The sequence below is a fragment of the Sediminicoccus sp. KRV36 genome (assembly GCF_023243115.1).
GTDB lineage: Bacteria > Pseudomonadota > Alphaproteobacteria > Acetobacterales > Acetobacteraceae > Roseococcus.
This window is the reverse complement of the sequence record NZ_CP085081.1, coordinates 617,256-847,941: the sequence shown is the minus strand read 5'-3', so window position 1 is coordinate 847,941 and position 230,686 is coordinate 617,256. Positions and strand designations below refer to the sequence as shown.

Below are 230,686 nucleotides of genomic sequence, written 5' to 3'. Positions count from 1 at the left end.
GACCGCATCACCATCCGCGCCAGCGGCAACGTCTCGCTCACCACCGATTCCGGCGTGGTGCCGGGCGATGTGCTGACGCTGGAGGATGCCGACGGCGTGGTCTACGCCAGCCACACCCTCACCACGGCCGACCTCGGCCGGAACGTCACCTTCGACCGCCCGGCCAACCTCCCCAGCGGCGCCTGGCAGCTCTTTGCCGTGCTCCGCGATGCCTATGGCAATGCCGTGCGCTCCGGCCAGGCGCTGACCGGTGGCAGCGGCCCGGGTGCCAGCGACACCGTGCCGCCGGCCGCCCCGGTGATCACCACGCCGGGCGGCACCACGGTGGCCGATGCCGCACAGGTGCTGACCGGCACCGCCGAAGCCTATGCCCGCGTGCAACTGCGCGAGGGCACGACCCTGCTGGCGACCGCGCAGGCCGACCAATCCGGCGCCTGGACCGCAGCACTGCCGGCGCTGGCCAATGGCAGCCACATGGTCACGGCCCGCGCGGTGGACCTGGCCGGCAATGCCAGCACCAGCGATGCCAGCATCGCCTTCACCATCGCCGCCCAGCCGCCGGCCGCTCCGGTCATCACCGGCTTCACCACCGATACCGCGCCGCTGGGCGATGGCATCACCACCGCGACCGGGCTGGTGCTGGCAGGCCAGGGGCCAGCCAACGCCACCATCAGGCTGTACCTGGATGGCGCGGCAACGGCCGCGGGCCAGGTCACCGCCGATGCTGGCGGCAACTGGAGCATCGACCTTTCAGCCACGCCGCTCGCGCTTGGGACGCATGCCTTCCGCGCCACCGCGACCAATGCGCTCGGGCTGGTCAGCGGGCTCTCCGGCGCGCGGCAGGTCACCATCGCGGCCGGCACCACCGCGGCGCCGACCCTGGACAGCATCGCCGGCCGCGACGCCACCATCGCCGCCAACCTCACGCTCGGGCAGGCCGAGCTTTTCGCGGGTGCCATCCTGGCCGGCACGGCGGAACGCGGCGCCGACGTCACGCTCAGCTTGGGCGGCACCCTCCGCACCGCCTGGGTCGAGGCTGGCGCCTGGTCCTATCGCTTGACCGATGCCGATGTCGCGCTGCTGGAGGCAGCCGCGGGCGTGCTGGGGATCACCGCCACCACCGCCGCGGGCGCCACCGCCAGCACCACCGCCACCCTGACCCTCGGCGCCACGCGACCCAGCCTGGGCATGGACCCTGTGGCGGCCGACGATGTCGTCAGCGAAGCCGAGCGCAGCGGCCTGGTGCTGAGCGGCACGGTGAGCCCGGGTGCCACCGTGCAGATCGTCGTCCCCGGCACCCAGGCGGCCTTCACCGCCACCGTCACCGGCGCAAGCTGGAGTTATGCGCTGACGGCCGACAACCTGGCCGCCCTTGGCAGCGGCCCGCAAACGCTGAACGTGGTCGCCACTGCGGCCGGCCTGGCCACCACAGTCACCCGCGCCATCACCCTGCTGCCGACGGCGCCAGTGCCGACCACGGTGGATGGCGCCGCCTTCGCACCCGGCCTTGTCACCGCCAGCCTCGCCCCCGTGCTGGCCGGCAGCGTGCAGCCCGGCGTGACCGAGGTCACGGTCGGCTGGACCTTCACCCCGGTCGCGGGCGCCATCTCCACCGGCAGCGTCACCGCCAGCCTGGACCGCTATGCCGGCAGCTGGACCGCCAGCCTGCCCGCCCAGACGGCGGATGGCAGTTACGCTGTGCAGCTCACGGCGCGCAACGGCGGCACCGCCAGCGCCGCTGGCAGCGCGACCCTCGCCCTCGATATCACCGGCCCGGCCGCGCCCACGCTGCTGGCCGATGTGGCGCAGGAGGTCGGCGCCGGGCTTTACCCGTCGCGTCCCGTGCTGAGCGGAACGTCCGAAGCCAATGCCATCATCGCCGTGTTCGACGGCACGCAATTGCTCGGCACCGCCACCGCCGCGGCGGATGGCAGCTGGACCTTCCTCCCCGAGCAGGCCCTGGCCGCAGGGGACCACGCCCTGACCGCCCGGGCCACGGATGCCGTGGGCAACCAGGGCGCCGCCTCGGCCGAGCTCCTCCTCACCACCATCGGCGAAGGCCTGAGCTTCGAGCCGGTGGCCGGCACCGACGCGGTCTCCCCGCAGACGCGCGCTGGCCTGGTGCTGCGCGGCACAACCAGCGCCGCCGCCGTCTGGCTCGTGACCGACGAGGTGAATGCGGTCACGGTCGCCGCCGGGGGCAGCGGCTATGTGGCCGGCGATACCGTGACCTTCAGCCCGCCGCCGGCCGGCGGGCGCACCGCGACCGGCACGCTGGAGATCACCGGCGGCGTGGTCACCGGCGTCATCCTCACCGATGCGGGTGCCGGCTACGTCACGCCGCCCACGGTCAGCATCACCAGCGCCACCGGCAGCGCCGCCGATCTCGTCGCCAGCTTCGCCTTCAACCCGATCGCCGCGACGGTCGAGGGAGGGGCGTGGAGCGCGAGCCTCCCCGCCGAGGCGGTAACGGCCCTGAACGCCGGCCTCGGCGCCAGCCGCAGCTTCCTGGTGCTGGACGCGGCGACGCTCGACACGGCGCAATCCATCATCAGCCGCAGCGTGCAATGGGATGGCGGCAGCGCCACCCTGCCGGGGCCGGTCGCCGGCGATGCCGCGGCGCCCGCCGCGCCGGTCATCACCAGCATTGCCGGCGCCTCCGCCGGCTCGGCCTATGGGGTCGCCGGCACCGCCGAGGTGCTTTCGCTGGTCCGTGCCTATGACGGCACGACGCTGGTCGGCAGCGTGCGGGCCGGCAGCACCGGCTCCTGGTTCTTCGACCCGCGCAACGCCACCGTCAGCATCGCTGATGGAACCGCGCTGAGCTTCCGTGCCGTGGACGCCAACGGCAATGCCAGCCCGGCCTCGCTGCCCGTGGTGGTGCACGCCGCCGCACCTGCCGCGACGCTGGACGCCGTCCCAGGCGGCAGCCTGCTGGCCAGTGCCGCCCAGGGCTTCCGCCTCACCGGCACGGCCGGCCTGGGCACCACCGCCCTCGCCATCGCCTTCACCGATGCCAGCGGGACGACACACAGCTATGCCGCCACGCTGACCGCGAGCGCGCGTGGCCTGGCCTGGAGCGCGAGCATTGATGCCGCCGGCGCCGCGCTGCTGCCGCAGGGGGCGCTGGCCTTCACGATCACCGCCAGCGCCGGGACCGCCATGGCGTCCTTCGCCACGACCATCCCGGTCGCCAGCACGGCGCCGGTCGCGCCCACCGCCCTGGTGGCAAGCGGCAACCTGGCCGATGGCCGGCCCACCATTGGCGGGCAGGCGCCGGCCAATTCCACGGTCAGGCTTTACGCCGTCACTGGTGCCGACCTGCTGGGCAGCGCCACCGCCGATGCGACCGGCGCCTGGAGCCTGGACGGCACGGCACTGACGCGCGCGCTGCCACCCGGCGACACCGCCATCCTGGCCGTCGCGGTGGACGCCCAGGGCAATGCCAGCACGGCCTCCGCCACGCTCACCGTCACCATTCCGCCCGTCACCACCGCAGTGCCGAGCATCGCCGGCATCGTCGAGGATGGCGGGCGCCCGGGCGATGGCGCGACCAATGCGCTGCGGCCGACGCTGCGCGGCTTCGCCGATGCCGGCGCCAGCGTCAGCCTGGCCTTCGCCACGGGCGGCAGCATCGCCACGGTCACCGCCGATGCGGATGGCCGCTGGCAGTATGGCTTCGCGGCGGATCTCGCGCCCGGCGCCTACGCCGTGACCGCCATCGCGGCCGGCAATGCGACGGCTTCGGCCAGCTACGCCTTCACGGTCAGCACGGCCGCCGCTGCCCCCAGCTTCACCACGGTTGCGGGCACCACCGGCAATGATCGGCCCACACTGACCGGCACCGCCGATGCCGGCGCGCGGGTGCAGCTGTTCAGCGGCACCGTGGCGCTGGGCGAGACCTTGGCCGGCGCCGATGGCAGCTGGAGCTTCCGCCCCGCCACCGCACTGTCGGATGGCGACCACTCGCTGGTCGCCCGTGCCACCGATGGCGCCGGCAACCTCAGCCCAGCCAGCGCCGCGCTGGCCCTGACCATCAACACCCAGGCCCCCGGCATCTCCTTCGGCAAGGTGACCGGCGACGATGTGGTCAACCTGACCGAGCGCGCGGCCGGCGTGGTGCTGACCGGTGATGTCGAGCCCGGTGCCACGGTGACCGTGCGCCTGCCCGGGAGCACGGCACAGGCCAACGTCACCGGCACAAGCTGGAGCTACACGCTGACCGACGCCGACTACCTCGCCCTCGGCATCGGCGCTGGCAAGACCATCAGCGTCGTCGCCACCGGCGCCAATGGCCAGGCCACCCAGGTCAGCCGCAGCGTGGATCTGCGCGTCGCCGCGCTGAGCCAACCCGGCACGCCTGCGGTGGATCCGACCGATGCCGGCAAGCTGCTGGTGGCACCCGGCACCGGCGGTGCCATCTTCAACAGCGCCACCCGGCTGGTCGCTGGCAGCCTGACCGTCAACGCCGCCTCCACGATAGACCTGCGCACCGAGGTGGCCAGCGCCACGCTGACCACCGGCACGGCCGGCAGCGTCACCAGCCGCAGCATCGCCGGCACTGGCGACCCGGCCTACCTCACGGCCTATTCCGGCACCGGCATCCGGCTCGACAATGTCGGCGACCTGGTGCTTGCGGCCCGGCTCAATGCCGGCTTCCTCTCGGTGCAGACCGGCGGCCAGCTGACCGTCGCGCAGGCGCAGTTCGACAGCGACCTGGCCAGCAACACCATGGAGCTGCGCGCCGGTGACGGTGGCGTGCTGGTGGACAAGATCAACGCCGGCACCAAGGGCCTGGTACGGATCTTCACCAGCGGCGAGGTCAAGGAAGACCCGGGCAGCGCCTCGATAGACCGGCTGGACATCCCGCAGGCCAGCTGGCCGGCACGCAGCGCCAACGGCGCCGCCGTCGCGACCTTCCTCGACACGCTCTACGGGCTGGACCTGTCGCGCTCCATCGACGTCTCGGCCGGCGCCTTCCACGCCTATGCCCGCAACCAGGGGCTGGAGAGCACCAACCTCGAATTCTCCCGCACCCTGCTGGCAGGGCTGGTCAGCAACCCGGCCACCGGCTTCGTTGCCACGAATGCCTCGGTCGGCGGCGTGCCGACGCTGACCATCACGCAGCTGGATGGCGACTTCACCCTGGCCGGCTATTTCCTCGGGCCGGTCACCATCACCGGCGTCACCGGCCGGCTCAACGTGGTCGGCCTCGCGACGCAGGGTGGTGCTATCACGCTCGGTGCCGAGAACATCGCCTTCTCCGGCGCCACCACGGCCGCCACGTCACTGACCGCAACGGCAGGGCGTGACATCCGGGTGGAGAGCGGCGCCAGCGTCACCGCCGGCAACGGCAACGACCTGCGCCTGACCGCGGGCGGCGCGCTGACCATGGGCGATGGCGCATCGGCCGGGTCCAGCGGCAGCGTGTTCCTGACATCCGGCGCCGACATGGCGCTGGGCCAGGTCCAGGGCGGCAACGTCACCATCGTCGCCGGCGGCGCCGTGACCGATGCGGACACCAGCGTCCTGGGCGGGCTGGAAACCCCCAATGTCACCGCCAGCATCAGCCTCTCCGTCACGGGGCGGAGCCTCGGCACCACGCTGGACGACGTGAACCTCTCGACGCCGCTGGCCTCGCTGGTCAAGACCACTGGCGGCGGCCTCTACCTCACCTTCAGCCGGCCGTCCGGCCAGATGACGGAGCTGACCCTGCTCGACGCCCAGGGCGGCGACGCCGTGGTGAACGAGCAGGGCGGCGGCCTGGCCGTGGGCCGCGCCGATGCCAGCGGCAAGCTGACGCTGCGCGCCAATGGCTCAGGCGTAACGAACAGCCTGGTGCTCGGCAACCTGAACCCCGGCGGCGACCTGGAGCTGATCTCCACCTATGGCGCGATTGTGCAGCAGGCCGGCACCGCGATCGTCACCACCACGAATGCCACAACCCGCGCCATGGCGCGCAACGGCAGCACCACCTGGAACATCACGCTCGACCAGCCGAACAACGCCTTCGGCCGCCTCGCGCTCGACGGCGCCAGCCTGGTCGTCACGGACCGCGACGGGATTGACCTGGCGGGCGTGATCGCAACCGGCGGCCTGACGCTCACCACCGGCGGCGCGATCACCGACAGTGCCGCCTCCAGCATCGCCGGCGGGCTGACGCTGCACACGGGCGGTGCCTCGGTCACGCTGGACGAGGCGGGCAACGACTTCCAGGGCGCGGTCGGCGGCACCGCCGGCGCCGTGATCCTGGTGGATGCGACGTCGCTGCAACTCGGCAACCTCGGCGCCACGTCGCTGGGCGCAACGGCCGGCAGCAACATCACCCAGGCCGGTGGCACCGCGCTCAACCTTTCCGGCGGAGCCATCCTGAGTGCCGGCGGCGACGCGCTGCTGGACGCGGTGGCGAACCAGTTCGGCGGCACGGTCAGCATCCTGCGGGCGCAGAATGCCGCCCTGGGTGCGGCCGGTGCGCTGCAACTCGGCGGCAGCCTGGTCAGCGGCAACCTCCTGCTGCGCAGCGCCGGCGGCGATATCACCGGCAGCGCCGGGCTGGCCGTGGGTGGCATGCTGACCATCGACGATGCCAACCACGACGTGACACTGGGCGGCACCAACAGGATCGCCGGCCTGACCGTTCTGGCGGCGCGCAATGTGCAACTGGCCGACAGCACCGGGATCCTGCTCGGCAATATCACGGCCTCGGGCAACTTCACCCTGACGGCCGGCGGCACCATCATCCAGCAGGCCGGCAGCGCGATCCTGGTGGATGGCGTCGGCACCACCGCCAGCTTCACCGCCCAATCCGGCAGCGGCGCCGCGACGCGCCGCTACGACATCAGCCTTGCCGAAGCGGGTAACGACTTCAGCAGCCTGGTCGCGACAGGCGGCGCTCTGACGCTGCGCGACCGCGACGAGCTTGCCGCTACCCTGACGGCCGACGGGAATGCCAGCCTGACCAGCGGTGCGGCCCTGGCGCTGGGCGGCCTCTCGGTCGGCGGCACGCTTGGCCTCAATGCCGGCGGCACCGTGACCGATACCGGCGCGACCACGGTCGCCGGCCTGACCACGCTGACGCTGGGCGGCAATGACGCCGTGCTGGACAGCGCCGCCAATCGCTTCGCCGGCGGCGTCGCCATCGTCTCGGCCCGCAACGTCACGCTGGTGGAGTCCGGCGCCCTCGGCATCTCCGGGCAGCTGGCCGGTGCGCTGAGCCTCTCCGCCGGTGGCGCGCTGACCTTCGGTGCCACCGGGGTCGGCGGCGCGCTGCTGGCCACGGCGGCCGGCATCGGCGGCACCGGGCCGCTGGTGGTCACCGGCACCACCGGCTTCAACGCCGGAACGGCCGACGTCATCCTCGTGGGTGCCAACGACTTCGGCGGCGCCGTCTCCATCCAGGCCGCCCGCAACGTCAGCCTGACCGATGCCAACGCCATGACGCTCGGCGCCATTGCCGCCACCGGCGCGCTGGTGCTGAACGCGGCCGGCGCCCTGCAGGGCAGTGGCGCGCTGCTCATCGGCGGCACCACCACTGTCAGCAATGCCGGCTTCGCGGTTTCGCTCGCCAATGCGGGCAACCGCTTCGCGCAGGGCGTCGGCATCATCGCCGCCGGCAGTGCCACGCTGCGGGATTCGGGCGCGCTGCGCCTCTCCGTCATCCAGGCCGGCGCCGTCAGTGCCACCGCGGGCACTGACCTTGTGCTGGCCGGCATCGCCGATGCCGCCTCGCTCACCGGTACGGCCACGGCAGGCAGCATCAGCCAGGATGGCGCGCTGAGCATCGGCGGCAATGTCACGCTCGGCGCTGCCGGTGCCATCACGCTGACGGGCAACAACAGCTTCGGTGGCGTGCTGGGCGTCACCGGGGCGCAGGCGGTGCGGCTTGCGACCCGCAGCGCGCTCACCCTCGGTACCGTGACGGCGGCCGGCGATCTCACGCTGAACGTGGCCGGCACCATCACCGAGGCGGCGGGCGGCGCCATCCAGCTGGGCAGCGGCAGCACGCTGCGCCTGCGCGCGCTGGCCAATGGCGTGGCCCAGGACATCACGCTGGCAGAAGCGGCCAACCGCTTCGGCGCAGTGGTGCTGGAGGCGGTGCAGGATGCGCGGCTGACGACCAGCACGGGCCTGGTGATCTCCGGTGCCGGGCGCAGCCTGGCGCTTGCGGCCGGTGGCCTTGTCACGCTGGGCGGCCTCGCCCTCAGCGGCGACCTTTCCGTCAGCACCAGCAGCGGCGGAATTGCCGAAACGGCGCCATTGGCCGTGGGCGGCAACGCCAGCTTCACTGCCACCGCCGGCGGCATACAGTTGGGCGGCACCAACCTGCTGGCCGGCAGCGTCGCACTCACCGGTGCCGGGCCGGTGGTGCTGGTCAACAACCTGGCCCTGCAGATGGCTGGCGTGAACGTCGGGGGCGCCGTCAGCCTGACCGCTGCGGGCCGTATCACCCAGCAGGCTGGGACCCAGATGGTGGTCGGCGGCACCTTGACGCTGGACGCCCATACCGGCAGCGGCGGCGGGCAGCGCAACCAGGCGGTGACCCTGGACAATGCCGGCAACGACTTTGCCACCGTCCGGCTCCTCGCGGCCGATACGCTGGCGCTGCGTGACGCGACCGGCCTTCAGCTTTTGGGCAGCGTGGACCGTGCGGCGCAGGTGACCGCTGGCGGGGCGGTGGATTTCGGCACGCTGTCGGTCGGTGGCAACCTGATGCTGGCCGCCGGCGGCGCCGTGACCGACAGCGGCAGGTTGGCCGTGGGGGGCGACCTCAGCCTCGCCGCCAGCGGCCAGGACGTGACGCTGGATGGAGGCATCGCGCTGGGCGGCGCGCTGCTTGGGGCCGCCGCCAATCTGACACTGGTGGATGCCGATGCCCTGCGTCTGGGCGGCCTCATCGTTACCAGCACCGCGACACTCACCGCGGGCGGCGGCATCAGCCAGCGCGACGCGACCAGCCTTGTCATCGGCACGCTGCGGCTCTCGGCGCAGGGCGATGTCCGGCTCGGCGATGCCGGCAATGCGCTGGGGAGCGTCCGTCTCATCGAGGCGCAGGATGTGCGGCTGGCGACGAGCACGGCGCTGGCGCTGGATGGCAGCCTGGCCGGTGCGCTCGACCTCACCGCGGGCGGTGCGCTCAGCCTTGGTGCGCTTAGCATCGGCGGCGATGCCGTCCTGCGCGCGGCCGGCGCCGTCAGCCAGACGGGCGCACTGCGCGCCCAGGGCAGCCTGGACCTGACCGCCATCACCGGGCTGAACCGCCAGTCGGTGACACTGACCAACGCCGCCAACGAGCTCGGCACCGTCAGCGTGACCGGCGCCGATATCCGCATCACCGACAGCAACGCCCTGACCATCGCCCTGCTGGATGCCAGCGGCGCCGCGGTGCTGCGGGCGGGGGGCACGCTGCTGCTGAACGGCAGCGTCAGCGGCGCCAGCCTAGACATCGGCACCACCGGCGACCTGACAATGGCCGCCACCGCCACGGCCGCCGCCACCACGGGCCCGCTGACCATCACGGCCGGCGGTGACGCGCGGATCAGCCGGATCAATGCCGGCACGCTCACCACCAGCCTGACCATCGACGGCGCGTTGCTCAGCCAGCTGAGCGCCGCCGATGTCTCGGCCGGCGCGGTCAACCTGGCCGGTAGCGGTGCTGCAACGCTGCGCGCCGCCAGCATCGGCAGCGCCACGCAAGCCTTCAGCCTCGGTACCGCCCAGCTGGCTTCCGCCACCGCCACCAGCGGCAGCCTGTGGCTTGCCGTCACCAATCCCGGCGCAGTGGCGCTGGATGCGCTGAGTGCGACGCTCGGAGCGGCCACCGTCACGATCAGCGCCAGCCGGGCCAGTCTGGGCAGCGTTGCGGTGCGCGATGCCTTCACGCTGACCGCAAGCGGCGGCGACCTGGCCCTCAACGCCGACATCACCGCCCAGGGCATCGCCATCGGCGTGACCGGCGGCGGCATCGGCATGGCCGGCAGCCGCGTGCTGAGCAGCACCGCCGCCGGCACCAGCCTTGCCGCCGGCGTGACGCTCACCGCCACCGGCGACATTTCGCTCGGCCGCGTGCAGGCGGTGCAGGGCGGCATCAGCATCACCAGCAGCGCCGGCACACTGGTTGACGCGCGCGCCGACGAGACTGCGAACATCATCACCCAGGGCGGCGTGACCCTGGCCAGCGGCGGCAACCTGGCGGTGACGCTGCGGTCGGACGCCGCCGACCACGGCAACACCCAGCCTGGCGACATCAACGTCAACGCCGGCAGAGTCGGTACGCTCAGCGCGGGCGGCAGCCTTGGCGTGGTGGTCGCCGGCTTCATCGGCGCGGGCGACCTTCTCCTCGGCGACCTCGCCGCCGGGCAGGACCTCGTCATCGCCACCGCCGGGCCCGGCCTGTTGCGGCTGTCCGGCACCGCCACCGCCGGCCGCGACGCCAGCCTGACCGTCGGCAGCTCCGGGCTTGAGATGGAAGCCAGGGCCAGCCTGGCCGCGACGCGCGACCTCGTGCTCACCACCACCGGCGCCGCTGCCATCAGCAACCTTTCGGCGCTGGGCACGCTGACGGTGCAGGCGGCGGGGCAGGCGCTGACCGGGGTGGGGCAACAGGCCAACCTGGCCGCCGGGGACCTCCGCGTCACCGCCGCCAGCCTGGGCAGCGCGACCAGCGCGCTCGGCGTGGACGCCACCGCCATCAGCCTGCTTCGCGTGACCGGCGATGCCTGGGTGGCGTTGCAGAACGCGGCCGGTGCGCCGGGGGTGGCGCTGGGCAGCCTGCAGACCGGCGGCGGGCTGAGCCTGACCTCCGGCGCTGCCAGCGCCACGCTCCAGCAGGGCATCACCGCTGCCACGCTGACGCTGAACCTCGGCGGCCGCTTCGACATGGCCTCGGTAGCGACCATCGCCGTGCAGGGCGATATCTTGCTCAGCGCCACGGCCGGCCTTTCGCTGGCGCGGGTGATCGGCGACGCCACCGCCGGGTCCGGCCAGGTGATCACGCTGGCGAGCAGCGGCGCCATCACCAATGCCGCCCGTGGGGCGACCAACATCGCCACCAAGGGCACGCTCGCCATGGCCGCCGGCTCCATCGGCGCGCCGGGCGATGCCATGCTGCAGGTCGCGGTCGCCCGGGTCACCCAGTTGTACGCCGCAACCGGCGCGGCCTATGTCGCCTTCGCGATAGACCCCGTGCTGAGCGGCGTGGACATCTCCACGGCGCTGGTGCTGGACGTGATGGCGGACGACCTGTTCGTGCAGGGGCCGATCCGTGCCGGTTCCGTGCAGATCGCGGTCAGGGATGGCCGCTTCGTGCAGGAGTCCGGCTCCAGCATCGTCTCCGGAAGCACGGTCTCCATCCATGCATCCGGCGATATCCTGCTGACGCGGATCAGCGCTGCCGACGGCAACGTCACGCTCCGCACGGATGCCGACATCATCAACACCCTGGCCGATGCCGGCACCAACCTGATCGTCGCCAACGGCACGCTCGGCCTGACCGCGGCGAATATCGGCAGCCTGGCCAAGGCGGTGGTGGTGGATACGCCCGCCATTTCGGAACTGGCCAGCACCGCCCGCGGCCCCGGCGCCACCGGCATCAACCTCATCTCGCGCCGCGATGTCAGCATCGGCACCTTCAACACCGCCGCCGCCGTCAGCTTCGCGCAGACGAGCGGCAGCGTGACCATGACCGGCGCCTCCTCCGTGGAGACGCTGGACCTGGTGGTCGGCGCCGGCGGCTTCACCCAGTCCGGCCGCGCCTCCGTCACCGCCGATGGCGACATCGGCGTGACCACGACCGGCAATATCACCCTCACCAACCTCACCAGCCTCGGCGGCAATATCACCCTGCTCAGCACCGCGGGCGCCATCCTGGACGGCACCGCGGGGCGTGAGAACGCCCTGCTGACCACCAGCGACGCCACCAAGGGCATCAGCCTGGATGCGCAGCAGATCGGCTCCGCGGTCACGGATGGCGACATCGACATCGACACCGCGACCGTGCTGAAGGCGGATGGCCACATTGGCGACCTGCGGCTTGGACTGACCGGCGGCATCACGCTGCGTGACCTGACCAGCGACGGCACGGTCGAGCTGACCGCCCAGAGCGGCGACATCTTGCTGCAAGGCCAGGTCAAGGCCCGGGCGGCGCAGATCAACGCGCTGGCCGGCACGATCTCGATGAGTGCCACCGCCTCGCTCACCACGATCAACGCGCTCGGCATGGCGGCCAGCGGCGACATCACGCTCGGCACCGTGGATTTCGGCGGCGGCAGAACCAGTGTCCTGGCCGGCGGCGCCATCATCAACGGGCTGGGCGCACCTGGTACGAACCTCACCGGCAGCGGGGCGCTGACGCTGTCCGGCAGCAGCATCGGCAGTGCCGGCAGCGCCATCACGCTCTCGGCCCGCCGGCTTGCCGGCGTGACCACCACTTCGGGCGACGCCTATCTGGTGGCCAGCACCTATCCTGGCACCTCGGGCCTCGTGCTCGGCGCCATCGGCACTGGCACCGGCGCCTTCGCGCTCCGCCTCGACAGCGGCAACCTGACGCTGGCTGGCGCAATGACGGTCGGCAGCGCCAGCCTGGGGGTGGCGGCCGGCGGCCTCGGCATGACCAGCGAAGGCTCGGTGGCCGCAGTCGCGGACCTGACCATCGCCACCCGCGACGACATCTCCCTGACGCAGCTTTCCACCGAGAGCGGCATCATTTCGCTGACCTCCACCGGGGGCCGGGTGCTCGACGGCGCCAACAGCCCGCTGGAGAACATCTACGCAACCGGCACCGGCACCGCCTTGCGCATCAACGCCCGTGGCGTCGGCACGGCGGCCCCGGGCGGCGCCGTCAGCATCGCGGTGGACCGGCTGGACCAGCTGCAGGGCGGCGAGCTTGGCGTCTATCTCGTGTCCACCCAGGCCCTCGGCCTCGGCGCCGTCACACTGGCCGGGCCGCTGCAGCTTGCCGTCCTCGATGGCGATCTGACGCTGAACGGTCCGCTCAGCGCGGGCGCCACGGTGCTGACCGTGGATCTCGGCCGGCTGGTCATGGCCGATGCGGCGGAGATGCGCGTGGCCGGCGACGCCAGCATCACCGCCGCCAGCAACATCCTGCTGAGCCACCTGCTGGTGGATGGCGGGACGCTGACGCTGAACTCCCGCACCGGTGACATCCTCGACAACACGGTCGACGAGCTGCTCAGCCGCCCGAATATCGAGGTGATCGGTGGCGGTCGCATCGCCAGCATGACCGCCCAGGCCATCGGCAACATCACCGATATCGGCGCCATCGACATCTCGGCGGCGCTGCTGGACCAGGTCCAGGCCCGCAGCGGCGCCGCCTACATCCACCTGCTGCGCGACACCACCATCCAGGGCTTCAGCGCCACCACCACAGGCTCCGCCGTGATGGAGGCTGACCTGACCGTCACGGACAGCATGAGCGGTGACCGGATCCTCCTGACTTCCAATGCCGGCGACATCGCATTCCGCGCCGGCGCCCAGGTCACCGCGACGCAGGATCTCATCGCCACGCTCGCGGGCGGCGGTTTCACCGCCTCGGATGGCGCCAGGGTCCAGGTCGGCACGCTGCTCGACATCACCGCCACCGGTGGCGATATCGGCTTCGGCAACGGGGCGCAGGTCAGTGCCGAAACCTTGGCCCTCGCCGCCACCACCGGCTCGGTCGGCTTCGGTGGCAATTCAAGCCTCCGCATCGCGGGCGATGCCACGGTGCAGGCTGGCAGCGGCATCAGCTTCGCCGATGGCGCGCTGGCCGAGATAGGCGGCGCCGCCAGCCTGACCGCAGCGGGGGGCGACATCACCTTCGGCCAGCTGGCAGAACTGGACGCCGCCAGCCTGATGCTTACCGCGACCCTCGGCTCGGCCCGCTTCGACGGCCAGGCCCGACTGGACGTCACCGGCCCGGCGACCATCACCGCCGGCCAGGCGGTCAGCTTCGCCAGCGGCGCCGCGGCCAACGTCACCGGCCCTGCCATCATCAGCGCCGGGTTGGGCGATGTCAGCTTCGGCAGCGATGCCTCGGTCCAGGCCCGCCAGCTCAGCATCGCCACCGGGGCCGGCGGCGTCAGCTTCGCCGACCGCGCCCAGGTCGGCACGACCGGAGAGCTGAGGATCGACGCCGCCGGGCCGGTCACGCTGACGACCAGCGCCGCCATCCGCGTGGGTGGCGCGGCCACGGTCGGCGTCGGCCAGGGCGACTTCAGCATGGGCAGCCAGGCGCTGTTCAGCACGGCAGGTTCGGTCTCGATCGACGTGGCCCGGGGTGACCTGCTGGCCGGCAGCGGCGCCACCCTGGCCTCGCTGGCAGATATGTCGCTACGGATGCCGCAGGGCGGACTGGCGCTGTCCGACGGCGCTGCGGTGAATGCTGCCGGCGCGCTGACCATTCTGGCCGGCCAGGGCGATGCCACGCTGGGCACCAGCGCCAGCGTCAACGCCGCAAGCCTGGACCTGCGGGTTTCGGATGGCGCGCTCTCGCTGGCGAGCCAGGCGACCATCACCACCGTCAACGCGCTCGACGCCGTCATCGGCGGGCCGGTGACGCTGACGACCAGCGCCGCCATCCGCGTGGGCGGCGCTGCCACGGTCAGCGTCGGCGAGGGCGACTTCGGCATGGGCAGCCAGGCGCTGTTCAGCGCGGCAGGTTCGGTCTCGATCGACGTGGCCCGGGGCGACCTGCTGGCCGGCAGCGGCGCCACCCTGGCCTCGCTGGCAGATATGTCGCTACGGATGCCGCAGGGCGGACTGGCGCTGTCCGACGGCGCTGCGGTGAATGCTGCCGGCGCGCTGACCATTCTGGCCGGCCAGGGCGATGCCACGCTGGGCACCAGCGCCAGCGTCAACGCCGCAAGCCTGGACCTGCGGGTTTCGGATGGCGCGCTCTCGCTGGCGAGCCAGGCGACCATCACCACCGTCAACGCGCTCGACGCCGTCATCGGCGGGCCGGTGACGCTGACGACCAGCGCCGCCATCCGCGTGGGCGGCGCTGCCACGGTCAGCGTCGGCGAGGGCGACTTCGGCATGGGCAGCCAGGCGCTGTTCAGCGCGGCAGGTTCGGTCTCGATCGACGTGGCCCGGGGCGACCTGCTGGCCGGCAGCGGCGCCACCCTGGCCTCGCTGGCAGATATGTCGCTACGGATGCCGCAGGGCGGACTGGCGCTGTCCGACGGCGCTGCGGTGAATGCTGCCGGCGCGCTGACCATTCTGGCCGGCCAGGGCGATGCCACGCTGGGCACCAGCGCCAGCGTCAACGCCGCAAGCCTGGACCTGCGGGTTTCGGATGGCGCGCTCTCGCTGGCGAGCCAGGCGACCATCACCACCGTCAACGCGCTCGACGCCGTCATCGGCGGGCCGGTGACGCTGACGACCAGCGCCGCCATCCGCGTGGGCGGCGCTGCCACGGTCAGCGTCGGCGAGGGCGACTTCGGCATGGGCAGCCAGGCGCTGTTCAGCGCGGCAGGTTCGGTCTCGATCGACGTGGCCCGGGGCGACCTGCTGGCCGGCAGCGGCGCCACCCTGGCCTCGCTGGCAGATATGTCGCTACGGATGCCGCAGGGCGGACTGGCGCTGTCCGACGGCGCTGCGGTGAATGCTGCCGGCGCGCTGACCATTCTGGCCGGCCAGGGCGATGCCACGCTGGGCACCAGCGCCAGCGTCAACGCCGCAAGCCTGGACCTGCGGGTTTCGGATGGCGCGCTCTCGCTGGCGAGCCAGGCGACCATCACCACCGTCAACGCGCTCGACGCCGTCATCGGCGGGCCGGTGACGCTGACGACCAGCGCCGCCATCCGCGTGGGCGGCGCTGCCACGGTCAGCGTCGGCGAGGGCGACTTCGGCATGGGCAGCCAGGCGCTGTTCAGCGCGGCAGGTTCGGTCTCGATCGACGTGGCCCGGGGCGACCTGCTGGCCGGCAGCGGCGCCACCCTGGCCTCGCTGGCAGATATGTCGCTACGGATGCCGCAGGGCGGACTGGCGCTGTCCGACGGCGCTGCGGTGAATGCTGCCGGCGCGCTGACCATTCTGGCCGGCCAGGGCGATGCCACGCTGGGCACCAGCGCCAGCGTCAACGCCGCAAGCCTGGACCTGCGGGTTTCGGATGGCGCGCTCTCGCTGGCGAGCCAGGCCACCATCACCACCGTCAGCGCGCTCAATGCCGCCATCGGCGGGCCGGTCACGCTGACGACCGGGGCGCGGATGCGTGCGGATGGCGCCTTGGCGCTCACCGTCGACGCCGGCAACCTCTCGCTGGCCACCGGCGCATCGATCTCGGGCCAGACGCTGGACATCACCCTCTCGGCCGGTGACCTCCAGAACGCCGGCATGGCCACCATCCAGGCCGACGGCGATGCCCAGATTCAGGTGCGCGGCAGTGTCCGGCTGGTGGATGGCATGCTGGTGGATATCGGCGGCGACCTGTCGCCGCTGCAGGTCTCCGGCGACCTCACCATGTCCGGTCAGGCCCAAATCGATGTCGGCGGCAGCATGGTGCTGGCGGTCGGCGGGCAACTGGTGATGAGCGACCAATCCGCGCTGGTCGTCGGCAGCGGCGCCGGCGTGCTGTTGGCCCAGGTCACCGGCGACGTGGCGCTGAGCGGCAATGCCGAGGTGAACGTGCCGGGCGGCATGCTGCTGCTCGGCGTCAGCCAGGGCCAGCTGACAATGGCGGATGCCGCAATCCTCGGCGGTGGGCTGGTCGGGATCTCGGTCGCCACCGGCGGCCTGACGCAGGCCGACAGCAACGCGCTGATCATCGGCACCAGCACCGTCACCATCACCACCGCCGGCACCATGCTGCTGAACCAGGTGGTTGCCGGCACCAGCGCCACGCTGACCAGCACCGGCGGCCAGCTGCTGGACAACACCGCGGCCGAGCAGGCCCTGGTGATCGCACCGCTGGTCAATCTGGCCGCGGCCAACGGCATTGGCGTGCCATCCCAGGACCTCAACATCTCGGCCCAGGTGCTGAATGCCGCCGTGGTGACCCAGGGCGGCATCAACCTGCGTGGCGACGGCGGGCTGCAGGTGGGCGCGCTGGGCGTGGTCAACCGGGGCACCGGCGACATCACGCTGTATAGCAGCGGCCCCATCGGCTACGACGCCGTGTTGTACCTGGCCGACCGGCAGGGCGCCTTCCCGCGGATGGTGGTGAATGGCATCCGCCAGGGCGTGTTCGTGGCCAGCAACGACGCACCCTTCCCGCAGACTGCCGGCATCGGTGCGGCGGAACTGGCTTATCTGATGAGCCCCAACCCCTACGACCCGGCGCTGTGGTGGCTGGACGGCGTGCCCTGGGGCGCCCAGTGGCCTGGGACATTGACTTGGCCTGGGGCATCGAATTGGTCTGGGACATCGAATTGGCTGGGGCAGGGTTACACCCGGCTCGGCCGTGGCGAGATCCATCGGCCGATCCGGGTGGTGGAGCCCGAGCCGCAGCCTGAAAGGTCCATCCTCGACTTGCTCGGCCTTGATCCGTTCAGCGGACCGGGCCTGACGCTGCCGCCGTCGAGCCTGACCGGCGAAGCCCCGCTCGGCCGCTGGATCGAGGAGCAGCTGCGGCAACTGGAACAGTCGCCGGTCGATCTCGGGCTCCAAGGCAGTCGCAACCCGGCTGGCATCCCACCCGACGCGGTTGGCCGTACCGTCCGTCAGCTCTTCGAGGAACTGGAAGCCAATGGCGGCCAGCCGCAGGCCCGCCTGGATGAAGCGCCGCCGGCCAACTGGCCGCAGATGGCCCGCATACTTGAGGCGGCAGATGACACGCTGGATGCCCCGCTGCTCCCCGCCGGCGGCTTTGTCCCGGTGGCTAGCGAATGACGGCGCCGAACTTCAGTCACGAGGATCTGTTATGAGCGAGAACTCCTTTGCTACTGGTCCAGCCAGCGCGGCGCCTGATCACGGCCCCGCGGTTCGCGTCAGCCGGGATATGAGGCCTGCGCTGGGCCAGGCTACCCTCGCTGCCCTGCTGCTCGGCTTGGCGGCGCCCTCCCTGGCGCAGCCCGTGCAGGGCCGTACCGAACCAGTGGACCGCGTGGGCATGCCGCCGCCGGCGGCGACGCGGACCGGGACGCCGCCACCGGCCGCAGTGCGCACTGGCCCGCCGCCCCCGGCACCGAACCGATCGGTGTCGGGCCTGACTGTGCCGGCGCCGGCGCGCGGCCAGTCCGCCGAGCCGCTGACGCTGCGCAACTTCGCTCGCCTGCTGTTCGGCGCCGACGAGCAGATCCTGGTGCAGCGGCTTGAGGCCGAAATCGCGCGTGAGCGGGTGCGCGGCGCCGAGGCGCTGTACGAGCCGGTCTTCAACCTGACCACGAGCTACGATTCCAGCTACGTGCTCAATACATCCAACGAAATCCTTCAGCGCGCCAACCAGGCCACCTATGGTGCGCGGATCTACCAGGTCAACAGCAGCATCACGACCAGGTTGCCAGTGGGTACGGATGTCGAAATCGGCTATAATGTCGGGCGTATCCGGAACACGCTTCAGCCGATCGTTGGGGCGCGGTCGCCGGAATACAGGGCGTGGTTCGGCATGCGCCTCACCCAACCGCTGCTGGCCAATGCCGGCCCCGATGCCACCAACCGGCCGATCCACGTCGCCCAATTTGAACGCGATATGGCGCGCGAGGCCGTGCGGCAGGTCTCCGCGCAGCGCGTGGTGGAAGGCATCTCGACCTACCTTGCGACCCAAAGGGCAGAGGGCAGGGTCCGCATCCGGGCCCGGATCGTGGAGCTGACCGAGACCCTGGCGCGCGACCTTCGCGCGCAGGAGGATAGCGGCCTGCGCTCAAGCGGGGAGGTGATGGGCATCGACGTGTCGGTCGCCCAGCGGCAGGCCGCGCTGCAGCAGGCCCAGCAGGACCTCGAGGAGCAGATGGGCGACCTCCAGGCCCGGCTCTCCGCGCGAGATCTGCCGAGCGGCCAGCCGCAACGCCCGCGCCGCTATGCTGCCACGGATGCGCTGGTGCTGACCGCGCAGCGCATCCCGCTGCCGGAGATGGCCCCCGGCACCGGCGAACTGCCTCGGCTTTTCGCCGAAAGCCTGGCCCAGCGACCGGAAAGCCGCTTCATGGACAATCGCCTGTCGCGCGACGACGTGGAGGTGCGCTTCGCCCGCAACCAGACGCTGCCCGAACTCAACTTCATCGCTCGCGCCGGCATCGAAGATCTCAATACCAACAACCGCTACCGGGCGATCAGCGAATACGCCGTCGGCAACGGCGTCAACTACGGCGGCTGGATGGTGGGACTACAGCTGAGGGCACCGTTGTACGGCGACAATCGGCGGCAGGCGGAACTCAGCCAGGCCCGGCTGCGGCAGGGCCAGACCGTCATCGCACAGCGCGCGGTGCAGCAGCGCATCGTCAACGAGGTGACCAGCAGCATCAACGTGCTGAACCGCGTGATGGAAATGGTCGAGCAGCAACAGACCGCATACAACCAGCAGCGCCGCCTCGTCGCGCTGGACGAGAATCTGTTGCGCCAGGGCAGGCGGTCCCGCGTGGAGGTGATCCGCCGCCAGATCGAGGCGTTGGAGGCGCAGGAGCAGATGTTGGACAGCGTCATGCTGGCGAACCGCGCCGGCTACGTTGCCTCGCTCTCGCGCGGCGATATCCTGCGCCGGCTGGAGCTGGAATGAACCGTCTTCGCCTGCTGCTGGCGCTGGCCTGCTGCGCCCTGCCGGCCTTGGGACTGCCCGCTTCGGGACAGCCCGCCCTGGCACAGCCGCAGCCGCGCCCGCTGGCCATGCCGCCGGATGCCGGCGTGCGCGGCCTGACCCAATGTCTGCGTGACCTCAGCCTTGGCTTCCCGGTCAGCGGCCGCATCGCGGCACTGCCGGTGCAGGAAGGCAGCGTGGTGAATGCCGGCGATGTGCTGGCGAATTTTGAACTGGTGGCCGAGGAGCTGGAGGTGGAGCGCCGCCGCCTGGTCTGGCAGAGCGAGGCCGAGCTGAGCGCCGCCAACGCCCGCGCCGCCACCGCCGCCACGCAAGCCAATGCTGCCCGCGTCATCTTCAGCCAGAACCGCGGCATCAGCCGCGAGGAGCTGGAAAACAAGGAGCTCGCCAGCGCGCTGGCCGCGGCTGAAGTGCTGCGCCTGCGCAATGCCAAGCTGATCGAACATGTGGACTTCCGCATGGCGCAGGAGATGGTGGCCCGGCGCATCCTGCGCGCGCCCTCTCCCGGGGTGGTCACGCGCATCATCCGCCACGTCGGGGAAAGCGTGCAGGTCAACGAAACCGCCATCCGCCTTTGCGACCTCTCGAAGATCCTGTTCGTGGCCAACCTGCCCATTGCGGCACTGGGCAGCCTGGAAGCCGGCATGCCGGCCCGGGTGATCGTGCAGGCGGGGGCCGGGCCGGTCGCGGTGGAAGGCCGGGTGATCTTCGTCTCGCCGGTCGCCGATGCCGCCAGCGGCCTGGCCGAGGTGAAGGTGGAACTCGAGTCCAACCTGGCCGCCGGCATCCGCCCGGGCCTGCAGGCCCGGCTGTTGCCCGCCCGGTAGCACGGCATGGGCCGCACCTTCTCCGACAACTGGCACCGCGTCTCGGCGCTCCGGGTGGGGCTGCGGCCCACGGTGCGGGTGCGGCTGCACCAGGGCCGTGGCGCGCCCTGGTATGTCCTGCATGAGCGGATCAAGAACGGCTTCTTCCGCGTGCCGTTGGCTGGCTGGGCCTTCATCGATCGGCTGCGGCCTGAAGCCACTGTGGACCAGGTCTGGCGCGAAGCGATCGAGGCAACGCCGACCGAGACACCGGGCCAGGAGGAGGTGTTCCAGCTGCTCGTGGCACTGTCCGCTGGCAACATGCTGTACGTGGATGGTGGCGCCGATGAGCGCCGCCTGCTGGAACGCGCCGAGACGCGGGCGCGCAAGCCGCTTTCCGCCCGCATCGCGGAACTGCTGTTCATGCGTGTTCCGATGTTCGACCCGCAGCCGCTTCTGCGTCGGCTTGGGCCGCTGATCCGGCTGCTGTTCAGCCCGGCAGCGGCGGTGCTGGCGGTGCTGTTCCTCGGCTGGGGCTTTGCCGAGTTCCTGCTGCACAGTGGCCGCGCCGTGGAACAGGTCCGCGATATCCTGCAACCGAACAACCTGCTGCTGCTGTTCGCCGCGATCTTCATCTCCAAGGGCCTGCACGAGTTCGGCCATGCCGCGCTCAGCTATCGCTTCGGCGCCGAGGTCCGTACCGCCGGCATCATGCTGCTGCTCTTCACGCCGCTGCCCTATGTGGATGTCACCCCCAGCTGGGGCCTGCGCAGCCGCTGGCAGCGCGCCGCCATCGGCGCCGGCGGCATGCTGGTGGACCTGCTGGTGGCCGCCGCAGCCACGCTGGTCTGGACCCGCTCGCCGCCCGGGCTGCTCAGCGAGCTGTGCCACAACCTGATGTTCACCACGGTGGTCTACACGCTGTTGTTCAACATCAATCCGCTGATGCGCTTCGACGGCTACCACATCCTCGCCGATCTGCTGGGCGTGCCGAACCTGTATGAACAGGCGCGCGGCGCGGCCGGGCGGCGGTTTCGCGCACTGGCGTTGCCCCAGGCCGAAGACGAGAAGGCCGCCGAGCATACGCCCGGCACCGAATGGAGCCTGGCGGGCTTCTTCCTGGCGTCCAACATCTACCGCCTGATGGTGATGGGCGGTATCGTGCTGTTCATCGCCGATGCCTATTTAGGCCTTGGCCTGGTGGTGGCGATGGCGCTGGCTTTCACATCCTTCCTGCGGCCACTGGGCCAGCAGTTGCGCCGGCTGGGCGACCCATTCTTTCGTGCCCGCCACGGCCGGCCGCTGCGCCAGGGTGCGGCGGCGGCGGCAGGGCTGGTCCTGGTGCTGGTGCTCATGCCGCTGCCGGACAATCGTGTGCTGCACGGCGTGGCGGAGGCGATTGACCAGGCGCCGGTCTTCACCGCGGCGGCCGGGGTGCTGCAACAGGTCCATGTTCGAAGCGGCGCCTGGGTGGAAGCCGGCACCCCGCTGGTGACGATGACCAACCCAGAACTGGAATTGGAACTGGTCGGGGTCATGGCGCAGGTTGCGCGGGCGGAGCTGCAGGCCAGCAAGTCGCTGGAAGGCGGCGCCGTGGACCTGGAGCCGCAGTTGGAACGCCTGCGCACCCTCGCCGTGATGCAGGCATCGCTGGAAGCCCAGCTGGCCAGCCTGGCCGTGGTGGCCCGGCAGGCTGGCATCTGGGTGGCGCCGGACGTCTCGACCAAGCGCGACAGCTGGCTCGGCCGCGGGGTGGAACTCGGCCGGCTGGTGGACGACCGCGCCCATCTGTTCCGCGCCGTCATCGGGCAGGATGCCGGCGCCATCCTCTACGGCGCCCAGCAGGAACGGCTTGAGGTGCGGCTGGAGGGCGAGCGGAGCCGCGTGCTGCACGCCGTCCGGCTGACGCTGGTGCCGCATTCCAGCACGCAGCTCCCCTCGGCGGCGTTAGGCCCGGCGGCAGGCGGCCGGATCCCGGTCGAGGCCAATGACCCGAGCGGCCGGCGCAGCGTGGAGCCCTACTTCCTGCTGGAAGCGCGGATCGAGGACCCCGAATGGCAGGGCGACGCCCCGGGGGAAGATCAGGGCGTGCGCACCGGCCGTTCCGGCTGGATCCGCATCCCGCTGCCGTGGCGCCCGGCGGCGGCCCAGGCCTGGACCGGCCTCCAACAGTTCTTCCAGCGCCGGTACCGGGTCTGATGACGCAGGCCGCGACCCACCCGCCGCAGGCGCTGGCCGCGCCGGCACCGCTCAGCCGGCTGTTCCTGCTCGAAGCGCATCGCGATCCCGAGGCGATGCCCTGGCTGGACCGCGCCGGCCAGCGCGCCGGCGGCTGGCTGCACGGCGCCGTGCAGCGCCCGGTACCGAGGCTGCGTCGCCGCGCGCTTCGCGTGCTGGCCGCGGCCCAGCCGCTCTTCGCACTGGACGAAGCCACGCTGCGCGACAAACTGACCGGCCTCGCGCTGCGCATGCGCGGGTCCCCGCTGGCCGCAGCGCTGGAGCCCTGCCTCGCCGGCAGCATCGCAGCGGTGCGCCTGGTCACCGGCCTGACCCCGCACCCCGAGCAGGTGATGGGCGCGCTGCTGCTCGCGGAAGGCGGCATTGCCGAGATGGCGACCGGCGAGGGCAAGACGCTGACCATTGCCACCGCCGCGGCCGTGGTGGCCTGGCGCGGTCGGCCTTGCCATGTGGTCACCGCCAATGACTACCTGGCCCGCCGCGACGCCGAGCTGTTCACCACCTTCTACGCGCTGTGCGGCCTTTCGGTCGCGGCCATTACCGGGGACACACCGCTGCCCAGCCGGGCCGCCGCCCATGCGCATGACGTGGTCTACACCACGGCCCGCGACCTGCTGGGCGATTTCCTGCGTGACCGCCTGGCGCTCGGACGCCAGCCCAGCCCGGTGGCACTGGCCTTGGGCGCCATGCATGGCACGGTCGGCGGCCCTCAGCCGGTGATGCGCGGGTTGCACCAGGTGATCGTGGACGAGGCCGACAGCGTGCTGGTGGATGAGGCGGTGACACCGCTGATCATCTCCAGCCCGCGTCCCGATGCGTCCCTGCAGGCGGCGGCGATGGACGCGGTGCGGCTGGCGGCGCAGCTGCGGGAGGGCGAGGACTTCACCCTCAAGCCCGCACTGCGGCATGTCGAACTGACCGCCATCGGCAAGGATCGGCTGGCCGCGCTGACCGGCGGGCTCTCTGCCTTCTGGCGAAGCCCCGAACGCGCGCGTGAGCTGGCCGGGCAGGCGCTGCACGCGAAGTACCTGATGGAGCGCGACCAGCACTACGTCGTACGCGAAGGCAAGCTGGTGCTGGTCGATGAACTCACCGGCCGGCTGGCCGAACAGCGCACCCTCTCGCTCGGCCTGCAGCAGGTGCTGGAAGCCACCGCCGGGCTGGAACTGACCCCGCCGGCCGAGGTCTCCGCCCGGCTCAGCTTCCAGCGCTTCTTCCGTCTGTTCCCCCTGCTATCCGGCACCACAGGCACGGCGCGGGAGGCGCGGGGCGAGCTGGCCCGGGTGTATCGCCAGCGCAGCGTCGCCATCCCGACCCATCGCCCGGTGCGCCGCGCCCGGCTGCCGCTGCGCCTCCTGCCGACCGAGGCCGCGAAGTTCGACGCCATCGTCGCCGATGCGCTGGCGCTGGCGGAAACGGGCAGGGCGGTGCTGGTCGGCATCCGCAGCGTCCGCAGCGGTGAGGCCCTGCTGGCTCGCTTCGCCGCCCGAAGCCCTGCCCGCGCCGCCGGCATCCGCCTGCTGCATGCGGTGAATCACGCGCAGGAGAGCGGGATCGTCGCCGAAGCGGGGCAGGCCGGCGCCATCACCATCGCGTCCAACATGGCCGGGCGCGGCACCGACATCGCGCTGGACGCGGCGGTGCGGGCGGGCGGCGGGCTGCACGTCATCATCGGCGAACCGAACGACTATCGCCGCATTGACCGCCAGCTGATCGGCCGCTGCGCCCGGCAGGGCGACCCCGGCTCCTACCGGCTCTACCTTTGCCCGCAGGACGAGGTGATCCGGCGCTTCCTGCCCGCCTTCGTGCGCGCGGCCTGGCCGAGACTGCCCTCCGGCCTCGCCCAACGGCTGGCGCCGGCGCTGCTGGTGCGGGCGCAGCGCCGCGCCGAAGGATTGAGCTATAACCAGCGCAAGCGGATTCTCGAGCAGGACCTTCACCTCGACCGGACCGGATTCTGAGCCATGGACACGCTGACATCAGCACCGCAGCCGCTGGAGGGGCTGCTGGAGTTCGCCGGCACCCCGGCCGAGTTCTGGCGCCGTTGGACCGAGGCTGCCCTGGACCAGCTGCAAGGCCAGCTTGCGGTGCTGTATCTGCGCCCCCTGGGGGAGCCCGGCCAGGACCCGCTGGCCGATTGGACGGTCCTCCTCGCGGCGCCCGAAGCCGCCGCCGCCCGGCCCGAGGCCCTGCCCAGCCTGGCCGCCACGGTTGACCCGGCGTTGCTCGCACAGGCCCGCCAACAGCGCATGGCGTCCGGCGTGGCGCGGCAAGGCAACTGGAACCTGCGGCTGATCTCGGTTCGTCCGGAAGGTGCCGCGCAGGAACTCCTGCTCAGCGTCCATGTGCCGGCGGCGGTGCGCGCCGACCACACGGCGCACTGGCTCGGCCTGCTGGCCATGGCGCCGCACAGCTACGAGCTGACGCGCAATCACCGCCGCGTGGCGCGTGACCTGGACCGCCAGAAGGCGCTGCAGGAAACCCTGTGGCGCGTGCTCGAGGCAGAGCGCTTCGACCAGGCCAGCCTGGTCTTCGCCAATGAGCTGTGTGAGCGGTTCGGCTGCGAGCAGGTCTCCCTGTTGTGGCAGAAGCGCGCGGGCCTGCGGCTGAGCGCCGTCAGCCACGGAGACAAGCTGGACCGCCGCACCGAACTGACCGAATTGCTGGAGGATGCCGGGCAGGAAGCGCTGACCCAGTGGCAGGAAGTGGCGTGGCCCACCGAAGGCGGCGGCGCCCGTGCCCATCAGGCCTATGCCGAGGCGGTCCGCCCTGGCCATCTGCTCAGCCTGCCGCTGGTCATCGGCGACCAGGGGGTCGGTGCGGTCGTGCTGGAACGCCGGCCTGCCGCGTTCTCACAGTCCGAGCAATGGGCGCTGCGCCTGTTGTGCGACCAGATGGCGCGGCCGCTGCGGGACCTGCATCGCCAGGCCGCGCCGTTGTGGCGCCGCCTGCCGCGCGAAGTGTTCCGCAGCTTGCCGCGCCGGCTATCCGCCACCACCCGGCCCGGCCGCTGGCTGGCCGGCGGACTGGCGCTGGCCGCGTTGCTGCTGCTGGCCTTGCCGGTGCCCTACCGGATCCACGCGCCGGTGGAGATCCGCACCGACCGCATCGCCTTCGTCGGCGCGCCGTTCGACGGCTATATCGAATCCAGCGCGGTGACGCTGGGCAGCACGGTGCGCGCCGGTGCGCCGCTGTTTGCGCTGGCGACCCAGGAGCTGCAGCTGGAGCGGGTCTCGCACCTGGCTGACATCGCCCAATATGTGCGGGAAGCCGAGAAGCGCCTTGCCGCCGGGCAATTGGTGGAGATGCGGATCGCCGAGGCTCAGGTGGCCCAGACCCAGGCCCGATTGGACCAGGTGGAGTACCGCCTGCGGAGCGCGGCCGTGGTGGCGCCCAGCGACGGCATCGTGGTGGAAGGCGAGCCCGGCAAGAGCCTTGGTGGCGCGGTGCGGCGCGGCGAAATGGTGGTGAAGGTCGCCGCACTTGCCGGTCTGTTCGCACAGTTGGCCGTGGATGAGCGGGACATCCACCGCCTGCGCGAGGGCATGACCACCGAGGTGACCCTGACCGCCGACCCGCACACAGCCTGGCACATGCGGGTGACCCGGGTGATTCCGGCCGCGGCGGTGAAGGATGGTGTGAACACCTTCCCCGTGCGGGCCGAGGCCGAGGCCGACGCCTTGCCGCCCGACTGGTGGCGCCCGGGCATGAGCGGCGTGGCCCGGATCAACGCCGGCCACCGTTCGCTCGGTTGGATCATCAGCCACCGCCTGGTGGACTACCTGCGGCTGGCACTTTGGATGTGACCAGGCAACGCGCGATCCCGGTGGCCTAGAGCTTGTTCCGTTCGCGAGGGCTCACGACACAACCTCTAGCCCATTGATTTTCGAGCATCTTTATCCACGAAAGCGATCCCGTTTGAACGGATGATGCTCTAGAGTCTGTCAGTGCGTCTCTCAATCGGAAAAGGGATTCCGCGACGCGGTGGGCAGGCCGTTGGCCCATCTGGTGGATGCCATCGCCAACGGGCTACGAAGCCCCAGCCTGCAGGCCAAACTCTCAGCGCTGGAGACGGAGCGGGATCGACTGCGACAGGCGCTGGCCGACGCAAAGCCTATCAATATTCGCCTGATGCCGAACCTCGGACATGCCTATCGCGCCACCCTGGTTCACCTCCACGACGCCATCACCGCCGGCGACAACCTTGAGGCCGTGGAGACGGCACGCGCGCTCATCGCCCGCGTCGTCATCCATCCCGGACCGCCGCGTAACCCCCAGGCATCGCCATCGAAGGCCAGTTCGCCGCCATGCTGAAGGCCGCCCAACCGGACCTCACCACACAGGCAGCCCAACTCATCAATCAGACCACTCAACGCGCGGTAAACGAGAGCGCGAGAGGGCAAGGCCCACTCGCCCCCTGGCCCTTCCCGGCACCCAATCATCACAACATTGCGCCAGGGAGGGCGCCGCGATGCCGGCGCGCAGGCTTCGGCGAGCGGTCATCTCGCGCCCCAGGCATGATGCGGGAGCGTCATCGCCACCCCCCGCACCGCCCTACGCCCTGCCGAACTCCGGCTGGATCAGCCCTTCACATCCATCGCCTGGCGCAACCCGTCACTGACGAGGTTGAAGCAGATCGACGTCACGAAGATGCAGGCACCCGGCAGCACCGCCACCCAGGGCTGCACATAGATCGCCGTGCGCAGGGTGTTCAGCATCAACCCCCATTCGGCTTCCGGCGGCCGCGTGCCCAGGCCGAGGAAGGAAAGGCCCGAAGCGAGGATCATGCAGACCGAGATGAGCGAGGTGGAATAGACGAAGATCGGCCCCAGCACATTGCCCAGCACATGCACCCGCACGATGGTGAAGGCCGAGGCGCCGGACGCCCGCGCCGCATCCACGAAATCGAGGTTGCGCACGCCGGTGGTGACCGATTCCGCCACGCGGATGATCGGCGGCACAAAGACCAGCGTCAGCGCCAGGATGGCGTTCAGGATGCCCGCCCCGAGCGCGCCCGAGATCGCCACCGCCAGCAGCACCGAGGGGAAGGCGTAGAACACATCGGTCACGCGCATGATGAGCATGTTCAGCTTGCCACCGGTGAAGCCCGCGACGACACCGAGGAAGGTGCCGATGACGAAGGCCATGGCCACCGGCACGATGCCCATGAACCAGGAGAGGCGGCCGCCGAAGATCAGGCGCGTCAGCATGTCGCGGCCCAGTTCATCGGTGCCGAGGATGTGGTTCTCGGTGCCGATCGGGCGCAGGCGGCGGATCATGCTGCCCTGGAAGGGATCATGCGGCGCGATGAATGGCGCGAAGATGATGACCAGAAGCATCAGCAGCAGCACGCTGGCGCAGCCGATGGTTACGGGGTCGCGCTTGAGGCGCTTCCAGACGCCGGCCCAATAGCCCTCGGACCGGGCGACGGCGGCCTTCGCCTGGATGGCGAGTTCGGCGGTGGCGGCGGAGGTGCTCATGCGCGCTTGATCCTCGGGTCGAGCGCGGTTTGGATCAAATCCACGCAAAGGTTGAGTGCCACGAAGAACATCGCCAGCACCAGGATGGTGCCCTGCAATACCGGCAGGTCCCGCTGGAAGATGGCGCTGTTGAGCAGCAGCCCCGTGCCCGGCCAGGAGAACACCGTCTCCACCAGGATCGAGCCGCCCATCAGGTAACCGAGCTGCAGGCCGATCACCGCCAGCGCATTGGGGGCGGCGTTCTTCACGACATGGATAAAGACATTCCAGGAGGTGAGGCCCTTGCCGCGCAGGGCCACCACGAATTCCTGGTTCATGATCTCGGCCACGATGCCACGCACCGTGCGCGTCACGATGCCCATCGGAATGACGGAGAGGGTGATGGCCGGCAAGACCAGGTGCTGCACATGCTCCCAGTTCCATGCCCAGTCAGCGCTGCCGCCGGGGCCCGCCCCCATGGCCGGCAGCCAGTTCAGCTGCACCGAGAAAATCACGACGAGCACCATACCGAGCCAGTAATGCGGCACCGAAACGCCGGCCACCGCCGTGGTCACCGCCATGCGGTCGAGAAGGGAGCCGCGGAAGGTGCCCGCCAGCCCACCCAGGACGCAGCCCAGCACAAAGCCGATCATGGAGGCCGCCAGCGCCAGCATCAGCGTATTGCCGATGGCCGAATGCAGGTCACTCCAGACCGGGCGGCCGGTCGCCAGCGAACGGCCCAGATCCCCCTGCACCACCTTCAGCAGCCACAGGCCGAACTGGATGGGCAAGGGCTTGTCCAGCCCGTAATCACGCCGCACCTGCTCCACCACCTCCTGCGGGGCATCGGGCGGCACGATGGCGTTGATCGGATCACCGGGCGCGATCTGCACCAGCATGAAGCAGACGAAGCCGACCGCGAGCGCGATCGGCACCGCATAGATGAGCCTGCGTATGAGATAGAAGAACATCAGGCCCACCCTCCGGAAAACATGTCAGTCAAAGCCGCGCCAACCCGATCGGGAGCAAGAGCAAGGGCGGGGTGGCGCGGCTTCATGGGAATCACTGGATGTAAGGCAGCCGCAGGTCCACGAACCAGCTTTGCGGCTGGACATGGCCCCGGACGCGAGGGCTCATCGCGCGCGGGCCCACATCATGCGCGATCCAGATGAACAGCGCCTCATCCACGCCGGCCGCGTGCAGCCGGGCCAGGGCGGCGTCGCGCTCGGCCGGGTCGAAGGCATTGCGGGCGGCGGCGACCATCTGGTCGAAGCGCGGATCGTTGAACATGCCCCAGTTGTTGGAGACCGGCGGCGCCATCTTGCTGTCGTAGAAGCGAACCAGCGAGAAGAAGGGATCCATCGCGGAGAAGCTCACATTGGTCGCGTGGGCACCGCGGGCCGAAGCATGCCCGCAGCCATTGCGCCAATTGGTGAACAAGGCGTTCCACTCGATCACGTCGAACTCGACATTGATGCCGACGCTGCGCAGATCCTGCTGCAGGAACTCATTCATCGAGAGCGGCTGCATCTGGCCCGAGCCGGAGGCGCTGATCTGCACGCGCAGGGTCAAGGGCCGCTGCGGTCCGTAGCCGGCCTCGGCCAGCAGGCGGCGCGCCTCGGCCTTGTCGGTGCGGATGTTGAAGGAGGGGTTGCCCGCCCAGGGGTGGCCGGCCGGATAAGTGCCGAGTGCCGGCTGCATCATGCCGCCGAGCAGCGTGCGCAGCCCCTCGCGATCAATCGCGAGGTTCACGGCACGCCGCACCCGCACATCCGAAAGCGGCGAGGAAGGCAGGAAGCAGGGCTGCCAGGGCCAGACATGCGGCTGCGGGTTGGAAGCGATCTGCATCTGGCGCGAGCGCAGCTGCGGCACCGCATCGGGCGAGGGCGCCTCGATCCAGTCCACCTGGCCTGAGAGCAGGGCGGCCGTGCGGGCGCTGGCTTCGGGGATGGGCAGCAGGACGATGCGCTCCAGCTTGGCCTTGGTGCCCCAGTAATTGTCGTTGCGCGCCATCTCGGCCCGCTCACGCGGCACCAGCCGCGTCAGCCGGAAGGGGCCGGTGCCGGAGGGGGCCGCGGCGAAGGCGTTCCAGGTGGCCTCGGCGGTCGGGTTGCGCGCGCGCAGCGCCTCCCAATGGGTCGGGCTGGCCATGAACAGGTTGGTGAGGTTGATCGGCAGCAGGCTGTCCGGCTCGCTGGTGATCAGCGCCACCGTCATGTCGTCAATCTTTTCGGCGCGGCGCAGCGTGGGCATGCGGGTCGCGGTGACGCCCACCTGGCGCGGGTCGAAATGCGGCGCCTCGCGGTCCAGCACCTTGCGGACGTTCCAGACCACCGCATCGGCGTTGAACGGGCTGCCGTCATGGAAGGTGACGCCGGGGCGCAGGCGGAACACCCAGCGGGTGCGGTCACTGGCTGTCGTCGCCCATTCGAGTGCGAGGCTCGGGATCACGGTGGAGGGCCGGTCGGCGGCGGTCAGGTCCCAGGCGGTCAGCCCGTCATAGAGCGGGATGCCGGTGAAGCGATTGCCCTCGAAGCCCTGGTCGGGCTGGCCATGGGTCAGCGGGATATCGGCCGCCGTCATGCCGATGCGCAACGTGCCCTGCGCAAGCGCGGGCGCCGTGGCGGCGAGGCTGAGCGGCAGAATCGCCGCCATGATGAAATGACGCAAGCGCATGTTCTTTGTCCCTGTCTGGGGTTTCCTCGGGCGCTACTAAGCCCCGATGCCGGCCCTCGGAGCAAGCGCCAAGCGCGCCCCGATTGCCCCTCGCCCCCCTTTGGCCCCCTTGCCTTTGCCCAAGGGCCGGGCACTACTGCCCGCCGATGAAGCTTCTCCTCCTCAACGGCAACACCGATCCCACCATCACCGAGCGCATGGCCCAGGGCGCCCGCCGGATGTGCCCGCATGAGATCATTCCCGTGACGGCCCGTTTCGGCGCCCGCTACATCGCGTCGCGCGCTGCGGCAGCCGTTGCCGCGCATGCCGTGCTGGATGCGCTGGCGGCCGAGATCGGGCGCGACAACCGCCAGGGCTTCGACGCCGCCATCATCGGCTGCTTCGGCGATCCCGGGCTGGAGGCGGCGCGCGAATGCTTCCCCATCCCCATCATCGGCATGGCGGATAGTGCCATCCTGGCCGCTCTGCGCGTGTCACCCCGCGTCTCCGTGCTGACGGGCGGCGCCGCCTGGGTGCCGATGCTGGAGGAATTCTTCCTGCTCCGCGGCCATGGGCCCGACCGCGTGCGCGTCGCCGCCATCCCGCCCACTGGCGACATGATCGCCCGCGAGCCGGAGCGCGCCGCCGGGCTGCTGGCCGAAACCGCGCGCGGCGAGATCGCCCGTGGCGCGGGGGTGATCCTGCTGGGCGGGGCGGGGCTGGTGGGGCTGGATGCGCTGGTCGCGCCCAACCTGCCCGTGCCGGTGCTAGATGGGCTGCGCTGCGCCATCGAGGCGGCGGAAACCGCGACGGCGGCCCGGGCCCTGGGCGGGATCGCCCCAAGCGTCGGATTGTCAGAGCACCTTGCGGCGGCGCTGGTGGGATAGGGGCGGGCGGGAGAGGCTGGCCCGAGCGGGAAGACCCGCCTGCCGGGCCATCAGCTTTCGGCAGACCCGGGACGCGTCGGTTCGGCTGAGATCTGGCGGGGCCAGGAAGCCGGGCTGTTCGGCGGATGGGCCGCTTGCCCTTTCCCCCGGGCGGTTTCCCGGCAGAAGGGCCCACCACGCGGGCGCCGGCCCGCTGGTTTCACGCCCCCTGATCCGGCCCGGCTTTCCCGGCCCGGCTAGGACACCGGCTCCGGCTGCGCCGCATTCGGAAAGAACAGCTGCTCGCCATGGATCCGGTAGCCGGCAATCGCGGCCTGCCCGGCCGGCGAGGTGATCCAGTCCACAAAGGCCTGCCCATCGGCGGCCTTCACATGGCCGTGCCGGGCCGGGTTCACCAGCATCACGCCATATTGGTTGAACAGCCGCGTATCGCCCTCGGTGAGGATGCGCAGCCCCTGCCGGTTGCGAAAGGCCAGCCAGGTGCCGCGATCCGCCAGGAGATAGGCGTCCTGCGCGGCGGCCGTGTTCAAGGCCGGCCCCATGCCCTGGCCCACCTCGCGATACCAGGCGCCACGGCCCGGCACCGGGTCCACCCCCGCCATCTGCCAAAGGCGCAGTTCGGCCGCATGGGTGCCGCTGCGGTCGCCCCGGCTGATGAAGGGCGCGCGCGCCTCGGCGATGCGGCGCAGCGCGGCGACCGAATCGCGTGAGCCCGCAATGCGCGCCGGATCGGCGGCGGGGCCGATGATCACGAAGTCGTTGAACATCACATGCTGGCGGCGCGTCGCGAAACCCTCGGCCACGAAGCGCTCCTCCGCCGCGCGGTCATGCACCAGGACCACATCCGCATCGCCGCGCCGCCCTACATCCAGCGCCTGGCCGGTGCCGAGTGCGACGACGCGGGCGGTGATGCCGGTCGCCTCCCGGAACAGGGGCAGGATATGGCCGAACAGCCCCGATTGCTCGGTGCTGGTGGTGCTGCTGATGGTGATCACCCGCTCCTGCGCGATGGCGGGTGTTGCCAGCAGCGTCAGCGCCAGCAGGGAACGGCGAAGCATGGGCGTCACTCCAGGATGTCGCCGCGCAGGAAGGCCTGGGCGGCAGTGGTGCGGGGATGGGCGAAGAAGGTTGCGGCCGGCGCCTGCTCGACCAGCCGGCCGCGATGCAGCAGCAGGATTTCGCCAGCCAGCCGGCGCGCCTGATGCAGGTCATGCGTGGTCATGACGATCTTCACGCCGCGCGCCGCCGCGCGGGTGACAATGGCCTCCACCGCGCGGGTCGCGGCCGGATCAAGGCTGGCCGTGGGTTCATCGAGGAACAAGATCTCCGGCCGCAGCGCGAGCGCCCGGGCCAGCGCCACGCGCTGCTGCTCGCCGCCCGAAAGCTTGCGCGCTGGACGGTCGGCCAAGTGAGGGAGGCCCACCTCCTCCAGCGCCGCGACGATCCGCGCGGGCCCGGCCATGCCCGCGAGCGAGAGCGCATGGGCGATGTTCTGCGCCACGCTGCGCCGCAGCAGCACCGGCTTCTGGAACACCATGGCCTGCCGGCCGAGCCCGGCGGTGGCGATGCTGCCCGCCCCTGGCGCCAGCAGCCGGTGCAGCAGGCGCAGCAGCACGGACTTGCCGGCGCCATTCGGCCCGATGATCAGGCTCGGCGCGCCCGCGGTCAGCGTGAAGCTGACATCCTCCAGGATCGTCACGCCACGGGCGGAGAACCCCAACCCCTCGGCGCAGAGAACGGGCCCGCTCATCCCCCCTAGCCAGACCATTGGGCGGAGGCCTGGCGCAGCCATTGCGCCGCCGCGTTCACGCCGAGCACGATGGCCATGAGCACAAGCCCGAGGGCCAGCGCCAGCGGCAGATCGCCCTTGCTGGTTTCCAGCGCGATGGCGGTGGTCATGACGCGGGTGAAGCCCTCGATATTGCCGCCCACCACCATCACGGCCCCGACCTCGGCCGAGGCGCGGCCAAACCCGGCCAGCAGCACGGTCAGCAGAGCCAGGCGCCCGTCGCGCAGCAGCGTGCCGATGGAGCGCCACGGCCCCGCGCCGAGGGAGCGCAACTGCTCCGCATATTCCTCCCACAGGCCTTCCAGCACCTGGCGGGCCAGCGCGGCCAGGATGGGCATGATCAGCACCGCCTGCGCGATCACCATGGCCGTCGGCGTAAACAACAGCCCGAGCGGACCGAGCGGGCCAGAGCGGGACAGCAGCAGGTAGATCAGCAGCCCGGCCACCACGGGCGGCAGGCCCATCAGCGCGTTCAGCGCCACCAGCAGCCCCTGCCGCCCGGGAAAGCGCGAGATGGCGAGCAGCGCACCCAGCGGCAGGCCGATGCAGGCCGCGATCAGGGTTGCCGTCAGCGACACGCCCAGGCTGAGCATGATGATGCGCCACAGCGCCGGATCACCGGCGACGACCAGGCCCATCGCCTGCTGAAACGCGCTGCCGAGATCCCCCATGGGTGCCGCTCTAATCCTGGCGCAGGCTAGCGTCCATCGGGTCGTTACTTGTTCATTTGCCGGAATTTGCCGATATTTGCCGAGTGAACCCCAAGATCTGGACCCTGAAGGAAGCCGCCGCCTTCCTGCGCCTCTCCGAACGCGCGCTGTATGAGCTGGCGCGGGCCCGGCGCCTGCCCTCGGCGCTGATCGGCGGCAAATGGATCTTCCCGGCCGAGGCGCTGCGCCGCTGGGTGGCGGCCCAGGCCGAGGCGGGCGGCCGCCCCGCCCCGCCCGCCATCCTGGCCGGCAGCCATGATCCGCTGCTGGATTGGGCGGTGCGGCAATCGGGCTGCGGGCTTGCCCTGCGCGCCGGCGGCAGCCTGGACGGGCTGGATGCGCTGGCAGCGGGCCACGCCCTCGCCGCCTCGCTGCATCTGCGCGATGCGGAGGGCGGCGGCTTCAATGAAGCGGCGGTGCGGGCCGCCATGCCCGGCGCGCCGCTGGTCGGCATCACCTGGGCCTGGCGCGAGCAGGGGCTGATCACCCCGCCGGGCAATCCGGCCGGACTCACCGCCATCGCCGATCTCGCCCGCCCCGGCCTGCGGGTCATGGGACGGCAGCCGCGCGCCGGCAGCCATGTGCTGCTGGTGGGCTTGCTCAGCGATGCGGGCGTCGCCCTGCGCGACATCGCCTTCCTGCCCGAGCCGGCACTGGCCGAGGATGAGGTCGCCGCCGCCGTCCTGGCCGGTGCCGCCGATATCGGCTTCGGCATCCGCGCCGAGGCGCTGCGCGCAGGCCTCGGCTTCGTGCCCCTGATCCGCGAACGCTTCGACCTGGTGATGCATCGGCGCGAGGCGTTCGAGCTTGCCATGCAAGGCCTGCTCGCCTTCGCGCGCACGCCGCTCTTTGCCGAACGCGCCGCGCGCATGGGCGGCTATGACGTGACGGCGACGGGCCGCGTCGCCTTCAACCTGTGATCAGGCGTGGAGCTCGGCCTCCTCCTCGATCTGCAGCGCATCGTTGAAGCGGTTGAAGAAGCCGCAGAGCGTGATGCGCAGCGTGAGCTCGACGATCTGCGCCTCGGTGAAATGCTCCAGCAGCGCCTCATGCATCCGTGCGGTGACCCGGTTGGGCGTCTCCCACGCCACTTTGGCATAGGCGATGACCAGGCGGTCCACTGCGTCGAATTCAGCGGGAAGCTCGGCCTCCATGATGCGGTCCACCGCCTCGGCCGAGACGCCGGCCACCATCAGGAAGGGCTTGTGATGCGCCACGCAGTAATGGCACTCGTTCAACCGCGAGACGACGACGATGGCGATCTCCAGGTAGCGCTTGGGCAGCGTCGCCGCCGTGCGCAATTCCATCAGCAGCGGCATGAGGTGGCGCAGCGCCGCCGGCACATGCGCGATGACCGCGACCTGGTTGCGGAAGGGGCCATACTGGCCGGCGAAATCCTCGTAGATCGCGGCCAGATCGGGCGGCAATTCGGCCGAGGGGATGGAACGCACGCGGGCCATGGCTGCTCCTGCCGGAAGATGAGGCGTGAGCGTGGACCGGGCTGGCACTGGGTTCAACATGGCGGGTCGCTGGCCGGTGCCGAGGCAGGTCAGGGGCGGCAACAGCGAGGCAACGCCGGCAGCCACAAAGGGGGTGACGCCCGCGCTGGCGGAGGCTATCCGTCCTGGTAACCAATAACCGTCCAGGACACGCCCCATGATCACCCGCCGCGCGACATTCGCCCTGCCTCTTCTGGCCACGCCCGCTCTTCTCGCGACCCCCGCCCTGGCGCAGGGCAATTTCCCGACACGCTCCCTGACCCTGATGATCCCCTTCGCCGCCGGCGGCCCGACGGACATGATCGGGCGCCTGGTGGCCGAGGGCATGTCGAAGGATCTGGGCCAGCCCGTCGCGGTCGAGAATGTGACGGGGGCCGGTGGGACCATCGCAGCGGCGCGCGTCGCGGCCTCCCGCCCGGATGGGCACACGATGCTGCTGCACCATATCGGCCTCGCTGCCGCCGCCACGCTCTATCGCCAATTGCCCTTCAGCATCGAGCGCGGCCTGGCCCCGCTGGGCGTTGTCTCGCATACGGGCATGACGCTGGTGGCGCGGCCGGATTTCCCGGCGACCGACCTCGCCGGCTACATGGCCCAGCTGCGTGAGCGCGGCGATGCGCTCAACCTCGGCCACAGCGGCCTGGGCGGTTCCAACCAGCTGTGCGGCATGCTGCTGCAACATGCGGCGGGGCGGAGTGCCACCACCATCGTCTTCCGCGGCTCGGCACCCGCCATGACGGAAATGATGGCCGGCCGCCTGGATATCAGCTGCGACCAGGCGACGGTCACCGCCCCCTTCCTGCGCGACAACCGCATCAAGGGCTATGCCGTCACCCTGCCCGAGCGGATCCCCGGCCTCGATCTGCCCACAACGCGCGAGCAGGGCGTGGACCTCATCATGTCCGCATGGCACGGGCTCTATGCCGCCGCCGGCACGCCGGTCGAAATCCAGGCGCGGCTGTCCCAGGCGATGCGCGCCGCCCTGCGCGAGGACCGGCTGCGCGCGCGCTACGCCGAGACGCTGACGACCGTGGCCGCCGAAAGCGAGGCGGACCCCGCGCATCACACGCGATTCCTCGCGAGCGAGATCGCGCGCTTGCGGCCGCTCATCCTGGCGGCGGGGCAATTCGCGGATTGAGGGGGCTGCCGGAAGGCGCCGCGTGGGGTCGAGGGGCCAGCCCCTCGAGCTCCCCGGCAGGAAACTTATTTCCTGCACCTTCATTCGGGGGATTGATGCCGTCGAAGATCCAGGAAACCGGGTTTCCTGGTGAGAGAGCGCGAGAGGGTCAGGCCCTTTCGCGACCTGGCCTCTCTCAGCCGCCTGTCATCAGCGGGGGCCGCGCCGGCGGTTCAGCGCCACCTCATCCTCGGTCAGCAGGAAGCCCACCATCACGCGGTAATCCTGGATGCGGCGATCCGCACTGACGGGGAAGCTGATTTCGACCGCCTGGGAGGTGACATTGGCGCGTGTGGTGTTCACGGCGAACTGGCCGTTCATCACGAAGCTCTGCCGCGTCAGCACCTGGTTGGTCTGGGCGTCCAGCAGGGCAATGAACCAGGGCAATTGCACGGCCCGCGTTTCGGCGGCCGGCCCGCGATCCATCTGGAACCGGACGGAGATCGTCGAATCGATGCTCAGGTCGCGCCGGCCGCGGCGGCAGGAGCCCTCGATCCCCGTCACCCGCGCATCCAGGATCAGCGTGGAAAGGTCGGGCTGGGCGCCGGGCTGATGGCGCGTCAGATCCGCGAGGTCGGCCGGCAGCACCAGGGTGGGGCAAGGCACCAGCAGATCATCGAGTCGCTGCTGGCCACAGCCCGCCAAGGCCAGCGCAACCAGAATAACCAGACCCCGAAGCCTCATTCGCTCGCTCCCTGCACGTCCCATGGCCTCAATCGCCGCTTCGCGGGCGCCCCTCCGTCTGGCACCGAACCGCGCAAAGCGATAGTCTGGGCAAACCGCAACCCGCGCCCGGATACCCCAACGCATGGCCGCAAAGCCCTCGCTTCATGTCATTCTCGCCGGCCCGCGCGGATTTTGCGCCGGCGTGGACCGCGCGATCAAGATCGTCGAGGAGGCGCTGAAGCGCCACGGCGCGCCGGTCTATGTGCGGCACGAGATCGTGCACAACCGCTTCGTGGTCGAGGCCCTGGAACGCCAGGGCGCCGTCTTCGTCGAGGAGCTGGACGAAATCCCCGATGACGGCCAGCCCGTCGTCTTCTCGGCGCATGGCGTCCCCAAATCCATCCCGACCGAAGCCCAGCGGCGGGACATGTTCTTCCTCGACGCCACCTGCCCCCTGGTCAGCAAGGTGCATCGCGAGGCGGAGCATCATTTCTCCCGCCGGCGGCACATCTTCCTGATCGGCCATGCGGGCCACCCCGAGGTGATCGGCACCATGGGGCAATTGCCCGAGGGCGCCGTCACCCTGGTCGAGGATGAGGCGCAGGCGCAGAGCGTCATGCCGCCGGAGGGCGCCTCGCTCGCCTTCATCACCCAGACGACGCTTTCGGTGGATGACACGGCCGAGATCGTGCGCACGCTGCAATCGCGCTTTCCGGAGATCTCGGCCCCCGCGAAGGAGGATATCTGCTACGCGACGACCAATCGCCAGGCGGCGGTGAAGGAAATCGCGCCGCAGGTGGATATGATGATCGTGGTCGGCGCGCCCAATTCCTCCAACTCGGTGCGCCTGGTCGAGGTCGCCGGCCGGGCGGGCTGCGCCAAGTCGGTGATGGTGCAGCGCGGCCGGGACCTCGATCTCGCGACGGTGCAGGGCGTGGCACGCATCGGCATCACGGCGGGCGCGAGTGCGCCCGAAGTGCTGGTGGAGGAAGTGATCGAGCGGCTGCGCGAAGGCTACGACCTCACCATCCAGGAAATCGTGGTGGCGGAGGAGAAGATCATCTTCAAGCTTCCGGCAGCCCTCGCCACGGCCTGATTTGTGGCGGTCTACACCGAAGTTTCCGATGAGGCGCTGCGCGCCTTCCTGGCGGAGTACGAGATCGGCGGATTGCTGGCGTTTCGCGGCATCGCCGAGGGGGTTGAGAATTCCAACTACGCGCTGAAGACCGATGCGGGCGATTTCGTGCTCACGCTGTACGAAAAGCGGGTGGAGCCCCGCGAATTGCCCTGGTTCCTCGGCTTGATGCGGCATCTGGTCGCGCATGGGATTTCGGCCCCCGCCCCGGTGGCGGGGCGCGATGGCGAGGCGCTGCGCCAATTGGCCGGCCGTCCGGCGGCGATCTGCACCTTTCTCCCCGGCGTCTGGCCGCGCCGTGTCCGGCCCGAGCATTGCGGCCCACTGGGGGCTGCCCTGGCCGGGCTGCACCTGGCCGGAAGGGGCTTTGACGAGATTCGCCCGAACGGGCTGGGCCCCGCCGCCTGGCCCCCGCTGCTGGAACGATGCCGGGCAGATGGCGAAGCGGTGCAGCCCGGCCTGATCGCCGAGCTGGATGCGGCGCTGGCCGGCATTCTCGCTGCCTGGCCGCAACCCGGCGCGCTGCCGGTCGGGCAGATTCACGCCGATCTCTTCCCCGACAATGTCTTCTTCCTGGAGGAAGCCGGCGTGCCGCGCGTCTCGGGGCTGATTGATTTCTATTTCGCCTGCACGGACCTGCTTGCCTATGACGTCGCGGTCTGCCTGAACGCCTGGTGCTTCGAGGCGGATCGCAGCTTCAACGTGACCAAGGCGCGCGCCCTGCTGCGTGGCTATTCGGCGCTGCGCCCGCTCTCACCCGCGGAGATGGCGGCCCTGCCGGTGCTCTGCCGCGGGGCGGCGCTGCGCTTTTTGCTGACGCGCCTCTATGACTGGGTGAACACGCCGCCGGGCGCCATGGTCACGCGCAAGGACCCGCTGGAATACCTGCACAAGCTGCGCCTCTTTGGCCATGCGACTGGCCCCGAGGCGATCGGCGCATGACCGAGGCGCCGCAACGCGTGGAAATCTGGACGGATGGCGGCTGCAAGCCCAATCCCGGCCCGGGCGGCTGGGCGGCCATTCTCCGCTTCGGCGAGGTCACCCGCGAACTCACCGGCGCCGAGCCGGCCACGACGAATAACCGCATGGAACTCACCGCCGCCTGTGCCGCGCTGGAGGCGCTGAAACGCCCCTGCCGCGTGGTGGTGCACACCGACAGCGAATATGTGCGCAACGGCATGGAGCGCTGGATCAAGGGCTGGGTGCGCAACAACTGGCGCAACGCGGCCAAGGACCCGGTGAAGAATTTCGAGCTGTGGCAGCGCCTGCTGGCCGCCGCCAAGCCGCATGAGGTGGAGTGGCTCTGGGTGCGCGGCCATTCGGGCAACCCAATGAATGAGCGCGCGGATGAATTGGCGACGCAGGCGCGGGAAGCGCTGGGTTAAGCGCCCTCAATTCAGCTTCTTCGCCCGCTCCGCCTCGCGCAGGAAATCCTCGGTCGTCTTGGCCCTGGGGCGTTCCGTGGTGGCATAGGGGTCGAGTGCGGCATTGGTCGCCGCACCCACCCGGCAATCCTCGCAAAGATCGAGCATGGCCAGCCGCGCGGGGTCCTGGAACATCCAGTGGCCGCTGGCGGTGAGCTTCGCCTTCACCCGCTCCACGCTCGACTTCACGCCGAACAGCTTCCCGCAGGAAGGGCACTCGGCGGGCGGCTCTTCCTTGACCACCACGGGTTGCCTCGCCTCGGGCGCGAAGTTCAGGCGCGGCTCCAGCGTGATCACCTTTTCCGGGCAGGTCACGGCGCAGAGGCCGCATTGCACGCAGGCCTCCTCCAGGAAGCGCAGCTGCGGCGTGTCCGGATTGGCGGTGAAGGCGGAGGTCGGGCAGACCATGGTGCAGGCGAGGCACAGGGTGCAGCCCTCGGCCGCCACCCGCGCGATGCCGAAGGGTGCCTGCGCCGGCATGGCGATCTGCGTGACGGCCGCGCCGCTGGCGCTGTGCAGGGCACGGAAGCCCTGGCGCATCACCTCGCGCGGGGCGCCCTGGGGCAGGAAGCTGTCGGCGGTCCAGTGGGTGCGCAGCGGCGCGGTGGCGCCCAGCGCCTCGCCCAGGGTGAAGGGATCATCCGTCTCGATCGCCAGGGCGCGCGGGCCGAGGCCGAGGCCGAGGCCGGACAGCGCCGCGTTGAGATAATCCAGATTGCGAAACACGCCCTCCGTGCCATGGCCACGCCGCGCCGGCATCAGCAGGCGCAGCCCCGCCGCCCCCCAGGCAAAGGCGCCCACCAGCAGCGAGAGATCCAGCTGGCTCACCTCATTCACCCGCAGCGGCAGCACGCGGGCGGGCAGGCCATCCCCATGCCGGGCCAGAGCGTCCAGCAGCGCCTCGCCATGGGCATCGTCATGGATCAGCAGGATGGGATCGCGCCCACCGGCCTCGGCGAAGCCCAGCAGCATGGCGCGCATGCGCCGCGCCAGGGCATCAGCGGTGGGAAGCGCGTATTGGATGGCGCCGGTCGGGCAGACGGCGGCACATGCGCCGCAGCCGGCGCAGATCTCGTTCGAGACATTCACCCAATCCTTGCCCGATGGGGTGATGGCGCCAGTCGGGCAAAGATCGAGGCAGCGGGTGCAGCCGACTTTCTTGTTCCGGCTATGCGCGCACAGCCCCTGGTCGAAATTCACGAAGCGCGGCTTGTCGAAGGTGCCGACCAGTTCCCCGGCCGCCGCCATGGCGCGGGCGACGGCGGCGGCATCGCCCGGGTCGGCGCGCAGATAGCCCTGGCGCGTCTCGTGGAACAGCGCAGGCCGGCCGGAGAGGTCCAGGATCACATCGCAGCGGCTTTGCGTGCCATTCTTGCCCTCGCCCCAGAGATAGGCCGCGCGGGAGGCGGGGGAGGCCGCGGCCGTGTCATCCACGGTCACCGTGAAATCGCCGAGAAACCCGGTGGCCGAGCGCGCGCGGCCACGCAGCACGGGGAATTCGACGCGGCGGGCCGGCGTCACCGCCTCCTCGCCCGTCAGCAGCACCGTGATGTCGAGCTTGTCCGCGAGGGCGCGCGCCGCCTCCAGCGCCACGGCGTCCCGCCCCAGGACCAGCGCGATGCCCTGGCTGGTCATGGACACCAGCGAAATGCCCGGCAGCGGCACCGCGGCCGAGGCCAGGAGCCCGGCCATCTTCGGCCCGGCCTCATCCCCCTGGGCGCCCCAGCCGGCATGCTCGCGGATATTCACGAAATCCAGCGCGGCGGTGAAGCCGGCCTCCTCCGCCTCCTGGGTGAACAGCGGCTGTTCCTGGGTGCAGGCCACCGTCATCGGCCGGTTTTCGCCGAGGGCGGCCAGGAATCGGTCCAGCTGGCTGCGGCAGAGATGCTCGGCCATGCGCAATTCGCTGCCCTGGGCGGCGCAGCCCTTGGCCAGGGCGCGGCCATCCAGCGTCATCGTATCCTCGCAGGAACAGACGAAGGCGATGCGCGATGCGGTCATCTGGGGGCGGCTTCCTTCCCGGCGGCGTTGCGGGCGCTTATATCCCGCCGCAGTTCGCAGCATAGATGGGGAGCGACCACAGCCTTGCACACCGGCGATGCCTTGCCGCCTCTTCCCAGCCTTTTCGCGCCGGTCATGCTGCGCGAAGGGGGCGATGCGCTGGCGCGCGCCGTGGAACTGGCACCCGAAACCCCGGCACCAGAATCTCCCGGTTCCGAGCCGGCCGGGTTCAGCCCTGCCATCGCGCGCGGCGCCGGCACACTGGTCTGGGTGCGGGCGCTGAACCGCGCCGAGGCCGCCGTGGTGCTGGAACCCGACCGCCCGCTCGGCCAGGCGCTGCTCGCATATCTCGCCGCCGCCAATGCCCTGGCCGATGCGCTCTCCGCCATCGCGCCGCCGGAGCTTCCGGTCACCTGGCGCTGGCCGGGCACGCTCTGCGTGAATGGCGGCGTCGTCGGCGGCATGCGCCTCGCCCTGCCCGAGGGAGTCGCGCCAGAGGGTGTACCGGACTGGATGGTGCTGGGCTTCGAGCTGCGCCTGGCCTGGCCCGAATCCGTCATCACCGGCGAGCATCCGGGCGAAACCTCGCTCCAGGAGGAGGGGTTTGACGAACTCACCCCCGCCGGGCTGACCGAGGCCTGGGCGCGCCACCTCATGGCCAATCTCGATGAATGGCAGGCCCGCGGCACCCGCCGCGTGGCCGAGAAATTCCTGGCCCGGCTGGAGGATTTCGCCGGGGACAAGGCCGTGAAGCGCGGCATTGACCCGAACACCGCGGCATTGGTGCTGGACCGCGAAGGGGGGCGCGAGACATGGCCCATCCGCTGACGCCAGGGGCAGGGCAGCCCGCCCCGCCAGGGAAGATGCTCCGCACGCTGCGCCTCGACCCCTCCGACACGCTGATCTTTCCCGCCGCCGCCGAGCCTGGCGAATGGGCGGTGCCGGGCGGCTTCCAGTTCTGGGATGACGCGCCGGATGGCCTCTCCGGCAAGCGGCAGCAGGCGTTCCGCGGCGGCTTCCTCGGCTTGGGCAGCTTCGGCTGGTCCACCCTGGTCGAGGTCGCCGAGATCGGGCCCGAAGCGCGGGCGGCCGCCCTGGAAGCCCTGGCCCTGCATATCCAGGCGCGCCATGGCGCGCCCGATCTCGATGCCGCCCGCGCCGCCGCCGCCGAGGAAATCGCCTTCGCGGAATCGCTCTGCGACCAGCCGCCGGGCACCGTCTTCGCCCTGCATCGCAGCCATGACGCGACGGGTGAAGTCCGCGAGGCCTTCCGCACCCTGCACCGGCGGGAAACGCCGCATCATGATTTCGGCGCCCTGCCCGTCTTCGCCATCGCTGAGGTCGAGGAGGATCCGCCGGCCGATGCGCCTGACCTCACCGCCCTTCTCACGGCCAGCTCTCTGAAGGATGGGCCATGACCCTGCTTTCTCCCGGTGATTTCTGGGTGGCGTCCGGGCACCATCTCTGTGACCTGGATGAGGATGGGCGGCTGCGCGCGACGCCCGATCTCTGGCGCGCATTCCTCGCCCGCCCCGAACTCGTGCCCCCCGCCGAAGCCTGCGATGCCGAACGCGCGCTGCATGCCCGGCTGATGGAACACCCGCTGGCGGAGGTGCAGCCCGTTGGCCTCGCCGACCCAGATGCGGCCGAGAACTGGCAGGTCTTCCTCGCCTTCCGCGACAGGGTGGCGGCCGAGGCCACGCTGGAAGCCGCATGGCTCAAGCTGTTCCGCGGCAATGTCGCGGGCATTCCGCCGCTGTTCCTGCAGATGCTCACCCACCTCGTCACCCGCGCGGCGATGGAGGGCGAGGGCGATGCCTTTGCCCTGCGCGCCGCCGAATGCCTGTTCCGCACCCAACGCGCCGCCATCACCCAGGGCGCCACGCTGCTGGCCGATGAGGAGGTGGTGGATGCCCGCCACGCGGATGGCGATCTGGGCGCGCTGGGCCGCCTGCTGAGCGAGGCCGGCGCCCCGCCGCGCGAGGTGGAACTCGATGTGCTGAGCGCGGAGAACGCCCCGGGCTACAAGCCACGCTCCGACGCGCATGACATGGCGCTGGACATCGCCGAATCGCGCGAGGGACAATTCGGCATGGCCCGCGCGCTGGAACGCTTCACCCGGCACATCTTCGGCGAGACGGTGCGCATCCGGCCCGTGCCCGTCATCGAGGACCGCAACTGGACCTGGCATGTCGGCCTGGATGCGGAAGCGACGCGCATCGCCAATGCGCTGTGGGATGGCAAGAAGGTCACGCAGGCCGATCTCGCGCGCATCCTGTGGCTGGGCGTGCTGGAATTCGAAGAAGCATCCCGGGTTTTGCCGCGCGCGAAGGGCAAGCCGGTTTACCTGGCGCTGGCCATGGATGCGGCGCAACGGGTGCGGATGAAGCCGCAAAACCTCGTCTCCGGCTTGCCGCTGACGGCAGCGGAGGATGCGGCGTGAATCCGCCACGTCACCGCGGGGGCGAGCGCGCGGGGCAGCCTCGGTCGGCATGACGCAGCCGAAATGACTCGCGCGGTGCATTTTCAGCGGGCCATGGCTTTGGGACAAATGCCGCGCCGGGCCCATCCGCGAAACGCCCGGCCAACCGCCCGGATCGGCGATGGGCCGGGGCCGCGCCGCGATGCAGCGGCCGCGCACGCCATCACGCCGCCCGGCCAATTGCGGGGACGCGGCGGGAGGGGGTGGATGAGGTACGCAGAACATAATGGGAACATATTGAAGAAGAGACCGAAAATCAATAAGATTGGGGCGCTGCCCCAAACCCCGTCGGGGAGCCGCGGGCTCCCCGAACCCCTGCGGGAACCCAGGAATGGGGGGGCGCGGGGGGACCTGTTCCCCCGCTGTTTTCAATCTTACTTCCTGTTTCCGCTTGCTCCGCCCAACCGCCCCGGGCACACGCGCCGGGTGCAAGGTTTTCCATCATGACCGACGAAACCCTCCCTCCCGAGCTCACCATCCCCGTCGCCATCCTGGCCGAGCGCCGGCCGGGGGTGACGATCTGGCAGTCCCATGTCTGGCGCGCCCTGGCCGTGCTGGAGGAAGCCCCCCCCCTGCCCGCCTGGACCAAGCTGCGTGAGGAGAATGGCCGCGAGGTGTATTTCGCGGGCCTGGCCGAGGTGAAGCTGCACCGCACGGATACGCCCAACTACAAGGAAAACCTGGAAGCCGCCGAACCCCTCATCTGGGTGGTGCTGCGCGACACGCCGGAGGGGATGAGCATCCAGGCGGTCACCGTGGATCCGGGCGAGGGCGAAATCTACACCGAAGGCCCGACCGACCTGGTGGAGGCCCTGCCCATGCCGCCCGGCCTGCGCATCCTGCTGGCCAGCTTTGTCGCGGCGCATCACGTCGAGCGCGAATTCCATAAGCGCAAGCGGGACCGGCAGGATATGGATTCGCTCGGCCGCAGGGGGCGCGTCTGATGCCCAGCGACGAAGAGCAGCTGGGCTTCCTCAGCCGCTGGTCCCGCCGCAAGCGGGGCGAGGAAGTGCCGGAACCAGCCGCCGAGCCGGCCCTGATCGACGCCGCGCCCCCGCCGGAGGTGCGACAGGCGCTCGCGCCAGAAGCGCCCATGGCGGCCACGCCGACGGCGCCCCTGGCGCCAGGGCTGGATTCGCCCCCGGCGGACGCCGATGCGCCGGAATTCGACCTGGCCAGCCTGCCGCCCATCGAGACGCTGGATGCCAGCAGCGACTTCACGCAATTCCTCAAGCCCGGCGTGCCACAGGCGCTGCGCGCCGCCGCCCTGCGCAAGGCCTGGACGGCCGACCCGCTGATTCGCGACTATATGAGCCCGCTCGACTACGCCTGGGATTTCAACACGCCGGGCGGACTGCCGAATGGCTTCAGCAACGTCCTCGCGGAAACCGGCGAGGCGCTGCGCAAGCTGATCGCCCAGGCCATCGGCGAGGCCGAGCCCGAGCCCGAGCCCGAGGGGGAGGCGGAACAACCCGAATCCACCACCCTGGCCGCGGCCGACCCGGTGCCGGGCAGCGTTGAGCCAGATCCCTGGCCCGGTTTACCTCCTGGCTTGGCGCTGGAGGCATCCCTTGAGCTGGTTGGCGGAGCACTGCCACCGGCGCAGCAACTGGCGGAAGCCTCTCCGCTGCCGGAAGGCGCGGTCCGGCTGAGCGAGGCCTTGCCCCCTCCCCTGCAGGCCGTGGCGGAGGAGCCGCCCCCGGCCCGCCCACGCCGGCATGGCGGCGCCCTGCCTATTTGAGAATGCTTCGCATTCTCAACTAAAGCCTTGAAATTTCAGATCGTTTCGGGCCTTTCCATTGACGGAAGTGCAAGATTTCTGCACTGTCGCACGTAATGGACCGGGGAACGCAGACGGGCGGTTTGGATGCCGCGATCGCCGCGGCTGGAGGCATGGAAGCCTTCCAGTCGGCGCTCAATGTCGCCCGCCGCACCGTGTTCCTCTGGAAGCAGCAAGGCATCCCAGCCGAGCGCGTCCCGGAGATCGAGGCCGCCACCGGCATCTCCCGCCACGCCCTTCGCCCCGATCTCTGGCCATCCGCCTCCCCCCTCGCGGCGGATCCGATGCGCGAGGGCCGGGCCAATCTCTTCGCGCTGCTCGGCCATCTGCTGAGCGATGTGCCCGAACCCGCCTTGCTGGCCCGGCTGGCCGCGATCCCGGCCGATGACACGCCAATCGGCCGCGCCCTCGGCACCCTGGGTGCCGCCGCACGCCAGGCCCGGCCCGAGGCGCTGGAGCGTGAATATCATGACCTTTTCATCGGCCTCGGCCGTGGTGAATTGCTGCCCTTCGCCTCCTATTACCTGACCGGCTTCCTGCATGAGCGCCCGCTGGCCGAGCTGCGCGCGGACCTCCGGCGCCTGGGCATCACCCGCTCGGCCGGCGTGCATGAGCCTGAGGACCACATCGCCTTCCTGTGCGAAGTGATGGCCGGGCTGCTGCGCGGCGGCGTCCCGGAGGAGGCGGATGCCCTCTTCGCGCGCCATATCCGCCCCTGGGCGATGCGTTGCTTTGCTGATCTTTGCGTGGCCAAGGGGGCGGTGTTCTACCGCCCCGTGGGTGAGTTGGGCCGCGCCCTGATGGATGTCGAACTGGCAGCCGCCGAGCTGCCCGTCTGACGAATTGAGCCTGAATTTTTGGAACGGAGGATGATCGCCATGGCGAATGATCAGGATATGGCCGGCAAGCGCCGCGGGTTCCTCAAAACGCTCGGCTTCGGCACGGCGGCCGCGGCCGCCGCGGTGACGCCGGCCTTGGCGCAGCGCGCCGATGCCGTGCCCGCCCGCGATGCCCGCAAGGAAAATGCGGCGACGCGCGTGGCCGCGCGCTACCAGCCCAATTCGCCTTCGGTGCAGGCCTTCTACCGCACCAACCGCTACGAACAGTAAGCGCCAGGAGACAAACGCCATGCTCATCAAGCGCTCCGACGGGGCCCGCGCCAAGCAGCGCCTCGCCTCGGCCTATCAGGGCCTTTCCTCGGGTGGTCTCGACCGCCGCTCCTTCCTGAAGCAGGCGGGGCTGGCCGGCGCCGGTGTCGCCGCCCTTGCCGGCATCGCGCCCCGCATGGCCGAAGCCTCGGGTGCGGCGACGGGCGTGATCAATCACGAGCAGCCGGTCACCCGCATCAAGAATATCTGCACCCATTGCTCGGTCGGTTGCACCGTAGTGGCCGAGGTGCAGAACGGCGTCTGGGTCGGCCAGGAGCCCGCCTGGGAATCGCCCATCAACCGCGGCACGCATTGCGCCAAGGGCGCCTCGGTGCGTGAGCTCGTCCATGGCGACCGCCGCATCAAATTCCCGATGAAGCTCGTCGGTGGCCAGTGGCAGCGGATGAGCTGGGACACGGCGATGGCCGAGATCGGCGAGAAGATGATGGAGATCCGGCAGAAGTCCGGCCCGGATTCGGTCTTCCTGCTGGGCAGCGCTAAGTTCTCGAATGAGGGCGCCTATCTCTATCGCAAATTCGCGGCCTTCTGGGGCACGAACAGCGTGGACCACCAGGCGCGCATCTGCCACTCGACGACGGTGGCGGGCGTGGCCAACACCTGGGGCTACGGCGCGCAGACCAACTCCTACAACGACATCCGCAATTCCAAGACCATGATCATCATGGGCGGGAACCCGGCGGAGGCGCACCCAGTCTCGCTCCAGCATGTGCTGAGCGGCAAGGAAGTGAACCGCGCCAACCTGATCGTGATTGATCCGCGCTTCACCCGCACGGCCGCCCATGCGACGGATTACGTGCGCATCCGGCCCGGCACCGATATCCCCATCATCTGGGGCATGCTCTGGCACATCTTCCAGAACAACTGGGAAGACAAGGAATTCATCCGCCAGCGCGTGCACGGCATGGACGACGTCCGCGCCGAAGTGGCGAAGTGGAATCCGGCCGAGGTCGAGCGCGTGACGGGCGTGCCTGGCGCGCAGCTGCGCGCCGTGGCCGAGAAGTTCGCCACGCAAAAGCCCTCGACGCTGATCTGGTGCATGGGGGCCACGCAGAAGACCGTGGGCACCGCCAATGTGCGCGCCTATTCCATCCTGCTGCTGGCCACCGGCAATGTCGGCAAGGAAGGCACGGGCGCCAACATCTTCCGCGGCCATTGCAATGTGCAGGGTGCCTCGGATTTCGGCCTCGATGTGGCGACGCTGCCGGCCTATTACGGCATTGACGAAGCCGCCTGGCGCCATTGGTGCCGCGCCTGGGGCGTCTCCTTCGAGAGCATGCGCGCCCGCTTCGACACGCCCGCCATGATGCACACGCCGGGCATTCCGACGACGCGCTATTTCGACGCCATCCTGCTGCCCAAGGACCAGGTGCAGCAGCGCGACAACACCAAGGGCATGATCGTCTTCGGCCATGGCGGCAACACCGTCACCCGCATGCCCGAAGCGGTGAAGGGCCTGGAAGCGCTCGACCTGCTCGTGGTGGCCGATCCGCATCCCACCACCTTCGCCGTGCTGTCCAACCGGCGCGAGAACACCTACCTGCTGCCCATCGCGACGCAGTTCGAGACGAATGGCAGCCGCACCAGCTCCAACCGCTCGGTGCAATGGTGCTCCAAGATCGTGGACCCGATCTTTGAGAGCCGCACCGATTACCGCGTGATCTATGACATGGCGAAGGCGCTGGACGCCGCCGCCACGCGCCGCAACATGACCATCCGCTTCGCGGAGGAAATGTTCCGCCCCTATGAGATCGTGAATGGCGAGCCGACGGCGGAGAGCATCCTCGGCGAGATCAATCGCGGCGCCTGGGGCACCGGCTATTCGGGCATTTCGGCCGCGCGCCTCAAGCTGCACCAGCAGCACCAGGATCAGTTCGACCTCGTGACGCTGCGCGCCGGCCCCAATGCGCCGGCCGAAATCCGCGGCGATTTCTACGGCCTGCCCTGGCCCTGTTGGGGCACGCCCGAAATGCGCCACCCGGGCAGCCACATCCTCTACAACACCAACCTGGCCGTGAAGGATGGCGGCGGCAGCTTCCGCCCGCGCTTCGGCGTCGAGCGCAACGGCGTGACCATGCTGGCCGAGGGCAGCTGGTCCAAGGATTCGGAAATCCAGGACGGCTACCCCGAATTCACCGTGGCGGTGCTGAAGCGCCTGGGCTGGTTCGATGACCTGACGGCGGCCGAGAAGGCCAGCATCGCGCAGGTGGGCGGCGCCAACCCCGACGCCGTCTCCTGGATGACCGACCTTTCGGGCGGCATCCAGCGCGTGGCCATCGCGCATGGCTGCTCGCCCTTCGGCAACGGCAAGGCGCGCGCCAATGCCTGGAACCTGCCGGACCCCGTGCCGGTCCATCGCGAGCCGATCTACACCACCCGCAACGACCTGATCGCCCAATACCCGACCCTGCCCGACCGGCGCGGCTTCCGCCTGCCGCATCTGGGCACCTCGGTGCAGGCGCGCAGCCCGCAGGTGGCGGCCGAATTCCCGCTCATCCTCTCCTCCGGGCGCCTCGTCGAATATGAGGGCGGCGGCGAGGAGACCCGCTCGAACAAGTGGCTGGCCGAGTTGCAGCAGGACATGTTCGTGGAGATCAATCCGCGCGATGCCGCCGCACGCAACATCCGCGACGGCTCCTGGGTCTGGGTGCTTGGCCCCGAGAGCAACAGCAAGGCCCGCGTCAAGGCGCTGGTGACCGAGCGTGTCGGCCCGGGTGTCGCCTGGATGCCCTTCCACTTCGCCGGCTGGTTCCAGGGTGTGGACCAGCGCAGCAAATATCCGCAGGGCGCCGACCCGATCGTGCTCGGCGAATCCGTGAATACGGTGACCACCTATGGCTATGACCCGGTAACCTTCATGCAGGAAACCAAGGTCACCGTCTGCCAGATCCGCGCGGCTTAAGGAGAAACGCACATGGCCCGTATGAAATTCCTGTGTGACTCTGATCGCTGCATCGAGTGCAACGCCTGCGTCACCGCCTGCAAGAACGAGCATGAGGTGCCCTGGGGCATCAACCGCCGCCGCGTCGTCACCATCAATGACGGCAAGCCCGGGGAGCGTTCGATCTCCATGGCCTGCATGCATTGTACCGACGCACCCTGTGCGGCTGTCTGCCCGACCTCCTGCTTCTACACCACGGCCGATGCCGTGGTGCTGCATGACAAGGACACCTGCATCGGCTGCGGCTATTGCTTCTACGCCTGCCCCTTCGGCGCGCCGCAATATCCGCGCGTCGGCAATTTCGGCGGCCGCGGCAAGATGGATAAGTGCACCTATTGCGCGGGCGGCCCGCAGCAGGACAACACGCGCGTCGAATACACCCAGTACGGCAGCAACCGCCTGGCCGAGGGCAAGCTGCCGCTCTGCGCCGAGATGTGCTCCACCAAGGCCCTGCTGGCCGGCGATGGCGAGATGATCGCCACCATCTACCGCGAGCGCGTGCAGCGCCGCGGCTATGGCTCGGGCGCCTGGGGGTGGCGCACCGCCTATCGCGAAAACATCACCACCTGACCTGATCTGGCTCCGGCGCAAGCCGGAGCCAAGTTTTTTCAAAGGAGGGCATTCCCTCCGGAGGATTTGATATGAACCGCCGCATTCTCGCACCCTTCCTGGTGCTGCTTCTTGCCCTTTCGACAATGACCCTGGGGCCCGCCTTCGCGCAGAACACGCCGACCCAATCCGGCTCCGGCCGCGGCACGGTGAATGCCGAGGAGATGGAACTCCAGCGCATGCTCCAGGGTGGCCGTGTCGAGGGGCGCACCACCATCCCCGATGCCCGCTCCGAAGTGCTGATCCAGCCGCAGGGCAAGGCCTGGCGTGATTTCCACAATGTGACGCTGGCCTGGGTCGGCGGCATCGCGGTGGGCGGCATGGTCCTGATCCTGGCCGCTTTCTACCTGACGCGCGGCCGCATCACGATCGAGGCCGGGCCCGCCGGGCGCACCATCAGCCGCTTCAACATCCTGGAGCGCGCCAATCACTGGATGGTCGCCTCCTCCTTCATCGTGCTGGGTCTCTCGGGCCTCAACCTCACCTTCGGGCGGCATCTCCTGCTGCCGGTCCTCGGGCCCCAGGCCTTCGCCAATGTCTCGCTCTGGGGCAAGATCGCGCACAACTTCGTGGCCTTCCCCTTCACGCTCGGCATCGTCGTCATGCTGCTGCTCTGGGTGAAGGACAACATCCCGAACGGCCGTGACATCGAGTGGTTCAAGATGGGCGGCGGGCTGATCGGCAAGGGCCACCCCAAGGCGGGCCGCTTCAATGGCGGGCAGAAGATGGTCTTCTGGATCACCGTGCTGGGCGGCGGCATCGTCGCGGCCTCGGGCTATTTCCTGATCTTCCCCTTCTGGGGCGAGTTCGGCGTGGCCGACATGCAGCTGGCCCACATCATCCACTCCGTGCTCTCGGTGCTGATGGTGGCGGCGATGATCGCGCATATCTACATCGGCTCGCTCGGCATGGAGGGCGCGTTCGACGCCATGGGCTCGGGCGAGGTGGATCTGAACTGGGCCAAGGAGCATCACTCCCTCTGGGTCGAGCAGGAAATGGCCAAGGCGCGCCAGGTGGTGACGCCCTCCGGCGTGAAGCCCGCCGAGTAACCCCGCGCCCCTGCCACGGATCAGGCCCGGCCGCCTTGCGCGGCCGGGCCTTTTTCATGCGCCACCCCTGCGCCGGCGCTTCGATTTTTGCTCGCCATCCTGCACCCGGGCGATACCGTTCCCGCGAATGATGCTCTAGACACGCCCCATGCGGATCATCGGCCTTGCGGGATGGAGCGGCGCGGGCAAGACCACGCTCCTCACGAAGCTCATCCCGGAATTGCGGCGGCGGGGGCACAGCGTCTCCACCCTCAAGCACGCGCATCACGCCTTTGACGTGGACAAGCCCGGCAAGGATTCCTGGGAGCACCGCCAGGCCGGCGCCGCGCAGGTGCTGGTCGCCTCCGCCCGGCGCTGGGCGCTGATGACCGAGCTGCGCGACGCGCCCGAGCCCGGCCTGAATGAGCTGCTGGCGCAATTCACCCGCGTGGACCTGGTCATCATCGAGGGCTTCAAACGGGAGGCGCATCCCAAGATCGAGGTGCATCGCACAGCCAATGGCAAGCCCTGGCTGCACCCCGAGGATGCGCTGATCGGCGCGGTGGCGAGTGACGTGGCCCCGCCCTCGCCCGCGCCCGCATGGCTGGCGCTGGACGATATCCCGGGCATTGCCGATGCGGCGCTGCGCCTTGCCGTGGACTGGGCGTAGCGCATGGCCCATCTCCCCCGTCTCTCGCCCCTGCCGCGGCTTCGGCCGCTGATGCCCTAGGCGCGCGGCATGGCCCAGCTCTCCGATGACTGCTTCGCCTTTGGTGGCCCCCTGCTGACCGTGGAGGCGGCGCAGGCGCTGATCCTCGACAGGGTCGCCCCGCTGGGGGGCGAGGTTGCGGTGCCGCTCGCCCAGGCGCTGGGCCGGGTGCTGGCCGGGCCGCTGGTCGCGCGCACGCCGCTGCCGCCCTTCTTCAATTCCGCGGTGGATGGCTATGCCTTCCGCCATGCCGATCTGGCGCCGGGCGAAACGCGCCTGACCCTCGCCGGGCGCATCGCCGCCGGGCATTCGGGGGTGACGCTGGCCCCCGGCACCGCCGCGCGCATCTTCACCGGCGCCCCCATGCCCGAGGGCGCCGATACGGTGATGATGCAGGAGGATGCGCGCCTCGAAGGTGAGACCCTGCTGCTGCCCCCCGGCCTGAAGTGCGGCGCCAATGCCCGCCCCGCCGGCGAGGATGTGGCCCGGGGCAGCGTCGCGCTGCCCGAGGGCCGACGCCTGCGCGCGCCCGAGATCGGCCTGGCCGCCGCGCTGGGCTTCGCCACCCTCCCCGCGCGGCCGCTGCTGCGCATCGGCGTGTTTTCCACCGGCGATGAGCTGGCCTCCCCCGGGTCCGCGCTGGGCCCCGCCCAGACCTTCGACAGCAACCGCTTCACCCTGATGGCGCTGCTGGCGCGCCTGCCCGCCCAGGTCACCGACCTCGGCATCCTGCCCGATGATGCCGCCGCGACGATGCGCGCCCTGCATGCGGCCAGCGCCACGCAGGACCTGCTGGTGACCTCGGGCGGCGTCTCCACGGGCGAGGAGGACCACGTCCGCGCCGCCATCGAGGGTGCCGGCAAGCTGGTCTTCTGGCGGCTTGCGGTGAAGCCGGGGCGGCCGGCGGCCATGGGCGTGGTGAATGGCGTGCCGATGGTGGGGCTGCCGGGCAATCCGGTGGCGGCGGTCGTCACCTTCCTGCATCTGGTCCGCCCACTGGCCCTGCGCCTGGCCGGCGCCGCGCCCGAGGCGCTGTTGCGCATCCCCGGCACCGCCGGCTTCAGCTATCGCAAGAAGCTGGGCCGCCGCGAATATGTCCGCGTCACCCTGCATGAGACGCCCACCGGGCTGCGCGCGGAGAAATTCCCGCGCGAGGGGGCGGGGCTGCTCACCTCGCTCACGCAATCGGACGGCTTCGCGGAATTGCCCGAGGAGGTCACGGCGCTGGCCCCGGGGGATCCCATCCGCATCCTCCCCTTCGCTGCCATCTTCTGATTAACTGCCGGCAGCCAGAACGGGGAAACGCCAATGACCGAACATGTCCTGATCGAGCGCGATGGCGCGATTCTGACCATTCGCCTCAACCGGCCCGAAAAGAAGAACGCCCTGACACGGGCGATGTATCACGCCATGGGGGCCGGGCTGCGCCAGGCGGCGGCGGATGGTGGGGTACATGTGGTGCTGCTGGCCGGCGGTCAGGATTTCACCGCCGGCAATGACATTGGCGACTTCGCGGCGGCTGGCGAGCGTGATCCGAAGGACCCCGGGGCGGCTTTCGATTTCCTGGAGGCCATCACCGGCTTCGCCAAGCCGGTCATCGCCGCCGTGCGCGGCAATGCGGTGGGCATCGGCACCACCATGCTGCTGCATTGCGACGTGGTGGTGGCGAGCGAGACGGCGCGGCTGATGATGCCCTTCACCCGCCTCGCCCTCTGCCCCGAGGCCGGTTCTTCCCTGTTGATGCCCGCCCGCGTCGGCCCTGCCCTGGCCAATTGGTGGCTGCTGGCCGGTGCAGGCTTCAGCGGGGCCGAGGCGGCGGCGGCCGGGCTTGCCACCCGCGCCGTGCCGGATGCCGAGGTGGAGGCCACCGCCACACGGATGGCCGTGACCCTCGCCGCGCTGCCGACCGGCTCGGTGCAGGCCTCCAAGCGGCTGATCCGCGCCCCGCATGCCGCCGCCCTGAAGGAGGCCATGGCGGCCGAGCGCGTCACCTTCGGCGAAAGGCTGCGCAGCGCCGAAGCCCAGGCCGCCTTTGCCGGCTTCCTGAAGAAGGCCGGATAGCCGCACCCCTCCGGCCCCCGCCCCCGGCCCCAATCGCCAAGACCGCGAAATTATCGGAAAAGGTGGGCCGTGAGGAACAGGGACCCTCGATCCGAGTCCCTGAGAGGGTTGAGCCATGTGCGGAATCGTCGGCGTCGTCGGGCGCGAAGCAGCCGCCCCGCGCCTGTTGGAGGCGCTGCGCCGCCTGGAATATCGCGGCTATGACAGTGCCGGCATCGCCACCCTGGTGGCGGGACAGGTGGAGCGCCGGCGGGCCGAGGGGAAGCTGAACAACCTCGCGGCCCTGCTGGCCGAATCGCCCCTGAGCGGCACGACGGGCATCGGCCATACGCGCTGGGCCACGCATGGTGCCCCGGTGGAGCGCAATGCCCACCCCCATGCCACGGCGCGCGTGGCCGTGGTGCATAACGGCATCTTCGAGAACTACGCCGACCTGCGCGAGGAGCTGGAAGGCCACGGCGCACATTTCCAGACCGAAACCGACACCGAGACCTTCTGCCTGCTGCTGGATCACCTCCTCGCGCAGGGGCTGACGCCCGAGCAGGCCGCCGCCGCCGCCCTGAAGCGCGTGCATGGCGCCTTCGCCGTGGCCATGATGTTCGCGGGTGAGGCCAAGACGCTGATCGTCGCACGCCAGGGCGCGCCGCTGGCCGTCGGGTTCGGCGATGGCGAGATGTTCGTCGGCTCGGACGCGCTGGCCCTGGCGCCGCTGACCCGGCGGATCGCCTATCTGGAGGAGGGCGACTGGGCCGTGCTCTCCCAGGATGATGCGCGCTTCTTCGACATCCATGACCAGCCGGTGACGCGGCAGATCCGTGTCACCGCCGTTTCGGGCGCCACCACGGGCAAGGGCAATTACCGGCACTTCATGGAGAAGGAACTCCATGAGCACCCGGCCGTGCTGGGGGATACGCTGCGGCAATATCTCGATCCGCGCACGCTGGAGGTGAACCTGCCCCGGCTGCCCTTCGACCCGGTCCGCGTGCCGCGCATCACCATGACGGCCTGCGGCTCGGCCTTCCTGGCGGCCCAGGTGGGGCGCTACTGGATCGAGGAGCTGGCCCGCATCCCGGTGGATGCGGATGTGGCGAGTGAGCTGCGCTACCGCGACCCACCCTTGCCCGAGGGCGGTGCTGCCATCCTGATCAGCCAGAGTGGCGAAACCGCCGACAACCTGGCCGCCATGACCATGCTGCGCGAGCGCGGGCAGAGCATCCTCTCCATCGTCAACGTCCCCGAAAGCAGCATGGCGCGCGAGAGCGACTGCACCGTGCTGACCGTCGCCGGGCCGGAGATTTCGGTCGCCTCGACCAAGGCGATCACGGCGCAGCTGGCCGTGCTGGCCTGCCTGGCCATCGGGCTCGGCCGCGCGCGCGGCACGCTCGGGGCCGAGGCGGAAGCGAGGCTGACGGCCGAGCTGCTGGAGGTTCCGGCCAAGGCCGCCGCGGTGCTGGAGCGCGACAAGGAAATCCGGGCGATGGCCGCGGAGGTCGCGAAGGCGCGCGACGTGCTGTTCCTGGGCCGTGGCGCGCTGTTTCCCATCGCCATGGAAGGTGCGCTGAAACTCAAGGAAATCAGCTATATCCATGCCGAAGGCTATGCGGCGGGCGAGATGAAGCACGGCCCCATCGCGCTGATTGACGATCAGGTGCCGGTCATTGCGCTCTGCCCCTCCGGGCCGCTTTACGAGAAGACGCTCTCCAACCTGCAGGAGGCCTCGGCGCGGGGTGGGCGGATCATGGCGTTTACCGATGCGGCCGGCGCGCCGGGACTGGGACGCTTCGCGGAACGGGTCATCGTGCTGCCGGATATCGGGGTTTTCGCGCAGCCCATCCTCTATGCGATTCCGGTGCAGCTGCTGGCCTATCATGTGGCGGTGCTGAAGGGGACGGATGTGGATCAGCCGCGGAATCTGGCGAAGAGTGTGACGGTGGAGTAAGCAAAAAAGGGCCTCCGGCGGCTGGGGCCGCCCCATCTTCATGGTGGTGCCCCAGACCCCGGCTCATTCGGGACGGACGCCCAGTTCGGGCAGGATCACGCCGAAGGCCGCGTATTCCGCCTGGACCATCGCGGTGAAATCGGCGCGGCTGCGGTATTGCGTCACCACGTTCAGGCGGCGCGCCACGTCCCGGAAGGCGGGCGTTTCCAGCGATTCGCGGCAGGCGCGTTCCAGCGCCGCCAAGGCGGGCTCCGGCGTCGCGCGCGGCGCGTACATCCCCACATAGGAGAGCTGCACCGCATCAATCCCCAACTCCCGCGCGAAGGGCACATCTGGGAAATCCGGGTGGCGGCGGTCGGAGAACACGCCGATCAGCCGCAGCGCCCCGCTGCCGATCTGCCCGCTGGCCGAGGCGGTGACCACGGCCGCGAAATCCAGCCGCCCGGCCAGCACCTCGGTCATCGCCGGCGGATCGCCGCGAAAGGGCAGATGCTCGAATGTCCCGCCCGCCGCGCGCTGCATCCGCCAGACGCCGAGGAAGGGCAGGGAATTGGGCCCCGGGCTGCCATAGCTCAGCGGGCGGCCGGCGGTGACGAGGTCCCGCAGGGAACGGAAGGGGCTGTCCGCCCGCACCACGACCCCCAGGACATTCTCGGCAATGCCGCAAACCGGGGAAAAACTCTCCGGCCCGATGCCGAGGTTGCGGACCATATGCGGCTGCACCACCACGGGCGTCATCGGCGTGATGCCGAGCGTCAGCCCGTCGGGCGCGGCCTGCGCCACGAAGCGCATGCCCACCGTGCCGCTCGCGCCATCGCGGTTGATCACCGTCACCGGCTGGCCGAGGGCGCGGGTGAAATGCTCGCCCATCGCGCGGGAATAGCCATCGGCGGCGCTGCCGGGGGCATAGGGCAGCACGATGGTCATCGGCCGCTCGGGCCGCCATTCTTGCGCCGCTGCGGGCGTCGCCAGCAGCACCAGACCCGCGAGGAGCGCTCTCATTCCTCGATGATCGCCACTGCGCGGGTCCAGCCCGCGCTGCCGCGATGCACCTTCACCGGGAAGCACGCCACCATGAAGCCGTGATCCGGCAGCTGGTCCAGATTGGCGAGCTTTTCCAGGTGGCTGTAGCCGATCTCCCGCCCGGCGCGGTGGCCCTCCCAGATCAGCGAGGCATCGCCCGTCTCGGCCACCTTGCGGCGCGTGTGGCTGAAGGGTGCATCCCAGGACCAGGCATCGGTGCCGACCACGCGCACCCCCTGCTCCAGCATCCACAGCGTGGCGGCCTTGCCCATGCCGCAGCCGCTGTCGATGAAATCTGCCTCGCCATAGCGGGCCGCGGCGGCGGTGTTCACCAGCACGATGTCGAGCGGCTTGAGCTTGTGGCCGATGCGGGCGAGTTCCGCCTGCACATCCTCGGGCGTGCAGACATAGCCATCGGGCTTGGCCCGGAAATCCAGCTTCACGCCCTGCGAGAAGCACCATTCCAGCGGCACCTCGTCAATCCGCCAGGAGGGTTCGCCACCCGGCACCGTCCGCTCATTCATTCGCGAGAAATAATGGTAGGGCGCATCCAGATGGGTGCCGTTATGGGTGCTGATCTTCACCCGCTCGATCGCGGCATATTCCCCATTGGGCAGGGCGCTGACGGGCACGCCCATATATTCCGCCATCTGCGGCGCGCTCATGTGGTGATCCACATATTCGATCTCGGGCAGCATATGCGGCGGGTCGCTGGCGATGCCCGCCTTGAGCGAGACCGAGATATCAATGATGCGGCGCGGCATGGCGCGTTCCTCCTGTGTTGGCGGCAGGCTAGGCGGGGGCCGGGGCGGCTGACAACCGGGTGGCGGCTGGCTAGGATTATCCCTCTTGGGAGGCCATTCGCATGAAACTCGCCTGGGTGATCCGCTACGTGCCCGATGCGGCCGCCACGGCGCAATTCTATGGCCGGGCCTTCGGCCTCACCACGCGTTTCGCCGCCGGCGAGGATTTCATCGCCATGGAAACCGGCGCCACCGCCCTCGCCTTCTGCCGCGAGGATTTCGTGGGGGGCAGCGGCATGGGGCTGGACTTCACCCCAACCAGGCCCGCCCACAAGCCGCCCGCCGAGGAGATCGCCTTCGAAGTGGCGGATGTGCCGGCCGCCCATCGGCACGCCCTGGCTGAAGGCGGCATAGAGGTGCTGGCGCCCATGGAAAAGCCCTGGGGGCAGGTGGTATCCTATCTGCGGGACCCCGATGGCGCCCTGGTGGAATTGTGCACGCCCCTCGCCGAGGCCGCCGCGAATTGAGGGAGCAAGGGGTGAACATGCCAGGGCCCTACGGCATCCATCCGCGCGGCGGCAGCCAGCCGTGAGCGGCTTCTGGAAAAAGCTCGTCCGGCCGGCGCCGCCTTCGGTGGTGCCCGCGCTACAGCCCTGGCAAAAAACGACCGCGAGGCCAGCCCGGACTGCGCCCCCCGAGTCTGCGCCCCCCCAGGCCGCGCCAGCCGAGCCCGCGCCCCCCCAGGCCGCGCCAGCCGAGCCTGCCGTGCAGGAGCCAGCCGCGGCCGCGCCGGCGCCACGGCTGTTCGACTATGTCGAGATGGACAGCGTCAAGGAATTGCTGGCCCATATCGCGGCCCTGCGCGCCGACAAGAACCTCGCACCCGCGGATCTGCATCGGGCCATCAGCCGCCTGCAATTGCGGCCCCCGCCCATCGCCGAGCGCATGCGGGCACTCGACCCCATGTCGGAGGAATATGCCGGCCTCGCGATGGAGTTGATGCGCCAGCTGCGCGGCGGCCGCGACTACCAGCCCTTTCGCGACGAGTTGATCGGCCATGGCATGCAGGATCGTGACCTGTGGTCCGGCCTCTCGCCCTATGATTTCCGTGACCCGCTGCAAATGTCGGAATTCTGCGAGGCCTATGCCGCCATGCTGCGCCAGGTGGGCGCGCCATCGGGCGCGCGCGTCCTGGAATACGGGCCAGGCAGCGGCCAGTTCCTGCTGATGCTCGCGCGGCTCGGCTATCAATGCCATGCGGTGGATGTGGAGGCGGAGTATCTCTGGCTCATCATGCGCCAGGCCGAGATCATGGGGCTCGACGTCAAATGCGAGCATACGGTCTTCGGCGAGGGCTTCGAGGGTGAGCGTTTCGACCTGATCCTGTTCTTCGAGGCCTTCCACCATGCCCCGGATTTCCTGGAGCTGCTGCGCAAGCTGCGCGGCCGGCTCAATCCCGGCGGCCGGCTGATGCTCTGCGGCGAGCCCATCATGCCCTCGGGCCTCGATTATGGGCCGGTGCCCTACCCTTGGGGGCCGCGCCTCGATGCCTTGTCCGTCGCCGGCATCCAGCTCGGCTGGATGGAACTGGGCTTCCAGCTGGAATTTCTCATGCAGGCGATGGTGCAGACCGGCTGGGCGCCCACCCTCTTCGCGCATCCGACGACGGGCCGCGCGCATCTGATCGTCGCCAGCGTCATGCCCGACCCGGCGGGTTGAGGCCGAACCCAAGGAGCATGCCGATGTTTCTGGAAGACCTCTCCCCCGGCCAGATCTTCCGCGCCGGCCCCGTGACCGTGACGGCGGCGGAGATCATCGCCTTCGCCGCGCAATATGATCCGCAGCCCTTCCACACGGACGCCGTGGCCGCAGCCGCCCATCCGCTGTTCCAGGGCCTGGCGGCGAGTGGCTGGCACACCGCCGCCCTCTCCATGCGCCTGGTCGTGCAGGCCATCGGCCATATCCAGGGCGGCGTCATCGGCGCGGGGGGCGAGTTGCAATGGCCGCGCCCAACCCGCCCGGGCGATGAATTGCGCGTCGAGGTCGAGGTGCTGGAGGTGCTCCCCTCCCGCTCACGCCCCGATCGCGGTTCGGTCATGGTGCGCATCACCACGCTGAACCAGGCGAATGAAGCGGTGCAGGTCTTCGCCCCCCGCATGGTCGTCCCGCGCCGCCCTTTGTGATTGCCGCCGGAATGCTTAACTAGCGGGGTCTGGGGCCTCGGCCCCAGCGGGTCCAGGGCAGAGCCCTGGGTTCATCCCTTGGAGTTTCCTGTGATGCCCTACGACTTCGACCTCTTCGTCATCGGCGGCGGCTCCGGCGGCGTGCGCCTCGCGCGCATCTCGGCCGGCCATGGCGCCCGCGTCGCCGTGGCGGAGGAGCGGTTCTGGGGCGGCACCTGCGTGAATGTCGGCTGCGTGCCGAAGAAGATCATGGTCAACGCGGCCGAATATGGCCAATGGGCCGAGGATGCGGCCGCCTTTGGCTGGAAGCTGAAGAATCACGGCCATGACTGGGCGAAGCTGGCGGCCGCGCGCGATGCGGAAGTGGCGCGGCTTTCCGGCATCTACGGCAAGCTGCTGACCGGCGCCGGCGTCACCAGCTTCGATGCGCGCGCCACCTTCCTCGATGCGCATACGCTCGATGTCGGCGGAAGCCGCGTGACGGCCGAGCGGATCGTGGTGGCGACCGGCGGGCGGATCAGCAAGCTGGAGATCCCGGGCGCCGAATTCGGCCTCGTCTCGGATGATCTGTTCACGCTGAAGGCGATGCCCCGGCGCGTGGCGGTGATCGGCGGCGGCTATATCGGCCTGGAATTTGCGGGGCTGCTGCGCGGCCTGGGGGCGGAGGTCGATGTCTTCTACCGCGGCGAATTGCCGCTGCGCGGCTTCGATGGCGATTTGCGGACCGCCGTGGTCGAGGCGATGAAGGCCCAGGGCATCGGCATGAATTCCGGCGTGATGCCCACCCGCATCACCCGCATGCAGGATCATCTGATGGTCTCGCTCACCAGCAATTTCATGCGCGAGGTGGATGCGGTGTTCTTCTGCACCGGCCGCGTGCCGAATACGGCCGGCCTGGGGCTGGAGCAGGTGGGGGTCACGCTGGGCAAGAACGGCGCGATCGCGGTGGATGACGACCACGCGACCAATATCCCGCACATCTTCGCCATCGGCGATGTGACGGACCGGCTGAACCTGACGCCCATGGCGACCGCCGTCGGCCATGCGCTGGCCGATACGCTTTATGGCAACAACCCCCGCCGGGCGAGCTATGAGAATGTGCCGACAGCGGTCTTCACCTCGCCGCCCATCGGCACGGTGGGTCTCTCGGAGGAGGAGGCGGCGCTGCGGGGGCCGGTGGATATCTACCTCACGCGCTTCACGCCGATGCGCCACACGCTCAGCAAGCGCGAGGGCCGGCGCAGCATGATGAAGCTGGTGGTGGACCAGAAAACCCAGCGCATCCTGGGTGCCCATATGCTGGGCGAGGATGCGGCCGAGATCATGCAGGGCATCGGCATCGCGGTGGTGATGGGCGCGACGAAGCAGGATTTCGACCGGACCATTGGCATCCATCCGACGGCGGCGGAGGAATTCGTGACCTTGCGGACGCGCACCCGCGTGGCCGGGATGCAGGAAGCGGCGGAGTAACAGGGGCCCCGGCCCCGGCGGCAGCCCTGTTATCCCGCGCCCTCTGTTCCATGCCCTGGGCACAGCCCTGCCGGCTGAGTAGCCATTCCGCCCCGCCTGTTTTAGGGTCGGGCCAACATCAGTTCTTGGGAGTTTTCAGCCATGGCGCGTGACTGGCGCCCCTCTTCCTGGCGGCAAATGCCAATTCGCCAGGTGCCGGAATACCTCGACCCATCGGCGTTGGCCGCGATGGAAGCCAAGGTTGCGAGCTTTCCGCCACTGGTTTTTGCAGGCGAGTGCGAGCGATTGAAGGCGGCACTCGCCGAAGCTTCCGAAGGCCGGGCCTTTGTCCTCCAGGGGGGCGATTGCGCCGAAAGCTTCGCGGATTTCCGCGCCGACAACATCCGCGACACTTTCAAGGTGCTGCTGCAGATGGCCGTGGTGCTGACCTTCGGCGCCGGCATGCCGGTGGTGAAGCTCGGCCGCATGGCCGGGCAATTCGCCAAGCCGCGCAGCAGCGATGTGGAGAAGATCGGCGATGTGACGCTGCCCTCCTATCGCGGGGACATCATCAACGGCGCCGATTTCACGCCCGAGGCCCGGATCCCGGACCCCGCGCGGATGGAATTCGCCTATCTGCAATCGGCCGCGACGCTGAACCTGCTGCGCGCCTTCGCGACGGGCGGCTTCGCCGATCTGCACCAGGTGCATCGCTGGAACCTGGATTTCGTCGCCCGCAGCCCGCTCTCCAAGCAATATGAGGGGCTGGCCGCGCGGATTGATGAAACCCTCAGCTTCATGGCCGCCTGCGGCATGAACAGCGACAACGCCCCGCAAATCCGCGAGACGGCCTTCTACACCAGCCATGAATCGCTGCTGCTGCCCTATGAGGAAGCGCTGACGCGCGAGAGCAGCACGCATCTGCGCACCTATGCCTGCTCCGCCCATTTCCTCTGGATCGGCGACCGCACGCGTCAGCCCGATGGCGCGCATGTGGAATTCCTGCGCGGGGTGGCGAACCCCATCGGCATGAAGGTCGGACCCAGCATGGATGCGGGTGAATTGCTGCGCCTGACCGAAATCCTGAACCCGAAGAACGAGCCGGGGCGGCTGACGCTCATCTCGCGCATGGGGGCGGACAAGGTGGAGACCAAGCTCGCACCCCTGGTGCGCGCCGTGACCCAAGCCGGGCGCAAGGTGGTCTGGCTGAGCGACCCGATGCACGGCAACACCACCACGCAGGGCGGCTACAAGACGCGCAATTTCGACGCCATCCTGGATGAGGTGAAGGGCTTCTTCGACGTCATGTCGGCCGAGGGCGCTCTCGCCGGCGGCGTGCATGTGGAAATGACCGGCCGCAACGTGACGGAGTGCATCGGGGGCGCGCAGAAACTCACCCCCGCCGACCTGGGCGAGAATTACGCGACCTTCTGCGACCCACGGCTGAACGCCGAGCAATCGCTGGAACTCGCCTTCCTCATCGCCGAGGAACTGAAGGCGCATCGTGTGCGTCCGGAGGGGGGATTGCAGCGGGGACTGGTCCAGGCCGCCCAGTGAGCGAAAAATCCCCACTGGACCGCGAAATCACGGCCCGGACGGATAGCTATTTCAACCGCACGCGCCGCATCGTCGAGAAGTTCGGCGATGTGCACGTGACCTATGCGGTGTTCCTGCGCCGCCCGGTGATCTCGGCACCGCGCCTGGCCGTGCAATGGCTGGAACGCGTGGCGGCCGAGCGCGGCACGCCCTTCGAGATCGAGGTGAAATACCCGGAGGGCGCCTGGGTCGGCGCGGGTGATCCGCTGCTCTATCTCAGCGGCTCCTTCGCTGCCTTGGCCGATCTTGAGACGCTGTATCTGCAAAAGCTCGGCCCGCCCTGTGTCGCCGCGCATAACGCCTATCAGATGAGCCTGGAACTGCCTGGCGCCGCCTTCCTCGCGATGGAGGCGCGGCACTGCGCCGGCTTCGAGATGCAGGAAATGATGGCCTACGCCGCCTCGGTCGGCAGCCAGGCCGCGCAGAAGGAAGGGGCCAAGGGCTTCGTCGGCACCGCGACCGACAGCACGGCGCATTGGTTCGGCGAGGCGGCCGGGCGCGGCACCATGCCGCATGCGCTGATCGGCTATGCCGGCTCCACGCTCCGCGCCGCCGAGATGTTCCGCGAGACCTACCCCGATGAGGGGCTGACGGTGCTGGTGGATTATTTCGGCCAGGAGGTGACGGATACGCTGGCCGTCTGCCATCGCTTCCCGGAGCTCGCGGCGGAAGGTCGGCTCGCTGTCCGGCTGGACACGCATGGCGGGCGCTTCCTCGAAGGGCTCGACCCGGCCGAGAGCTATGCCGTGCTGGAGCGCCATGCACCCCAGGCCATCCGGCGCTATCTGCGCGACACCGAGCTGCGCCATCTGGTCGGCACGGGCGTCTCGGCGGCGGCCATCTGGCGCGTGCGGGAAGCGCTCGACGCGGCGGGTTTTCCCAAGGTGCGGATCGTCGCGAGTTCGGGCTTCAGCGTGGGCAAGTGCCGCGTGATGAACGAAGCGCATGCGCCGGTGGATGTGGTCGGCACCGGCAGCTTCATTCCCGATATCTGGAGCGAAACCTACGCTACGGCCGATATCGTGGAATATGACGGCACGCCGCGCGTCAAGCTCGGGCGCGAATTCCTGCTGCGGCAGGAGGGACGGCGGCGGAACGGCCACACGGCGTGACGGCGGCCGGATGCGGGGCGGCGTTGCCGCCTCGCGTGCGCTTATCCGGGAGCCTCCTGTGCCGCCGCACGGCGTCCTTGCGGGGCGGCGCCCCGCATCGCGCATGACCGCCCGCAGCCAGGGCCTGCTTTGCGCCATCGGCGTGCTGCTGATCTGGGCCGGCTTCCTGCTGACGTCGCGCCTCTCCCAGGCGCAGGCCTTCACGCCCTGGGATGTGGCGGCCCTGCGCTACACCGGCGCCTTCCTCGCCGCGCTGCCGCTGCTGGCGTGGCGCGGCCCGCCGCGCATTCCGCTGGGCCGCGCGCTGGTGCTGACCCTCCTCGCCGGCTTCATCTTCCCGATCGGCGCGTATTGGGGGTTTCACTTCGCCCCCGCCGCGCATGGCGCGGTGCTGCTGCCCGGGTTGCTGCCCTTCCTTTCCGCGGCACTCTGGTGGTGGGCCTTTGGCGAGGCCTGGGGGTGGCGGCGCTTTCTCTCGCTCGGGCTGGTCGCACTCGGCATCGGCCTGCTGGCGGGCGATACCTTCGCGGCCCATCCCGGCGCCTGGCGGGGGGATCTGCTGTTCATCCTGGGCTGCGCCAGCTGGGCCATCTACATGGTGCTGGTGCGGCGCTGGGGTGCCTCGGCGCTGGATGTGACGCTGGCCATCGCGCTGCTGGCGGCCCCCATCTACCTGCCCCTGTGGTGGCTCGTTCTGCCCTCCAACATCGGCGCCGTGCCGGGGGCGGCGATCCTGTTCCACACGCTGTATCAGGGCACGCTGTCGGTCATCGTCGCGGGGTTTCTGTTCACGCGGGCGGTGGTGCTGCTGGGCGGGCCGCAGACCTCGGCCGTGACGGCGGTGGTGCCGGCCCTGGTGGCGCTCGGCGCCTGGCCGCTGCTGGGCGAGACGCTGGACCTGATGGGCTGGGCCGGGGTGCTGGTGGTGACGCTGGGGATGGTGGCGGGCGTGGCCCCCTCGCGGGACGCCAGGAAAGCTTAGCGCGCGGGAGGCGAGCAGAGCTTGGCTCGCGGGACGCGAGGAGAGCTTGGCGAAGACGCGCGGCGCGCCAGCCAGGCGCCGCCCGCGTTGACCCTGCCGCCCCGCGCGCCTACTTCCACCTGATGACGAAAAGCCTCCGCATCGCCCTCGCGCAGATGAACCCGCATGAAGGGCAGCTGCGCGCCAATGCCGCCAAAATCCGCGCCCTGCGTGCCGAAGCCGCCGCCGCGGGCGCTGATCTGCTGGTGACGCCCGAATTCAGCATCGCCGGCTACCCGCCCGAGGATCTGGTGCTCAAACCCGCATTTTGCGACATGTGCGATGCCGAGATCGAGGCTCTGGCCGCGGAAACCGCCGATGGTGGACCCGGCCTGATCATCGGCGGCCCGTGGCGGACCGAAGGAAAACTCTACAACGCGGCCTTTCTGCTCGATGGCGGCAAGATCACCGCGCGCCGCGCCAAGCATGAATTGCCCAATTACGGCGTGTTCGACGACAAGCGCGTGTTTGACGCCGGCCCCGCGCCCGGCCCCGTGGTGTTCCGTGGGACGCGCCTGGGCCTGATGATCTGCGAGGATTGGTGGTTCCCCGCCGTCTCCGAGACGCTGAGCGAAAGCGGCGCGGAAATCCTGCTCTCCATCAACGGCTCCCCCTTCGAGCTGGAGAAGGCCGAAGCCCGCATTGACCTTGCGGTTTCGCGCGTGGTGGAAACCGGCCTGCCCTTCGTCTTCCTCAACCAGAATTGCGGCCAGGACGAGCTGGTGTTCGATGGGGCGAGCTTCGTGCTGAACGCCGATCGCAGCCTTGCCATTCGCGCGCCGAGCTTCGCCGAGGCGCTGGTCATCACCGATTGGGAGCGCGCCGGCGATGTCTGGCGCTGCGCGCCGCAGCCGCTGGCCAGGCCGCTCAGCCGCCCCGCGCAGATCTATCACGCGATGATGCTGGGCCTGCGCGACTATGTGGAAAAGAACGGCTTCCCCGGCATCGTGCTGGGGCTTTCGGGCGGCATTGATTCGGCGATCTCGGCCGCCGTCGCCGCCGATGCGCTGGGCCCGGAGCGGGTGCGCGCGGTGATGATGCCCTCGCCCTATACGAGCCAGGACAGCCTGGAGGATGCGGCCGAATGCGCGCGGCTGCTGGGCATCCATTACGACACCATCCCCATCGGCCCGGCCATGGCCGCCTATGAGGCGATGCTGGCCCCCGCCTTCGGCAATCGCGCGCCCGACACGACCGAGGAAAATCTGCAATCGCGCATCCGCGGCGTGACGCTGATGGCGCTGTCCAACAAATTCGGTGACATGCTGCTGACCACCGGCAACAAGAGCGAGATGAGCACCGGCTACGCCACCATCTATGGCGACATGTGCGGCGGGTATTCGGTGCTGAAGGATGTCTACAAGACGGATGTCTTCGCAGTCTGCCGCTGGCGGAACGAGAACACGCCGCAGGCGGCACGCGGCCCCGATGGCCCCGCCATGCCCGAGCGCGTGATCACCAAGCCGCCCAGCGCCGAGCTGAAGCCCGACCAGAAGGACCAGGACACGCTGCCACCCTATGAGGTGCTCGACGCCATCCTGAACGGGCTGGTCGAGCGCGAACTCAGCGTGGATGACCTGGTGGCCGAGGGCTTTGAGCGCGCGCTGATCCTGCGCGTCTGGCGCATGCTGGACCGCGCCGAATACAAGCGCCGCCAGGCCCCGCCCGGCGTGAAGATCGGCAGCCGCGCCTTCGGCCGGGACCGCCGCTACCCCATCACCAATGGCTTCACGGGGCTGATTTCGTGAGCAAGGACCTGCTGGCCGCCCCCGAGGGCCTGGAAGTGCGCATCATGGACCTCTCCGGCGCCAATGGGACGGAGCCGATCGAGGTGGTGCGCGGCTTCACCTCGGTCGCTCATGCCAATGCCTTTGCCCGGCGCTATGTCCGGGACAGCGTGGAAATCTGCCGCCCGCGCGGCGGCAAGCCGGCCGATGTGACCAAGGCCTGGTTCGCCTTCGGCGAGGATGCCGTGGTCGCGGGCGTCGCCGATGACGCCCAGGGGGCGGCCTGGACCAGCGGCACCGAGCTGGCGACCTTCGCCGCCGGCGCCCCGCGCGATGCGGAGGATCGCAACTGGCGCATCCTCGATCCGCGGCGCCTCGTGGATGACGAGGATGATGATGATGACATGGATGGCGAGGAAGAAGCCTGATGAAACTCCGCTTCGCGCCCTCGCCCACGGGGCACCTCCATGTCGGCAATGCGCGCATCGCGCTGGCCAATTGGCTGTTTGCCCGCAAATCCGGCGGCGAGCTCGTCCTGCGGCTGGATGACACGGATACTGGCCGCAGCAAGGTCGAATACGTCACCGCGATCGAGGAGGATCTGCGCTGGCTCGGCCTCGAATGGGACAGCATGTTCCGCCAGTCCGACCGCCTGCCCGCCTATGCCGCCGCCGCCGAACGCCTGAAGAAAAGCGGCCATCTCTACCCCTGCTTCGAAAGCGAGGAGGAGCTGGCCTATAAGCGCGAACTCCGCCTCAAGCAGGGCCGCCCGCCGCTTTATGACCGTGCGGCGCTGAAAATGACCGAGGAGCAGTATGCCCGCGCGCTGGAGAACGGGAAGCAGCCCTATTGGCGCTTCAAGCTCGCGGCTTCCGGGGGGGGCAGCGTGGATTGGGTAGATGGCGTGCTGGGCCCGCGTTCGGTGAAGCTTTCGGCCATCAGTGACCCGGTGCTGGTGCGGGCCGATGGCTCGCCGCTCTATACCTTCACCTCCGTCGTGGATGATCTGGAAACCGGCGTCACCCATGTGGTGCGTGGCGAGGATCACGTGACCAACACGGGCGTCCAGCTCGATATCTGGCGCGCCCTGGGCGGCAAGATGGAGGCGCTGCATTTCGCGCATCTGCCGCTGCTGACCGATGCGGATGGCGGGCCGCTGTCGAAGCGCATCGGCTCGCTCTCGCTCCGCCAGCTGCGGCGCGATGGCGTGGAGGCCGCTTCCATCACCGGCTATCTGGCGGCCCTCGGCACCTCGCATGATCCTTTTCCCGGCACGCCGCGCGACCTGCTGCCGAGCTTTGACCTGATGAGCGTCTCGCATTCCTCGCCGCGCTTCGATCCGCGGCAGATGCTGGCGCTGAACCGGAAATTCCTGCACGGCATGGCCTTCGAGGATGCGAAGCCGCATCTCCCCGAGGGGGCGGATGCCGCCTTCTGGGAAGCCGTGCGCGACAATCTGGACCTGATGCCCGAGGTGAAGCATTGGTGGGATGTGGTGCATGGCCATATCGCGCCCGTCGAGCAGCCGGACCAGGCGGAATTCCTGGCCAGCGCCATCAACCTCCTGCCGGCCGAGCCCTATGACGCCACCACCTGGCCCGCCTGGACCGATGCGCTGAAGGCCGCCACGGGCCGCAAGGGCAAGGCGCTATTCATGCCGCTGCGCCTGGCCTTGACCGGCGAGGATCACGGGCCCGATCTCAAGACGCTGCTGCCGCTGATCGGCCGCGAAAAGGCGCTGAACCGCCTGCGGGCTTGAAGCGCGCCGGCCGGCCCGCCTATAACCCTGGCATGGTCAAGTCCTGCCCCTGTTGCTGACGGCCCAGCGCGCCCCTTCCGGGCCGCGCTCCCTTACTCTTGGCCCGACGGACCATCCCAATGACCCAGCCTGCCCTCCGTTTCCACAACAGCCTGACGCGCCGCGAGGAAGCCTTCGCGCCGCTCGATCCCGGGCATGTGCGCCTCTATGTCTGCGGCCCCACGGTCTATGACCTGGCGCATCTGGGCAATGCGCGGCCCGTCGTGGTGTTCGACGTGCTGGCGCGGCTGCTGCGGCGGATTTATCCGCGCGTGACCTATGCGCGGAACATCACCGACGTGGATGACAAGATCAACGCCCGCGCCCGGGAATCCGGCGAGCCGATCAGCGCCATCACCGGCCGCACTACGGCCGATTTCCACGCCGACATGGCCGCGCTGAACTGCCTGCCCCCCGACGTGGAGCCGACCGCGACCGGCCACATCGCCGAGATGATCGCGCTGACCGAAAAGCTGATCGCCAATGGCCACGCCTATGCGGCGGAAGGCCATGTTCTGTTCAGCGTCGGCAGCTTCGCCGATTACGGCAAGCTCTCCGGCCGCAACCAGGATGAGCTGCTGGCCGGCGCGCGGATTGATGTGGCGCCCTACAAGCGGGACGCCGGCGATTTCGTGCTCTGGAAGCCGAGCGATGCCGAGACGCCAGGCTGGGAGTCCCCCTGGGGCCGCGGCCGGCCGGGCTGGCACATCGAATGCTCGGCCATGTCCTGGCGCCACCTGGGCGAGCAATTCGACATCCATGGCGGCGGCGCCGACCTGCTGTTTCCGCATCACGAGAATGAGGTGGCGCAGACCCGCGCCGCCTTCGGCGTGCCCTTCATGGCGCATACTTGGCTGCATAACGGCATGCTGCTGGTGGATGGCGAGAAGATGTCGAAAAGCCTCGGCAATTTCTTCACGCTGCGGGACATCCTGGCCCAGGGCCCCTGGGTGGGCGAGGCGTTCCGCATGCTGCTGCTGCGCACGCATTACCGCGCGGCGCTGGACTACACCCAAGCCCAGCTGGAGGAGGCCAAGGCCGAACTGGATGACAGCTACGCGATGCTGGGCCGCGCGCCGGCCGTCAGCGAGGCCGCCCTCATCACCGAAATGGCCGAATGGGCGCTGGAGCCACTGGCCGATGACCTGAACACGGCGCTGGCGCTGACCCGCCTGCGGGATCTGCGCACGCTGGAGAACAGCGCCACGGTCGGCGGTTCCGCCGCATCCGTGCTGGCGCGCATCGGCAAGTCCTGGGCGCCCATCCCGGGGCAGGCCGCCGCCGCCTTCCGCGAGGCGGCCGCCGTGCTCGGCCTGGCGCAGGGCGACCCGCGCGCCTGGCTGCAGGGCGGCGACGATTCAAGCGCGATCGAAGCCGCCATCGCCGCCCGCCTCGCCGCCCGTACCGCGAAGAACTGGGCCGAGGCGGACCGCATTCGCGGCGAGTTGCTGGCCCAGGGCGTGGTGCTGGAGGACAGCGCCGCCGGCACCACCTGGAAGCGCGCTTGACCCTCACCTTATGGCAAGGCGGAACCTGTTCCCTTCACACGGGAGACACACGATGAACCGCCGCACCGCCCTGATCGCCGCCACCGCCGCATCTTCCGCCCCCTTGGCCGGCACCGCCCTCGCGCAATCGCCCCATGCCGGACACGGCGCGGGGCATGCCCCCCCTGCCGCGCGCGGCGAACCCGCCAGCACCCGCGAGTTCCGCGCCGCCAACGCCGCCATGCACCGCGCCATGGAGATCCGCTACAGCGGCAATGCCGATCGCGATTTCGTCGCCGGGATGATTCCGCACCATGAGGGCGCCATCGAAATGGCCCGCATCGTCCTCCGTCACGGCACCGACCCCGAGGTGAAGCGCCTGGCGGAGGGGATCATCACCGCCCAGCAGGCCGAGATCGCGCAGATGCGCGCCATGCTCGCGCGCCTCCCCAGATGAGGGAGGAGGGCGCCGCCCCGCTCGTCGCCCCCGAGGGCGAGACGCCCATCGTGGTGCTGGTGCGCCCGCAGCTGGCCGAGAATATCGGCACCACCGCCCGCGCCATGGCCAATGGCGGGCTGTTCCATCTGCGCCTCGTCGCCCCGCGTGACACCTGGCCGCATCCGCGCGCCTGGGCCGCGGCCTCGGGCGCGGACCGCATCCTCGATGCGGCGCGGGTCTTTGACACGGTGGATGCGGCGCTGGCCGATTGCCACCGCGTGCTGGCCACCTGCCCCCGCCCGCGCCATGTCATCATCCCGGTGATGACCGCGCGCGCGGGTGCCGCCGAACTGCGCGCCATCAATGGGCGTGGCATGCGTGTCGCCGTGCTGTTCGGCCCGGAGCGCGCGGGGCTGGAGGCCGAGGATCTGGCGCGGGCCGATACGCTGATCCGCTATCCGCTCAATCCGGAATTCAGCTCGCTGAACCTGGCCCAGGCGGTCATGGTGCTGGCCTATGAATGGTGGGTGCATGCCGATGCCACGCCACCGCGCGCCTTCCAGACCCACAAGACCGAGGTGGCGACCAAGGGCAGCCTGGAGAATTTCATGGGCCATCTGGTCAGCGAGCTGGATGCCTGCGGCTTTCTGCGCAACGCGCCCAAGCGCGAAGGCATGGTCCGCAACCTGCGCCACTGGTTCGAGCGCGGCGAGATCACCGAGCAGGAGGTCCGCACGCTGCATGGCGTGGTGGCGGAGTTGTCGCTGGGCCGCATGCGGCGGGGGCGGCCCGAGATCGGGGGCGCTGCCCCCGAACCAGCGCCAGAGGCCACCCCAGGCGATGCAGCCTCGCCGTTGGAAACCGCTACAAAAGCTCCAGCTGGCGGGAATCCGCGCGCGGATTGAACTGGCTGCAATCCAGGCGGGAGGTGCCGCCTTCGCGGCGGTCCAGGCCCAGGCGGCGGATCGCCAGGGCGAAGCGCTGGGCCAGCAGCTCCGCATAGGGGCCCTCGCCCTTCTGGCGCTGGCCGAAACGCGCATCATAGAGCTTGCCGCCGCGCGTCTGCCGCACCAGCGCCAGCACGCGCGCGGCGCGTTCCGGATAATGCACCGTCAGCCATTCCTCGAAGATCTGCCGCAGCTCCAGCGGAAGGCGCAGCAGCACATAGCCCGCGCTGGTCGCCCCCGCCCGGGCGCTGGCCTCCAGGATGCGCTCCAGCTCCGTGTCATTGATGCCCGGGATCATGGGGGCGGCCAGCACCGCCACCGGAATCCCCTGGGCCGAGAGGGCGCGCACCGCCTCCAGCCGCCGCAGCGGGCTCGCCGCGCGCGGCTCCATCGCGCGGGCCAGCTTGGCATCGAGCGTGGTGATCGACAGGCAGACCCGCACCAGGTTGCGCTGTGCCATACGCGCCAGGATATCCGCATCGCGCAGCACGCCCGCGGATTTGGTGACGATGGTGACCGGATGGGCGAAACGCTCCAGCACCTCCAGCACGCGGCGCGTCAGGCCCTCGGTGCGCTCCACCGGCTGATAGGGGTCCGTGTTGGAGCCGAGGGCGACGGGCTTCACCAGATAGCCGGGGCGGGAGAGCTCACGCGCCAGGATCTCAGGCAGGTCAGGCTTGAACATCAGCCGGGTTTCGAAATCCAGCCCGGGCGAGAGGCCGAGATAGGCGTGGCTTGGCCGGGCATAGCAATAGACGCAGCCATGCTCACAGCCGCGATAGGGGTTGATCGAGCGATCAAAGCCGAGATCCGGGCTGTCATTATAGGTCAGCGCGGATTTCGCCGCCTCACGCGTCAGCGTGGTGCGCAGGCTTGGCATATCCTCGGTCAGGCTCGCCCAGCCATCATCGAAGGCTTCCACCACCGCCCGCTCGAAGCGGGGCGTGTGGTTGGAGACAGCTCCCCGGCCGCGCTGCAACCCCGCCTGCAGGGCTTGCGGCAAGGCTTTCTGGACCGAGGAATATCCGCCACCATCGGGCATGGCTAAGTTCCCTTAATGTTCTCATCTGGAAGGTGCGGAATTGAATTCCTCCTGTCAAGAACAAAAAGGGAAACTTGCAGCCGTCTCGGTGGTGATTCCGACCTGGAACGCGGCGCATCTCCTGCCACCCCTGCTCGCGCAGCTCAAAGGCGTGGGGGAGGTCCTGCTGGCCGATGGCGGCAGCGCGGATGCGGTGGGGGGCCTCGGCCCGCGCGTGGTGCTGGCTCCGCGCGGGCGCGGCGCCCAGCTGGCGGCGGGCGCGGCCATGGCCCAGGGCGCCTGGCTGTTGTTTCTGCATGCCGATACGCGCCTCGGGGAGGGCTGGGCCGAGGCCGTGGCCGCCGCCCTCGGCGATCCCGGCCGCGCGCATTACTTCCGCTTCGCCCTGGATGATCCCTCGCCCCAGGCGCGGCGGCTGGAGCGGGCGGTCGCCTGGCGCTGCCGCTGGCTTGCCCTGCCCTATGGCGACCAGGGGTTGCTGATCTCCAGCGCGCTCTACGACGCGCTGGGCGGCTTTCGGCCGATGCCGCTGATGGAGGATGTGGACCTCATCCGCCGCATCGGCCGCGCCCGGCTTGCCGCCATGCCGGCCGCGGCCATCACCTCGGCCGAGCGCTGGCGCCGCGATGGCTGGCGGGCGCGCTCGGCCCGCAACCTGCTGACGCTGGGCCTGTATTTCGCCGGCGTCCCGCCCGAGCGCCTGGCGCGATTCTACCAGCGCGGCAGGCGCCCGGCACCTGGCTGACATGATGAAGCGCGGCGCAGCCGGCCGGCATGAATGGCGTGGCTGTCGCGCCGCCACCGGCTCCGCGCAAGAACCCTCCCGGCGCAAGCTCCTGCCGATGGCGTTTCGCGCATCTTTCTGCGCTCGGCCGATTCCGCCTGACCAGCGAATGCCCTAGGCTCCGCCCATGATGTTCCGCACCGCCTGCGGGGAGGCGTTGGGCGCGCCCGCGCTGGCCATGTCGGCCACCTTCCTGGCCTTCGGCGCCGCGGTGCAGACGGCCGGGCTGGGCCTTGGCTGGGCCCTGGCCGCGGCGCTTCTGGTCTATGGCATGCCGGGCCAGATGGTGCTGGTGGCCGCCATCGGCACGCCGGGCGGAGCCTTGCCCTCGGTACTGGGCGCCGTCACGGCCAATGCGCGCTTCCTGCCCATGGCGGTGGCGCTCTCGCCCTGGCTGGGGGCGGGGCCGCGGCGCTGGTGGGCGCTGCCCTTCATCGCGGTGACGCCCTGGGCCATGGCGATGCGCCGCCTGCCCCTGCTCCCGCCCGGATCGCGGCTCGCGTGGTTCATGGGCTTCGGGCTGACCTCCTGGCTGGTGGCAGGCTGCGCCACCATCCTGGGCCATGCCGTGGCGCCGCTGCTGCAGGGCGGCGTGCTGGCGGCGCTGCTCTTTGTGAACCCGCTCTATTTCGCCCTGATCCTCGCGGGTGAGATGCGTTCGGCGCCGGCGCGGCGGGCCGTGCTCGGCGGGGTGTGCGCGGCGCCGCTGGCCTTGTTCCTGCCGGCCGCCTGGGCCTTGCTGGGGGCGGGGCTGCTCGGCGGCACGCTCGCTTTCCTGTGGGGGGAATGGCGTGGGCGGCGCTGAACTCGCGTTGCTGCTGCTGATCCTCGCCTGCATCGGCCTGCGGGGCGCGGGGCTGCTGGTGGCCGGGCGGCTGCGCCCCGATCACCCCCTGATCCGCTGGGCGGCGTCGGTGGCCCTGGCCACGCTGGCCGCCTTCATCGCCCTGGCGATCCTGGCGCCCGGCGGGGGGTTGGCCAGCATCCCCGCCGCGGCGCGAATCGCGGGGCTTTGCGCGGCCATCGCCATGCTCACCTGGCGCGGCGGTCTTTTGCAGCCGCTGCTGGCCGGCCTGGCCCTGACGCTGCTGGTGGCTGCCTGGACCGGGGGCGCCAGGCCCTGAACCCGCCCAAAACGGCGCCGCTTGACCGCCCAGGCCAGCAGCCCCGGGCAAAATTGCCAGATTGTGAGCCGGGAAAATCCCTGCTTCTCTGCGCCGTCACATTGCACCCCACCAGCCCAGACCCCCCCAGCCAAGACCCCTAGCAAACACCACGGAGGCTCGCCGCCCATGCCCAGCACCCCCTTGATGGCGGCTCGCTCCGCCCAGCTCGCGACCGGGTTGTTCCTGCTTCTCGCGGCGCCCGCCCAGGCCGTGGAGTATGACGGCAACTGGCAATTCGCGATGAGCTGCTCCGCCAACGGCGCGCAACCCGCCTTCACCGAGCGCTTCATCGCCCCCATCGCGCAGAATGCGGTGACCCGCACCCGCAGCGGCCGGACCGCGCAGGGCCAGGATGACACCAGCCGCTTCAGCGCCCGCATCGAGGGCGGCCAGATGACGGCGGTGGTGGACCGCAACCGCGGCGGCGAACGCTGGAGCATCCGCTTCGCCGGCCCCGCCACCTCGGATCGTCGCTTTGACCTGGCTGGCGGAATCTTCCTGGGCGAACGCCAGCTGCGCAGCTGCCAGCTGGTGGCCGAGGCGCTGAGCTCGGCCCCGGGCAGCCTGGCCGCCACGGCCCCGGCCCGTGCCGAAGCGGCGCGCCAGCAGCTGGCCGCCGCCCAGGCCGCCCTCGCTGCCCTGCAGGCCAACAGCGAGGCCGAGGCGCAGGCGCTGCGCACCGATGTGGATCTCGCCCGCTTCGAGGGTGCGGCGATGCGCGCCGAGCTCGACCAGCGCGTGGCTGCCATCGCCCTGCTGGAAACGCGCCTGCGCACGGCGGAGGGCGCCACGGCCCAGGCCCAGGCCGCCCTGGCCCAGGCCATCGCCACCGCCACCGCCGAAATCGGCCAGCGTGACCAACGGATCGCCGCCGCCGCCCAGGCGATGACGGCCCAGCGCACCGCGCTGGAGGCGCGCGTCGCCGCCGCCGAAGCCGCCGCCGCCACCCAGCGGACGGCGCTTGAGGCCCGCATCACGGCGGCCGAAGCCGCAACCGCCCAGGCCACGGCCGCCGCCGCGACGGAGCGCACCGCCCTCCAGGCGCGCATCACGGCCGCCGAGGCCGCCGCCGCCCAGGCCAGCGCCACCGCCGCGACGGAACGCAGCGCCCTCCAGGCCCGGATCACGGCGGCCGAGGCCGCGGCCGCGCAATTGCGCACCGCCCTGCAAACCGCCCAGCGGGAATTGACCGAAGCCCGGGCCGCCCAGCCGCCGCGCTGAGCCCGCTCCCTTGGCGGCGTGAACGAAGCGGCGTTACATTCGGGTCAGCCGGGAGAGACAACGCATGGATGCGCTGACACGTCGCAGCGGCCTCGCCCTGGCGGGCGGGGTGCTCCCTGGCCCCTGGGTGCGCGCCCAGGGCATCTGGAATCCCACCCGGCCCGTGACGATGATCGTGGGCTTCCCACCCGGCGGGCAGACGGATTTCGCAGCCCGTGCCATCCTGCCCGGCCTGCAGAACGCGCTGGGCGTGGCGGTCGTGATCGACAATCGCGGCGGTGCCGGCGGCAATCTCGGGACCGAGGCCGTGCTGCGCTCCCGCCCCGATGGTTACACCATCCTGGCCGGCAACAGCTCATCCATGACGATCAATCCACACACCATGGACGGCATGATGATCGACCCGCGGGAGCTGGTGGCGATCGGCCTCGCGCTGCGCTCCTCCCTGGTCCTGTGCGCCCACCCCTCGATGCATGTCCGGGACCTGGCGGGGCTGCGCGCCTGGATCGCGGCCCAGCCACAGGGTTCGATCCAGTATGGCTCGACCAACGCCGGCAGCCTGACGCATATCGCCATGGAGTTGCTCCGCGAGCGCCTGGGCCAGCCCAAGATGACGCATGTGCCCTATCGCGGTTCGGCGGCCGCCATGGCGGATTTCATCGCCGGCCGCTTCAGCCTGATGTTCGACGGCGTATCGGCCGCAGCACCCTTCCTGCGGGCCGACCAGCTGCGCGGCATCCTGGTGACGGGCGAGGCCCGCAGCCCCGCCTTCCCCGACATCGCCACGGCCGAGCAGCAGGGCCTGCGGGATTTCGCCTTCTACGCCTGGATCGGCATCTTCGCCCCGCGCGGCACGCCGCCTGAAATCGTCACCCGCCTCAACGCCGCGTTGAACCAGGCCCTGGCCGACCCGGCGACGCGGGAGCGCATGACCAGCCGCGGCGATGAACCCGGCGGCGGCACGGCCGCGGGCATGGGCCGCATGATGGCGCAGGATGACGCGCGCTGGGGCGAGGTGGTGCGCGCCAACAACATCCGCGCGGAAAGCTGAGCGCCGCCCCCAGGGAGCAATCCAGGACGCAACCCAGGAAGCAGTCTCGCGGCTTGTCCCGCGATCGCCGCGCGGCCGGGGCGGCCGGCGCTATGCCGCGAAGGAACCCTGCCGGGCCAGCGCCACCAGCAGTTCGAGCATTGGCGTCGCCACCCCCGCCTCCCGCGCCAATTGCAGCGGCACGCTCAGCAGCGCCTCGAATTCCAGCGTCCGCCCCGCCTCCAGATCCTGCAGGATGGACGGCTTATGCGCGATGCCGATGGAGCGCAGGATCTGCGCCTCCGGGTCCCCCGGCACCGCGTGGCCCAGTGCGGCCGCGATCGCCAGCCCCTCATGCATCACGGCCTTGGCGGCGGCGAGGATCGCGGGGTCCGTGAAGGTGGTCGTCATGTCCCGCCGCGTGAGCAGACAGATCGGGCCGTTGGTCAGGTTGTTGAGCAGCTTGGTCCAGATCGCCGTGCGGATGTCAGTGGTGGCGACACCGCCCATGCCCGGCCCGTCCAGGGCGGCGGCGATCGCCTGGATGCGCGGGCTCAGGCTGTTGTCCAGCTCGCCGAAGATGACGCGGCTGGTCGCACTTTGCACCTTCACCACGCCTGGCTCCGTCACCGTGCATGCGGACCACACCACGCCGCCGATCGTGCGGCGCAGGCCGACGCGACCACGCACCACGCCGCCGGGATCGAGCGTGGTGAGATTTTCGCCCCACCACCAGGGAATGCCGTTGATGACGAACACCACCGGCGTCTCGGGGCCCAGCAGCGGCGTGATGGCCTCGGCCACGCTGGTCAGGGCGGGGGCCTTCACGGTGACGATCACGGCATCCTGCGGGCCGAGGGCGGCGGCATCCTGCTCGGCGCGCGGGCGCACCTGGAAATCGCCATCGGGGGCCTGCACCGTGATGCCGCGCGCGCGGATCGCGTCCAGCTGCGGGCCGCGCGCGATGACGCTGACCTCGGCACGGCCAGCCTGCGCCAACCGGGCCGCGACATGGCTGCCAATGGCGCCGGTTCCGAATACCGTGATCTTCATGGCGTGGCCTTCATGGCGATGAGCAAGGCGGTGGCAGCGGCGACGTGGCGCGCCACGATGCGCGCGCCGAGTTCGCGGTTGGCGCCGGAGGGGTCCGCCGCCTGCACGCCGCCGGGCGCGATTTCCGGCAATTCGATGGGCACGCCGAAATCCACGCCCTCCGCACGGATGGTGCCGAAGCCGCTGACCGGCAGGCCCAGGAAAGGCTCCGGTGCCGCGCGCGGCGTAAAGTTTTCCGGCAGGCACAGCTCAGGCCGCAGATGCATCCCCACCGAGGCCACCGGATCCCCGCCATGGCCCAGTGCCGCGGCCGAACCCCCCAGCTCCACCTGCCAGGGGAAGGCGGATTTCCAGAGATGCAGCACCGGGATGATGGCGCCCTGCGTGAGGCGAAGCGCGCGCTGGGCATCCTCGATGGAGGGGATATTCCCGCCATGGCCGTTGATGATGAGGATGCGCCTCGCCCCCCCCGCATGCAGCGCCACCAGGATCTCCGTGATCAGCGCCGTGAGTGTAGGCGTGCTGAGCGCCACACCCCCGGGCACGCCGCGGAAGAAATCCACGCCGCCAAAGGGCAGCGGTGGCGCCACCAGCGCATCACCCGCCGATTGCGCGATGCGCAGCGCGATCTCCTCGGCGAAGATGTAGTCGCCCATGGGCATGCCGGGGCCATGCGTCTCGGTGCTGCCCATGGGCAGCAGCACGGCATGGCCGGCGGCGATGCGGGCCGCGACTTCGGGTGCCGGAAGCTCCGCGATCTTCACGCCAGCATATCCACCGCGATGCGGCTCAGCGCCTGCACGCCGAGGGCGATGCACCGCTCATCCGGCTGGTAATTCGCATTGTGCAGCCGGTCATCCCGGCCCGGCGCGCCGGCGCCGACACCCAGATGGAAGGCCGGCACTCGCTCGGCGAAGGCGGAAAAATCCTCGGCCCCCATGGAGGGCTGGCCCTCATGCACCACCTCGCCGAAATGCGCGCGCACGCTGGCGATGGCGGGTTCAAGCACGCGGTCGTCATTCACCAGGCTCGCCACCATGCGGCGATAGGTGATGGTGGCCTCCATGCGCATCGCGGCGGCGGTGTGTTCCACCAGCCGGCGGATCGCGTTTTCCGCCACGTCCCGCGCTTCGGCGTGCAGGGTGCGCACGGTGCCCTTCAGATGCACGCGCTCGGGGATGATGTTGTAGGTCGTGCCGGCCTGGAACATGCCGACGGTGACCACGCAGGGATGCAGCGGCTTCTGCTCGCGGCTCACCACCGTCTGCAATTGCGTGATGATATGCGCCGCACCCACAATCGGGTCCACCGCCGCGTAAGGGTGCGCCGCATGGCCCGACTTGCCGCGCAGGATGATGTCGAAGCGGTCCGAGGCGGCGAGCGAAGGCCCGCGCACGAAACCGAAGGTGCCCACCGGCTCATTCGGGTGGTTGTGGAAGCCGATCGCCATGTCCACGCCATCGGCGGCGCCATCGGCGATCATGGCGGGTGCCCCTTCCAGCACCTCCTCGGCCGGCTGGAAGATCAGCACGATGCGGCCGGCGAGATTCTCGCGCAGGCCGTTCAGTATTTCGGCCGCACCCAGCAGCGTGACCGTGTGGATGTCATGCCCGCAGGCATGCATCTTGCCGTCCAGCTTGCTCGCGAAGGGCTGGCCGGTTTCCTCATGGATGGGCAGCGCGTCCATGTCGGCGCGCAGCGCCAGCGTCGGCCCGGGCCGCGCCCCCTCGATCACGCCCACCACCCCCGTGCGGCCCACGCCGGTGCGATGCGAAATCCCCATGCGGGTGAGTTCGGCGGCGACGATGCCGGCGGTGCGCACCTCCTCGAAGGCGAGTTCGGGATGGCTGTGGATGTCGCGCCGCAATTCGATCAGGCGGGGCTCCAGGGCCGCGGCCTGTTCGCGAATGCGGGTCTCTGGATCATTGGTGAGCATGCTGGCCTCGTTGCTGCTGTGCCGCGTCTGGTGCGTCGCAGCATCCTCCCCCTCGCCCCGGGGCATGTCCAGTCGTGGCGCTTGCGATGGCCAGGGCCGCGTGCGATAGCCCCGCCCAGAAAGCGCCTTGATCAAGCCACAAATGATCGGGCCAGAAATGAGCGGGGGTGCAGGATGTCCGGAAAGCTGATGCGCCGCCACGCGCTCATGGCCGCGGCGTCTGTGCTGCCCGCTTCGGTGCAGCCCCGCGCGGCGCGCGCGCAGGGCTGGCCGTCCCAGCCGATCCGGCTGATCGTCCCCTTCGCCCCGGGCGGCACGACAGACCTCATCGCGCGCCTGGTCGCCGGGCCGCTGCAGGAGCGCCTGGGCCAGCCCATCATCATCGAGAACCGGCCCGGCGCCGGCGCCACGGTGGGCAGCCTGATGGCGGCCCAGGCGGCCCCCGATGGCCATACGCTCGTGCTTTCGAACATCGCGAGCCATGGCATCTCGCCAGCACTTTATCCCAATGTGCGCTATGACGCCGTGCGGGATTTCAGTCATGTCGCGCTGCTCACGCTCAACCCCTCGGTGTTCGTCGCCAACCCGCGCTCGGGCATCGTCACCATGGCGGATTTCGCGCGCATCCATCGCAGCACGCCGCGCGGCCTCGACATGGCCAGCAGCGGCGCGGGCAGTTCCAACCACCTGCTGATCGTGCGCATGGGCCAGATCCTGGGGCGCGAGATCAACCACATTCCCTTCCGTGGCGCAGGCCCGGCGATGACGGCGGTGATCGGCGGCCAGGTGCCGCTGATGAGCGACAGCCTGCCCTCCGCCGCCTCGCATATCCGCCAGGGCAGCGTGCGCGCCGTGGCGATGAGCAGCGCCGAGCGGCACCCCTCCTTCCCCGATGTGCCCACCCTGCGCGAGCAGGGCTACGACCTCGTGACCAGCTCCTGGTTCGGGTTGTCGGGGCCGGCCCGCATGCCGCAACCCGTGGTTGAGCGCCTCTCACGCGAGGTTCGGGCCATTCTTGCGATGCCGGAAACACGCGCGCGCTTCGCCGAAATCGGCGGCACGCCGGGCGAATTCTCGCCCGAGGAGTATGCCGCTTTCGTCGCGAGCGAGGTCACGGGCTGGGCGGCGCTGGTTCGCGAAAGTGGCGCGCAACCTGACTGATTCGTAAGATTTGATCCCAGGCGCGCTTGGTGCTTGGCAGTTTGTTCGAAATGCCGGAAGGTCCGGCACGACGATGGGGAGTTCGGCTTTATGCAGGTGAAGATCAACGCGAAGGACCTGGCCTCAGGTATCTTTCTGTTGCTGGTGGCGCTTATCGGCATCTACCTGAACCAGGATCATAACCTTGGCACGGCACGGCGCATGGGCCCGGGCTACATGCCTTTGATGGTCTTCTATATCCAGGGCGGCCTCGCGGCGCTGGTGATCTTCTTCAGCCTGTTCAGCGGCCCTGATCCGCTGGAGAAGTGGACGGGCCTGGATGCCGGAGCGCTGGTGCTGGGCATCGCGGTCGGCACGCTGGGGTGGAAGTTCTCGCCCCTGCTCTGGAGCTTCTTCGGCCAGACCTACAATGCCGTCGGCTTCGGGATCACGGTGGGCTTCCTGGCCATGGCCATCTCCTCCGGCTGGAAGCTGCTCGCGATCATTTCCGCCTCGGTCGCGCTGTTCGGCCTGATCCTGGAAAAGGGTGGCTTCTTCGCCGCCCTCACCGCCGTCATCCTGGTGAGCTGCGCGGCCGAGCATACCCACACCAAGAAGGGCGTCGCCGGCCTGCTGGTCTTCCTGCTGGTGCTGTGCTGGTGGGTCTTCATCTACGAATTGGATATCCGCGTGAATCTGTGGCCGCAGAGCTAAGAACGGGATAGGGAACAGCGACCATGGAACTTCTTCTCACCAACCTCGCGCATGGTTTTGGCGTGGCACTCTCACTCCAGAACATCAGCTTCGCGCTGCTCGGCGCGCTGATCGGCACCGCCATCGGCGTGTTGCCCGGCATCGGCCCGGTGGCGACGATCTCGCTGCTGCTGCCGATCACCTTCGGCCTGCCCGCGACCACGGCCATCATCATGCTGGCCGGCATCTTCTACGGCGCGCAATATGGCGGCTCGACCACGGCCATCCTGCTCAATCTTCCGGGCGAGGTGAGTTCGGTCGTCACCACGCTCGAAGGCTACAAGATGGCGCGCAACGGGCGCGCGGGGGCCGCACTCGCCACCGCGGCACTCGGCTCCTTCTTCGCCGGCTCCGTCGCCACCATCCTGGTGGCCGCCTCCGGCCCACTGCTGACGCAGGTGGCCTTGAGTTTCGGACCAGCCGACTACTTTTCATTGATGCTACTGGGCCTGATCATCGCCTGCGTGCTCGCCCAGGGCTCGATCATCAAGGCGGTCGGCATGGTGGTGCTCGGCGTGGCGCTCGGCCTGGTCGGCACCGATGTGCAGACCGGCCAGCAGCGCTTCACCTTCGGCATTCCTGAGCTGTCCGACGGCATCGGCTTCGTGCCCATCGCCATGGGCATGTTCGGCATCGCCGAGATCATCCTGAACCTCGAACGCCCCGAATCGCGCTCCGTGCTCAGCTCCAAGGTGGGCTCGCTCTGGCTGACCAAGGAGGAGTTCCGGCGGGCCACGCCCGCCGTGCTGCGCGGCACGATCGTGGGCAGCTTCCTCGGCATCCTGCCGGGCGGTGGCGCGTCGCTCGCGGCCTTCGGCTCCTATATGATGGAGCGGAAGATGTCGAAGGGCCGGCATCTGTTCGGCACCGGCGCCATCGAAGGTGTCGCCGGCCCCGAGGCCGCCAACAATGCGGCGGCACAGACCAGCTTCATCCCGCTGCTGACGCTGGGCATCCCTTCCAATGCCGTGATGGCGCTGATGGTGGGTGCGCTGATCATCCAAGGGATCCAGCCCGGCCCGCGCATGGTGGAAGCCCAGCCCGACCTGTTCTGGGGCCTGATCGCTTCGATGTGGATCGGCAACCTCATGCTGCTGGTCATCAACCTGCCGATGATCGGCATGTGGGTGAAGCTGCTGCAGGTGCCCTACCGCTTCCTCTACCCCTCGATCCTCGTCTTCTGCTGCATCGGCGTCTATTCGCTGAACAACAACGTGTTCGACGTCTACATGACAGTCGCTTTCACCGTGTTCGGCTACATGTGCAGCAAGCTGAAGCTGGAGCCGGCGCCGCTGCTGATCGGCTTCGTGCTCGGCCCGATGATGGAGGAGCATCTGCGCCGCGCCATGCTGCTCTCGCGCGGCGATTGGGCGGTGTTCATCCAGCGCCCGATTTCGGCGACCATGCTGGGCATCGCGGCCTTCGCGCTGGCCCTCATGCTCATGCCGAATATCCGCAAGGGCAAGGACAAGGCTCTTGCAGAGTAGGGCGCTGGCCGAATAAGGCCAGGCGCCCTTCACGAAACGCGCCGCGGAGGGCAACCTCCGCGGCGTTTTTTTGTCGGAGGCTGATCGCCTTGGGTGAGATCACCGAAGGCGTGAATCAGCCTCACTACGAAGGCCAGGGGTATCGGGATGGATCTTCAATTGCAGGGCAAGGTCGCCCTCGTCACCGGCGCCTCGGCCGGGCTCGGCCGCGCCATCGCCCAGGAACTGGCGGCCGAGGGCTGCCGCCTCGCCATCCTCGCCCGCCGCCGCCCGCTGCTGGAAGCGCTCGCAACCGAACTGCCGGCCAGCGCCGAACCCCTCATCATCGAGCAGGATTTCACCGCGAAGGATGCGGGCGAGCGCGTGCGCGACGCCATGCAGGCCCGCTTCGGCCGCTGCGACATCCTGGTGAACAACGCCGGCTCCTCCCGCCCGCAGGAGGGATTGGGCAGTGACGAGGCCTGGATGGACGCGATGGAGATCAATTTCCACGCCGGGCGCCGCATCACCCATGCGCTGGTGCCGCTGATGCAGGCGCAGAAATTCGGCCGCATCATCAACCTGACCGGCCAGGATGAGGCCTGGATGATCAATGCCGCCAATGCGCCCAATGGCGCCGTGCATATCTGGGCCAAGGCGCTCTCCCGCACCCTGGGCCGGGACGGCATCACGGTGAATTCCATCCCGCCCGGGCGCATCCGCTCCGAGCAGATCGACGCGCGCATCCTGCCGACCGAGGAAGCCCGCCGCACCTGGGCCGAGGCGCAGGTGCCCGTCGGCTATATCGGCGAGGCGCGGGATCTCGCGGTGCTGGCCACCTTCCTCGCCTCGCCGCTCGCGCATTACATCACGGGCCAGGTGATCCATGTGGATGGCGGCACGCGGCGCTTTCCACACTGAGCAGCCCGCCCCTTCCCCACACCGGCCGAACAGGCGAAGCTGTGCTGAGGCCCCAGCCATAGGGGATCATCATGCCTGCCGGTGCCGCTTGCCCCATGGCGGCCGCACCGGTCGGGCGCCATGTTGTGTGCATGCCGACCGGTTCAGGCGCGAGAGCCTGGGCCGACCATGCACGGGAGAGAAACGCATGCAACGCCGCGCTCTGCTGGCCACGGCCACACTCGCACCCTTCGCCGCGCAGGCGCAGCCCGCCTGGCGGCCGGACCGCCCGATTCGCGTCGTGGTGCCCTATGCGCCCGGCGGCACGACGGATGTGCTGGCCCGCATCATGGCCGAGCCGGTGGGCCAGATCCTGGGCCAGCCGCTGGTCGTCGAGAATCGGCCAGGCGGGGCGGCAGGCCTGGTCGGCACCGATTTCGTCGCGAAATCCACGCCCGATGGCACCACCATCATCGTCCACAGCAATGGCCACGCCATCGCCCCCGCGCTGGTCGCGCGCATGCCCTTCGATCCCGTGGCGGATTTCGCCGGCCTCAGCATGCTGGGGCGAGTGCCGCAGGTCCTGTGCGTCAATCCGCGCCTGCCCGTCACCACCCTGGCGGAGCTCGTGGCGCTGCTGCGCGCCAATCCGGGCCGCTATCACTTCGCCTCGGCCGGCATCGGCACGGCGGTGCATCTGGGCGGGGAGATCTTCCGCGCCGTGACGCAGGTGGATATCGCGGCGGTGCATTATCGCGGCGGCGGGCCGGCCATGCAGGGCGTCATCACCGGCGAGGCGATTTTCACCGTGGACCCCATCGCCTCGGCGTTGGGCCATATCCGGGGCGGCAATGTGCGCGCCCTGGTCGTGGCCGGACCGGAGCGCGCACCGACGCTGCCGGATGTGCCCTCCGCCTCGGAGCTTGGCCTGCCGGAATTCGCCGTAGATGCCTGGATCATCGCGATGGCACCGGCCCGGACACCGCCGCAGGTGGTGGCCGCCTTCAACGCCGCCTTCGCCACGGCGCAGCGCCAGGCCGCCCAGCGCATGGCCGAGCAGGCCGTGCTGCCGATGCCCGAATTGCAGACGCCCGAGCAGATCATGGCCTTCGTCCGCACCGACATGGCGCGCTACGCGGCCGTCATGCGCGGGGCGGGAATCCGGCCGGAATAGCACCGACGCGCAGCACCAGGGCGCCGCGCTTGCGCCCGGAATCCACCAGGCGATGCGCCGCGACAATCTCCTCCAGCGCCATGTGATGGCCGATCACCGGACGCAGCGCGCCGGCTTCCACGAGGCCGCGCAGCGTGTGCAGATCCGCTTTGGTGGAACCGGCGAAGCCGCACAGCACGCGCGGGCCGCCACGCAGGGCGGTCCACAGCATCTGCCGCAATTCCCGGAACCCGAAGGCGGCAAAGACATGCCGCCCACCCGGTGCCAGCACGCGCCGCGCCCGCCGGAAGCTGGTGCCGCCGACCGTGTCGAGGATCACGTCGTACCGCTCCTCGCCCCGAGTGAAATCCTCGGTGGCGCGATCCAGCACGCGATGCGCGCCGAGGCCACGGACAAGCTCCATCGCCGCGGCGCTGCACACCGCCGTGACATGCAGGCCGAAATGCCGCGCCAGCTGCACGGCATGCACGCCGACCGCCCCGGCCGCGCCATGGATCAGCACGCGCTCCCCCGGCTGCCAGCGGGCCACATCGCGCAGGAAGACCAGGGCGGCCAGGGCGCCGAATGGCAGGGCGGCGGCCTCCTCATCACTGAGCAGCGCCGGCGTGGCGAGGACGGCGCCCGCCGCCGGGATGGTAAGATATTCGGCATTCGCGCCCAGCAGCGCCATGCCAAAGACCCGCTCCCCCGGCACGAACTCCGTCACCCCCTCGCCCAGCGCATCCACATGGCCGGCAAATTCCATCCCCAGGATCGGATGGCGGGGCCGCCGCCAGCCGAGGAAGGCGCGCAGCGGCAGCCAGAAGATGCCCGGATCGCGAAACCCCCGCATCCGGGCATCGCCCGAAGTCACGGTGGTGGCCCGCACGCGGATGCGGATTTCACCCCGCTTGGGAATGGGCAAGGGCGCCTCACCGAGGCGAAGGCCCTCGGGCGGTCCGTATTCGTGCCACAACACAGCTTGCATCAGGCGTCTCCTCCGCTGGGACCCCGCTTACCCATGCGGTGATGCCATATGAATTGCAGAAATCCGGATTTGATCTATGCATGCCTGCATGGATTGGCGTTCCCTCACCTTCGACTGGAATCACGCGCGGGCCTTCCTGGCCACCGCCGAGGAGGGTTCCCTCTCGGCCGCCGCGCGCGCCCTGGGCATGGCCCAGCCGACCATCGGCCGCCAGGTGGCGGCCCTGGAGCAGGAGATGAACGTCGTGCTGTTCGAGCGCGCCGGCCGCGGGCTGATCCTCACCCCCAGCGGGCAGGAATTGCGCGATCATCTACGCGCCATGGGAGAAGCCGCGACGCGCTTCTCACTGGCCGCCGCCGGCCGCTCCCAATCCATCGCCGGCAGCATCCGCATCACCGCGTCCGAGGTCTATTCCGCCCATCTGCTGCCGCCCATCATCATGCGGCTGCGGGCGCTGCATCCCGGCATCGAGGTGGAGATCGTCGCCTCCAACAGCCGCACCGACCTGCTGCGGCGGGAGGCGGATATCGCCATCCGCAACTACACCTCCACCCAGCCGGAGCTCATCGTGCGCAAGGTGAAGGATGATACCGGCGCCTACTACGCGACCCCAGCCTATCTGCGTTCGATCGGTGAGCCGCGGACCCTGGGGGAGATGGCGCGCGGCGTCTTCCTAGGCTTTGCCCCGCGCGAGGCGATGGCCACGGCGCTGCGCCCCCTTGGCCTCGACCTGACGCCCGCGCATTTCCCGATCATCTCCGAGAGTCACCTGGTGCAATGGGAATATGTAAAGCGCGGCGCCGGCATCGGCGTCATCACCGAGGCGGTGGGCGATGCCGAGACCCTGGTGCGCCGCGTGCTGCCCGATGCGGCGCCGATCCAGTTTCCCATGTTCCTCGTCACCCACCGGGAATTGCACACCAGCAAGCGGGTGCGAACCGTGTTCGACCTTCTGGCGGCGGAACTGGCGCGGCCCGCCGATTCCACCTTGCCGCATCCGCCCGCTGCCGGCAGCATTGGCTTCCCTTCCGGAGCGTGACGGCATGGCCCATCTGAATATCGGCAGCTTGATCTTTGACGACCTCGACCAGGTGGACCTCACCGGGCCGCATGAGGTGCTCTCCCGCCTGCCCGATTCCAGCTGGAAGATCTACGCCAAGACCATGGCGCCGGCGCGCGACATGAAGGGGCTGCGCATCCTGCCCGACGCGACGCTGGACGAAGCCCCCCAGCTGGATGTGCTGCATCTGCCCGGCGGCTTCGGCGTGGATGCGGCGCTGAGCGATCCGGTGATCCTGAACTGGGTGCGGCGCCAGGCGGAGGGGGCGCAGGTGGTCTTCACCGTCTGCACCGGCGCGCTGCTGCTGGGTGCGACCGGCCTGCTGCGCGGCCGCCGTGCGACGACCCATTGGGCCAGCCACCACATGCTGGCGCTGCTCGGCGCCACACCGGTAAATGAGCGTGTGGTGGAGGATGGCAAATTCGTCACCGCCGCCGGCGTCACCTCGGGCTTTGACGGCGCGCTGCACCTCGCGGCGAAGCTGCGCGGCGTGGAGGTGGCGCAGGGCATTCAGCTCTACATGCAATATGACCCGCGGCCGCCCTTCGACGCCGGCACGCCCGAGACGGCGCCGCCGGCGCTCGTGGCGTCCACGCGCGCCGCCATGGCCACGGTGCTGACCCGGCGCGAGGCGGCCCTGCGCGGGGCCGCCGCCGGTTTCACAGGACCAGCGGCAGCAGGCTGAGCACCAGCAGCAGCGCCATGCCGATATTGAAGGCCCGCAGCCGCGCCCCCTCACCCAGGAGGTGACGCGCCGCGCGACCGATCCAGGCCCAGAACAGCAGGCTTGGCATCGAGACAAGGGCAAACACCCCGGCGATGAGCAGCGCCTGCGGCAGGATGGGCAAGCCCGGCACGGTGAAGGCCGGCAAGGCGGCGAGCGCGATCATCCAGGCCTTCGGGTTCACCCACTGGAAGGCGGCAGCACCCCAGAAGCCGAGTGGCGCGGCCGGCGCGGCCCCATCCGCTCCCTGATCCCTGGGAGCCGGCGCCGCCGCGATCTTCCAGGCCAGCCAGAGCAACCAAGCCCCGCCCACAACCTGCATGGCCCGATGCAGCCCGGGAATTTGCGCGAAGGGCAGCCCGAGACCGAGGGCGACGGCGACGATCATCGCCGGAAAGCCCAGCGTGATGCCCAGCATATGCGGCATGACCCGCCGGATCCCGAGCTGGGCCGCGCTGGCCGCAACCATCAGCGTATTGGGCCCCGGCGTGCCGGAGGTGGCGATGGCAAAGCTGATCAGGGCCAGGGCATATTCCATGGAAGCCAGCTTCGCGGCTTCGGGATAATTGCGTCAACCAATCTGACGCAATGGCTGATCCCACAAAAAAGGGGGCCTCGCGGCCCCCTTCCCCGTTCCACCCAGGGTGGAAACTTCAATCGCGCGCGGCGGCGCCCAACTCGGCCACCAGCTCGTCCTCGAGGGTGATCTCCTCCTCGCGGGCGATTTCCTCGCCGCGGGCCTGCTTCTCGGCTTCCTCGGGGCTGCGCGCCACGTTGACGACGACGGGCAGCATCACCTCGGGGTGCAGTTCGACGCGCACATTGGTCAGGCCGAGCAGCTTGATCGGCGCGTCAATCAGCACCTGCGAGCGGTTCACCGTCAGGCCGGCGGCGGTGCAGCCATCGGCGATGTCACGCGCGGAGACGGAACCATAGAGGTTGCCGCTTTCGCCGGCGGAGCGGATCAGGACGACGGAGAGCCCCTCCATCCGCTCGGCAATGCGTTCGGCCTCCTCGCGGCGCTTGAGGTTCTGCGCCTCAAGCTGGACGCGGTCCGCTTCGAAGCGGGCGAGGTTCGCCTTGGTGGCACGCATCGCCTTGCCGCCGGGCAGCAGGAAGTTGCGCGCGTAGCCGGGCTTCACCTTCACCAGCTCGCCCATCTGGCCGAGCTTGTCCACACGCTGCATCAGGATGAGTTCAATCATGGCACGCCTCAGATCAGGTTTGGGGCGGCGTCACGCGCCGCCGAATTTGGTCATAGAGACCCACGCCGACCATCAGCGGGGCCATAATCTGGAGAAAAAGCAGCATCAGCAGGTAGAAGCCGATGAGGAAGGCCAGGCGCCCGGGACGGGCCCGCAGCAAGCGGTGCACCCCCACGACGCCCAGCAGGAACACCGGCACCAGCAGAATGAGCATCGAGGACAGCGCGACAGCCCCACCCACCAGCGCCCAGATGGCCAAGGCCAGCACGGGCAGCGGCAGATACCAGGAGGGCAGCCGCAGATCATCCAGCGAGGGCGTGGCATAAAGCGCCAGGCCACGCCGGGTGACGAGGCTTTGCGCCGCCATCCCGTTGCCGACCATCAGCAGCGTCATCCAGAAGCCGGCCGCGGCGGCCTTCACCTGGGCGATCTGCCCCGCCATGCCATCGGGCAGGGTCACGCCCATGCGGCGCACCCCCATCTCGACCGCTTCGCGCATCTCGCCCTCCAGATCGGAGACCGAGGCGGCGAGGATGCCGAGCACGACGACCGGCCAGATGCCCAGCACCGCCAGCGGCAGCGACAGGTCCATCCGGCCCGGTTGCAGCGCAGCTGTATGAAGCGCCGTGCCGGAGATCAGTGCCACCGGCACGCCGAACATGGCCAGGAAGACCGCAAGCCCGAGGGTGGTGCTGCCGAACAGCACGGCCAGCGCCGCGATGCCCACCGCAAACACCGCGATGCGCGGCCCGAAGGCGAAGGCGGCCGCAAAGAGCGGCAACGGCGCCACCCAGAGCAACAGGCCGCCCAGCGGCATGCCGCGCATGGCCCAAAGGGCGAGCAACGCCGAACACAGCCCCGCGGCACCGGCCGCGAGGGTGCCAGGTTGGCCCAACAGCCCCCCTTGCCCCGTGTTCTGTGTCACCCGCCCGGCCTCTCGTGTCAGTCGTTGATCACGTAGGGCAGCAGGGCCAGGAAGCGGGCGCGCTTGATGGCGGTCGCCAATTCGCGCTGCTTCTTGCCGCTGACGGCGGTGATGCGGCTCGGCACGATCTTGCCGCGCTCGCTCAGGAAGCGCGACAGCAGGCGCACATCCTTGTGATCGATCTTCGGCGCCTGCGGGCCAGAGAAGGGGCAGGACTTCCGGCGCCGGTAGAAGGGGCGGCGGGCGCCGACTGCGGCGCGGCGATTGGCGATATTCGGTTCAGCGGTGTCGCTCATCGTCTCACATCTCGTCGTTCAGGTTGAGGTCCATCTCGTCACGCGGACGGGCACGGAATTCCTCACGATCGTCACGCCCGCCGGTGCCGGCGCGGCCCGAGCCGAAGCGGCCGGCGGGCTTGGGCCCACGGAAGCCGCGCTCGCGGTCACGATCATCCGTGCGCTTGGCGAGGATCGCCGAGGGGGCCTCGGGGTCGATTTCCTCGACGCGGATGGTCAGCTCGCGCAGCACATCCTCGTTCAGGCCGAGCTGGCGAACGATTTCCTGCATGGCGGGGGCGGGGGCGGAGATGCCGAGGAGCATGTAATGCCCCTTGCGGTTCTTCTTCACCTTGTAGGCGAGGCCGCGCAGGCCCCAATATTCGCGCTTCTTGACCTCTCCGCCATGGTCGGCGAGCGTGATCCCGATATTGTCGGCGATCGTCTCGACCTGCTGCTGAGTCACGTCATTGCGCGCGATGAACACGCATTCGTAGAGTGGCATGATGTCTCCCTATGGATGCTCAGCCCTGGCGGCCGACGGGGATCGTGGCGCGCAAATGGGCATAGCCGCAGGCGTGCCAACGCCGACGGCAGGGTGGCGGGGGGTAAACCACGGGTCGGCCCCCGAGTCCATGGGGTAAATGAGCAGCGCTGCCCCCCAATTCCCGCTCACTGGCCGCAGCCCCAACCGGAAGGGGGTGCAGGGGACCCGTCCCCTGCCGGGAGAGTGTGAGAGGGCAGAGCCCTCTCAACCCAGCCCCCTCCCCAAGCCGCGCTCCGCGAAGCTTACCGAGCCGCGCTCCGCGAGCCTTATCTTGCCGCGCTCCGCGAACCTTATCTTGCCGCGCTCCGCGCGAGGCCCAGCACCACCTGCCGCGCCACCGTCTCATCCGGCAGCCCGGTCGTCTTGGCCTGGCGTTCGGCGCGAAGCAGGGCCGCGCCGAGGGCTTCCAGCCGCGCGATGGACCAGCGGCCCAGCGCGCGCGTCATGGCGGGCTTCGCCTTCCAGAAGACGGGCGGGCGCAGCGCGCTGATCGCCTCCTCGGCCGAGCTGCCGGCCTCCATCGCCAGCCGCGCCAGATGCAGCCGCTGGGTGTGGCGCAATGCGGCGCGCAGCACCTGCACCGGATTCGCCCCCTCGCCAAAGGCCTTGCCGATGGCCCGGTCCGCCACCGCCACCTCGCCGAGCGAGGCCGCCATCAGCGCCTCGTCCAGGTCCAGCATGCTGCCCTCACCCAGCACCCCCATCGCATCCTCGACGGAGATGCGCTCGCCGGGCCCGGCATGCAGGGCCAGGACTTCCAGGGCCCGGCGCATGGCCAGCCGGTCCTCGCCGGCGCGCTCGGCCAGCCAATCCAGGGCCGCGGGTTCGGCGGCGGCCCCCAGCTCGCCCAGGATGCGGGTGATGGAGGCCGCGAGGTCACGCCCGCGCTCGGCATAGCATTCGATGATCTGGCCGCGCGGGTCCGCCGCCACCAGCGCCCTCAGCTTGGATTTGCCGGTCAGCCCGGCGCCCTCGATGATGACGAGGCCGGGGCCGCGCCCGGCCAGGGCCATCTTCACCGGTTCCGCCCAGGCATCGCGCGCGTCACGCAGGCGAATGGCCATGCGCCCACCCATGAGCGGCACCGCAGCCGCTTCCCCCGCCAGGGAGCCAGGATCGCGCGCGGCCTCACGCGGGGGCTCGGTGATGCACATGGAATCCGTGCCCGCGACGGCGCGGACCAGTTGCGCCGCGCGTTCATTCACCAGGCCCGCATCATCGCCGATCAGCAGCACCACGCGGCAATCGGCGGGCGGCTCCGCCAGGAAGCCCGCCAGCCGCCGCGGCTCAAGCTTGGCGACCATGGCTCAGGCCGCCGGTGCCGCCGCCATCCGGCGCCGCAAGGCCACCGCCACCCCCTGCACCACCCGGTCGCTCAATTCGGTGACCAGGCGGCGATTCATGTCCTCCAGCGAGGCATCGGCGGCAAAGAACTGCAGATCCGGCAGGTTGACCGCATCCAGCGTGCGCGCGCTGCCGCGATCCACGGCCTCGGGCGGGTTGCCGATGGTGGTCAGCACCCAGTTGGCGGTGGCGATGACGCGGATCCGTGTGATCAGGCCATCCGTGCGGTAGCCCAGCACTTCCGCCGTATTGGCGATATTCACATCGAGCAGGTAGCGGGCCTGCACCCCGGGCTCCAGGCCTTCCAGCCCACGCTGCAGATTGCGCCGCATCACCTGCCCGTAACGCTCGCCGATCGGCCCGACCCGGACCGAAGCCATGGCGCGTTGCAGGGAGGGGTTGCCGCCAGCCGGGCTTCCCGAGGCCGAGAGGGCGCCGCCGCCACCCGGCGCATAGACCGGCTGGAAGCCGCAGCCGGCCAGGGCCAGCAAGGGCAAGCCGAGAAGGCTGCGTCTAGATGACAAGATTGACCACCCGGCCTTTCACATGGATGCGCTTGCGGACGGGTTTGCCGTCCAGCGCGCGGGCCACATTGGGCTCAGCCTCGGCCAATGCGAAGACCACCTCATCGGGCGCGTCCACGGGCACCTCGATGGTGCCGCGCAGCTTGCCGAGCACCTGCACGGCGAGGGTCACGGTCTCCGCCCGCAGCAGCGCCGGGTCGGGTTCCAGCCAGGGCAGTTGCGCCACCAGGCCCCGCCCGGGATGAAGCAGCGCCCAGACCTCCTCCGCCAGATGCGGCATCATGGGCGAAGCGAGGCGCACCAGGGCCTCCATCGCCTCGCGCCGCGCGGCCAGTGGCGCCGCGGGGCTGTCGGCGATGGCATTGGCCAGCTCATGGATGCGCGCGACGGCGACGTTGAAGGTGAAGGCCTCCAGCGCCTCGGTCACGCTGGCAATGGCGCGGTGCGTCGCCTGCCGCAGCTTCTTGCCCGTGGCCTCATCCGGCTGATTCGCTTCCACCAGGTTCAGCGCGAGGCGCCAGATGCGGCCGATGAAGCGGCTAGCACCCGCCACACCCGATTCCGACCACTCCATGTCGCGCTCGGGTGGGTTGTCGCTCAGGATGAACCAGCGGGCGGTGTCGGCGCCGTAGCGGTCAATGATGGCGCCCGGGTCCACGGTGTTGCGCTTGGATTTGGACATGCTCTCGATGCGGCCGACCGTCACGGGCTCATCGCTGCCCTTCACGATGGCGGTGCCGTCGGCCCGCTTCTCGACCTCCTCGGGGTAGAGCCAGCGGCCATCGGCGCCCTTGTAGCTCTCATGCGTGACCATGCCTTGGGTGAACAGGCCGGCGAAGGGCTCGTCCAGCTTCACATGGCCAGTCGCCTTCATCGCGCGGGTGAAGAAGCGGCTGTAGAGCAGGTGCAGGATCGCATGCTCGATCCCGCCGATATACTGGTCCACCGGCAGCCAGGCATCCACGGCGGCCGGCGTCACCGGATCGGCCGCGCGGGGCGAGCAGAAGCGGGCGAAATACCAGGAACTGTCCACGAAGGTGTCGAAGGTGTCCGTCTCGCGCCGGGCCGGCTTGCCGCAGCCGGGGCAATTCACGTGCCGCCAGGTGGGGTGGTGGTCCAGCGGATTGCCGGGGCGGGAGAAATCCACATCCTCGGGCAGCACCACGGGAAGCTGATCGGCGGGCACCGGCACCACGCCGCAATCATCGCAATGGATGACCGGGATGGGGCAGCCCCAATAGCGCTGGCGGGAGACGCCCCAGTCGCGCAGCCGCCAATTGGTGACGCCCTGGCCCTGGCCCAATTCCTCGATGCGGGCGATGGCGCCGCGCTTGGCGCTGGGCACGTCCAGCCCGTTCAGGAAGTCCGAATTGAAGCTGATGCCATCATCCGTGAAGGCCTCATCGCCCACGCTGAAGGTCTCTGAATCGGCCCCGTTGGGGAGCACGACCGGCGTCACGGACAGCCCGTATTTCCTCGCGAAATCCAGGTCGCGCTGGTCGTGCGCGGGGCAGCCGAAAATGGCGCCCGTGCCGTATTCCATCAGGACGAAATTGGCGATCCAGACCGGGTATTCCTGGCCGGTGAAGGGGTGCTTCACGGTGAAGCCGGTGTCGAAGCCCTTCTTCTCACCCTGCTCGATCGCCACTTCGCTGGTGCCCATGGCGCGGCATTCGGCGATGAAGGCGGCGGCCTCGGCCGAGCGCGCGGCGGCGGCGGCCGCCAGCGGGTGCTCGGCCGCCACGGCCAGGAAGCTCATGCCGAAGAGTGTGTCGGGCCGGGTGGTGAAGACCTCGACCTCAGCGGTCCCATCCACCGGTGTCGCCAGCTGGAAGCGCACGCGCGCGCCTTCGCTGCGGCCGATCCAATTCGCCTGCATCAGGCGCACGCGCTCGGGCCAGCGGTCCAGCGTGCCCAGCGCCTCCAGCAGATCCGGCGCGAATTTCGTGATGGCGAAGAACCACTGGCTGAGCTTCTTCTTCTCGACCGGCGCGCCCGAGCGCCAGCCCTTGCCGTCAATCACCTGCTCATTGGCCAGCACGGTGCCATCCACCGGGTCCCAGTTGACCCAGCTCTCCTTGCGCTCGACCAGGCCCGCTTCGAGGCAATCGAGGAAGAGCTTCTGCTGCTGGCCATAATATTCCGGGTCGCAGGTGGCGAATTCCCGCTCCCATTCGAGGGAGAGGCCCATGCGCTTCAGCTCGGCGCGCATATTGGCGATATTGGCGCGGGTCCACTCGCCCGGATGCGTGCCACGCTCGCGCGCCGCGTTTTCGGCCGGCAGGCCGAAGGCGTCCCAGCCCATCGGGTGCATCACCAGGTGGCCCTGCGCGCGCTTGTAGCGCGCCACCACATCGCCCAGCGTGTAGTTGCGCACATGGCCCATATGGATCTTGCCGGAGGGGTAGGGAAACATCTCCAGCACGTAGTATTTGCGCGAGCCCGCCGGCGGCACATCCGGCACCGAGAAGCAGCGGGCGGCATTCCACGCCTCTTGCCAGCGCGGCTCGGCGGCGGCGAAATCGTAACGGGCATCCTGATGGAGCGGCTGGGGCGTGTCGGGCATGATGGGACCTGAATAGAGCCGCAAGCCGCGCACCTCAAGGCACAGGGTTGCGGCACGGCGAACTGTGCCAAACTCCTGTGCATGCGCTGGCTGCTCCTTCTCCTGATCCTCACCACCACCGCGGCGCGCGCCGCCGATGAGGCCGCCCATGCGCGCTTCTTCTCGGCGCGGGGCATTCCCGTGACCCTGCCCTCGACCGGCCTCGCCATCTCCTTCACGCAGCACTATCGGGGCGCCGTGCCGCATGCGGCCTTCGCCTTCGCCCAGGGGGCGGATGGGCGGGCCGCCTGGTCCATGGTCTCGGGCCATGACAGCCCCGAGGAGGCCGAGCGGATGGCGATGGCCAATTGCACCCGGCAATTGACGCGCATACGCGGCGAGGGGCTGGGCAGCCCCTGCCGGATCCTGGCGGTGGATGGGGATCTGCGCGGCGCCTCGGGCCAGCCGCAAGCGGGCGCCCCCAGCATCGTGCCCGAACGCGGCGGCATCGGCCCCTTCACCCGCAGCCCCTTCCACCTGCATCGCGGCCCCCGCGCGGCCGAGGGCGCCGTGATCTGGGCGCATGGCTATGGCGGCGCGGAGGAGGATCATCGAGGCCATGCGCTGCCCGGCCTCGTCTCCCCGCTGAACGAGGCCGGGTTCGACATCTTCCGCTTTGACCGGCATCCGGGGGATGACAGCCTTTTTGTGACCCTGCCGCGCCTGGTCCGCGCGCTGCCGGCGCTGCGGGAAGCGGGGTATCGGCGGATCATCCTGGGCGGCCAGTCCCGCGGCGCCTGGCAGGCCATCCTGGCGGCGGCCGAGCGGCCCGAGCTGGTGGATACGGTTCTCGCCGCGGCCCCGGCCGCCCATGGCGAAAGGCCGGAGCAGCGCCCCCTGGCGCTGGAGGATTTCCGCCGCGTCCTGGGCGGGCTGGATGAGCGGCGGACGCGGCTGCTGGTGATGCTGTTCGACCGCGATGAATTCGACCCCGGGCCAGAGGAACGCGGCCAGATCGTCGCGAATCTCGCCCAGCGCCGCACCGTGCCGACGCTGGCCCTCTGGGCGACGGGCCCGGCGCGCGGGCATTCCGGCGTCTCGGACTGGCGCTTCACCCGGGATTATGGCGGCTGCGTGATGACGCTGGTGCAGGCACCGCCGGCCTCGGCCCCGCGCGGCTTGCGACGCGAAGGTTGTGGCGGCGGCTGACGCGGCCCGACGCAATTTCGCGGGTCATTTTCAAAAAAGCGACAAATGAGACGACGGCACCCCGCCGGAGCCATCTGCGGCGTCCGATCCGGGCATGAGCCACGATATGAAAATTGAGATGAATATCTATTTTAAGGGTTGTATCGGGCGCGATCGTCGAGGCTTACCATTTCAAAAGCGCTAAGTTACAGCTGTTTATCACATGACACTCATTTTGTCTCTGAAGGCGTCTCAAAAAGACTCATTCTCCGATCAAAATCAGCATTCTTCGGTTGACGAACAATCTCAAAATTCGTAAACATCGCCTTAACGGGATCATGCGTCGCCCTTCGCGGCCCCCCGTCTGGAGGCAAAAAATATGTCCGCTCGTCCGATCGTCTCGTTCACCAACGGCTCAGCGCTCAGCGCTCCGATTGGCGGCCTCCAGAACCTCACGGTCCGCTTCGACAATGTCCCGGACGCGGCACCCGGCTCCAATGTCGGGTATTCGCCCTACATCAACCTGATCCTGCCCACGAACGGGGCGGATGGCGCGGGTGCGGGCAACTCACCGGCGAATGACGGCGTGATCTTCCTCGGGGCCACCTTCCTGGGTGCCGGCCTTGAGCAATGGGTCCTGGAATTCCCGGCCGGCGGCACCGTCATCCACCCCTTCAGCAAGGATGCCTCCGGCAACCCGCTGGTCGTCACCGGCACCCCGGGCGAGACGCTGGTTGTCCTGCGCCTCCCCTTCGGCAGCTTCACGCCCGAGCAGACGGCGGCCGATGTGCAGGTTTCGCTGCGCGTCTCCAACCTGGCCGATCTCGCCACGCCGCTGAACGTGCAGGCCAGCGGCGGCTTCGCCTATGGGCTTGACCCGCTGCTGAACCCCAGCACCGATGCGCCGGTCTTCGGCCCGCCCGCCAGCCTCGCCATCACGCCGACCGTGCTCGCGGTGGATGTGGACTATGTCGGCCCCGAGCAGGAAACCGCCACCGGCCCCTCCTATCCGCGCGAATGGCTGGTCAAGGCGCTGATCGCCGATGGGCAGACCGTCACCGGCCTGACCCTGCGCGACACCATGCCGGACGGCACGTACATCAAGTCCGTCTCCATCGTGAACGGCACCGGCACCACCAGCTTCGACAATGCCACGGGCCAGGTTACCGCGAACCTCACCGGCAGCTACACCGGCGGCGTGGGCGGCGTGCCGACGCTGAAGATCGAATTCTACGTCCCCGAATTCCTGCGCGATGGTACGACCCCGGTGCTCGACCCGGTGACGGGCGCCTTCCGCGTGCTGGAAAACAACGCCCGCCTGGATGCCAGCTGGACACCGACCGATGGCCGCGACGCCGTCACGGTCTTCGCGATCAATCCGGCCGGCCCGGAGGATGTCATCACCGCCAAGTCCATCGCCGTGCAGAAGTCGGTCGAGGCGCTGACCAGCCTCAAGGCCGGGGAAAACCTGGAATGGACGCTGGACGGGCAGGTCTCCAACTACTTCAACATGGATGACCTCATCCTGGTGGACAAGCTTGGCGACGGGCAGATCTTCGACGCGAGCAAGCCCGTCACCATCACGATGAAGGAGGGTGGCGCCACGCTGTTCAGCGGCACCATCGCCGCCGCCAACATCAATGCCGTGCGCGACATGGCGACCGGCATCACCACCATCACCTTCGACGTCTCGAAGGAAATGCGGGACCGCGGCATTGACGATGTGCTGAACGGCCAGCCCAGCGGCGTGAACAACCAGGCGACCGTGCTGGTGAAGTTCCAGAGCACGATCCAGACCAACTACATCTCCACCGCCCCGGCCCCCTCGAACGAGCCGCTGGTGGACCAGGGCGACCCGCTGAGCAACGGCATTGATTTCGGCGGCGTGGTGGATGAGACCAATCGCCCGAAATCAGATGACAGCGGCGCCAGCGTCTCGCTGCCCGTGAGCGACGTTTCCAAGTCCATCTACGCCATCAATGGCAACACCGCCTTCACGCCGGGCCCCGTCTCGGCCGGCGATGCCATCACCTTCCGCCTCAAGCTCGATATGCCGCTGACCGGCGCGCATGACGTGGAACTGCGCGACTACCTGCCCTTGCCCGTCCTCAAGGCCATCTCGGGCATGACCTTCACCGATGTGGTGAGTGCGGCAACCCCGGGCGCCAACCAGGCCAAGTGGGGTCCGAACGACAGCTTCGATGCCTCGGGCGATCCCAGCACCAACCCCATCATCACCTATGACAGCGTCAGCAACTCGCTGAAGTTCGATTTCGGCGATGCGCGCGCCCCCGGCAATCCGTCCTCGACGATTGATCTCCTGTTCACCGTGGTGGTGCAGGATGAGGAATTCGGCGACGGCCTGCTGCTGACCAACCAGGTCACCAGCACCGAGACCAACAGCTTCGGCAAGGAATTCCAGGACAACGCGATCGTCCAGTTCGTGCTGGGCGAGCCTGAGCTGAACATCACCAAGGGCGTGATCGCCGATACCAATCCGGCCGCCACCACCACCGGCTCCCTCGGGCCCGTCACCTTCTCCGCACCCGGCACCGCGGGCAACCGCTTCACCGGCACGATCAACAGCACCAACCTCGCTTCCGCGCCGATTGACGCCAATCTCAAGGGCGCCGATGCGGGGGACCGCGTCTCCTTCGCCATCGTCGTGGAGAATACCGGCTCCTCGCTGAAGGGCGCTTTTGACGTCCTCATCCGCGACACGCTGCCGACCGGCTTTGAAGTGCCGGGCAGCGGGTTGAACCTGCGCATCACCGATGGCGCGGGCAACCTGATCCCCTACACCATCGAAGGCACCAGCATCTTCGACCCGGCCGGCGGCATCCGCCTGGGCGATGCGGTGAACAGCGGCGCCATCGGGGCGAAAAGCGCCACGAGCGGCGACAACATCATCGTCATCACCTACGACCTGGAGCTGGTGGACACCGTCGCCGCCTTCGGCGCGAACCTGACCAACACCGCCACCATCAAGCATTTCGCCGCGATGGAAGGCGGCATTGACCGCACGCCCTACACCCCGACCGGCGATCTTTCCGATACCGCCATCGTCACGACGCAATCGCCGACGCCGGTCAAGGCGGTCTTCACCACCAGCGAGAGTCACACCGGCACGCTGGCCGGCAATGACAGCCTGACCGACGCAACCATCGGCGAGACGGTCACCTACCGCATCACTGTCACCGTGCCGGAAGGCCGGATGACCGATTTCCGCGTGGAAGACTGGCTGCCCACCGCCAACGCCAATGGCGGCGGCGTGATGGAAATGCTGGCCGCGCGCTTCATTGGCGTCACGGGCCTCGGTGCCGGCAGCACCTTCGACGACACACCGGTCATCTCCCTCTCCGACAGTGACGGCGTCAACGGCAATGACCGCGCCAGCTTCGGCTTTGGCGATGTGCTGAACACCGCCAATACGCTGGCCACGCAGCCCGCCACCGTGACGATCGAGGTGGATGCCCGCGTCAAGGACCATGTGGACAATGTCCGCGGCGACATTCTGACCAATACCGTCAAGGTCAGCGCGGCCAACCCGAATGGAAGCGGCCGCAACGAAACCACCGCGACCGCCAATATCGAGGTGGTGGCGCCGAACCTCGTCATCAACAAGACCGCCGACAAGACGACGGCGGATGCGAATGACACCGTCAAATACACCATCACCGTCACCAACAGCGGCGTGCCCGCGACGGGTTCCGCCAACAATGACTTCACCGCCCGCGCCTGGGATGTCTCCATCAAGGACCTGCTGACCGATGTGCAGCTGGACGCCATCTACCAGGGCGCGACGCTGAGCATCTCGGGCGTCGCCGCCGGCCGCATCAGTCTGGGTGGCCCCGGCCCCGTGGATTACGTGATCGACTACCTCGACCCGGGTGAGGCGGTGACGGTCAAGTTCGACGTCATCGTGAAGCCCGACGCCGATGCGGGCGAGAAGCTGGACAACACCGCGACCGCCAGCGGCAGCTCGATGGACAATACCGGCAACCCGGATGACCGTGTGAACACGGTGTCGGACGGCCACACCGTGACACTCCTGGCGCCCAGCGTCACCAAGACCATCATCGCGACCTCCAACGCCGATACCCGCGGCCCCGCCGCCGAGGGCGTGGTGCCGAGCGATCGGTTTGACCTGGGCACACCCGACCTCGCCATCGGCGAGGAAGTCACCTACGAAATCCGGGTGCGCCTGCCGGAAGGCGACAGCCCCAACCTGCGCATCATTGACGCGCTGGAAGACGCGACCGGCACCCGCAACGGCTACCTTTCGCTGATCCCTGGCTCCATCGAGGTTGTCTCGGTCGGTTCCGCGCTCACCACCTATGCCGGTGGCGTGATCGGCGCGCCGACGCTCACCTCCTCCAACACCGGCCAGAACAGCAGCAACGACACCTACACGCTGAACTTCGGCAATGTGCGCAACACCCTCGTCAATGCCAATACCGATGCGGAGGTGATCGTCCTGCGCGTCAAGGCCATCGTCACCGACGTGGCCGTCAATGGCGACAATGACCTGCTGACCAATTCCGCCAGCGCGCAGACCGGCACGACCGGCACGCCGAGCACCACCAGCAACACCGCCTCGGTGAATGTGGATGTGGTGGAGCCGTTGCTTCTCATTGACAAGACCTCGGCGCTCGCCGCGCCGAGCCAGCCGCTCGATGCGGGTGCGCTGGTGAATTACAGCATCACCATCCGGCATTCTTCCAGCTCCGATGCGCCGGCCTATGACCTGGTGCTGAGTGACCTGATCCCGGTCGGCATGGAGCTGGTCGGCGGCACGCTCACCGCCTCGGCCGGCAGCGTCAGCAACAGCGGCAATGCGATTTCCTGGAGCACGGATCGCTACCTGCTCGGCGCCTCCACCGTGACCATCACCTATCAGGCGCGCGCGCTGGATACGGTGACACCCGGCCAGGTGCTGGCGAACACCGCCCGCCTGACCTATGACGGCAACCCGGCCGATCCGGTGGATCCGCTGAACCCCACGGCCGCCGAGGATCTGGCCAGCCGCAGCTACAACATCCAGGACACCGAGACGCGCAACATCGTCCTGGCACCTACCATCGACAAATCGGTGATCGCGACCGGCGATGCCAATACGCTCGCCAATTTCGTGGACGCGGCCAATCCGGACGCGGCACCCGGCGAGACGGTGACCTACCGCCTCACCGTCACGGTGGGCGAGGGCACGCAGCGCCTGGTCGTCTCCGATACCCTGCCGACCGGTCTGACCTTCGAAAGCGCCTCGGTCGAGAGCATCGGCAACACCATCACCGGCTCCTCGCTCAGCGTGGGTTCGGCCGCCACCTCCATCTCGGGCGGGGCCTACAGCTTCGACTTCGGCACCATCGTCAATGCCGGCGACAATGACCGCGATGCGGGCGATACCGTCACCATCCTGGTCACGGGCCGCGTGGCCACCACGGCCACGGCGGGCAGCACGCTGACGAATACCGGCCGTGCCGAGACCTATGCGCCGGGTGTCGGCAAGACCGGCCTGGGTGTCGCCACGGATGACGCGAAGATCGACATCGTCCGCCCCGACCTCGTGATCGTGAAGGACGCGATCTCCGGCAATGGCGGCGATGCGGGCAACCTCGTCACCTACCAGATCACGCTCAGCCATGCGGCCGGCAGCACCTCGCCCGCCTATCTGGTGAACCTCGCCGACATCATCCCCGCCGGCGTCACGCTGGTGGCAGGCACGGCCACGGCTTCGGCCGGCACCATCACCGAGACGGGCGGCAATATCGGCTTCTCGATGAGCCAGTATCTGCTGGGCTCGGCGCCGGTGGTGATCACCTATCAGGCGCGCCTGGCCGCCAATATCGTGGATGGCCAGTCCATCACCAACACGGCCAGCGTCACCTACAGCTCCGCCCCGGTGCTGGGTGTGAGCGTGACCGAGACGGACCCGGCCACGGTGACGACGGATATCGTCAACACCGTCATCAAGACGCTGGTCTCCACCTCGCTCGGCGCCACGGTCGGCAATGCGGTCGGCATTGGCGAGGAAGCGACCTTCCTGGTGACGGCGACTCTGGGCGAAGGCTCGCAGCGCATCATCCTGCGCGACGTGCTGCCCACCGGCCTCGACCTCGTCAGCAGCGAGCTGGTCTCGCTGGGCGGCATCACCGGATCCGGCTTGAGCCTCGGTTCGGCCGGCACCTATGACGCCGGGACGCGCACGCTCTCCTTCAACATGGGCGACATCAACAATCCCTTCGACAACATGTCCACGCTGAATGACCAGGTGGTCTTCAAGGTGGTGGCGAAGGTTGCCGACATCGTGGGCAACACGGCCGGCAAGGTGCTGGACAATGTGGGCGCCGTCGTCTCCTCCGCCCCGGTGAACCCCTATGCGGTGGCGCCTGGTTCCTCGCTCACGACGGTGACCGAGAATGAGGCGGTGCAGGTGGTGCGCGCCTCGCTCGGCGGCGTGGCCTTCACCGATGCGGCCGGCGATGGCCAGCGCGCCGGTGCCAGCGACACGGTCCTGGCCGGCATCCTGGTCACGCTGCTGAACGCCGATGGCTCGGCCACGGGCCGCACCGCGGTCACGGCCGCCGATGGCTCCTATCTGTTCGATGGCCTGGTTCCCGGCACGTATCGCGTCCGCTTCGACGAGAGCGGCGGCAACAAGCGCACGCTGACCGATGTCGGCGGCGACCTGACGGATAGCGACGCGAACCAGACCACCGGCGTGACGGGCACCTACACCCTCGCCAATGGCGACAATGTCCGCAACGTGGATGGCGGCTTCTACCAGCTCGCCACCATCGGTGACCGCGTCTGGGAAGACAGCAACGGCGATGGCCTGCAGAATGACGGCGCGACCGGCATTGTCGGCGCCACCGTCAACCTGCTGAACGGCGGCGGCACCGTCATCGGCACCACGACGACGGGTGCGGATGGCTTCTACCAGTTCACCGGCCTCATCCCCGGCAACTATTCCATCCAGGTGCTGCCCACGGGCTTCACCGCCTCCACGCAGAATGCCGGCGCCAATGCCAATGAGACGACGGATAGCGACGTCAATGCGCTGGGCCGCAGCGACGCCTTCACCCTGGTCAGTGGCCAGAGCGAGCCGCGCCTCGATGCCGGCTTCTACAAGGGCGCCAAGCTCGGCGGCACATTGTTCGAGGATGTGAATGGCGATGGCCTGCAGGGCGGCCCCGGCGAGGGCGGTATCTCCGGCCGCGTGGTCGAGCTGCTGAACAGCGCGGGCAACCCCACGGGCCGCACCGCGGTGACCGACGCGAATGGCGACTACCTCTTCGACAATCTGGCACCCGGCACCTATGCCGTGCGCTTCGTGCCGGATGCCGCAACGCCCTTCACCAAGGCCAATATCGGCCTGAACGACAATATCGACAGCGACGCCAACCTCACGACCGGCAAGACGGCGAATATCACGCTGGCTTCCGGTGGCGATGACCGCTCGCTCGATGCCGGCGTCTATCGTCCCGCCAGCCTCGGCGACAAGGTGTTCGAGGACATGGATGGCGATGGCCAGCAGGATGTGGGCGAGCCCGGCATCGCCGGCGCCACCGTCCGCCTGCTGAACGCCGATGGCACGCCGGTTGCGGGTGTCTCGCCGATCGTCACGGGCGCTTCGGGCAGCTACAACTTCACGCAGCTGGCTCCCGGCGATTACCGCGTCGAGATCATCAGGGCCGGCTATGTGCCGACCGTGAAGGATAGCGGCGCCGATGGCTCCGACAGCGATATCGGCACCAATGGCCGCACCGATGTCGTGAACCTCATCTCCGGGGAGACCGACAACACGGTGGATGGCGGCCTCTATCGCACCGCCACGCTGGGTGACCGCGTCTGGCTGGACGTGGACAATGACGGCCAGCAGGATGTGGGCGAGGCCGGCGTCTCCGGCATCACCGTCCGCCTGCTGCGCGCCGATGGCACGCCGACCGGCCAGACCACCACCACGGGCGTGGACGGCATCTACAGCTTCACCGACCTCGCACCCGGCGATTACCGGGTGGAGTTCGTAGCCCCCGCCAACCGCGCCTTCGGCAAGCAGGATCTGGGCGCCGATGCCTCCGACAGCGATGTGAACAGCGCTGGCCGCACCGGCATCATCAACCTGGAATCGGGCGAGACCGACAACACGGTGGATGCCGCGCTGGTCGAGCTCGGCAATCTCACCGGCCGCGTCTGGGTGGATCGCGATGGCGATGGCCTGGAAGAGGGCGGCGAGGCTTCGCAGGCCGGCATCACCGTCCGGCTGCTCAACGCCGATGGCAGCTTCACCGGCCGCACCACCACCACGGGCGCCGATGGCAACTACCTCTTTACCGAGGTTGTGGCTGGCAGCTACCGCGTCGAATTCGTCATCCCCTCGGGCCTCAAGCTCACCCTGCGCGACCAGGGCGGCAATGACACCGTGGATAGTGATCCGAACACGACCAGCGGCATCACGGATCCGGTCAGCGTCTTCCCCGCGACGACGACGCGCGATGTGGATGCGGGCGTCTATGTTCCGGCCAGCATCGGTGATCGGATCTGGCATGACCTGGATGCCGATGGCGTGCAGGATGCGGGTGAGGCTGGCCTCGCCAATGTCACCGTCAATCTGCTCGGGGCCGATGGCGTCACGGTGATCGGCAGCACCACCACCAATGCCAGCGGGATCTACAATTTCGGCAACCTGGCGCCGGGCCAGTATGGCGTGCAGGTGGTGCGGCCCACGGGCTACGAAACCTCACCCATTGACCAGGGCGGCAATGACGCGGCCGACAGCGATGCCAATGCGGCCGGCGTGATCGCACCCACCATGATCTTCTCAGGCGATGCCCGCACGGATCTGGATGCGGGCCTGTTCCAGCGTGTCACCATTGGTGACCGCGTCTGGCTGGACAGCAACGGCAACGGCCTGCAGGACACGGGCGAGGCGAATGCCCGCGGCGTCACGGTGAACCTGCTGAACGCGGCCGGCGCCGTGATCAGCACCACGGTGACGAACACCAACGGCAACTACAGCTTCGCGAACCTGCTGCCCGGGACCTACAGCGTCACCTTCGTCGCGCCCGGCGGCACGGTCTTCACCGGCCGCGACCTCGGCAATGACGCGCTGGACAGTGACGCCAACGCCACCAATGGCAGCACCTCCCAGATCACGCTGACCTCGGGCCAGACCAACAACACCCGCGATGCGGGCCTGCTGCTGGCTGCCTCCATCGGCGACCGCGTCTGGGCCGACCGCGACGGCGATGGCCAGCAGGACAGCGAGGAGCCGGGCATCGGCGGCGTCACCGTCCGCCTGATCTCCGCGGCCGGCGCCATCCTGGCCACCACCACCACGGATGCCGGCGGTTTCTACAACTTCGGCAACCTCCGCCCGGCGAGCTACAGCGTCGAGTTCGTCACCCCCGCCGGCTACACGCCGACGCTGCGTGATATCGGCAATGACGGCAGTGACAGCGATGCCGGCGCCGGCGGCCGCACCGGCAGCTACACGCTGGTGCAGGACCAGGATCTCACCACCGTGGATGCGGGCTTTATCCCCAACGTGGTCGGCGCCTGCGACCTGCCGACCACCATCCTGACCCCGGGTGCCGACAACTTCGTGGGCACCGCCGGCGCGGATCACATTGACGGCCTGGGCGGCAACGATGCCATCCAGGGCACCGACGGCAATGATTGCCTCCAGGGCAATGATGGCGATGACGCGGTCTTCGGCGGCAATGGCGATGACAAGGTCCAGGGCGGCAAGGGCAACGACAACCTGCACGGCAATGGCGGCAATGACGTCATCTACGGCGGCGACGGCAACGACACGATCGAAGGCGGCGACGGCAACGATTGGGAAGAGGGCGGCGCCGGCAACGACAACATGCAGGGCGAGCTGGGCGACGACACCATGTTCGGCGGCACCGGCAATGACAGCATGACCGGCAATGAGGGCAACGACATCGTCATCGGCGGCGCCGGCAACGACGACATCCGCGGCTCCGTCGGCAATGACACCATGGCGGGCGGCACCGATACCGGCACCATCCGCCTGGTGGCCGGCACCTTCACCAATGTGGTGATCGGCGACAGCGTGCAGGGCGATGCGGGGGCGGATAGCTACATCTACCAACGCGGCGATGGCGTGGATCTTCTCTACAGCTTCAACCAGGCCGAAGGCGACACGCTGACCATCTATGGCATCAGCGGGCCGACCGCGATCGGCACCTGGAACACCATGCCGGTGCTCTACTTCGGTGTGGACAGCGCGATCATCCTGCACAGCTACAACGGCCCGCCGCTGACCATGGGCGGCCCGCTGCCCGGCATCACCTTCGTGCCCGGCACGCTGGTGGCGCCGCTGCCCGGCGAACGCGGCCCCATCCAGGGCGGCGTCGGCGATGACAGCCTGACCGGCACCACCGGCAATGACCTGCTGGAAGGCCTGCAAGGCAATGACACGCTGGTCGGCAACGCCGGCAATGACACGCTGCTGGGCCAGGATGGCAACGACCTGCTGCTCGGCGGCGCCGGTGCCGACGTGCTCGATGGCGGGGCTGGCACGGATACCGCCAGCTATGTCGGTGCGACGGCGGCCGTCACGGCGTCGCTCGCCACCGGGCTCGGCACCGGCGGCTTCGCCAATGGCGACAGCTTCCTCTCGATCGAGGACATGATCGGCTCGGGCTTCAACGACCGCCTGACGGGCGATGGCGGCGCGAACCGGCTTGAGGGTGCCGCCGGCAATGACACGCTGATCGGTGGTGGCGGCAACGACACCATCATGGGCGGCGCGGGCCAGGATTCGATGACCGGCGGCACCGGCGCGGATCGCTTCGTCTGGAGCGTGCTGAATGAGAGTGCGGCGGCAACGCCAGACCGGGTGACGGATTTCGCCTGGGCGCAGGGCGATGTGCTCGACCTCTCGGCGATTGACGCCAATCTTGGCCTGGCGGGCGATCAGGCCTTCACGCTGATGGCGGGCAATGCCTTCGCCGGCGGCGGCCAGGGCTCAATCCGTCAGTCGCAGAGCGGTGGCGATACGCGCATCGAAGTGGACCAGGGCGATGGCGGCACGGCCGAGGCGGTGATCATCCTCACCGGCCTGCACACGCTGGTGAACACCGACTTCGTGTTCTGATCCGGGGGCGGCGGTCGAGGGGCGGCACCCCTCGACCGCCGCCGCCTCTGACCTGTGCCGGCCGAAGCCCTCTTCGCGCTGAAAACTGCCAGGGAGCGAGAGCGTTTTGCGCTCTCCCGCGCACTCCGCTTTGCGGGCAACCCCACCAAGAAGCCCGATGTCTCGGATCTTCGATGTTTCAGATCCAAGGATGAAGGTGCAGGAAACAGGTTTCCTGCCGGCGAGTTCGAGGGACCAGCCCCTCGATCCCACCCCGGGCGGTGTTCACCAGCCTGCTAAAGCGAGGCCGGAACCCGCGCTTCGGCCAGGGCGGCCGCCTGGCGTTGCGCCAGCTTTTCCTCGCTGTAATCGGCGATGAGTTCGTTGAACATGCGGTGCCAGTTGCGCTCGGCCTTGAGGCGGAAAAACACGCTGCCCAGGCCGATCGCGGCACGGTCCATCAGCGGGAATTCGCGCGGGATCTTCACGCCACCGGTGCGCTTCAGCCCCTCATGCACGGCCTGCGCCACGCGGCGGCCATGCGTCGGGTCATCGGATTGCTGGATCAGGCGGACCTTGTCCTCCATCAGCGGCTCATAGAGGAAATCCGCCCAGGATTTCAGCACCAGCATCGTCTCGCGCGAGAGGTTGCGGAAACCCCAGGATTCAAAGGCGTGGTGCGCCTTTTCGTCATCGCCATCGCGCACCGCCTCATAGAGCATGATGACGCCGGTGATGAAGCTGGGCGGGAAGATGCGGACCACGCCGAAATCCAGCAGGCTGATGCCGCCATCGCCACCTTTGGTGCCCGGCTGCCGCACCTGGTAATTGCCCAGATGCGGGTCGCCATGGATCACGCCATAGCGATAGACCGGCTTGTACCAGGCCTGGAACAGCGCCTCGGCATAGCCGTTGCGCTCCTCCAGCGAGGGCTCCTCCTCCAGCCGCTTCAGGATGGAGCCGCCATCCAGCCAGGTCATCGTCAGCAGGCGGCGGGTGGTCAGGTGGTCAATCGGGGTGGGCACATGCACGCGCGGCTCATCGGCCAGGATCAGGCTGTAGAGGCGCTGATGCGAAGCCTCCCGCGTGTAGTCCAGCTCCTCGCGCAGGCGGTCGGCGATCTCGGCATAGGCGTCCTCATTGTCGAGCGCGCTGTCCATCCGCTTGTAGAGCTGCATGCCGAGCTTGAGCTGCTTGAGGTCCGCCTCCACCACGGAATTCATGTCCGGGTATTGCAGCTTGCACGCGACTTCCGTGCCGTCCTGCAGCTTCGCGCGATGCACCTGGCCGAGCGAGGCAGCGGCCGCGGCCTCACGCCCGAATTCGGAGAAGTTCTTCTGCCAGTCGCCGCCGAGCTCCGTGCCCATGCGGCGGTTGACGAAGGCCCAGCCCATCGGCGGCGCATTGGATTGCAGCGTGGCGAGTTCGCGCGCGTATTCTTCCGGCAGTGCGTCCGGAATGGTGGCGAGGAACTGCGCCACCTTCATCATCGGACCCTTCAGCCCGCCCAGGATCGCCTTGAGGTCCCCCGCATGCGCATCCTTGTTGGTCTTGATGCCGAGGAAACGCTCCCCCGCCACCCGCGCCGCGATGCCGGTGACAGCGCCCGAGGTGCGCGCCATGCGCCGCATTTCGCCGAAGAAGGAGGAGCTTTCGCGGTCGCTCAAGAGGTGGCCTCCAGTTCGTCAATGAAGCCCGAGATCACGTCCAACCCCCGCTTCCAGAAATCCGGGCGCGAGGCATCGAGGCCGAAGGGCGCCAGCAATTCCTTGTGGCGCAGCGTGCCGCCGGCCTTGAGCATGGCCATGTATTTCCCCTCAAAATCCGGGACGCTGCCATCGCGGTACACGCCGTAGAGCGCATTCACCAGGCAATCCCCGAAGGCATAGGCGTAGACGTAGAAGGGCGAGTGCACGAAATGCGGGATATAGGCCCAGTAGCAGGCGTAATCCGGCGTGAAGTCGAAGATCGGCCCCAGGCTCTCGGTCTGCACCTGCATCCAGATTTCGCCGATGCGCTCGGACGAAAGCTCGCCCTGGCGGCGCTCGTCATGCACCAGCGTCTCGAAGCGGTAGAAGGCGATCTGGCGCACCACGGTGTTCAGCATGTCCTCGACCTTGCCGGCGAGAAGCAAACGCCGCTTGGCCGGATCGGTTTCCGCATCGAGCAGCGCGCGGAAGGTCAGCATCTCGCCAAAGACGCTGGCGGTTTCAGCCAGGGTCAGCGGCGTGCTGGACATCAGGTAGCCCTGCTCGGCCGCCAGGCGCTGATGCACCCCATGCCCCAGCTCATGCGCCAGCGTCATCACGTCCCGCGCCTTGCCGTGGTAGTTCAGCAGCAGATACGGGTGCGCCGAAGGCACCGTGGGGTGGGCGAAGGCGCCGCCCGACTTGCCGGGGCGCAGGGCCGCGTCAATCCAGGGCTTTTCAAAGAAGGGCGCGGCCAGCTTTTCCATCTCGGGCGAGAATCCGGCATAGGCAGCGCGCACCTGCTGGACCGCCTGCGGCCAGGGAATGCTGCCATCCGCATCGCGCGGCAGCGGCGCGTTGCGGTCCCAATGCATGAGCTTCTCCAGGCCCAGCCATTTCGCCTTCATCGTGTAGTAGCGGTGGGACAGGCGGGGAAAGCTCTCGCGCACGGCCGTCACCAGCGCGTCCACCACCTCGTCTTCCACCATGTTCGCGCGGTTGCGGGAGGAGCCGGGGCGCGGGTGGTTGCGCCACTTGTCCATCACCTCCTTGTCCTTCACCAGCGTGTTGGTGATGAGGCTGAACAGGCGGATACGCGAGCCAAACGCCTCGGAAACACCCTTGGCCGCGGCTTCGCGCACGGCGCGGTCACTGTCGGAGAGCTTGTTCAGCGCGGCGCTGACGCAAAGCTCCTCACCGCTCACCGTGACGGTCATGTTGGCCATGGTCTCGTCGAAGAGGCGGTTCCAGGCGGCGCGGCCCGTCACCTCCTTCTCATGCAGCAGCCGCTCCATCTCGTCGGAGAGCTGGTGCGGCAGCCAGACGCGCAGGTCGCGCAGCCAGGGGCGGAAGCGGGCCAAAGCGGGGCTGGATTTGAGCTTGGCCTCCAGCACGCTCTCCTCGACGTGGTTCATCTCCAGCGTGAAGAAGACGAGGTGGGAGGAGATCTGCGTCACCCGCTCCTGCATGGTCTGGTAGAAGCGGCCGTTTTCGCCGTTCTGCGCATCGCCCGAGAACAGCAGCTGCGCGAAGCTCATGACGCGGCCCAGCACTTCCTCGATGCGCTCATATTCCATGAGGGCCTCGGCCAGGGCATCGCCGGAGAGCGCGGCCAATTGGCCGGAGAGCCGGGACTGGAACGCGCGCGCCTCGTCCTCGGCACGGGCGAGATCGGCGCCGAGGGCCGCATCATCGGGCGCCTTGTACAGGTCCGAGAGGTCCCAGGAGGGGAGGCCCGAGGGCAAGGCGACATCGCCGGCGGCGATATCGAGGGGGGAGCGCAACATTTCAGGGGCGCGGCCTGGGATCATTCGCATTCTTCACATATATGCGCGTTAGTGCCGCGGCCAAGCGGCCAAACGTCCATGTTCCGGAAACCCTTGCATGCCTCAGACCGTGGAAACGGCGACAAGCCTGCCCGGGCTCATCTTTGCCCTGGCCATCCAGGCGCCGGACCAGCCCATGCTGGGCTTCTGGCGGGAGGGCCAGTGGCGGCGGATGAGCCGCGCGGAATTCGCGCAAAAGGTCGCGCATATCGCCGCCGGGCTGCGGGCGCAGGGCATCATGCCGGGGGACCGCGTGCTGCTGGTCAGCGAGAACCGGCCCGAATTCATGATCGCCGACAATGCCATCATGGCCATCGGCGCCGTCACCGTGCCCACCTACGTGACCAACACCGTGGCCGACCACGCGCATGTGCTGCGCGACAGCGGGGCCCGGGCGGCCATCGTCTCGACGCGCCCGCTGGCAGAGCGCGTGCTGCAGGCCGGCCCGCTCGACCTGTTGGTGGGCATGGAGGAACTCCCCTCGCCCCCGGCCGAGACGCTTGCCCTCGGCTGGGCCGAGCTGGAAGCCACCCCGGCCGACCTCGCGATGCTGATCGCCGAGGTGCAGGAAATCCCGGCGGGGCGCCTCGCCTGCCTGATCTACACCTCCGGCACGGGCGGCAACCCCAAGGGGGTGATGCTGCCGCACCGGGCCATGCTGACCAATTGCGTCGGCGCCAAGGGGCTGATCGACCGCATCGGCGTGCGGCAAGGGCGCTACCTCTCCTTCCTGCCGCTGTCGCACAGCTATGAGCATACGGTCGGCGGTTTCCTGATGCCGGCCTGTGGCTACCAGGTGATCTTCGCGCGCGGAGCGGACAAGCTGCTGGCGGATTTCGCCGAGCACCGCCCGCAGCTCATCACCACCGTGCCGCGGCTGTTCGAGGTGATCCGCGAGCGCATTATGGCCTCGCTGGAAAAGGAGGGCGGGCTCAGGCTCCGGCTGTTCCGCCGCGCCCTAGCGCTGGGGCTGCGCAAGCTGGATGGCCCGCCGCTCTCGCTGTTCGAGCGCGTGCAGGATGCGGCGCTGGACCGGCTGGTCCGCGCCAAGGTGCGCGCGCGCTTCGGCGGCGCGATCGAGGCGCTGATCTCCGGCGGGGCGCGGCTCGACCCCGAGCTTTCGGGCTTTTTCCTCGCCCTCGGCGTCACCGTGATCCAGGGCTATGGCCAGAGCGAGGCCGGGCCCGTGATCAGCGTGAACCTGCCCTGGGACAATGACCGCCGCAGCGTGGGCAAGCCGCTGCCCGGCGTGGAAGCGCGCCTCGCCGCGGATGGCGAATTGCTCATCAAGGGCGGCCTCGTCATGGATGGCTACTGGAACAATCCGGAGGCCACAGCGCTGGCCCTGCGCCCACCGCCCGGCGAGACCGAGGCCTGGCTGCACACCGGCGATGTGGCGGAGCTGCGCGAGGGGCGCATCTTCATCACCGACCGCAAGCGGGATTTCCTGAAGCTGAAGGGCGGCGACATGGTGGCCCCCTCCAAGATCGAGGCGATGCTGGCGGGCGAGCCGGAGGTGGCCCAGGCGGTCGCGGCGGGCGAAGGGCTGGCTGGCGTCGTCGCACTCATCGTCCCGGCCGAAGGCCAGGCGGAGCGCGTGGGCGAGGCGGTGAAGCGGGTGAATGCGCGCCTCTCCAACATCGAGCGCATCCGCCGCTTCCAGACCCTGTCCGAGGGCTTCACCGTCGAGAATGGCTTGCTGACGCCGACCATGAAGATCAAGCGGCGCCAGGTGCTGGAACGCTACGGCGATGAGGTCGCGGCGCTGGGCTGACAAGACGAAGCATGGGCCAGAGCTTGGCGTTGACGGCTTCGGCGATGGCCTGAGAGGCAACGCGTATCTTCGCCACCCGCGGCAAGAGCGTTCAGCACTGAACGGCGCACCGCCAACCGCGGCATCACGTTCATCAATTTTTATTACCTATGACATATATGATCCTGGAATTGTTTTTCCAGGGAATACGCATGAAGCTTCGCTATCCACTTCTGGCCTGCATGCTCCTGGCAGGCGCCTGCGCTGGGCGTGCGCCCGCACCCGTGGCTGTGGTGCAACCCATCGACAGTACAATGGATTGCGCGGCCATTCAGGCGGAGATCTTGGCCAATAGCGCGCGCGTTGCCGATCTTGGCTTCGAATCTGGCGCCAAGGTCGCCCAGAACGTCGCGGCAGGGGTGGCCGGGGCGTTCTTTATCCTCCCGCTCTTCCTGATGGATTTCCAGGGATCGGCCGGAATTGACCAACGCGCGCTCGAAGCGCGAAACCAATATCTTGCCACTTTGGCCAATGCGCGATGCTCTGCCCCTCAGCTCCGGTCTGGATCAGCCGGATTACCGCCAGCGCAGGCTCGGTGAGGCAAGCAACCCTCGAAAACCGCCGCGCACGGGGCGCCATGCCAGGCCTGGGCTGAGGCCGCGCTTGCCCCGGCTCGAAAGCGGGCGATAGCCTTCCGCCCGGCTGGGCGCCGTTGGGGGGCAGGATGGGCGGTTTGACATTGGGGCGGCTCGCGCGGTTCCTCGCGATGGCGCTGCTGCTCCTGCCGGTGCCCGCGGCCCTGGGCCAGGGTGGCGCCACATTGCGCGTGCTGCTGCCGATCGAGGGCACGGGTGGCCTTGAGCCGGGGGCCGATGTGCAGGTGCTGGGCCTGAAGGCCGGCACAGTGCAGCGCATTTCCTTCGGCCCGCAGCGCCGCCTGGTGGCGGAGATCCTCATCGAGCAGCCTGAGGCGCGCGACCATATCCGCCGCGATTCCCCCATCACGGTGCGCAGCCGGCTGGGCGGGGTGGGCAGCGCGTTCCTGTTCATCGGCCGGGGCGAGGGCCCGCCGCTCGACTGGGCCGCCGCAAGCCTGGAAGCGGCGAGCGAGCCCTCGCAATTGCAGGTGCTGGAGCAGCTGCGCGACCGCGCGCTGCCGGTGCTGGAGGATCTGGGCCGCGTCTCCCGCTTCGCCGTGCGCTTCGTGGAGGGCATGGAGCGCGGCCAGGGCTCCTTCGGCCGGCTGATGACGGATGACCAGTTCGCCCGCAACGCGGAGGAGACCGTGCGGGAACTCACCGCGCTGCTGCGCGGCGGCGGGCAGCTGGTGCAGCGTTTCGACGGGCTGGCCGTCCAGGCCGAGCGGCTGATGGCGGAATCCGGCCCCAATAGCAGCCTGCCCGCCCTGATGCGCCGCGTGGACCAGGCGCTGGCCAATCTGCAACAGGCCACGCGCGATGTCTCCCGCGCCTCGCAGCGCCTGCCGCAGACGGTGCGCAACCTGGAGGAAAGCACGGGCAATGTGCCGGGGGTGCTGCTGCAGACCCAGCAGACCACGCGCGAGCTGGAATTGTTGCTGACGCAGCTGCGCGGCATGTGGCTGCTGGGCGGCAGCGGCCCGCCCGCTCCCGAGCCCAGGCGCCCCGCCGCCGAGAGGCTGCGGCCGTGAGGCGCCCGTCCTGGCCCGCCCCGTCCTGGCCCGCCCCGTCCTGGCTGCCCCTGCCGCTTCTCGCCCTGCCGCTGCTGGCCGCCTGCGGCAGCACCCCGGCCCCCGCCCCGCCGCCGCCCGATGAAACCCTGGGCCGCGCCGCCCGGGCGGGCCGGCTGGCGCTGGAGCTCGACCGTCCGGCCGAAGCGGCACGGCTCTATGGCACGGCCCTGGGCCGCGCGCGGGAGCGGGATGACGCGGCGGCCATCGCCGATACCGGCATCGGGCTGGCCGCGGCCGATCTGGCGCGGGGCCGCAATGCGGCAGCCCTGCGCACCGCGCGCGAGGTGCGTGCCGAGCTGATCCGCCGTGCCGCCCCGGTGCCCGATGCGCTGCTGCTGGTGGAGGCGCTGGCGCTGTATCGCACGGGGGACATGGCCGGGGCGCAAAGCGTCGCGGCCCAGGTGACGGCCGAGGATGCCGATATCGCCCGCCGCACCTGGTTCCTGCGCGGCCTGATCGCCGCCGGGCGTGGCGACCAGACCGCCCTGGCCGAGGCCCGCGCCGCCCTGGGCGAGCCGGAAGGGCGCGCCTTTCGCGCCGATGCGCGCGAGCTCGCTGCTGCCGCCGCCCTGGCAGGCCGCGATGCACCCGGCGCGCGGCGCCTCGCCGGCGAGGCCGGCGCCTTACGGCGGGAGGGGCTGGATTATCGCGGCCTGGGGCGCGCCCTGGCGCTGGAGGCGGAGGCCGCGCAACGCATGGGCGACAACGCGGCGGCGGCCGATCTGCTGCTGCGCGCGGGGCGCGGGGCGGCGGCCCGCAATGAATTCACCGAGGCGCGGCGCTGGCTGAACGCCGCCGAGGCGCTGGCCCGGCAGGCGCGCCTGCCGGAGATCGGCAACGCGGCGCGGGCCTCGCTGCGGGCCATGGCTGAACGCGAGCGGGACGCCGCGGGGTAAGCACAGGGCGAGGGGTTCCATCCTCCGAGGACGCTGGCCCTCGCGCATGCTCGCGTGCGATCGCCCTGGCCTTGATGCGTCCTGGCAGGAAGCGGGGCTTCCGACTCCGCCGCCGAATGATGGCCCAGCAAAGTCTCGTGATGGGTGACCGCATGCCCCCTTCGCCCCGCCCATCCACGCGGGCCGCCGGGCAACCCGGCTTCAGCGGAAAGGCTGCGTCAGCAGGGGCAGCACATGCTGTTCCCGGGCACCGCGATAGCCCCGGATGCCCAGCACCAGCTCCCCGGCCCAGCGGCCGCGCCAACTGCCGAAGATCCGGTCCCAGACCGAGAGGCAGAAGCCGTAATGGCTGTTCGTCTCCTCCAACCGCTCCGAATGATGGATGCGGTGCAGATTGGGTGTCACGATCACCCAGCCCAGGGCGCGGTCCAGCGCGGGCGGGATGCGAATGGCGGCGTGCTCGAACAGGCTGGCCGCGTTCAGGATGATCTCGAAGGCCACCACGCCCTCGGGCGGGGCGCCCAGCGCCACGGCGGCCGCGATCTTGACCCACATGGAGAGCCAGAACTCGATCGGGTGGAAGCGCAGCCCCGTGCTTGCATCCATCTCAGGGTCGGCGTGGTGGACGCGGTGCAGGCGCCAAAGCACGGGCACGGCGTGAAAGACGCGATGCTGCCAATAGATCAGCAGGTCCAGCAGCACGACCGTCAGGGGAATGGCCAGCCAGCCCGGGACATCCAGCCAGTTCAGCACACCGATCTCGCGTGACTGCGCCCAGATCGCGGCACCCACGGCGGCGAGCGGCATCAGGAACCGGATGGTGAGGGAGCCCAGCGCCACCAGGCCGAAATTCGGCAGCCAGCGGCGCCAGCCCAGCGGGCGCGGAACATTCCAGGGAATCAGCCGCTCGGCCGCCAGGAGCAGGGCCAGGACGCCGAGGAAAGCGGTGAGGCGGAGGGTGGCTTCGGACATGCGCTTTAGATGGGGCGCGACCGGACCGTCACCAGGGGTGCAAGCGCCCGCTTTCCCTGGCTGAACAGCCCAGGCGCCACATCCGGCAGGGGCCCCGGCCGCGCATTCGCGGCGGCCACCGAACCGAACGCCACGGCGAGGATGTGCCTGGCTCGCCAGCGATCAGCCCCGCATGGGCTGCCGCACCGTCTTGGCGGGGGCGCTGCCTGCATCTCTCCCGGGGGGCGGCCCGGCCTGGTGCCCAGGTTAAAGCCACGCCGGCGGAAACCGGCGGCCTGTTCCGGCGTTATCCCATCAGCAACCGGAGGATGGCGTGATGGCGATGATCGGCAATGGGGCGACAGCCCCCAGAGGCATGGCCTGGCTGTCCGCGCTCTGCCTCGGCATCGCGCTGTGTGTCCCTGCCATGCCTGCCGCGGCGCAGAATGGTTACGGGAACGGGCACAATAATCGCAATCACGGGCGCGGCCACGAACGCTGGAACGGCAATCGTGGTTATGAACGGCGCCAGGCGCCACCCCGGGTTTACAATGCGCCGCTGTTTGGCTTCGGCGTGTTTGGCCCGCCCGCCGTGGTGCGGCCGCATTATGCGCCGCCGCCCCCGGTTTATTACCCGCCGGCACCGCGCGGTTACTACCAGGCGCCGCCCCCCGCCTATTACGGCTATTGAGCCAATGGCCCGCATTCCAGGAGAGTTTTCCATGAGCAAGTTCCGTATGGCCAGCCTTGGGGCTGCCCTCGGCCTGACCCTGCTGCTGCCCCAGACCGCTGGCGCCCAGACCGGTGGTGCCCAGACCGGTGGCACCCAGGCCGCCGCTCCGGCCGCATCCGCGACCCCGCCGGCGCAGACGGCAGCCCGGCGTGACCGCGCGCCAATGACGCCCGAGCAGCGCGCGCAGCGCGTCGAGGCGCATCTGACACAGCTTCGCGCCCAGCTCGCCATCACGCCGGCCCAGCAACCGCAATGGGAGGCTTTCGCCAAGATCAGCCGCGACAACGCGACCGAGCTGCATGACCGCTTCCAGGAGCGCGAGACGCAATTCGCCCGCATCACCGCCGTCGAGAACATGTCGGACTACGCGGCCATCGCGGAGCTGCACGCGGTGCAACTGCGCCGCCTCGCCGTGGCCTTCGCGGCGGTCTATGCGGTGCTCTCGCCCGAGCAGCAGCGCGGCGCGGATGCGGCGTTCCGCACGCGGCGCACGCCAGGTGCCGCACCGCGCTGAACAACGCGGCGCGGCGCACAGCGTCGCGCCGGCCGGCGCAATGGCGGTATCGCCCTGGGTTCAGGCCGCCTCGGCCAGCCGCGCCCAGTTCGGGTTCACCAGCGGCGAGGCACCGCCCAGCTTGCGCCGCGCCTCCAGATATTCCCGGTGCAGCCGCGCCACCAACTCACCCGCCGGCAGCACCGCATGGATGCCCGAGACGCTTTGCCCGGCGCCCCAGATATCCTTCCACTTCTTCTTCCGGTCCGAACCGAAATTCATCGCCGAACTGTCCGACGTTTCCAGATGATCCGGATCCAGCCCCGCATTGCGGACCGAGGGCTTCAGGTAATTGCCATGCACCCCGGTGATGAGGTTGGTGTAGACGATATCCTCCGCCCCGGCCTCCACCAGCATGCGCTTGTAATCCTCGACCGCGCGCGCCTCCTCGGTGGCGATGAAGGCCGAGCCCATATAGGCGAAATCAGCGCCCATCGCCTCGGCCGCCAGGATGCTGCGGCCATGCGCGATCGAGCCCGAGAGCGCGATGGGCCCGTCGAACCAGGCGCGGGTTTCCTGCATCAGGGCGAAGGGGCTTTGCGACCCGGCATGCCCTCCCGCGCCGGAGGCCACCAGCACCAGCCCATCGGCCCCCTTCTCGATCGCCTTATGGGCAAAGGTCTGGTTGATCACGTCATGGATGACGTGGCCGCCATAGGAATGGATCGCGTCATTCACCTCCGGCCGCGCACCGAGCGAGGTGATGATCAGCGGCACCTGATGCTTCACGACGAGCTTCAGATCCTCCTCCAGCCGGTCATTGGAGCGATGGACGATCAGGTTCATGGCGAAGGGTGCTGAGGGCCGCTCCGGATGGGCCGCGTCATGCGCCGCCAGCCGCTCGCGGATTTCGGAGAGCCATTCATCCAGCTGCTCCAGTGGGCGCGCATTCAGCGTCGGCATCGAGCCGATGATGCCCGCCTGGCATTGCGCGACCACGAGGTCGGGCACGGAGATGATGAACAGCGGCGAGCCGATGAGCGGCAGGCGCAGCCGGCCCTGAAGCTTCTGGCGCAGATCCATGGGGACGTTCCTTATTCCTTTGGCCCGATGCTAGGGCCTCGCGCCGCCCGCGCCAAATCGGGTGCCGACCGGGTGGATGACGCCAGAATGGGCCCCGCATGGCGCATCCGGCGGCAGCGGGCGAAAATCAGGCCTCTTCCGCGCGCTTTACCGCCGCCGCCCCCTTCACAGGCTAGAAACTCGCGCCAAATTGCAACTTGCGTCAAAAAAGACGCCACAGCTGGGACGATTCTTCATCCGCATGGACGCTCTCAAACCCGTTCTCATCGCCGGTGCCGGCCCTGTCGGCCTGGTCGCCGCGGCCGCCCTGGTTCGTGCTGGCATCCCGGTGGAGGTGCTGGAAGCAGGCCCCGGCATTTCCGAGGAGATGCGCGCCTCCACCTTCCACGCCCCCACCCTCGACATGCTGGATGATCTGGGGGCCGCGCCGGAGATGATCCGCCAGGGCATCATCGGGCCGCGCGTGCAATATCGCCGGCGGGACCAGAGCGTGATCGCGGAGTTCGATTTCGGCCTGCTCGCGGACGTCACGCGCCACCCCTACCGGCTGCAATGCGAGCAATTCAAGCTGACGCGCATCCTGCACGGCCTGCTGGCGGAAAGCCCGCTCTACAGCGTGCGGTTCAACGCGGCCCTGGCCAGCGCCCATGATGAGGGCGGCAGCGTCGCGGCCGTGCTGGAAGACGGCACGCGCCTTGTCGGCAGCTACCTTATCGGCGCCGATGGCGCCCGCAGCGCCGTGCGCAAATCGGCCGGCATCGCCTTTGAGGGCTTCACCTGGCCCGAGCGCTTCCTGGTGCTCTCCACGGAGTTCGATTTCGCCCGGATCATCCCGGGCCTCGCGGATGTCTCCTACTACGCCGATCCGGAGGAGTGGTTCTTCCTGCTGCGCGTGCCCGGCGTCTGGCGCGCCATGTTCCCGGTGCGGCCCGAGGTTTCGGATGAGGAGGTGATGACGCCCGCCTTCGCCCGCGCGCGCTTCGCCCGCGTGGTGGCCGGGCGGGATGACTACCCGATCAAGCACACCACGCTCTATCGCGTGCACCAGCGGGTGGCCGAGACCTTCCGCAAGGGGCGCATCCTGCTGGCCGGCGATGCCGCGCATATCAACAACCCGCTGGGCGGCATGGGGCTGAATGGCGGCGTGCATGATGCGGTGAACCTGGTGGAAAAGCTGGTCCAGGTGCTGCATGGCGAGGCCGGGGAGGATCTGCTGGACCGCTACGACCGCCAGCGCCGCGGCATCACGGAGGAGGTGGTGCAGCGCCAGACCATCCAGAACAAGAAGAACCTTGAAGCCGCCACCCCGGAAGACCAGGCGGATTTCCAGCGCCGCATGGCCGAGGCCGCGAGCGACCCGGCCCGCGCGCATGCGCATCTGCTGGGCATGTCCATGATCAACAGCCTGCGACGCGCCGCCGAGATCGCCTGAGGGCCTGCGGGGCACGACCCCCGCACCCGGCGTTGCTGCCACACGAAGCGCGGCATCGGATATCCGGCGCCGCTGATCTGCCCTACATCATCACGCGATGCTGACCCAAAGGGCGAAATACGGGCTGCGGGCCCTGTGCATCCTGGCTGGCGACATGCCGGGGCGCGAGACGATGCCCATCCATGAGGTGGCCGAGCGCGGCCATATCCCTCAGAAATTCCTGGAAGCCATCCTGCTCGATCTGCGCCGGCACGGCTTCGTCGCCAGCCGGCGCGGCAAGGCGGGCGGCTATGCGCTGGCCCGGCCGGCCGGGGAATTCTCGGTGGGGGATATCATCCGGGCGCTGGATGGGCCGCTGGCGCCGATCCCTTGCGCCAGCCTCACCGCCTATCGCCCGTGCAGCGACTGCCTGGACCCGCCCAGCTGTGAAATCCGCCGCCTGATGCGCCAGGTGCGCGACGCCACGGCCCAGCTGCTGGACGGCACGAGCCTGGCTGCCCTGGTCGCTTCACGCCTGCCCCTGGTGGACGCGGAGTGAAACCGCGCCGGCACCCGGCGTAAGGCGAGGCCGCGCAGGCAGGCGCGCCCCCGCGGATTGACCCGCTCTCAGACCACCCGGCCGCGGATGCGGTGGACGGCATTATTCAGGTAGCCGCGCGGATTCCAGAGCGGCTCCATCGGCTGGCTCTGCCCCGCCGCATCGGTGGCGCGGGCGATCAGCTCCACCTCCCCATGGGCAGGCAGCAGCGTGAAGGCGGTGAAGCGGCGCCAGGCCCAGGGGCCCGCGGCCTGCTCCAGGGAGGCGCGTTGCCAGGTGGCACCGCCATCGGCCGAGATATCCACCTTCGCCACCGGCACGGCCCCGCTCCAGGCGAAGCCGCCGACGATGATCGGCCCGCTCGCCCGGAAGTCCTGGGCCGGTTCGGTGATGAGGCTCTTCACCGGCATGTCGGTGATCACGTCGAACTGCGCGGGATCGGGCGTCTCATCCGGGCTGAGCGGGGTGCGCGGCATGCGGTAGTCGAGGCCGGTCATCTTGGCGCCATCATGCTCACGGTCCCGCACCTCCAGTCGCGTGAGCCATTTCTGCCAGGCCGAGCCGGGATAGCCGGGGGCGACGATGCGCAGCGGAAAGCCGTGCAGCGGATCGAGCGGCGCGCCATTCATGCCAAAGGCCAGCAGCGTCTCGGGCGCGAGCGCCTTGGCGATGGGCAACCCGCGCGACAAGGCCGGCTGATCGGGCTTGCCGATCACGTGGTCGGGGCTTTCATGCGCCAGATAGACCGCCCCCTCCCGCAGGCCGGCCTCAGCCAGAAGATCGGCGAGGCGAACGCCCGTCCATCGCGCGCAGCCCACCGCGCCATGGCCCCAGGCCAGGCCCGGCACGGGGGGCGCGAAGGCGCTGCGCCCATTGCCGGCGCATTCCAGCACCGCCGTCATCTCCACCACGGGAAACCGGGCGCGCAGCTCAGCCAGGCTGAGCCGGAGCGGGCGATGCACCAGGCCGGTCAGTTCCAGCTGCCAATCCGGCCCGGCCGCCGGCGCCACGGCGGGAAGCGTGCCGTTGTTGCGCACGAAGAACAGCGGCGTCGGCGTCAGGGGCGTCCGCAGCAGATGCGGCGGCGTTTCCTGGTTGAGCGCGGGATCGGCCAGGCTGGTCAGGCCGGGCTTGGGGGTACCGAGGGAAGCCTGTTGCAACATGATGCTCTCCGGGTTGGACGATGCCAGGGAAGGCTACCGGAGAGGCTGGAGGCTTATCAAGATATTTCCTACTCATTTAGTAGATATTCTGAATTCGCAATCCTACACCCCTCAAAACGCGTGGGTTTTCCCGACATCCGGCCAGGTCTCCGGCGGCTGTGCTTCGGAGGCCGGGCCGAATGACGGAGCGGCCTCCGAGGTATCCCATTGTTTTTGCGAATATCTTTTCTGCAACGGATGACTTCACTGCAACGCGCCATGCCCTAAGCTGTTCCCTCAGCTTCAAGGAGCACCCGCCTGATGCAGCGCTTTCCCCTTCTCGCCCTCCTCCTTCTCACCCTGACCAGCCCGGCCCTCGCGCAAGGCTGGCCGGACCGGCCGCTGCGCCTGCTGGTGCCCTTCGCACCGGGCGGGGTGACGGACAGCATCGGCCGGCTCAGCGCCGAGTTCCTTGGCGCGCGGCTCGGCCAATCCGTCGTGGTGGAGAACCGGACCGGCGCGGGTGGGGCGATCGCGGTGGAGGCGGTGGCGCGAAGCCGGGCCGATGGCTACACGCTGCTGACGGCCAGCGCCTCGCAGATGGTGATGCTGCCCGCCCTGGCCCGCGTGCCCTATGACGCCGCGCGTGATTTCGCGCCGATTTCCATCATCGGCGCCAATCCCCAGGTGCTGGCGGTCGCCGCCCGGATCGGGGTGAATACCCTGCCCGAATTCATCGCCTATCTGCGCGCCAATCCGGGCCGGGTGAATTATTCCAGCGGCGGCAACGGCTCCTCCAACCACCTGGCGATGGCGCTGCTGCTGCACCGCGCCGGCGTCTCGGCCGAGCATGTGCCGTATCGGGGCGGGGCGCCGGCCATGCAGGCGCTGCTGGCCGGCGATGTGGCAGCGTATTTCGGCAACCCCTCCGATATCATCCCGCATCAGGGCGGGGCGGCCATCCGCGTGATCGCAGTGGCGGGCGGGGAGCGCATGAGCGCCTTGCCCGGCGTGCCGACCGTGGCCGAGCAGGGCTTCCCCGATTTCCGTGCCGAGACCTGGAATGGCATCGCAGCACCGGCCGGCACGCCGGATGCGGCGATCACCCGCATGGCGGACATCCTCGGCACGGCCTGCGCCGATGCCGCCTTCCGTGGCGCGCTGGAGCGGATGGGCACCGTGCCGGTCTGCTCCACGCCCGCGCAATTCCGCGCGGCGATGGAGCGGGACGGGCCGCAATGGGCGGAGCTGGTGCGGGTGGCCGCGGTCCGGCTGGAATAAGAACCCAGCGCGGGCGACCCGTCAGCCCGGCCCGGGCTGCGGGCCGGCTGCGCGATCAGAAGCGCGATTGCAGCCTGATGAAGACCCGCGTCTCATCCCAATCCGCCGCCTTGTCGTAGCGGAAGCCGGCGCCGAGATTGATGCGTGGCGTGATCGCGTAGTCCATATCCGCCCGCAATCCGCCCACGAAATTCTGCTGGTTCTGCGTGGGCACGCCGGTCAGCAGCGGCGTCGTGCTGGTCGCCGCCCGTGCCACGAGTTGCCGCTGCAGGGCCGGGTCATTCGGGAAATAGGGCGTGGCCTCCTGCCGGAAGACGGCATAGCCCGCCGTCGCGCCCAGCCGATAGGTGAAGTCCCCCGAACGGCCACGGAAATCCACCGGGACATTGAAGGCGGTGTAGGCTTGCGGGCTGAAATAGCCGCCGCTGCCATAGGTGAACTGGCTCTGGTTCCGGTCATAGGCGAAATAGACGAGGTCGGTCCCGACGCTGAGGTCGCCGCTCGCCCCGCGGATGATCGGATAGGAAAAGCCGGCACCACCCTCGATGCGGGCATTGCTGGCAACATTCTGGCCTTCGAAGACCGAATATCCGCCCCCGGCATAGACATAGCCCGGGCCAAGCGGCAGTTCGATCTGCGCGCGCCCGCCCGTGCGGACCACATTGCCCCAGTTCCGCCCGCTGAACTGGTCCCGCTGGCCGGCCCAGGAGAGCAGGCTGTCCTCGACCGAACGCCGTTCGCCCGTCAGGCGGATGCGCGCCGTGCCGATCTGCGGCGCCAGCTCGACACCACCCAGCATCGTGGAGGTCGGAAAGCCGAGCGGCGAGGAGCCGACATCGAAGCGGAAGGAATCACCGCGCCGATAGGTCATGCCGAGGCCCACCCCCGCCGCCGTGCTGCGCGGGTTCTGCACCGCGTTGTAGAGCGACCCGGTGCCGAAGCGCTGCTGCGTGTTCGCGTTCGTGCCCAGCGTGCCGGAATCGAGCGAGATCGCCGTGACATTGGTGGTCACGCGGCCACCGATGAGCGGTGGCGTGAACTCCGCCTCCAGCGGGGCGCGCAGATCAAGCAGGCGATCCAGCCCTGAACTGCCCGAGCGCTGCCGCAGGGTGCCCGCGAGGGTGACGCGCGGCGCCGTCTGCTCCTCCAGCGAGGCCATTTCCTGCGCGATCTCGCGCGAGAGGCGGTCCGTCGGCTGCGGCGTCCCGCCCGCGACCACCGGCAGGGGCGAGGCGGCGCCAGGGCGCAGGAAGGGATTGGGCTGCCCGCCCGGCCCGGCCGTGGCCACGCCCGCTGGCACGCCGGCCACCTGGCCGAGTTCCGCGCGGCGCTGTGCTGCGGCGGTTTCCAGCGCGCGGCGGGCGCGGTCATCCTGGTTGAAGGTGCGGGCCACGCGGGCTTCCAGCAGGGACATCCGGCTCTCGCGCGGGAAGATCTCCTGCCCCTCGGCCAGCAGCGCCTCGGCCCGGCTGCGCTGGCGCAGCGTCAGCGCCGCATCGATGGCACCCTGCCTTGCATCGAAATTGCGCGGGTTGCGGGCCAGCATGGCTTCGGCGATCCGCTGCGCCTCGCGCGGCTCCCTCGCCCCCTGGTAGAGGCGCGCCAAGGCGAGGTTGGCGTCGGTATTCTCGGGGTCCCGATCCAGCGTCGGGCGGAGGCGCTCGAAGGCCTGCGCCTGGTTGCCCTCGGCGTTCAACCGATCGGAGGAGCGCACGGCGATCCCGGCGCGCAGCGAGGCGACGTCCCGCCGCTGCTCGGCGGTCAGGGTGCCGGTGCCGTCCAGCTGGTCGGCCAGGGCGGCCGCCTCGCCATCCAGCCCCGCGCCCAGCAGGGCGCCGGCGATGGCCAGCCGTGCCTGTGGCCCGGCCATGCGGTTGGCGGCTTCGCCCACCCGCGCCGCCTCTGCCGCGCCGAAGCGGTCATTGGCATCGCCAAAGGCGCGGATCACGGCGGCCGCCGTGCTGCCGGTCGGGTCCGGGCGGGCGGCGATGGTCAGCAATTGCACCCGCGCATCGGCGGTGCTGCGGCCCAGGCCCTGGGCCGCCCGCTGCACATCCCGCTGGGTGCGGATGCGCGCCTGCAGGCGCGACATGTCCGGGCTGCGCGAGGCGGGCGGGATGCGGTTGAGGAAAGCATCCGCATCGGCGATGCGGCCCTCCTCATCGGCGAAGAGTGCTGCGGCGAAGAGGCTGTCCGGGCGCGGATCACGCACCACCAGCTCCTCCAGCACGGTGCGCGCCTGCACCAGCTGGCCCTGGCGCCGCAGCGCGCGCGCGAGATCGAGCCGCAGCCAGGGGTCATTGGGCGCACTGGTCATCGCCTGGCGCAGCAGCGCCTCGGCCACGAAGGGATCGGTGCTGCGGGACGCCTCGCTGCGCAATTGATTGACCGGACCGGCGGAGGGCGCGGGGCCGCCCTCGCCCGGCGGCGGGGCCGCGCCGGCGATGCGGGGCAGCTCGGCCAGTCGCCCCTGGGCGCGCAGGGCCTGGGCCAGCCCCTCGCGCGCCGGAGCGAAGCCGGGGCGGCGTGACAGGGCCGTGCGGAAGCGCTGCTCCGCCGCCGCCGGATCACCCCGCCGCAGCGCCACCTGGCCCAGCAGCACCTCGGCATCGGTGCGGTCCTCGACGCTGCGGCGCGCGGCGCTGCGGGCGATGTTATCCGCCGCATCCACGTCATTGCGGCGGAGTGCTGTGCGCGCCTCGGCCAGTTCCAGCCCATAGGCGGCGCCATCCAGCGCCGATTGCCATTGCGCCGCGCGCGATGGATCCGCCGCCACCGCGCGCTCCAGCAATTGCCGCGCCTCGGCCGGACGGTTCTCGCGCAGGCGCACGATACCGAGGCCCCCCAACGCATCCGCATCGCGCGGATTGGCGGCAAGAGCCGCTTCGAATTGCCGCGAACTCTCACGCAGGCCAGCCGTGCCGCCGGCTTCCAGGCGCTGGAAACCCTCCTGGCGCAGCGTGGCACCCGGGTCGGGGCGCGGGGCGGCCGCCAGGGCCGCCTGCTGCGCCTGCCGCAGCTCCGTGTCATTGGGATAGCGCTGGAGATAGGCTTGCACCAGCGGCGCGTAGCCCGGCTCGGCCGCGCTCCAGAGCAGCGCCTGGCGCCAGGCGCGCCGGGCCTCCTCCCCCACTTCCGGATCATTGACGAGGGGGGCCAGGCGGCGAATGCCATCCTGCCGCGTGCCGGGCTGGAAGGTCTGGGTCTGGGCAAAGTTCAGCCGCGCGCGTGGTGTCGCGCCGGGGCTCTCGGCGAGCCGTGCCAGGCCGCGCCGGCCTTCTTCGGCACCCGCCCGCGTGCCGGCGATGACCGAGAAATACTCCTGCTGGTAGGCGGGTGGCGGGCCGGCCGCGCCGAAAATCTGCCGGTAGCGCGCGGCGGCCTCCTCATTGCGGCCATCCCGCGCCAGGCGCCGTGCTTCCTCGATGGCGTTGCGGTCAATCGAGGCCGCGCGAAGGGCGGTCTCGGCCGTGGCGCGCTGCTCCTCCGTGCCGCCAGCCTCGCGCAGGCGGGCGGTGATGCCGGCCGCCGCCGTGCGATTGCCGCGCGCCGCCTCGATCCGGGCCGCCACCGCGAGGGCCTGGGTGTTCCGGGGCTCGGCCGCCAGGGCGCGCTCGATCGAGGAGGCGGCGAGGTCAAACCTCTCCAGCCCGAGCCACCGCTCAGCTTGTCGGATCAGGATGTCCACCGGTCGCGCAGCCGCGGCTACCGCAGCGGGCGCGTCAGCGCCCAGCGGTTGCGTCTGCGCGGCGGCAGGGACCAGAGCTACTCCCCCGAGTAGCCAGGCCACAGGCACACCACGCATTGAGTAAGTCCCCCAATGGGGAGAATCTCACGAATTCGTGCGCGCACGCAACCTGGAAAGTGACCGGCGGCGCAACATCCAGAAGAAAGGCACGCCGATCAGCGCCGCGGCCCCCAGCATGAGCATCAGCATCCGCTCCGGCCGCTCCGCCAGCCACACCTGCGGCCGCACCCACCAGGGCAGGCTGCCCACCGCATAGGGCGATGCGGTGCGGAAGCTCTCCATCCGCCCGCCCGACAGCACCGCGAGGTCCCCCTGGATGCGCGGCGCGAGGGCCGGATCGGCCAGGGCGGCCACCATCTGGCCGATGGCGGCCGGCGTCACCCCCGTGATCGCGACGACGGAGCGCCCCGCTTGCAGCGGGCTCTCGCCGCCCAGCAAGGCGGCCAGCCCCTCGCCCGAACCCTCATTCAGCACGGTGGCGGCGCGGCCGCGCTCGGCACTGCCGGGCGCATCGAGGAACAGGCTGCGGATATCCTGCAAGGCATCGGGGGCGGTGAGTGTCAGCCGGTCCGCCTCGATGCGGATGGGCGTGTCGCGGAACAAGGTGCCGAGTGCGGGCTGGCGGCCCAGCGTGCCCAGCACCAGCAGATCCCGCCCGGCGACGGAAGCGAGCCCGGCCGGCGTCACCACCTGGATGCCGGTGGAGGCCAGCCCGGCCGTCGCCGCCAATTGCCCCACCACATCCAGGAAGGCGCCGAGTTCGAGCGGATTGGCGCGCTCCGGCAGGACCACCGCCGTACCCGAGAGATCGGCCATGCGGGTGAAGGGAAAGCCCGAGGAGGCGAAGAAGCCCAGATTGGGCATGCGCGCGTAGCGATAGCCGCGCCGAAGATCCACCGTGCTGCCCGGCTCGATCGCCGCGCGAACATCGGCCGGCACGGCGACGCAATCGCCGCGCGCCAGCGGGCGCATGTCGAAGCGCAATTGCAGCTCATCGCGCCCCAGCACGAGGTAATGCGGGATCACGAACCGCCCCGAGCGCGTCGCGGAGGCAAAGCCCAATTGTTCGGCCAGCCAGTCCGCCGCGGCGGTCAGCGGCGGAATCCATTCGGGGTCCGCCAGCCGGAAGGAGCGGAGATAAGCCCCGGAAAACGCCGCATCCAGCCGCGATGTGGCCACGTCGATCACTGGCCCAGCCGGCGAGCGATATTCCACATGCACCGGGAAGCCGCGATTGCGCCAGGTCAGCAGGTCCGGCGCGGTGCGGACCGGGATGCGGATGGGCCCCGGCGCGTAGCCGGCCGATTGCAGATCGTCCCGCGCGATCAGGCTGCCGAAGGTGACCGGCTGGTCGGTGCGGATCCAGCGGGGAGAATCATAGGGCTGCCGGGCCGGGATGGTGGGCGGAACCACGCGCGCGATCTCACCGGCGAGGGTGGCGCGGCCGGCCACCATGGCCTGGGCGGCGGCGACCAGATCCGCCTCGCTGCGACCGGCGATGACGAGCAGGGTGCCGAAGGGGTCGGTCGGGTTGGGCAGCAGGGCCAGCGTCGGGCCGTCCACGCGCGGCATGGTCAGCCCCGGCACGGCATCCACGCCCATGGCCAGCACCACCGCATCGCCGCGCTCGGGCAACGCGCGGGAGACGGGGAAGCTGGCTCCGCGATAATCCGCCTGGACCGAGAACCAGGAGGCGGCGATGGCGGCGGCGCGCAAGCCGGCCGGCCCCAGCGCCTCGGGCAGCACCATGGGCACCGTGACCACGCCCGAGAGCACCCGGCGGTCGAAGATCGGCTCCGGCAGGCGGGAGAGATCGCGGGAGGGCGGCAGGCGCTCGATGCGCAGCTGCAGGGTCGAGAGATCGGAGACGGTGGCCCAGAGCAGGCCGGAAAGCGCGTCATTGCACTCGGTGGTGTAGCGGCCGGCGAAGCGGAAATTCAGCCGGTTCACCTCGCTGAAATAGAGTGGGTCCAGCGGGAATTCGAGCGGGCCGAAGCTCTGCCGCGCCGCATCCATCGGAATGGTGCCGACAAACTGATCATTCAGCGTCAGCGCGATCTGGCTGAGCGAGGGGATCAGCGCGGGCGAGGCGCCGCCCGCCACCGTCACCCGCGCCTGGGTCACCACCTCATCGGCGCGCAGGCCGAACAGCACGCCCTGCAGGTCATTGGTGCCGCGCAGCTGCATGGGGCCGGTGAGACCCATTTCCTTCAGGGTGCGGGTGACGATGCGGGCACCAGGGGGCAGGCCCTCGGCATCCATGGCGGATGGCAGGACGGGCGCGGGAAGGGCCGGCGGCTGCGGCGCGGCGAAGCCGGGCTGCGCCATGCCCGGTTGCGCCGTGCCTGATTGCGCCACGCTCGGTTGAACGGCGCCGGGCTGCGCCGAACCCGGCGGAACCCCGGCCGGTTGCGCGCCGATGGGCTGGGCGCCGGCCGGCATGCCGCAGAAGAGGCCCAGCGCCAGCAGGGCCGCGGTGGCGGCCGGCACGGGCCTGGGCGCAGTGGGAGGGGGCATAGCGGCCGGCGGCGCCGTATTGGGCCGGCGCGGCGCCACAACATCGGAAACGCGCGGCGCCTGCGGCTTGGCGAGGCCAGCCACCGGCTTGGCGCTGCGCAGGATGCCGAAGCGGTATTTGCGGAACACGGCATCGGCCGAAGCCAGCACAACAGTCCAGAGCGAGCGCAGCGGTTTATCCTCGGGCCAATGATCCCAGTACAGCCAGGCATCGGGCCGGCCGAAAAAGGCCCGCACCACGGAAGCTTCGTCAGCCAGGGTTTCGATGATGAATTCCAGATAGACCTCATTGCCATCCCAGCGGATGACATGGGCGCGGAGTGCGACGATCTCGCCCCCCGTCTCGAAGGCGACCTGCACCTCGTCGCCCTCGGCCACGCCCAGGGCGCGGTCAATGATCAGCCGCGCGCCGGAGAGGGAGAGGTTGGCGCTGCGCGTCGGCAGCCGCTCGCCCGAGGCGAGGATGAGTTCGCCGGGCAGGTTGGCCTCGACGCGGGCGCGCACGCGGGACTGCTCGCGCTCCCGCCCGACGGCGACGCTGCCGGCCAGCGGGATGAGGCAGAGCCCCGCCCAGATGGTATTCAGCAGATAGGCGCGGCCCTCCAGGCTGCCGAGATCGCTCGTGAAGCTGCCCCAGATGCCGATGGCGAACCCGACGCTGAGCAGCGCCAGCATGATGAGGTTGGGCAGCACGGCGCGGAAATCGAGATAGCCCGCCTCCAGGATGCCGCCCTTGTCGGTCACGTTGAACTTGCCCTTCGACGGGTCCCACAGCGTCAGCACCGTCACCGGCAGCAGGGGAACCGCGAGCGAGGCCTCATAGATTTCCGACCAGAAGGAGTGCCGGTGCTTGCCGTTCAGCCGCGCCGTGGTGGCGATGGCGTGGAACATGTGGCTGCCCGCATAGGCGATGATGGCGACGGGACTGGCCGCGATCACGCTCTCGCCGAAGAACAGGAAGGCGAGTGGCGAGGTGAGGAAGATCACCCGCGGCAGCGCGAACAGGAAGCCGAAGCCCGCGATGAAATAGCAGAAGCGCTGCATCCATTTCAGCCCGGGCGCAAAGAGCGTGTTTTCCGTGCGCATGATCTGCAGCATGCCGCGCGCCCAGCGCAGCCGCTGGCCGATATGCAAGGCCAGGCGCTCGGTTGCGAGGCCGGCGGCCAGCGGGATGCGGATGTAGGCGGTGTGCCAGCCGCGCTGCTGCATCTTCAGCGCGCAATGGCAATCCTCGGTCACGGTCACATGCGGCACACCACCGACTTCCTCCAGCGCCTCACGCCGGATCACGGCGCAGGAGCCGCAGAAGAAAGAGGCATTCCACAGATCGCTGCCAGGCTGGATGGCGCCGTAGAACAGCAGCCCCTCATTGGGCACCAGGCGTTGCCGCACGAGGTTCCGCTCGAACGGATCGGGCGAGTAGAAGTGATGCGGCGTCTGCACCAGCGCGATGCGCCGGTCGCGGATCAGCCAGCCCAGCGTGAGTTGCAGGAAGGCGCGCGTGGGGGCGTGGTCGCAATCGAAGATGGCGATATATTCGCCGGTGGTGTGGCGCATCGCGTGGTTGAGATTGCCCGCCTTGGCCCCCTTGTTGTCGGGCCGGATGATGTAGCCGCAGCCGCATTCCTCGGCGAAGTCCCGGAATTCCGGGCGGCGGCCATCATCCAGGATCCAGACATTCAGCTTGTCCCGCGGGTAGTCCATGTTCATCGCGGCCAGCACGGTGGGGCGCACCAGATCGAGCGTCTCGTTGTAGCTCGGCACGTAGATGTCCACGGTGGGCCAGACATCGGGGTTGATCGGCATGGGCACCGGCTTGCGGTCCAGCGGATAGCTCGTCTGGATATAGGAGAGCGTCATCAGCGTGCCGGCGAACATCTCGGCGCCAAAGAGCAGCGTGCCCAGGATGGATTGCAGCACCGTCTCGAATTCCAGCGTCTCGGTCGCGCGCCAGAACAGATAGCGCGAGGTGACCATGACCGAGAGCACAACGAGGATCAGGCCCATCTTGCGGGACTTGTTGCGGTTCAGGATCATGAACATCGCAATGCCGCCCAGCGTCAGCCAGACCTGGCCCTCCTCCTCCATCGGCACGGTGATGAAGAAGAAGGCGCCCAGCAGCCCGAGCGTGACGGCGAGGAGGCGCTGCACGCGGCTGGCGAAGGGCGCCTCACCCGGGAAGGTCTGGACGTATTCGGAGAAACGCGCGCCGCTCACAGCCGGCCCCATTCAAAGAGTGCCGAAAAGCCGCCATCCGGCCCACCCGGCCGCGGCAGTTTCAGGCGTTTGACGATGGCTTCGGCCAGCAATTGCAGATCCTCTCCGGCGCCTGGCTCACCTTGCAGCAGCATGCGCTTGTCGGCCAGGGCCTCGGCCAGCTCCTGGTCACGGCAGATGGCGCCGATCAGCCGGTTGCCCAGCGCGGCGCGCGCCATGTCGAACACCGCATCCGAAAGCGGCTCGGCCTCATCCACCTGGTTCAGCACCAGCACCGCGCGATCGGCCGAGCGGGTGGCCAGCGTGCCACGGCCCAGGATGCGGTTATTGGCGATCTGCGGGATGATGGCGGCACTCCCCGCATCGCTGAGCAACAGCAGCACCATGAGATCGAGATAGGGTGTCAGGGCGGCCAGCGCGGCATTGGGGCCGGGCGGGCTGTCCAGCACCACGATCAGGTCGGGCACGGCCAGCATTTCGCGCACCGGCTCGGCCAGGAGTTGCGGCTCCGCCAGGAGCAACTGAGCGAGTTCCAGCGCGCGCAGCGGGTCCACCGGGCCGAAGGGTAGCACGCGCACGCCGGATTCCGCCTCGACCAGCGCATCGCGCCAGGCCGGGCGGGTGCCCAGGCGGCTCAGGAAGCAGCGCTCCTCACGCAGCGGCACGCCAAGGTGAAAGCGCAGCGCATTCTGCGGGTCGAGATCGAGGGCAATCACCTTGTAGCCACGCCGCGCCAGCAGGGCCGCGACATGGGCGGCCAGCGTGGTCTTGCCCACGCCGCCCTTGGGTGAGGCGAAGGCGATCAGGGCCATGCGCGTTTGCCGGCACGGGCGCGCGTCCGGCGTGGACGAAGCTCCACCGCGATGTCGTTCAGCAGGGCGTAGCGGCGCGGCGGGCCGGCCTCATCCGGTGGTTCCAGGCTTTCGGCGGCGCTGAGTTCCGTGAGGCGGCGCAGCCGGGCGGGTGGGGCCTGGGTCTCGGTGGCGAATTCCACAAGGCGGCGCATGGCCGGATGGGGGCCGGCGGCGGGCTCGGGTGCTGGCATCGCGGCAGGCGGCGGCATCGGCGCGGGCTGGAACGCCTCCACCTCAGGTGGCGCGGCAGAGGGCGGCGCGGCAGGGGGCGGTGCGGCCGGGGACGGCACGGCGGAAGGGGTGGCGGCCTGGGCTGCAACAACAGGGGCCGCCATCCCGGGGGCCGCCGGCTCTGGGCTGGATGGCGCTGCGATGGCGGGCGCGGGCGGCGATTCGGGCGGCGGCGATGCCGCGATGCCGGCTTCCGCGGCTGGCGGCGTTTCGGGCGCGGCAAGGGGGGCGGGCGTCTCGAAGACGACCGGCGGGAAGGCAATGTAGCGAATGCCGCGCATCGCGCAGGCCGCCATCACGGATGCGATTTCTCGCTGCAAGCTCGCCTGTTTCCCTCTCGCCCGGCGGGGCTGTTCAACGCCGCCCGGCCCGGAACCTACGCTTAGATACTCAGTTTGCAGCATGCGCGACAGATTCGCGCCAGTTGCCTCTGCCAATTGCCCGTCAGGGCACGAGCCATCGCACCGCCTCGGCACCGGTGACGCGCGCCGGCCGAAGGCGCATCCTGGCGCCCTGCTTCGGGACCCCTGCCATGCGTTTCATCCTGATCGTGCTGGACGGGCTGCGCCCGGACATGGTTTCGCCCGCCAGCATGCCCGCACTTGCCGCGCTGCTCACGCGCGGAACGCGTTTCGCCGAGGCGCGCAGCGTCTTTCCGAGCGAGACACGGGTGGCAACGCCCTCGCTCGTCACGGGTTGCCGGCCCGCGGCGCATGGCATGGTGGCGAACACCGTCTTTGACCGGGCCCTGGCGCCGGGGCGCTTGCTGCGCACCAAGGATGCGGCGGATTTCCATATCCTCTCCGCCGGGGCTGAATCGCCGCTGCTGCGGCCCGGCATCGGCGAAGTCCTGGCCGCCGCGGGGCTGGGCTTCGCCGTGGTGTCGGCCGGCACGCCGGGTCAGACGCTGGTGGCCAGCCCGGCCGCGCGCCGGCTCGGGCAATTCCGCTGGAACGCGGCGGATACCGATACGCCCGATGCCCTCGCCGTGGCGCGGCAGCTTGGCCCCACGCCGCCGGCCAGCATCCCCAACCTCGCCCGCACCCGCCACGCCGCGCGCGTGCTGACAGAATATGTGCTGCCCGTCCTGCGGCCGGATGTGGCGCTGTTCTGGTGCCCGGAGCCCGATATCAGCTTCCATTATCGCGGCCTGGGCGATGCCGCGGCGGCCCTGGCCATGACCGAGGCGGATCAATGCGTCGTCCGCATCGTGGCCTGGCGCGATGCGCAGCCCGATGCGAAGGCGATCGGCCTCATCGTGCTGTCCGATCACGGCCATGTCACCGGGCACCGCAAGATCGCGCTGGCGGAGCGCATGGCGCGGGATGGCCTGCCGGCCGGGGCGGGCGGCACGGCGATCACCATCGCACCCGCCGGCGCGCCGGGCATCTGGCTGGATGATCCGGGCCTCGCATCCCAGGTGGCGGACTGGCTGGCCCGTCAGGATTGGGCCGGGCCGCTGCTGGCGAATGATCCCACGCTGCTGCCCGGCCGCACCGGGGCCCTTGCCGCGCTGGAGGCACAGCACCCCCGCGCCGCCGATCTCGTGCTGCTCTTCGCGGGCGATGAGGCGCCGGACCACTACGGCCTGCCCGGCCGGGCCCCCTTCGATGCCGGCGATGTGCCGGAGGGCGGCGGCATGCATGGCGGGCTGCACCGGCGTGAGCTGGCGACCGTGCTGGCCTTCGAGGGCGGGCCCTTCACGCCCGGCCTTGCCATGCGCGGCATGGCGGACCTGACCGATGTGGCGCCGACCATCCTGCACCTGCTGGGGCTCGGCGCGGCCGGGATGGATGGCCGCGTGCTGCACCAGGCCTGGGACCCCTGGGCCGATGCGCCGGCCGAGCCCGAACGCATCGCCTGGCCGGGTGGCTTCGTGCTGGAGGGCGGGCGGCAGGCCGGGCGCTTCTACCCGACGGCGCTGCTGCGGGCCTGACCGGGCTGCCGCCGCCGCCATGCGAAGCCGCGCTAGCCAGGGCTGAGCCCCTTCAGGAACGCCCGGACCAGCCCGGCCACCACTTCAGCCTGTTCCTGCTGGACCCAATGCCCGGCGCCGGGCACCAGGTGGCAGCCGCGCAGATCCCGGCAGCCCGCATCCTTGGAATTCTGGCCCTGCATGCGCTCGAATTCGCCCGGCTTCTGATGCACGCCCCAGTCGCTGCTGCCCGCGATGAAGCAGGCGGGGACCTCGATGCCGCGCCCGGCGAAGAGGCGCATCTCGGCGGCCGCCTGGCCGCTGGTCGTGCAGCGATAGGATTGCAGCCCGCCCTGGAAGCCGGTGCGGCCGTATTCCGCAGCATAGACCGCAAGCGCCGCCTCGGGCAGCCAGCGATTGGCGGCGATGGCCGCGGCGTCGGGCATCTCGGCGGCCACCGTCGCGGCCATGCCGAGGCCAGCGGGCATGATGTAGTAGGTCGGCATCACGGCCAGCGCCTCGGCGGTGAAATCGCCGAGCGGATGGGGTTTGTTGGCGGCCCAGTCGGCGCTCTTGTGGTGGTAGTAGGCGCGCAGGAAGGCATGCAGCCCCTGGGGCGCCCGGTGCATGTCGGCATCCGCCTCACGCGTCGAATAGAACCACTGGTAATGCCGCCGTGGCGGATCGAGCCGGGCCAGCGCCGCATGCAGAGCGGGCGAGGCGAGGCCGGCCAGGCCCTCGGCCACGGCCTGCTCGCCCAGGGGCCAGGCGCGCGGCCCGCCATAGGGGGCACTCATCATCACCACGGCGCGGAACACATCGGGCCGCGCCAGCGCCGCATTGCCGGCGACAGGTGCGCCGAAATCATGGCCGATGACGCAGGCCACCTCGGTATGGCCCAGCGCGGCCACCAGGGCCAGCGCATCCCGCACATAGCCGAGCGGCCCATAGGGCGTCAGATCCTCGTCATAGACCGGCACCGGCCCCTCGGTGCGGCCATAGCCGCGCTGGTCGGGGGCGACGACATGATACCCGGCCTCGGCCAGCGGCAGCATGATGTTGCGCCAGGAATAGGCGAGTTCCGGAAAGCCGTGCAGCAGCAGCAGCAGCGGGCGCCCCGCCTCGCCCGCTTCCAGCACATGCATCCGCAGGCCGTTGACATGCGCGATGTGGCGGGCGCGCACCCCTGGGGGCAGATGCGCCGTGGCGAGTGGTTCGAGCATGCGGTGTTCCTCCGGTTTGGCGGGAGGTTAGCGCATCGCCCGCGAACCCATGAAGCCCGGCCGCGGCGCAGCGCGTCAGCCCGGCGGCGCCTCGGTCACGCTGACCGAGACCTCCATGCCGAGGAAATCCGTCGGCCGGCCGGTGAAGCTGCCGCTGACCGGCGCCGCCTGGTGCATGTCCCGCACGGTCGCCACGCGGATCAGGTCCCGCCCGCCCATCCGCCCGTTGGTCGGGTCGAAGGCGATCCAGCCCGGGCCGGGCAGGTAGATTTCGCACCAGGCATGGGTGGAGCCGGCGCCGTTCACCAGGGCAGCGGGCGGGACGTTCAGATAGCCGCTGGCCAACCGCGCGCCGAAGCCCATGGCGCGGCAGGTCTCGATCATCAGCACGGCGAAATCCCGGCAGGTGCCGGCGCCCAGCGCCAGTGTCTCCAGCGGGGTCTGGGTTCCCGCCTCCTCCCGCGCGCGATAGAAAAATCCCTTCTGGATGCTGGCATTGATGTCCAGCAGCAGGCCCAGCGTGGGCGTCGGGTTGCCGGCGACGAAGCCCTGCGCCCAGGCCAGGAGACGGCCCTTGGGGTCGGCATATTGCGGGTTGCGCTGGGCGCCCAGATCCGTGCTGTCATCCTCCGAATAGACGAAGGGCCAGTCGCGCGCTGCGGGTGCGATTTCATCCGCGATGTCCCGCACCGGGCGGTCCGCGCCGAAGCGCTCCACCACGAGGTCACTGCGGATGACGAGCTCGGTCACGGGATCGCTGAACTCGGCGATGGCGATGCTGTTGCTGAACACATCATGGCCCCAGTGCAGCCGGCCCGGCGGCGAGAGCGTGAGCGAGGCGGAGAGCAGCCGCATGTCATGGCTGTCACGCGGGCGCAGCATCAGCCGGTGCGGTCCCAGCCGGACGGGCCCCGCATAGCGATACCGCGTGACATGCGAGACGGCGAGGATGTCGCGCGGCCGCTCCTGCTCGGCCTGGATCGGCGGCGGGGCAGCGGCGGGCGGGGCAGCATCGGGAAGGGCGGCATCGGGCATCAGCCGTGATACCATGAAAACCGCGGGCGAGGTTGCCCGCGCAGCCGGAATCATCCCTAGGCGTTTTCATTTCGCTGCGTTAGCCTTTGCAACCCAAAGGGGAAAACGCGCATGGCTCGTCTCGTGGAACGCTCATCCTTGCATCGCGCGACGGCCGCGCTGGCGGCAGCCCTCATGCTGGCCGGCTGCGTCACCACCCAGGCCGGACGCATCGGCCCGGATGACGGGCGGGATGCCTGCCGGCCCCAATTGCTCGCCCTCGACAGCACCGGCGATTTCTATGGCGAGCAGATCCTCCAGGGTGCTGCCATCGGCGCCGTCAGCGGCGCGCTGATCGGTGGCCTCGCCTCCGGCCGTTGGCAGGGGGCCCTGATCGGCGCGGCGGTGGGCGGCGCGGGCGGCGCGGCGGTGGGCTATTACGCGGCGTTGCAGCGCCAGGCATCGGATCAGCGCGCCCTCTACCAGCAGATGAGCACTGACCTCAGCCGCGAGAATGCCCAGCTGGACCGCACGCAGATCGCCTTCAACAACCTGATGGATTGCCGCCTGCGCACGGCCGAGCGGGTGCGGGACCTGGTGCGCAGCGGCCGGATGGACCGCGCGACCGCCCAGGCGCAGATGACCGAGATCCGTGGCCGTTTCCAGGCCGACCTGGCGCTGGCGCAAAGCATCAATGGCCGCATCGGCGCGCGCGGCACTGAATTCGACACGGCGATCGACAGCGCCATCCCCGGCGGCAAGGCCGCCATCCAGACGGCCGCCTATCGCCCCGCCCCGGTGCGCGTGGCACCGCGCCGCAACATCGAGGTGAAATTCTCGCCCAGCCCGGACAGCGCCCGGATCGGCACGGTGAATGCGCGCGAAGTCGTGGCGGTGCGGCCCGGCCCGGCCGGCTCCGTCGTGGTGGAGACGGCCTCCGGCGTGCGCGGCTATGCCCCGGCAGATGCCTTCCCGCCGCAGCGCGCGGCACCAGACCCGAGCCAGCAGGCGGCCGCGACCGGCGATGTGCGCTCCCTCGCCGCCACCAACATCTCCCGGCGCGAGAATTTCGCCGAGAGCGTGAGCAATGCCGAGCGGCTGGCCCAGGCCGGCGGTGGCTTCGAGCTGACGAGTTGAGCTGATGCGCCCCTTCGGGCTGGCCTGGCTGCTGGCCGCGGCGTGCGGCGCCGCGGCAGCCCTGGGGCCGGCCGGGGCGCAGGAACCACCCCAGGCGCCCATCCTGCGCGTCGAGGCGCAGGCGCATACCGCGCCGGTCTCGCGCCTCGCCACCGATGCCGCAGGGCAGATCCTTGCCTCCGTCTCGGATGACAAGACGCTGCGGCTCTGGGCGCTGCCCGAGGGCACCGCACTCGGTGTGCTGCGCCCGCCCATCGGCGATGGACCGGAGGGCGAGCTTTACGCCGTGGCGCTCAGCCCCGACGGCACGCGCGCCTTCGCCGCCGGCCATACCGGCCGCGCCTGGGAGCGCAGCTTCGCCATCTATGTGTTCGACACGGCCAGCGGCCGGCTCGTCGCCAGGCTGCCCAACCAGCCCGCGCCGATCCAGCACCTGGCGGTCTCGGCCGATGGCACGAAGCTCGCGGCCGCCCTGGGTGGCCGCGCCGGCATCCGCATCTGGGACGCCCGCAACGGCCGCCAGCTGGCCGAGGATAATGCCGGCTGGCAGGGCGCGGCGCGGATGGTCGCCTTCGACGCCACCGGCCGGCTGGCCGCCAGTTCCGGCGACGGGCGCCTGCGCATCTATGACCCCAGCGGCCGCCGCGTGGCCGAACGCGTGCCGCTGGCCGGCGCCAGGCCCTATGGCATTGCCTGGTCACCGGATGGCGCGCTGCTCGCCGTAGGCTTCGAGGATCGCCTGCGGGTGGAAATCCTGCTCGCCAGTGATCTGCGCAGCATCCTGGTCCCCGATGTGACGGGCCTCAGTGGCGAGGGGCTGCCCGCCGTGGCCTGGGCGAGTGACGGGCGCGGCGGCGTGCAGCTCCATGCCGCGGGCTATGCGCGGACCGCGCAGGCCGCGCCGGGCGGGCTGAACTTCATCATCCGCCGCTGGAGCGATTTCGGCATCGGCCCCGCGCGGGACCTCGCCGTAGCACGCGATGCGATCGCCCATCTGCTGCCGTTGCCGGGGGGGGGGCTTGCCTTCGCCGCGGCCGATCCGGGCTGGGGGCGGCTCGCTGGCGATGGCACGCTGGCGCAACCGCCGAGCCCGCCGGGCGGGGATTTCCGCAACACCGGGGCCGCGCTGACCGTCAGCGCCGACGGCCAGCGCGTGCGCTTCCGGCTGCGGCAGGGCGCACCCGCCTTGCTGTTCGACGCCCAGGCCGGCCAGCTTGCCCCGGGCGAGGGCGAAGCGATGCAGGGGGCGCGCCAGGCCTCGCCGCGCCTCACTGTCACCGATTGGCAGAATCGCGATCGCCCGCGCCTCAATGGCCAGCCGCTGCGGATGAATGAGGGCGAGTTCAGCCGCAGCCTCGCGATCCTGCCGGGCGATGAGAGCTTCCTGATCGGCACCGACACGCATCTGCGCCTCTATGACCGCAATGGCCGCGTGCTGGATGAACGCGCCCTGCCCGGGACCGTCTGGGGGGTGGTCGCGGTCCAGGGGGTTGCGGTCGCGGCACTGGGCGACGGCACGATACGCTGGTTCGATGTGACGACGCGGCTGGTCGAACGCGGCGCGCTGTTTGTCCAGGCGGATGGGCGGCGCTGGGCGGCCTTCACGCCGGAAGGGCTGTTCGACCACGCCCCCGCCGGCGGGCAGGAGCTGGTGGGCGTGCATCTGAACAATGGCCGCGCGCAGACCCCCGAATGGGCAAGTTTCCAGCAGGCCTATCGCGCGCTCTACGCGCCGGCCGCGCTGCGGGCGCGGTTGCGCGGGGACAATGCCCTGGCCCAGACGCGCATGAATGAACTGGGCGATGTGCGCGCCCGCATCGGCCGCCTGCCGAGCCTCGCCGCCGGCTCGGCCTGCGCGGTGGTGGAGGCCGAATGCACGCCCGTGCCGTGGGGTGGCGGCGAATTGCCCGCGGGCGCCACCGCACTGCGCCTGACGCTGACCACGGCCGATCGCGGCATGGGCCTCGGCCCGCTCGATGTCATGGTGAATGACCGGATCGCGCTGCGCAGCGTGGCCGTGGCGGGGCAGAACGCGGTGGAAGTCCCGCTCGATCCGGGGCCCAACCGCGTGGCGGCGCGGCTCTATGCCGAGGATCAGGGCCTTTTCGCGGAGGCACCGGCGCTGGAATTGCGCCGCGCCGGCCAGGCGGCGCCACCGGCGGGGGCGGGGCGGCTGATCATCGTCGCGGTGGGCGTGGATGAATATGTGCAGCGCGACCTCAACCTGCGCTTCGCCGTCGCGGATGCGCGCACGGTGGTGGAGACGCTGCGCCAGCGCGCCGGGGGCATCTTCCGCGAGGTGATCCCGACGCTGCTCACCAACCGCGAGGCGACGCGCGCCAATATCCTCAACGCGCTGAACAACGCGGCGCAGATCGCCCGGCCCGAGGATACCTTCGTGCTCTATCTCGCGGGCCATGGCGTGCGGTCGGAGAATGACCGCCGCTTCCTGTTCCTGCCGCATGAGATCGCCGATACCAGCAACTGGGCCGCGATCCATCGCATGGCGCTGGATGAGGGCACGCTGGTCTCGGCCCTGGCCCGCATCCGCGCGCGGGACGGGTTTCTGTTCATTGATACCTGCCACGCCGGCCAGGTGACGATCGATAGCCTGGCGGCACTGGGCAACGAGACGGGGCGCTTCCTGCTCGCCGCCAGTTCCTCCGTACAGGAGGCGCTGGATTCCTACGATGAACGCAATGGCGTCTTTGCCTTCGCGATCCGCGAAGGGATGGGCGGACGCGCCGCGATGGATGGCGAGGGCCGCGTCTCCGCCCTGGCGCTGGGCGAATGGGTGACGCGCCGCGTGCCGCAGCTCGCGGCCGAGAAGCAGCATCGGCAGGATGCGGTGTTTCGCACGGCGCAGCGGGAGTTGCGCTCCTTCCCGCTGGGCGCCGTGGCGCGCTAGGCCAAGTCGCTGCTTCCCGAAGCGACCACCATGGGTCTATGGTTTTGAGATGCCCAGCGAGGAACGGTCTTGAGCGGTGAGTTGAACCTGACTCAGCATGAACGGCTGCTGGAGATCACCTCTCCGCTGGGCCCAAACGCGCTGACGCTGCGCCGCCTCTCCGTGCGCGAGGAGATCGGCCAGCCCTTCGCGCTGGCGGCGGAGGTGATCACCGACAAGCTCGATCTTGAAGCCAGCGCGCTGATCGGCAAGGCCATCACCTGCTCGGTCAAGGTCGGCCACACCGAGGCCCGCTATTTCCACGGCATCGTGCGCAGCTTCTCGCGGCTGGGGCCCTATGGCCGCGGCCTTGCGGCCTATCGGATCGAGGCGGTGCCCCGGCTGTGGCAATTGTCCCGCACCGGCGATTGCCGGATCTTCCAGGAGAAATCCGGCAAGGACATCGCCAGCACGATTTTCGGCGAGCATGATGTGGCGCCGGTGCGCTGGGGTGGTTCCGTGCCGACGCAGAACCGCACCTATTGCGTCCAGTTCAACGAGAGCGACCTCGATTTCGTGCAGCGCCTGATGGATGAGATGGGCTGCGGGTATTTCTTCGAGCATCAGAAGAGCGACCATACGCTCGTGGTGTGCGGCGCCAATGCCGATTATCCGCTGGTCCCGGGGGATCCGCAGGTGGTGCGGCGCGATCCGGACATGCATGGCGCGCTGACGCAATGGCGCCCCGTTTCGGCCCTGCAACCCGGCAAGGTCGTGGCCGAGGATTATGACGGGCTGAAGCCCAGCTCCCTGCTCAAGAAGCAGGCCGGAACCATCCTGGGCACGCCCAATGCCGCGAGTTTCGAGGTGTTCCGCTGGCCATCGGGCCAGGGCGTGCGGCCCGAGGGCGATCTCTCCAAGCTCGGGATGGAGGGGTTCGAAGCCGGGGCGGATCGCGCCATGGCGAGCGGCAATGATCCCGGCATTTTCGCGGGCGGCCGGCTGAAGGTGAAGCCCGGCCTGGATGCGACGCAGGCCGTGACCTGGCTCGTCACCTCCGCCACGCATGAGGCTTTTGACGAGACGCATCTCGCGGGGGGCGGCACGTCGGGCTACAGTAACGCGCTGGTGCTGATCGCGGCGGATCGGCCCTGGCGCCCCGTGGCGCCGCGCCCGCGCCCGCCCATGCTGGGCGTGCATTCGGCCATCGTCACCGGCCCCGCGGGTGAGGAAATCCACTGCGACGAGTATGGCCGCGTGAAGGTGCATTTCCTCTGGGACCGCGCCGGCAAGCGGGACGACACATCCTCCTGCTGGGTGCGCGTGGCGCAGAGTTTTTCGGGTAAATGGGGCGGTTCCTGGACCTTGCCGCGCATCGGTGACGAAGTGCTGATCGCCTTCGTGGATGGCGATCCCGACCGGCCGGTGGCCATCGGCAGCGTCTACAACGCCGAGCAGAAGCCGATCTACGCGCTGCCCGCCAACAAGACGCAATCGGGCATCAAGACGAAATCGAGCAAGGGTGGCGGTGCTGCCAACTTCAACGAGCTGCGCTTCGAGGACAAGAAGGGCTCGGAGGAGATCAACATCCAGGCCGAGAAGGACATGACCCTTCTCATCAAGAATGACCGCACCGAGACGGTGAAGCGCCATCGCACCGAGGTGGTGGACGGCAAGCACACCGAGACCACCAAGCTCGACCGCACGGCGACCGTGACCCAGGGCAATGAGAGCCTGACCGTGAAGATGGGGAACATGGATACGCTGGTGAAGATGGGGAACATCACCACCAAGGCCTCGCTCGGCAAGATCGAGATCGAGGCGATGCAGTCCATCACGCTGAAGGTCGGCATGAGCAAGATCCATATGACGCCGACCAGCATCAGCATCGAATCCCTGCAGATCGACGTGAAGGCCACGCTGGCGCTCAACACCCAGGGGCTGCTGGCAACGCACAAGGCGGACGCGATCATGACGGTCAAGGGCGGCCTGGTGCTGATCAACTGACATGAGCGCGCCCCCCGACCGGCAGAGCCCGAACAAGCTCGCACGACCGATCGAAGCCATCCTGCCCTTCCTGGAGCTGGATGCGCCCACGGCGGCGCAGCTCGCATCCCTGGCCGATGCGGCGAAGGGGCTGGAGGCGCTGCTCGCCGCGGATCGCGCGCCCGATGCGCTGCGCCTCATCGCCCATGCCCTGCCGAAGCGCGAGGCGGTCTGGTGGGCCTGCATGTGCGCCCGCGCCGTGCCCGCGCTGACGCCCAACCCCCTCGATGCGGAGGCGCTGACCGCCGCCGAACTCTGGGTGCGCCGCCCTGACGAGGCCTCGCGCCGGGGCACGATGGAAGTGGCCCAGAAGGGCGGCTTTCGCAGCGCGGAATCCTGGGCCGCCGTGGGGGCCTTCTGGTCGGGCGGCAACATGTCGGCCGAGGGGCAGCCGGAAGTGCTGCCGGCCGAGCATCTCACCGGGGTTGCCGTGGTCGGCGCCATCATGATGGCCGCGATGCGCCACACGCCCGAGCGCGCGCCCGCGCGCTTCATCCGCTTCGTCGCCTCCGCACGCGATATCGCCGGTGGCGGCGCGGGGCGCATCCCGCCCGAGGAGGGCTGAACATGCCACCCGCCGCCCGCATTTCCGACATGCAGATGTGCCCCCTGGCCACGCCGGTCCCGCCGAGCCCCATCCCCATCCCGCATGTGGGTGGGCCGATCCTCACGGGGTTTCCCACGGTCATCACCGGGAAGATGCCGCAGGCCCGCGTCACCGATACATGCCTTTGCGCCGTACCGGTGCCGCCCAACATGATCGTCAAGGGCAGCATGACCGTCATTGTCGGCAATATGCCGGCCGCCCGGATCGGCGATATGACGATGCATGGCGGCATGATCTCGACCGGCTTTCCGACGGTGATCATCGGCGGGTGAAGCGGCATGTCGCGGCGCTTGACGCGGCGGTGGCGCGGCCCCCCTACTAGGGCCTCACCGGTTCAAACCAAGGCGGCTGATCCGGCCGGGACGCACGAAGCAGATTGACGGACCGGGCTCGCCGAGCCGCTGCGAGCCGGACATGGTCCAGAACATCGCAAGGCAGCAGCCTTGGACAAAAAAGGGTGAGAAGAGCCTCCCATGCCACTGGTGCTGTCCGTCCTGCGCTGTCCGGAGCAAGCCGTCCCCGAGCAACGGCGCGTGCCAGGTGGCGAATATGTGCTCGGCCGCGGCGCGGAATGCGACTGGGCCCTGCGTGACCCGGACCGCGTGCTGTCCAAGCGGCATTGCGCGGTGGAATTCCTCTCCGGCGCCTGGCAGGTGCGGGACCTCTCGACCAACGGCACCTTCGTCAATGGCGCGGGCGAACCCCTGGGGCGGGACCAGGTGCGCGTGCTGCGCGATGGCGACCGGCTGCGCCTCGGCGCCTATGAGATCGAATGCCGGGTGGAGGAGGAGGCGAGCTACGGCAGCGGCCGCTGGCAATCCGCCAACGCCATCCCCGATCCGATGGCGCCGCCGCCCGTCTCCGACATCTTCTCGGCCCCGCTGCCGGGGCTGTCCCCGGCCGGCGGCCCGCCCCAGGGCAATGCGCCGTTGCTGCCCGCCGATTTCGATCCCTTCGCGCCGGAAGATCAGGGCCCGGTCATGCCCGACCACCGGCCCAGCACGAATGACGTGTTCACGCCGCCGCGCGCGATGATGCCGGATCTGCTGCCCTCGGATTGGGATGGGCCCGGTGCTGGGAAGCCCACGCCCGCAGCACCCGATCCTTTCGCCCATCTGCCCGATCCCTTTGCCGATGCACCGCCATCCGGCGCGCGGCGCCCCGATCCCTTCACCGATCCAGGCATGCCGGCGCCCGCCACCAGGCTGCCAGATCCCTTCGCTGATCTCGGCACGCCAGCCCCGGCCGCACCCGCCGCCAAGCTGCCCGATCCCTTCGCCGATTTCGGCATGCCAGCCCCGGCCGCACCCGCCGCCAAGCTGCCCGATCCCTTCGCCGATCTCGGCATGCCAGCCCCGGCCGCACCCGCCGCCAAGCTGCCAGACCCCTTCGCCGATCTCGGCATGCCAGCCCCGGCTGCCCCCGCCGCCAAGCTGCCCGATCCCTTCGCCGATCTCGGCACGCCAGCCCCGGCTGCCCCCACCGCCAAGCTGCCAGACCCCTTCGCCGATCTCGGCATGCCAGCCCCGGCTGCCCCCACCGCCAAGCTGCCAGACCCCTTCGCCGATCTCGGCATGCCAGCCCCGGCTGCCCCCGCCGCCAGGCTGCCCGATCCCTTCGCCGATCTCGGCATGCCTGCGCCTACTGCGCCCGCAGCGAAGCTGCCCCATCCCGTGCCACCGCCCGCCGCTGAGCCGCCGCCGCTCATGCCGGCCGCCACGCTGGTCTCCCGCTCCGCGCTGCCCGACCCTTTCGCGGAGGCGAATTATCCCTCCGTGCCGCCGCCCTCCCTCGCCCAGCCGCAGGCGGCCGCGCCGCCGCCCATGGCCAGCCCCGCCAGCTCGGCGGATGGCCTGCACGCAGCGCTGGCGCTGATCCATGAAGCGGCCGGCCTCGGCCCGCCCATCCCCGGCACGGATGCGGCCGCGGCCCTCGCCGCCGTGGGCGCCAGCATGCGCGCCGCCGTGGCCGGCATGCGCGGCCTGCTGATCGCCCGGGCGGATGTGAAGCGCGAATTCCGCATCGAGCAGACCATGCTGCGCGCGGCCGGCAACAACCCCGTGAAATTCGCCGCGACGGATGAGGCCGCGGTGCTGGCCCTGCTCGGCCCCAAGGGCAATGGCCCCGCCGCCCTGCGCGAGACGGTGCAGGACCTCACGGCGCATCAGGTGGCGACCGTCGCCGCCACCCAGGCAGCCGCCAAGGCGCTGCTCGCGCGCCTCGCACCGGCGGGGCTGGAGGCGGAAATCCCCGCCGGCGGGATCATGCCCGGCGCGCGGGAGAAGAAGCTGTGGGAGGCCTATCGCAAGCTCCACCAGCAGGTGACCGACCAGTTCGAGGATGATTTCGACAGCGCCTTCGGCAAGGCCTTCGCCCGCGCCTATGAAGATGCCGCGCGCGGCGGCAGATAGATTTCAGGGAACACCAGGCTCGATGGCATGGAATGACAAGGTCGTCTGGCAGGAGGGAATGTTCCTCCGCGCGCAGCACTACCAGCAGCAGGACCGGTATTTCGAGCACCTGCTACAGGCGCGCTCGGCCCCGCTGCGCCCGCATCCCTGGGGGGTGACGGATATCGCGCTCGACCGGGATCTGCTGGCGGCCGGCAAATTCGCGCTCTCCAGCATCGCCGGCATCCTGGAGGATGGCACGCCCTTCGCCATCCCCGGCACGGCGGACCAGCCCACGCCGCTGGACCTGATCGAGGGCACGCGCAACCAGATCGTCTATCTGGCCCTGCCCGTCCGCCAGCCGGGCTCTGCCGAAGTCACCGCGACGGATGGGCCGGAGGGGGCCGCCGCGCGCTTCGGCCTGCACGCCTTCGAAGCCTATGACACGCATTCGGATGCGACGCTGCCGGCCGAACTCGCCATCGGCCGCCCGCGCCTGCGCTACATGCTGGAAAGCGAGGAGCGCGCGGGCTTCACCTGCCTCGGCCTCGCGCGCGTGGTGGAAGTCCAGGCGGATCGCCGCGTGGTGATTGATGATCGCTACATCCCGCCCTGCCTGCGTGTCTCCGCCGTCTCGCCGCTCGCCAATATCCTGGGCGAACTGGTCGGCATGCTGGGCCAGCGGGCCGAGGCGCTGGGCGCCAGGCTTTCCCAGCCCGGTGCGCGCGGCGTGGCCGAGGTCGCGGATTTCCTGCTGCTGCAAACCGTCAATCGCTGCCTGCCGCTGCTGGCGCATTATGGCGATGCGGGGAATGTGCATCCCGAGACGCTGTTCTGCGCGCTGGTGCAACTGGCCGGCGAACTCGCCACCTTCACCGCGCCCGATAAGAAGGCCAGCACCTATCCCGCCTACCGGCATGATGATCTGCAGCGCAGCTTCGCGCCCGTCATCGCCGATCTGCGGCGCAGCCTCTCCGCCGTGCTGGAAACCAACGCGGTGGAGATCCCCCTGCAGGAGCGCAGCCATGGCGTGCGCGTCGGCCCCATCCTGGACCGCAACCTGCTGCGCGCCAGCCAATTCGTGCTCACCGTGATGGCCGACATGCCGGGCGAGACGATCCGCCGGCAATTCCCCAACCAGGTGAAGATCGGCGCGGTGGAGCACATCCGCGAGCTGGTGAATGTGGCGCTGCCCGGCATCATCGTGCGGCCCATGCCGGTGGCGCCGCGGCAAATCCCCTTCCATGCGGGGGCGGTCTATTTCGAACTGGATCGCGGCAGCCCGCATTGGCAGCAGATGCAAAGCTCCGGCGGCTTCGCGCTGCATGTCTCGGGCGATTTCCCCAATCTTCGCCTCAGCCTCTGGGCGATCCGCGCATGAGCGGGGCGGCAAGCTTCCACACTCCGACGCCTGGCGCCCGCGTCGCCTCCCCGAGCGCAGCAAGCCGGCATGCGGGGCCGGACAGCTTCGGCTTGCCGCAGCGAAGCCGCTCAACACCCGCGGCCACAAGAACCGAGTCTGCGCGCCGAACAGGCGAGCCGCGAAGCGCGAGCTTCGCCAAGCCAAGCCGACAGCGCCTGGCGTTTGAGGGCCAAACAACATGAGCGACAATCCCTTCGGCGAACCCGATGACTCGGAACGCACGGTGGTCGGACGCGGTGCACCGCGTCCGGTGGCACAAGTGCCGGTGCAGCCGGCCCCCATGGCCCCACCGGGCGCCGGTGCCGCGCCGCGCCTCGCGGGGGAGGCGGAAGCCTTGCCCAAGATCGGCGTCGGGCCGCTGGCCGCCGCTGCCTCTCCCTTGCTGCAAATCCTCGCACGGCTGGCCAATGCCGGCGTGGCGGGGCAGCCGCCGGTCGAGGAATTGCGCGAGCGCGCCCTGGCGGCGCTGCGCGCCTTCGAGGGCGATGCCCGCGCCATCGGCGCCACCGCGGAGGAAATCCGCGCCGCGCATTACGTGATTTCGGCCGCGCTGGATGATGTCGTGCTCAGCACGCCCTGGGGCGCGCAATCCGCCTGGGCGCAGAAATCCCTGGTCTCGACCTTCCATCAGGAAACCCGCTCGGGCGAGCGCGTCTTTGATCTGCTGGCGGGCATGAGCAAGGATCCGGGCCGCTACAAGGGTGCGCTGGAAGTCACCTACATGGCGCTCGCGCTCGGCTTGCAGGGCAAGTATCGCCTGATGCCGCGTGGGGTGGCCGAGCTGGATCGCGTGCGGGAGGGGCTCTACCAACTGCTCACGCAACTGCGCGGGAATTGGGAGCGCGAACTCTCGCCTCGCTGGCGTGGCGTGGATGCGCCGCATCGCGGGCAGAGCAGGGCGGTGCCGGGCTGGGTCGCCTTCGCGCTGGCGGCGGCGCTGCTGGGGGGCGGCTGGTATTGGCTGTCCAACGGCCTCGGTGCCAATGCCGATGGGCTGTATCAGCGCATGGCGGCGCTGCCGCCCGGCGCGCTGCCGAGTATTGACCGCTCCGCCCCGCCCGTCCCGCCCGCGCCGCCACCGCCGCCGCCGCCCAGCGCGACACCGCGGCCCGATGCGCTGGCCACGCTGCGCCGCTTCCTGGCACCCGAGATCGCCCAGGGCCTGGTGACGGTGGAGGGGGACCAGCAACGCCTGCTGGTGCGCATCAAGAATCGTGGCATGTTCCCCTCGGGCTCGGCCGCGCTCGATCCACGCTTCCAGGATATCCTGCGCCGCATCGGCGAAGGCCTTAAGGAAGAGCCAGGCCGCGTGCAGGTGCAGGGCCATTCCGACAACCAGCCGATCCGCACGGTGCGCTTCCCGTCGAATTTCGCGCTCTCGCTGGCGCGCGCGCAGGAGGCGATGGCCGTGATCGTCGCGGCGAATGGCACGCCCGCCCGCTTCGTGGCGGAGGGCCGTGGCGATACCGAGCCGCTGGCGCCCAACACCACGGCCGAAGGCCGTGAGGAGAATAGGCGCATCGAAGTCATTCTGTTGCGGGGGGCCCGCTGATGCGCGCTTTTCTCTCCATCCCGGCGCTGGCCGCCCTGGCCGGCGTGTTGCTGCTCGACGTGGTCATCTGGATCTTCGCGCCGCTGCTGGGCGAGGCCTTCGAGGCGCTCTGGCTGCGCGGCCTGCTCGGGCTGGTGCTCGTGCTGATCTGGGCGGGTGTGACCTTCATGATCGGCCGCGGGCGGGACAAGCGCGACGCGGGCCTGCTCGAAGCCGCCGCCGCCCCTGATCCAAAGGCGAAGAAGGACGAGGCGGCCGCCGAGGAGGAGGCCGAGCTTCGCGCCAAGCTGACCGACGCGTTGGGCAAGCTGAAGAACGCCACCGGCGGCAAGGGCGGTTATCTGTATGACCTGCCCTGGTATGCCATCATCGGCCCACCCGGCTCGGGCAAGACCACGGCGCTGCTCAATTCCGGCCTGGAATTCCCGCTGGCCGAGGGCCGCGTCGGTGGTGTGGGCGGCACGCGCTTCTGCGATTGGTGGCTGACCGAGCGCGCCGTGCTGATCGACACGGCCGGCCGCTACACCACGCAGGACAGCGACGCCGATGCCGACAAGGCCGGCTGGGAACGCTTCCTCGACCTGCTGAAGAAGAACCGCCCGCGCCAGCCCCTGAACGGCGTGCTGGTGGCCTTTGGCATGGACATGCTGGCGCGGCTCGACGCCACCCAGCGCGAATCCCACGCCCGCAGCGTCCGTCGCCGCATCCGCGAGCTGGAAACCCGGCTGGGCCAGCGCCTGCCGGTCTATTTCATGGTCACCAAGAGCGACCTGCTGCCCGGCTTCATCGAGTTCTTCGACGATCTGGACAAGGATCAGCGCCAGCAGGTCTGGGGCTTCACCTTCCCGCCCCAGACGCCGCCCGAAGGCGCCGTCACGCAGTTTCCGGCCGAGTTCGCGGCCCTTTCCGAACGCCTGATGGCACGGCAGATCGAGCGGCTGCAAAATGAGCGCGGCCCCTCGCAGCGCGCGATGATCGCGGGCTTCCCGACGCAATTCGCCTCGCTGGAAGCGCCGTTGCAGGCGTTTCTGCAATCGGCCTTTGGTGGCTCCAAGCTCGACCCCGCCCCCTTCCTGCGCGGCGTCTATTTCACCTCCGGCACGCAGGAGGGGACGCCGCTGGATCGCCTGGCGGGTGCGCTCTCGCGCTCCTTCGGGCTGGATCCGGCGCGCCCGGCGGCCGCCATGGGCCAGAAGGGCCGCGCCTATTTCATCGGCCGCCAGCTGCGTGACGTGGTGTTCAACGAAGCCCGCCTCGCCGCCAATGACCGAGGGCTGGAATCGCGCCGCCGCATGATCCAGATCGGCTCCTGGGCCGCGGCGCTGCTGCTGGTGCTGGGTGGCGGCATCTGGGGCTGGATGTCCTCCGGCACGGAAGCCGCGCGCGAGGCCCGGCTTGCCGCGGCCGTCACGGCGGCCGAGCAGGCCGGCGCGGGGGCGCCGCTGGCCCGCGTGCAATCGCCCGATCTCGCTGGCGTGCTGGCCTATCTGGAGACCAATCGCGCCCTGCCGCCCGCCGCCGCCGGCAGCGGCCCTGGCTTCGGCCTGAGCCAGGAGGAGATGCTGACCTCGGGCGCCGAGGGCGCCTATCGCCGCGCGCTGGACCGCGTGCTGCTGCCGCGCCTGCTCTCGCGGCTGGAAACCCAGATCCGCGAGGGCATTCAGCGGCCGGATTTCCTCTATGAGGCGGTGCGCGTCTATCTCATGCTGGGCAAGCAGGGCCCGCTGGACCGCGCTTTGGTGCGCGAGTGGTTCGCGCTGGATTGGCAGCAGGCCTTCCCCGGTGCGGTGAACCAGCCGGGGCGCGAGGCCCTGGCCCGCCACCTGGATGCGATGATGACCGGCACCCTGGCCACCTATCCGCTGGATGGCGCGCTGGTGGACCAGGCGCGGCGCGTCTTCTCACGCCTGCCCATGGCGCAGCGCGTCTATGCCCGCCTGCGTCCGCTCGCCGAGAATGTGCCCGCCTGGACGCCGGGCCAGCCGCTGGGTGCCGCCGGGCAGCGCTATTTCGCCCGCGCCAGCGGCCGGCCGATGACCGAGGGCGTGCCCGGCCTGTTCACCGTGGAAGGCCTGCATCGCGCCGTCCTGCCGCGCCTCAGCCAGGCGGCGCTGGAAGCGGCCAGCGAAAGCTGGGTGCTCGGCCCCGAGGCCGCCACCGCCGGTGCCGCCGATCCGCGCCGGATGGAGGCGGATGTGCTGGCCCTCTACGCCGCCGATTATGTGCGCGCCTGGGAGGCGATGATCGCGGATCTGGTGCTGCCCGCCTTCCCCAGCCTGAACGCGGCGGCCGAGGGCCTCAATCTGCTCGGCGCGCCCAACAGCCCCATGAAGGATCTGCTGCGCAGCATCGCGCGCCAGGTCTCGCCCGGAACGGCGCCGGAAGCGCCCGGTGGTGCCGCGGCAGGTGCTGCCGCCGGGGCCGTGGCGCAAGCGGCCCAGGCTGCGGCGGGGGCCACGGCCAGCCGGGTCGCGGCCGCGGTGGGCACGGCCCTGGGGGGTTCGGGCGCGGCCCCGGTCGCCCAGGTGGTCGAGACCCGCTTCGCGCCGCTGCGCGAGGCGGCTGGCGCGCCGATTGACGGCGTCCTCGCCATCCTGAACGACCTTTACGTGCAGGTCGCGCGCCTTGCCAATTCGCCACCCGGAACCGTGCTGCCGCCCAGCCCGGGCCTGGATCCCGGGCAGCGGCTGCTCTCCGAGGCGCAGCGCCAGCCTGACCCGCTGCGCGGCTGGCTGACGGCGATTTCGCAATCCACCGGCCGCGCGCGTTCCGGTGGGGCGCAGGCGGCCATCGCGGCCGCTGCGGGCGGTGGCGGTGGCGGTGGCGGCGGCGCCCTGGTCAATCTCTGCCGCGGCATCGAGACACGCTTCCCCTTCCGCCGCCAGGTCAACGCGCCCGACATGCCGGTGGATGACTTCATCCGGCTATTCGCGCCGGGCGGCGTGTTCGACAGCTTCTTCACGCAAAATCTGCGCGCCTATACGGACACCACCCAGCGGCCCTGGCGGCCGGTGGCGACGGATGGACTGCCGCCCCCCGTTTCGGCGGCGGATCTCGCGCAGTTCCAGCGCGCCCAGGCCATCCGCGAGGCCTTCTTCCCCGCCGGCGTCGCCAATGGCTTCCGCTTCCAGCTGCTGCCGGCCGGGCTTTCCGCCGGCACCACCGGCGCCACGCTCGAAGCCTCGGGCGCGCGGGTGGCCTTGCCGGTGGGCGGCGGCGGGCGGCCAATCGACCTGCAATTCCCGGCCCTGCACCCCATCACCCTCACCTTCGATCCGGCATCCAGCATGGGCGATCTCGCTTATGACGGCGCCTGGTCCACGCTCAAGCTGGTGTTTCTGCACCGGCTGACCGCAACGCCGCAGCCGGATCGCTTCCGCCTGATGGTCGAGCGGGGGGATCGTCGGGCGGAATTCGTCCTGCAGGCCGCCAGCAGCGTGAATCCCTTCGCGCTGCGCGACATGCTGGAGTTCCGCTGCCCCACCTTCGCCCCCCCTGCGAATTAGCGATGACGGAGCAGCGCACCGGTTTGTTCGGCAAGCTTCCCGCCCACGGGGATTTCGTCCGCCGCGCCTTGCCGCGCAGCTTCGTGACCCCCTGGGATGCCTGGCTGAGCGAGGGGATCGCCGCTTCCCGTGCCGCCCTGGGCGAGGATTGGGACGCGGCCTGGGAGGCAGCGCCGATCTGGCGCTTCCGCCTGGCGCCCGGCGTCTGTGGCCCGGATGCGGCGGTGGGTGTCGTCGCCACCTCGGCCGATACGGTCGGGCGGCGCTTCCCGATCACGCTGGCGGCCGTCTTGCCCGCCGCCGCCATCCCGCCGCCCGCCACCTGGTATGACGCGCTGGAGGAAGCCGCAGAGGCCGGCCGCGCCGGCACGCTGGACGCCGATGGCCTGGCCGCCGCCCTGCCCCTGCCGCCACCCGATGATCCGGATGCGACGCTGGATGGCCGCAGCGTCTTCTGGGCCACCGGCCTGCCGCCGCGCGCCATGCCGCCGCCGCCCGATTTCGTGCGCTTGCTGGAAAGCCCCGAAGCATGAGCCCCGCCTCCAACTCCGCCACCCATCCCGGGGCGGTCAGGCCGCGCAACGAGGATAATCTGGTGGACCGCCCCGATCTCGGGCTCTGGGCGGTGGCCGATGGCGCGGGGGGGCATGGCTCGGGCGATGTTGCCAGCACCGCCATCGCCGAGGCCCTGGGCAGCATTCCGCCCGGGCTTTCAGCCGCTGAAATGCTGGCGCAGGTGCGGCTGCGGCTGGCGGCGGTGCATGCCGAATTGCAGGCCAGGGCGATGGCACGCGGGCGCGGCGGTGTGATCGCCTCCACCATCGTGGTGCTGCTGATCCGTGGCGCGCATTTTGCGGCACTCTGGGCGGGCGATAGCCGCATCTACCTGCTGCGCGCGGGCACCCTGCACCGCGTGACGCATGACCACAGCCTCGTGCAGGAATTGGTGGATGCCGGCACGCTCAGCGCCGAGGAAGCCGAGGCCCACCCCCAGGCCAATGTCATCACCCGCGCCATCGGCGCAGAGGGCGAGCTGGAACTGGACAAGGTGGCGGACAGGCTGCACCCCGGTGACCGCTTCATGCTGTGCAGCGATGGCGTCTTCAAGGAACTGCCCGAGGCTGAGATCGCGGCCCACCTCGCGCAGGGTGCGGCGGCGGCCGAGCTGGTGGAGCGCGCCGTGCTGGCCGGCGGGCGGGACAATGTCACCGTGGTGGTGGTGCAGGCCTGAGAGCTTCCTCCCGCCGGGCCGGAAGCGGCCAGATGGCGAGCAGTGCGCCAAGCGGCAGCAACCAGGCGATCCGCGCCTGGTAGCGATCATGCGGCTTGGAGAGCGCGCCCGCCGCCAGGGCATTCGCGCTGATCCCGACCAGGACGCAGAGCACCAGGGCAAGGCGCGGCGCATCGCGCGGATCCGTGCTGCGAGCGAGGCCCCACCAGCGGAACAGCAGCACCAGGCCGGCCAGGATCAGCACCGGTTGTTGCTGCCACGCGAAGGGGAGCTGATCCAGGCCACCGCGCATCTGCAGGCTCGCCTCGAAGGCCAGCGCCTCGCGCGGCGGGAAGTGGGGGCGCAGGATGCGCGCGGCGAATTCAACGACATCCGTGCCGCTGAAGGTATCACGCAGCCGCGTCCGGCCGAGCTGCGCCACGCCATTGGCCAGGGCAAAGCGCGCCATCGCCCAGGGATAGGCGCGCAAGGTGGCCGCCACCACCTCCCGCGCTTCGGGCGAGAGCCGCTCGGTGCCATGGTCGCGATGCGCGCCGCTGGCGTCCCGATTGGCGGGGCTGTCGGGGTTCCAGAGGAAGCGATCGCTGTCCATCGGGAATTCGGCGATGAAGTCGCAGAGATACCAGCCCGCTTCGGGGCATCGGTCCCGCAGCGTCCAGGCGGCGGGGCCATCCTCCAGCATGCGGGCCAGCAGGAAGACCGAACCATGCGGCGAGAGCGTGGCGCGCCCGAAGGCCTGCCAATTGGCGCCGAGGAGGAACAGGATGGCGGCCAGCACCGGCAGCACGCAGCGCAGGCCGGGCTTCCAGTGGCGGCGCATCAGCACCACGAGGACGAGCATCGCCAGTGCCAGCGGCAGATGCGAGAGATGAGAGGCGAGGGCAAAGCCCGCGAGCAGCCCGACCCAGCCCATCTCCAGCCGGCTCAGCCGCGCTTCGCCAAAGCCGAGGAGGTAGAAGCACAGCAGCAGGATCGGGCAGAACAGATCCGGCATCAGCAGCACGACGAACCAGGGTGCCGCCGTGCCCAGGGCGAGCAAGGCGACAAGCAGAAGATGCAGCCCCGGTGTTGCCACGCCACGCGCGAGGCGCTGGGTGAGCCAGATGAGGTGAGAGAGGATCACCGACTGGGCCAGCACCGGCCCCCAGAGGCTATAGCCCCGGTGGAAGAAGGCGAGGAACGGGCCATAGGCGACCGTCTTGTCCCACGGAACCTCGCCCGTCAGGCCGTGCTGCAGATAGGCCATGCTGTCCACGAAGGGGATGGGATAGCCATTCAGGAAACCCGGCCACAACAGCAGCAGGGCTGCGGCCAGGATGGCGGCAGGCTTCAGGATGGCGCGGGGTATCGCCTCGCCACGCGGTTCGGTTCTGGAATTGATGTGCCGGTCCATGAAAAAATTCGCGCGGCACCGACGGGCCGGATGTGATCGGCTGTGGTGCGGGGCGCCGCAAGGCATCCCGCACCGCCGATCAGCCCATCAGCTCAGCTTGGATTCCGCGATGTCGTAGATCACGTGACCCGTCGTCTTCGAGGCGAACTTGTCGTCGATGTTGAGGTATTCGCTGTCGAACTTCGTGAAGTTGATGCTCAGGCTCTCGCTCGGCCGGTCCCCGCCGGAGGAGATGCTGTAGCCCGAGATCAGCGCGTTCGTCAGGATATACTTCTGGAAGGAGACATGCTTGCCGCTGTTGTCGGTCTGGGTCAGCTCGATCTTCGCCGTCACCGCCTTGCCGCCGACCGCATCCTTGAGCAGCAGGGGCGAGGCGATATCCATCGTCTTGGTCATCGTGATCTCGCTGACCGACGGCGCCGAGGCCTCACGCTTGGAGCCGCCACCGACACCGCTCGAAATCCCGCGCCCGACGCCGAACTGGAAGGAGGAGATCTCGATCCAGTCCTTGTGGGTGAGCTGGGTCGTCTCACCCTTGATGTCACCATATTTGAGGAAGATGGCCATAGCGTGTTTCACTCCATTTGCCGCGGGCTGAGCCGATCCCGGTGCCGCGGCGGGCAGCCTGGCCGGTCTGATGGGCGCCGGGACCACCCCGAAGCCAAATCGAACGTCACCGGAGCGCCATTGCCGCTTCCGATCCTGTCGCCAAGCTGCCGCTGCGATCTCAGCGGCACGCAAGAACCTTAGACCAAGTTTCCGCTCATCGTCATCCGGATTTCAGATCGGCGCGATCACTTGCGCCGATCACGCCATCAATCCAGCACGTAGCGGAAACCGCCCGCATCATTCATCTCCACCCGCACCTTGCCGATCGGCCGCCCTTCGGCGAGGCGTTCGAGAATGCCGGCGGAGAGTTCCGGCAGCAATGTGCGATTGAGGATATTCTCGATGTTGCGCGCGCCGCTCTCCACCTCGCGGCAGCGCTCGATGATCGCATCCGTCACCGCCGGCTCCACCTCGAAGGCGACGTCGTAATTCTCGCGCACGCGCTTGCCGATGCTGCGCAGCTTGAGCGCGATGATCTGCTTCAGCACATGATCCGCGAGCGGGTAATAGATCACCACGTTGCAGCGGCCGAGGAAGGCGGGCTTGAACACCTTCAGCAGGTCGGGGCGCAGCGCCTCGGTCAGCGCCTCGGGCTCGGGCGCCGTCTCGGGGTCGGCGCAGAGCTTGGCGATGGTGTCGGTGCCGGCATTGCTGGTCATGATGATGACGCAGTTCTTGAAATCAATGTCGCGGCCTTCGCCGTCCTTCATGTTGCCCTTGTCGAAGACCTGGTAGAACACGTCCTGGACACCCGGATGCGCCTTCTCCATCTCGTCCAGCAGGATGACGGAATAGGGGCGGCGGCGCACCGCCTCGGTCAGCACGCCGCCCTCGCCATAGCCGACATAGCCGGGCGGGCTGCCCATCAGCGTCGCGACCTTATGCTCTTCCTTGAACTCGCTCATGTTGATGGTGGTGAGGTTCTGCTCGCCGCCATAGAGCAGGTCAGCCACGGCCAGCGCCGTCTCCGTCTTGCCCACGCCGGAGGTGCCGGCCATCAGGAACACGCCGATCGGCTTGCGCGGATCAGCGAGGCCCGCGCGGTTGGTGCGAATGGCCTGCGCGATGGCGGCCAGCGCATGGCTTTGCCCCACCACGCGCTCCTCCAGCTTCTCCTGGAGGGCCAGCACGGCCTTCAACTCGTCACCCGCCATGCGGCCCAGGGGAATGCCGGTCCAGGTGGCGACGACCTCCGCCACGGCCTGGCCATCCACCACGGGATGCACCAGCGGCTCCTCGCCTTGCAGCGCATGGAGCTCCGCGGAGACCTTGGTGAGTTCAGCCAGCGCGGCCACGCTGTCATGCCCTTCCGGCGGCGCTTCCAGCCCCTCGCGCAATTCGCGGATGCGGGTGACGAAGGCCTTTTCCTGCTCCCAGCGCGTCTTCAGCGCTTCGAGCTCGGCCTCGACCTCGGCCTGCTCGATGACGAGTGCCCCGGTGCGCTTCTCATGGTCGCCACCGGTCGCGGCCTCGCGCCCGAGCGCCGCCAATTCCGTCGCGATCAGCGCAAGACGCCGCGTGCGGTCCTCGATGGGGGCGGGGATCGCCGCCTGGCTCATCGAGACGCGCGCGCAGGCGGTATCGAGCAGGGACACACCCTTGTCGGGCAATTGCCGCGCCGGGATATAACGCGCCGAAAGCCGCACCGTCTCGGTCACGGCTTCATCCAGGATGCGCACACCGTGGTGCTTTTCCAGCGTGGCGACCAGGCCGCGCAGCATGGCGTTGGCGAGCGGCAGCGAAGGCTCCTCCACCTTCACCACCTGGAAGCGGCGGGTCAGGGCCGCATCCTTCTCGAAGTATTTCTTGTATTCCGCCCAGGTGGTGGCGGCGACGCAGCGCATCTCGCCGCGCGCCAGCGCCGGCTTGAGCAGATTGGCCGCGTCATTCTGGCCGGCCGCGCCACCGGCGCCGATCAGCGTATGCGCCTCGTCAATGAACATGATCACCGGCTGGGGCGAGGATTTGGCGCCATCAATCACGCCCTTCAGGCGGTTCTCGAACTCACCCTTCACACCGGCGCCGGCTTGCAGCATGCCAAGATCCAGCGACATCAGCCGCACCTTGCTGAGCGCTTCGGGCACGTCACCCGAAGCGATGCGCAGCGCGAGGCCCTCCACCACGGCGGTCTTGCCCACGCCGGCCTCCCCCGTGAGGATCGGGTTGTTCTGCCGGCGCCGCGTCAGGATATCGATCATCTGGCGGATCTCGGCGTCGCGGCCGAGGATGGGGTCGATCTTTCCCGCACGCGCCTGCGCCGTGAGGTCGTTGCAGAACTGCTCCAGCGGGCCGCCGGCGCGCGGCGCGCCCTCGGTCGGCGTGCCCGTGCTGGCGCCGGGCGGGGCGGCGATGGAAGCCTGCGCCTCCTCCTCCGAGCCCTTGGTCAGGGCCTCCAAATTCTTGCGCAGCGCGTCGGTCGGGATGTTGAGCAGCGTCGGCGCGCTGTCCTTCACGGTCCGCGCCAAGGCTTCATCGCTGATCAACGCCGCCAGCATGTGGCCCGTGCGGATCTTGCCCTGGTTCGCTTCCAGGCTCGCGATCATCCAGGCCTCGCGCAGCCAGGTGACGATATCGGGGGAGAGTGCGGGGGCGCGCGCATTGCCGGTGCGCATCTTGTCCAGCGCGCGGGTGAGTTCGCTGAGCACGCGCCCCGCATCCACGCCGGCCTGCTTCAGGATCATCGAGACATCGGAGCCAGGCGTCTCGATCAGCTTCACCAGCAGATGCTCGATCTCGACATTGTAGTGGCTGCGCGAGAGCGTCAGCCCGGCGGCGGCTTCCAACTGGCGGCGACCCAATTCGGTCATGCGCGCCACCAGGGATTTCAGATCAATGGCCACCATGAAGCTGACATCTCCTGCGTGCCGCTTCCGGGGCGGCCTTGGTTGGCGGCAGGCTACGGGCGGGCTTGCATGATTGTCCAGGGCGGAAGCGTAATATTTGGCGCGACACCCCTGGGCAGCGGCCATCGCATTTCAATTTCGCACCAGGGCGTCGCGCCCTGATACGCGGCGGCAACGCCAGAGCGCCACGGGCGTTTCATTCGGCCTGCGCCATGCTTTACTCTCCGCGCGGCAGGCCGGTGCCGGCTGGCCAGCCTTGGCAGGGGACGTATTCGGATGGCGGATGAAATCTTGGATCTGGAGACGCTCCTCGCCCCCATCGGCGAGGAGGGCGGCGGAGGCGAGGATCTGCGCCAGGATTATTCGCCAAGCTCGATCTACCAGAAGCTGCGCGACGCACGCTCGGAAGCCCGGGCCGATGAGCGCGCGCGGGATAGCGAGGGCGAAGGCGAGAGCGCCGTCGCGGAGGGTTGGCGCCAGGTCCGCCGCCTCGCGGCCGAGGCGCTGGGCGGCAAGAGCAAGGATTTCGAAATTGCCGCCTGGCTGACCGAGGCACTGGTCCGCATGGAGGGCCTGGCTGGCCTCGCCGCAGGTGCACGGCTGCTGGCCGGCTTGCTCGATCAGCATTGGGATGCGGGCTTCCCCCGGCCCGACGAGGAAGGCAGCGAGGAGGAGCGTCTGGAAGGCCGCTCCGCGCCGCTTGGTGGCCTCGCCGGGGGCGAGAATGACGGCACCGTGATGCAGCCGCTGCGTCGCGCCGCCTTGTTCCGCCGCCCCTCCGGCGAGACGCTGAGCATCTATCAATATGACGCCGCCGAGGAGACGGCCGGCCTCGCGGATGAGGCGCGGCGCGAGGCACGCTACGCGCAGGGCGTCCTGGCACTGGACACGATCGAGACGGAAGCGAAGTTCGATCGCGCCCGGCTGGTCGCCGCGGTGCAGCTGGCAACCGAGGCGCGTGCCGCCTGGCAGCTGTTCCAGGATCAGTGCGATGCGCGCTTTGGCTATTACAGCCCCAGCACCCGCCGCGTGGCCGAAGTGCTGGACCGCATGGTGGAGGTGGCGACCCGTCTGGGCGGCGGCGCGGCCAGTGCCGAGAGCGGCGGCACCGAGATGATGGAAGCGGGCGATGCCGCAACGCAGCAAGGATCACCCATGGCCGGTGCCATTGGCGTGCCCGGCTTCAATCCGGCGGGGCGGGAGCAGGCGCTGCGCACGCTGGAACAACTGGCCGCCTTCTTCCAGAAGACCGAACCACACTCCTTCCTGGCCTATACGCTCGCCGACGCCGCGCGGCGCGGCCGCATGAGCCTGCCTGAATTGCTCGCCGAAGTGCTGCAGGATGACAGTGCGCGCACCGCCATGCTCACCGCGCTGGGTATTCGCCCCACCGCGATGGAAGAGCAGGAATGAACAGCCGGCCTCCCCGATCACGGGACGCCGCGTTGCGAGATTGACGCGCGAATTTGCGCTGAATTAGGCTCTAGCAGATTGCACCTGTCTGGCGCATGCTCGCCGCCCGACACATCGGTTAGCGGCGCCTTGCGCCGGGAGAGAAGCAATGGCCAGCGTCCATGACAAACTCAACCGCGTGCGCAAGCCGCGTGTCCACATCACCTATGACGTCGAGACCGAGGGTGCCGCGATCGAGCGCGAGCTGCCCTTCATCGTCGGTGTCATGGGCGATTTCGCCGGTGATCCGTCCGAGCCGCTGAAGCCGCTGGCCGAACGCAAATTCACCCAGATCGACCGCGACAATTTCAACGACGTGATGGCCCGCGTCGCGCCCGGCCTGAACATGAAGGTCGAGAATACCCTGGCCGGCGATGGCAGCGAGATGGGCGTGAACCTGAAGTTCCGCTCGATGGATGATTTCGAGCCGGCCAAGGTGGCCGAGCAGGTGCCGGCGCTGAAGGCGCTGCTCGAAACGCGCTCCAAGCTGCGCGACCTGATGAGCAAGGTGGACAACTCCGAGAAGCTCGAAGAGCTGCTCGATGAGGTTCTGCAGGACGAAGCCAAGCTGAAGTCGCTCTCCGAGCAGCTCGGCCTCGGCACACCGGAGGCTTGATCCCATGAGTGGAACCCAGGCCCAGCCCGGCGCTGCCGGCACGACCACGACGGAAGAGGGCGGCGTCTCCTTCCTCGACCAGGTCATCGGCGCCACGCGCCAGACCGAGAAGGACCGCGCCCAGGACCTGATCAAGGCGCTGACCGAGGAAGCGCTGAAGGGCACCGTCACCTACAGCAAGAACCTGACGCAGACCTTCAACCGCGCCATCGCCGAGATTGACCGCAAGCTGTCCGACCAGCTGAACGCGATCATCCACCATGAGAAGTTCACCAAGCTCGAAGGCTCCTGGCGCGGGCTGAACCACCTCGTCATGAACAGCGAGACGGGGACGAGCCTCAAGATCCGCCTGCTGCAGGCCAGCAAGCGCGAATTGAACCGTGACCTGACGCGGGCCGTCGAGTTCGACCAGTCCGGCCTGTTCAAGAAGATCTACGAGAACGAATTCGGCACCCCGGGCGGCGAGCCCTATGGCGCGCTGATCGGCGACTACGAATGGACCAACCATCCGGATGACGTCGAGACGCTGCGGCTGATGTCCAACGTGGCCGCCGCCGGCTTCGCGCCCTTCATCTCGGCCGCCGGGCCTGGCATGTTCGGTTTCTCGGACTACCGCGAACTCTCCAAGCCGCGTGACCTGTCGAAGATCTTCGAGACGCAGGAATACGCGAAGTGGCGCTCTTTCCGGGATAGCGAGGATAGCCGCTTCGTCACCCTCGTGCTGCCGCGCGTCATCGCCCGCCTGCCCTATGGCGCGAACACCAAGCCGATTGACGAATTCGCCTATGAGGAAGCGCCCTTCAACGCCGATGGTTCCGCCAAGGCGATGGAGCACAATGAGTATTGCTGGATGAACGCGGCCTATGTGCACGCCGCGCGGCTGACCGACGCCTTCGCCCAATATGGCTGGTGCACCGCCATCCGTGGCGCCGAGGGCGGCGGCAAGGTGACCAACCTGCCGACGCATACCTTCACTTCCGATGACGGTGACATGGACGCGAAATGCCCGACCGAGATCGGCATCACCGACCGGCGCGAGGCAGAGCTCTCCAACAACGGCTTCCTGCCGCTCTGTCACTACAAGAACACCGATTACAGCGTGTTCTTCGGCGCGCAGACGACGCAGAAGCCCAAGAAGTATGATCGCCCGGAAGCCACCGCAAATGCGGCGATTTCCGCCCGCCTGCCCTACATCATGGCGACCAGCCGCTTCGCCCACTTCCTCAAGGTGATGGCGCGCGACAAGATCGGCTCCTTCATGGAGGCGTCGGATTGCGAAGTCTGGCTGAACCGCTGGATCCAGAACTACGTGAACCCGATCGAAGGGGCTGGCCAGGAAAGCCGGGCGAAATACCCGCTGCGTGAAGCGAAGGTCGAGGTGAAGGAAATTCCGGGCAAGCCCGGCTCCTACAACGCCGTCGCCTATCTGCGGCCCTGGTTGCAGATGGAGGAACTCACCACCTCCATGCGCATGGTGGCCCGCATCCCGCAGAAATCCTGACGCGGCCGGGTATGGCGGCCAACAACGCCATGCCCGATCCGCACGGGGCGCCACTGCGCGACGCGGTCCTGGCCGGACACTTCTTCAGCGCCGGCTCCCCCGCGCGCGAGGTGGCGGAGTTCCTGGCCGAACGGCAGCCAGCCGCCATCCTGCGCGGCTGGATGGGCGAGGAGAGGCTGCAGCGCATCGCGGCAGCAGGGCCTGACCGTCGCGCCCTGCTCGAAGAAGCGCTGGACCGCGATATCGCCGCACTGGATGCGCTGATCTCCCGCCAGGTGGATGCCATCCTGCATCAGCCGCGCCTGACCCGGCTGGAGGGCTCCTGGCGCGGCCTGCACTGGCTGGTGGATGGCTTCGTGCAGGACCGCCTGGTGAAGGTGCGCCTGCTGGTGCTGCGCCGCGCGGAATTGGCGCGCGACCTGGAGCGCGCGGCGGAATTCGACCAATCCGCCCTGTTCAAGGTGGTCTATGAGGAGGAGTTCGGCACGCCGGGCGGTGAACCCTTCGGCATGCTCGCCGCCGATTACGAAATCCGCCCCGGCCCCTCGCCCGGGCATCCGGTGGATGATGTGGCGCTGCTCAGCCAATTGGCCGCCGTGGGGGCCGCCGCCTTCTGCCCGGTGGTGCTGCCGGCGGCACCCGCGCTGGTCGGGCTGGATTCCTGGCATGGCGCCGGCACCACGCTCTCCTTCGCGGAAGCGCTGCGCGCGCCGGAGCGGGCGCGCTGGCGCAGCCTGGCCGGGCGCGAGGATACGCGCTTCCTCGCCCTCGTCCTGCCCCGCACCCTGGGGCGGGCCCCCTGGGGCGATGATGGCAGCCGGGCGGATCGCTTCCGCTACCGCGAGGCCGCCGGCCAGGCCGAGGCCAGGGTCTGGAGCACGCCGATCTACGCGCTCGCCTCGGTCGCCGCGCGGGCCTTCGCCCGCTATCGCTGGCCGGCGGAAATCCGCGGCGCGGAGCCCGGCTGGGAGGCTACGGGCGGCGTGGTGGAAACCCTGCCGCATGAGCGTTTCCGCGCCGATCCGCCCGGCCCGCCGCCACGCCCGCCGCTCGAACTGATGCTGACGGACGAGCAGGAGCGCGAGGCGGCCGATGGCGGCTTCGTGCCCTTCTGCGGCCTCGACTCCCTGCCCGAAGGCAGTTTCGGCGCCGTGCCCAGCCTGCACAAGCCGCCCCGCATGACGACCGATATCGCCAATGCGAATCAGCGCATGTCGGCGCAGCTCAACAGCGTGCTGTGCGTCAGCCGCTTCGCGCATATCGTGAAGCTGATGGGCCGGGACATGGTGGGCAGCTTCCTCAGCGCCGAGGATGTGGAGCTGCGCCTGCAGCAATGGCTGAACAAGCATGTCACGGGCCTGGCCGGCAGCAGCGACGCCTCGGCGCGCTACCCGCTGCGCGATGCCCGCGTCGAGGTGCGCGAACGCCCTGGCCGGCCGGGCAATTATGGGTGCACCATCATGCTGCAGCCGCATTACCAGCTGGATGAGGTCGGCGCCTCCTTCAGGTTGGTCACCGACCTCGCCGCCGCGCGCGCGGCGGCATAGACACACGCCTGAAAAGCAGAGGAAACCACGTCATGGCCAGTGCGGGCGAAGCCTTCAAATCCGGTGATCTGGCGGCCGCCATCGCGGCGGCGCAGACGGCCGTCAAAGCCGCCCCGCGCGATGCCGGGGCCCGTTGGCTGCTGGCCGAGCTGATGGTCTTCGCCGGCGATGCCGAGCGGGCCGACCGCATGCTCGATGCCGCCGTGCTCGATGACCCCTCCCCCGCCGTGCTGGAATTCCGCAAACTGCTGCGCGCCGAGGTGATCCGCCAGCAGGTCTGGAACGAGGGCCGCGCGCCGAAATTCTCCGCCGATGATGCGACGGCGGCGCAGACTGCCGCCCTGCAGGCCGCGGTGCTCGCCCGCGCCGGCTCGGCCGAGGAAGCGGCCGCCCAGGCCCTCGCCGCCGAGGATGCAAGGCCCAAGCGCGGCGGTGAGGCGGACCTCGCGGACGGCACCACCATCGCCTTCGATGATTTCCGCGACGCCGATGACCTGATGGCCCCCATGGTCGAGGTGCTGACCACCAATGGCGACCACATCCTGGTTCCCGTCGAGCGCATCGTGGCGCTGGATTTCGATGCGCCCCGCCGCCCGCGTGACCTCGCCTGGCGCCGCACCACCATCGAATTGCTGGATGGCACGGAGGGCGTCGTCTACATGCCCACCATCTACGCCGCTCCCCCGGGCCAGCCGGACCCGGTGCGGCTGGGCCGCGTCACGGAATGGAGCGAGGGGCCCGGCCCGGTGAGGGGCCTCGGCCAGCGCATCTTCCTGGTCGGCGAGGAAGCGGTCGCCCTTTCCGACCTCAGCGCCATCCGCTTCAGCTGAGATGAGCGCGAGCGGCGAACGCAACCAGCAAGGGCCGGCCCGCGCGCAGCAACGCGTGCGCCTGCCTCTGCTCGACCGTCTGCTCGATGCTGATCCGGGTGCCGCGCGGGATGCGCCCGTCTCCCCCGCCATGGCGCTGGAGACGCTGCGCGCCGCCGTGCGGCGGGATCTGGAGGCGCTGCTCAATGCCCGCCGCCGCCGCTGGCCCCTGCCCGCCACCACGCCCGAGCTGGCGGAATCGGCCCTGGGCTACGGCATTCCGGATGCCACCTCCGGCGCCTACGCCATGCCCGAGCGGCGCGAGGAACTGGCCCGCGAGGTGGAGCGCATGATCCGCCGCTTCGAGCCGCGGCTGCTCTCCGTGCGGGTCGTGCTGCGCGAAACCGGCAATGAGCTGGACCGCACCCTGCGCCTGAAGGTGGACGCCATCCTGCGCACCGACCCGATCCCCGAGCCGATCAGCTTCGAGACGGTGATCGAGGCGGTGTCGCATGAAGTCCGCGTCTCGGAGCGCGGCGGATGAGCCTCGCCCTTCGCATCGCGCCTCTCCGGCCTGCCAATCCCGTTGCCATGCAACGGGGCAGGACGCATCGCCCCCGGCCTGCCGGTCCCGTTGCCATGCAACGGGGCAGGACGGGCCAATGAGCGAAAGCCTCCTCCCCTTCTACAACCGCGAATTGGCGGCGCTGCGGCGCCTCGCCGGGGAATTCGCCGAGGCCTATCCCAAGGTCGCCGGCCGGTTGCGCATCACCTCCGACGGCACGGTGGATGATCCGCATGTGGACCGCCTGCTGGAAGGCGTCGCCTTCCTCGGCGGCCGGGTGCAGCAGCGCCTGGAAGACGAACTGCCCGAGATCACCGATGCTCTGCTGGAGCTGCTCAGCCCGCATCTGCTGGCCCCGGTGCCCAGCATGACCACGCTGCGCCTCTCGCCCAAGCCCGAGGCGCGCGGCCCCGCCGTGGCCCCGCGGGGCACCCCGCTGGAGACCGAGGCGGTGCGGGGTGAGGCGCTGCGCTACGTCACCTGCCATGCCGTCACCCTCTGGCCCATCACCATCGAGGCGGTGCGCCTCATGGGCCTGCCGCTGGCTGCCCCCGCCAATCCGCGCGCGCCAGGGGCCGCGGCCTGCCTGCGCATCACGCTGCGCACCCTGGTGCCCGATCTCAGCTTTGCCGAAACCGGGCTGGATACGCTGCGCCTGCATCTGCGCGGCAGCCCCCAGGTCTCGGCCGGGCTGCATGAATTGCTCGCGACCTCCTGCGTCGGCATCGCCCTGGCCGATGGGCCGGGCGATCCGTCGCCCACGCTGCTCGGCCCCGAGCGCATCCGGCCCGTGGGCTTCGAGCGTGACGAGGCGGCACTGCCCTGGCCGCAGCGGGCCTTTGACGGCCACCGCCTGCTCACCGAATACTTCGCCCATCCGGAGAAGTTTCTCTATCTGGAGCTGAGCGGCCTGGAAGCGCGCAGCCTGCTCCAGCAAAGCGACCGGATGGAGGTGTTCATCTATCTCGGCCGCCCCGCGCCCGAGCTGGAGCGCAGCGTCGCGGCCGATACGCTGGCCCTGCACTGCACGCCGGCCGTGAACCTGTTCCCGCAGCGCTGCGAGCCGATCACCATGGATGGCACGCAATCGGACTGGCTGGTCATCCCCGATGCCAGGCGCCCCGCGGCGCTCGAAATCCACCATGTCGAGAGCGTGCGGGAAAGCCGCCCGGATGGCGCCCGCCGCGCTGTCCTGCCCTTCCAGCGCCTGGCGCGGGATGGCGGGCCGGAGGCGGATGCCGCCCCCATGCAATGGCTGGCCCTGCGCGGCCCCGCCGCCTCGCCACTGACCGGCACCGAAACACGGCTGATGCTGCGCGACGCCGCCTTCGACCCCGATGCCCCGGCCGATGGCGTGCTGACCATCAACGCCACCTGCCTCAACCGGGACCTGCCGGAGCAATTGCCCTTCGGCGGCGGCCAGCCACGCCTCGTGATCGCCGATCCGGCCTCACCCGCCGCCAGCGCGGAATGCCTCTCGGCCCCCACCGCCACGCTGCGCCCGCGCCTGGGTGAGCGCGGGGCCTGGCGCCTCGTTTCCCACCTCGCGCTCAATCACCTGGGCGTCATGGGCGGGGAGGATGCGGCCGTGGCCCTGCGCGAGATGCTGCGCCTGCATGACCTGCGCGATACGCCGGAAAGCCGGGCCGCCATCGCCGGGCTGGTCGCCGTGCGCTCCGGCCCCGGCGTCGCGCGAATTCCGGGCCAGCGGCCGGGCGTCTTCGTGCGCGGCCTGGATGTGAGCCTGACCTTCGAGCCGCAGGCCTGGAGCGGTGGCGGCTTGTATCTGCTCGGCGCGGTGCTGGAGCGCTTCCTGGCCTTGCAGGTCTCGGTCAATGGCTTCGTGCGGACGCGTGCCATGCTGCGCGGCCGCTCCGCGCCCGTGGCCACCTGGGCACCGCGCAGCGGGACGCGCGTGCTGCTGTGACGGCCGAGGATGACCCCGAGGCCACCATGGTGGTGCGGCCGCGTGCCGCCGCACCAGCCGTCCAAGCCCCGCCGCCTGCGCCCCCCGCCGCCGCCAGCCCCATCGCCCGGCTCGGCCAGGAGCCGGAGCGCTTCGACCTGGACCAGGCGGTGTTCGTCATCGCCCGCGGGCGCGATCCGGTCGAGCTGCCCTATGCCAGCGTCGCCCGCTTCGGCCTGCCCCTCGCCGAGGTGACGGCGGCTGATCCGCAGACCGCGCAGATCACCACGCCGCTCTTTGGCCTGATCGGCCCCGGCGGCACGCTGCCCCGCCATTTCACCGCCACGGCGGGCGCCGAGCTGCGGCGGCGCAGCCGCGCCCTCCAGGCCTTTCTCGACATGCTGGCGCGGCGCTTCACCGGCATGTGGGTGCGCGCCGGGGCGAAGTATCGCCCGACGCGGGACCCCAGGCCGGCCGAAACGGCGCTGGACTCGCTGATCGGCATGGGCACGCCCGGCCTCACCGGGCGGCTTGCCGTGCCGGCCCCCAGCCTGCGCTATCATGCCGGGCACCTCGCCGCCCGCACCCGCAGCGCGGAGCGCCTGCGCGCCATGCTGGCCGAGGAAGCGGGTTCGGCCGTGGAGATCGTGGAATTCGCCGGCGGCTGGCTCAGGCTGCCGGCCTCCGAGCAATCGCGCATGGGGGTGGTGCATGGGCGGCTGGGCGTGGATGCGGCGATCGGCGCGCAGGTCTGGGACCCACAGGCCCGCTTCATCATTCGGCTGGGGCCGCTCGGCCCGGAGCGCTTCGCCTCGCTGCTACCGGGCCAGCCGCTGTTTGACCGGATTTGCGGGCTGACGCGGCTCTTCGTCGGGCCGGAGCAGGATTTCGTGCTGAACCCGATCCTCGCCGCCGGGGCCGTGCCGGCGACCAAGCTCGGGCCGGGCGGCGGCCGCCTGGGCCTGACCAGCTGGATGGCGCAGCCCGGGCCACGGCGCCAGCCGGCGGGGGACGCCTATCTCCGCCCGCCGCCACTGTGAGCCGCACGCCAAGGGCAGCCGCCCGCGCCCCGCGCCGCCATGGCAAGACCGCCACCGTCATCCACGCAACATGCCCCAGGCGCGGCTGCCGGCCGGGCGCCGGCCTTTGAGGATCCTAGAATGACCACGACCAGCTGGGCGCATGGCTACGTCGCCGACAGCCCCTACACTTTCTCCTACCAGGCGGCGCAATCGCCGGGCAATCTCGCGCTGATCTGCGCCATGATGGGCGTCGCCTGGGAGCCGCGGGCGCGCATGGTGGTGGCCGATATCGGCTGCGGGCGCGGCTATACGGTCAACACGCTGGCCGCCGCCAACCCCGGCTGGACGGTCCTCGGCCTCGACTACAACCCCGCCCATATCGCCGAGGCCATCGCCGTCTCCGAAGGGGCGGGCCTCGAGAACACCGTCTTCGTCGAGGCCGACCTGGCCGAGATGACCGATGCCGAGATGGACCGCCTGCCGGAGATGGATGTGGTCAGCCTGCATGGCGTCTGGACCTGGGTGTCCGATGCGGTGCGCCAGGGCATCGTGCGGCTGCTGGCGCGGCGGCTCAAACCGGGCGGCTTGTGCTACATGGGCTATAACGCGATGCCCGCCTTCGGTGCGGATATGGCGCTGCAGCGGCTGATCCGGCACCTCGCCGCGCAGCAGGTCAGCGGCAATTCGCCCATGCGCGTGCAGGCGGCGATCGAGACGGTGAAGCAGCTGCACGCCACCCGCCCGGCGAATCTGCCGGCAACCCCCATGCTCAAGCGCATCGCCGAGGATGATACCCCGCTCGATGCCTCCTATCTCGCGCATGAATTCCTGACGGCGCATTGGCGGCCGGTCTTCTTCGAGGATCTCTGCGCCGACCTGGCGCCGGCCAAGCTGGACTACGTCGGCAGCGCCAGCCTGCATGAGAACGTGCCGGACCTGCTGTTCCCACCCGAGCAGCGCGCGATCTACGAGGCCTTGCCCGCCGGCCCGGCCCGGGAATTCATGAAGGACCTGTGCATCGGCCGCATCTTCCGGCGGGATGTCTTCGTGCGTGGCCTGCGGCGCACCGATCCCCTGGCGGCACTCGACCGCATCGTTCTCGGCGCCATGCGCGTCCTGGGGGAGGAGACGCCGAAGCTCCAGGTGCCCGTCGGCCAGGCGGAGATCGGCGCCGATCTGTGGGAGCCCATCGCCGCCGCGCTGAATGAAGGGCCGCAGAGCCTGGGGCGCCTGCGCTCCCTGCCCGTCGGCCGTTCGCCCAACCCGGCGGAGCTGGTGACGGTACTGAGCGGGACGGGCCTCGTCCTGCCCGCGCTGCGCGATTCGGGACCGACCGAGCCAACCCGGCGCTTCAACCGCTACATCGCGGAGACCTATGCGCAGGAAGGCCGCGCCGGCGGGCAGTTCGCCATGGCTTCACCTGTGCTGGCCAGCGGCCTGCCCTGCCTCTGGCTCGAACTGGCCATCGCGGTGCAGCCCGAGATCGGCGGCAACGAGTTGCCATCACCCGAGTTGCTCGCCCGGCGCGTCCTGCCCGACCTCGAGGGCGAGGCGATGGCGACGGCGATCCGGATGGTGACGACCGTGCTCAGTGACCGGCTGGACATCTGGCGGCGCTTCGGGATCATCTGACGCATGTCCGATTGGTCACGCGGCTATGTGGCCGACAGCACCTATCAGATCGCCTTCCAGACGGCCCAGAACCCGGCCCATCTGGCGTTGGTCTGCGCCGTGGCCGGGGTGGATTGGCAGCCGCGCGCGCAGATGCGCATCGCCGATCTCGGCTGCGGACGGGGCTATGCGGTCAATGCGCTGGCCGCCGCCAATCCGGACTGGACGGTGCTCGGCCTCGACCACAACCCGGTCCATGTGGATGAGGCGATGCAATGCGCGGCGCGCGCCGGGCTGGGCAATGCGCTGTTCCTCGAAGCCGACCTGGCGAGCCTGACCGAGGCGGAGCTGGAGCGCATCGCGCCGCTGGATGTGGTGATGCTGCATGGCGTCTGGTCCTGGGTCTCGGATGCCGTGCGCGCGGGGGTGGTGCGTTTCCTGCGGCATTGCCTGAAGCCCGGCGGCATCGCCTATCTCGGCTACAACGTGACCCCCGGGGCGCGTGCCGATGCCGGCCTGCAACGGCTGCTGCGGCATCTTGCCGGCCCGGTCGGCCTGGGGCCAGGCCAGGCGGAGGCCGCCGCCGCGCAGGCCATGGCCCGGCTGCGCGAGATGGCGCCCCACCTGCCGCTGCGGCCAACCGCGATGCTGGCGCGGCTGCTGGCCGATCCGCCCCGGCTGGCGCCCGGCTTCGTCGCGCATGAATTCCTGACCGAGCATTGGCGGCCGGTCTTCCAGGAGGACCTCTGCGCGGCACTCGCCCCGGCCAAGCTGCAATTCGTCGGCAGTTGCAACCTGTTCGAGGCGATCCCCAGCGTGTTCTGCGACGCGGCGGAGCTCACCGCCCTGCAAACCCTGCCGGAGGGCGAGCCCCGCGAATTCCTGAAGGATCTCTATCTGCCGCGCGGCTTCCGGGCGGATGTCTTCATTCGCGGCGCGCGGCGGGTGAATCCCGCGCAGACGCTGCCCGCCCTGATGCTGGCCGCCTGCCGCCAGCTGCCCGAGGAAAGCCCCGTCCAGCGCATGGGCCGCGCGGAGGTGGCCATGGCGCAACCCGCCTGGCAGGCGCTGCGCGCCGCCCTGGGCGAGGGGGCGATGCCCCTGGGCGAATTGCGCCGGTGCATCGGCCAGGCAGCCCCCCAGCCGGGCGAGATCCTGGCCATGCTGACCGGCGGAGACTGGGCCATGCCGGTGCTGCGCGCACCGGCCCGGCAGGCGGCGGCAACGCGCTTCAACCTGACCGCAGCCGCCCTGCATGGGCATGAGGAGACGAGCCACCTCGCCTTCGCATCCCCCGTGGCAGCGGGCGGCCTGCCGGCGAGCGGGTGGGAGTTGCGCCTCGCGGCGGCGCTGATCGGCGGCGCGGACCGGGATGATCCGCTGGGCGCCGCGCGGCTGCTCCACCCGCTGGCCAATGCGGCCGAGCAGGCCAGCCTCGCGCAGCGCATCGCGGCCAGCTGGGCCGAGCGGATCCCCATCTGGGAGGCGTTCGGGGTGATCTGAGGGGCGGGGCTAGAGCATCATCCGTTCAAACGGGATCGTTTTCACGGATAAAGATGCTCGGAAACCAATGGGCTAGAGGTTGGGTAGTGAGCCCTTGCGAACGGAACAAGCTCTAGCGGATCCGCCGGAGCGCGATTGTGCTTTCCGGGCGCTGCGCCATGCCGGATCAGACACCATCCACCGGCAGCCGGCCCGCCCCTTTGGCTTCGGGGAAGCTCGGCGCTTGCGGCTCAGATGCCGGCTGTCGTTTCAGCCGGACGGCGCGGCCCACTGCGCTTGCGCGTCAGGCCGCCGCCCGGGCCGCCGCCTGGATGCGTGCCAGCACCGCCGCCACGCCATTGCGGCGCGAAAGGCTGAGATGCTCGCCCAGGCCCAGCCGCGTCAGGAAGCTCGCATCCGTGTCCAGGATTTCCCGCGCGCTGCGCCCGTTCAGCACGCGCATCAGCAGCGCCAGCAGCCCCTGGACGAAGGCGGCATCGCTGCCGGCGCGGAAATGCAGGCGCCCCGCCTCCAGGCGCGGCACCAGCCAGACGCGCGACTGGCAGCCCGAGACGCGGTTGGCCTCGACCATCTCCTCAGGCGTCAGGACCGGCAATTCCCGGCCCATCTCCATCAGATAGCGATAGCGATCCTCCCAATCATCAAAGAGGGAGAATCCCTCCTCGAGATCGGTGACGACCGCCTCGATGCTGGACGTCGCCGCCAGCGTCATGTGGACTTGGCAAAGACGACGAGCTGGTCGCTCGCGGCGAGCTTGTCGATCTTCTCGATCGCCGCATATTCGGCGGCCAGGCGCTCGAGCGCCTGCTCGTAGATCTGGCGCTCGCTGAAGGACTGGTCGGGCTGGCCGGCATTGCGCTGCAGGTCGCGCACCACCTCGGCGATCTGGATGGGATCGCCGCTGTTGATCTTCGCCTCATATTCCTGGGCGCGGCGGGACCACATGGTGCGCTTGATGCGCGCGCGGCCCTTCAGCGTATCGATCGCCGCCTCGAATTCCTTCTGGGTGAACAGCTTGCGCAAGCCGGCCGTGGGCACCTTGTTGACCGGGACCCGCAGTGTCATGCGGTTCTCGTCGAAGGTGACGACGATCATGTGGTGGTCCGTCCCGGCGACCTCGATCACCTCGATGCCCTGGACCGTGCCCACGCCATGCGTCGGATAGACCACATGGTCACCGGCCTTGAACTCGACCTTGGGGCCGGGCGGGCGCGGCGGCACGGCCTGGCCCTCGGCGAAGCCGGGACGCCCCGGGCTGCGCACGGCAAAGGAGGGCGGCATGTTCGGGCGCCCCATCGGCGGGCGGGGTGACATCGGGTTACCGGTGTTGCGGATCGGCATGTTCGGCGGCGCCGCGACAACGATGGATGGGCGCGGACCAGCCGCCACGGCCTCAGGCACCGCGGCGGGGGCCGGTGCGGCCGGCGGCTTCACGGCGGCGGCCGGCTTCTCGGTTGGCGTGGCGGCAGGCGTGGTCACCTTTTCGGCGGCAGGCTTGCTCTCGGGCTTACCAAACGACTTACCATCGGATTTTGCATCGGACTTGGCCTCAACGGCCTTGCTTTTCGTCACTGGAGGAGGGGTTGCCTTCTTGCTGGGTGCTTTGCTGGTGGGCGGGCTGGACTTGGGCGCGGCCTTGGCCGTGACCGGCGCCGGCTTCGCCTGGGCGGGTGCCGGCCTCGCGGCGCTGGATTTCCCCTTGGCGGGCGGGGGCGGCGCCGCTTTGGCGGCTGGCTTGGCCTTGACCGGGCTGGGCTTCGCCGCCGCCTTCGGGGTGGCCTTTGCCTTGGCGGGCACAGGCTTGGCCGCGGCTTTCGCGGCGGGCTTCGCCACCGCCTTGGAGGCTGGCTTGGTGGAGGTCTTGCTCGCTGGCTTGCTGGCTGGCTTCACGGCCGGCTTGGCAGGCTTCGCGGCGGCCTTGGTCGCATTGCCGGCCCGGGAGGATGTGTTCCGAGATGCGGTCGCCATGTGGCTCTCTGTTCCTGCATGCCAGGGAATAATCGAGAGGCACGCTGCCGTCCTAGAATTGGGGACAGAAGCGCCTCCGTAGTCATGCGATAGCACAAAAAACGGCACGGGTCACGTCCGGCGGGGCGCAGCCGCGCCCCGGGATCACGCCAGGCCGGTCAGGGCTTGCCGGGCTCCGGGCTGAGCAGGGCGAGCTTGCCGGGCTTGTCCTTCCACTCATCCGCATCGGCCGGGGCCTCGCCCTTGCGGGTGATATTCGGCCAGGCCTGCGCGTAATTGCGGTTCAACTCGACCCAGGAGGTCGCCTTGTCATCGCTGTCGGGCAGGATCGCCTCGGCCGGGCATTCGGGCTCGCAGACGCCGCAGTCAATGCACTCATCCGGGTGAATGACGAGCATGTTCTCGCCGACATAGAAGCAGTCCACGGGACAGACTTCCACACAATCCATGAACTTACACTTGATGCAGTTTTCAGTGACGACATAGGTCACGAAGGCGGCTCCTGGTTGCGGCGGACAGGGTAGAGATGACGCCCCGAAGCCCGATTGGCAAGCCGCGCGGGGCGATCATTCCGCGATCGGTATTTCCTCATAAAGCCCGCGCGCCTCTTCCGCCGGGCCTCGTCGCTCGCCCAGCGCCAGCACGCGCCAGACCCGCACCTCGCCTTGCCAGACGAAGGTCAGCACATCCCCCACCCGCAAACGCGCATGCGCCTTGGTCACCGGCTGGCGGTTCAGGCGGAAACCGCCTGCCGCGATCAGCGCGCCGCAATCGGCCTTGGACCGGGCCAGGCGCGCATGCCATAGCCAGACATCGAGCCGCAGGAAGGGTGCCCCTTCCTCCATGCGTTATTTGAGTTTGAGCTTCATGAGCGCGGCGAAGGGGCTATCCTCCACATTGGAGGTCGGCCGGTCTTCGTGGAAGGTCCGGGTCTCCGGGCCACCCGCGCGGTCACGGTCGCGCGGCGGGCCATCACGGCGGGGCCCTTCGCGGCGCGGGCCGTCCCGCTTCTGGCCATCACGGGCTGCACCATCACGCGGCGCCCCATCCCGGGGGGGGCCATCCCGGCGACCATCCTTGCGGGGGCCATCCTTGCGGAAGCCGCCCTCGGGGCGCGGACCGTTCTGACGATTCTCCTGCGGGCGCTGGGCCTCGGCGGCCTGGCCCTCGCCCGCCTGGCCCGCGGGGGGCTGGCCGGGGGCTTGCTGGCCCGCATTCTGCGGCGGGCGGGGCGCACCCTGGCGGTTGCGTCCGCCCCCCTCGCGGCGCGGGCCATCGCGGCGCGGCTGGCGGTTCTCGGCGCCCTCGGCAGTGGCAGCGCCATCGGCCGGTGCCTCGCGCCGCGGGGCCTGGCCGCGCGGGTTGCGGTTCTGCCGCGGCGGCTGCGCGGGACGCGCCCAGCTGACCATGGTGGGCAGCACCGGGCCTTCATGGCCCTCCGGCAAGGGTTCGGAGGGGATCAGCCGGAAGCCGAGCTCGGCCAGCACCGGGGCCAGCGCATCGCCCTTGATGCCGAAGCGGCCCAGGATTTCAGGCGGCAGCGGCGCTGGCGCGCGCCGCGTCAGATAGCCGAGTTCCGCCGCCACGCGCTCCGCCACATCCAAGCGCAGCAGCACGGGGCCGGCCGGCACCCAGCCCATGATCGGCGCGAAGCCCGGCGGCCAGGACAGCGCCATGACCCCATCGCTCGGGATGGACACCAGGCCCGGCGCGGGCAGCGTCGGGGTCGGCACGTCATAGCTCAGCGCCCAGATCTGCGCGCGCAGCGCCATGGGCCGGGGCTTCAGCGCCTCGGGCACATAAAGCGCGAAGCGGCCGGCGCGGATGCCGATCGCCTTCAGCTTCGTGCGCAATTCCTGGCCGATCTGATGGCGCGTATCGCCCGGCTTCAGACCCAGTGTCTCCCGCAGCTGGAAGGCCGGACCGCGCAGCGTGTTGTCTTCGGCGGCCTTCGCCTCGATGGCGGCGATGGCCGCCAGGTCCTTGGCCACCACACCCTCGATCCAGCCGGCGAGCCGGGCACGGATGCGCTCGCGCTGCGGGCCGTCCAGGAATTCCGAGTCCTTCACCTCGATCAGCGGCTTGCCCGGCTCGCTGCCCATCTTGAGGCGGGCGATTTCCGCCCCCTCCCAGGTGACGCGATGCTCCGGCGTCAGGCCGAAGCTGTCCGCCTTGGCGATATCGAGCGAAGCGACCCGGCGCGGGATTTCCTGCACCAGGGCGCGCCGCGCCGCGCGGAGAACGAGTTTTTTCTCCTCCTCGCCGCCCTCGCCCAGCTCGGGCACGAATTCGAAACCGACGACGCGACCGACCTTGTGGCCCTCGACCACCACCTCGCCCTGGCGCGTCACGGCGCTGAGCAGGTCTTCCTCGGTGTTGTCCAGGCTGCGGATGAGGTGGGCCGCACGGCGGTCCACGAAGCGGGCGGTCAGGCGCTCATGCAGCGCGTCGCTCACCGCATCCTCGGCGGCGCGGGCGGCCTCCTGCTGGGTTGCGGCGTCCTTCACCCAATCGGCCCGGGCGGCGATATAGGCCCAGACGCGAATCGCCGAGAGGCGGGACATCAGCGTGTCCAGATCGCCCTCGGTGCTGGTGCAGGTGGCGATCTGCGAGGCGATCCAGTCCGACGGCACGTTGCCGTCCTCGCAGAGATGCGTGAAGAGCCGCGCGCAGAGCCTTGTGTGCGTGTCATCCGCCAGCTTGCGGAAATCCGGCACCTGGCAGGTTTCCCACAGCAATTGCAGGCGCGACTTCGACGACGCCATGCGGCGGATCGCCTCCTCGCGCGCCAGCAGGCTGAGCGTGATGTGGTCAATCGCGTCATGGCCCTTGGTCAGGCCGGCTTGCGGCGGGGCGGCGCCCAGGCTGTCGAGCAGCGCCTCGATGCCGGAGAAATCGAGGTCGCTGTTGCGCCAGGCCAGCGCCTGGATCGCCTCGAAGTGATGGCCTTCGATCTTCTCGACCATCTCCTCCGGCAAGGGCGGGCATTCGCCCGTGACGCCAAAGGTACCGTCCCGCATGCCACGGCCCGCGCGGCCGGCGATCTGCGCGGCCTCCTGCGGGGTCAGCAGGCGCGGGGCATGGCCATCGAACTTGTTCAGGCTGGCGAAGGCCACATGGTCCACATCCATGTTCAGGCCCATGCCGATCGCATCGGTTGCCACCAGGAAATCCACCTCGCGGTCCTGGTACATCTTCACCTGGGCGTTGCGGGTGCGGGGGCTGAGGCGCCCCATCACCACGGCGCAACCGCCGCGCCGGCGGCGGATGGCCTCCGCGATGGCGTAGACCTCGGCCGCGCTGAAGGCGACGACGGCGCTGCGCGGCGGCAGGCGCGTCAGCTTGGCCGGGCCGGCATATTCCAGCTTGGAGAGGCGCGGGCGGCTGTCGATCTCGACACCCGGCACCAGGCGCTGCAGCAGCGGGCGGATGGTTTCGGCGCCCATGAACATCGTCTCGACCAGGCCGCGCGCATGCAGCAGCCGGTCGGTGAAGATGTGGCCGCGATCGGGGTCGGCGCAGAGCTGGATCTCGTCCACCGCCAGGAACTCGGCGCGGCGGTCCAGCGGCATGGCTTCCACCGTGCAGGCGAACCACTTGGCATCGGGCGGAACGATCTTTTCCTCGCCGGTGATGAGAGCGACGTTCTTCTCGCCCTTCTGCGCCACCATGCGGTCATAGTTTTCCCGCGCCAGAAGCCGCAGCGGGAAGCCGATGATGCCCGAGGAATGCGCAAGCATGCGCTCCATCGCAAGATGAGTCTTCCCGGTGTTGGTCGGGCCGAGGATGGCTTTAACGCGCGCGTCGAACATGCTGGGTTCCGGGTGAAGGCCGCAAGATAGCGAAGACGGTCAGGGTTATGAACCAAAGGGCGATGATTGCAACTTCGCCCCTGGCAGCCGAGATTGCCGCGCGTGACCTCCCCACAAAGCTTTGCCCTGGTGTTCGGCGCGCAATTCGCGGGCTTTGGCGCCATGATGCCTTTCCTGCCGGCGATTTTGGCCGAGGGCGGGCTGACGGCGTCGCAGGTCGGCACGGTGCTGGCCGCGGGCTCGCTCGTGCGGCTGGTGGCGGCGCCGCTCAGCGGAAAACTGGCCGACCGCGTGCCGGATGTGCGCCGCCTGCTGGCCCTGGCCGCGCTGCTGGCGGCCGCCAGCGCGCTGGGCTTCGGGCTGGCCGCCGGCTTCGCGCTGCTGCTGGCGGTGCAGCTGCTGCACAGCATCGCCACATCCCCCATCGTACCGCTCTCGGATGCGCTGGCAGTGGCGGCGGTGCGGTCCGGCGGCTTTGACTACGCGCGGGTGCGATCCGTGGGCTCCATCACCTTCATGCTGGGTGCCATGGCGGCCGGGCTGGCGGCCGAATGGGCCGGGCCTGGCGTGGCCGCCTGGATGCTGGCCGCCGGCCTGCTCTGGACCGCCTGGGCGGCGCAGCGGCTGCCGGCGCCGGCACCACGCGCCGAGGCGCCACCCGGCCAGCCGGAATCCTCCAGCCTCTGGGCGCCGCTGGCCGAGCCGGTGTTTCGCTGGGTGCTGCCGATCGCGGCGCTGATCCAGGGCAGCCACGCCGTCTATTACGCCTTCTCGACGCTGCATTGGCAGGCGGCGGGGCTGAGCACGGGCTTCATCGGCCTGCTCTGGGCGCTGGGTGTGCTGGCCGAGATCCTGCTGTTCCTGTTCGGCCGCCCGGTGGTGGAACGCCTGGGCGTGCGCGGCCTCGCTCTCCTGGCGGCGGGCGCCGGCGTGCTGCGCTGGAGCGTGACGGCCATCACGTCTGATCCCTGGGCGCTGGTGGGCATCCAGCTGCTGCACGGGCTCACCTTCGGCGCCATGCATCTGGCCGCGATGCGGGCCCTGCTGGGCCTGCCGGCCGGGCTGTCCGGGCGCGCGCAGACGCTGCTCGCCTCAGCCATCAGCGCCAGCACGGGCGGGCTGATCTGGGCGAGTGGCTGGCTTTATGCCGTGGCGGGCGGCGGGGCCTTCCTCGCCATGGCCGGGCTGTGCGGCGTGGCCGCGCTGCTGGCGCTGCGCGGAGCCCGCGCGAAGGATTGAGCGGAGCGGATGAACGCGCGCCTCAGTTCAGCCCGCCGAGCCTTTCCTGCACGATATTCCGCCAGGGCGCATCGGCCGGCGCCTCGGCCAGCAGCTGGGTCCAGATGGCGCGCGCCACCTCGTTCCGCCCGGCCCGCGCCTCAGCCAGGCCGGCCAGGAAGCGCAGCCGCGCATCCTGCGGCTGCATGGCCAGCCCCCGGCTGATCCAGCGCAGCGCATTGGCCGGCTCATTGCGCTCGATCTCGATCTCCGCGACGTCACCGGCCAGCCCGACATCGAAGCCGCCCGCCAGCGCCCGCTCCCAGGCGGCGACCGCCTCGGCCAACCGGCCGCGATTGCGCTCGGCATTGCCGAGCAGGATGAAGCCCTGGCGGCCAAGCTGGGTGTTGGGATCGGCCGTGGCGAGGCGCGCGCGGAGCTGCACCAGCATCGCCTCATCCTGCGCATCCGCCTCCTGCCGAACGGCGAGCGTGGCGGATGGCATGTCAGGGAAGCCGCGCTCGACATAGAGCAGCACGCCGGCGGCCGGCACCAGCACCAGGGCCGCCAGCAGCAGCAGCGACGGCCGCGCGGGGGCGGTGAGTTGCTGGGGCGCGGGGGCGGCCAGCAGGCGGCGCTGCACCTCCACCGTGGCGGCGTTGAAGGCGGCCTCGTCCAGCCGGCCCTCGGCGCGCTGGGTTTCCAGCTCGGCGAGCTGGGCGTGGAACAGCGCCACATCCGCCTCCCCTCGGCCTCGCGCGGCCGGGGGGCGCAGCAGCGTATAAGCCAGCGGTGAGAGAATAAGCGCTGCCACCAGCGCCAAAGCCAACCACATCACGCCCTGGGATCACCTTGCAATGCGGCGAGGCGCTCGCGCTCGGCCTCGGTCAATTCAGTGGGGCCGATGCCGCTGGCACTGGCCTGCCGGCGCGAGCGCCAGATGGCGAAGATCCCGCCCAGCAGCGCCAGGGCGGGCGTCGCCCAGAGCAGCAGCGTGCTCCATTGGAAGGGCGGGCGCAGCAGCACGAAATCGCCGTAGCGCTCATGCACGAAGCGCATCACCTGCTCGTTGCTGGCGCCGCGCTCCACCTGCTCACGCACGATGCGGCGCAAATCCCGCGCGAGGGAGGCATCGCTATCCTCGATGGATTGGTTTTGGCAGACGAGGCAGCGGAGCTCCTTGCCGATTTCGCGCGCGCGGGTTTCCTGCTCGGGGTCGCGCAGGCGATAGCTGGTGTCGCCGATCTGGGCCTGGGCGGAGAGCGCGAACAACAGGAAGACCATGAGCGGGCCTAGCCCTCTCAAACTCTCCCACCAGGAGGCTTGCCTCCTGGACCTTGTGACACAGCGGAACATGATCAGCCTCGCAGCCGGGCCAGCAGGGGCTGGATGTCCTGCGCCATCAATTCGGGCGTGATGGGGCCGGCGAAGCGCCAGCGGATGATGCCGCCGCGATCCAGGATATAGGTCTCCGGCACGCCATAGACGCCCCAATCGATCGAGACACGGCCAGGCTCATCCACGCCGAGCCGCGCGAAAGGGTTGCCATGGCGCGTCAGGAAGCCCTGCGCCTCGCGCACGCGGTCCTTGTAGTTCACGCCCCAGACGGCAATGCCCTGGCGGTGCAGGGCCATGAGCTGCGGATGCTCGATGATGCAGGGCGCGCACCAGCTCGCCCAGAAATTCACGACGACGGGGCCGGGCATGCCACGGAAATCAGCCGAAACCAGGGCCGGCAGGCCCGAGCTTTCCAGCGCGGGCAGCGCGAAATCCGGCGGCGGCTTGCCCAGCAGCGCCGAGGGCACGCCGCGCGGGTTGAAACTGCCATCCTGCAAGCCGCGCAGCATGGCCCAGAAACCCAAGCCGGCCACGGCCGCGACGCCGAGCGGCGCATAGACCAACAGCTTGCGCCGCGAGGGCTTTGCCGCGGGCTTGGCCAGATCGGTCACGCCGTCACTCACGCCGAAACCTCGGCCTCTTTGCGCCGCCGCGCGGGGGCGGCGATGCGAATGCGGCGGTCACTCAGCGAGAGTGCGGCCCCCAGCGCCATGATCCCCGCACCAAGCCAGATCCAGGGCGCCAGCGGGTTGTTGTGCAGGCGCAGAACCGCCTCGCTCACGCCGGCTTCATTGGGCCGCTCCTCACCCAGCACGGCGTAGAGATCGCCGGAGGGGCGGGTGCGGATCGCGGCCTCGGTCGTCGTCATCCGGCCGGTCGGGAAGAAGCGCTTGCTCGGCTCCATCACAGCCACCACGCTGCCATCGCGCAGCAGGGTGATGGTGGCCTTCCGCGCGGTGAAATTGGGGCCGATGAAGTCCCGCACGCCCTCCAGCCGCCATTCATAACCGGCGAACTGGGTGGAGCCGCCCGGCGGCACCGCCACCAGCTTTTCCGTCGCCAGCCCCATGCCCGAAATGCCGAGGATGGTGACGCCCATGCCCGCATGCGCGATGGCCGCCCCCCAGGCCGCGCGCGGCAGGTTGCGCGCGCGATTCCAGGCATTGCCGAGGCTGGTGCGGCCGATGCCCGCGCGGTCCGCGATATCGGTCGCGGCACCGGCGATCAGCCAGAAGGCGCAGGCGAAGCCCAAGGCGCTCAACACATGCCAGCCAGCCAAGGCCAGCGTCAGGATGAAGGCCAGAAGTGCCAGGCAGGCGGCCCACCAGAGGCGTTGCAGCACGGGCCAGAGGCTCGCGCGTTTCCAGGCCAGCATGGGGCCGACGGCCATGCCCATCACCAGGGGCAGGGCCAGCGGCGCCGTGGCTGAATTGAAGAAGGGCGGGCCCACGGAAATCATCTGCCCGGTCAGCAGGTCCAGGAACAAGGGATACAGCGTGCCCACCAGCACCACCGCCGTGATCGAGCACAGCAGCAGGTTGTTCAGCACGATCCCGCCCTCCCGCGAGATCGGCGCGAAGACGCCGGCCGGCGCCATGGCGGGCGCGCGCCAGGCAAAGAGCGCGAAGGCACCCGCGATGTAGATGCCGAGCAGGCACAGGATGAAAATGCCGCGCGCCGGGTCGGAAGCGAAGGAATGCACCGAATTCAGGACGCCCGAACGCACCAGGAAGGTGCCGAGCAGGCTGAGCGCGAAGGCCAGCAGCGCCAGCAGCACGGTCCAGATCTTCAGCGCCTCGCGCTTCTCGACCACGATGGCCGAATGCAGCAGCGCCGTGCCGGCCAGCCAGGGCAGCAGCGAGGCGTTCTCCACTGGATCCCAGAACCAGTAGCCGCCCCAGCCGAGCTCATAATAGGCCCACCAGGAGCCGATGGAGATGCCCATGGTCAGGAAGGACCAGGCGGCCAGCGACCAGGGCCGCACCCAGCGGCCCCAGGCGGCGTCCACGCGCCCCTCGATCAACGCGGCCACGGCGAAGGCGAAGGTCACCGCGTAACCCACATAGCCGAGGTAGAGCAGCGGCGGATGGATCGCGAGGCCGATATCCTGCAACAGCGGGTTCAGCCCCTGGCCATCCGGCGGCGGCGGCCAGATCCGCTCGAAGGGGTTGGAGGTGAACAGGATGAAGGCGAGGAAGCCCAGCGAAATCAGCCCCATCACGCCCAGCACCCGCGCCTGCAGGGCCGAGGGCAAGCCGCCGCCAAAGCCGGCCACCGCCGCGCTGCACCCGGCCAGCACCATGACCCAGAGGATCATCGAGCCCTCGTGATTGCCCCAGGTGCCGGTGATCTTGAACAGCATCGGCTTGGCCGAATGGCTGTTGGCGACGACGTTCACCACCGTCGTGTCATTCATCGCATAGGACCAGATCAGCGCCGCGAAGCTGATGACGATGGCGACGAAGCCGGCCAGCGCCAAGGGTGCGGCGGCCCCCATCAGCCGCGAATCGCCCCGCTGCGCGCCCCAGAGCGGCAGGCCGGACTGCGCGATGGCGAGCATCGCCGCCAGGATCAGCGCGAAATGGCCAAGTTCGGGAATCATGAGCCGATATCCAGATTGATCATGAGCCGCTTCGCGGCGGGTTGGCCTGCGGGCGTGCCGGGTCCAGCGTGTTCCAGGTCGCCGGCGCGGGGGCGGCGCCCTGGGCCGGATTCCAATGGCCCGAGCGTTTCAGCGCATCGGCCACCTCGGGCGGCATATAGGTCTCGTCATGCCGGGCGAGGACTTCGCGGGCCCGGAAGGTGCCATCCGCGCCCATCATCCCCTGGGTCACCACGCCCTGCCCCTCGCGGAACAGATCGGGCAGGACGCCGGTGAAAATCACCGGCACCACATGCGCGCCATCGGTCACACGGAAATGGATCGCCGGGCGGCCCTGGTCTTCGCCCTGGCGCTGCACGCTGCCGGCCTCGACCAGCCCGCCCAGGCGGAAGGAGCGTCCCGGGGGCGGCGCTTCCCGCGCGATATCCGAAGGCGAGCGGAAGAAAACGAGATTGTCCTGGAACGCCGTCAGTGTCAGCGCCGTGGCGCTGCCAAGCCCGATGGCGCAAAGCAGGAGGATATAGAGCCGGCGCTTCTTCCGCGTCATTTCCGGAGTTCCAAGGGGTGGCGTTCCAATTGGGCGAGTTGCCGCCTGGCCGCACGATGCCGGCCCATCGCGGATATGGCGAGGATCGCGAAAACGCAAAGCACCGCGCCCCAGCTCAGCAGCACATGCAGCCAATGCGTGCTCACGCTTCCACACTCCGCAGGGCAGGCGCATCGGCGCGGCGGGCGGCGGCCATCTGCAGGGCGCGGACGCGGCGCTCCATCACGGCGGCGCGCGTCGCGGCCAAGGTCACCGCCATGAAGGCCAGCGTAAATCCCAGCGTGCACCACAGCAGCGGATAGAGGATGTCCACATGCATCCCCGGCGCATTGAGGCGCGTGACACTCGCCGGCTGGTGCAGCGTGTTCCACCAATCCACGCTGAACTTCACGATGGGCACGTTCACCACGCCCACCAGCGCCAGGATCGCGCCCATGCGCGCCCCGCGCTCCGGGTCGTCAAAGGCGCGCACCAGCGCCGCATGGCCGAGCCAGAGGAAAAACAGCACCAGAACCGAGGTCAGCCGCGCATCCCAGACCCACCAGGTGCCCCACATCGGCCGGCCCCAGAGGCTGCCCGTCAGCAGGCACAGCGCCGTGACCGCCGCGCCGATCGGCGAAAGCTCCCGCGCGGTGAGGTCCGCCAGCGGGTGCCGCCAGATCAGCGACATGATCGAGAGGATCGCAAGGCCGGTGTAGCCGCCCATCGCCAGCCAGGCCATCGGCACATGCACGAACATGATCCGCACCGTCTCGCCCTGCTGCCAATCCTTCGGCGCGAGCCAGAGCCCCCAGACCACGCCGATGCCCAGCACGACCAGGGCGGCGCCCGAAAGCCAGGGCAGCCAACGCTCCGTCAGCCGCAGGAAGCGGCCGGGATTGGCGAAACGATGCAGCGACCCTGAGGATCGCGGAGTGTGAGCGACGTTTTCCACAGCACCACCATAGGCAGATGCGCCAAAGGATTGAAGCGCCCCCGCCCCAGGCATCCGCCAGGGAAAAGATCGCCCAGCGGAATGATCTCCGCCCCATTGGCACGGCCACCGCACATATGCGAAGCCTTCAGCCAATCGCCACATCGCGCCGCAAAGAAACCCATGGCCAAGCCAAAGCCCGCCCAGCCCAGTTTCCTCGTGAAATCCGAGCCCGATGTCTTCGGCTGGGAACAGCAGGTGGCCAACGGGGTCGAGCCCTGGACCGGCGTGCGCAACGCCCAGGCCGCGAATTTCCTGAAGGCCATGCAGAAGGGCGACCGCGTCTTCTTCTACCACTCCAATATCGGCAAGGAGGTGGTCGGCATCGTCGAGGTGGCGCGCGTGGCCTATCCCGACCCCACGGATGAGACGGGGCGCTGGGTCTGCGTGGATGTGAAGACCGTCTCGAAACTGCCGCAGCCCGTCACGCTCGCCGCCATCAAGGCCGAGCCGCGGCTGGAGGGCATCGGCCTGATCCGCCAGTCCCGCCTCTCCGTCATGCCGATCAGCCCGGAGCACGCTGCCGTGATCCTGGAGATGGCCGGGGCATGAAGGACGCCGCCGATTGGCGCGTGCTCTGCCGCCTGGACGAGATCCCGGATGGCGAGGCGCGCGGCTTCCCCGCCCCGCCGGGCGGCTTCACCGGCCTCTTTGCCATCCGGCGTGGTGCCCGCGTGCTGGTCTATGTGAATTCCTGCCCGCATATCGGCCTGCCGCTGGAGCCCGTGCCGGACCGCTTCCTCGACCGCAAGCGGGAGATGATCGTCTGTGCCGCGCATGGCGCGCGGTTCCGGATCGAGGATGGGGAATGCGTCTCCGGCCCCTGCATCGGCGATGCGCTGGAAGCGGTGGAGGTGCGCATCACGGACGGGGAAATCCGCATTCCGCCCGATGCCGGGATTTGAGGGGGCCGGGATTTGAGGGGGCGGGATTTGAGGGGGCGGGGGTTTGACCGGATGATTCACGCTGGTAGGGTCTGACCCGAGGAAATTTCAGTCCCCAACAGAGGGAACCCCCTGCATGAACGCTTTCACCCGCCGCGCTTTGCTCGGCACCGGCACCGCCATGGCGCTGGCCAGCCCGGCCCTGGCTTTCCCCGACCGCACGGTCCGCATCATTTCCGGCTTTCCGCCGGGCGGGCTGAATGACGTGGTCAGCCGCGCCATGGCCCAGGCGCTGACGCCCATCCTGGGTGTGACCGTCGTCGTCGAGAACCGCGTCGGCGCCGGCGGCAGCGTGGGCGGCATGACCGCGGCCCGCGCCGCACCGGATGGCCATACCCTCTGGATGGGCATCGTGGACACCCAGGCCATTTTGCCGACCGCCATGCGCGCGCTGCAATATGATCCGGACCGCGATTTCGCGCCGATCAGCTTTGTGGCCAACGTGCCCTTCGCCTTCATCAGCGGGCCGTCGCAGCCCAATATCCGCGACTTCCCGGCGCTGATGGCGGCCGGCAAGGCGCGGCCGGGCGCCATCAGCTTCGCCAGCTGGGGGGTCGCCTCCACCTCGCATCTGGCGATGGAGCGGGTGCTGCGGCAGCAGCAGGTGGAGATGCTGCATGTGCCCTTCACCGGCCAGGCGCCGGCCATGCAGACCATCATCGCAAGCCAGGTGGATTGCATGGCGCTGCCGGCCGGCGGGGCCGAGGGCGCCTGGCGCGCCGGGCAATTGCGCGTGCTGGCGGTCGCGGCGAAGCAGCGCGTGCCGCTCTACCCCGATGCGCCGACCATCCTGGAACTCGGCGGCACGCTGGATGCGGGGCTATGGAAGGCGATCTACGCGCCGGCCCGCACCCCTGCCCCGGTGATCACGCGGTTGAACCAGGCCGTGCGCGAGGCAATGGCGCAGCCGCTTTTCATCGAGGTGCTGCGCCTGCAAGGGGCCGTCCCCGAACCTTCGACGCCCGAGGCGCTGGCCGAATTGCAACGCCGCGAACGCGCCGCCTGGGGCGAGGTGGTGCAGGCCACGGGCGCCTATCTGAACTGAGGCGCCCTTGGCGGAGCAGGGCCGGGCTGTGCTGAACCGACGGGGCCAATCCTTCCCCGGTGGTCGCAGGGGCGCTGCCCCGGAGAGCTGGATCGGTGGAGGCAACCCCTCCCCGATGGCCGCAGGGGCGCTGCCCCGGAGAGCTGGATCGGTGGAGGCAACCCTCCCCGATGGTCGCAGGGGCGCAGCCCCGGAGAGCTGAATCGGTGGAGCGAAACATGTACAAGCTGATCAGCGCGACGCCCTCGCCCTATGCCCGCAAGGTGCGCATCGCGCTGCTCGAGAAGGGCATTCCCTTCGAGCTCCAGACCGAGGTTCCCTGGCACGGCACGACCGCAACGCCCGCCTATAACCCGTTGGAAAAGCTCCCGGTCCTGGTGCTGCCGGATGGTACGGGGGTCTATGAAAGCCGCTTCATCCTGGAATGGCTGGAGGTGAAGCACCCCGAGCCCCGCCTGCTGCCCGATACGCCCGAGGAGATTCTCGCCGCGCGGCAGATCGAGGTGATCGCGGACGGGATTTGCGATGCGGTGGTGCTGCTGTTTTTCGAGCGCATGCGCGCGGCGCCCAGCGCCGAATGGATGGCGCGCCAACGCCGCAAGGTGGAAGGCGGCATGCGCGCCCTGGCCGAGCGGGTGGGCGAGGGATTCCTGGTGGGGGGCCGCTTTGGCCTGGCCGATATCGCGGCCGGGACGGTGCTGCGCTACCTCAGCGTGCGTTTCGCGGAATATGACTGGCCCGCCGCCCACCCGGCGCTGGCCGCGATGAGCGCCCGGTTGGAATTGCGGCCTTCCTTTGCCGCCACCGTGCCGGTGCCGCAAAACATCACCGAGAAAATCGTCTGACGGGGTGCCGAGCGGCGCGCCGCGTGACCACAGGATGGCTCGTCATCCACTGCACAAGGCGCGCGGAGGGGAGGCGGCGGCAAGATTGGTGGGGTTGGGCAGGCGCCGCAGGCCAGCGCAGCCTCAAGGCTGGTGTCTTCCGGGCTTCTCTATGCGATCAGCCGGCTCCGTCCGGACAGGCGCAGATGCGCCCCAGGCGGATGAAAACGGCCGGGAAGCGAGAAGGCTTTACCCTCTCGCATTGCCCCCGCTTTGCGGCCACCCCCAACAAGAAACTGAAGTTTCCCGGACTTTCGATCGTACAAATCCGCTGATGAAGGTGCAGGAAACTGGTTTCCTGCCGGGGAGTTCGAGGGGCTGGCCCCTCGATCCCACAGCGGAGGCTTCGCCAGCCAGCCAAAGTACATTCCGCGCGCAGCGCTCAAGCAACAACCTCGAGCCCATTGATTTTCGAGCAGCTTTAGCCGCTCAAACGAAGCCCCTTGAACGGATGCCGCCCTAGCGGCCCCGGCGCGCCGCCGCTTCCGCCCGGGACGCACCCGGCGGTGTGCCGGCATCAAACCCCAGGAAGCCGATGGACGGTTGCGGCGCGCCGCCATTGGCCTGCCAGAGTTGGGGCAGGCGCGGCGTCGCGGTCGCGACCTGGGTGGGCGCTTCGCGGGGGGTGGCGGCGGGAGGTGTGCGCACCCGTGCGGGCTGGCCGCGCTGCGGGATGGATTGCGGCGGCGGGGGTGCATTGCCCGCCATGCCGCGCACCGAGAGGACGTAGAACATGATCTCCGGCCGGCCCTGATCCACCGCCGAATCCACCGCCGTCAGCCCCAGGGCATTGCGTGCATTCACATCCGCGCCGCGCGCCACGGCATCGCGCACGGTGGCGATGTCGCCGCGGTTGATGCCGTCGAACAGGGCGTCATTGGGGTTCATCGAGGCCGCCGGCGCTTCGGCCGGGATGGGTGCCTGGCCGCGGCGCGCGGCGACGCCCGGCAGGGCGGGCGGCTGCTCACGCGGCGCTTCCGGCTGCGAGCGGCTGGTGGTGCGGCCCGAGCCGAGCATGCCCTGGGCGCTGACAGGCAGGGTTGGCAGCAGCAGGAGTGCGGCCGTTCCTGCCAGAAGGGTCGCCTGGAAACGGTTCATCTCATCGCCCTCCGAAGGTGAAGCTATCGGGCGGCGGTGCCCCGGGGGGCGGCGCCGCTTCCTTGATCTTGGCCTCGATCTGCTGCATCAGCCGGGCCATCCCCTGGGTCAGCGCGGCCATCTGAACCAGCGGCACCACCAGCAAACCCGCCGGGACCGCCTTGTTGTCTGCCCCGAGCCGGCCCAGCGTCAACCGAACCACGCCATGCTGGACGGAAACATCCAGCAAGCCATCGGCGAAGATTGTGGTCCCGGGGAGCATCTGCGTTTCCATGGGCGAACTCATAGCGGAGACCAGCCCGGGAGGCGAGTGGAAGCCGGCCGCTACCAGGTCAGCGGGACGCTCAGCCGGGCGCCGGGGGCGGGGGTCTGAAGCAGACGCTGGTCAGGATGGGTGGGTGCTGGATCCGCGGCAGCGCCGCGGCCGGGCACGCGCGGGTGGATCACGGTCGGGCTGAGGCTGGGTGTCAGCGAGGGCGGCGGCCCGGGCCGCGCTTCGAGATCCAGATTGGCGCGGGGTGCCAGTTGCGCCTGCGGCACCGGAGGCGCGCCGGTGCCCAGGGTGGTGCCGGAGAAGCCGGGCGTGATCGCGAGGCCGCCATCCATGAAGGCGCGATCCCTGGGGTCACGCGGGCGGGGGCGGGCGGGGGCTTCGGCGTTGATGCGCGGTGTCTGGACGCGGGGGGCATCCGTCGGTTGCGCTGCGGCTGGCAGGGGCGAAAGCCCGGCCGCCACGGCCAGCGCCAGGATCAGAGCCCTGCTACGCCCCGCAAATCCTCCACCGGATTGCCGGCGACCCCGGGGTGCCCAGCCTTCCAGGCGTTCAGGGCCCAACGGACCGAAGGAAAGGCAATCTCGTCCCAAGGAATATCCTTCCAGGCGAAGAAGCGCACATCAAGGCTTTCCGGCCCTGCGGCGATGCCAGGCTCCGACAGGTGTGCCCGATAGATGATCTGAACCTGCCCGATTCGCGCAATTGAATAGATGGCGAGAATGCCATCCAGTTCAAGCCGCGCCCTGGCTTCTTCCCAGGCCTCGCGTCTTGCGCCCTCCTCGGTGGTCTCGCCGAGTTCCATATAGCCGGCGGGCAGGGTCCAGAAGCCGTGGCGCGGCTCGATGGCGCGGCGACAGAGCAGGATGCGATCCTCCTCCACCACCACGCTGCCCACCACGATCTTCGGGTTTTCATAGGCGACATAGCCGCAATCGGCGCAGACCAGACGCTCGCGGTCGTCACCACCGGGGGGGCCTTCGGGGATGCGGCGGACGAAATTGCTCATCGGGCGCCCGCCGCGCCCGGCTCAGCCAGCGGCCGCCGAGAAGGCGAAGTTGTCGTAGCTGTTCTCGGCCACGCGGAACCACTGGAACAGCTCCGAACGATAAGGGCGATAGCTGTCCCAGATCGTCTTGAAACGCGGGTTCTGCCCGGCGAGATCCGCCATCAGCGCCTCGTTCGAGCGCCAGGCGAGCTGCAGGATCTCGCGGCTGTAGAAGCGCAGCTGCGTGCCCTGGGCCACCAGGCGGCGCAGCGCGATGGGATTCAGGTGGTCATAGCGGCTGACCATTTCACTGTCGGCCTCGGCACAGGCAATCGCCAGGGCGTCCTTGTAGAGTTGCGGCAGCGCGTCATGCGCGCGCTTGTTGCTCATGAAGTACAGGCGGGCGGAGGGCTCGAAGAAGCCGGGCGCATAGTAGAAGCGCGCCACGCGGAAGAAGCCCAGGCGTTCATCATCATGCGGGCCGACGAATTCCGTCGCGTCAATCGTGCCGCGCTCCAGCGCCGGGTAGATATCAGCGGGCGCCACCAGCGTCGGGTTGGCACCCATGCGCTGGAACACCTGGCCGGCGAGGCCGGAGATGCGGAACTTCAGCCCCTGCACATCGGCCTGGGTGCGGATTTCCTTGCTGAACCAGCCGCCCATCTGCGCACCCGTATCACCGGCCGGAATGCCCACGATATTGTAGTCGCTGAACAGCGCATCGGCGAAGGCATTGCCGCCGCCATGGCGCAGCCAGGCCGTCATCTGCCGGGTGTTCAGGCCGAAGGGGATCGCGGTGAAGAAGGCGAAGCCCGGCTCCTTGCCGATGTACCAGTAGGAAGCGGTATGGCCGCAATCGATCGTGCCGGCCTGGACGGCATCCAGCACCTGGAGGCCGGGGACGATCTCACCCGCGGGGAAGACCTGGATGCGGAACTTGTTCTCGGTCAGGGCCGCCACGCGGTTGGCGATGCGCTCCGGCGTGCCGAACAGCACATCGAGGTTGCGCGGGAAGCTCGACTGGCAGCGCCAGCGGATTTCCGGGTTGGCCTGGGCCAAGGCGGGGGCCGAGAGGGCAGCGGGCGCGGCGAGGGCGGCCGTGCCCAGAACGAGACGACGATTCATGACGTTTGCCTCCGAAGATGAATTCCTGGTGAAAGGCGCATAAACCAGAGCCGGGTCGGGGGGAAGCGGCAAAGCGCCGCCGCATCCGCCCCGCGCGGGGGCGGGATGGCGCTCGGCCTCAGCCCTCCGCTACGGCAATGCAAGGCAGGCCAAGGGCGCGATGGCGGCGCCGCACTTCCGGCGGATCGCAGCGGGAAGCGCCTGTCTCTGCCGGGCCCTGTGAAATTCATGCCGGCCATGTCGAAGCCTCTGGCAGGCGGCCCAGAGCCACGATATTTATGAAGCGTAACTGATGCCGAGTTGTGTCTTCCCACGCTGAAAGATGAGGGACATGCACCGTAACGCACGTTGCTTCAGCCGCCTGGGCCGCCGCTTTGGCGCGGTTCTCTCCCTCATGCTGGGCACCGCGGCTCCGGCGCTGGCACAGACGGGCAATCCGGCGCATGACGCCCTGCAGTCCCGCCCCGAGCTGGAGCGGAGGCAGATGCTGCATCAGGCCATTCGCAGCCTTGGGGATCAGTGCAATTCCGTCATCCTGGCCTTCCATGCCGGCCTGGATGCGCAGCGCAATGCCTTCTGGGATTTGCGCTGCGCCGATGGCGCCGCCTATCGGGCGCGCCTCCCCTCGGAGCGTTTCGCCGCCGTCGCCTTCCTGCGCTGTGGGGCCGCAACGCCGCAACCGCATCACGGCGGGCCCTGCTTCCAGGCCGTGACGGGCGAGGCCGCGCAGGTCGCCGCGCGGGGCGGCGGCAGTGATACCGCGTGCCGCGCCGCCTGCACGACGCAACCCGCCGCGGGCCAAGCCCAATGCGTGCAGCGCTGCGTCTCCGGCCAAGGGATCGAGGTGGGCCAGCAGGCTTCCGTCAGCCTGCCGCCCAATTCGCGCTTTGGTGCGATGTACACCACCAACCAACCCGTCGCTGCCCATGGCTTCGCCAATGGCAATACGGACCGCCTCGCCGTGAACCTCGCCGCCGTGCGGATCTGCCAGGTCCTGGCCGGACCGGTGCCATGCAAATTCCAGGGCGAGCTGATCAACCAATGCGGCGCCATCGCCATGGCCATCAGCCGCAATCCACGCGCCCTGGCGATGACGGCGGACATCTCGACCCAGGTGCTCAACCTGGCCACCTTCGGGCGGGGCGCAAGCCGTGAGGCGGCGGAAGCGCAGGCCATGCAGGCCTGCCGCGCCGCCGAGGGGCCCGGCATCCAATGCCGTATCGTCGCGCAAGGTTGCTGAGATGAACATGTCCATTCAAATCCAAGAAGGAGCGCTGCCATGCGCCGCCTGATCGCGAGCCTCGGCCTCGCCGCCCTCCTCATCACGCCTGCTGTCGCGCAGCCCGCGCCGCAAGCCAACCAGGCCCAGGGTGCTCAGGCCCAGGGTGGCCAGAATCGGCAGCAGGCCCGCGCTGCTCCGGCCCGGACGCTGGATGCGGTGCGCCGGCGCGGTCACCTGCTCTGTGGCGTGAATGGCAGCCTGGTTGGCTTCTCCGCCCCCGATCCCGCCGGCCAGATGCGTGGGCTTGATGCGGATTTCTGCCGCGCCGTGGCCGCCGCCGTGTTTGGCGACGCCGAAAAGGTGCGCTTCCTGCCCCAGCTTACCGTCGAAGGCGGGCTGGATGCGCTGACCGCGCGGCAGATTGACGTCCTGGCCCGCAACGCGACGGTCACGCTCTCACGCGATGGCAGCCGCCCGGTGATTCCCACGGCGGTGCTGTTCTATGACGGCATGGGCTTCCTCGTGCCGCGCAGCCTCAACGTGACCTCCGCGCGCCAGCTGCGCGACAAGACGGTGTGCTGGGCAGGGGCCGCCGGCCCGGGCACGGCGGGTGACGCGCTGACGGCCTATGGCGAGCGGCACGGGCTGGGCCTCACCATCCGCCGCTATGAGCAGCCGGCCCAGGTGGTGGCCGCGATGGAAGCCGGCGAATGCCACGCCTTCGCCGCCGATAGCGGGGCGCTGGTCGCCCGCCGCGTCACCGAGTTCCGCGTGCCGGAGAACTGGCTGGTGCTGGCCGATATCGTCTCACGCGAGCCCTTGAGCCCCTTCGTCCGGGCCGATGACGAGGATTGGCGCGCGCTGGTCTTCTGGGTGATGCATGTGCTGACCGGCGCAGAATATCTGGGTGTGAGTTCGGCCAACCTGATCGAAAACCTCGGCAATCCGGACCCGCGGATTCGCCAGATGCTGGCCGTCGAGCCGGGCTTTGGCCGCACCCTTCGCCTGCCGGACAATTGGGCGGCACGGGTGATCAGCACGGTGGGCAATTACGGCGAGATTTTCGAGCGCAATCTGGGCCGGCAATCCGTCATCGGGATGGATCGCGGCCTGAATGACCAATGGACCCGCGGCGGCCTGATCTACAGCTTCCCGACACGCTGAGGGCGCGGAGCAAGCGGCGGTAAGCCGCGGAATTCCACCCGGTCAAATCACTCGGATGACTGGTGGTTCAGGCGTCACATGACGGCCTGACCGCGCGGCGCGTCCCATCCATCCCAAGGCACCCCCCGCCCGTCCCCTGCAAGGCAAATACGCCCAGGACGAACATATCATAAGGCATACAACCGGGTAATACCACAGATCATGCCCCAGCGTTGGCTACGATCATTTGGCAGATTGGAAATATTTGTCCGCACTATTTTAGATCATCAGCTCTGCCAACAAGTTACTGATTTGTTGCCATTCTCCTGAAATCATTGGGCCGGATCGGCTGAAAATCCCGCTGATTTTGTCATTTTCACCATGCCCAGTGACGCGAGTGACCCGATTTCCGTCTGGTGTGTGCGGTGAGCCTTCGATACGATTGGGAGAAGATCAAATCCTATCTTCTATCCTGAGTTGTGAAGGACCGGACATATGCCCTTGAGGAAACGCGCTTTGATCTTCCTGGGTCGCTGCGCTGCCGCTGGTTTTGGACTCCTGATGGCCCTTCCCGCGCCCTCCCTGGCCGGGACCGGCAATCCCATGCATGACGCCCTCCAGGCCCGCACCGACCTGGAGCGCCGCCAGGCCCTGCACCAGGCCGTGCGCAGCGGCGGTGACCAGTGCAACGCCGTCACCCTGGCCTTCCATGCCGGGATGGATGCGCAGCGCAATGCCTTCTGGGATTTGCGCTGCGCCGATGGCACGGATTATCGCGCAAGGCTCCCGGCGGAACGCTTTGCCTCCGCCGCCTTCCTGCGCTGTGGCTCCGCCGTGCGGGTGCCGCATTTCGCCGGCCCCTGCTTCCAGGCGCTGACGGCCGCAACCACGCAGACGGCCGCCCGGGGTGGCGCCAATGGTAGCGCCAATGAGAGCTTCTGCCGCAGCGCCTGCACAACGCAGCCCGCCGTGGGGCAGAATCGCTGCGTGCAGCGCTGCCTCCTCGGCCAGGGGATCCAGGTGGGGCAGCAGGCTTCCGCCAGCCTGCCCTCGAATTCCCGGTTCGGCGCGATCTACATCACCGATCAGCCACTCGCCGCCTATGGCTTCGCCAATGGCGATACGGACCGCCTTGCCGTGAACCTGGCCGCCGTGCGGTTTTGCCAGAGCCTGGCCGGCCCGGTGCCCTGCAAATTCCAGGGGGAGCTGGTCAATCAGTGCGGCGCCATCGCCATGGCCATCAGCCGGCACCCCCGCGCCATGGTGATGACGGCGGATCTCTCGACCCAGATGCTCAACAGGGCCACCACCGGCCGGGGCGCCACCCGCCAGGCCGCGGAGGCTGAAGCCCTGGAGGCCTGCCGCCCCGCCGAGGGGCCCGGCGTCCAGTGCCGCATCGTCGCCCAGGGCTGCTGAGATGCCGATCCCAGAGCCGAACCCGCACAGCACCTCGAAGCCGGAAAACGCCCTCATGCATCGCCTGATCCTGGGCTTCGGCCTCGCCGTCCTTCTTGTCGCCCCGGCCTTCGCCCCAGCCTTCGCACAGGGCATCTCCCAGGCGGGGCAGAGCCGCCAGCAGGCGCGCGCCCCTGCCCCGGCACCCACCAAGACGCTGGATGTGGTGCGCGCACGCGGCCATCTTCTGTGCGGCGTGAATGGCACCCTCGCCGGATTTTCCGCCCCCGATCCCGCCGGGCGGATGCTGGGCCTCGATGCGGATTTTTGCCGTGCCATCGCCGCCGCCGTGCTGGGCGATGCGGACAAGGTGCGCTTCCTGCCCCAGACCACGGTGGAAGCCGGGCTGGATGCCCTCGCCGCGCGCCAGATCGATGTGCTGGCCCGCAGCGCGAGCGTGACGCTCTCACGCGATGCCGGGCGGCCCGTTACCCCCACGGCGGTGCTGTTCTATGACGGGATGGGCTTCCTCGTGCCGCGGAGCCTCAATGTCACCTCCCCCCGCCAGATGCGTGACAAGACCGTCTGCTGGGCGGGTGCCTCAGGTCCCGGCACGGCGGGGGAAAACCTGACCGGTTATAATGGCCGGCACGGGCTGAACCTCACGATCCATCGCTATGAACAGCCCGCCCAGGTGGTGACCGCGATGGAAGCCGGCGAATGCCATGCCTTCGCCGCCGATAGCGGCGCCCTCGCCTCACGCCGAGTCACGGATTTCGACGCGCCGGATGATTGGCTCATCCTCGCCGAGGTGATCTCGCTAGAGCCGCTGGCCCCCTATGTCCGTGCCGGTGACGAGGATTGGCGCGTGCTGGTCTTCTGGATCACGCATGTGCTGATCGGCGCCGAGCATCTGGGCGTGACCTCGGCCAATGTGATCGAGAACCTGACCAATCCGGACCTGCGCGTGCGGCAGATGCTGGGCGTCGAGCAGGGCTTCGGCCGGCCGTTCGGCCTGCCGGACAATTGGGCGGCCCGGCTGATCAGCGCCGTCGGCAATTACGGGGAAATCTTCGACCGCAACCTGGGCGCCCAATCCATCTTCGGGATGGATCGGGGCCTCAATGACCAATGGACCCGCGGCGGCCTGATCTACGCCTTCCCGACGCGGTAGCCGATGTCGCGCTACAGGATGTAGCGCGACAAATCCGCACTGGCCGCGAGTGTTGCGACACGCTCGCGCACCATCGCCGCATCCACGGTCACCACATCGCCGCGGCGGTCGCTCGCGGTGAAACTGATATCTTCCAGCAGCCGCTCGATCACCGTGGCGAGGCGCCTTGCGCCGATATTCTCCACCGTCGCGTTGATCTCGGCCGCGAGGTCAGCCAGGGCGCCCACCGCGCCATCGTCAAACACCAGTTCCACGCCCTCGGTCTTCATCAGCGCGCTGGCCTGCTTGAGCAGGGAATGCTCCGGCTCGGTCAGGATGCGGCGGAAATCCTCCCGCGTGAGGGCCTTCAGCTCCACGCGGATCGGCAGGCGGCCCTGGAGTTCGGGCAGCAGGTCGCTCGGCTTGGAAAGATGGAAGGCCCCGCTGGCGACAAAGAGGATGAAATCCGTCCGCACCGGGCCGTGCCGGGTGTTCACGGTGGTTCCCTCGATCAAGGGCAGCAGGTCACGCTGTACGCCTTCGCGCGAGACATCCCCGCCACGCACGCCGCCTTCGCTGCTGCGGGCGATCTTGTCGATCTCATCGAGGAAGACGATGCCGTTATTCTCGGCGTTCAGCACGGCGCTGCGGGTCACGGCCTCGCTGTCCAGCAGCTTGTCCGCTTCCTCGCGCGTCAGTGCCTCGCGCGCGGCGGCGACGGTCATTTTCCGCGGCTTCTGGCGGCCGCCGAACATCTTGCCCAGCATGTCCTGCATGTTCTGCATCTGGCCGGGCGGCATCCCTGGCATGTCCATCATGCCGATCGGCTGCGAGGCCGGTTCGTTCACCTGCACCTCGATCTCGCGGGTTTCGAGCTGGCCTTCGCGCAGCATCTTGCGGAATTTCTGGCGGGTTTCGCCGGCCGCCCCCTCGCCCACCAGCGCGGTCACCAGCGCTTCCTCGGCGGCGAGTTCGGCCTTGGCCTGCACGCCCTTGCGCGCCGTATCCCGCGCCTGGACGATGGCGGCCTCCACCAGGTCCCGCACGATGCTTTCCACATCGCGTCCGACATAGCCGACCTCGGTGAATTTGGTGGCTTCCACCTTCAGGAAGGGCGCATTGGCCAGCTTGGCCAGGCGGCGGGCGATCTCCGTCTTGCCGCAGCCGGTCGGGCCGATCATCAGGATGTTCTTCGGCACCACCTCCTCCTGCCAGGACTCCGGCAGTTGCTGGCGGCGCCAACGGTTGCGCAGCGCGATGGCCACGGCGCGCTTGGCGTCATTCTGGCCGATGATGAAGCGGTCCAGCTCACTGACGATTTCGCGGGGCGAGAGATTCACCGTCTCGGGGGCCATCACGTCACTCATCACCAAGGGTCTCCAGAATGAAATTGCCATTGGTGTAGACGCAGATGCCCGCCGCGATGGTCATGGAGCGCCGCGCGATCTCCGCCGCCTCGATCCCCTCGACCGTCAGCAGCGCGCGCGCCGCGGCCAGCGCGTAATTGCCGCCCGAGCCGATGCCGATGACGGCATCCTCCGGTTCCAGCACATCGCCCTGGCCGGTGAGCAGCAGGGAGCGGTCCTTGTCGGCCACGGCCAACAGCGCCTCGAGCTTGCGCAGATAGCGATCGGTCCGCCAATCCTTCGCGAGTTCCACGCAGGCGCGTTCCAGCTGGTCCGGGAAGCGTTCCAGCTTGGCCTCCAGCCGCTCCAGAAGGGTGAAGGCATCGGCCGTGGCGCCGGCGAAGCCGGCCAGCACGCGGCCCTGCGCGATGCGCCGGACCTTGCGGGCATTGCCCTTCACCACCGTCTGGCCCAGCGAGACCTGGCCATCGCCGGCCATGGCCACTTTTCCGTTGCGGCGGACGCAGAGGATGGTGGTCCCATGCCAGCCGAGAGGATCATGTGTGTCATTCTTCATGACGGCCATGTGGCGCTTCGGGGCGGCTTCGGCAATGCGGCTTGCCGCCGCGCATTGCTGATCCCAACCTGCCGCATCGAAGGAGAACCCGATGCTGCCCAGCCTCTTGAATCACGCGCCTGACGCGCTACCGCTCCATGTGGTCACGCCGGACAGCTGGGCGGGGCTGCCCGGCGCTGCCTTCGCGCGCGCCGCCGGCTTCACCGGCAAGCCCGGCGAAATCGCGCTGCTGCCGGGCGAAGCCGGCCTGGGTGCCGCGCTGTTTGGCGCACCCCGGCTGGCCGAGGGCTATGGCGCGCTGCCGCATGGCCTGCCGGAGGGCAGCAGCTGGCGCCTGGTGGGTGGTGATGCACAGGCGGCCGTGCTCGGCTGGGCGCTCGGCGCCTATCGCTACACGCGGTTCAAGCCGGGCAAGCGCGCTCCGGCGCGGCTCTTGGCGCCATCCGGCACCGAGGCTGCGCAGGCCATCGCCACCGCCATCTGCCGCGCGCGCGATCTGATCAACGCGCCGGCCAATCACCTGGGCCCGGCCGAACTGGCGGCGGCCGTCGGGGAGGTCGCCGCCCTGCATGGCGCGGCATTTCGCGTGATCGAGGGCGAGGAACTGGCGCGCGGCTTTCCCGCCGTGCAGGCGGTGGGCCAGGGGGCCAGCCAGGCCGGTGGCATGGGCGGCCCGCGCGCGCCGCGCGTGGCCGTGCTGGAATGGGGGGCCGCCGATGCGCCGCTGGTGGCACTGTGCGGCAAGGGCGTCTGCTTCGACACCGGCGGGCTCGACCTCAAGCCAAGCAGCGCCATGCTGCGCATGAAGAAGGATATGGGCGGGGCCGCGGTCATGCTGGCGCTGGCGGAAGCACTGATGGCGCAGCAGGCGCCGATCCGCCTGCTGCTGCTCATCGGCGCGGTCGAGAACAGCGTGAGTGGCGATGCGTTCCGGCCGCTGGACGTGATCCGCACGCGCCAGGGGCTGACGGTCGAAATCGGCAATACCGATGCCGAGGGCCGGCTGGTGCTGGCCGATCTCCTGACCTTCGCGGCGGAGCACAAGCCGCGCCTGATCCTCAACGGCGCCACGCTGACGGGCGCGGCGCGCGTGGCGCTGGGCCCGGATCTGCCGGCGCTGTTCAGCAATGACGATGCGCTGGCGGAAGCCCTGCTCGCCGGCGGAGGCGCGGCGGGGGATCCGCTCTGGCGGCTGCCGCTGCATGATGGCTACGCCGCCTGGCTGGACAGCCCCATCGCCGACCTGAACAACGTGGCGAGCAAGCCGATGGGCGGCGCCATCATCGCGGCCCTTTTCCTGCGCCGCTTCGTGCCCGATGCCATCCCCTGGGCGCATCTGGATCTCTACGCCTGGAACGATGCGACGCGGCCGGGGCGGCCCGAGGGCGGTGAGGCGACGGGAATGCGCGCGGCCTTGGCCGGGCTGCAGAAATATTTACAGTTTCCCGCATAGGTTGTGCTTGATCTTTGCTCGGGGATGGGACAGAAATGAATTTCTTGCAATCTGTCGGGTGGTCAGGTCTAGTGAAACGGCCGAGACGCCCAATATCTCGAACACAATCCTGACACGCTGCGCGACGGGCGCGGGGTGGCTCAAACCGGTGCCCTGCCCCCGGCACCTGAAGGAATATGCCCATGTCTGTCCAGATCAACCCTGACCAGCTTGTCGGTATCCTGCGGGACACCACGGTCGCCCTGGTGCGCCGGGATGGGCCGGACCTCTCCGCGCGCCAGTTGGGGGTCTTCCTCTCGGTCTATCTCAGCCCGGGGCCCCACACGGTGCGCGGCCTGGCGCAGGACCTGAACGTGTCCAAGCCGGCCATCACCCGCGCGCTGGATCGCCTGGGCGAGCTTGATCTTTCGCGCCGCAAGGTGGACCCGATGGACCGCCGCAGCGTGCTCGTGCAGCGCACCCTGAAGGGCTCGGTCTTCCTGCGCGACCTGCGGCAGACCATGGCGGAAGCCGAGGGCCTGGTGGCCGAAATGCCCCTGCCGGAGATGGTCGAGGCCTGACCTCTCACCGGCTCAGTAGCCGGCGGAAAAATCCACCAGGTTGATGAGTGGGCGGCCCTCACGCGCCCGCCGCAGGTTTTCCACGACCTGCGGTGCGGCGCTGGAGGGGATGGTGATGGCCGAAGCATGCGGCCAGACCAGCACCTTGGGGTGGGTCCAGAAGCGGTGATCCGCCGGCAAGGGCTCAGGCTCGAAGACATCGAGCGCCGCCGCCGCCACATGGCCCGAATCCAGGGCGGCCAGAAGATCCTCCGCCACCACATGTCCCCCCCGGGCCGCGTTGATCACAAATGCGCCGCGCGGCAGCCAGGCGAGGCTGCGTCCATTGATCACGCCGCGTGTCTCGGGCGTCAGTGGCAGCAGGCAAATCAGGATATCCGTCTGCCGCAGCATGTCTTCCAGGCCATCTGACCCGGAAAAACCTTGCACGCCGGCCATCTGGCGCGGGTTGCGCGTCCAGCCCATCACCGGAAAGCCGAGCCCCAGCAGCGCCTGCGCCGAAGCGGCGCCGAGCTGGCCCAGGCCCAGCAGGCCAATGCGCCGCTTCGCGGTATCGGGGGCGGGCAATTCATCCCAGATCCGGGCCGCCTGTTGCGCCCGATACTCCAGATCCTGCCGATGGAAGCGCAGCACGTTCAGCAACACCCATTCGGTCATGCCGGTGGTGAGGCGATGGTCCTTCAGCCGCGCCACGGGGATGCCCGGCGGCGGGCCGGGCGGGCGCAGGAGGTGATCCACCCCCGCCCCCATCGAGACGATGAGCCTGAGGTTGGGGTAGCGCCGCAGCTCCGCCATGTCGTGCTGGGTCCAGCAGACGGCGGCCTCGATCTCGGCGGGGTCCCCCGCATCGGGAAAGAGCCGGATGTCGAGCGTCGGGTCCTCGGCCAGCAGGGCATCGCGCCAGGCGTGCATGGCATTGGCTTTGGTGGAGAGAAGGATGGCCATCAGGTCGCCTCCGTGGCGGGGAGGACGACGCCCTCGGTGTTGTGGAAACTGCGCACATAGGCGCGCCAATCATCGCGGCGGGTGGCCACGCGCTCCGTGCCGTCGGGCAGCTTGGCGTAGAGGCTGAGGATGCCGCGGGCCCACATCATGTCGAAGTTCAGGTCGCTCAGCAGCACATGGGCGGCGGTGCGCATGAAGACATCCTCCTTGATCCTCGGCTGCACCTTGGCCAGCCACCACCAGCAGCCTGCGGCCAGCACCGCGGCACCCACATAGAAATGGATGAGTGCCGTCGCCAGGAAGGAACTGGTCAGGATGAGGCCGGCCGGGATGATGTTCTCGCCATAGCGATAGACCGGGCTGCCCGGCGAATTCATCTTGCGGATGTGAATGCCGAGCTTGACCAGCTCCATATCCATCAACGCCTGGAGCTTCTGGCGCTCCTGGCCGGCCCAGGGGTGGGCTGGGGCTTCTTCCGTCTCGCTCAACTTGGCTCGTTCCCATGCGCCGCGCGCAGCTCAAAGGCGGCGGCCATCAGGGCGCGCGTATAGGGCTCGCGCGGGTTTTGCGTAAGGGCCTCGGCCTCGCCCGCTTCCACGATGCGGCCATCCTTCATGACGATGATGCGATGCGCCATGGCGCGCACCACGCGCAGGTCATGGCTGATGAACAGGTAGGCCAGGCGGTGCTTTTCCTGCAAACCGCGCAGCAATTCCACCACCTGGGCCTGCACGCTGACATCCAGCGCCGAAGTCGGCTCATCCAGCACGACCAGGCGGGGCTTGAGCACCAGGGCCCGCGCGATGGCGATGCGCTGGCGCTGCCCGCCCGAGAATTCATGGGGGAAGCGCTCGGCCATCGCGGCCTCCAGCCCCACTTCCTCCAGCGCCTGGGCGACGCGGCGGGCGCGATCCGCCGTGCGCAGGCCGGGTTCATGCACGGTCAGGCCCTCGCCCACGATCTCGCCCGCATTCATCCGCGGCGAGAGCGAGCCATAGGGGTCCTGAAAGACGATCTGCATGCGGGCGCGCAGGGGCCGCATCTGTGCGCGCGACAGCGCCTGGATATCGCGCCCCTCGAAGCGGATCGTGCCCTGGCTGTTTTCCATGCGGATCAGGGCGAGGCCCAGCGTCGTCTTGCCGCTGCCGCTCTCGCCCACCACGCCCAGCGTCTCGCCCTCACGCAGGGCGATATCCACGCCATCCACCGCCTTCACCTGCGCGACGACGCGGCGCAGCAGCCCGCGCCGGATGGGGAAATGCACGCGCACATCCTGGCCCTGCAGGATTTCGGCGGCAGCTTCGGGGATGGCCGCCGGCCGGCCGCGCGGCTCGGTGGCCAGCAGCATGCGCGTATAGGCGTGCTGCGGATGGGCGAAGACCTCGGCCACCACGCCCTGCTCGACGACGGCGCCATCCTTCATCACCACCACACGGTCGGCATGGCGACGCACGATGGCGAGGTCATGGGTGATGAGCAGCATGGCCATGCCCAGCCGCGCCTTGAGGTCCTGCAGCAATTCGAGGATCTGCGCCTGGATCGTCACATCCAGCGCCGTGGTCGGCTCATCGGCGATGAGCAGCTTGGGCTCATTGGCCAGGGCGGCGCCGATCATCACGCGCTGCCGCTGCCCGCCGGAGAGCTGGTGCGGATAGGCGCCGATGCGCTCCTCCGCATTGGGCAGGCCGGCCCGTTGCAGCGTGGCGATGATGGCCTGGCGCAGCGCCTCGCCCCGCAGCGGGCGGTGCAGGGTGATCGCCTCGCCCACCTGGCGGCCGATGCTGTGCAGCGGGTTCAGCGACGTCATCGGCTCCTGGAACACCATGCCGGCGACACCGCCTCGCAGCCGGTGCAGGGCGGGGCCATCCGCCGTCAGCACATCCGTGCCATCCAGCGTGATGCGCCCCTCGGGATTGCTGCCGGTATTGGCGAGGAGGCGGAGGATGGAGAGCGCCGTCACGGATTTGCCGGAACCGCTCTCGCCCACAAGTGCCACCGTCTCGCCGGCATTCACCGTGAAGGACACGCCGCTGACCACGCGCTTGCCACGAAAGGCGACGGCCAGGTTCTCGACGGAGAGGAGCGTCATGGTGACTTGCCCGGCCATGCTGGCTGCCCGGTCCAGGGCCGCGCTTCGAGGATCCGCGGCGCATCGTCGCGGCGGAGGGGTTCAGCGTTCCGAGGCCCGGGCCGCCCGGCGTCTGAGGGCACACACCGCATCAGGAAAGGCTCCCGCCAGGAAGCTTTCTGGGATCAAACGCATCCCGCACCGCCTCACCGATGAAGATCAGCAAGGTGAGCACGCCGCCCAGCACCACGAAGCCGGTGAAGGCCAGCCAGGGCGCCTGGAGATTATTCTTCCCCTGGCTGAGCAATTCACCGAGCGAGGCAGACCCCGGCGGCAGGCCGAAGCCCAGGAAATCGAGCGTGGAGAGCACGGTGACGGAGCCTGACAGAATGAAGGGCAGAAAGGTGAGTGTGGCGACCATCGCATTGGGCAGGATGTGCTGGAACATCAACCGGGCATCCGCGACCCCCAGCGCGCGGGCGGCGCGCACGTAATCCAGGTTGCGGCCGCGCAGGAACTCCGCGCGCACCACGCCCACCAGCCCCATCCAGGAAAACAGCAGCAGGAAGATCAGCAAGGTCCAGAAGGAAGGCTCGATCACCGAGCCCAGGATGATGAGCAGAAACAGCTGCGGCATGCCGGACCAGATTTCGATGAAGCGCTGGAACAGCAGATCCGTCCAGCCGCCATAATAGCCCTGCACCGCGCCCGCCGCGATCCCGATGACCGAGGCGAAGATGGTGAGGGTGAAGCCGAACAGCACCGAAATCCGGAAGCCATAGATCACCCGCGCCATCACATCCCGCGCCTGGTCATCGGTGCCGAGCCAGTTGCGGGTGGATGGCGGCGAGGGGGCGGGCGTGCCGAGATCCCGCACGACGGTCGCGTGGCTGTAGCGGATCGGCGGCCAGACCACCCAGCCGCGCGACGTCACGTCGCGCATGAACTCCGGATCATGCCAATCGGCCTGGGTGGGAAGCCCCTCGGGGACGATGTCGCTTTCGGCGTATTCGACGAGGACGGGAAAGAACCAGTGGCCGTCCACCTTCGCCACCAGCGGGCGATCATTGGCGAGGATTTCGGCAAAGAGGGTCAACACGAAGAGCGCGCCGAAGACATAGAGCGAGATCATGCCGCGGCGATTGCCACGGAAATTGGCGATGCGACGGCGGGCAAGTGGGGATAGCGTCATCGAGGGGCTCGGCCCCCGGGGCAATCCGCCGCGCAGCTTTGCATGAACCGGCGCCCGGGGAGCCGTGCCCCCGCCGGAAGAAGGCGAAGCGGCAAAGCCCCCTCGCGGTAAACCGAACCAGGCGTCATGCAGCGCTCAACTCAAATACCAATCGCTCACGCGGCGCATCCGCGATGCCGGCGCGCATCGCCTCCGCATGCGGAAAGGGGCCGGGCAGGTGCAGCGTCTCGCTCTCCAACGTGATGCGTGGCACCGCCAGCGGCCAGGGATCCAGCGTCGCCGTGCGAGCGCCGGTGCGGATCAGCGTGGTGCCGTTGCAGTCGAACCGCTCCTGCCCCCAGCACAGGCCGAGCGCGATGGAATCCACCATGGCGATCTTGCGCTGATTGACCGTCACCTGTGCTTCATCCACGCCGAGCTTCGCCATCAGCTCGGCACTCCAGGCCACCTCACGCGCCATGTAGCCCTGCATGGCCGCGAGGCTCTCGGCACTCGGCGCCATGCGATTGCCGAGAATGCCGAGGCGATAGATGTGGCTGCCATGGCGCAGGATCAGCAGCCCGGCCCAGAGTCCCCAATTGGCCAGGGCATCGCGCACGCCCTGCTCCCACATGGGCACATGTTCGGCGCCGGAGAGGGCGTTGAAATGGCGCGGCAGGCCGGTCGTGGCGTCGAATTCGGGCGCGGTTTCCCAGCCCATCCAGGCGCAATCATGCTGGGCGGCGGCATTGACCACAGGCTCCAGCGGCACGGGCGGTTCGGCCAGGGCGCGCATGAGTTGCCCCGCGATCACCGCATGGGCCGGCTGCGGCGTGGCCAGGATGCTGCCATCGGGTTGAGACCAGAGGATCATCGGTTTCCGTCCTGCCGAGCGAGCGAAGCGAGGGAGATCAGCACGTCGGTCTTGCTCACCTTCGTGATTCGAAATCAATGCGCGGATCCACCAGCGTATAGGTAAAGTCGCTGACGATCTGCATGACCAAGCCCAGCAGCGTGAAGATGTAGAGCGTGCCGAACATCACCGTATAGTCTCGCCGGATCGCCGCCTCGAAGCCGAGCAGCCCGAGGCCGTCGAGCGAGAAGATGATCTCCACCAGCAGCGCGCCGGTGAAAAGAATGCCGATGAAAGCCGAGGGGAAACCCGCGATGATGATCAGCATCGCGTTGCGGAACACATGGCCATAAAGCACCCGCTGCTCGCCTGCACCCTTGGCGCGGGCGGTGACGACATATTGCTTGTTGATCTCCTCCAGGAAGGAGTTCTTCGTCAGCATCGTCAGCCCGGCGAAACCGCCGATGACCAGCGTGATGGTGGGCAGGAAGACATGCCAGGCGTAGTCCGTCGCGCGCTGCCAGAAGGGCCAGGTCTCGCTGCCTGAGCTGTGCAGCCCGCGCAGCGGAAACCACTGCACGAAGCTGCCGCCGGCAAACAGCACCACCAGCAGGATGGCGAACAGGAACCCCGGAATCGCATAGCCCACCAGCACCACGGCGCTGGTGGTGAGATCGAAGCGCGAGCCGTCCCGCACCGCCTTGCGAATGCCGAGCGGAATGGAAATCAGATAGATGATCAGCGTGGACCAGAGACCCAGAGAGATGGAGACGGGAATCTTCTCCACCACCAGGTCCCAGACCGGTCGGTCGCGGAACAGCGAACGCCCCAGATCAAAGCGCATATAGCCCCAGAGCATCTCGCCGAAGCGCACATGGGCCGGCTTGTCGAAGCCAAAGGCGCGCTCGATCTCGCGCACCACCTCGGGGTCCAGCCCGCGCGCGCCGCGATATTGCGAGCCGCCGCCCTCGGCCGTGGAAGCCGGCTGCGGGCGGGTTTCGTTGTTCCCCTCACCGGTCAGACGGCCCATCGTGTCACCCTGGCCGCGAATCTCGGCGATCATCTGTTCGACCGGTCCGCCAGGTGCGAATTGGATCACGGCGAAGTTGATGAGGATGATGCCGAACAGCGTCGGGATCACGAGCAACAGGCGGCGCAGCAGGTAGCTGGTCATGGGTGGGTGCACGCCAGCGAGGGGGCGCTGCCCCCTCGCGCTCCCCCGCCAGGGATTTGCATCCCTGGACCCTGAAATCTGGTCGCATTTCGGTGGGGGGGCATGGCGCGGGCGCCATGCCCCCCCACCGAAATGCGACAAAACCCAAAAGGGGTCCGGGGACCAACGGTCCCCGGCGGGAGGGTTCGGGAGGGCAGAGCCCTCCCGCAGCGCACACCCACCATCACAGGCTCCGCTTCGCCTCTTGCAGGGCACGGTCCCGCGTCGGATCAATCCACCAGCTGTCGAGGCCCAGCGCGTATTTCGGGTTGCGTTCCGGCCGTCCGAAGCGGTCCCAGAAGGCGATCCAGAAGGCGCGGTTGTGCCATTGCGGGATGACGAAGTTGCTGTGCAGCAGCACGCGGTCCAAGGCCCTGGTCCGCGCGATCAGCTCCTGCCGGTCCGGCGCCATGATCACCTGCTCGACCAGCGCATCGATCACCGGATGGCAGATGCCGGCGATGTTCTGCGAGCCGTTTTCCTGGGCCTTGGCGCAGGTGAAGTAGTCGCGCTGTTCATTCCCGGGCGACAAGGATTGCCCCATCACATCCACCGTCATGTCGTAGTCGAAGGCATCGGTGCGGACCTGGTATTGTGCAGGGTCCACCGTGCGGACGCGGGCCTCGACACCCAGGCGCTGCAGCCATTGCACATAAGGCAGGGCGATGCGTTCGAAGCTGGCGCCATTCAGCAGGATTTCGAATTCGAAGCGCTGCCCCTGCGCATTCACCAGGCGCCGGTCCCGAATGGTCCAGCCCGCCTGGCGCATGAGATCCAGCGCGCGGCGCAGCCCCTCGCGGTTATTGCCGCTGCCATCGGTGGTGGGCAGGCGGTGCTCCGTGGTGAAGACGGATTCCGGGAGCTGCGCGCGGAAGGGCTCCAGGATGGCGAGTTCACGCCCCGCCGGCAGGCCGGAGGAAGCGAGTTCGCTGTTGGAGAAGAAGCTGGTGGTGCGCGCATAGGCGCCGTTGAAGATATTCGTGTGCAGCCATTCGAAGTCGAACACCTGCAACAGCGCCTCACGCACACGCGCATCCTGGAAGAGCGGCCGGCGCAAATTCATCACGAAGGCCTGCATGCCGGTGGGCAGCTGGTGGCGGATTTCGTCGCGCTTCACAAGGCCGCGGCGCACCGCCGGGAAGTCGTAGCCCGTCGCCCAGTTGCGGGCGATGTTCTCCGTCCTGAAATCAATCTGGCCGGCCTTGAAAGCCTCGAAGGCGACGGTCACGTCGCGGAAATACTCATAGCGCATCACATCGAAATTCTGCGTGCCGCGCCGCGTGTTGAGGTTCACCGCCCAATAATCGGCGACGCGCCGATAGGCCACGCTGCGCCCGGATTCGAAGCGGTCAATCCGGTAGGGGCCGGAGCCCAGCGGCACGTCGAGCGTGGGGCGGGCGAAATCCCGCCCGTCCCAGAAATGCTTCGGCAGGATGTTCATCTGGCCCAGGATGAGGGCCAGCTCGCGGTTTTCATTCGTGCGGAAGCGGAAGGTGACGCGGCGGGGGCTCTCCACCACCACCTCGCTCACATCGCCCCAATAGGCGCGGTAAAAGGGGCGGCCCTGGCTGCGCAGCGTGTTGAAGGTCCAGGCCACATCCTCGGCCGTGATGGCGCGGCCGTCATGCCAGCGGGCGGTGTCGCGCAGCTCGAAGCTGACGCCCATGCGGTCGGCCGGGATTTCGACGATCTCGGCCAGATGGGCATATTCGGTGCTCGCCTCATCCGCACTTTCCATCAGCAGGCTGTCGTAGAGGTTATTGAGCCCCACCGCCGCGGTCCCGCGCAGGATGAACTGGTTGAAGCTGTCATAGCTGCCGAGTGCCGTCAGCGCGATGTCGCCCCCTTTGGGCGCATCCGGGTTCACCCAGGGAAAATGCGGGAAATCCGCCGGCAGGGCCGGTTCGCCCAGCAGCGAGAGCGCGTGGGTTCGCAGCGGCGCCGTGGTTTGGGCGGCCCCGGGCAAGGCTGCGGAGAAGGAAACCAGGCCGAAGCCGGCAGCGAAAAGATCACGACGTTGCATGGGCCAGAGATTGGGGGTGCCGGGCGCCCAGGGCAACCGCCAAGTCAGCCGAGAAGCGAAACGATCTCGGGCAGCAGGGCCGGATCACCCACGGCAATCACCTCGCCACGGCTGTCCAGCGTCAGCGCATGGCCCTGCCAATCCGTCATGCGCCCGCCGGCGCCCTCGATCACGGGCACCAGCGCGGCCCAGTCCCAGGGCTTGAGCGTGCCTTCGACGACGGCATCCACCAAGCCAAGGGCGATCAGCCCATAGGCGTAGCAATCGCCACCCCAGGTCACGCGCCGGGCAGCCTGGCGCACGCGTTCGAATCGGGCGGCACCCTGGGCATCGAAAATCTCGGGCGATGTGCAGGAAAGTTCGGCCGTGGCCAGCGTCGGGCAGGGCCGGCAGGCGGCGATACCGCCCATCGGGCTGGTGAAGCGGGTGGGCTCCCCCACGATGCCGATCCAGCGCTCCCGCGTCACCGGCTGGTCAATCAGCCCAAGCACGGGCTCGCCGTGGCGCAGCAGCCCGATCAACGTGCCAAAGAGGGGGCGGCCGGTCAGGAAGGCGCGGGTGCCGTCAATCGGATCGAGGACCCAGAGGTATTCGGCATCGCCGCGCTCCGTGCCGTATTCCTCGCCCATGATGCCGTGGCTCGGGAAGCGCTCGGTCAGGTAGGCGCGCAGCGCGCGCTCGGCCGCACGGTCCGCTTCGGTCACGGGGGAGGCATCGCCCTTGGCCTCCACGAGGAGGGCCGAGCGAAACAGCGGGCGGATGATCCCGCTCGCCAGATCGGCCGCGGCCTCGGCCGCGGCAACGAGTTCAGCGTGGATCAGGGCAGCGGCGCCGGGGTGGTAGCCAGGCTGCGCAGATAGGCAATCACATCCGCGCGCTGCGCCGTGTTGGGCAGGCCGGCATAGGCCATGCGGGTGCCGGCCATGGCGCGGTTGGGGGCGGCGATGAAGGCGTTCAGCGCCTCGTAATCCCAGGGCTTGTCGGCCAGGGCACGATTTGCGGCGCTGTAGTTGAAGCCGGCCATCTGGGCGTGATTCTTGTTCACGATGCCCCAGAGGTTGGGGCCGACACCGGCCCGCCCGCCCTCATTGAAGCTGTGGCAGGAGGCACAGAGCCGGCCGGCCAGGGCGCGCCCATTCTCCGCATTGGCGGCGGCCAGCAGCGGGCCGATCGGCTCCAGCGCGGGGGCGGCGGGCGCGGCTGCGGCGGGGGCTGCGGTCTGCGGCGTGGCGCCGATGCTGATCGCCGCGTGGTCCAGCCGGTGCGGGTGCACCACCAGGCCGCCGATCACGCCAGCGCTCATGAACGCAATGCCCGCGGTGAGAACCGCCGCGAACGCCTTGTTGACCTCCAGGCTCATGCCGGGCTTACCCTTCTCAACGGATGGGCGGCTTTCGCGCCGTTTGCGCAATGCCTTGCCCTGACTTATTCGTGCTTCTCAATACAGGCGGTGCTGCGCCGCATCAACCGTCCCTGTCCTGGTTTGACCCCCGGCCTTGACCGCAACTTCGGATTTTTGCGTGAACCCCATCATCATCATCCCCGCCCGCATGGCGGCGACACGCCTGCCCGGCAAGCCGCTGGCCGACATCGGCGGCCGCGCCATGATCATCCATGTGCTGGAACGCGCGAAGGAGGCCGGGATCGGCCCCGTGGCCGTTGCGGCGGGCGAGCCCGAGATCGTCGCCGCCGTGGAAGCGGCCGGGGGCCGCGCGGTCCTTGTGGCCGATGATGTGCCGAGCGGGACGGACCGCATCCACCGCGCCCTGGCCCAGCTGGATCCCTTTGGCGCGCATGATGTCGTGGTGAACCTGCAGGGCGATTTCCCGACGCTGGAGCCCGGGCTGCTCTGGTCCGTCCTCAAGCCGCTCGCTGACAAGGCCACCGATATCGGCACGCTGGTCTGCCCCATCGCCGATGAGGCCGAGGCGCAGACATCCTCCTTCGTCAAGGCGGCCTGCGCCTTTCCGGAGGGGGTGGAAGTGGCGCCCGCGCTCTATTTCAGCCGCAACCCGATCCCCTGGGGGGAGGGTCCGCGCTGGCACCATATCGGCGTCTATGCCTATCGCCGCGCGGCGCTGGACCGCTTCGTGAAGCTGCCGGAATCGCCGCTGGAACGGCGCGAGCGGCTGGAACAACTGCGGGCGCTGGAAGCCGGCATGCGCATCGGCGCCGCGCGGATCGAGCATGGGCCCTTTGGCGTGGACACGCCCGAGGATCTGGAACGCGCCCGCCATATCCTGGGAAAATCATGACCAATATCATCGCCTTCCAGGGGGTTCCTGGCGCCTATTCCGATCTGGCCTGCCGCCACGCGTATCCCGGCTGGACCACCCTCCCCTGCCCCAGCTTCGAAGCCGCGATGGCCGCCGTGCGCGATGGCCGGGCCGCGCTCGCCATGCTGCCCTGCGAAAACAGCCTGGCCGGGCGCGTGCCCGATATCCATCGCCTGCTGCCCGAATCCGGCCTCTCCGTGATCGGCGAGCATTTCGAGCGGGTGGAGCATTGCCTGCTGGCCCGGCCAGGCGCGACCATCGAGGGGCTGCGCCGCGCCCATAGCCACCCCATGGCGCTGGGCCAGGTGCTGAAGGTCATCAAGGAGCTGGAGCTGACGCCGGTCATCCAGGCCGACACCGCGGGTGCCGCCGAGATCATCGCGCGCGACGGCACGATGGAGGATGCGGCCATCGCCAGCGCCCTCGCCGCCGAGGTCTATGGCCTGGACATCCTGCGCCGGAATGTCGAGGACGCGTTGCACAACACCACGCGCTTCTACGTGATGTCGCGGGAGCGGAAGCTGCCGCCAGTGCCCGACGTGCCGCATCCCGTCACCACCTTCGTCTTTCGTGTGCGCAACATGCCGGCCGCGCTCTACAAGGCGCTGGGCGGCTTTGCCACCAACGGCGTGAACATGACCAAGCTGGAGAGCTACATGCTCGACGGCGCCTTCACCGCAACGCAGTTCCTCTGCGACGTGGACGGCCATCCGGATGACCCGAACCTGTTCCGGGCGCTGGAGGAGCTGCGCTATTTCTCCCGCGAGCTGCGCGTGCTCGGCACCTATCCGGCCAGCCCCTTCCGCCTGGCGCATGAGGGGCGGTAGGCGCCCGACCACCAGCTGGGCCGTGCTTCCTGACGGCAGCCCGGGCCGTTGTGTTCGCGCGGAATAGGCCGCCACAGCCATTTTTCCGCCGAAGCCGCAACCGCTGGCGGCTCACCGCATGCCGCGGCCACGCCGCGCGAAGCGCATCTGCCGCGATGCGTCGCGCGGGGCGACGGGTCCGGCGGCACCCCTGGACGTGCCGGCCCGCCACGGGCAGTTTCATCCTCAGAGAGGGAACCCCCATGGCCGAACCGGATTACGTCTATATCCCCGAAGCGGAGCTGGAAGGCTTCGTCACCCGCATCTTCACCGCCTCCGGCTGCACACCCCATGAAGCAGCGCGGATTTCCAACCACCTCGTCGGTGCCAACCTGTCCGGGCATGACAGCCACGGCGTGGTGCGCGTGCCGCGCTATGTGGAGTGGCAGAAGGCGGGCTATGTGCTGGCCGGGCAGACGGTGGACACCATCACGGATGGCGGCAGCTTCGTCCTGCTGGACGGCAAATTCGGCTTCGGCCAGACGGTGGCGCAGCAGGCGACCGAGCTTGGCATCGAGCGCGCCTTGCAGAATGGCGCCTGCATCGTCGGGCTGCGCAATGCCGGGCATATCGGCCGCACGGGCGACTACGCGGAAATGGCCACGGCCCAGGGGCTGATTTCCATCCATTTCGTCAATGTCGCGGGTTCGGTCCTGGTCGCGCCCTTTGGCGGCACCGAGCGGCGCTTTTCCACGGCGCCCTTCTGCGTGGGCGTCCCCCTGCCGCAGGGGCCCGTCATCCTGGACTTCGCCACCTCCTTCGTCGCGGAGGGCAAGGTGCTGGTCGCTTCCAACGGCGGCAAGGCACTGCCGGAGAACGCACTGATCACGGCCGAAGGCCAGATGTCGGGCGATCCGCACACCCTCTATGGCGACTACGCACCGGTCGGGCCGCGCAATGCGGCGGGCGGCACCGGCGCGATCCGCGCCTTTGGCGACCACAAGGGCTCGGGCCTCGCGCTGATGTGCGAATTGCTGGCCGGCGCCCTGACGGGCGGTGGCTGCTCCGGCCCCATCACCGAGCGTGCGCGGATCGCGAACGGCATGCTGTCCATCTATCTCTCGCCGCAGCATTTCGGCGATGAGGCTGCCTTCCACCAGGCCGCGCAGGGCTACATCTCCTGGGTGAAATCCTGCCGCGCGGCCGATCCCGAGGCGCCGATCCTCGCCCCGGGAGACCCCGAGAAGCAGCGCCGCGCCAAGCGGCGCATCACGGGGCTGCCGCTTTCCCGCGATGCCTGGCAGGGCATTCTCGACACCGCTGCCTCGCTCGGCATCAACGGCCCGCAGGGCATCTGAGGTGAGCGCCACCGCATACGAGGTCTATCGCGCCGCGCGGGAGCGCGTGGTCACCGCCGCCAGCCGCCGAATCCCGCAGGCCTCGGCCGCCAGCCAGGCGCGCGCGCTGGGTCTCTGGCGCGGCAAGGAAGTGAAATTCACCAATGAGGCGCAATTCCTCCTGGTGCTCGATCTCGGCATCCTCGGCCCGGTGGGCGGCCATACCCGCGCGCTGGACCGCGAGGCCAAGGCCGGCGACTACCCGGAGGGCAGCGATGAGGCGCGCGTGCTGGCGGCCCTCTCGCGGGCGGCTTTCACCATCTTCCGCGTGGGCGGGGCGCATCCCGAGGGCGGCATCATGGCCGAGGATCTGCTGCGGGGCACACCGCTGCATATCCAGGACCAGGTGCTGGCGCGTGACGAGATGCAGGGCTGCGCCTTTGCGGGCCGGCTGATGCGCCTGGATGGCTTCGAGATGACCTGCGGCGCCGTGGCACCCGTGACGGATGAGGTGATCGAGGCCTTGCTCGGCCGGCCGGCACCCATCCAGCCGACGCCGCAATTCCTGCCGGCCCTGACGCCGCTGATGGACGCCGATGTGGCGGCGCTGCGGGCGGCGGCCCTGGCCGAGGATTTTCCCGCCAGGGTCTATCGCACCTCGCTGGAACATGGGCTGTTCGGCCGGCTGCCGGACTGAGGGCGGCCGCGCTATTCCGCCCCGGCCCCCTGTCACCAGAGGGCGGCGCGTCAGCGCCCGGTCATGATCCGATCCACCAGCTGCTTCACGCTCGGCACGAAGCCGTTCGAGTAGAAGGGATCGGAGCTGAAGCGATAGGCATTATGCCCGGCGAACATCAGGTTGTGCTCCAGGCTGCCATCATGCGCGATGTCCTGCAGCGTCTTCTGGATGCAGAAGCTGCGCGGATCGGCCTTCTTGCCGGTGCTGTAGTCGGGCTCGATCTGCGTCCAGTTGCTGAAGCGGCAATGGCTGAGGCAGCCCATGCAGGCCACCTGATCGGCCAGGATCTCCTGCGCATTGGCGGGAGTGACGAAGATCAGCGTCGTATCGGGCGTGCGCATCGCCTCGGTATAGCCGGCCGCCGTCCAGGCCTCGGCCCGGGCGCGGTCACCCGGCGTCAGCCAGACCAGGCGCTTGCGGGGGCCCACGCCGAATTCGGCCGTGTGCTCGCCCACGGGCTCGGTCGTATAGGCGACCTGCCGCTCGTTGCGGGCCTCCAGGTCGCGCAGGAAGTCATTGCGCACGGCCGAGGAGTAGAAGCCGGTGGGCGAGAAGGGCTGCAGCAGGACATCGCCCGATTGCAGGTGGATCAGGCGCTGCTTCCAGGCATCGCTGATGGGGCTTTCCTGCGTCAGCAGCGGGCGCGTGCCGAATTGGAAGGCGATGGGCCCGAGCTCGGGGTTGTCGATCCAGTCGGACCATTCCTCCAGCCACCAGACGCCGCCGGCCATGATGATGGGGGTGGCGTCCAGGCCGAAGGCGCGCATCTGCTCGCGCAGCTTGCGCACGCGCTCATAGGGGGCTTCGGGCTTTTTCGGGTCCTCGCTGTTGGAGAGGCCGTTATGGCCACCCGCCAGCCAGGGATCCTCATAGACGACGCCACCCAGCCACTCGCTCACCTTGCCATAGCTGCGCTTCCACAGCGCGCTGAAGGCCCGGGCGGAGGAGACGATGGGATAGTAATGGACGCCGAAATCCTTGGCGATCTCGGCCAGGCGGTAGGGCATGCCGGCACCGCAGGTCACGCCGTTCACCAGGCCCTTGGCACCTTCGAGCACGCCGCGGATCACCCGCTCGGCGCCGCCCATTTCCCAGAGGATATTGGCATGGATACGGGCATCCTTGCCGCCCACGTCACGGGCTTCGCGCGCCTGCGCGATGCCGCCCGCGATACCATAGGCGACGAGTTCCTCATGCCGGTCACGCCGCGTCTTGCCGGCATAGATTTGCCGAATGGTGCGGCCCTCGGCGTCATAGCTGTCGGCGTTCACGGCCGAGAAGGTGCCCACGCCGCCAGCAGCCGCCCAGGCGCCCGCGGTCAGCCCATTGCTCACCGCAACGCCCTTGCCGCCCTCAACGAGCGGAAGCACGTCCACGCCGCCCATGCGGATGCTGTTGATCGCCTTCACTGTGCCGTCCCTGCCGTGCCAGATTTCAGGATATTACATTATGGCGAAACCGCCCGGCGCAAGAAAGCACCGGACGGTTTCTCCGTTCAAGTCACCTGCGGAATGCAGATTCAGTCGTTGTAGCTCCGGCGGGGGCCACGGTCCCCGCGGCCTTCACGGCGCGGACGCTCCTCGCCACCCTCGCCGCCTTCGCCGCGCGGGCTGGGACGGCGCTCGCCCACCTGTTCGGTGATGTCCGCACCCGTCGCCTGGTCCACCACGCGCATGGAGAGCTTCACCTTGCCGCGATCATCGAAGCCGATGACCTTGACCTTCACGGCATCGCCTTCCTTGACGATGTCGCTGGTGCGGTTCACGCGCTCATTGGCGAGTTCGCTGATGTGCACCAGGCCATCCTTGGCGCCCAGGAAGTTCACGAAGGCGCCGAATTCGGCGGTCTTCACGACCTTGCCATTGTAGATGGCGCCGATCTCGGCCTCGGCCGTGATGCCCTTGATGCGGTCAATGGCGGCCTGGGTCGCTTCCGGATTGCTGGAGGCGATCTTGATGGTGCCGTCATCCTCGATGTCGATCTTGGTGCCGGTCTGCTCGACGATCTCGCGGATCACCTTGCCGCCCGTGCCGATCACGTCACGGATCTTGTCCTTCGGCACCTGGATCACGGTGATGCGCGGCGCGGTCGCCGCCATCTCGCCGCGGGCGCCGGTGATGGCCTTGGCCATCTCGCCCAGGATGTGGAAGCGGCCATCCTTGGCCTGATCCAGCGCGGTGCGCATGATGTCGAAGGTGATGGAGGTGATCTTGATGTCCATCTGGAGGGCCGTGATGCCCGCCTCCGTCCCGGCCACCTTGAAATCCATGTCGCCGAGGTGATCCTCGTCGCCCAGGATGTCGCTGAGCACCGCGAAGCCGCGATCCTCCTTGATCAGGCCCATGGCAATGCCGGCCACCGGGCGGATCAGCGGGCAGCCGCTATCCATCAGCGCAAGCGAGGTGCCGCAGACGGTCGCCATCGAGGAGGAGCCGTTGCTCTCCGTGATCTCGGAGACGACGCGCATGGTGTACGGGAACTTGTCCTTCTCCGGCAGCACCGGGTGGATCGCGCGCCAGGCAAGCTTGCCATGGCCCACTTCACGACGACCGGGCGAACCCATGCGGCCCGTCTCGTTCACCGAGTAGGGAGGGAAGTTGTAGTGCAGCATGAAGTTCTCGCGGTATTCGCCCGCGAGAGCGTCAATGATCTGCTCATCCTGGCCGGTGCCGAGGGTCGCGACGCAGAGCGCCTGCGTCTCGCCACGGGTGAACAGCGCCGAACCATGCGCGCGCGGCAGCACGCCGACTTCGGCCAGGATGGAGCGGACGGTCTTGGTGTCACGCCCATCAATGCGCAGGCCGGTGTCGAGGATGGCGTTGCGGACGACATCCGCTTCCAGCTCCTTCATCATGCCCTTGGCGGCCGTGAGGTCGGCGCCTTCGGCTTCCAGCGCGGCCATGACGGTCTTCTTGGCGGCACCCACGGCCTTCTGGCGCGTCAGCTTCTCGGTGATCTTGTAGGCCTCGGCCATGGCGGCCGTGCCAAGCTCGGCGATGCGGGCCTTCAGCGGCGTCTTGGCGGGGTCCTCGATCGCGACATCCCAGGGCTCCTTCGCGGCCACTTCGGCCAGGGCGATGATGCCCTGGATGACGGCCTGGAACTGCTCATGGCCGAATTTCACGGCGCCCAGCATGATGTCTTCCGACAACTCCTGCGCTTCGGATTCCACCATCAGCACGCCCTCGGCCGTGCCGGCGACGACGAGATCGAGCTTGGACAGCTTGCGCTGAGCGGCCGTCGGATTGAGCACATAGCCGCCATCGATCCAGCCCACGCGCGCGGCGCCCACCGGGCCGAAGAACGGAATGCCGGACAGTGTGAGCGCCGCCGAGCAGCCGACCAGGGCCACGATGTCGGGATCGTTCTCGAGGTCATGGCTCAGCACGGTGGCGATGACCTGCACCTCGTTGCGGAAACCCTCGGGGAAGAGGGGGCGCAGCGGGCGGTCAATCAGGCGGCAGATCAGCGTCTCGCTCTCGGAGGGGCGGCCTTCGCGCTTGAAGAAGCCACCCGGGATCTTGCCGGCCGCGAAGGCCTTTTCCTGGTAATTCACGGTCAGCGGGAAGAAATCCTGGCCGGGCTTCACGCCGCGGGCGCCGACCACGGTGCAGAGCACGATGGTGTCACCCAGGCGGGCCATCACGGCGCCATCGGCCTGGCGGGCGATCTTGCCCGTCTCCAGCGTCAGAATCTGGCCGCCCCAGGAGATATCCTTGCGGAAATAGTTGTCGAACATGCGTCATCCTTCTGGCCCCCGGCTGGGGGCGGGCTTCTTGCCCCGCATCGGTGCGGGGACTGGTATTCGCGACGCGGCAGGATGACAGTCCGACCACCGGGGCACCCTGGGAAGGGAGGCTTCCGGCGTCTCGGGCAACATGGGGGCCGGGGGTCTGCACCCCGCGGCGAAGCCATGTGGCCGGAAACGCCGCCAGACCCATCATCCGATCAGGAAGGCTCGGAGGCTCTGACAACCCGCCGCAAGCGCAAGCGGTTTGCGCCGCTCCGGGCAGGCCCGGAACGGCTCGGGCGCTTATGGACCGGAAACGCCCGGAGCGCCAGTCCGATTATCCCCAGATCCGCCCCAGCACGGGCACGCCTTGAAGCTGGTGGCGGACCGCCAGGCCGGCATGCGCCGCGGCCAGCACGATCAGGCTCCAGGCAGCGACCTGGTGGGTGGGGCGCAGCCAGGCATAGAGCGCCGGGTTGGGGTCCAGCAGATGCGGCACGGGAATGACGAGGAACAAGGTCGTCGGCACCGGCCCCGCCGCCGCCTGGGCCGTCAGATAGCCCAGCAGCGGCACCAGCAGCAGCAGGCCATACAGCACCGCCTGCCCCAGCCGTGCCGCCCGCCGCATCCGCGGGCCAAGCCCGGCAAGCTCCGGCGCGCGGCGCCAGAGCCGGAAGCCCAGCCGCGCCAGGGTGACGATCAGCACCAGCAGTCCGAAGCTCTTGTGCAGCTGATAGGCCAGGAATTTCGCCAGCAGCTGCGACATGGGCAGCGCCACCATGGCGAGCGAGAGCAGCAGCGTCAGTACCACCAGCACAGCGCCCCAGGCATGCAGGCGCCTTTGCACGCGGGACCAGCGCTCCGGCGTGGCGCTCACACCGCGATCCGCACATCCACGCTGAGCTGGATCGCGTCCGAGATCAGCGTGCGATCCGCCACCATGCCGAATTCGCCGCGCCGCATCTCACCCTCGGCCTGGAATCGCGCGACGGCGCCCTGGCGCTCGATGAGGCGGGCCGTCATGCGGAAGGGCCGGGTGACGCCACGCACGGCCAACTGCCCGGCGATGGGAAAGCCGCCGGCCTCGGTCAGCCCATTCGCCTGGCCCGAGAACCGGGCGGTCGGGTGGCGGGCCACGTCGAAATAAGGCTCGGAGCGCAGCAGGTCGGTGGCGCCGGGGAAGGGAATGCTGACCTCCGCCGTCTCGACCACGCATTCAACGGAGGCGTTTTGCGGGTTGGCCGGATCAATCAGCAGCGTCGCCTGAAACCGCTCGAACAGCCCCTGGGAGGTGAACAGGCCGAGATGGCGGGCGGAAAAGCCGATGCGGCCGAGGCTCTGATCAAAGACATAGCGTGTGCGTTCCTGCCCCCGCGCTGGCAGCGCAGGCAGGACGGCAAGGCAGAGGAGGGCGCGACGAGCAGGCACGCTCTGGATATGGGGCGGAGCCGCCCGGCCGGAAGGGCCGTTACAGATCGTCTTGAAGCGTCGGGGCCTGGCGAAGGCCGGCCCTGAAGGGCCGGCCCCGCAAGACCGGTTTCAGCGACGCAGGCCGAGCTTGGCGATCAGCGCGTCGTAACGCGCCTTGTCCTTGCGCTTCACATAATCCAGCAGACCACGGCGCTGGCCCACCATCACCAGCAGGCCACGGCGCGAATGGAAATCCTTCGCGTGGGTCTTCAGGTGTTCGGTGAGGTTGGAAATCCGCTCGGAGAGGATGGCAACCTGGACTTCGGGGCTGCCGGTATCGCCGGGCTTGGTCGCGTGTTCGAGAATGAGCGCCGCGCGGCGCTCAGCGGTGATCGACATCGGGAGATCCCTTCAAGGTTGGAGAAAAGAACCGGTTCTTCGGATCCAGCCCCGGCATCAGCCGGGCGCCATCAACCGCTCGGGCCGCAACATCCCCTCTTCGAGACGGCACAGGCCCACGAACCGCTCCCCTGCCATCGCGCGGACCAGGCCCCCATCGGGGCTGGCCTCGGACGGAACCCGGCCCATGAGTTCCACCAGGCTGATGGCCTGGCCGAAATTCAGGCGGGCGGCCTCCGCTTCCGTGACGGCCAGAGCCGGGATGTCGGCCAGCGCGGTCGTCAAGGGGAGCAAAAGGTCCAGTGAAGGAGGCGGGGTATCGGCTGTTACGACGATCTTGTCCAGGGGAACGGCATGCGCCTCGGTGAAGGGACCCACGCGCAGGCGGCGGAGGGCGGCGATATGGCCCACCGTGCCCAGCGCCCGGGCGAGATCCCGCGCGAGCGAGCGCATATAAACGCCCTTGCCGGATTGCACCTCGAAAATGGCGGAATCGGCGTCCGGCCGGGCGATGAGTTCGAAGCGGTCCACCCGGGCGGGGCGGGCCTCCAGCTGCACCACCTGGCCATCGCGCGCCAGATCATAGGCGCGCTCGCCATTCACCTTGATGGCGGAATAGACCGGCGGGACCTGCATGATGTCGCCGGTGAAGGGGGGCAGGGCCGCGCGGATCTGCTCGTCGCTGGGCCGCACATCGCTCGTCTCGATCACGGCGCCGTCGGAATCATCGCTGTCGCGCGCTTCGCCAAAGGCCAGGGTGAAATGATAGACCTTGGTGCCATCCATCACATAGGGCACGGTTTTGGTGGCATGGCCGAAGGCGATGGGCAGCAGGCCGGTCGCCAGCGGGTCGAGCGTGCCGCCATGGCCGGCCTTCTGCGCGTCATAGGCGCGCTTCACCCGGTTCACGACATCCGTGCTGCCGATGCCCGTGGGCTTGTCAATGATAAGCCAGCCATCAATCGGGCGGCCTTTGGGTTTTCTCTGGTGACGGGGCATCAAATCCTACGGTGCGAAGCGAGCGCGCGTTCTGCGGGGGTTTGGTGGCGGCGGGAAGCTCTCTGGGCGCAATCCTGATGCGCCCGGCTCACTCGCCCGTGTCATCCTTGGCCAGGTCCTGCGCCACCTTGGGCTGGCGCATCAGCACATCGATCTTCATGGCGTAATCCAGCGCGCTGTCGGGCTGGAAATGCAGGTCGGGCGCGAATTTCAGCCGGACATTCTTCGCCACCTGGCCGCGCAGGAAGGCGCTGGCCCGCCGGAGTGCGGCGAATTGCTCCGGCGGCACATCCTTGCCCAGGCCACTGATGAAGGCCGTCATGTGCCGCAGATCAGGGCTGGCGCGCACCTCGGTCACGGTGATGCGGGCATTGGCGAGGTCCGGGTCGCGGAAATCACCGCGCTCGAAAATGGCGGCCAGCGCGTGGCGCACTTCCTCGGCCACGCGAAGCTGGCGCTGGCTCGGCGCGCCGGGATTGTCTTGGTGGCGCTTGGCCATCTCTCATGTCTCTCGAAAAGCAAAAGGCGCGGCGGGCTGCCCCACCGCGCCCCAAATCAGACGGCCCGATCTTCAGGCCGCAGCGACGGTCTCGGTCTCGAAGCACTCGATCTGGTCACCCACGCGGATGTCATCGTAGTTCTTGAAGCCCATGCCGCATTCGTAGCCGTTGATCACTTCCTTCACGTCATCCTTGAAGCGGCGCAGCGTGCTGAGCTCGCCCTCATGGATGACAATGCCCTCGCGCAGCAGGCGCACGCCACAGCCGCGCTTCACGACCCCCTCGGTCACGCGGCAACCGGCGACATTGCCCAGGCGCTTGACCTCGAAGACCTGCAGGATCTGCGCGTAGCCGATGAAGCTCTCGCGCTGGACGGGGGCGAGGCGCGACTTGAAGATCGCCTCGATATCGTCCGACACCTGGTAGATGATCGAGTAGTAGCGGATATCCACGCCATCGCGCTGCGCCATTTCGCGCGCCTGACTGGTGGCGCGGACGTTGAAGGCCACCACCACCGCATTGGACGCCTTGGCGAGCTGGATGTCGCTCTCCGTGATCTGGCCCACGGCCGAGTGCAGTACGCGGATGCGCACCTCCTCATTGCCGAGCTTGCCGAGTGTCACGTTGATCGCCTCGGCCGAGCCCTGCACATCGGCCTTCACGACGACGGCCACTTCCTTCTGCTCGCCCGCCTGGATGCGCGCCAGCATGTCGTTCAGCGTGCCACGGCCAGCACCCAGAGCAGCGGCAACCTTGTCACGCGCCCGGCGCTGACGGAATTCGCTGACTTCGCGCGCCTGGGTTTCGCTCTCGACGACGACGAAATTCTCGCCGGCAGAGGGAACGCCCGAAAGGCCCAGGATTTCGACCGGAACCGAAGGCCCGGCCGTCTTCACCGGCTTGCCGAGATTATCCACCAGCGCGCGTGCGCGGCCCCATTCGGCGCCGGCCACCACGATATCGCCCTGCTTCAGCGTGCCCTTCTGGACCAGCACCGTCGCCACCGGGCCACGGCCGCGGTCCAGCTTGCTCTCGATCACGGTGCCTTCGCCGGGGCGTTCCGGATTGGCGCGCAGATCCAGGATTTCCGCCTGGAGCTGGATGGCTTCCAGCAGCTTGTCCAGATTCGTGCCCTTGGTGGCCGAGACCTGGATTTCCTGCGTCTCGCCGCCCAGGCTTTCCACCACGATCTCGTGCTGCAGCAATTCCTGCCGCACGCGGTCAAGGTTGATGCCCGGCTTGTCGATCTTGTTCACGGCCACGATCAGCGGAACATCCGCCGCGCGGGCATGCTTGATGGCCTCGATGGTCTGCGGCATCACGCCGTCATCGGCCGCGACCACCAGGACCACCATGTCGGTGACGCCGGCGCCGCGGGCGCGCATGGCCGTGAAGGCCTCGTGGCCGGGCGTGTCGATGAAGGTGACGCGGCCCTGCGCCGTCTCGACCTGATAGGCGCCGATATGCTGGGTGATGCCACCCGCCTCGCGCGCCGCCACATCGGTCTTGCGCAGCGCGTCCAGCAGCGACGTCTTGCCGTGGTCCACATGGCCCATGATGGTGACGACGGGCGGGCGCGGCAGCAGCGCCTCCTCCTCATCCACCATGCCTTCGAGGCCGAGCTCCACGTCATCCTCGGCCACGCGCTTCACCCGATGGCCGAATTCCTGGGCGACCAGCTCGGCCGTGTCGGCGTCAATGGACTGCGTCAGTGTCGCCATCACGCCCATGCGGAACAGCGCCTTCACCACCTCGCCGCCACGGGCGGCCATGCGGTTGGCGAGTTCCTGGACCGAGATGGTCTCAGGAATGATGACGTCACGCACCACGCGCTCCTGCCCGGCGCGGAGCCGGACAAGTTCGGCCTGGCGGCGCTCACGCTCACGGGCGCGGCGGACCGAAGCCATCGAGCGGCTGCGCTCATCCTCGCCGTCCATGGCGGCGGCGACGTCAATGCGGCCTTCGCGGCGGCCAATGGCCAGCGGGGCCTTCTTCACGGGCGCCGGCATCGGGCGCTTCACCCCACCGGGCGAGGTGCCGCCACCGGGGCGGCGGGCCGGACCACGGCGATCATCTTCTTCCTCGCCACGGGCGCGCGGGTTCAGCGAAAGCTTGGCCGAGGGGCCCGAGGGCGGCGGGTTGGAGGGGCGCACGGCCGGGCCGGCAACGGCGCGGGCGGCCAGCGGGGTAACGCGCGGCGCCGCCGGGCGAGCGGGCTCGGCCTCGGCATCCACGGGTGCGGCAGGGGCGGCCGGAGCGGCGGCGGCGGGCACAGGCGCGGCGGAAGCGCCTGCCGCTTCGGCGTCACGGGCGGCCTGGCGGGCCTGGCCTGCGGCGGCGCGGGCAGCCGCTTCATCTTCCTCGCGCTGACGCGCTTCCTCCTCGGCGCGGCGGGCCGCTTCCTCGGCGGCGCTGCGCACCATGAGAGCCTGCTGCTCGCGCTGCTCGCGCTCGCGGGCGGCTTCGACGCGGCGCTGCTCTTCCAGGACGCGCTGGCGCGTGGCGAGTTCAGCCGCGGTGAGCGGACGACCGGAGGGTGCCGTGGGCGGGCGCGGCGGGGCCGGGCGCGGTGCGCCAGGGGCCGGGGCGGGTGCCGCAGCCTGGCCCGGCCCACCTGCGGGGCGGGCCGCGCCGGGGCGTGCGGGGGCCACGGGGGCGCGCAGCGTCGTTGTCGGAGCACCCGTGCCGGGCGCGCGTTTCTTCACGACCTCGACCTGGACGACCTTGCTGCGGCCATGGCTGAAGCTCTGGCGGACGCTGCCTGCATCCACCGTCTTGCCCATTTCCAGCCGGCCTGCCGGGCGGAGACTCAATCGGCTCTTGGCCGCATCCTGTTCGTTTTGGTCGCTCATTCGTCGTTCCGAACTCAATCCTTCACCCTCAAACTGCCACGAAACCGGCCAAACGCGCCGTTTCCGCCTGCAGCGAGGAAACCATCCGACCTGGGGAAACCGCCACGTGAACCGCGCGCTCCCGCCCAAAAACACCACCCAACTCCGCGGCCGTCAGCGGTGTCAGGACTGGAAACTCAAGTCCCTCGGTACGCCCGCCGAGCAATCGGCTTCGTTCAGCCGGGCTGCCATCCGAAGCCTGGATCAGCAGCGCCACCTTGTCGTGACGGAGCCAGTCCAGAACCGCCTCCCGCCCGGCCACCGCCTCACCGCTGCGCCTGGCAAAGCCCAGAAAATCCAGCACGCGCTGGCGCAAGGCCGAAACAATGAGCGCGCCAAGATCGCCCGGGACTCCGACGGAGCCTCGCGCTGCCTTGGCGAAGGCGCCCTGCTTCAGCGCTTTGCGCAATACGTCATCCCGCGCAACCAACCATAGTCCTCTGCCCGGCAGGCGTCCACCCGGATCAGGCACCAGCTCACGCATGGGGCCGATGACGAAACGGATCATCTGCTCCTTGGGGAGCGTCTGCCGCGTGACAATGCAGCGCCGCAACGGCCCGCGCTCGCGCGCGATTGCATCGTCCGGCAGGACGTGGGCGGACGCGCCGTGTGTGGTTTCAGCCTGGGGCAGCGGCGGCTTCCCCTTCTTCGTCGAACCAATGGGCGCGGGCGGCCATGATGACGGCATTGGCCGTCTCCTCATCCATCGCATCCGCGCCGAGGATCTCGATCAGCTCATCCGCGGCCAGGTCCGCCAGGTCATCCAGCGTCTTCACGCCCGCTTCGCCCAGGGTCACCATCATGGCCGAGGTGAAGGTGCCGATCTCGGCAATGGAATCCTCGACGCCCAGCTCCACGCGGCGGGTTTCGAATTCGGCGTCCTTGGCCTCCAGGAAGGCCATGCCGCGGCGCTTCAGCTCGGCCGCGATGGCCTCGTCGAAGCCTTCGATGCCGGCGAGTTCCTCATCATCCACATCGATGATTTCCTCGATGGTGGAATAGCCCTCGGTCACCAGCAGGCCGGCGATCATGTCATCCACGTCGAGCGCTTCGACAAACAGGCCGCTGCGCTTGTTGAAATCCACCTGGCGGCGCTCGCTTTCGCCAGCTTCGGTCATGATATCAATGTCATAGCGGGTCAGCTGCGACGCGAGGCGCACATTCTGCCCACGCCGGCCGATGGCCAGCGAGAGCTGCTCATCGGGCACCACCACTTCGACGCGCTTGCTCTCGTCATCCAGCAGCACCTTGGCCACTTCAGCCGGCGCCATGGCGTTGACGATGAAGGTCGCGATGTCCGAGCTCCAGGGGATGATGTCGATCTTCTCGCCCTGCAACTCCGCCACCACGGCCTGCACGCGGCTGCCGCGCATGCCGACGCAGGCACCGACCGGGTCAATGCTCGAATCGCGGCTGATCACGGCCATCTTGGCGCGTGAGCCAGGGTCCCGCGCCACGGCCTTGATCTCGATGATGCCGTCATAGATCTCGGGCACTTCCTGCGCGAAGAGCTTGGCCAGGAAGCCCGGATGCGTGCGGGACAGGAAAATCTGCGGGCCGCGCGGCTCCTCGCGCACGTCGTAGATATAGGCGCGCACGCGGTCGCCATTCTTGAAGGCTTCGCGCGGGATGGTCTCGTCGCGGCGCAGCAGCGCCTCGGCGCGGCCGAGATCCACCATGAGGTTGCCGTATTCGGTGCGCTTGACGGTCCCGTTGATGATCTCGCCCACGCGGTCCTTGTATTCGTCGAACTGCTTCTTGCGCTCCACCTCGCGCACGCGCTGCACGATCACCTGCTTGGCGGTCTGCGCGGCGATGCGGCCGAAATCGATCGGCGGCAGCGGGTCCACGATGAACTCACCCACGGTGATGCCGGGCTTCACCTTCACGGCGATGCGCAGCGGCATCTGGGTGTCTTCGTTTTCGACCGGCTCCTGCTCGACCACCTCGGTCCAGCGGCTCAGCCGGACTTCGCCGTTCTTGCGGTCAATCGTCGCGCGGATGTCTTTCTCGAGGCCGTATTTCTGCTTGCCGGCCTTGCCCATGGCGAGTTCCATCGCCTCGAGCACTTCTTCCTTCTCGATCATCTTTTCGCGGGCGACGGCTTCGGCCACCTGCAGGAATTCCGGGCGGGGGATCGCAACATCCATGGCCATGGTTCAGTTCCCTTGTTCCGCCGCGGTGGCGGCATCGGTTTGCGCCGCTGTCGCGGCCTTGATCTGCGCCGCGGTGGCGGCGATGAGTTCATCGGTCAGGACAAGCTTCGCGCGGCGCATCTGGTCGCGCGGGAGTGAGATTTCGGGGCCTTCATCCAGGCGAAGGCGGCCCTGCTCGGCATCGGCCCCCAGCACGATGCCGCGGAAGCGCTTGCGGCCCTCGATCGGGATCAGCATCTCCACCTGCGCCACATGGCCGGCATAGAGGTTCCAGTCCTTCGCCCGGGTCAGCGGGCGGTCAATCCCGGGGGAGGAGACTTCGAGCATCCATTCCGCCTTGATCGGGTCCGCGACATCGAGGACGGCGCCGACGGCGTGGCTGATCTCGGTACAATCCTCGACCGTGAAGGCCGCGCCATCGGCACGGTCCGCCATGATCTGCACGGTCGGCTTTTCCTTGCCGCTGATCTGCACGCGCACGAGCTCGTAGCCCATATGCTCGATGGTGGGGGCCACCAGATCGGCGATGCGGGCGTCAAGCCCTTCGTGGCGGGGTCTCTCGATGGTCAAATGCCAAAAGGGCGGCCCCGGAAGGCCACCCACCTCTGATGAAGTTGGTTTGGAAGACCCGTGTTATGGCGCGTCCAGGGGCTGGATGCAAGATGCGCCGCATCTTGAGCCGGCCTGGCAACCGCGCATCAGGCCACGGCGAGTCTGCCGCTGCCGCGAGTTCCACCCGCGCGCGGCTACGCCTTCGGCAGACGCAATCCGTCGTTGGCGCGCGGCTACGCCTTCGGCAGCCGCACGACGAACCGCGCACCCAGCACCTTCCCCTCCGCATCACGGCGGTTCTCGGCGCTGATCCGCCCGCGCAGTCCCTCGATGATCTGCTTGGAGATCGAAAGCCCCAGGCCCGAATGCTGCCCGAAGCGCTCGCCACGCGGCCGTTCGGAATAGAAGCGATCGAAAATCCCCTCCAGCTTCGCATCCGGGATGCCGGGGCCTTCATCCTCGACGATGAGTTCCACCTCCGCCCCCGCCTCGCGCGCGCGCAGCCACACATGGCTCGGCTGGGGGCCGTGATCCGGGCTGAAGGAGACGGCATTCCCCAACAGGTTGCGCAGCACCTGCACCAGGCGGTCCTCCACCCCCATCGCGACCAGCTTTTCCGGCGCCTCCAGCTCCATCTCGGGGTCACGCGGCTGCCGCGTCGTGTTGTGCAACTCGACCAGCACGGCGAGGATCGGGCCGATATCCACGGGCTCCGCCACGGCGCGCGAAAGCTCCGCATCCACGCGCGAGCTGTCGGCGATATCGCCGATCAGCCGGTCCATCCGCACCGCGTCATTGGCGATGATGGCCAGCAGGCGCTTCTGCTGCGCCGGGTCTTCCACGCGGCGGAGCGTCTCGATGGCGCTGCGCACGCTGGTGAGTGGGTTCTTCAGCTCATGCGCCACATCGGCGGCGAAGCGTTCATTGGCGTCAATCCGCGCCCAGAGCGCGCGGGCCGCCGCCTGAAGGTCCCGCGCCAGGATGCCGATCTCGTCCTGCCGCTCCAGCAGGCGTTCGGGCACGCTGCCGCTGCGGCCCTTGCCCTGGCGCATCTCGGCCGCCGCACCGGCCAGTTGCAGGATCGGGTTGGCCAGTGTTCGTGCGAGATACAGCGAAACCGCCACCGTCAGGATCAAGGCCAGCACGAAAAGGCCCAGCACACTGGCGCGGATTTCAAACAGCCGCGCATCCACCTCCCGCGCCTCGCGAGTCAGCAGCACGATGCCCACGGCCTGCGCGCCGCGCCGCGCGGGCTCCGCGACACTCACCAGCAGCCGCCCATCCGGCGTGCGGCGGATATAGGGGGTGACCCCGCCCTCCAGCGCCAGGCGCAGCTCCGCCTGGCGTTCGGGCCCGAGATCAGGCTGCCAGTCGAAGCTTTGCGCATCGGGCGTGGTGTCCAGCACCACCGGATTCAGCGCCTGGCGCGGCAGCAGCCCCAGCACGCGCTCATAGAGGCTCGAAACACTGTCCGAGAGCGCGCCGCGCGGGGCCGGCGCGGGCAAGGGCTCGGTCACCACGGCGCCGCCCACCGCCTCCCGCACGCGGCTATCGGCGACGACGAGGCCCGCCGTATCGAACAGGCGGGCCTGGGTGTTGGGCGAGGGTTCCACCAAGCGGCGCAGCAGCGGGCGCGCCACCTCGGGCACCAGCACCGCTCGGTCATCCTGGATGCGCACCGCCGCCTCGGCGATGCCGCCAGCGTAGATGCGCGCCTGGGTGCGCATGGCTTCCACCTCGGCCCCCAGCAAGCCGTTCTGATATTGGTCGAGGTAGAGCAACGCGGCGGCCAAAAGCGCCGGTGGCAGGGCGTTCACCAGCAGGATTCGTCGCAGCAGCGGCGAAACCCATCGCCGGCGGCGATCCGGCTCGGGCTGGCCGTCCTCGGTCTTCAACAGGGGGGCTTCGGCCATGGTCAGAAGCCCGTGATCAGCACGTCGAGCGCGCGGGTGATGTCGTCCTGCTGGGCGGCGAGGGAGCCGATGGCAGGGCCAAGTTCGCGCTTGGGGATGGCGCCCAGAAGCTGGGTTGCCATGAGATAGGGCTGACCTTCGATCTCGAAGCGCGGATGCAGGTCCCGGATGGGGCGAGGCAACGCGTCGGGCGGCAGCAGCGGGGCCACCACCCGGGTTTCCAGCCTGTCGAGGAAATCACTCTGGATTTGCAGCAGGTAGCCTGGCGCGCCGCGTGGGCGGCGAAAGAGGTCGAAGCGCGCCACCGGGTCAGAACATGCGATATTCGGCGAGGGGCAGTTCGTTGCTCTCGGTCCAGCGATTCCAGGCCTCGATGGCCTCCGCGTTTTCCGCCAGCCAGCGGCGGGCTCTCTCCGCGCGGATCGCGTCCTGGACGGCCTTGGCGGCAATGGCGGCGGCGTCGAGGCCGAGGGATTTTGCCTCGGCGGCGAAGGGGGCCTGGCTTTCGGCGAGGCCAGAGGGCACCGAAACCTCGGCATCCGGAAAGAAATCGGCAGCGGTTACAGCGCCCTGGGTGGCGCGGGCCAAGGCCTCCATGCGGCCACGCCCACGCGGAACGGCCTGCCCGGTGGCCCATCGCAGCACGGTCGTGTGGGACACGCCCAGCCGCTCGCCAAAGGCCTGGAGGGTCGTGCCGGTCTGTTCCAGATATGCGGCCAGCTTCATGAGCGAAATATGCACATAGCGATTGTGCAAATCAAGCACAACGCCGCAGGAGCCGGGCGCCGGCACTGACCCATGTCACTCAGCGCCCTCCTCGCCGCGCCCAGGCCCCGTAAATCCGCGGGCCCGCCAGTGCCAGCACCGCCACCACCAGGATCGCGAGGCTCCCCGGCCGCGTGACAAACACCATCCAATCCCCCTGGCTGATCGTCAGCGCCTGGCGCAACGCCTGTTCCGCCATGGGGCCCAGGATCATCCCGATCACCACCGGCGCCACCGGGAAATCAAAGCGGCGCATGAACATGCCCAGGATGCCGATGCCATAGAGCAGCAGCAGATCCACGATGGAGTTGGAAATCCCGTAGGTGCCGATAGTCGCAAAGACCAGGATGCCCGCGTAGAGCTGCGGCGTCGGGATTTTCAGGATGCGCACCCAAAGCCCGATCAGCGGCAGGTTCAGCACCACCAGCATCACATTGGCGATGAAGAGCGATGCGATCAGCGTCCAGACCAGGTCGGCCTGCGTCTCGAACAGCAGCGGGCCCGGCTGGATGCCGTAGCTCTGAAAGGCGCTGAGCATGATGGCGGCGGTGGCCGAAGTGGGCAGGCCCAGCGTCAGCATCGGCACCAGGATGCCCGCCGCCGCCGCGTTGTTCGCGGCCTCCGGCCCGGCCACGCCCTCGATGGCACCGGTCGTGCCGAATTCATGCGCGTGTTCGGGCGCCACCAGTTTCCGCTCGGCGTAATAGCTCAGCATGGTCGGCATTTCCGAGCCGCCGGCCGGCAGGACGCCAAAGGGAAAGCCCAGCGCCGAGCCGCGAATCCAGGGCCAGAAGCTGCGCTTCAGATCGCTCCGGGACAGCATGAGCCGGCCGACCGGCAGCACCTCCGTCTTCCCGCCATGATAGCGCCAGGCCATGTGCAGCGCCTCGGCCACGGCAAAGAGCGCCACGGCCACCAGCACGACATTCACGCCATCGAAGAGTTCCGGCAGGCCAAAGGTCATGCGCGGCTGGCCGGTTTGCAGATCAATCCCGATCAGCCCCAAGGTCAGCCCGAAAGCCAGGCTGGTCAGCCCCCGCAGCGCCGAACCGCCCAACACGGCCGAAATGGTGACGAAGCACAGCACCATCAGCGCGAAATATTCGGCCGGGCCCAGCAGCAGCGCGAAATCCACGACCACCGGGCCAAGGAAGGCGATGCCCAGCGTGCCCACCGTGCCGGCCACGAAGCTGCCCAGGGCGGCGGTGGCCAGTGCGGGCCCCGCGCGCCCGTTGCGCGCCATCTTCGCCCCTTCCAGCGCCGTAATGATGGACCCGCTCTCCCCAGGCGCATTCAGCAGGATGGAGGTGGTGCTGCCGCCATACATGGCGCCATAGAAAATCCCGCAGAACAGGATGAAGGCGCCGGTCGCACTCACCTGGAAGGTGATGGGCAGCAGCAATGCGATGGTCAGCGCGGGGCCGATGCCCGGCAGCACGCCAATCGCCGTGCCAAGAAAGCAGCCGAGCAGCGCCCAGCTCAGATTGGTCAGCGTCAGCGCATGGGAGAAGCCCATGGCCAGCCCGTTGATCGCCTCCATCAGAGGACCTCCTGCCCGAGCAGGCGCAGGATCACGCCCTCCAGCAGCCCCGCGCCGATATTGACGCCGAGGCCCTGCACGAAAAGAAACCAGACCAGCAAGGTCAGCGGCAGCGCGATCAGCAGGTCCCGCGCCATGGAGCGGCTGCCAAAGGCCGCCGCCACCAGCACGAACTGCACCGAGGCCGCGATGGAAAACCCGGCCGGCCCGATCAACAGCAGATTGGCCAGGAGCCCCGCGCCGAGCAGCCCCAGCGCGCGCAGATTGGGCGGCCCGGCCTCCGCCACCTCGGCCACGCTGGCCGACCATCCGCCCCGCAGCGCCGCAAGCACCAGCAACCCGCCCAGCAGGGTCATGGCACCCGCCACCACATAGGGCACCGCCTTGGGACCGACCTGGGCATAGAGCGGCGAGACGGGGATGGCCGCCGCCTGCCAGAAACCCACCAGGCCGAAGCCCAGCACGAAAAGCCCGGCCAAAAGGTCGGGCACCGGAATCCGGGATGTCATGGCGCCTCGCATTTCCTCACCGCGGCAGTCTTGGCGTTTTCATGCGATCCGTCACCTGTCTTGCGCGTGGCAAGCGCGTCATCCGCGGCAGGCTTGGCGCCGGGGGCGGCCCGCGTGCAGATTGGCGCATGGCATCGGACGCGATCATCGGGCTGTATCAGCGGCATGCGCTGGCTTTCGACGCGGCGCGCGGCCGGCAGTTGTTCGAGCGCGGCTGGCTGGATCGCTTCGCCGCCTGGCTGCCGCCGGGTGGCGCCGTGCTCGATCTCGGCTGCGGCATGGCCGAGCCCATCGCTGCCCACCTCATCGGGCGCGGCTTTCGCGTGACGGGGGTGGACACTTCGCCCCAGTTGCTGGGCCTGGCCCGCACGCGTTTCCCGG

General features: G+C 69.4%; 182 protein-coding genes (2 of these 182 only partly in view). 101 read left to right on the top strand and 81 right to left on the bottom strand.

The features are described from left to right. From LHU95_RS03845 to LHU95_RS03815, 7 genes are all read left to right on the top strand, one after another. Positions 1 to 17,823 carry the end of an Ig-like domain-containing protein gene (locus LHU95_RS03845; protein WP_248710063.1) on the top strand. Its footprint begins 35,706 nt before the window's first position, so the window shows 17,823 of its 53,529 coding nt (coding positions 35,707-53,529); its start codon lies off the left edge, out of view; the stop codon is at positions 17,821 to 17,823. 31 nt (positions 17,824 to 17,854) lie between these two features. Further along, the gene (locus LHU95_RS03840; RefSeq protein WP_248710062.1) at positions 17,855 to 19,645 is read left to right on the top strand and encodes a TolC family protein; all 1,791 of its coding nucleotides are present in this window, start codon (positions 17,855 to 17,857) and stop codon (positions 19,643 to 19,645) included. Next, positions 19,642 to 20,511, top strand: a complete 870-nt coding sequence (locus tag LHU95_RS03835; protein WP_248710061.1) for an HlyD family efflux transporter periplasmic adaptor subunit — start codon at positions 19,642 to 19,644, stop codon at positions 20,509 to 20,511. Before LHU95_RS03840 ends, LHU95_RS03835 begins: the two co-directional genes overlap by 4 nt. A 6-nt stretch (positions 20,512 to 20,517) precedes the next feature. After that, a complete protein-coding gene (locus tag LHU95_RS03830; RefSeq protein WP_248710060.1) occupies positions 20,518 to 22,689 on the top strand; it encodes a biotin/lipoyl-binding protein in 2,172 nt (723 codons plus the stop codon). Further along, positions 22,689 to 24,689 (top strand): hypothetical protein, encoded by a 2,001-nt coding sequence (locus LHU95_RS03825; protein ID WP_248710059.1) that lies wholly within the window; start codon positions 22,689 to 22,691, stop codon positions 24,687 to 24,689. The genes LHU95_RS03830 and LHU95_RS03825 overlap by 1 nt, the downstream gene beginning before the upstream one ends. Before the next feature lie 3 nt (positions 24,690 to 24,692). Then, entirely contained in the window at positions 24,693 to 26,534 is a 1,842-nt protein-coding gene (locus LHU95_RS03820; protein ID WP_248710058.1) for an efflux RND transporter periplasmic adaptor subunit, read from the top strand. Positions 26,535 to 26,724: 190 nt separating this feature from the next. Further along, entirely contained in the window at positions 26,725 to 27,042 is a 318-nt protein-coding gene (locus LHU95_RS03815) for a hypothetical protein (RefSeq protein ID WP_248710057.1), read from the top strand. A 266-nt stretch (positions 27,043 to 27,308) separates the two neighbouring features. On the opposite strand, the gene LHU95_RS03810 is transcribed toward LHU95_RS03815, so the two are convergent. From LHU95_RS03810 to LHU95_RS03800, 3 genes are all read right to left on the bottom strand, one after another. Continuing rightward, positions 27,309 to 28,208, bottom strand: a complete 900-nt coding sequence (locus LHU95_RS03810; protein WP_248710056.1) for an ABC transporter permease — start codon at positions 28,206 to 28,208, stop codon at positions 27,309 to 27,311. Continuing rightward, a complete protein-coding gene (locus LHU95_RS03805; RefSeq protein WP_248710055.1) occupies positions 28,205 to 29,158 on the bottom strand; it encodes an ABC transporter permease in 954 nt (317 codons plus the stop codon). The genes LHU95_RS03810 and LHU95_RS03805 overlap by 4 nt, the downstream gene beginning before the upstream one ends. Before the next feature lie 91 nt (positions 29,159 to 29,249). Then, complete coding sequence (locus tag LHU95_RS03800) at positions 29,250 to 30,863, bottom strand: ABC transporter substrate-binding protein (RefSeq protein WP_248710054.1); 1,614 nt, start codon at positions 30,861 to 30,863, stop codon at positions 29,250 to 29,252. A 146-nt stretch (positions 30,864 to 31,009) separates the two neighbouring features. Between LHU95_RS03800 and LHU95_RS03795 the strand changes: the two genes are divergently transcribed. Next, a complete protein-coding gene (locus LHU95_RS03795; RefSeq protein WP_248710053.1) occupies positions 31,010 to 31,729 on the top strand; it encodes an aspartate/glutamate racemase family protein in 720 nt (239 codons plus the stop codon). Positions 31,730 to 31,965: 236 nt separating this feature from the next. Here the strand turns inward: LHU95_RS03795 and LHU95_RS03790 are convergent, their stop codons facing one another. From LHU95_RS03790 to LHU95_RS03780, 3 genes are read right to left on the bottom strand one after another with little or no spacing between them, the layout of a single operon-like run. Then, on the bottom strand, positions 31,966 to 32,787 hold the full coding sequence (locus LHU95_RS03790; RefSeq protein ID WP_248710052.1) for a substrate-binding domain-containing protein: 822 nt from the start codon (positions 32,785 to 32,787) through the stop codon (positions 31,966 to 31,968). Positions 32,788 to 32,792: 5 nt separating this feature from the next. After that, the gene (locus LHU95_RS03785) at positions 32,793 to 33,479 is read right to left on the bottom strand and encodes an ATP-binding cassette domain-containing protein (protein WP_248710051.1); all 687 of its coding nucleotides are present in this window, start codon (positions 33,477 to 33,479) and stop codon (positions 32,793 to 32,795) included. A gap of 5 nt (positions 33,480 to 33,484) precedes the next feature. Continuing rightward, positions 33,485 to 34,189: an ABC transporter permease gene (locus LHU95_RS03780; RefSeq protein ID WP_248710050.1), complete on the bottom strand. Its 705-nt coding sequence runs from the start codon at positions 34,187 to 34,189 to the stop codon at positions 33,485 to 33,487. 83 nt (positions 34,190 to 34,272) lie between these two features. Here LHU95_RS03780 and LHU95_RS03775 point away from each other — a divergent pair, with 83 nt between their 5' ends. Further along, positions 34,273 to 35,148 carry a helix-turn-helix transcriptional regulator gene (locus tag LHU95_RS03775; RefSeq protein WP_248710049.1) on the top strand — a complete coding sequence of 292 codons (876 nt, stop codon included), beginning with the start codon at positions 34,273 to 34,275 and terminating at the stop codon, positions 35,146 to 35,148. On the opposite strand, the gene LHU95_RS03770 is transcribed toward LHU95_RS03775, so the two are convergent. Then, positions 35,149 to 35,688 carry a carboxymuconolactone decarboxylase family protein gene (locus LHU95_RS03770; RefSeq protein ID WP_248710048.1) on the bottom strand — a complete coding sequence of 180 codons (540 nt, stop codon included), beginning with the start codon at positions 35,686 to 35,688 and terminating at the stop codon, positions 35,149 to 35,151. Positions 35,689 to 35,884: 196 nt separating this feature from the next. On the opposite strand from LHU95_RS03770, the gene LHU95_RS03765 reads away from it, so the two are divergent. After that, positions 35,885 to 36,865: a tripartite tricarboxylate transporter substrate-binding protein gene (locus LHU95_RS03765; protein ID WP_248710047.1), complete on the top strand. Its 981-nt coding sequence runs from the start codon at positions 35,885 to 35,887 to the stop codon at positions 36,863 to 36,865. 189 nt (positions 36,866 to 37,054) lie between these two features. On the opposite strand, the gene LHU95_RS03760 is transcribed toward LHU95_RS03765, so the two are convergent. Further along, the gene (locus LHU95_RS03760) at positions 37,055 to 37,588 is read right to left on the bottom strand and encodes a hypothetical protein (protein ID WP_248710046.1); all 534 of its coding nucleotides are present in this window, start codon (positions 37,586 to 37,588) and stop codon (positions 37,055 to 37,057) included. 124 nt (positions 37,589 to 37,712) lie between these two features. On the opposite strand from LHU95_RS03760, the gene ispH reads away from it, so the two are divergent. From ispH to rnhA, 3 genes are read left to right on the top strand one after another with little or no spacing between them, the layout of a single operon-like run. Then, positions 37,713 to 38,666, top strand: a complete 954-nt coding sequence (gene ispH, locus LHU95_RS03755) for a 4-hydroxy-3-methylbut-2-enyl diphosphate reductase (RefSeq protein WP_248710045.1) — start codon at positions 37,713 to 37,715, stop codon at positions 38,664 to 38,666. 3 nt (positions 38,667 to 38,669) lie between these two features. Then, positions 38,670 to 39,647, top strand: coding sequence for a homoserine kinase (locus tag LHU95_RS03750; RefSeq protein WP_248710044.1), 978 nt, complete (start codon positions 38,670 to 38,672; stop codon positions 39,645 to 39,647). After that, positions 39,644 to 40,090, top strand: coding sequence for a ribonuclease HI (rnhA, locus tag LHU95_RS03745; protein WP_248710043.1), 447 nt, complete (start codon positions 39,644 to 39,646; stop codon positions 40,088 to 40,090). The genes LHU95_RS03750 and rnhA overlap by 4 nt, the downstream gene beginning before the upstream one ends. A gap of 6 nt (positions 40,091 to 40,096) precedes the next feature. Here rnhA and LHU95_RS03740 read toward each other — a convergent pair whose 3' ends face one another. Then, positions 40,097 to 42,130 carry a 4Fe-4S dicluster domain-containing protein gene (locus LHU95_RS03740; RefSeq protein ID WP_248710042.1) on the bottom strand — a complete coding sequence of 678 codons (2,034 nt, stop codon included), beginning with the start codon at positions 42,128 to 42,130 and terminating at the stop codon, positions 40,097 to 40,099. Positions 42,131 to 42,214: 84 nt separating this feature from the next. On the opposite strand from LHU95_RS03740, the gene LHU95_RS03735 reads away from it, so the two are divergent. From LHU95_RS03735 to glmS, 14 genes are all read left to right on the top strand, one after another. After that, a complete protein-coding gene (locus LHU95_RS03735) occupies positions 42,215 to 42,958 on the top strand; it encodes a biotin/lipoate--protein ligase family protein (protein WP_248710041.1) in 744 nt (247 codons plus the stop codon). Next, entirely contained in the window at positions 42,943 to 43,548 is a 606-nt protein-coding gene (locus tag LHU95_RS03730; protein WP_248710040.1) for a DUF6505 family protein, read from the top strand. The genes LHU95_RS03735 and LHU95_RS03730 overlap by 16 nt, the downstream gene beginning before the upstream one ends. Continuing rightward, positions 43,545 to 44,573 (top strand): DUF6352 family protein, encoded by a 1,029-nt coding sequence (locus tag LHU95_RS03725; protein WP_248710039.1) that lies wholly within the window; start codon positions 43,545 to 43,547, stop codon positions 44,571 to 44,573. Before LHU95_RS03730 ends, LHU95_RS03725 begins: the two co-directional genes overlap by 4 nt. 482 nt (positions 44,574 to 45,055) lie before the next feature. Further along, positions 45,056 to 45,556: a DUF3305 domain-containing protein gene (locus LHU95_RS03720; protein WP_248710038.1), complete on the top strand. Its 501-nt coding sequence runs from the start codon at positions 45,056 to 45,058 to the stop codon at positions 45,554 to 45,556. After that, the gene (locus tag LHU95_RS03715; protein ID WP_248710037.1) at positions 45,556 to 46,353 is read left to right on the top strand and encodes a DUF3306 domain-containing protein; all 798 of its coding nucleotides are present in this window, start codon (positions 45,556 to 45,558) and stop codon (positions 46,351 to 46,353) included. Before LHU95_RS03720 ends, LHU95_RS03715 begins: the two co-directional genes overlap by 1 nt. A gap of 152 nt (positions 46,354 to 46,505) precedes the next feature. After that, a complete protein-coding gene (locus tag LHU95_RS03710) occupies positions 46,506 to 47,231 on the top strand; it encodes a molecular chaperone TorD family protein (protein WP_248710036.1) in 726 nt (241 codons plus the stop codon). Positions 47,232 to 47,270: 39 nt separating this feature from the next. Continuing rightward, positions 47,271 to 47,501, top strand: a complete 231-nt coding sequence (locus tag LHU95_RS03705; protein WP_248710035.1) for a twin-arginine translocation signal domain-containing protein — start codon at positions 47,271 to 47,273, stop codon at positions 47,499 to 47,501. A gap of 19 nt (positions 47,502 to 47,520) precedes the next feature. Next, the gene (locus LHU95_RS03700) at positions 47,521 to 50,460 is read left to right on the top strand and encodes a formate dehydrogenase subunit alpha (protein WP_248710034.1); all 2,940 of its coding nucleotides are present in this window, start codon (positions 47,521 to 47,523) and stop codon (positions 50,458 to 50,460) included. Between the two features lie 12 nt (positions 50,461 to 50,472). Further along, positions 50,473 to 51,069 carry a formate dehydrogenase FDH3 subunit beta gene (gene fdh3B, locus LHU95_RS03695; protein ID WP_248710033.1) on the top strand — a complete coding sequence of 199 codons (597 nt, stop codon included), beginning with the start codon at positions 50,473 to 50,475 and terminating at the stop codon, positions 51,067 to 51,069. Between the two features lie 71 nt (positions 51,070 to 51,140). Beyond that, positions 51,141 to 52,157, top strand: coding sequence for a formate dehydrogenase subunit gamma (locus tag LHU95_RS03690; RefSeq protein WP_248710032.1), 1,017 nt, complete (start codon positions 51,141 to 51,143; stop codon positions 52,155 to 52,157). Between the two features lie 148 nt (positions 52,158 to 52,305). Continuing rightward, positions 52,306 to 52,806 carry a molybdopterin-guanine dinucleotide biosynthesis protein B gene (mobB, locus tag LHU95_RS03685; protein WP_248710031.1) on the top strand — a complete coding sequence of 167 codons (501 nt, stop codon included), beginning with the start codon at positions 52,306 to 52,308 and terminating at the stop codon, positions 52,804 to 52,806. 69 nt (positions 52,807 to 52,875) lie between these two features. Continuing rightward, positions 52,876 to 54,120, top strand: a complete 1,245-nt coding sequence (gene glp, locus LHU95_RS03680; protein ID WP_248710030.1) for a gephyrin-like molybdotransferase Glp — start codon at positions 52,876 to 52,878, stop codon at positions 54,118 to 54,120. A 33-nt stretch (positions 54,121 to 54,153) separates the two neighbouring features. Continuing rightward, positions 54,154 to 54,906: an enoyl-CoA hydratase-related protein gene (locus LHU95_RS03675; RefSeq protein WP_248710029.1), complete on the top strand. Its 753-nt coding sequence runs from the start codon at positions 54,154 to 54,156 to the stop codon at positions 54,904 to 54,906. A 115-nt stretch (positions 54,907 to 55,021) separates the two neighbouring features. Beyond that, the gene (gene glmS / locus LHU95_RS03670) at positions 55,022 to 56,845 is read left to right on the top strand and encodes a glutamine--fructose-6-phosphate transaminase (isomerizing) (protein WP_248710028.1); all 1,824 of its coding nucleotides are present in this window, start codon (positions 55,022 to 55,024) and stop codon (positions 56,843 to 56,845) included. A gap of 63 nt (positions 56,846 to 56,908) precedes the next feature. Here the strand turns inward: glmS and LHU95_RS03665 are convergent, their stop codons facing one another. After that, positions 56,909 to 57,847 (bottom strand): tripartite tricarboxylate transporter substrate binding protein, encoded by a 939-nt coding sequence (locus LHU95_RS03665; RefSeq protein WP_248710027.1) that lies wholly within the window; start codon positions 57,845 to 57,847, stop codon positions 56,909 to 56,911. Beyond that, a complete protein-coding gene (locus LHU95_RS03660) occupies positions 57,844 to 58,632 on the bottom strand; it encodes a cyclase family protein (protein ID WP_248710026.1) in 789 nt (262 codons plus the stop codon). The genes LHU95_RS03665 and LHU95_RS03660 overlap by 4 nt, the downstream gene beginning before the upstream one ends. 101 nt (positions 58,633 to 58,733) lie before the next feature. Here LHU95_RS03660 and LHU95_RS03655 point away from each other — a divergent pair, with 101 nt between their 5' ends. The 13 genes from LHU95_RS03655 to LHU95_RS03595 all read left to right on the top strand — a co-directional run bounded on the left by LHU95_RS03655 (position 58,734) and on the right by LHU95_RS03595 (position 72,328). Further along, entirely contained in the window at positions 58,734 to 59,138 is a 405-nt protein-coding gene (locus LHU95_RS03655) for a VOC family protein (RefSeq protein ID WP_248710025.1), read from the top strand. Positions 59,139 to 59,376: 238 nt separating this feature from the next. Beyond that, a complete protein-coding gene (locus tag LHU95_RS03650; protein ID WP_248710024.1) occupies positions 59,377 to 60,330 on the top strand; it encodes a class I SAM-dependent methyltransferase in 954 nt (317 codons plus the stop codon). A gap of 23 nt (positions 60,331 to 60,353) precedes the next feature. Beyond that, a complete protein-coding gene (locus LHU95_RS03645; RefSeq protein WP_349292662.1) occupies positions 60,354 to 60,794 on the top strand; it encodes a MaoC family dehydratase in 441 nt (146 codons plus the stop codon). A 93-nt stretch (positions 60,795 to 60,887) separates the two neighbouring features. Further along, the gene (gene gorA, locus LHU95_RS03640) at positions 60,888 to 62,264 is read left to right on the top strand and encodes a glutathione-disulfide reductase (RefSeq protein ID WP_248710022.1); all 1,377 of its coding nucleotides are present in this window, start codon (positions 60,888 to 60,890) and stop codon (positions 62,262 to 62,264) included. A gap of 141 nt (positions 62,265 to 62,405) precedes the next feature. Then, positions 62,406 to 63,800, top strand: coding sequence for a class II 3-deoxy-7-phosphoheptulonate synthase (locus tag LHU95_RS03635; RefSeq protein ID WP_248710021.1), 1,395 nt, complete (start codon positions 62,406 to 62,408; stop codon positions 63,798 to 63,800). After that, complete coding sequence (locus tag LHU95_RS03630; protein WP_248710020.1) at positions 63,797 to 64,951, top strand: nicotinate phosphoribosyltransferase; 1,155 nt, start codon at positions 63,797 to 63,799, stop codon at positions 64,949 to 64,951. Before LHU95_RS03635 ends, LHU95_RS03630 begins: the two co-directional genes overlap by 4 nt. Before the next feature lie 103 nt (positions 64,952 to 65,054). Then, entirely contained in the window at positions 65,055 to 65,933 is an 879-nt protein-coding gene (locus LHU95_RS03625; RefSeq protein ID WP_248710019.1) for a DMT family transporter, read from the top strand. Between the two features lie 122 nt (positions 65,934 to 66,055). Further along, positions 66,056 to 67,720 carry an NAD+ synthase gene (locus LHU95_RS03620; RefSeq protein WP_248710018.1) on the top strand — a complete coding sequence of 555 codons (1,665 nt, stop codon included), beginning with the start codon at positions 66,056 to 66,058 and terminating at the stop codon, positions 67,718 to 67,720. After that, entirely contained in the window at positions 67,717 to 68,127 is a 411-nt protein-coding gene (locus tag LHU95_RS03615; RefSeq protein ID WP_248710017.1) for a hypothetical protein, read from the top strand. Before LHU95_RS03620 ends, LHU95_RS03615 begins: the two co-directional genes overlap by 4 nt. Next, positions 68,124 to 69,458, top strand: coding sequence for a glutamate--tRNA ligase (locus tag LHU95_RS03610; RefSeq protein ID WP_248711493.1), 1,335 nt, complete (start codon positions 68,124 to 68,126; stop codon positions 69,456 to 69,458). The genes LHU95_RS03615 and LHU95_RS03610 overlap by 4 nt, the downstream gene beginning before the upstream one ends. A gap of 119 nt (positions 69,459 to 69,577) precedes the next feature. Continuing rightward, positions 69,578 to 71,005: a cysteine--tRNA ligase gene (cysS, locus tag LHU95_RS03605; protein ID WP_248710016.1), complete on the top strand. Its 1,428-nt coding sequence runs from the start codon at positions 69,578 to 69,580 to the stop codon at positions 71,003 to 71,005. Positions 71,006 to 71,057: 52 nt separating this feature from the next. Beyond that, positions 71,058 to 71,441: a DUF305 domain-containing protein gene (locus LHU95_RS03600; RefSeq protein WP_248710015.1), complete on the top strand. Its 384-nt coding sequence runs from the start codon at positions 71,058 to 71,060 to the stop codon at positions 71,439 to 71,441. Next, complete coding sequence (locus LHU95_RS03595; RefSeq protein WP_248710014.1) at positions 71,438 to 72,328, top strand: RNA methyltransferase; 891 nt, start codon at positions 71,438 to 71,440, stop codon at positions 72,326 to 72,328. The genes LHU95_RS03600 and LHU95_RS03595 overlap by 4 nt, the downstream gene beginning before the upstream one ends. Here the strand turns inward: LHU95_RS03595 and LHU95_RS03590 are convergent. Then, on the bottom strand, positions 72,288 to 73,412 hold the full coding sequence (locus LHU95_RS03590) for a PA0069 family radical SAM protein (RefSeq protein WP_248710013.1): 1,125 nt from the start codon (positions 73,410 to 73,412) through the stop codon (positions 72,288 to 72,290). The two genes, LHU95_RS03595 and LHU95_RS03590, sit on opposite strands and share 41 nt — an antisense overlap. Positions 73,413 to 73,500: 88 nt before the next feature. On the opposite strand from LHU95_RS03590, the gene LHU95_RS03585 reads away from it, so the two are divergent. From LHU95_RS03585 to LHU95_RS03565, 5 genes are all read left to right on the top strand, one after another. After that, entirely contained in the window at positions 73,501 to 74,157 is a 657-nt protein-coding gene (locus tag LHU95_RS03585; RefSeq protein WP_248710012.1) for a glycosyltransferase, read from the top strand. Between the two features lie 166 nt (positions 74,158 to 74,323). After that, positions 74,324 to 75,001, top strand: a complete 678-nt coding sequence (locus LHU95_RS03580; protein ID WP_248710011.1) for an AzlC family ABC transporter permease — start codon at positions 74,324 to 74,326, stop codon at positions 74,999 to 75,001. Continuing rightward, positions 74,988 to 75,320 carry an AzlD domain-containing protein gene (locus LHU95_RS03575; protein WP_248710010.1) on the top strand — a complete coding sequence of 111 codons (333 nt, stop codon included), beginning with the start codon at positions 74,988 to 74,990 and terminating at the stop codon, positions 75,318 to 75,320. The genes LHU95_RS03580 and LHU95_RS03575 overlap by 14 nt, the downstream gene beginning before the upstream one ends. 168 nt (positions 75,321 to 75,488) lie before the next feature. Then, positions 75,489 to 76,583: a hypothetical protein gene (locus tag LHU95_RS03570; protein WP_248710009.1), complete on the top strand. Its 1,095-nt coding sequence runs from the start codon at positions 75,489 to 75,491 to the stop codon at positions 76,581 to 76,583. Positions 76,584 to 76,647: 64 nt separating this feature from the next. After that, a complete protein-coding gene (locus tag LHU95_RS03565) occupies positions 76,648 to 77,634 on the top strand; it encodes a tripartite tricarboxylate transporter substrate-binding protein (RefSeq protein WP_248710008.1) in 987 nt (328 codons plus the stop codon). Positions 77,635 to 77,724: 90 nt separating this feature from the next. On the opposite strand, the gene LHU95_RS03560 is transcribed toward LHU95_RS03565, so the two are convergent. The 3 genes from LHU95_RS03560 to LHU95_RS03550 are packed head-to-tail and all read right to left on the bottom strand — an operon-like array spanning position 77,725 to position 80,602. After that, positions 77,725 to 78,666: a 2-dehydropantoate 2-reductase gene (locus LHU95_RS03560; protein WP_248710007.1), complete on the bottom strand. Its 942-nt coding sequence runs from the start codon at positions 78,664 to 78,666 to the stop codon at positions 77,725 to 77,727. Next, positions 78,663 to 79,430, bottom strand: coding sequence for a creatininase family protein (locus LHU95_RS03555; protein ID WP_248710006.1), 768 nt, complete (start codon positions 79,428 to 79,430; stop codon positions 78,663 to 78,665). Before LHU95_RS03555 ends, LHU95_RS03560 begins: the two co-directional genes overlap by 4 nt. Continuing rightward, complete coding sequence (locus LHU95_RS03550; RefSeq protein WP_248710005.1) at positions 79,427 to 80,602, bottom strand: M20 family metallopeptidase; 1,176 nt, start codon at positions 80,600 to 80,602, stop codon at positions 79,427 to 79,429. Before LHU95_RS03550 ends, LHU95_RS03555 begins: the two co-directional genes overlap by 4 nt. Before the next feature lie 189 nt (positions 80,603 to 80,791). On the opposite strand from LHU95_RS03550, the gene LHU95_RS03545 reads away from it, so the two are divergent. The 5 genes from LHU95_RS03545 (at position 80,792) to LHU95_RS03525 (ending at position 86,035) form a co-directional block, all read left to right on the top strand. Next, on the top strand, positions 80,792 to 81,763 hold the full coding sequence (locus LHU95_RS03545; protein ID WP_248710004.1) for a tripartite tricarboxylate transporter substrate binding protein: 972 nt from the start codon (positions 80,792 to 80,794) through the stop codon (positions 81,761 to 81,763). A gap of 90 nt (positions 81,764 to 81,853) precedes the next feature. Then, entirely contained in the window at positions 81,854 to 82,456 is a 603-nt protein-coding gene (locus LHU95_RS03540) for a hypothetical protein (protein ID WP_248710003.1), read from the top strand. A 23-nt stretch (positions 82,457 to 82,479) separates the two neighbouring features. Further along, positions 82,480 to 83,982: a tripartite tricarboxylate transporter permease gene (locus tag LHU95_RS03535; protein ID WP_248710002.1), complete on the top strand. Its 1,503-nt coding sequence runs from the start codon at positions 82,480 to 82,482 to the stop codon at positions 83,980 to 83,982. A gap of 147 nt (positions 83,983 to 84,129) precedes the next feature. Beyond that, positions 84,130 to 84,882: an SDR family oxidoreductase gene (locus LHU95_RS03530; RefSeq protein WP_248710001.1), complete on the top strand. Its 753-nt coding sequence runs from the start codon at positions 84,130 to 84,132 to the stop codon at positions 84,880 to 84,882. A 187-nt stretch (positions 84,883 to 85,069) separates the two neighbouring features. Continuing rightward, complete coding sequence (locus tag LHU95_RS03525) at positions 85,070 to 86,035, top strand: tripartite tricarboxylate transporter substrate-binding protein (RefSeq protein WP_248710000.1); 966 nt, start codon at positions 85,070 to 85,072, stop codon at positions 86,033 to 86,035. Here LHU95_RS03525 and LHU95_RS03520 read toward each other — a convergent pair. Then, entirely contained in the window at positions 86,004 to 87,002 is a 999-nt protein-coding gene (locus LHU95_RS03520; RefSeq protein WP_248709999.1) for an NAD(P)-dependent alcohol dehydrogenase, read from the bottom strand. The genes LHU95_RS03525 and LHU95_RS03520 overlap by 32 nt on opposite strands. Positions 87,003 to 87,090: 88 nt before the next feature. Between LHU95_RS03520 and LHU95_RS03515 the strand changes: the two genes are divergently transcribed. Beyond that, positions 87,091 to 88,041, top strand: a complete 951-nt coding sequence (locus LHU95_RS03515) for a LysR family transcriptional regulator (protein WP_248709998.1) — start codon at positions 87,091 to 87,093, stop codon at positions 88,039 to 88,041. A 4-nt stretch (positions 88,042 to 88,045) separates the two neighbouring features. Next, positions 88,046 to 88,747, top strand: a complete 702-nt coding sequence (locus tag LHU95_RS03510; RefSeq protein ID WP_248709997.1) for a DJ-1/PfpI family protein — start codon at positions 88,046 to 88,048, stop codon at positions 88,745 to 88,747. On the opposite strand, the gene LHU95_RS03505 is transcribed toward LHU95_RS03510, so the two are convergent. The 8 genes from LHU95_RS03505 to leuS form a co-directional block, all read right to left on the bottom strand. Continuing rightward, positions 88,722 to 89,324 carry a LysE family translocator gene (locus LHU95_RS03505; protein WP_248709996.1) on the bottom strand — a complete coding sequence of 201 codons (603 nt, stop codon included), beginning with the start codon at positions 89,322 to 89,324 and terminating at the stop codon, positions 88,722 to 88,724. The two genes, LHU95_RS03510 and LHU95_RS03505, sit on opposite strands and share 26 nt — an antisense overlap. Before the next feature lie 115 nt (positions 89,325 to 89,439). Next, positions 89,440 to 89,991: a 50S ribosomal protein L9 gene (gene rplI, locus LHU95_RS03500; RefSeq protein ID WP_248709995.1), complete on the bottom strand. Its 552-nt coding sequence runs from the start codon at positions 89,989 to 89,991 to the stop codon at positions 89,440 to 89,442. Positions 89,992 to 90,004: 13 nt separating this feature from the next. Then, the gene (locus LHU95_RS03495; protein ID WP_248709994.1) at positions 90,005 to 90,886 is read right to left on the bottom strand and encodes a hypothetical protein; all 882 of its coding nucleotides are present in this window, start codon (positions 90,884 to 90,886) and stop codon (positions 90,005 to 90,007) included. Positions 90,887 to 90,933: 47 nt separating this feature from the next. Next, entirely contained in the window at positions 90,934 to 91,212 is a 279-nt protein-coding gene (rpsR, locus tag LHU95_RS03490; RefSeq protein ID WP_248709993.1) for a 30S ribosomal protein S18, read from the bottom strand. A 4-nt stretch (positions 91,213 to 91,216) separates the two neighbouring features. Next, a complete protein-coding gene (gene rpsF, locus LHU95_RS03485; RefSeq protein WP_248709992.1) occupies positions 91,217 to 91,696 on the bottom strand; it encodes a 30S ribosomal protein S6 in 480 nt (159 codons plus the stop codon). Positions 91,697 to 92,028: 332 nt separating this feature from the next. Further along, positions 92,029 to 93,042 carry a DNA polymerase III subunit delta gene (holA, locus tag LHU95_RS03480; protein ID WP_248709991.1) on the bottom strand — a complete coding sequence of 338 codons (1,014 nt, stop codon included), beginning with the start codon at positions 93,040 to 93,042 and terminating at the stop codon, positions 92,029 to 92,031. A gap of 3 nt (positions 93,043 to 93,045) precedes the next feature. Then, positions 93,046 to 93,606: an LPS assembly lipoprotein LptE gene (lptE, locus tag LHU95_RS03475; protein ID WP_248709990.1), complete on the bottom strand. Its 561-nt coding sequence runs from the start codon at positions 93,604 to 93,606 to the stop codon at positions 93,046 to 93,048. Then, the gene (leuS, locus tag LHU95_RS03470) at positions 93,596 to 96,172 is read right to left on the bottom strand and encodes a leucine--tRNA ligase (protein ID WP_248709989.1); all 2,577 of its coding nucleotides are present in this window, start codon (positions 96,170 to 96,172) and stop codon (positions 93,596 to 93,598) included. The genes lptE and leuS overlap by 11 nt, the downstream gene beginning before the upstream one ends. A gap of 81 nt (positions 96,173 to 96,253) precedes the next feature. Between leuS and LHU95_RS03465 the strand changes: the two genes are divergently transcribed. Both LHU95_RS03465 and LHU95_RS03460 read left to right on the top strand, forming a co-directional pair. Then, on the top strand, positions 96,254 to 97,360 hold the full coding sequence (locus LHU95_RS03465) for an alpha/beta hydrolase (RefSeq protein WP_248709988.1): 1,107 nt from the start codon (positions 96,254 to 96,256) through the stop codon (positions 97,358 to 97,360). A gap of 358 nt (positions 97,361 to 97,718) precedes the next feature. Continuing rightward, positions 97,719 to 108,467: an SdrD B-like domain-containing protein gene (locus LHU95_RS03460; RefSeq protein WP_248709987.1), complete on the top strand. Its 10,749-nt coding sequence runs from the start codon at positions 97,719 to 97,721 to the stop codon at positions 108,465 to 108,467. 275 nt (positions 108,468 to 108,742) lie between these two features. Here the strand turns inward: LHU95_RS03460 and LHU95_RS03455 are convergent, their stop codons facing one another. Together LHU95_RS03455 and LHU95_RS03450 are read right to left on the bottom strand one after the other, a co-directional pair. After that, positions 108,743 to 110,113, bottom strand: coding sequence for an AarF/ABC1/UbiB kinase family protein (locus LHU95_RS03455; RefSeq protein WP_248709986.1), 1,371 nt, complete (start codon positions 110,111 to 110,113; stop codon positions 108,743 to 108,745). Then, positions 110,110 to 111,921, bottom strand: coding sequence for a M3 family oligoendopeptidase (locus tag LHU95_RS03450; RefSeq protein ID WP_248709985.1), 1,812 nt, complete (start codon positions 111,919 to 111,921; stop codon positions 110,110 to 110,112). Before LHU95_RS03450 ends, LHU95_RS03455 begins: the two co-directional genes overlap by 4 nt. Positions 111,922 to 112,018: 97 nt before the next feature. On the opposite strand from LHU95_RS03450, the gene LHU95_RS03445 reads away from it, so the two are divergent. From LHU95_RS03445 to LHU95_RS03430, 4 genes are all read left to right on the top strand, one after another. Further along, positions 112,019 to 113,734: an AMP-binding protein gene (locus tag LHU95_RS03445; protein ID WP_248709984.1), complete on the top strand. Its 1,716-nt coding sequence runs from the start codon at positions 112,019 to 112,021 to the stop codon at positions 113,732 to 113,734. 158 nt (positions 113,735 to 113,892) lie between these two features. Beyond that, a complete protein-coding gene (locus tag LHU95_RS03440; protein ID WP_248709983.1) occupies positions 113,893 to 114,312 on the top strand; it encodes a hypothetical protein in 420 nt (139 codons plus the stop codon). A 134-nt stretch (positions 114,313 to 114,446) separates the two neighbouring features. Beyond that, entirely contained in the window at positions 114,447 to 115,382 is a 936-nt protein-coding gene (locus LHU95_RS03435; protein WP_248709982.1) for an MlaD family protein, read from the top strand. Beyond that, complete coding sequence (locus LHU95_RS03430) at positions 115,379 to 116,320, top strand: hypothetical protein (protein WP_248709981.1); 942 nt, start codon at positions 115,379 to 115,381, stop codon at positions 116,318 to 116,320. Before LHU95_RS03435 ends, LHU95_RS03430 begins: the two co-directional genes overlap by 4 nt. A 201-nt stretch (positions 116,321 to 116,521) precedes the next feature. Here LHU95_RS03430 and LHU95_RS03425 read toward each other — a convergent pair whose 3' ends face one another. After that, positions 116,522 to 117,292, bottom strand: a complete 771-nt coding sequence (locus LHU95_RS03425; RefSeq protein ID WP_248709980.1) for a sterol desaturase family protein — start codon at positions 117,290 to 117,292, stop codon at positions 116,522 to 116,524. 316 nt (positions 117,293 to 117,608) lie between these two features. Here LHU95_RS03425 and LHU95_RS03420 point away from each other — a divergent pair, with 316 nt between their 5' ends. Continuing rightward, complete coding sequence (locus LHU95_RS03420; protein WP_248709979.1) at positions 117,609 to 117,962, top strand: hypothetical protein; 354 nt, start codon at positions 117,609 to 117,611, stop codon at positions 117,960 to 117,962. Between the two features lie 31 nt (positions 117,963 to 117,993). After that, positions 117,994 to 118,518 carry a Spy/CpxP family protein refolding chaperone gene (locus LHU95_RS03415; RefSeq protein ID WP_248709978.1) on the top strand — a complete coding sequence of 175 codons (525 nt, stop codon included), beginning with the start codon at positions 117,994 to 117,996 and terminating at the stop codon, positions 118,516 to 118,518. 60 nt (positions 118,519 to 118,578) lie between these two features. Here the strand turns inward: LHU95_RS03415 and LHU95_RS03410 are convergent, their stop codons facing one another. Beyond that, entirely contained in the window at positions 118,579 to 119,580 is a 1,002-nt protein-coding gene (locus LHU95_RS03410; protein WP_248709977.1) for a nitronate monooxygenase family protein, read from the bottom strand. A 241-nt stretch (positions 119,581 to 119,821) separates the two neighbouring features. Between LHU95_RS03410 and LHU95_RS03405 the strand changes: the two genes are divergently transcribed. Next, positions 119,822 to 121,012 carry an FAD-dependent monooxygenase gene (locus LHU95_RS03405; RefSeq protein WP_248709976.1) on the top strand — a complete coding sequence of 397 codons (1,191 nt, stop codon included), beginning with the start codon at positions 119,822 to 119,824 and terminating at the stop codon, positions 121,010 to 121,012. A gap of 97 nt (positions 121,013 to 121,109) precedes the next feature. Then, entirely contained in the window at positions 121,110 to 121,550 is a 441-nt protein-coding gene (locus LHU95_RS03400) for an Rrf2 family transcriptional regulator (RefSeq protein ID WP_248709975.1), read from the top strand. A gap of 68 nt (positions 121,551 to 121,618) precedes the next feature. Here the strand turns inward: LHU95_RS03400 and LHU95_RS03395 are convergent, their stop codons facing one another. Further along, the gene (locus LHU95_RS03395; RefSeq protein ID WP_248709974.1) at positions 121,619 to 122,713 is read right to left on the bottom strand and encodes a sulfite oxidase; all 1,095 of its coding nucleotides are present in this window, start codon (positions 122,711 to 122,713) and stop codon (positions 121,619 to 121,621) included. 300 nt (positions 122,714 to 123,013) lie between these two features. Between LHU95_RS03395 and LHU95_RS03390 the strand changes: the two genes are divergently transcribed. Further along, positions 123,014 to 123,973: a tripartite tricarboxylate transporter substrate binding protein gene (locus LHU95_RS03390; RefSeq protein WP_248709973.1), complete on the top strand. Its 960-nt coding sequence runs from the start codon at positions 123,014 to 123,016 to the stop codon at positions 123,971 to 123,973. A 55-nt stretch (positions 123,974 to 124,028) separates the two neighbouring features. On the opposite strand, the gene LHU95_RS03385 is transcribed toward LHU95_RS03390, so the two are convergent. The 4 genes from LHU95_RS03385 to LHU95_RS03370 form a co-directional block, all read right to left on the bottom strand. After that, positions 124,029 to 127,661, bottom strand: coding sequence for a cellulose synthase subunit BcsC-related outer membrane protein (locus tag LHU95_RS03385; RefSeq protein WP_248709972.1), 3,633 nt, complete (start codon positions 127,659 to 127,661; stop codon positions 124,029 to 124,031). A 144-nt stretch (positions 127,662 to 127,805) separates the two neighbouring features. Continuing rightward, entirely contained in the window at positions 127,806 to 132,455 is a 4,650-nt protein-coding gene (gene bcsA / locus LHU95_RS03380) for a UDP-forming cellulose synthase catalytic subunit (RefSeq protein WP_248709971.1), read from the bottom strand. Next, a complete protein-coding gene (locus LHU95_RS03375) occupies positions 132,452 to 133,267 on the bottom strand; it encodes a cellulose synthase operon protein YhjQ/BcsQ (protein ID WP_248709970.1) in 816 nt (271 codons plus the stop codon). The genes bcsA and LHU95_RS03375 overlap by 4 nt, the downstream gene beginning before the upstream one ends. Beyond that, a complete protein-coding gene (locus tag LHU95_RS03370; RefSeq protein WP_248709969.1) occupies positions 133,258 to 133,860 on the bottom strand; it encodes a hypothetical protein in 603 nt (200 codons plus the stop codon). Before LHU95_RS03370 ends, LHU95_RS03375 begins: the two co-directional genes overlap by 10 nt. 212 nt (positions 133,861 to 134,072) lie before the next feature. Between LHU95_RS03370 and LHU95_RS03365 the strand changes: the two genes are divergently transcribed. Then, positions 134,073 to 135,476, top strand: a complete 1,404-nt coding sequence (locus LHU95_RS03365; RefSeq protein ID WP_248709968.1) for an alkaline phosphatase family protein — start codon at positions 134,073 to 134,075, stop codon at positions 135,474 to 135,476. Between the two features lie 32 nt (positions 135,477 to 135,508). Here the strand turns inward: LHU95_RS03365 and LHU95_RS03360 are convergent, their stop codons facing one another. Both LHU95_RS03360 and LHU95_RS03355 read right to left on the bottom strand, forming a co-directional pair. After that, a complete protein-coding gene (locus LHU95_RS03360; RefSeq protein WP_248709967.1) occupies positions 135,509 to 136,678 on the bottom strand; it encodes an alpha/beta fold hydrolase in 1,170 nt (389 codons plus the stop codon). A gap of 75 nt (positions 136,679 to 136,753) precedes the next feature. Beyond that, positions 136,754 to 137,713 (bottom strand): transglutaminase family protein, encoded by a 960-nt coding sequence (locus LHU95_RS03355; protein WP_248709966.1) that lies wholly within the window; start codon positions 137,711 to 137,713, stop codon positions 136,754 to 136,756. A 111-nt stretch (positions 137,714 to 137,824) separates the two neighbouring features. Between LHU95_RS03355 and LHU95_RS03350 the strand changes: the two genes are divergently transcribed. From LHU95_RS03350 to LHU95_RS03300, 11 genes are all read left to right on the top strand, one after another. Then, a complete protein-coding gene (locus tag LHU95_RS03350; protein ID WP_248709965.1) occupies positions 137,825 to 138,829 on the top strand; it encodes a YMGG-like glycine zipper-containing protein in 1,005 nt (334 codons plus the stop codon). Between the two features lie 4 nt (positions 138,830 to 138,833). Beyond that, a complete protein-coding gene (locus LHU95_RS03345) occupies positions 138,834 to 141,737 on the top strand; it encodes a caspase family protein (RefSeq protein WP_248709964.1) in 2,904 nt (967 codons plus the stop codon). An 81-nt stretch (positions 141,738 to 141,818) separates the two neighbouring features. After that, positions 141,819 to 143,723, top strand: coding sequence for a type VI secretion system tip protein TssI/VgrG (tssI, locus tag LHU95_RS03340; protein ID WP_248709963.1), 1,905 nt, complete (start codon positions 141,819 to 141,821; stop codon positions 143,721 to 143,723). A 1-nt stretch (position 143,724) separates the two neighbouring features. Next, positions 143,725 to 144,327, top strand: coding sequence for a hypothetical protein (locus tag LHU95_RS03335; RefSeq protein WP_248709962.1), 603 nt, complete (start codon positions 143,725 to 143,727; stop codon positions 144,325 to 144,327). Positions 144,328 to 144,329: 2 nt separating this feature from the next. Continuing rightward, the gene (locus LHU95_RS03330) at positions 144,330 to 144,641 is read left to right on the top strand and encodes a PAAR domain-containing protein (RefSeq protein WP_248709961.1); all 312 of its coding nucleotides are present in this window, start codon (positions 144,330 to 144,332) and stop codon (positions 144,639 to 144,641) included. A gap of 201 nt (positions 144,642 to 144,842) precedes the next feature. After that, on the top strand, positions 144,843 to 146,780 hold the full coding sequence (gene tagH, locus LHU95_RS03325; RefSeq protein WP_248709960.1) for a type VI secretion system-associated FHA domain protein TagH: 1,938 nt from the start codon (positions 144,843 to 144,845) through the stop codon (positions 146,778 to 146,780). 22 nt (positions 146,781 to 146,802) lie between these two features. Beyond that, positions 146,803 to 148,140: a type VI secretion system baseplate subunit TssK gene (tssK, locus tag LHU95_RS03320; protein WP_248709959.1), complete on the top strand. Its 1,338-nt coding sequence runs from the start codon at positions 146,803 to 146,805 to the stop codon at positions 148,138 to 148,140. 220 nt (positions 148,141 to 148,360) lie between these two features. Continuing rightward, positions 148,361 to 149,734: a type VI secretion system protein TssL, long form gene (gene tssL / locus LHU95_RS03315; protein ID WP_248709958.1), complete on the top strand. Its 1,374-nt coding sequence runs from the start codon at positions 148,361 to 148,363 to the stop codon at positions 149,732 to 149,734. Further along, a complete protein-coding gene (tssM, locus tag LHU95_RS03310; RefSeq protein WP_248709957.1) occupies positions 149,734 to 153,240 on the top strand; it encodes a type VI secretion system membrane subunit TssM in 3,507 nt (1,168 codons plus the stop codon). The genes tssL and tssM overlap by 1 nt, the downstream gene beginning before the upstream one ends. Before the next feature lie 2 nt (positions 153,241 to 153,242). After that, positions 153,243 to 153,773: a type VI secretion system-associated protein TagF gene (tagF, locus tag LHU95_RS03305; protein WP_248709956.1), complete on the top strand. Its 531-nt coding sequence runs from the start codon at positions 153,243 to 153,245 to the stop codon at positions 153,771 to 153,773. Then, on the top strand, positions 153,770 to 154,471 hold the full coding sequence (locus tag LHU95_RS03300; protein ID WP_248709955.1) for a protein phosphatase 2C domain-containing protein: 702 nt from the start codon (positions 153,770 to 153,772) through the stop codon (positions 154,469 to 154,471). The genes tagF and LHU95_RS03300 overlap by 4 nt, the downstream gene beginning before the upstream one ends. Here LHU95_RS03300 and LHU95_RS03295 read toward each other — a convergent pair. From LHU95_RS03295 to tssH, 3 genes are all read right to left on the bottom strand, one after another. Then, the gene (locus LHU95_RS03295) at positions 154,446 to 155,864 is read right to left on the bottom strand and encodes a hypothetical protein (protein WP_248709954.1); all 1,419 of its coding nucleotides are present in this window, start codon (positions 155,862 to 155,864) and stop codon (positions 154,446 to 154,448) included. The two genes, LHU95_RS03300 and LHU95_RS03295, sit on opposite strands and share 26 nt — an antisense overlap. Before the next feature lie 87 nt (positions 155,865 to 155,951). Beyond that, positions 155,952 to 156,431: a type VI secretion system tube protein Hcp gene (locus LHU95_RS03290; protein ID WP_248709953.1), complete on the bottom strand. Its 480-nt coding sequence runs from the start codon at positions 156,429 to 156,431 to the stop codon at positions 155,952 to 155,954. 248 nt (positions 156,432 to 156,679) lie between these two features. Continuing rightward, the gene (tssH, locus tag LHU95_RS03285; protein WP_248709952.1) at positions 156,680 to 159,316 is read right to left on the bottom strand and encodes a type VI secretion system ATPase TssH; all 2,637 of its coding nucleotides are present in this window, start codon (positions 159,314 to 159,316) and stop codon (positions 156,680 to 156,682) included. Positions 159,317 to 159,607: 291 nt separating this feature from the next. On the opposite strand from tssH, the gene tssA reads away from it, so the two are divergent. The 10 genes from tssA to LHU95_RS03235 all read left to right on the top strand — a co-directional run bounded on the left by tssA (position 159,608) and on the right by LHU95_RS03235 (position 171,848). Beyond that, the gene (tssA, locus tag LHU95_RS03280; protein WP_248709951.1) at positions 159,608 to 160,729 is read left to right on the top strand and encodes a type VI secretion system protein TssA; all 1,122 of its coding nucleotides are present in this window, start codon (positions 159,608 to 159,610) and stop codon (positions 160,727 to 160,729) included. Positions 160,730 to 160,877: 148 nt separating this feature from the next. Continuing rightward, complete coding sequence (gene tssB / locus LHU95_RS03275) at positions 160,878 to 161,384, top strand: type VI secretion system contractile sheath small subunit (RefSeq protein WP_248709950.1); 507 nt, start codon at positions 160,878 to 160,880, stop codon at positions 161,382 to 161,384. Positions 161,385 to 161,388: 4 nt separating this feature from the next. After that, complete coding sequence (tssC, locus tag LHU95_RS03270) at positions 161,389 to 162,885, top strand: type VI secretion system contractile sheath large subunit (RefSeq protein ID WP_248709949.1); 1,497 nt, start codon at positions 161,389 to 161,391, stop codon at positions 162,883 to 162,885. A gap of 29 nt (positions 162,886 to 162,914) precedes the next feature. After that, positions 162,915 to 164,432, top strand: coding sequence for a type VI secretion system contractile sheath large subunit (tssC, locus tag LHU95_RS03265; protein WP_248709948.1), 1,518 nt, complete (start codon positions 162,915 to 162,917; stop codon positions 164,430 to 164,432). Positions 164,433 to 164,464: 32 nt separating this feature from the next. Next, positions 164,465 to 165,262, top strand: a complete 798-nt coding sequence (locus LHU95_RS03260; protein ID WP_248709947.1) for a type VI secretion system accessory protein TagJ — start codon at positions 164,465 to 164,467, stop codon at positions 165,260 to 165,262. Between the two features lies 1 nt (position 165,263). Next, a complete protein-coding gene (gene tssE / locus LHU95_RS03255; protein ID WP_248709946.1) occupies positions 165,264 to 165,785 on the top strand; it encodes a type VI secretion system baseplate subunit TssE in 522 nt (173 codons plus the stop codon). Positions 165,786 to 165,903: 118 nt separating this feature from the next. Continuing rightward, on the top strand, positions 165,904 to 167,733 hold the full coding sequence (tssF, locus tag LHU95_RS03250; protein WP_248709945.1) for a type VI secretion system baseplate subunit TssF: 1,830 nt from the start codon (positions 165,904 to 165,906) through the stop codon (positions 167,731 to 167,733). Continuing rightward, complete coding sequence (tssG, locus tag LHU95_RS03245) at positions 167,730 to 168,752, top strand: type VI secretion system baseplate subunit TssG (protein WP_248709944.1); 1,023 nt, start codon at positions 167,730 to 167,732, stop codon at positions 168,750 to 168,752. Before tssF ends, tssG begins: the two co-directional genes overlap by 4 nt. A gap of 120 nt (positions 168,753 to 168,872) precedes the next feature. Beyond that, the gene (locus tag LHU95_RS03240; protein ID WP_248709943.1) at positions 168,873 to 170,366 is read left to right on the top strand and encodes a class I SAM-dependent methyltransferase; all 1,494 of its coding nucleotides are present in this window, start codon (positions 168,873 to 168,875) and stop codon (positions 170,364 to 170,366) included. 3 nt (positions 170,367 to 170,369) lie between these two features. Beyond that, positions 170,370 to 171,848 (top strand): class I SAM-dependent methyltransferase, encoded by a 1,479-nt coding sequence (locus LHU95_RS03235; RefSeq protein ID WP_248709942.1) that lies wholly within the window; start codon positions 170,370 to 170,372, stop codon positions 171,846 to 171,848. Positions 171,849 to 172,131: 283 nt separating this feature from the next. Here the strand turns inward: LHU95_RS03235 and LHU95_RS03230 are convergent, their stop codons facing one another. From LHU95_RS03230 to LHU95_RS03210, 5 genes are all read right to left on the bottom strand, one after another. After that, positions 172,132 to 172,560 (bottom strand): SufE family protein, encoded by a 429-nt coding sequence (locus LHU95_RS03230; protein WP_248709941.1) that lies wholly within the window; start codon positions 172,558 to 172,560, stop codon positions 172,132 to 172,134. After that, complete coding sequence (locus tag LHU95_RS03225) at positions 172,557 to 173,681, bottom strand: CarD family transcriptional regulator (RefSeq protein ID WP_248709940.1); 1,125 nt, start codon at positions 173,679 to 173,681, stop codon at positions 172,557 to 172,559. The genes LHU95_RS03230 and LHU95_RS03225 overlap by 4 nt, the downstream gene beginning before the upstream one ends. Positions 173,682 to 173,974: 293 nt before the next feature. Beyond that, positions 173,975 to 174,307, bottom strand: a complete 333-nt coding sequence (fdxA, locus tag LHU95_RS03220) for a ferredoxin FdxA (protein WP_248709939.1) — start codon at positions 174,305 to 174,307, stop codon at positions 173,975 to 173,977. Between the two features lie 75 nt (positions 174,308 to 174,382). Further along, a complete protein-coding gene (locus tag LHU95_RS03215) occupies positions 174,383 to 174,661 on the bottom strand; it encodes a S4 domain-containing protein (RefSeq protein WP_248709938.1) in 279 nt (92 codons plus the stop codon). A gap of 3 nt (positions 174,662 to 174,664) precedes the next feature. Beyond that, positions 174,665 to 177,628: a helicase-related protein gene (locus LHU95_RS03210; protein WP_248709937.1), complete on the bottom strand. Its 2,964-nt coding sequence runs from the start codon at positions 177,626 to 177,628 to the stop codon at positions 174,665 to 174,667. 102 nt (positions 177,629 to 177,730) lie between these two features. On the opposite strand from LHU95_RS03210, the gene LHU95_RS03205 reads away from it, so the two are divergent. Next, positions 177,731 to 178,867 carry an MFS transporter gene (locus tag LHU95_RS03205; RefSeq protein ID WP_248709936.1) on the top strand — a complete coding sequence of 379 codons (1,137 nt, stop codon included), beginning with the start codon at positions 177,731 to 177,733 and terminating at the stop codon, positions 178,865 to 178,867. Between the two features lie 22 nt (positions 178,868 to 178,889). Here the strand turns inward: LHU95_RS03205 and ccmI are convergent, their stop codons facing one another. The 6 genes from ccmI to LHU95_RS03175 all read right to left on the bottom strand — a co-directional run bounded on the left by ccmI (position 178,890) and on the right by LHU95_RS03175 (position 184,267). Next, positions 178,890 to 179,660 carry a c-type cytochrome biogenesis protein CcmI gene (gene ccmI, locus LHU95_RS03200; protein ID WP_248709935.1) on the bottom strand — a complete coding sequence of 257 codons (771 nt, stop codon included), beginning with the start codon at positions 179,658 to 179,660 and terminating at the stop codon, positions 178,890 to 178,892. Between the two features lie 20 nt (positions 179,661 to 179,680). Beyond that, on the bottom strand, positions 179,681 to 180,130 hold the full coding sequence (locus tag LHU95_RS03195) for a cytochrome c-type biogenesis protein (RefSeq protein ID WP_248709934.1): 450 nt from the start codon (positions 180,128 to 180,130) through the stop codon (positions 179,681 to 179,683). A gap of 74 nt (positions 180,131 to 180,204) precedes the next feature. Then, positions 180,205 to 180,807 carry a DsbE family thiol:disulfide interchange protein gene (locus tag LHU95_RS03190; RefSeq protein ID WP_248709933.1) on the bottom strand — a complete coding sequence of 201 codons (603 nt, stop codon included), beginning with the start codon at positions 180,805 to 180,807 and terminating at the stop codon, positions 180,205 to 180,207. Beyond that, complete coding sequence (locus LHU95_RS03185) at positions 180,804 to 182,786, bottom strand: heme lyase CcmF/NrfE family subunit (protein WP_248709932.1); 1,983 nt, start codon at positions 182,784 to 182,786, stop codon at positions 180,804 to 180,806. Before LHU95_RS03185 ends, LHU95_RS03190 begins: the two co-directional genes overlap by 4 nt. A 19-nt stretch (positions 182,787 to 182,805) precedes the next feature. Continuing rightward, positions 182,806 to 183,333, bottom strand: coding sequence for a cytochrome c maturation protein CcmE (ccmE, locus tag LHU95_RS03180; RefSeq protein WP_248709931.1), 528 nt, complete (start codon positions 183,331 to 183,333; stop codon positions 182,806 to 182,808). A gap of 142 nt (positions 183,334 to 183,475) precedes the next feature. After that, a complete protein-coding gene (locus tag LHU95_RS03175) occupies positions 183,476 to 184,267 on the bottom strand; it encodes a heme ABC transporter permease (protein WP_248709930.1) in 792 nt (263 codons plus the stop codon). Between the two features lie 162 nt (positions 184,268 to 184,429). Between LHU95_RS03175 and LHU95_RS03170 the strand changes: the two genes are divergently transcribed. The 4 genes from LHU95_RS03170 to LHU95_RS03155 all read left to right on the top strand — a co-directional run bounded on the left by LHU95_RS03170 (position 184,430) and on the right by LHU95_RS03155 (position 187,140). Beyond that, entirely contained in the window at positions 184,430 to 184,858 is a 429-nt protein-coding gene (locus LHU95_RS03170) for an EVE domain-containing protein (protein ID WP_248709929.1), read from the top strand. Then, complete coding sequence (locus tag LHU95_RS03165; RefSeq protein ID WP_248709928.1) at positions 184,855 to 185,211, top strand: Rieske (2Fe-2S) protein; 357 nt, start codon at positions 184,855 to 184,857, stop codon at positions 185,209 to 185,211. The genes LHU95_RS03170 and LHU95_RS03165 overlap by 4 nt, the downstream gene beginning before the upstream one ends. A gap of 115 nt (positions 185,212 to 185,326) precedes the next feature. Continuing rightward, complete coding sequence (locus tag LHU95_RS03160; RefSeq protein ID WP_248709927.1) at positions 185,327 to 186,295, top strand: tripartite tricarboxylate transporter substrate binding protein; 969 nt, start codon at positions 185,327 to 185,329, stop codon at positions 186,293 to 186,295. Between the two features lie 218 nt (positions 186,296 to 186,513). Next, a complete protein-coding gene (locus LHU95_RS03155) occupies positions 186,514 to 187,140 on the top strand; it encodes a glutathione S-transferase N-terminal domain-containing protein (protein ID WP_248709926.1) in 627 nt (208 codons plus the stop codon). A 498-nt stretch (positions 187,141 to 187,638) separates the two neighbouring features. On the opposite strand, the gene LHU95_RS03150 is transcribed toward LHU95_RS03155, so the two are convergent. The 5 genes from LHU95_RS03150 to dctP all read right to left on the bottom strand — a co-directional run bounded on the left by LHU95_RS03150 (position 187,639) and on the right by dctP (position 190,661). Further along, complete coding sequence (locus LHU95_RS03150; RefSeq protein ID WP_248709925.1) at positions 187,639 to 188,277, bottom strand: ankyrin repeat domain-containing protein; 639 nt, start codon at positions 188,275 to 188,277, stop codon at positions 187,639 to 187,641. Position 188,278: 1 nt separating this feature from the next. Continuing rightward, positions 188,279 to 188,539, bottom strand: coding sequence for a hypothetical protein (locus tag LHU95_RS03145; RefSeq protein WP_248709924.1), 261 nt, complete (start codon positions 188,537 to 188,539; stop codon positions 188,279 to 188,281). A gap of 62 nt (positions 188,540 to 188,601) precedes the next feature. Continuing rightward, positions 188,602 to 189,012, bottom strand: a complete 411-nt coding sequence (locus tag LHU95_RS03140; RefSeq protein ID WP_248709923.1) for a hypothetical protein — start codon at positions 189,010 to 189,012, stop codon at positions 188,602 to 188,604. Positions 189,013 to 189,026: 14 nt separating this feature from the next. After that, positions 189,027 to 189,557 (bottom strand): NUDIX hydrolase, encoded by a 531-nt coding sequence (locus tag LHU95_RS03135; protein WP_248709922.1) that lies wholly within the window; start codon positions 189,555 to 189,557, stop codon positions 189,027 to 189,029. A gap of 21 nt (positions 189,558 to 189,578) precedes the next feature. Beyond that, positions 189,579 to 190,661 (bottom strand): TRAP transporter substrate-binding protein DctP, encoded by a 1,083-nt coding sequence (dctP, locus tag LHU95_RS03130; RefSeq protein WP_248709921.1) that lies wholly within the window; start codon positions 190,659 to 190,661, stop codon positions 189,579 to 189,581. A gap of 331 nt (positions 190,662 to 190,992) precedes the next feature. Between dctP and LHU95_RS03125 the strand changes: the two genes are divergently transcribed. The 4 genes from LHU95_RS03125 (at position 190,993) to LHU95_RS03110 (ending at position 195,595) form a co-directional block, all read left to right on the top strand. Continuing rightward, positions 190,993 to 191,901 (top strand): DUF4189 domain-containing protein, encoded by a 909-nt coding sequence (locus tag LHU95_RS03125; protein WP_248709920.1) that lies wholly within the window; start codon positions 190,993 to 190,995, stop codon positions 191,899 to 191,901. A 39-nt stretch (positions 191,902 to 191,940) separates the two neighbouring features. After that, entirely contained in the window at positions 191,941 to 193,047 is a 1,107-nt protein-coding gene (locus tag LHU95_RS03120) for a transporter substrate-binding domain-containing protein (RefSeq protein ID WP_248709919.1), read from the top strand. Between the two features lie 540 nt (positions 193,048 to 193,587). Further along, entirely contained in the window at positions 193,588 to 194,442 is an 855-nt protein-coding gene (locus LHU95_RS03115) for a DUF4189 domain-containing protein (RefSeq protein ID WP_248709918.1), read from the top strand. A 55-nt stretch (positions 194,443 to 194,497) separates the two neighbouring features. Next, positions 194,498 to 195,595: a transporter substrate-binding domain-containing protein gene (locus LHU95_RS03110; RefSeq protein ID WP_248709917.1), complete on the top strand. Its 1,098-nt coding sequence runs from the start codon at positions 194,498 to 194,500 to the stop codon at positions 195,593 to 195,595. 11 nt (positions 195,596 to 195,606) lie between these two features. On the opposite strand, the gene hslU is transcribed toward LHU95_RS03110, so the two are convergent. Further along, complete coding sequence (gene hslU / locus LHU95_RS03105) at positions 195,607 to 196,941, bottom strand: ATP-dependent protease ATPase subunit HslU (protein ID WP_248709916.1); 1,335 nt, start codon at positions 196,939 to 196,941, stop codon at positions 195,607 to 195,609. After that, the gene (gene hslV / locus LHU95_RS03100) at positions 196,934 to 197,506 is read right to left on the bottom strand and encodes an ATP-dependent protease subunit HslV (protein WP_283094286.1); all 573 of its coding nucleotides are present in this window, start codon (positions 197,504 to 197,506) and stop codon (positions 196,934 to 196,936) included. Before hslV ends, hslU begins: the two co-directional genes overlap by 8 nt. A gap of 82 nt (positions 197,507 to 197,588) precedes the next feature. On the opposite strand from hslV, the gene LHU95_RS03095 reads away from it, so the two are divergent. Further along, complete coding sequence (locus LHU95_RS03095; RefSeq protein ID WP_248709915.1) at positions 197,589 to 198,950, top strand: leucyl aminopeptidase family protein; 1,362 nt, start codon at positions 197,589 to 197,591, stop codon at positions 198,948 to 198,950. A 176-nt stretch (positions 198,951 to 199,126) separates the two neighbouring features. Next, positions 199,127 to 199,510: a MarR family transcriptional regulator gene (locus LHU95_RS03090; RefSeq protein ID WP_248709914.1), complete on the top strand. Its 384-nt coding sequence runs from the start codon at positions 199,127 to 199,129 to the stop codon at positions 199,508 to 199,510. A 12-nt stretch (positions 199,511 to 199,522) separates the two neighbouring features. Here LHU95_RS03090 and LHU95_RS03085 read toward each other — a convergent pair whose 3' ends face one another. From LHU95_RS03085 to LHU95_RS03045, 9 genes are all read right to left on the bottom strand, one after another. Further along, positions 199,523 to 200,455 (bottom strand): glyoxylate/hydroxypyruvate reductase A, encoded by a 933-nt coding sequence (locus tag LHU95_RS03085; RefSeq protein ID WP_283094285.1) that lies wholly within the window; start codon positions 200,453 to 200,455, stop codon positions 199,523 to 199,525. Next, positions 200,455 to 200,943 carry a hypothetical protein gene (locus LHU95_RS03080; protein ID WP_248709913.1) on the bottom strand — a complete coding sequence of 163 codons (489 nt, stop codon included), beginning with the start codon at positions 200,941 to 200,943 and terminating at the stop codon, positions 200,455 to 200,457. Before LHU95_RS03080 ends, LHU95_RS03085 begins: the two co-directional genes overlap by 1 nt. Next, the gene (locus tag LHU95_RS03075; protein ID WP_248709912.1) at positions 200,940 to 202,544 is read right to left on the bottom strand and encodes an ABC transporter ATP-binding protein; all 1,605 of its coding nucleotides are present in this window, start codon (positions 202,542 to 202,544) and stop codon (positions 200,940 to 200,942) included. Before LHU95_RS03075 ends, LHU95_RS03080 begins: the two co-directional genes overlap by 4 nt. 130 nt (positions 202,545 to 202,674) lie before the next feature. After that, on the bottom strand, positions 202,675 to 203,715 hold the full coding sequence (locus LHU95_RS03070) for an ABC transporter permease (RefSeq protein WP_248709911.1): 1,041 nt from the start codon (positions 203,713 to 203,715) through the stop codon (positions 202,675 to 202,677). A gap of 124 nt (positions 203,716 to 203,839) precedes the next feature. Continuing rightward, a complete protein-coding gene (locus tag LHU95_RS03065) occupies positions 203,840 to 204,568 on the bottom strand; it encodes a DUF3891 family protein (protein ID WP_248709910.1) in 729 nt (242 codons plus the stop codon). Between the two features lie 55 nt (positions 204,569 to 204,623). Continuing rightward, positions 204,624 to 205,721, bottom strand: a complete 1,098-nt coding sequence (locus LHU95_RS03060; protein WP_248709909.1) for a microcin C ABC transporter permease YejB — start codon at positions 205,719 to 205,721, stop codon at positions 204,624 to 204,626. A gap of 223 nt (positions 205,722 to 205,944) precedes the next feature. Next, a complete protein-coding gene (locus LHU95_RS03055) occupies positions 205,945 to 207,783 on the bottom strand; it encodes an extracellular solute-binding protein (RefSeq protein ID WP_248709908.1) in 1,839 nt (612 codons plus the stop codon). Between the two features lie 44 nt (positions 207,784 to 207,827). Then, complete coding sequence (locus LHU95_RS03050; protein WP_248711490.1) at positions 207,828 to 208,601, bottom strand: inositol monophosphatase family protein; 774 nt, start codon at positions 208,599 to 208,601, stop codon at positions 207,828 to 207,830. Next, on the bottom strand, positions 208,601 to 209,143 hold the full coding sequence (locus tag LHU95_RS03045) for a c-type cytochrome (protein ID WP_248709907.1): 543 nt from the start codon (positions 209,141 to 209,143) through the stop codon (positions 208,601 to 208,603). The genes LHU95_RS03050 and LHU95_RS03045 overlap by 1 nt, the downstream gene beginning before the upstream one ends. 160 nt (positions 209,144 to 209,303) lie before the next feature. Between LHU95_RS03045 and LHU95_RS03040 the strand changes: the two genes are divergently transcribed. The 4 genes from LHU95_RS03040 to LHU95_RS03025 all read left to right on the top strand — a co-directional run bounded on the left by LHU95_RS03040 (position 209,304) and on the right by LHU95_RS03025 (position 212,899). After that, positions 209,304 to 210,038: a 3-deoxy-manno-octulosonate cytidylyltransferase gene (locus tag LHU95_RS03040; RefSeq protein ID WP_248709906.1), complete on the top strand. Its 735-nt coding sequence runs from the start codon at positions 209,304 to 209,306 to the stop codon at positions 210,036 to 210,038. Next, positions 210,035 to 210,886: a prephenate dehydratase gene (locus tag LHU95_RS03035; protein WP_248709905.1), complete on the top strand. Its 852-nt coding sequence runs from the start codon at positions 210,035 to 210,037 to the stop codon at positions 210,884 to 210,886. The genes LHU95_RS03040 and LHU95_RS03035 overlap by 4 nt, the downstream gene beginning before the upstream one ends. A gap of 242 nt (positions 210,887 to 211,128) precedes the next feature. Continuing rightward, entirely contained in the window at positions 211,129 to 212,223 is a 1,095-nt protein-coding gene (locus LHU95_RS03030; RefSeq protein ID WP_248709904.1) for a malate/lactate/ureidoglycolate dehydrogenase, read from the top strand. A 1-nt stretch (position 212,224) separates the two neighbouring features. After that, positions 212,225 to 212,899 (top strand): hypothetical protein, encoded by a 675-nt coding sequence (locus LHU95_RS03025; protein WP_248709903.1) that lies wholly within the window; start codon positions 212,225 to 212,227, stop codon positions 212,897 to 212,899. Between the two features lie 50 nt (positions 212,900 to 212,949). Here the strand turns inward: LHU95_RS03025 and LHU95_RS03020 are convergent, their stop codons facing one another. The 16 genes from LHU95_RS03020 to LHU95_RS02945 form a co-directional block, all read right to left on the bottom strand. Continuing rightward, positions 212,950 to 214,350 carry a nitronate monooxygenase gene (locus tag LHU95_RS03020; RefSeq protein ID WP_248709902.1) on the bottom strand — a complete coding sequence of 467 codons (1,401 nt, stop codon included), beginning with the start codon at positions 214,348 to 214,350 and terminating at the stop codon, positions 212,950 to 212,952. Positions 214,351 to 214,460: 110 nt separating this feature from the next. After that, the gene (pnp, locus tag LHU95_RS03015; RefSeq protein ID WP_248709901.1) at positions 214,461 to 216,680 is read right to left on the bottom strand and encodes a polyribonucleotide nucleotidyltransferase; all 2,220 of its coding nucleotides are present in this window, start codon (positions 216,678 to 216,680) and stop codon (positions 214,461 to 214,463) included. A gap of 328 nt (positions 216,681 to 217,008) precedes the next feature. Next, complete coding sequence (locus LHU95_RS03010; protein ID WP_248709900.1) at positions 217,009 to 217,548, bottom strand: cytochrome b/b6 domain-containing protein; 540 nt, start codon at positions 217,546 to 217,548, stop codon at positions 217,009 to 217,011. After that, entirely contained in the window at positions 217,545 to 218,099 is a 555-nt protein-coding gene (locus tag LHU95_RS03005) for a YceI family protein (protein WP_248709899.1), read from the bottom strand. The genes LHU95_RS03010 and LHU95_RS03005 overlap by 4 nt, the downstream gene beginning before the upstream one ends. A gap of 111 nt (positions 218,100 to 218,210) precedes the next feature. Beyond that, positions 218,211 to 218,480 (bottom strand): 30S ribosomal protein S15, encoded by a 270-nt coding sequence (gene rpsO / locus LHU95_RS03000; RefSeq protein ID WP_248709898.1) that lies wholly within the window; start codon positions 218,478 to 218,480, stop codon positions 218,211 to 218,213. Positions 218,481 to 218,537: 57 nt separating this feature from the next. Beyond that, on the bottom strand, positions 218,538 to 219,479 hold the full coding sequence (truB, locus tag LHU95_RS02995; protein ID WP_248709897.1) for a tRNA pseudouridine(55) synthase TruB: 942 nt from the start codon (positions 219,477 to 219,479) through the stop codon (positions 218,538 to 218,540). Positions 219,480 to 219,567: 88 nt separating this feature from the next. After that, entirely contained in the window at positions 219,568 to 219,978 is a 411-nt protein-coding gene (rbfA, locus tag LHU95_RS02990) for a 30S ribosome-binding factor RbfA (protein ID WP_248709896.1), read from the bottom strand. 72 nt (positions 219,979 to 220,050) lie between these two features. After that, positions 220,051 to 222,831: a translation initiation factor IF-2 gene (gene infB / locus LHU95_RS02985; RefSeq protein ID WP_248709895.1), complete on the bottom strand. Its 2,781-nt coding sequence runs from the start codon at positions 222,829 to 222,831 to the stop codon at positions 220,051 to 220,053. A gap of 28 nt (positions 222,832 to 222,859) precedes the next feature. Continuing rightward, on the bottom strand, positions 222,860 to 223,558 hold the full coding sequence (locus LHU95_RS02980) for an RNA-binding protein (RefSeq protein ID WP_248709894.1): 699 nt from the start codon (positions 223,556 to 223,558) through the stop codon (positions 222,860 to 222,862). Next, positions 223,488 to 225,026 (bottom strand): transcription termination factor NusA, encoded by a 1,539-nt coding sequence (nusA, locus tag LHU95_RS02975; RefSeq protein ID WP_248709893.1) that lies wholly within the window; start codon positions 225,024 to 225,026, stop codon positions 223,488 to 223,490. The genes LHU95_RS02980 and nusA overlap by 71 nt, the downstream gene beginning before the upstream one ends. Positions 225,027 to 225,029: 3 nt before the next feature. Beyond that, on the bottom strand, positions 225,030 to 225,596 hold the full coding sequence (rimP, locus tag LHU95_RS02970) for a ribosome maturation factor RimP (RefSeq protein WP_248709892.1): 567 nt from the start codon (positions 225,594 to 225,596) through the stop codon (positions 225,030 to 225,032). Positions 225,597 to 225,811: 215 nt separating this feature from the next. Continuing rightward, entirely contained in the window at positions 225,812 to 227,491 is a 1,680-nt protein-coding gene (locus LHU95_RS02965; protein ID WP_248709891.1) for a stimulus-sensing domain-containing protein, read from the bottom strand. 2 nt (positions 227,492 to 227,493) lie between these two features. Beyond that, complete coding sequence (locus tag LHU95_RS02960; RefSeq protein ID WP_248709890.1) at positions 227,494 to 227,796, bottom strand: CcdB family protein; 303 nt, start codon at positions 227,794 to 227,796, stop codon at positions 227,494 to 227,496. Between the two features lie 4 nt (positions 227,797 to 227,800). Then, complete coding sequence (locus tag LHU95_RS02955) at positions 227,801 to 228,217, bottom strand: type II toxin-antitoxin system CcdA family antitoxin (protein WP_248709889.1); 417 nt, start codon at positions 228,215 to 228,217, stop codon at positions 227,801 to 227,803. Positions 228,218 to 228,296: 79 nt separating this feature from the next. Beyond that, complete coding sequence (locus LHU95_RS02950) at positions 228,297 to 229,796, bottom strand: tripartite tricarboxylate transporter permease (RefSeq protein ID WP_248709888.1); 1,500 nt, start codon at positions 229,794 to 229,796, stop codon at positions 228,297 to 228,299. Next, complete coding sequence (locus tag LHU95_RS02945; RefSeq protein ID WP_248709887.1) at positions 229,796 to 230,305, bottom strand: tripartite tricarboxylate transporter TctB family protein; 510 nt, start codon at positions 230,303 to 230,305, stop codon at positions 229,796 to 229,798. Before LHU95_RS02945 ends, LHU95_RS02950 begins: the two co-directional genes overlap by 1 nt. A 128-nt stretch (positions 230,306 to 230,433) precedes the next feature. On the opposite strand from LHU95_RS02945, the gene LHU95_RS02940 reads away from it, so the two are divergent. Next, positions 230,434 to 230,686: the 5' portion of a class I SAM-dependent methyltransferase gene (locus tag LHU95_RS02940; RefSeq protein ID WP_248709886.1), read on the top strand. Its footprint extends 371 nt past the window's final position; only the first 253 of its 624 coding nucleotides appear in the window; it begins with the start codon at positions 230,434 to 230,436; the stop codon falls past the right edge of the window.

Coding starts and splice junctions, on each gene's coding strand:
- ispH (WP_248710045.1), top strand. CDS start 37,713: ATGGCCGCAAAGCCCTCGCTTCATGTCATTCTCGCCGGCCCGCGCGGA.
- LHU95_RS02950 (WP_248709888.1), bottom strand. CDS start 229,796: ATGGAGGCGATCAACGGGCTGGCCATGGGCTTCTCCCATGCGCTGACG.
- LHU95_RS03730 (WP_248710040.1), top strand. CDS start 42,943: ATGGCCCATCCGCTGACGCCAGGGGCAGGGCAGCCCGCCCCGCCAGGG.
- tssF (WP_248709945.1), top strand. CDS start 165,904: ATGAGCGAAAGCCTCCTCCCCTTCTACAACCGCGAATTGGCGGCGCTG.
- hslU (WP_248709916.1), bottom strand. CDS start 196,941: ATGAGTGACGTGATGGCCCCCGAGACGGTGAATCTCTCGCCCCGCGAA.
- LHU95_RS03520 (WP_248709999.1), bottom strand. CDS start 87,002: ATGCAAGCTGTGTTGTGGCACGAATACGGACCGCCCGAGGGCCTTCGC.
- LHU95_RS03390 (WP_248709973.1), top strand. CDS start 123,014: ATGCAGCGCTTTCCCCTTCTCGCCCTCCTCCTTCTCACCCTGACCAGC.
- LHU95_RS03030 (WP_248709904.1), top strand. CDS start 211,129: ATGGCCGAACCGGATTACGTCTATATCCCCGAAGCGGAGCTGGAAGGC.
- LHU95_RS03055 (WP_248709908.1), bottom strand. CDS start 207,783: ATGCAACGTCGTGATCTTTTCGCTGCCGGCTTCGGCCTGGTTTCCTTC.
- LHU95_RS03565 (WP_248710008.1), top strand. CDS start 76,648: ATGGATGCGCTGACACGTCGCAGCGGCCTCGCCCTGGCGGGCGGGGTG.
- LHU95_RS03425 (WP_248709980.1), bottom strand. CDS start 117,292: ATGTCCGAAGCCACCCTCCGCCTCACCGCTTTCCTCGGCGTCCTGGCC.
- LHU95_RS03135 (WP_248709922.1), bottom strand. CDS start 189,557: ATGAGCAATTTCGTCCGCCGCATCCCCGAAGGCCCCCCCGGTGGTGAC.
- LHU95_RS03790 (WP_248710052.1), bottom strand. CDS start 32,787: ATGCTTCGCCGTTCCCTGCTGGCGCTGACGCTGCTGGCAACACCCGCC.
- tagH (WP_248709960.1), top strand. CDS start 144,843: ATGCCACTGGTGCTGTCCGTCCTGCGCTGTCCGGAGCAAGCCGTCCCC.
- LHU95_RS03215 (WP_248709938.1), bottom strand. CDS start 174,661: ATGGAGGAAGGGGCACCCTTCCTGCGGCTCGATGTCTGGCTATGGCAT.
- LHU95_RS02980 (WP_248709894.1), bottom strand. CDS start 223,558: ATGCCGTCATCATGGCCGCCCGCGCCCATTGGTTCGACGAAGAAGGGG.
- LHU95_RS03795 (WP_248710053.1), top strand. CDS start 31,010: ATGAAGCTTCTCCTCCTCAACGGCAACACCGATCCCACCATCACCGAG.
- LHU95_RS03185 (WP_248709932.1), bottom strand. CDS start 182,786: ATGATTCCCGAACTTGGCCATTTCGCGCTGATCCTGGCGGCGATGCTC.
- LHU95_RS03700 (WP_248710034.1), top strand. CDS start 47,521: ATGCTCATCAAGCGCTCCGACGGGGCCCGCGCCAAGCAGCGCCTCGCC.
- LHU95_RS03400 (WP_248709975.1), top strand. CDS start 121,110: ATGCTGACCCAAAGGGCGAAATACGGGCTGCGGGCCCTGTGCATCCTG.
- LHU95_RS03395 (WP_248709974.1), bottom strand. CDS start 122,713: ATGTTGCAACAGGCTTCCCTCGGTACCCCCAAGCCCGGCCTGACCAGC.
- LHU95_RS03210 (WP_248709937.1), bottom strand. CDS start 177,628: ATGTTCGACGCGCGCGTTAAAGCCATCCTCGGCCCGACCAACACCGGG.
- LHU95_RS03375 (WP_248709970.1), bottom strand. CDS start 133,267: ATGGCCCTGATCGCCTTCGCCTCACCCAAGGGCGGCGTGGGCAAGACC.
- LHU95_RS03505 (WP_248709996.1), bottom strand. CDS start 89,324: ATGGAATATGCCCTGGCCCTGATCAGCTTTGCCATCGCCACCTCCGGC.
- LHU95_RS03545 (WP_248710004.1), top strand. CDS start 80,792: ATGCGCCGCCACGCGCTCATGGCCGCGGCGTCTGTGCTGCCCGCTTCG.
- LHU95_RS03800 (WP_248710054.1), bottom strand. CDS start 30,863: ATGCGCTTGCGTCATTTCATCATGGCGGCGATTCTGCCGCTCAGCCTC.
- LHU95_RS03145 (WP_248709924.1), bottom strand. CDS start 188,539: ATGCTCCCCGGGACCACAATCTTCGCCGATGGCTTGCTGGATGTTTCC.
- LHU95_RS03260 (WP_248709947.1), top strand. CDS start 164,465: ATGGCCAGTGCGGGCGAAGCCTTCAAATCCGGTGATCTGGCGGCCGCC.
- LHU95_RS03620 (WP_248710018.1), top strand. CDS start 66,056: ATGACGAAAAGCCTCCGCATCGCCCTCGCGCAGATGAACCCGCATGAA.
- LHU95_RS03830 (WP_248710060.1), top strand. CDS start 20,518: ATGGGCCGCACCTTCTCCGACAACTGGCACCGCGTCTCGGCGCTCCGG.
- LHU95_RS02945 (WP_248709887.1), bottom strand. CDS start 230,305: ATGACATCCCGGATTCCGGTGCCCGACCTTTTGGCCGGGCTTTTCGTG.
- LHU95_RS03675 (WP_248710029.1), top strand. CDS start 54,154: ATGACCGAACATGTCCTGATCGAGCGCGATGGCGCGATTCTGACCATT.
- leuS (WP_248709989.1), bottom strand. CDS start 96,172: ATGCCCGACACGCCCCAGCCGCTCCATCAGGATGCCCGTTACGATTTC.
- LHU95_RS03150 (WP_248709925.1), bottom strand. CDS start 188,277: ATGAACCGTTTCCAGGCGACCCTTCTGGCAGGAACGGCCGCACTCCTG.
- tssC (WP_248709948.1), top strand. CDS start 162,915: ATGCCCGATCCGCACGGGGCGCCACTGCGCGACGCGGTCCTGGCCGGA.
- infB (WP_248709895.1), bottom strand. CDS start 222,831: ATGAGCGACCAAAACGAACAGGATGCGGCCAAGAGCCGATTGAGTCTC.
- LHU95_RS03075 (WP_248709912.1), bottom strand. CDS start 202,544: ATGACGCTCCTCTCCGTCGAGAACCTGGCCGTCGCCTTTCGTGGCAAG.
- LHU95_RS03765 (WP_248710047.1), top strand. CDS start 35,885: ATGATCACCCGCCGCGCGACATTCGCCCTGCCTCTTCTGGCCACGCCC.
- LHU95_RS03170 (WP_248709929.1), top strand. CDS start 184,430: ATGGCCAAGCCAAAGCCCGCCCAGCCCAGTTTCCTCGTGAAATCCGAG.
- LHU95_RS03820 (WP_248710058.1), top strand. CDS start 24,693: ATGGACACGCTGACATCAGCACCGCAGCCGCTGGAGGGGCTGCTGGAG.
- LHU95_RS03410 (WP_248709977.1), bottom strand. CDS start 119,580: ATGGATCTGCGCCAGAAGCTTCAGGGCCGGCTGCGCCTGCCGCTCATC.
- LHU95_RS03060 (WP_248709909.1), bottom strand. CDS start 205,721: ATGACCAGCTACCTGCTGCGCCGCCTGTTGCTCGTGATCCCGACGCTG.
- LHU95_RS03770 (WP_248710048.1), bottom strand. CDS start 35,688: ATGGCCCGCGTGCGTTCCATCCCCTCGGCCGAATTGCCGCCCGATCTG.
- mobB (WP_248710031.1), top strand. CDS start 52,306: ATGCGGATCATCGGCCTTGCGGGATGGAGCGGCGCGGGCAAGACCACG.
- LHU95_RS03645 (WP_349292662.1), top strand. CDS start 60,354: ATGTTTCTGGAAGACCTCTCCCCCGGCCAGATCTTCCGCGCCGGCCCC.
- LHU95_RS03510 (WP_248709997.1), top strand. CDS start 88,046: ATGGCCCATCTGAATATCGGCAGCTTGATCTTTGACGACCTCGACCAG.
- pnp (WP_248709901.1), bottom strand. CDS start 216,680: ATGTTCGACAACTATTTCCGCAAGGATATCTCCTGGGGCGGCCAGATT.
- LHU95_RS03085 (WP_283094285.1), bottom strand. CDS start 200,455: ATGGCCATCCTTCTCTCCACCAAAGCCAATGCCATGCACGCCTGGCGC.
- tssE (WP_248709946.1), top strand. CDS start 165,264: ATGAGCGCGAGCGGCGAACGCAACCAGCAAGGGCCGGCCCGCGCGCAG.
- glp (WP_248710030.1), top strand. CDS start 52,876: ATGGCCCAGCTCTCCGATGACTGCTTCGCCTTTGGTGGCCCCCTGCTG.
- rpsR (WP_248709993.1), bottom strand. CDS start 91,212: ATGAGCGACACCGCTGAACCGAATATCGCCAATCGCCGCGCCGCAGTC.
- LHU95_RS03330 (WP_248709961.1), top strand. CDS start 144,330: ATGCCACCCGCCGCCCGCATTTCCGACATGCAGATGTGCCCCCTGGCC.
- truB (WP_248709897.1), bottom strand. CDS start 219,479: ATGCCCCGTCACCAGAGAAAACCCAAAGGCCGCCCGATTGATGGCTGG.
- LHU95_RS03515 (WP_248709998.1), top strand. CDS start 87,091: ATGGATTGGCGTTCCCTCACCTTCGACTGGAATCACGCGCGGGCCTTC.
- rplI (WP_248709995.1), bottom strand. CDS start 89,991: ATGATTGAACTCATCCTGATGCAGCGTGTGGACAAGCTCGGCCAGATG.
- LHU95_RS03530 (WP_248710001.1), top strand. CDS start 84,130: ATGGATCTTCAATTGCAGGGCAAGGTCGCCCTCGTCACCGGCGCCTCG.
- LHU95_RS03345 (WP_248709964.1), top strand. CDS start 138,834: ATGCGCCCCTTCGGGCTGGCCTGGCTGCTGGCCGCGGCGTGCGGCGCC.
- fdh3B (WP_248710033.1), top strand. CDS start 50,473: ATGGCCCGTATGAAATTCCTGTGTGACTCTGATCGCTGCATCGAGTGC.
- LHU95_RS03120 (WP_248709919.1), top strand. CDS start 191,941: ATGCGCCGCCTGATCGCGAGCCTCGGCCTCGCCGCCCTCCTCATCACG.
- LHU95_RS03460 (WP_248709987.1), top strand. CDS start 97,719: ATGTCCGCTCGTCCGATCGTCTCGTTCACCAACGGCTCAGCGCTCAGC.
- tssL (WP_248709958.1), top strand. CDS start 148,361: ATGAGCGACAATCCCTTCGGCGAACCCGATGACTCGGAACGCACGGTG.
- LHU95_RS03230 (WP_248709941.1), bottom strand. CDS start 172,560: ATGACGCTGGCGGCGACGTCCAGCATCGAGGCGGTCGTCACCGATCTC.
- LHU95_RS03785 (WP_248710051.1), bottom strand. CDS start 33,479: ATGAGCGGGCCCGTTCTCTGCGCCGAGGGGTTGGGGTTCTCCGCCCGT.
- LHU95_RS03165 (WP_248709928.1), top strand. CDS start 184,855: ATGAAGGACGCCGCCGATTGGCGCGTGCTCTGCCGCCTGGACGAGATC.
- LHU95_RS03625 (WP_248710019.1), top strand. CDS start 65,055: ATGACCGCCCGCAGCCAGGGCCTGCTTTGCGCCATCGGCGTGCTGCTG.
- LHU95_RS03720 (WP_248710038.1), top strand. CDS start 45,056: ATGACCGACGAAACCCTCCCTCCCGAGCTCACCATCCCCGTCGCCATC.
- LHU95_RS03760 (WP_248710046.1), bottom strand. CDS start 37,588: ATGAGGCTTCGGGGTCTGGTTATTCTGGTTGCGCTGGCCTTGGCGGGC.
- gorA (WP_248710022.1), top strand. CDS start 60,888: ATGCCCTACGACTTCGACCTCTTCGTCATCGGCGGCGGCTCCGGCGGC.
- LHU95_RS03090 (WP_248709914.1), top strand. CDS start 199,127: ATGCCCATGTCTGTCCAGATCAACCCTGACCAGCTTGTCGGTATCCTG.
- LHU95_RS03290 (WP_248709953.1), bottom strand. CDS start 156,431: ATGGCCATCTTCCTCAAATATGGTGACATCAAGGGTGAGACGACCCAG.
- LHU95_RS03415 (WP_248709978.1), top strand. CDS start 117,994: ATGAGCAAGTTCCGTATGGCCAGCCTTGGGGCTGCCCTCGGCCTGACC.
- LHU95_RS03780 (WP_248710050.1), bottom strand. CDS start 34,189: ATGGGGGATCTCGGCAGCGCGTTTCAGCAGGCGATGGGCCTGGTCGTC.
- LHU95_RS03445 (WP_248709984.1), top strand. CDS start 112,019: ATGCCTCAGACCGTGGAAACGGCGACAAGCCTGCCCGGGCTCATCTTT.
- LHU95_RS03600 (WP_248710015.1), top strand. CDS start 71,058: ATGAACCGCCGCACCGCCCTGATCGCCGCCACCGCCGCATCTTCCGCC.
- LHU95_RS03805 (WP_248710055.1), bottom strand. CDS start 29,158: ATGTTCTTCTATCTCATACGCAGGCTCATCTATGCGGTGCCGATCGCG.
- nusA (WP_248709893.1), bottom strand. CDS start 225,026: ATGGCCATGGATGTTGCGATCCCCCGCCCGGAATTCCTGCAGGTGGCC.
- tagF (WP_248709956.1), top strand. CDS start 153,243: ATGACGGAGCAGCGCACCGGTTTGTTCGGCAAGCTTCCCGCCCACGGG.
- LHU95_RS03465 (WP_248709988.1), top strand. CDS start 96,254: ATGCGCTGGCTGCTCCTTCTCCTGATCCTCACCACCACCGCGGCGCGC.
- LHU95_RS03360 (WP_248709967.1), bottom strand. CDS start 136,678: ATGCTCGAACCACTCGCCACGGCGCATCTGCCCCCAGGGGTGCGCGCC.
- LHU95_RS03440 (WP_248709983.1), top strand. CDS start 113,893: ATGATCCTGGAATTGTTTTTCCAGGGAATACGCATGAAGCTTCGCTAT.
- LHU95_RS03295 (WP_248709954.1), bottom strand. CDS start 155,864: ATGGACCGGCACATCAATTCCAGAACCGAACCGCGTGGCGAGGCGATA.
- LHU95_RS03725 (WP_248710039.1), top strand. CDS start 43,545: ATGACCCTGCTTTCTCCCGGTGATTTCTGGGTGGCGTCCGGGCACCAT.
- LHU95_RS02965 (WP_248709891.1), bottom strand. CDS start 227,491: ATGGCCGAAGCCCCCCTGTTGAAGACCGAGGACGGCCAGCCCGAGCCG.
- LHU95_RS03635 (WP_248710021.1), top strand. CDS start 62,406: ATGGCGCGTGACTGGCGCCCCTCTTCCTGGCGGCAAATGCCAATTCGC.
- LHU95_RS03535 (WP_248710002.1), top strand. CDS start 82,480: ATGGAACTTCTTCTCACCAACCTCGCGCATGGTTTTGGCGTGGCACTC.
- LHU95_RS03705 (WP_248710035.1), top strand. CDS start 47,271: ATGGCGAATGATCAGGATATGGCCGGCAAGCGCCGCGGGTTCCTCAAA.
- LHU95_RS03840 (WP_248710062.1), top strand. CDS start 17,855: ATGAGCGAGAACTCCTTTGCTACTGGTCCAGCCAGCGCGGCGCCTGAT.
- LHU95_RS03710 (WP_248710036.1), top strand. CDS start 46,506: ATGGAAGCCTTCCAGTCGGCGCTCAATGTCGCCCGCCGCACCGTGTTC.
- LHU95_RS03160 (WP_248709927.1), top strand. CDS start 185,327: ATGAACGCTTTCACCCGCCGCGCTTTGCTCGGCACCGGCACCGCCATG.
- LHU95_RS03740 (WP_248710042.1), bottom strand. CDS start 42,130: ATGACCGCATCGCGCATCGCCTTCGTCTGTTCCTGCGAGGATACGATG.
- LHU95_RS03110 (WP_248709917.1), top strand. CDS start 194,498: ATGCATCGCCTGATCCTGGGCTTCGGCCTCGCCGTCCTTCTTGTCGCC.
- LHU95_RS03155 (WP_248709926.1), top strand. CDS start 186,514: ATGTACAAGCTGATCAGCGCGACGCCCTCGCCCTATGCCCGCAAGGTG.
- LHU95_RS03350 (WP_248709965.1), top strand. CDS start 137,825: ATGGCTCGTCTCGTGGAACGCTCATCCTTGCATCGCGCGACGGCCGCG.
- LHU95_RS03560 (WP_248710007.1), bottom strand. CDS start 78,666: ATGAAGATCACGGTATTCGGAACCGGCGCCATTGGCAGCCATGTCGCG.
- LHU95_RS03065 (WP_248709910.1), bottom strand. CDS start 204,568: ATGATCCTCTGGTCTCAACCCGATGGCAGCATCCTGGCCACGCCGCAG.
- LHU95_RS03660 (WP_248710026.1), bottom strand. CDS start 58,632: ATGCCGCGCCGCATCATTGATATCTCGGTCTCGCTCAAGGCGGGCATC.
- dctP (WP_248709921.1), bottom strand. CDS start 190,661: ATGAATCGTCGTCTCGTTCTGGGCACGGCCGCCCTCGCCGCGCCCGCT.
- LHU95_RS03235 (WP_248709942.1), top strand. CDS start 170,370: ATGTCCGATTGGTCACGCGGCTATGTGGCCGACAGCACCTATCAGATC.
- tssB (WP_248709950.1), top strand. CDS start 160,878: ATGGCCAGCGTCCATGACAAACTCAACCGCGTGCGCAAGCCGCGTGTC.
- holA (WP_248709991.1), bottom strand. CDS start 93,042: ATGGTCGCCAAGCTTGAGCCGCGGCGGCTGGCGGGCTTCCTGGCGGAG.
- LHU95_RS03825 (WP_248710059.1), top strand. CDS start 22,689: ATGACGCAGGCCGCGACCCACCCGCCGCAGGCGCTGGCCGCGCCGGCA.
- LHU95_RS03595 (WP_248710014.1), top strand. CDS start 71,438: ATGAGGGAGGAGGGCGCCGCCCCGCTCGTCGCCCCCGAGGGCGAGACG.
- LHU95_RS03715 (WP_248710037.1), top strand. CDS start 45,556: ATGCCCAGCGACGAAGAGCAGCTGGGCTTCCTCAGCCGCTGGTCCCGC.
- LHU95_RS03550 (WP_248710005.1), bottom strand. CDS start 80,602: ATGCTCACCAATGATCCAGAGACCCGCATTCGCGAACAGGCCGCGGCC.
- LHU95_RS03115 (WP_248709918.1), top strand. CDS start 193,588: ATGGCCCTTCCCGCGCCCTCCCTGGCCGGGACCGGCAATCCCATGCAT.
- LHU95_RS03095 (WP_248709915.1), top strand. CDS start 197,589: ATGCTGCCCAGCCTCTTGAATCACGCGCCTGACGCGCTACCGCTCCAT.
- LHU95_RS03240 (WP_248709943.1), top strand. CDS start 168,873: ATGACCACGACCAGCTGGGCGCATGGCTACGTCGCCGACAGCCCCTAC.
- LHU95_RS03365 (WP_248709968.1), top strand. CDS start 134,073: ATGCGTTTCATCCTGATCGTGCTGGACGGGCTGCGCCCGGACATGGTT.
- rbfA (WP_248709896.1), bottom strand. CDS start 219,978: ATGGCCAAGCGCCACCAAGACAATCCCGGCGCGCCGAGCCAGCGCCAG.
- ccmE (WP_248709931.1), bottom strand. CDS start 183,333: ATGACGCGGAAGAAGCGCCGGCTCTATATCCTCCTGCTTTGCGCCATC.
- LHU95_RS03420 (WP_248709979.1), top strand. CDS start 117,609: ATGGCGATGATCGGCAATGGGGCGACAGCCCCCAGAGGCATGGCCTGG.
- LHU95_RS03045 (WP_248709907.1), bottom strand. CDS start 209,143: ATGAGCCTGGAGGTCAACAAGGCGTTCGCGGCGGTTCTCACCGCGGGC.
- LHU95_RS03300 (WP_248709955.1), top strand. CDS start 153,770: ATGAGCCCCGCCTCCAACTCCGCCACCCATCCCGGGGCGGTCAGGCCG.
- LHU95_RS03525 (WP_248710000.1), top strand. CDS start 85,070: ATGCAACGCCGCGCTCTGCTGGCCACGGCCACACTCGCACCCTTCGCC.
- LHU95_RS02955 (WP_248709889.1), bottom strand. CDS start 228,217: ATGAAGCTGGCCGCATATCTGGAACAGACCGGCACGACCCTCCAGGCC.
- rnhA (WP_248710043.1), top strand. CDS start 39,644: ATGACCGAGGCGCCGCAACGCGTGGAAATCTGGACGGATGGCGGCTGC.
- rpsO (WP_248709898.1), bottom strand. CDS start 218,480: ATGTCGATCACCGCTGAGCGCCGCGCGGCGCTCATTCTCGAACACGCG.
- glmS (WP_248710028.1), top strand. CDS start 55,022: ATGTGCGGAATCGTCGGCGTCGTCGGGCGCGAAGCAGCCGCCCCGCGC.
- tssM (WP_248709957.1), top strand. CDS start 149,734: ATGCGCGCTTTTCTCTCCATCCCGGCGCTGGCCGCCCTGGCCGGCGTG.
- LHU95_RS03125 (WP_248709920.1), top strand. CDS start 190,993: ATGCACCGTAACGCACGTTGCTTCAGCCGCCTGGGCCGCCGCTTTGGC.
- LHU95_RS03540 (WP_248710003.1), top strand. CDS start 81,854: ATGCAGGTGAAGATCAACGCGAAGGACCTGGCCTCAGGTATCTTTCTG.
- LHU95_RS03580 (WP_248710011.1), top strand. CDS start 74,324: ATGATGTTCCGCACCGCCTGCGGGGAGGCGTTGGGCGCGCCCGCGCTG.
- LHU95_RS03070 (WP_248709911.1), bottom strand. CDS start 203,715: ATGACGCTATCCCCACTTGCCCGCCGTCGCATCGCCAATTTCCGTGGC.
- LHU95_RS03690 (WP_248710032.1), top strand. CDS start 51,141: ATGAACCGCCGCATTCTCGCACCCTTCCTGGTGCTGCTTCTTGCCCTT.
- LHU95_RS03655 (WP_248710025.1), top strand. CDS start 58,734: ATGAAACTCGCCTGGGTGATCCGCTACGTGCCCGATGCGGCCGCCACG.
- LHU95_RS03335 (WP_248709962.1), top strand. CDS start 143,725: ATGAGCGCGCCCCCCGACCGGCAGAGCCCGAACAAGCTCGCACGACCG.
- LHU95_RS03450 (WP_248709985.1), bottom strand. CDS start 111,921: ATGTTGCGCTCCCCCCTCGATATCGCCGCCGGCGATGTCGCCTTGCCC.
- tssH (WP_248709952.1), bottom strand. CDS start 159,316: ATGGTGGCCATTGATCTGAAATCCCTGGTGGCGCGCATGACCGAATTG.
- tssC (WP_248709949.1), top strand. CDS start 161,389: ATGAGTGGAACCCAGGCCCAGCCCGGCGCTGCCGGCACGACCACGACG.
- hslV (WP_283094286.1), bottom strand. CDS start 197,506: ATGGCCGTCATGAAGAATGACACACATGATCCTCTCGGCTGGCATGGG.
- LHU95_RS03355 (WP_248709966.1), bottom strand. CDS start 137,713: ATGCCCGATGCCGCCCTTCCCGATGCTGCCCCGCCCGCCGCTGCCCCG.
- LHU95_RS03195 (WP_248709934.1), bottom strand. CDS start 180,130: ATGGTCTTCCTGTTGTTCGCGCTCTCCGCCCAGGCCCAGATCGGCGAC.
- LHU95_RS03570 (WP_248710009.1), top strand. CDS start 75,489: ATGCCCAGCACCCCCTTGATGGCGGCTCGCTCCGCCCAGCTCGCGACC.
- LHU95_RS03835 (WP_248710061.1), top strand. CDS start 19,642: ATGAACCGTCTTCGCCTGCTGCTGGCGCTGGCCTGCTGCGCCCTGCCG.
- LHU95_RS03590 (WP_248710013.1), bottom strand. CDS start 73,412: ATGCCCGATGGTGGCGGATATTCCTCGGTCCAGAAAGCCTTGCCGCAA.
- cysS (WP_248710016.1), top strand. CDS start 69,578: ATGACCCAGCCTGCCCTCCGTTTCCACAACAGCCTGACGCGCCGCGAG.
- LHU95_RS03035 (WP_248709905.1), top strand. CDS start 210,035: ATGACCAATATCATCGCCTTCCAGGGGGTTCCTGGCGCCTATTCCGAT.
- rpsF (WP_248709992.1), bottom strand. CDS start 91,696: ATGCCACTCTACGAATGCGTGTTCATCGCGCGCAATGACGTGACTCAG.
- tssK (WP_248709959.1), top strand. CDS start 146,803: ATGGCATGGAATGACAAGGTCGTCTGGCAGGAGGGAATGTTCCTCCGC.
- LHU95_RS03665 (WP_248710027.1), bottom strand. CDS start 57,847: ATGAGAGCGCTCCTCGCGGGTCTGGTGCTGCTGGCGACGCCCGCAGCG.
- LHU95_RS03405 (WP_248709976.1), top strand. CDS start 119,822: ATGGACGCTCTCAAACCCGTTCTCATCGCCGGTGCCGGCCCTGTCGGC.
- LHU95_RS03810 (WP_248710056.1), bottom strand. CDS start 28,208: ATGAGCACCTCCGCCGCCACCGCCGAACTCGCCATCCAGGCGAAGGCC.